Source organism: Ferrimonas futtsuensis DSM 18154, assembly GCF_000422645.1.
Classification (GTDB): domain Bacteria; phylum Pseudomonadota; class Gammaproteobacteria; order Enterobacterales; family Shewanellaceae; genus Ferrimonas; species Ferrimonas futtsuensis.
Genome location: NZ_AUGL01000007.1, coordinates 1 through 230686 on the forward strand (window position 1 = coordinate 1; position 230686 = coordinate 230686).

210 protein-coding genes, 1 tRNA gene, 1 other RNA gene, 2 pseudogenes, 1 riboswitch and 1 other annotated feature (1 of these 216 cut by a window edge) are annotated in these 230686 nt (G+C 58.2%); of the genes and pseudogenes, 90 read left to right on the top strand and 124 right to left on the bottom strand.

Annotation, left to right across the window (positions count from 1 at the left end):
- Positions 1 to 2210, bottom strand: a 2210-nt coding sequence (locus tag G505_RS20620) for a retention module-containing protein (protein WP_157509057.1), incomplete at its 3' end; no start/stop codon positions are given.
- An 887-nt stretch (positions 2211 to 3097) separates the two neighbouring features.
- Between G505_RS20620 and G505_RS20625 the strand changes: the two genes are divergently transcribed.
- A complete protein-coding gene (locus G505_RS20625) occupies positions 3098 to 5188 on the top strand; it encodes an alkyl/aryl-sulfatase (protein WP_051215907.1) in 2091 nt (696 codons plus the stop codon).
- Between the two features lie 57 nt (positions 5189 to 5245).
- Here G505_RS20625 and nlpI read toward each other — a convergent pair whose 3' ends face one another.
- The 14 genes from nlpI to rlmE all read right to left on the bottom strand — a co-directional run bounded on the left by nlpI (position 5246) and on the right by rlmE (position 20631).
- A complete protein-coding gene (gene nlpI / locus G505_RS0105075) occupies positions 5246 to 6154 on the bottom strand; it encodes a lipoprotein NlpI (RefSeq protein ID WP_245568333.1) in 909 nt (302 codons plus the stop codon).
- 225 nt (positions 6155 to 6379) lie between these two features.
- Positions 6380 to 8479 (bottom strand): polyribonucleotide nucleotidyltransferase, encoded by a 2100-nt coding sequence (gene pnp, locus G505_RS0105080; protein ID WP_028108591.1) that lies wholly within the window; start codon positions 8477 to 8479, stop codon positions 6380 to 6382.
- Positions 8480 to 8937: 458 nt separating this feature from the next.
- On the bottom strand, positions 8938 to 9207 hold the full coding sequence (gene rpsO / locus G505_RS0105085; RefSeq protein ID WP_028108592.1) for a 30S ribosomal protein S15: 270 nt from the start codon (positions 9205 to 9207) through the stop codon (positions 8938 to 8940).
- 88 nt (positions 9208 to 9295) lie between these two features.
- A complete protein-coding gene (gene truB, locus G505_RS0105090) occupies positions 9296 to 10240 on the bottom strand; it encodes a tRNA pseudouridine(55) synthase TruB (RefSeq protein WP_028108593.1) in 945 nt (314 codons plus the stop codon).
- Complete coding sequence (gene rbfA, locus G505_RS0105095; protein ID WP_028108594.1) at positions 10240 to 10650, bottom strand: 30S ribosome-binding factor RbfA; 411 nt, start codon at positions 10648 to 10650, stop codon at positions 10240 to 10242. Before rbfA ends, truB begins: the two co-directional genes overlap by 1 nt.
- 44 nt (positions 10651 to 10694) lie before the next feature.
- Positions 10695 to 13337 (bottom strand): translation initiation factor IF-2, encoded by a 2643-nt coding sequence (gene infB, locus G505_RS0105100; protein WP_028108595.1) that lies wholly within the window; start codon positions 13335 to 13337, stop codon positions 10695 to 10697.
- Between the two features lie 26 nt (positions 13338 to 13363).
- Positions 13364 to 14866: a transcription termination factor NusA gene (gene nusA, locus G505_RS0105105; RefSeq protein WP_028108596.1), complete on the bottom strand. Its 1503-nt coding sequence runs from the start codon at positions 14864 to 14866 to the stop codon at positions 13364 to 13366.
- Between the two features lie 28 nt (positions 14867 to 14894).
- Positions 14895 to 15350: a ribosome maturation factor RimP gene (gene rimP, locus G505_RS0105110; protein ID WP_028108597.1), complete on the bottom strand. Its 456-nt coding sequence runs from the start codon at positions 15348 to 15350 to the stop codon at positions 14895 to 14897.
- Positions 15351 to 15823: 473 nt separating this feature from the next.
- A tRNA-Leu gene (locus G505_RS0105115) sits at positions 15824 to 15909 on the bottom strand.
- An 8-nt stretch (positions 15910 to 15917) separates the two neighbouring features.
- Entirely contained in the window at positions 15918 to 16220 is a 303-nt protein-coding gene (gene secG, locus G505_RS0105120) for a preprotein translocase subunit SecG (protein ID WP_035385106.1), read from the bottom strand.
- A gap of 5 nt (positions 16221 to 16225) precedes the next feature.
- Entirely contained in the window at positions 16226 to 17008 is a 783-nt protein-coding gene (tpiA, locus tag G505_RS0105125; protein WP_028108599.1) for a triose-phosphate isomerase, read from the bottom strand.
- A gap of 111 nt (positions 17009 to 17119) precedes the next feature.
- Complete coding sequence (folP, locus tag G505_RS0105130; RefSeq protein ID WP_028108600.1) at positions 17120 to 17947, bottom strand: dihydropteroate synthase; 828 nt, start codon at positions 17945 to 17947, stop codon at positions 17120 to 17122.
- Positions 17948 to 18009: 62 nt separating this feature from the next.
- A complete protein-coding gene (gene ftsH / locus G505_RS0105135) occupies positions 18010 to 19950 on the bottom strand; it encodes an ATP-dependent zinc metalloprotease FtsH (protein ID WP_028108601.1) in 1941 nt (646 codons plus the stop codon).
- A 42-nt stretch (positions 19951 to 19992) separates the two neighbouring features.
- On the bottom strand, positions 19993 to 20631 hold the full coding sequence (rlmE, locus tag G505_RS0105140; protein ID WP_028108602.1) for a 23S rRNA (uridine(2552)-2'-O)-methyltransferase RlmE: 639 nt from the start codon (positions 20629 to 20631) through the stop codon (positions 19993 to 19995).
- 128 nt (positions 20632 to 20759) lie between these two features.
- On the opposite strand from rlmE, the gene yhbY reads away from it, so the two are divergent.
- A complete protein-coding gene (yhbY, locus tag G505_RS0105145; protein WP_051215908.1) occupies positions 20760 to 21062 on the top strand; it encodes a ribosome assembly RNA-binding protein YhbY in 303 nt (100 codons plus the stop codon).
- A 57-nt stretch (positions 21063 to 21119) separates the two neighbouring features.
- On the opposite strand, the gene greA is transcribed toward yhbY, so the two are convergent.
- From greA to dnaK, 9 genes are all read right to left on the bottom strand, one after another.
- Entirely contained in the window at positions 21120 to 21596 is a 477-nt protein-coding gene (gene greA / locus G505_RS0105150) for a transcription elongation factor GreA (protein WP_028108604.1), read from the bottom strand.
- Between the two features lie 166 nt (positions 21597 to 21762).
- Positions 21763 to 24984: a carbamoyl-phosphate synthase large subunit gene (gene carB / locus G505_RS0105155; RefSeq protein WP_028108605.1), complete on the bottom strand. Its 3222-nt coding sequence runs from the start codon at positions 24982 to 24984 to the stop codon at positions 21763 to 21765.
- 22 nt (positions 24985 to 25006) lie between these two features.
- On the bottom strand, positions 25007 to 26146 hold the full coding sequence (gene carA, locus G505_RS0105160; RefSeq protein ID WP_028108606.1) for a glutamine-hydrolyzing carbamoyl-phosphate synthase small subunit: 1140 nt from the start codon (positions 26144 to 26146) through the stop codon (positions 25007 to 25009).
- Between the two features lie 173 nt (positions 26147 to 26319).
- Entirely contained in the window at positions 26320 to 27129 is an 810-nt protein-coding gene (gene dapB, locus G505_RS0105165) for a 4-hydroxy-tetrahydrodipicolinate reductase (protein WP_028108607.1), read from the bottom strand.
- A 145-nt stretch (positions 27130 to 27274) separates the two neighbouring features.
- Positions 27275 to 27886, bottom strand: a complete 612-nt coding sequence (bamJ, locus tag G505_RS0105170) for a BamJ family beta-barrel-assembly machinery protein (protein WP_028108608.1) — start codon at positions 27884 to 27886, stop codon at positions 27275 to 27277.
- Between the two features lie 130 nt (positions 27887 to 28016).
- The gene (locus G505_RS0105175; protein WP_028108609.1) at positions 28017 to 28808 is read right to left on the bottom strand and encodes a M48 family metallopeptidase; all 792 of its coding nucleotides are present in this window, start codon (positions 28806 to 28808) and stop codon (positions 28017 to 28019) included.
- Positions 28809 to 28876: 68 nt separating this feature from the next.
- Positions 28877 to 30823 carry an alpha/beta hydrolase family protein gene (locus G505_RS0105180; RefSeq protein ID WP_028108610.1) on the bottom strand — a complete coding sequence of 649 codons (1947 nt, stop codon included), beginning with the start codon at positions 30821 to 30823 and terminating at the stop codon, positions 28877 to 28879.
- Between the two features lie 102 nt (positions 30824 to 30925).
- Positions 30926 to 32059 (bottom strand): molecular chaperone DnaJ, encoded by a 1134-nt coding sequence (gene dnaJ, locus G505_RS0105185; protein ID WP_028108611.1) that lies wholly within the window; start codon positions 32057 to 32059, stop codon positions 30926 to 30928.
- An 86-nt stretch (positions 32060 to 32145) separates the two neighbouring features.
- Positions 32146 to 34062, bottom strand: coding sequence for a molecular chaperone DnaK (gene dnaK / locus G505_RS0105190; RefSeq protein WP_028108612.1), 1917 nt, complete (start codon positions 34060 to 34062; stop codon positions 32146 to 32148).
- Between the two features lie 255 nt (positions 34063 to 34317).
- Between dnaK and G505_RS0105195 the strand changes: the two genes are divergently transcribed.
- Complete coding sequence (locus G505_RS0105195) at positions 34318 to 35244, top strand: DMT family transporter (RefSeq protein ID WP_028108613.1); 927 nt, start codon at positions 34318 to 34320, stop codon at positions 35242 to 35244.
- Here the strand turns inward: G505_RS0105195 and G505_RS20630 are convergent.
- Entirely contained in the window at positions 35236 to 36078 is an 843-nt protein-coding gene (locus tag G505_RS20630; RefSeq protein WP_035385108.1) for a LysR family transcriptional regulator, read from the bottom strand. The genes G505_RS0105195 and G505_RS20630 overlap by 9 nt on opposite strands.
- A gap of 115 nt (positions 36079 to 36193) precedes the next feature.
- On the opposite strand from G505_RS20630, the gene G505_RS0105205 reads away from it, so the two are divergent.
- Together G505_RS0105205 and G505_RS20635 are read left to right on the top strand one after the other, a co-directional pair.
- Positions 36194 to 36916 (top strand): SDR family oxidoreductase, encoded by a 723-nt coding sequence (locus G505_RS0105205; protein WP_028108614.1) that lies wholly within the window; start codon positions 36194 to 36196, stop codon positions 36914 to 36916.
- 227 nt (positions 36917 to 37143) lie between these two features.
- Positions 37144 to 37779 (top strand): L,D-transpeptidase family protein, encoded by a 636-nt coding sequence (locus G505_RS20635; protein ID WP_245568334.1) that lies wholly within the window; start codon positions 37144 to 37146, stop codon positions 37777 to 37779.
- On the opposite strand, the gene grpE is transcribed toward G505_RS20635, so the two are convergent.
- The gene (gene grpE / locus G505_RS0105215) at positions 37769 to 38359 is read right to left on the bottom strand and encodes a nucleotide exchange factor GrpE (RefSeq protein ID WP_028108615.1); all 591 of its coding nucleotides are present in this window, start codon (positions 38357 to 38359) and stop codon (positions 37769 to 37771) included. The two genes, G505_RS20635 and grpE, sit on opposite strands and share 11 nt — an antisense overlap.
- A 120-nt stretch (positions 38360 to 38479) precedes the next feature.
- On the opposite strand from grpE, the gene nadK reads away from it, so the two are divergent.
- Positions 38480 to 39364 (top strand): NAD(+) kinase, encoded by an 885-nt coding sequence (gene nadK / locus G505_RS0105220; protein WP_051215910.1) that lies wholly within the window; start codon positions 38480 to 38482, stop codon positions 39362 to 39364.
- Between the two features lie 61 nt (positions 39365 to 39425).
- Here nadK and G505_RS0105225 read toward each other — a convergent pair whose 3' ends face one another.
- Positions 39426 to 40118, bottom strand: a complete 693-nt coding sequence (locus G505_RS0105225; RefSeq protein ID WP_035385109.1) for an SDR family oxidoreductase — start codon at positions 40116 to 40118, stop codon at positions 39426 to 39428.
- 144 nt (positions 40119 to 40262) lie between these two features.
- On the opposite strand from G505_RS0105225, the gene recN reads away from it, so the two are divergent.
- The 3 genes and pseudogenes from recN to G505_RS20640 form a co-directional block, all read left to right on the top strand.
- The gene (gene recN, locus G505_RS0105230) at positions 40263 to 41927 is read left to right on the top strand and encodes a DNA repair protein RecN (RefSeq protein WP_028108618.1); all 1665 of its coding nucleotides are present in this window, start codon (positions 40263 to 40265) and stop codon (positions 41925 to 41927) included.
- 303 nt (positions 41928 to 42230) lie between these two features.
- Positions 42231 to 43382, top strand: coding sequence for an L-threonine dehydrogenase (gene yiaY / locus G505_RS0105235; protein WP_028108619.1), 1152 nt, complete (start codon positions 42231 to 42233; stop codon positions 43380 to 43382).
- 180 nt (positions 43383 to 43562) lie between these two features.
- Positions 43563 to 43925: pseudogene (locus G505_RS20640) on the top strand (outer membrane protein assembly factor BamE); the annotation flags it as partial.
- A gap of 229 nt (positions 43926 to 44154) precedes the next feature.
- On the opposite strand, the gene G505_RS0105245 reads toward G505_RS20640, so the two are convergent.
- A complete protein-coding gene (locus G505_RS0105245) occupies positions 44155 to 44451 on the bottom strand; it encodes an RnfH family protein (RefSeq protein WP_028108620.1) in 297 nt (98 codons plus the stop codon).
- The gene (locus tag G505_RS0105250; RefSeq protein WP_028108621.1) at positions 44444 to 44878 is read right to left on the bottom strand and encodes a type II toxin-antitoxin system RatA family toxin; all 435 of its coding nucleotides are present in this window, start codon (positions 44876 to 44878) and stop codon (positions 44444 to 44446) included. Before G505_RS0105250 ends, G505_RS0105245 begins: the two co-directional genes overlap by 8 nt.
- A 94-nt stretch (positions 44879 to 44972) precedes the next feature.
- Between G505_RS0105250 and smpB the strand changes: the two genes are divergently transcribed.
- Both smpB and ssrA read left to right on the top strand, forming a co-directional pair.
- Positions 44973 to 45461: an SsrA-binding protein SmpB gene (gene smpB / locus G505_RS0105255; RefSeq protein ID WP_028108622.1), complete on the top strand. Its 489-nt coding sequence runs from the start codon at positions 44973 to 44975 to the stop codon at positions 45459 to 45461.
- A 66-nt stretch (positions 45462 to 45527) separates the two neighbouring features.
- Positions 45528 to 45890: a transfer-messenger RNA gene (ssrA, locus tag G505_RS22680) on the top strand.
- A gap of 53 nt (positions 45891 to 45943) precedes the next feature.
- On the opposite strand, the gene G505_RS20645 is transcribed toward ssrA, so the two are convergent.
- The gene (locus tag G505_RS20645) at positions 45944 to 48673 is read right to left on the bottom strand and encodes a cation-translocating P-type ATPase (protein ID WP_084643854.1); all 2730 of its coding nucleotides are present in this window, start codon (positions 48671 to 48673) and stop codon (positions 45944 to 45946) included.
- Between the two features lie 536 nt (positions 48674 to 49209).
- Between G505_RS20645 and G505_RS0105265 the strand changes: the two genes are divergently transcribed.
- The 12 genes from G505_RS0105265 to G505_RS20650 all read left to right on the top strand — a co-directional run bounded on the left by G505_RS0105265 (position 49210) and on the right by G505_RS20650 (position 64724).
- A complete protein-coding gene (locus G505_RS0105265) occupies positions 49210 to 52110 on the top strand; it encodes a TonB-dependent receptor domain-containing protein (protein ID WP_028108623.1) in 2901 nt (966 codons plus the stop codon).
- A 397-nt stretch (positions 52111 to 52507) separates the two neighbouring features.
- On the top strand, positions 52508 to 53863 hold the full coding sequence (locus G505_RS0105270) for a Na(+)-translocating NADH-quinone reductase subunit A (RefSeq protein ID WP_028108624.1): 1356 nt from the start codon (positions 52508 to 52510) through the stop codon (positions 53861 to 53863).
- Positions 53863 to 55062, top strand: coding sequence for an NADH:ubiquinone reductase (Na(+)-transporting) subunit B (locus G505_RS0105275; protein ID WP_028108625.1), 1200 nt, complete (start codon positions 53863 to 53865; stop codon positions 55060 to 55062). Before G505_RS0105270 ends, G505_RS0105275 begins: the two co-directional genes overlap by 1 nt.
- The gene (locus G505_RS0105280; RefSeq protein ID WP_028108626.1) at positions 55052 to 55816 is read left to right on the top strand and encodes a Na(+)-translocating NADH-quinone reductase subunit C; all 765 of its coding nucleotides are present in this window, start codon (positions 55052 to 55054) and stop codon (positions 55814 to 55816) included. The genes G505_RS0105275 and G505_RS0105280 overlap by 11 nt, the downstream gene beginning before the upstream one ends.
- 1 nt (position 55817) lies before the next feature.
- Positions 55818 to 56441, top strand: coding sequence for an NADH:ubiquinone reductase (Na(+)-transporting) subunit D (locus G505_RS0105285; RefSeq protein WP_028108627.1), 624 nt, complete (start codon positions 55818 to 55820; stop codon positions 56439 to 56441).
- 9 nt (positions 56442 to 56450) lie between these two features.
- Complete coding sequence (gene nqrE, locus G505_RS0105290; RefSeq protein WP_028108628.1) at positions 56451 to 57059, top strand: NADH:ubiquinone reductase (Na(+)-transporting) subunit E; 609 nt, start codon at positions 56451 to 56453, stop codon at positions 57057 to 57059.
- A gap of 32 nt (positions 57060 to 57091) precedes the next feature.
- Positions 57092 to 58312, top strand: a complete 1221-nt coding sequence (nqrF, locus tag G505_RS0105295) for an NADH:ubiquinone reductase (Na(+)-transporting) subunit F (RefSeq protein ID WP_028108629.1) — start codon at positions 57092 to 57094, stop codon at positions 58310 to 58312.
- 42 nt (positions 58313 to 58354) lie between these two features.
- Positions 58355 to 58585, top strand: a complete 231-nt coding sequence (gene nqrM / locus G505_RS0105300; protein ID WP_028108630.1) for a (Na+)-NQR maturation NqrM — start codon at positions 58355 to 58357, stop codon at positions 58583 to 58585.
- A 132-nt stretch (positions 58586 to 58717) separates the two neighbouring features.
- Positions 58718 to 59074, top strand: coding sequence for a hypothetical protein (locus G505_RS0105305; protein WP_028108631.1), 357 nt, complete (start codon positions 58718 to 58720; stop codon positions 59072 to 59074).
- 347 nt (positions 59075 to 59421) lie between these two features.
- Positions 59422 to 60261, top strand: a complete 840-nt coding sequence (locus G505_RS0105310) for a hypothetical protein (RefSeq protein WP_157509059.1) — start codon at positions 59422 to 59424, stop codon at positions 60259 to 60261.
- A 20-nt stretch (positions 60262 to 60281) separates the two neighbouring features.
- The gene (locus G505_RS0105315) at positions 60282 to 64232 is read left to right on the top strand and encodes a zinc-dependent metalloprotease (protein WP_028108633.1); all 3951 of its coding nucleotides are present in this window, start codon (positions 60282 to 60284) and stop codon (positions 64230 to 64232) included.
- Positions 64233 to 64370: 138 nt separating this feature from the next.
- Positions 64371 to 64724: a hypothetical protein gene (locus tag G505_RS20650; protein WP_157509061.1), complete on the top strand. Its 354-nt coding sequence runs from the start codon at positions 64371 to 64373 to the stop codon at positions 64722 to 64724.
- Positions 64725 to 64783: 59 nt separating this feature from the next.
- Here G505_RS20650 and G505_RS0105330 read toward each other — a convergent pair whose 3' ends face one another.
- Complete coding sequence (locus G505_RS0105330; protein WP_028108634.1) at positions 64784 to 65143, bottom strand: HMA2 domain-containing protein; 360 nt, start codon at positions 65141 to 65143, stop codon at positions 64784 to 64786.
- 237 nt (positions 65144 to 65380) lie between these two features.
- On the opposite strand from G505_RS0105330, the gene G505_RS0105335 reads away from it, so the two are divergent.
- The 5 genes from G505_RS0105335 to G505_RS0105355 are packed head-to-tail and all read left to right on the top strand — an operon-like array spanning position 65381 to position 69018.
- Entirely contained in the window at positions 65381 to 65707 is a 327-nt protein-coding gene (locus G505_RS0105335; protein WP_028108635.1) for an HMA2 domain-containing protein, read from the top strand.
- Positions 65708 to 65720: 13 nt separating this feature from the next.
- Positions 65721 to 66398: a hypothetical protein gene (locus tag G505_RS20655; protein WP_051215912.1), complete on the top strand. Its 678-nt coding sequence runs from the start codon at positions 65721 to 65723 to the stop codon at positions 66396 to 66398.
- Complete coding sequence (locus G505_RS0105345) at positions 66391 to 66702, top strand: magnetosome protein MamC family protein (protein WP_028108636.1); 312 nt, start codon at positions 66391 to 66393, stop codon at positions 66700 to 66702. The genes G505_RS20655 and G505_RS0105345 overlap by 8 nt, the downstream gene beginning before the upstream one ends.
- Positions 66686 to 66958 carry a YtxH domain-containing protein gene (locus G505_RS0105350; RefSeq protein ID WP_028108637.1) on the top strand — a complete coding sequence of 91 codons (273 nt, stop codon included), beginning with the start codon at positions 66686 to 66688 and terminating at the stop codon, positions 66956 to 66958. The genes G505_RS0105345 and G505_RS0105350 overlap by 17 nt, the downstream gene beginning before the upstream one ends.
- Entirely contained in the window at positions 66958 to 69018 is a 2061-nt protein-coding gene (locus G505_RS0105355; RefSeq protein WP_028108638.1) for a heavy metal translocating P-type ATPase, read from the top strand. Before G505_RS0105350 ends, G505_RS0105355 begins: the two co-directional genes overlap by 1 nt.
- 46 nt (positions 69019 to 69064) lie before the next feature.
- Here G505_RS0105355 and G505_RS0105360 read toward each other — a convergent pair whose 3' ends face one another.
- Positions 69065 to 70735, bottom strand: a complete 1671-nt coding sequence (locus G505_RS0105360) for a methyl-accepting chemotaxis protein (protein WP_035385111.1) — start codon at positions 70733 to 70735, stop codon at positions 69065 to 69067.
- Between the two features lie 299 nt (positions 70736 to 71034).
- On the opposite strand from G505_RS0105360, the gene G505_RS0105370 reads away from it, so the two are divergent.
- Entirely contained in the window at positions 71035 to 71286 is a 252-nt protein-coding gene (locus G505_RS0105370; protein WP_028108640.1) for a hypothetical protein, read from the top strand.
- On the opposite strand, the gene G505_RS0105375 is transcribed toward G505_RS0105370, so the two are convergent.
- The 7 genes from G505_RS0105375 to G505_RS0105405 form a co-directional block, all read right to left on the bottom strand.
- Complete coding sequence (locus G505_RS0105375) at positions 71279 to 72469, bottom strand: methyltransferase (RefSeq protein ID WP_028108641.1); 1191 nt, start codon at positions 72467 to 72469, stop codon at positions 71279 to 71281. The two genes, G505_RS0105370 and G505_RS0105375, sit on opposite strands and share 8 nt — an antisense overlap.
- A gap of 60 nt (positions 72470 to 72529) precedes the next feature.
- On the bottom strand, positions 72530 to 72904 hold the full coding sequence (locus G505_RS0105380) for a glutaredoxin family protein (RefSeq protein ID WP_028108642.1): 375 nt from the start codon (positions 72902 to 72904) through the stop codon (positions 72530 to 72532).
- A gap of 148 nt (positions 72905 to 73052) precedes the next feature.
- A complete protein-coding gene (locus G505_RS0105385) occupies positions 73053 to 73886 on the bottom strand; it encodes a mechanosensitive ion channel family protein (RefSeq protein WP_028108643.1) in 834 nt (277 codons plus the stop codon).
- Positions 73887 to 73891: 5 nt separating this feature from the next.
- Positions 73892 to 74404, bottom strand: coding sequence for an OmpA family protein (locus G505_RS0105390; protein ID WP_028108644.1), 513 nt, complete (start codon positions 74402 to 74404; stop codon positions 73892 to 73894).
- 53 nt (positions 74405 to 74457) lie between these two features.
- Positions 74458 to 75048, bottom strand: coding sequence for an SOS response-associated peptidase (locus tag G505_RS20660; RefSeq protein ID WP_157509065.1), 591 nt, complete (start codon positions 75046 to 75048; stop codon positions 74458 to 74460).
- A gap of 2 nt (positions 75049 to 75050) precedes the next feature.
- Positions 75051 to 75656: a DUF924 family protein gene (locus G505_RS0105400; protein WP_028108645.1), complete on the bottom strand. Its 606-nt coding sequence runs from the start codon at positions 75654 to 75656 to the stop codon at positions 75051 to 75053.
- An 82-nt stretch (positions 75657 to 75738) separates the two neighbouring features.
- Positions 75739 to 76308 carry a DUF4136 domain-containing protein gene (locus G505_RS0105405; protein ID WP_051215914.1) on the bottom strand — a complete coding sequence of 190 codons (570 nt, stop codon included), beginning with the start codon at positions 76306 to 76308 and terminating at the stop codon, positions 75739 to 75741.
- Positions 76309 to 76523: 215 nt separating this feature from the next.
- Between G505_RS0105405 and G505_RS0105410 the strand changes: the two genes are divergently transcribed.
- Positions 76524 to 77063 (top strand): BPSL1445 family SYLF domain-containing lipoprotein, encoded by a 540-nt coding sequence (locus tag G505_RS0105410; protein WP_028108647.1) that lies wholly within the window; start codon positions 76524 to 76526, stop codon positions 77061 to 77063.
- 11 nt (positions 77064 to 77074) lie between these two features.
- Here the strand turns inward: G505_RS0105410 and G505_RS0105415 are convergent, their stop codons facing one another.
- Positions 77075 to 77836 carry a sporulation protein gene (locus tag G505_RS0105415; protein WP_028108648.1) on the bottom strand — a complete coding sequence of 254 codons (762 nt, stop codon included), beginning with the start codon at positions 77834 to 77836 and terminating at the stop codon, positions 77075 to 77077.
- A 71-nt stretch (positions 77837 to 77907) separates the two neighbouring features.
- Between G505_RS0105415 and yciH the strand changes: the two genes are divergently transcribed.
- The 3 genes from yciH to ruvX are packed head-to-tail and all read left to right on the top strand — an operon-like array spanning position 77908 to position 79227.
- Positions 77908 to 78237, top strand: coding sequence for a stress response translation initiation inhibitor YciH (gene yciH / locus G505_RS0105420; protein ID WP_028108649.1), 330 nt, complete (start codon positions 77908 to 77910; stop codon positions 78235 to 78237).
- Between the two features lie 10 nt (positions 78238 to 78247).
- Entirely contained in the window at positions 78248 to 78811 is a 564-nt protein-coding gene (locus G505_RS0105425) for a YqgE/AlgH family protein (RefSeq protein WP_028108650.1), read from the top strand.
- Positions 78808 to 79227 carry a Holliday junction resolvase RuvX gene (gene ruvX / locus G505_RS0105430; RefSeq protein ID WP_028108651.1) on the top strand — a complete coding sequence of 140 codons (420 nt, stop codon included), beginning with the start codon at positions 78808 to 78810 and terminating at the stop codon, positions 79225 to 79227. Before G505_RS0105425 ends, ruvX begins: the two co-directional genes overlap by 4 nt.
- Before the next feature lie 62 nt (positions 79228 to 79289).
- Here the strand turns inward: ruvX and thrC are convergent, their stop codons facing one another.
- The 4 genes from thrC to G505_RS0105450 all read right to left on the bottom strand — a co-directional run bounded on the left by thrC (position 79290) and on the right by G505_RS0105450 (position 84877).
- Complete coding sequence (gene thrC, locus G505_RS0105435) at positions 79290 to 80561, bottom strand: threonine synthase (protein ID WP_028108652.1); 1272 nt, start codon at positions 80559 to 80561, stop codon at positions 79290 to 79292.
- A 5-nt stretch (positions 80562 to 80566) separates the two neighbouring features.
- On the bottom strand, positions 80567 to 81502 hold the full coding sequence (gene thrB, locus G505_RS0105440; protein WP_028108653.1) for a homoserine kinase: 936 nt from the start codon (positions 81500 to 81502) through the stop codon (positions 80567 to 80569).
- Position 81503: 1 nt separating this feature from the next.
- Positions 81504 to 83954: a bifunctional aspartate kinase/homoserine dehydrogenase I gene (gene thrA, locus G505_RS0105445; RefSeq protein ID WP_028108654.1), complete on the bottom strand. Its 2451-nt coding sequence runs from the start codon at positions 83952 to 83954 to the stop codon at positions 81504 to 81506.
- Between the two features lie 242 nt (positions 83955 to 84196).
- Positions 84197 to 84877: a tRNA/rRNA methyltransferase gene (locus tag G505_RS0105450; RefSeq protein WP_028108655.1), complete on the bottom strand. Its 681-nt coding sequence runs from the start codon at positions 84875 to 84877 to the stop codon at positions 84197 to 84199.
- 142 nt (positions 84878 to 85019) lie between these two features.
- Here G505_RS0105450 and aceK point away from each other — a divergent pair, with 142 nt between their 5' ends.
- Together aceK and slyD are read left to right on the top strand one after the other, a co-directional pair.
- The gene (gene aceK / locus G505_RS0105455) at positions 85020 to 86717 is read left to right on the top strand and encodes a bifunctional isocitrate dehydrogenase kinase/phosphatase (protein WP_028108656.1); all 1698 of its coding nucleotides are present in this window, start codon (positions 85020 to 85022) and stop codon (positions 86715 to 86717) included.
- A gap of 99 nt (positions 86718 to 86816) precedes the next feature.
- Positions 86817 to 87392: a peptidylprolyl isomerase gene (gene slyD, locus G505_RS0105460; protein WP_028108657.1), complete on the top strand. Its 576-nt coding sequence runs from the start codon at positions 86817 to 86819 to the stop codon at positions 87390 to 87392.
- Positions 87393 to 87478: 86 nt separating this feature from the next.
- Here the strand turns inward: slyD and G505_RS0105465 are convergent, their stop codons facing one another.
- The gene (locus tag G505_RS0105465; RefSeq protein WP_028108658.1) at positions 87479 to 88333 is read right to left on the bottom strand and encodes a universal stress protein; all 855 of its coding nucleotides are present in this window, start codon (positions 88331 to 88333) and stop codon (positions 87479 to 87481) included.
- A 109-nt stretch (positions 88334 to 88442) separates the two neighbouring features.
- Here G505_RS0105465 and G505_RS20665 point away from each other — a divergent pair, with 109 nt between their 5' ends.
- Positions 88443 to 89666 (top strand): cation:proton antiporter, encoded by a 1224-nt coding sequence (locus G505_RS20665; protein WP_051215915.1) that lies wholly within the window; start codon positions 88443 to 88445, stop codon positions 89664 to 89666.
- Between the two features lie 9 nt (positions 89667 to 89675).
- Here G505_RS20665 and G505_RS20670 read toward each other — a convergent pair whose 3' ends face one another.
- From G505_RS20670 to trpR, 3 genes are all read right to left on the bottom strand, one after another.
- Positions 89676 to 89912 carry a hypothetical protein gene (locus G505_RS20670; protein WP_084643862.1) on the bottom strand — a complete coding sequence of 79 codons (237 nt, stop codon included), beginning with the start codon at positions 89910 to 89912 and terminating at the stop codon, positions 89676 to 89678.
- 140 nt (positions 89913 to 90052) lie between these two features.
- Complete coding sequence (locus G505_RS0105480; protein WP_028108659.1) at positions 90053 to 91309, bottom strand: amino acid permease; 1257 nt, start codon at positions 91307 to 91309, stop codon at positions 90053 to 90055.
- A 21-nt stretch (positions 91310 to 91330) separates the two neighbouring features.
- Positions 91331 to 91618, bottom strand: coding sequence for a trp operon repressor (gene trpR / locus G505_RS0105485; protein WP_028108660.1), 288 nt, complete (start codon positions 91616 to 91618; stop codon positions 91331 to 91333).
- A gap of 180 nt (positions 91619 to 91798) precedes the next feature.
- On the opposite strand from trpR, the gene G505_RS0105490 reads away from it, so the two are divergent.
- Positions 91799 to 92254: a c-type cytochrome gene (locus tag G505_RS0105490; protein WP_028108661.1), complete on the top strand. Its 456-nt coding sequence runs from the start codon at positions 91799 to 91801 to the stop codon at positions 92252 to 92254.
- A 55-nt stretch (positions 92255 to 92309) separates the two neighbouring features.
- Here G505_RS0105490 and G505_RS0105495 read toward each other — a convergent pair whose 3' ends face one another.
- Positions 92310 to 92954 (bottom strand): cytochrome b/b6 domain-containing protein, encoded by a 645-nt coding sequence (locus G505_RS0105495; RefSeq protein ID WP_051215917.1) that lies wholly within the window; start codon positions 92952 to 92954, stop codon positions 92310 to 92312.
- Positions 92955 to 93228: 274 nt separating this feature from the next.
- Here G505_RS0105495 and hpf point away from each other — a divergent pair, with 274 nt between their 5' ends.
- Both hpf and G505_RS20675 read left to right on the top strand, forming a co-directional pair.
- The gene (gene hpf, locus G505_RS0105500) at positions 93229 to 93567 is read left to right on the top strand and encodes a ribosome hibernation-promoting factor, HPF/YfiA family (RefSeq protein ID WP_028108663.1); all 339 of its coding nucleotides are present in this window, start codon (positions 93229 to 93231) and stop codon (positions 93565 to 93567) included.
- Positions 93568 to 93667: 100 nt separating this feature from the next.
- Positions 93668 to 93790 (top strand) — a sequence feature (Phe leader region).
- 39 nt (positions 93791 to 93829) lie between these two features.
- A pseudogene (locus G505_RS20675) lies at positions 93830 to 94972 on the top strand (chorismate mutase); the annotation flags it as partial.
- A gap of 114 nt (positions 94973 to 95086) precedes the next feature.
- Here the strand turns inward: G505_RS20675 and tyrA are convergent.
- From tyrA to ffh, 7 genes are all read right to left on the bottom strand, one after another.
- A complete protein-coding gene (tyrA, locus tag G505_RS0105510; protein WP_028108664.1) occupies positions 95087 to 96226 on the bottom strand; it encodes a bifunctional chorismate mutase/prephenate dehydrogenase in 1140 nt (379 codons plus the stop codon).
- Positions 96226 to 97302: a 3-deoxy-7-phosphoheptulonate synthase gene (locus G505_RS0105515; RefSeq protein ID WP_028108665.1), complete on the bottom strand. Its 1077-nt coding sequence runs from the start codon at positions 97300 to 97302 to the stop codon at positions 96226 to 96228. The genes tyrA and G505_RS0105515 overlap by 1 nt, the downstream gene beginning before the upstream one ends.
- Positions 97303 to 97510: 208 nt before the next feature.
- The gene (rplS, locus tag G505_RS22685) at positions 97511 to 97858 is read right to left on the bottom strand and encodes a 50S ribosomal protein L19 (RefSeq protein ID WP_084643864.1); all 348 of its coding nucleotides are present in this window, start codon (positions 97856 to 97858) and stop codon (positions 97511 to 97513) included.
- Between the two features lie 32 nt (positions 97859 to 97890).
- On the bottom strand, positions 97891 to 98640 hold the full coding sequence (trmD, locus tag G505_RS0105525) for a tRNA (guanosine(37)-N1)-methyltransferase TrmD (RefSeq protein WP_028108667.1): 750 nt from the start codon (positions 98638 to 98640) through the stop codon (positions 97891 to 97893).
- 17 nt (positions 98641 to 98657) lie between these two features.
- Positions 98658 to 99188: a ribosome maturation factor RimM gene (gene rimM, locus G505_RS0105530; RefSeq protein WP_169628189.1), complete on the bottom strand. Its 531-nt coding sequence runs from the start codon at positions 99186 to 99188 to the stop codon at positions 98658 to 98660.
- A gap of 22 nt (positions 99189 to 99210) precedes the next feature.
- Positions 99211 to 99462 carry a 30S ribosomal protein S16 gene (gene rpsP, locus G505_RS0105535; protein WP_028108669.1) on the bottom strand — a complete coding sequence of 84 codons (252 nt, stop codon included), beginning with the start codon at positions 99460 to 99462 and terminating at the stop codon, positions 99211 to 99213.
- 164 nt (positions 99463 to 99626) lie between these two features.
- Positions 99627 to 100997, bottom strand: coding sequence for a signal recognition particle protein (gene ffh, locus G505_RS0105540; RefSeq protein ID WP_028108670.1), 1371 nt, complete (start codon positions 100995 to 100997; stop codon positions 99627 to 99629).
- A gap of 239 nt (positions 100998 to 101236) precedes the next feature.
- Here ffh and G505_RS0105545 point away from each other — a divergent pair, with 239 nt between their 5' ends.
- The 3 genes from G505_RS0105545 (at position 101237) to G505_RS0105555 (ending at position 103803) form a co-directional block, all read left to right on the top strand.
- Positions 101237 to 102022, top strand: a complete 786-nt coding sequence (locus tag G505_RS0105545; RefSeq protein WP_028108671.1) for a cytochrome C assembly family protein — start codon at positions 101237 to 101239, stop codon at positions 102020 to 102022.
- A 78-nt stretch (positions 102023 to 102100) separates the two neighbouring features.
- Entirely contained in the window at positions 102101 to 103366 is a 1266-nt protein-coding gene (locus tag G505_RS0105550; RefSeq protein WP_028108672.1) for an HlyC/CorC family transporter, read from the top strand.
- 80 nt (positions 103367 to 103446) lie between these two features.
- Positions 103447 to 103803 (top strand): hypothetical protein, encoded by a 357-nt coding sequence (locus tag G505_RS0105555; RefSeq protein WP_028108673.1) that lies wholly within the window; start codon positions 103447 to 103449, stop codon positions 103801 to 103803.
- 68 nt (positions 103804 to 103871) lie between these two features.
- Here the strand turns inward: G505_RS0105555 and acpS are convergent, their stop codons facing one another.
- The 11 genes from acpS to rpoE all read right to left on the bottom strand — a co-directional run bounded on the left by acpS (position 103872) and on the right by rpoE (position 112710).
- Positions 103872 to 104249 carry a holo-ACP synthase gene (gene acpS / locus G505_RS0105560; protein WP_028108674.1) on the bottom strand — a complete coding sequence of 126 codons (378 nt, stop codon included), beginning with the start codon at positions 104247 to 104249 and terminating at the stop codon, positions 103872 to 103874.
- Positions 104249 to 104983, bottom strand: coding sequence for a pyridoxine 5'-phosphate synthase (gene pdxJ, locus G505_RS0105565; RefSeq protein ID WP_028108675.1), 735 nt, complete (start codon positions 104981 to 104983; stop codon positions 104249 to 104251). Before pdxJ ends, acpS begins: the two co-directional genes overlap by 1 nt.
- A gap of 2 nt (positions 104984 to 104985) precedes the next feature.
- A complete protein-coding gene (gene recO, locus G505_RS0105570) occupies positions 104986 to 105699 on the bottom strand; it encodes a DNA repair protein RecO (RefSeq protein ID WP_051215918.1) in 714 nt (237 codons plus the stop codon).
- Positions 105686 to 106591: a GTPase Era gene (gene era, locus G505_RS0105575; RefSeq protein ID WP_084643866.1), complete on the bottom strand. Its 906-nt coding sequence runs from the start codon at positions 106589 to 106591 to the stop codon at positions 105686 to 105688. Before era ends, recO begins: the two co-directional genes overlap by 14 nt.
- Entirely contained in the window at positions 106588 to 107259 is a 672-nt protein-coding gene (gene rnc / locus G505_RS0105580) for a ribonuclease III (RefSeq protein WP_028108678.1), read from the bottom strand. Before rnc ends, era begins: the two co-directional genes overlap by 4 nt.
- A 9-nt stretch (positions 107260 to 107268) precedes the next feature.
- Positions 107269 to 108189, bottom strand: coding sequence for a signal peptidase I (gene lepB, locus G505_RS0105585; protein WP_028108679.1), 921 nt, complete (start codon positions 108187 to 108189; stop codon positions 107269 to 107271).
- Between the two features lie 6 nt (positions 108190 to 108195).
- Complete coding sequence (lepA, locus tag G505_RS0105590; RefSeq protein ID WP_028108680.1) at positions 108196 to 109986, bottom strand: translation elongation factor 4; 1791 nt, start codon at positions 109984 to 109986, stop codon at positions 108196 to 108198.
- A gap of 145 nt (positions 109987 to 110131) precedes the next feature.
- On the bottom strand, positions 110132 to 110566 hold the full coding sequence (locus G505_RS20680; protein WP_035385113.1) for a SoxR reducing system RseC family protein: 435 nt from the start codon (positions 110564 to 110566) through the stop codon (positions 110132 to 110134).
- A complete protein-coding gene (locus G505_RS0105600) occupies positions 110563 to 111510 on the bottom strand; it encodes a MucB/RseB C-terminal domain-containing protein (protein ID WP_245568336.1) in 948 nt (315 codons plus the stop codon). The genes G505_RS20680 and G505_RS0105600 overlap by 4 nt, the downstream gene beginning before the upstream one ends.
- A gap of 9 nt (positions 111511 to 111519) precedes the next feature.
- Positions 111520 to 112113: a sigma-E factor negative regulatory protein gene (locus G505_RS0105605; RefSeq protein ID WP_028108682.1), complete on the bottom strand. Its 594-nt coding sequence runs from the start codon at positions 112111 to 112113 to the stop codon at positions 111520 to 111522.
- An 18-nt stretch (positions 112114 to 112131) separates the two neighbouring features.
- Positions 112132 to 112710: an RNA polymerase sigma factor RpoE gene (gene rpoE, locus G505_RS0105610; RefSeq protein ID WP_028108683.1), complete on the bottom strand. Its 579-nt coding sequence runs from the start codon at positions 112708 to 112710 to the stop codon at positions 112132 to 112134.
- Between the two features lie 198 nt (positions 112711 to 112908).
- Here rpoE and nadB point away from each other — a divergent pair, with 198 nt between their 5' ends.
- Complete coding sequence (gene nadB, locus G505_RS0105615) at positions 112909 to 114534, top strand: L-aspartate oxidase (RefSeq protein ID WP_028108684.1); 1626 nt, start codon at positions 112909 to 112911, stop codon at positions 114532 to 114534.
- Here the strand turns inward: nadB and G505_RS0105620 are convergent.
- The 8 genes from G505_RS0105620 to rppH form a co-directional block, all read right to left on the bottom strand.
- Positions 114503 to 114916, bottom strand: coding sequence for a hypothetical protein (locus tag G505_RS0105620; protein ID WP_035385114.1), 414 nt, complete (start codon positions 114914 to 114916; stop codon positions 114503 to 114505). The two genes, nadB and G505_RS0105620, sit on opposite strands and share 32 nt — an antisense overlap.
- Positions 114917 to 114974: 58 nt before the next feature.
- Positions 114975 to 115238 carry an FAD assembly factor SdhE gene (locus G505_RS0105625; RefSeq protein ID WP_035385115.1) on the bottom strand — a complete coding sequence of 88 codons (264 nt, stop codon included), beginning with the start codon at positions 115236 to 115238 and terminating at the stop codon, positions 114975 to 114977.
- 2 nt (positions 115239 to 115240) lie between these two features.
- Positions 115241 to 116443: a Bcr/CflA family multidrug efflux MFS transporter gene (locus G505_RS0105630; RefSeq protein ID WP_028108687.1), complete on the bottom strand. Its 1203-nt coding sequence runs from the start codon at positions 116441 to 116443 to the stop codon at positions 115241 to 115243.
- A 43-nt stretch (positions 116444 to 116486) separates the two neighbouring features.
- Positions 116487 to 117398 carry a transcriptional activator NhaR gene (nhaR, locus tag G505_RS0105635; RefSeq protein WP_028108688.1) on the bottom strand — a complete coding sequence of 304 codons (912 nt, stop codon included), beginning with the start codon at positions 117396 to 117398 and terminating at the stop codon, positions 116487 to 116489.
- Between the two features lie 367 nt (positions 117399 to 117765).
- Positions 117766 to 118617 (bottom strand): thymidylate synthase, encoded by an 852-nt coding sequence (locus G505_RS0105640; protein WP_028108689.1) that lies wholly within the window; start codon positions 118615 to 118617, stop codon positions 117766 to 117768.
- 53 nt (positions 118618 to 118670) lie between these two features.
- Entirely contained in the window at positions 118671 to 119450 is a 780-nt protein-coding gene (gene lgt / locus G505_RS0105645; protein WP_028108690.1) for a prolipoprotein diacylglyceryl transferase, read from the bottom strand.
- A gap of 129 nt (positions 119451 to 119579) precedes the next feature.
- Positions 119580 to 121811, bottom strand: coding sequence for a phosphoenolpyruvate--protein phosphotransferase (gene ptsP / locus G505_RS0105650; RefSeq protein WP_028108691.1), 2232 nt, complete (start codon positions 121809 to 121811; stop codon positions 119580 to 119582).
- On the bottom strand, positions 121808 to 122356 hold the full coding sequence (rppH, locus tag G505_RS0105655) for an RNA pyrophosphohydrolase (RefSeq protein ID WP_028108692.1): 549 nt from the start codon (positions 122354 to 122356) through the stop codon (positions 121808 to 121810). Before rppH ends, ptsP begins: the two co-directional genes overlap by 4 nt.
- A 695-nt stretch (positions 122357 to 123051) precedes the next feature.
- Here rppH and mutH point away from each other — a divergent pair.
- The gene (mutH, locus tag G505_RS0105660) at positions 123052 to 123732 is read left to right on the top strand and encodes a DNA mismatch repair endonuclease MutH (RefSeq protein WP_028108693.1); all 681 of its coding nucleotides are present in this window, start codon (positions 123052 to 123054) and stop codon (positions 123730 to 123732) included.
- 196 nt (positions 123733 to 123928) lie between these two features.
- Positions 123929 to 124972 (top strand): adenylate/guanylate cyclase domain-containing protein, encoded by a 1044-nt coding sequence (locus G505_RS20685; RefSeq protein ID WP_211219938.1) that lies wholly within the window; start codon positions 123929 to 123931, stop codon positions 124970 to 124972.
- On the opposite strand, the gene G505_RS0105670 is transcribed toward G505_RS20685, so the two are convergent.
- Positions 124920 to 125825 (bottom strand): hydrogen peroxide-inducible genes activator, encoded by a 906-nt coding sequence (locus G505_RS0105670; RefSeq protein ID WP_028108694.1) that lies wholly within the window; start codon positions 125823 to 125825, stop codon positions 124920 to 124922. The two genes, G505_RS20685 and G505_RS0105670, sit on opposite strands and share 53 nt — an antisense overlap.
- 176 nt (positions 125826 to 126001) lie before the next feature.
- Between G505_RS0105670 and G505_RS0105675 the strand changes: the two genes are divergently transcribed.
- Positions 126002 to 126607 carry a peroxiredoxin C gene (locus G505_RS0105675; protein WP_028108695.1) on the top strand — a complete coding sequence of 202 codons (606 nt, stop codon included), beginning with the start codon at positions 126002 to 126004 and terminating at the stop codon, positions 126605 to 126607.
- A gap of 79 nt (positions 126608 to 126686) precedes the next feature.
- Here G505_RS0105675 and yfbR read toward each other — a convergent pair whose 3' ends face one another.
- Complete coding sequence (gene yfbR, locus G505_RS0105680; RefSeq protein ID WP_028108696.1) at positions 126687 to 127307, bottom strand: 5'-deoxynucleotidase; 621 nt, start codon at positions 127305 to 127307, stop codon at positions 126687 to 126689.
- Between the two features lie 172 nt (positions 127308 to 127479).
- Between yfbR and G505_RS0105685 the strand changes: the two genes are divergently transcribed.
- Entirely contained in the window at positions 127480 to 129120 is a 1641-nt protein-coding gene (locus G505_RS0105685) for a sensor domain-containing diguanylate cyclase (protein WP_028108697.1), read from the top strand.
- Here G505_RS0105685 and G505_RS0105690 read toward each other — a convergent pair.
- A complete protein-coding gene (locus G505_RS0105690; RefSeq protein ID WP_028108698.1) occupies positions 129117 to 130481 on the bottom strand; it encodes a sensor histidine kinase in 1365 nt (454 codons plus the stop codon). The genes G505_RS0105685 and G505_RS0105690 overlap by 4 nt on opposite strands.
- Before the next feature lie 424 nt (positions 130482 to 130905).
- Between G505_RS0105690 and G505_RS0105695 the strand changes: the two genes are divergently transcribed.
- From G505_RS0105695 to G505_RS0105715, 5 genes are all read left to right on the top strand, one after another.
- Positions 130906 to 131430: an RNA polymerase sigma factor gene (locus G505_RS0105695; RefSeq protein ID WP_051215921.1), complete on the top strand. Its 525-nt coding sequence runs from the start codon at positions 130906 to 130908 to the stop codon at positions 131428 to 131430.
- A complete protein-coding gene (locus tag G505_RS0105700; protein ID WP_028108700.1) occupies positions 131427 to 131930 on the top strand; it encodes a hypothetical protein in 504 nt (167 codons plus the stop codon). Before G505_RS0105695 ends, G505_RS0105700 begins: the two co-directional genes overlap by 4 nt.
- A 59-nt stretch (positions 131931 to 131989) precedes the next feature.
- Entirely contained in the window at positions 131990 to 132946 is a 957-nt protein-coding gene (locus G505_RS0105705; RefSeq protein ID WP_028108701.1) for a DUF4097 family beta strand repeat-containing protein, read from the top strand.
- 35 nt (positions 132947 to 132981) lie between these two features.
- On the top strand, positions 132982 to 134127 hold the full coding sequence (queG, locus tag G505_RS0105710; protein ID WP_051215922.1) for a tRNA epoxyqueuosine(34) reductase QueG: 1146 nt from the start codon (positions 132982 to 132984) through the stop codon (positions 134125 to 134127).
- A gap of 65 nt (positions 134128 to 134192) precedes the next feature.
- Positions 134193 to 134798, top strand: a complete 606-nt coding sequence (locus tag G505_RS0105715) for a phospholipid scramblase-related protein (protein WP_028108703.1) — start codon at positions 134193 to 134195, stop codon at positions 134796 to 134798.
- A gap of 12 nt (positions 134799 to 134810) precedes the next feature.
- On the opposite strand, the gene G505_RS0105720 is transcribed toward G505_RS0105715, so the two are convergent.
- Complete coding sequence (locus tag G505_RS0105720) at positions 134811 to 135284, bottom strand: LabA-like NYN domain-containing protein (RefSeq protein ID WP_028108704.1); 474 nt, start codon at positions 135282 to 135284, stop codon at positions 134811 to 134813.
- Between the two features lie 324 nt (positions 135285 to 135608).
- On the opposite strand from G505_RS0105720, the gene G505_RS0105725 reads away from it, so the two are divergent.
- On the top strand, positions 135609 to 136223 hold the full coding sequence (locus G505_RS0105725; RefSeq protein ID WP_028108705.1) for a YceH family protein: 615 nt from the start codon (positions 135609 to 135611) through the stop codon (positions 136221 to 136223).
- A gap of 16 nt (positions 136224 to 136239) precedes the next feature.
- Here the strand turns inward: G505_RS0105725 and G505_RS0105730 are convergent, their stop codons facing one another.
- The 3 genes from G505_RS0105730 to G505_RS0105740 form a co-directional block, all read right to left on the bottom strand.
- On the bottom strand, positions 136240 to 137571 hold the full coding sequence (locus G505_RS0105730) for an MATE family efflux transporter (RefSeq protein WP_028108706.1): 1332 nt from the start codon (positions 137569 to 137571) through the stop codon (positions 136240 to 136242).
- A 26-nt stretch (positions 137572 to 137597) separates the two neighbouring features.
- The gene (cobO, locus tag G505_RS0105735) at positions 137598 to 138194 is read right to left on the bottom strand and encodes a cob(I)yrinic acid a,c-diamide adenosyltransferase (RefSeq protein ID WP_028108707.1); all 597 of its coding nucleotides are present in this window, start codon (positions 138192 to 138194) and stop codon (positions 137598 to 137600) included.
- A gap of 86 nt (positions 138195 to 138280) precedes the next feature.
- Positions 138281 to 138586 carry an ArsR/SmtB family transcription factor gene (locus G505_RS0105740; protein WP_028108708.1) on the bottom strand — a complete coding sequence of 102 codons (306 nt, stop codon included), beginning with the start codon at positions 138584 to 138586 and terminating at the stop codon, positions 138281 to 138283.
- Positions 138587 to 138805: 219 nt separating this feature from the next.
- Between G505_RS0105740 and metH the strand changes: the two genes are divergently transcribed.
- Positions 138806 to 142471: a methionine synthase gene (metH, locus tag G505_RS0105745; RefSeq protein ID WP_245568337.1), complete on the top strand. Its 3666-nt coding sequence runs from the start codon at positions 138806 to 138808 to the stop codon at positions 142469 to 142471.
- A gap of 43 nt (positions 142472 to 142514) precedes the next feature.
- Here the strand turns inward: metH and G505_RS0105750 are convergent, their stop codons facing one another.
- On the bottom strand, positions 142515 to 143075 hold the full coding sequence (locus G505_RS0105750; RefSeq protein ID WP_028108710.1) for a TetR/AcrR family transcriptional regulator: 561 nt from the start codon (positions 143073 to 143075) through the stop codon (positions 142515 to 142517).
- 104 nt (positions 143076 to 143179) lie between these two features.
- On the opposite strand from G505_RS0105750, the gene G505_RS0105755 reads away from it, so the two are divergent.
- Positions 143180 to 143707, top strand: a complete 528-nt coding sequence (locus G505_RS0105755) for a dihydrofolate reductase family protein (protein WP_028108711.1) — start codon at positions 143180 to 143182, stop codon at positions 143705 to 143707.
- A 4-nt stretch (positions 143708 to 143711) separates the two neighbouring features.
- Here the strand turns inward: G505_RS0105755 and G505_RS0105760 are convergent, their stop codons facing one another.
- Positions 143712 to 144089 (bottom strand): hypothetical protein, encoded by a 378-nt coding sequence (locus tag G505_RS0105760; protein ID WP_028108712.1) that lies wholly within the window; start codon positions 144087 to 144089, stop codon positions 143712 to 143714.
- 141 nt (positions 144090 to 144230) lie between these two features.
- Here G505_RS0105760 and G505_RS0105765 point away from each other — a divergent pair, with 141 nt between their 5' ends.
- Complete coding sequence (locus tag G505_RS0105765) at positions 144231 to 144866, top strand: DUF3157 family protein (protein WP_028108713.1); 636 nt, start codon at positions 144231 to 144233, stop codon at positions 144864 to 144866.
- A 50-nt stretch (positions 144867 to 144916) separates the two neighbouring features.
- On the opposite strand, the gene G505_RS0105770 is transcribed toward G505_RS0105765, so the two are convergent.
- Both G505_RS0105770 and G505_RS0105775 read right to left on the bottom strand, forming a co-directional pair.
- Positions 144917 to 145468 carry a Tll0287-like domain-containing protein gene (locus G505_RS0105770; protein ID WP_028108714.1) on the bottom strand — a complete coding sequence of 184 codons (552 nt, stop codon included), beginning with the start codon at positions 145466 to 145468 and terminating at the stop codon, positions 144917 to 144919.
- Between the two features lie 56 nt (positions 145469 to 145524).
- Positions 145525 to 146442 carry a DUF417 family protein gene (locus G505_RS0105775; protein ID WP_051215923.1) on the bottom strand — a complete coding sequence of 306 codons (918 nt, stop codon included), beginning with the start codon at positions 146440 to 146442 and terminating at the stop codon, positions 145525 to 145527.
- Positions 146443 to 146799: 357 nt separating this feature from the next.
- Here G505_RS0105775 and G505_RS0105780 point away from each other — a divergent pair, with 357 nt between their 5' ends.
- From G505_RS0105780 to G505_RS0105790, 3 genes are all read left to right on the top strand, one after another.
- Complete coding sequence (locus G505_RS0105780) at positions 146800 to 148053, top strand: dicarboxylate/amino acid:cation symporter (RefSeq protein ID WP_028108716.1); 1254 nt, start codon at positions 146800 to 146802, stop codon at positions 148051 to 148053.
- Between the two features lie 95 nt (positions 148054 to 148148).
- Complete coding sequence (locus G505_RS0105785; RefSeq protein ID WP_028108717.1) at positions 148149 to 148595, top strand: acyl-CoA thioesterase; 447 nt, start codon at positions 148149 to 148151, stop codon at positions 148593 to 148595.
- Positions 148596 to 148839: 244 nt separating this feature from the next.
- Positions 148840 to 149643 (top strand): lipid-binding SYLF domain-containing protein, encoded by an 804-nt coding sequence (locus G505_RS0105790; RefSeq protein WP_028108718.1) that lies wholly within the window; start codon positions 148840 to 148842, stop codon positions 149641 to 149643.
- 54 nt (positions 149644 to 149697) lie between these two features.
- Here G505_RS0105790 and G505_RS0105795 read toward each other — a convergent pair whose 3' ends face one another.
- The 4 genes from G505_RS0105795 to G505_RS0105810 form a co-directional block, all read right to left on the bottom strand.
- Entirely contained in the window at positions 149698 to 150468 is a 771-nt protein-coding gene (locus G505_RS0105795) for a RelA/SpoT domain-containing protein (RefSeq protein WP_028108719.1), read from the bottom strand.
- Between the two features lie 208 nt (positions 150469 to 150676).
- Positions 150677 to 151351 carry a ChrR family anti-sigma-E factor gene (locus tag G505_RS0105800; protein ID WP_028108720.1) on the bottom strand — a complete coding sequence of 225 codons (675 nt, stop codon included), beginning with the start codon at positions 151349 to 151351 and terminating at the stop codon, positions 150677 to 150679.
- Positions 151344 to 151937, bottom strand: a complete 594-nt coding sequence (locus G505_RS20690) for a sigma-70 family RNA polymerase sigma factor (protein WP_051215924.1) — start codon at positions 151935 to 151937, stop codon at positions 151344 to 151346. The genes G505_RS0105800 and G505_RS20690 overlap by 8 nt, the downstream gene beginning before the upstream one ends.
- A gap of 131 nt (positions 151938 to 152068) precedes the next feature.
- Entirely contained in the window at positions 152069 to 152638 is a 570-nt protein-coding gene (locus tag G505_RS0105810; RefSeq protein ID WP_028108721.1) for an LON peptidase substrate-binding domain-containing protein, read from the bottom strand.
- A 115-nt stretch (positions 152639 to 152753) separates the two neighbouring features.
- Between G505_RS0105810 and G505_RS22335 the strand changes: the two genes are divergently transcribed.
- The 7 genes from G505_RS22335 to G505_RS0105845 all read left to right on the top strand — a co-directional run bounded on the left by G505_RS22335 (position 152754) and on the right by G505_RS0105845 (position 159238).
- Positions 152754 to 153284, top strand: a complete 531-nt coding sequence (locus tag G505_RS22335; protein ID WP_051215926.1) for a DUF2878 family protein — start codon at positions 152754 to 152756, stop codon at positions 153282 to 153284.
- Positions 153281 to 153763: a chalcone isomerase family protein gene (locus G505_RS20700; protein WP_051215927.1), complete on the top strand. Its 483-nt coding sequence runs from the start codon at positions 153281 to 153283 to the stop codon at positions 153761 to 153763. The genes G505_RS22335 and G505_RS20700 overlap by 4 nt, the downstream gene beginning before the upstream one ends.
- Before the next feature lies 1 nt (position 153764).
- Positions 153765 to 154280, top strand: coding sequence for a DUF3833 domain-containing protein (locus G505_RS0105825; RefSeq protein WP_028108722.1), 516 nt, complete (start codon positions 153765 to 153767; stop codon positions 154278 to 154280).
- Between the two features lie 79 nt (positions 154281 to 154359).
- On the top strand, positions 154360 to 155811 hold the full coding sequence (locus tag G505_RS0105830; RefSeq protein ID WP_028108723.1) for a DUF4397 domain-containing protein: 1452 nt from the start codon (positions 154360 to 154362) through the stop codon (positions 155809 to 155811).
- Positions 155812 to 155918: 107 nt separating this feature from the next.
- The gene (locus G505_RS0105835; protein WP_028108724.1) at positions 155919 to 157514 is read left to right on the top strand and encodes a M28 family metallopeptidase; all 1596 of its coding nucleotides are present in this window, start codon (positions 155919 to 155921) and stop codon (positions 157512 to 157514) included.
- Between the two features lie 15 nt (positions 157515 to 157529).
- Positions 157530 to 158336: an ABC transporter permease gene (locus G505_RS0105840; RefSeq protein ID WP_035385116.1), complete on the top strand. Its 807-nt coding sequence runs from the start codon at positions 157530 to 157532 to the stop codon at positions 158334 to 158336.
- Positions 158333 to 159238, top strand: coding sequence for an ABC transporter ATP-binding protein (locus G505_RS0105845; protein ID WP_028108726.1), 906 nt, complete (start codon positions 158333 to 158335; stop codon positions 159236 to 159238). The genes G505_RS0105840 and G505_RS0105845 overlap by 4 nt, the downstream gene beginning before the upstream one ends.
- Positions 159239 to 159308: 70 nt before the next feature.
- Here the strand turns inward: G505_RS0105845 and G505_RS0105850 are convergent, their stop codons facing one another.
- The 4 genes from G505_RS0105850 to G505_RS0105865 all read right to left on the bottom strand — a co-directional run bounded on the left by G505_RS0105850 (position 159309) and on the right by G505_RS0105865 (position 162955).
- Positions 159309 to 160004: a PepSY-associated TM helix domain-containing protein gene (locus G505_RS0105850; RefSeq protein WP_028108727.1), complete on the bottom strand. Its 696-nt coding sequence runs from the start codon at positions 160002 to 160004 to the stop codon at positions 159309 to 159311.
- Positions 160001 to 160528, bottom strand: a complete 528-nt coding sequence (locus tag G505_RS0105855) for an FMN-binding protein (RefSeq protein WP_028108728.1) — start codon at positions 160526 to 160528, stop codon at positions 160001 to 160003. Before G505_RS0105855 ends, G505_RS0105850 begins: the two co-directional genes overlap by 4 nt.
- Position 160529: 1 nt before the next feature.
- Positions 160530 to 161732: a porin gene (locus G505_RS0105860; RefSeq protein ID WP_028108729.1), complete on the bottom strand. Its 1203-nt coding sequence runs from the start codon at positions 161730 to 161732 to the stop codon at positions 160530 to 160532.
- Positions 161733 to 162166: 434 nt separating this feature from the next.
- Entirely contained in the window at positions 162167 to 162955 is a 789-nt protein-coding gene (locus tag G505_RS0105865) for a ParA family protein (RefSeq protein WP_028108730.1), read from the bottom strand.
- Between the two features lie 176 nt (positions 162956 to 163131).
- Here G505_RS0105865 and G505_RS0105870 point away from each other — a divergent pair, with 176 nt between their 5' ends.
- Positions 163132 to 163584, top strand: a complete 453-nt coding sequence (locus G505_RS0105870) for a hypothetical protein (RefSeq protein ID WP_028108731.1) — start codon at positions 163132 to 163134, stop codon at positions 163582 to 163584.
- Between the two features lie 43 nt (positions 163585 to 163627).
- Here the strand turns inward: G505_RS0105870 and G505_RS0105875 are convergent, their stop codons facing one another.
- Positions 163628 to 164425: an SDR family NAD(P)-dependent oxidoreductase gene (locus tag G505_RS0105875; protein WP_028108732.1), complete on the bottom strand. Its 798-nt coding sequence runs from the start codon at positions 164423 to 164425 to the stop codon at positions 163628 to 163630.
- A 97-nt stretch (positions 164426 to 164522) separates the two neighbouring features.
- Between G505_RS0105875 and G505_RS0105880 the strand changes: the two genes are divergently transcribed.
- Entirely contained in the window at positions 164523 to 165287 is a 765-nt protein-coding gene (locus tag G505_RS0105880; RefSeq protein ID WP_028108733.1) for a class I SAM-dependent methyltransferase, read from the top strand.
- Positions 165288 to 165330: 43 nt separating this feature from the next.
- Here G505_RS0105880 and G505_RS20705 read toward each other — a convergent pair whose 3' ends face one another.
- Positions 165331 to 165864, bottom strand: a complete 534-nt coding sequence (locus G505_RS20705; RefSeq protein ID WP_051215928.1) for a thioredoxin family protein — start codon at positions 165862 to 165864, stop codon at positions 165331 to 165333.
- Positions 165865 to 166086: 222 nt separating this feature from the next.
- Here G505_RS20705 and G505_RS0105890 point away from each other — a divergent pair, with 222 nt between their 5' ends.
- The 3 genes from G505_RS0105890 (at position 166087) to G505_RS0105900 (ending at position 167487) form a co-directional block, all read left to right on the top strand.
- Positions 166087 to 166503: a hypothetical protein gene (locus tag G505_RS0105890; RefSeq protein ID WP_028108734.1), complete on the top strand. Its 417-nt coding sequence runs from the start codon at positions 166087 to 166089 to the stop codon at positions 166501 to 166503.
- 84 nt (positions 166504 to 166587) lie between these two features.
- On the top strand, positions 166588 to 167118 hold the full coding sequence (locus tag G505_RS0105895; protein ID WP_028108735.1) for a methyltransferase domain-containing protein: 531 nt from the start codon (positions 166588 to 166590) through the stop codon (positions 167116 to 167118).
- A 75-nt stretch (positions 167119 to 167193) separates the two neighbouring features.
- The gene (locus G505_RS0105900; RefSeq protein ID WP_028108736.1) at positions 167194 to 167487 is read left to right on the top strand and encodes a hypothetical protein; all 294 of its coding nucleotides are present in this window, start codon (positions 167194 to 167196) and stop codon (positions 167485 to 167487) included.
- A gap of 4 nt (positions 167488 to 167491) precedes the next feature.
- On the opposite strand, the gene G505_RS20710 is transcribed toward G505_RS0105900, so the two are convergent.
- The 8 genes from G505_RS20710 to queA form a co-directional block, all read right to left on the bottom strand.
- Entirely contained in the window at positions 167492 to 168385 is an 894-nt protein-coding gene (locus tag G505_RS20710) for a precorrin-2 dehydrogenase/sirohydrochlorin ferrochelatase family protein (RefSeq protein WP_051215930.1), read from the bottom strand.
- The gene (locus tag G505_RS0105910; RefSeq protein WP_028108737.1) at positions 168385 to 168753 is read right to left on the bottom strand and encodes a rhodanese-like domain-containing protein; all 369 of its coding nucleotides are present in this window, start codon (positions 168751 to 168753) and stop codon (positions 168385 to 168387) included. The genes G505_RS20710 and G505_RS0105910 overlap by 1 nt, the downstream gene beginning before the upstream one ends.
- A 9-nt stretch (positions 168754 to 168762) precedes the next feature.
- Positions 168763 to 169071 (bottom strand): putative signal transducing protein, encoded by a 309-nt coding sequence (locus G505_RS0105915; RefSeq protein ID WP_028108738.1) that lies wholly within the window; start codon positions 169069 to 169071, stop codon positions 168763 to 168765.
- Between the two features lie 197 nt (positions 169072 to 169268).
- Entirely contained in the window at positions 169269 to 170213 is a 945-nt protein-coding gene (gene secF / locus G505_RS0105920) for a protein translocase subunit SecF (protein WP_028108739.1), read from the bottom strand.
- 9 nt (positions 170214 to 170222) lie between these two features.
- Positions 170223 to 172064, bottom strand: coding sequence for a protein translocase subunit SecD (gene secD, locus G505_RS0105925; RefSeq protein WP_028108740.1), 1842 nt, complete (start codon positions 172062 to 172064; stop codon positions 170223 to 170225).
- A 21-nt stretch (positions 172065 to 172085) separates the two neighbouring features.
- Positions 172086 to 172415 (bottom strand): preprotein translocase subunit YajC, encoded by a 330-nt coding sequence (yajC, locus tag G505_RS0105930; protein WP_028108741.1) that lies wholly within the window; start codon positions 172413 to 172415, stop codon positions 172086 to 172088.
- Positions 172416 to 172442: 27 nt separating this feature from the next.
- Positions 172443 to 173567: a tRNA guanosine(34) transglycosylase Tgt gene (tgt, locus tag G505_RS0105935; RefSeq protein ID WP_028108742.1), complete on the bottom strand. Its 1125-nt coding sequence runs from the start codon at positions 173565 to 173567 to the stop codon at positions 172443 to 172445.
- A gap of 204 nt (positions 173568 to 173771) precedes the next feature.
- Positions 173772 to 174836, bottom strand: a complete 1065-nt coding sequence (gene queA, locus G505_RS0105940) for a tRNA preQ1(34) S-adenosylmethionine ribosyltransferase-isomerase QueA (protein WP_028108743.1) — start codon at positions 174834 to 174836, stop codon at positions 173772 to 173774.
- A 423-nt stretch (positions 174837 to 175259) separates the two neighbouring features.
- On the opposite strand from queA, the gene G505_RS20715 reads away from it, so the two are divergent.
- The 4 genes from G505_RS20715 to G505_RS20720 are packed head-to-tail and all read left to right on the top strand — an operon-like array spanning position 175260 to position 180714.
- On the top strand, positions 175260 to 176360 hold the full coding sequence (locus tag G505_RS20715; RefSeq protein WP_169628190.1) for a site-specific integrase: 1101 nt from the start codon (positions 175260 to 175262) through the stop codon (positions 176358 to 176360).
- Complete coding sequence (locus G505_RS0105950; protein ID WP_028108744.1) at positions 176335 to 177993, top strand: hypothetical protein; 1659 nt, start codon at positions 176335 to 176337, stop codon at positions 177991 to 177993. The genes G505_RS20715 and G505_RS0105950 overlap by 26 nt, the downstream gene beginning before the upstream one ends.
- The gene (locus tag G505_RS22995; RefSeq protein WP_157509067.1) at positions 177986 to 180322 is read left to right on the top strand and encodes a hypothetical protein; all 2337 of its coding nucleotides are present in this window, start codon (positions 177986 to 177988) and stop codon (positions 180320 to 180322) included. Before G505_RS0105950 ends, G505_RS22995 begins: the two co-directional genes overlap by 8 nt.
- Positions 180323 to 180324: 2 nt before the next feature.
- Positions 180325 to 180714 carry a hypothetical protein gene (locus G505_RS20720; RefSeq protein ID WP_035385117.1) on the top strand — a complete coding sequence of 130 codons (390 nt, stop codon included), beginning with the start codon at positions 180325 to 180327 and terminating at the stop codon, positions 180712 to 180714.
- 154 nt (positions 180715 to 180868) lie between these two features.
- Here G505_RS20720 and G505_RS0105970 read toward each other — a convergent pair whose 3' ends face one another.
- Positions 180869 to 181177, bottom strand: a complete 309-nt coding sequence (locus tag G505_RS0105970) for a helix-turn-helix domain-containing protein (protein ID WP_028108745.1) — start codon at positions 181175 to 181177, stop codon at positions 180869 to 180871.
- A gap of 161 nt (positions 181178 to 181338) precedes the next feature.
- Here G505_RS0105970 and G505_RS22340 point away from each other — a divergent pair, with 161 nt between their 5' ends.
- Together G505_RS22340 and G505_RS0105980 are read left to right on the top strand one after the other, a co-directional pair.
- Entirely contained in the window at positions 181339 to 181866 is a 528-nt protein-coding gene (locus G505_RS22340; protein ID WP_157509068.1) for a hypothetical protein, read from the top strand.
- Between the two features lie 3 nt (positions 181867 to 181869).
- Positions 181870 to 183243 (top strand): DEAD/DEAH box helicase, encoded by a 1374-nt coding sequence (locus G505_RS0105980; protein ID WP_028108747.1) that lies wholly within the window; start codon positions 181870 to 181872, stop codon positions 183241 to 183243.
- A 157-nt stretch (positions 183244 to 183400) separates the two neighbouring features.
- On the opposite strand, the gene G505_RS0105985 is transcribed toward G505_RS0105980, so the two are convergent.
- The 3 genes from G505_RS0105985 to G505_RS0105995 form a co-directional block, all read right to left on the bottom strand.
- Positions 183401 to 184417, bottom strand: coding sequence for a GTP pyrophosphokinase (locus G505_RS0105985; RefSeq protein WP_028108748.1), 1017 nt, complete (start codon positions 184415 to 184417; stop codon positions 183401 to 183403).
- A gap of 1 nt (position 184418) precedes the next feature.
- Positions 184419 to 185486, bottom strand: coding sequence for a nucleoid-associated protein (locus tag G505_RS0105990; protein WP_028108749.1), 1068 nt, complete (start codon positions 185484 to 185486; stop codon positions 184419 to 184421).
- A 390-nt stretch (positions 185487 to 185876) separates the two neighbouring features.
- Entirely contained in the window at positions 185877 to 186431 is a 555-nt protein-coding gene (locus G505_RS0105995) for a recombinase family protein (protein WP_028108750.1), read from the bottom strand.
- Between the two features lie 865 nt (positions 186432 to 187296).
- Here G505_RS0105995 and G505_RS0106000 point away from each other — a divergent pair.
- The 4 genes from G505_RS0106000 to G505_RS0106020 all read left to right on the top strand — a co-directional run bounded on the left by G505_RS0106000 (position 187297) and on the right by G505_RS0106020 (position 195084).
- The gene (locus tag G505_RS0106000) at positions 187297 to 192177 is read left to right on the top strand and encodes an RHS repeat domain-containing protein (RefSeq protein WP_157509069.1); all 4881 of its coding nucleotides are present in this window, start codon (positions 187297 to 187299) and stop codon (positions 192175 to 192177) included.
- A gap of 41 nt (positions 192178 to 192218) precedes the next feature.
- Complete coding sequence (locus tag G505_RS22345; protein ID WP_051215932.1) at positions 192219 to 193115, top strand: RHS repeat-associated core domain-containing protein; 897 nt, start codon at positions 192219 to 192221, stop codon at positions 193113 to 193115.
- A 970-nt stretch (positions 193116 to 194085) separates the two neighbouring features.
- On the top strand, positions 194086 to 194442 hold the full coding sequence (locus tag G505_RS0106015) for a hypothetical protein (protein ID WP_028108752.1): 357 nt from the start codon (positions 194086 to 194088) through the stop codon (positions 194440 to 194442).
- 39 nt (positions 194443 to 194481) lie between these two features.
- Positions 194482 to 195084: an acyl carrier protein phosphodiesterase gene (locus tag G505_RS0106020; RefSeq protein WP_028108753.1), complete on the top strand. Its 603-nt coding sequence runs from the start codon at positions 194482 to 194484 to the stop codon at positions 195082 to 195084.
- Here the strand turns inward: G505_RS0106020 and G505_RS0106025 are convergent.
- On the bottom strand, positions 195081 to 195509 hold the full coding sequence (locus G505_RS0106025) for an Lrp/AsnC family transcriptional regulator (protein WP_245568339.1): 429 nt from the start codon (positions 195507 to 195509) through the stop codon (positions 195081 to 195083). The genes G505_RS0106020 and G505_RS0106025 overlap by 4 nt on opposite strands.
- A gap of 131 nt (positions 195510 to 195640) precedes the next feature.
- On the opposite strand from G505_RS0106025, the gene yjeH reads away from it, so the two are divergent.
- On the top strand, positions 195641 to 196870 hold the full coding sequence (gene yjeH, locus G505_RS0106030; protein WP_028108755.1) for an L-methionine/branched-chain amino acid transporter: 1230 nt from the start codon (positions 195641 to 195643) through the stop codon (positions 196868 to 196870).
- Positions 196871 to 196920: 50 nt separating this feature from the next.
- On the opposite strand, the gene G505_RS0106035 is transcribed toward yjeH, so the two are convergent.
- Positions 196921 to 198135, bottom strand: coding sequence for a 4Fe-4S binding protein (locus G505_RS0106035; RefSeq protein WP_028108756.1), 1215 nt, complete (start codon positions 198133 to 198135; stop codon positions 196921 to 196923).
- Positions 198136 to 198306: 171 nt separating this feature from the next.
- Here G505_RS0106035 and G505_RS22350 point away from each other — a divergent pair, with 171 nt between their 5' ends.
- On the top strand, positions 198307 to 198900 hold the full coding sequence (locus G505_RS22350; RefSeq protein ID WP_028108757.1) for a TetR/AcrR family transcriptional regulator: 594 nt from the start codon (positions 198307 to 198309) through the stop codon (positions 198898 to 198900).
- A 226-nt stretch (positions 198901 to 199126) separates the two neighbouring features.
- On the opposite strand, the gene G505_RS0106050 is transcribed toward G505_RS22350, so the two are convergent.
- From G505_RS0106050 to G505_RS0106070, 5 genes are all read right to left on the bottom strand, one after another.
- The gene (locus G505_RS0106050; protein ID WP_028108758.1) at positions 199127 to 200725 is read right to left on the bottom strand and encodes an isocitrate lyase; all 1599 of its coding nucleotides are present in this window, start codon (positions 200723 to 200725) and stop codon (positions 199127 to 199129) included.
- Between the two features lie 27 nt (positions 200726 to 200752).
- A complete protein-coding gene (aceB, locus tag G505_RS0106055; protein ID WP_028108759.1) occupies positions 200753 to 202375 on the bottom strand; it encodes a malate synthase A in 1623 nt (540 codons plus the stop codon).
- A gap of 708 nt (positions 202376 to 203083) precedes the next feature.
- Complete coding sequence (locus tag G505_RS0106060) at positions 203084 to 206197, bottom strand: efflux RND transporter permease subunit (protein WP_028108760.1); 3114 nt, start codon at positions 206195 to 206197, stop codon at positions 203084 to 203086.
- An 8-nt stretch (positions 206198 to 206205) separates the two neighbouring features.
- Positions 206206 to 207336 (bottom strand): efflux RND transporter periplasmic adaptor subunit, encoded by a 1131-nt coding sequence (locus tag G505_RS0106065; protein WP_028108761.1) that lies wholly within the window; start codon positions 207334 to 207336, stop codon positions 206206 to 206208.
- A 104-nt stretch (positions 207337 to 207440) separates the two neighbouring features.
- Positions 207441 to 208421: a calcium/sodium antiporter gene (locus G505_RS0106070; protein ID WP_028108762.1), complete on the bottom strand. Its 981-nt coding sequence runs from the start codon at positions 208419 to 208421 to the stop codon at positions 207441 to 207443.
- Positions 208422 to 208427: 6 nt separating this feature from the next.
- Positions 208428 to 208595: riboswitch (yybP-ykoY riboswitch) on the bottom strand.
- Positions 208596 to 208714: 119 nt separating this feature from the next.
- Between G505_RS0106070 and G505_RS20740 the strand changes: the two genes are divergently transcribed.
- On the top strand, positions 208715 to 210400 hold the full coding sequence (locus G505_RS20740; RefSeq protein ID WP_051215933.1) for a bifunctional metallophosphatase/5'-nucleotidase: 1686 nt from the start codon (positions 208715 to 208717) through the stop codon (positions 210398 to 210400).
- On the opposite strand, the gene G505_RS0106080 is transcribed toward G505_RS20740, so the two are convergent.
- The 4 genes from G505_RS0106080 to G505_RS0106095 all read right to left on the bottom strand — a co-directional run bounded on the left by G505_RS0106080 (position 210397) and on the right by G505_RS0106095 (position 215637).
- On the bottom strand, positions 210397 to 212304 hold the full coding sequence (locus tag G505_RS0106080; RefSeq protein WP_028108763.1) for a methyl-accepting chemotaxis protein: 1908 nt from the start codon (positions 212302 to 212304) through the stop codon (positions 210397 to 210399). The two genes, G505_RS20740 and G505_RS0106080, sit on opposite strands and share 4 nt — an antisense overlap.
- A 96-nt stretch (positions 212305 to 212400) precedes the next feature.
- Positions 212401 to 213087 (bottom strand): TorF family putative porin, encoded by a 687-nt coding sequence (locus tag G505_RS0106085; protein ID WP_028108764.1) that lies wholly within the window; start codon positions 213085 to 213087, stop codon positions 212401 to 212403.
- 37 nt (positions 213088 to 213124) lie between these two features.
- Complete coding sequence (gene aguA / locus G505_RS0106090) at positions 213125 to 214216, bottom strand: agmatine deiminase (RefSeq protein WP_028108765.1); 1092 nt, start codon at positions 214214 to 214216, stop codon at positions 213125 to 213127.
- Between the two features lie 20 nt (positions 214217 to 214236).
- The gene (locus G505_RS0106095) at positions 214237 to 215637 is read right to left on the bottom strand and encodes an amino acid permease (protein WP_028108766.1); all 1401 of its coding nucleotides are present in this window, start codon (positions 215635 to 215637) and stop codon (positions 214237 to 214239) included.
- A gap of 320 nt (positions 215638 to 215957) precedes the next feature.
- Here G505_RS0106095 and arcC point away from each other — a divergent pair, with 320 nt between their 5' ends.
- From arcC to G505_RS0106115, 4 genes are all read left to right on the top strand, one after another.
- Positions 215958 to 216878 (top strand): carbamate kinase, encoded by a 921-nt coding sequence (gene arcC, locus G505_RS0106100; RefSeq protein ID WP_028108767.1) that lies wholly within the window; start codon positions 215958 to 215960, stop codon positions 216876 to 216878.
- 72 nt (positions 216879 to 216950) lie between these two features.
- On the top strand, positions 216951 to 217580 hold the full coding sequence (locus tag G505_RS0106105; protein WP_028108768.1) for a TetR family transcriptional regulator: 630 nt from the start codon (positions 216951 to 216953) through the stop codon (positions 217578 to 217580).
- Positions 217581 to 217696: 116 nt separating this feature from the next.
- The gene (gene ptcA, locus G505_RS0106110) at positions 217697 to 218743 is read left to right on the top strand and encodes a putrescine carbamoyltransferase (RefSeq protein WP_028108769.1); all 1047 of its coding nucleotides are present in this window, start codon (positions 217697 to 217699) and stop codon (positions 218741 to 218743) included.
- 460 nt (positions 218744 to 219203) lie between these two features.
- Positions 219204 to 220619 carry an APC family permease gene (locus G505_RS0106115; protein ID WP_035385118.1) on the top strand — a complete coding sequence of 472 codons (1416 nt, stop codon included), beginning with the start codon at positions 219204 to 219206 and terminating at the stop codon, positions 220617 to 220619.
- Between the two features lie 223 nt (positions 220620 to 220842).
- Here the strand turns inward: G505_RS0106115 and G505_RS0106120 are convergent, their stop codons facing one another.
- The 5 genes from G505_RS0106120 to G505_RS0106140 form a co-directional block, all read right to left on the bottom strand.
- Positions 220843 to 222108, bottom strand: coding sequence for a RidA family protein (locus G505_RS0106120; protein ID WP_028108771.1), 1266 nt, complete (start codon positions 222106 to 222108; stop codon positions 220843 to 220845).
- Between the two features lie 646 nt (positions 222109 to 222754).
- A complete protein-coding gene (gene phoU, locus G505_RS0106125; protein ID WP_028108772.1) occupies positions 222755 to 223462 on the bottom strand; it encodes a phosphate signaling complex protein PhoU in 708 nt (235 codons plus the stop codon).
- A gap of 12 nt (positions 223463 to 223474) precedes the next feature.
- The gene (gene pstB / locus G505_RS0106130; protein WP_028108773.1) at positions 223475 to 224293 is read right to left on the bottom strand and encodes a phosphate ABC transporter ATP-binding protein PstB; all 819 of its coding nucleotides are present in this window, start codon (positions 224291 to 224293) and stop codon (positions 223475 to 223477) included.
- A 15-nt stretch (positions 224294 to 224308) separates the two neighbouring features.
- Positions 224309 to 225958, bottom strand: a complete 1650-nt coding sequence (gene pstA, locus G505_RS0106135; protein WP_028108774.1) for a phosphate ABC transporter permease PstA — start codon at positions 225956 to 225958, stop codon at positions 224309 to 224311.
- A 17-nt stretch (positions 225959 to 225975) separates the two neighbouring features.
- The gene (locus G505_RS0106140) at positions 225976 to 228204 is read right to left on the bottom strand and encodes an ABC transporter permease subunit (RefSeq protein WP_028108775.1); all 2229 of its coding nucleotides are present in this window, start codon (positions 228202 to 228204) and stop codon (positions 225976 to 225978) included.
- 113 nt (positions 228205 to 228317) lie between these two features.
- On the opposite strand from G505_RS0106140, the gene G505_RS0106145 reads away from it, so the two are divergent.
- Positions 228318 to 228824 carry a glycine cleavage system transcriptional repressor gene (locus G505_RS0106145; protein ID WP_028108776.1) on the top strand — a complete coding sequence of 169 codons (507 nt, stop codon included), beginning with the start codon at positions 228318 to 228320 and terminating at the stop codon, positions 228822 to 228824.
- 82 nt (positions 228825 to 228906) lie between these two features.
- A protein-coding gene (gene ppk1 / locus G505_RS0106150; protein WP_028108777.1) for a polyphosphate kinase 1 crosses the window boundary here: on the top strand, positions 228907 to 230686 show its 5' portion. It continues 305 nt past the right edge of the window; 1780 of the gene's 2085 nt are visible here — the first part of the coding sequence; the start codon lies at positions 228907 to 228909; its stop codon lies beyond the right edge, outside the window.

Here is a 230686-nt window from a genome sequence, read left to right on the forward strand (position 1 = left end):
GTCACCTCGATGGTGCGGATCACCGGATCGCTGTCGGCATCCAGCGCCTGCACGTCGGGGTGGGCGTTGTTGAGCTCATAGCTCCAGTTGCCCTGGGCGTCGATGCTGAAGGTCCCCCAGTCACCGTCGGCCACGTCGCTCTGCACCTGGAACACCGCTTCACCGGCGTCCGGGTCCACCACGTCCAGCTTGCCGCCCGTGGTCAGGGTGGCGTCTTCCTGCACCGCACCGGCGTCGTCGCCATCGGCGTGCGGAGTCACCTGGGCGGCGTCGGCTGCAGCCACAACCTCAAGAGTTACAGTTTGAGTAAGCACTTCACCCGTAATGGAGTCAGTCACCGTGTAGGTGAAGCTGTCCTGGCCGTTGTAGTTGGCATTCGGGGTGTAGGTGTAGGTGCCGTCGGCGTTCATCACCACGGTGCCGTTGGCCGCATCAGCCTTCAGGGCGAAGGCCAGCTCGCCACCACTGGTGGTGCTGTCGTTGGTGGCCACAGTGCCGGACACGGCGTTGTCCTCGGTGGTGCTGTTGCTGTCGTCGCCGGCAGTCAGGTCGTCCACCGCGCCCACGGTGATGGTCACCGTCTGGGTGCTGCTCTCGCCACTGGCGGCGTCGGTCACCGTGTAGGTGAAGCTGTCGCTGCCGTGGTAGTTGGCGTTCGGGGTGTAGGTGTATGTGCCGTCGGCCGCCATGGTGACGGTGCCGTTGCCAGGGTTACCCGCAATCGCGAAGGTCAGCTCGCCACCACTGGTGGTGCTGTCGTTGCCGGCGACGCTGCCTGATACAGATGTGTCTTCCTGGGTGGTGTTGCTGTCATCGCCAGCGCTCAGATCATTCACCGCACCCACATCAATAATGACTGTCGCCGTATCGAAGCCGCCATTACCATCGCTGATGGTGTACTCGAAGCTAGCTTGACCGTTGAAATTAGCCTCAGGCGTAAAGGTGACCGTGCCATCGGCGTTCAGGACCACTGTGCCGTTAACGGCATTAGACACCCCGGAGATAACCAGGCTGTCGCCCTCCAGATCCGTATCGTTAGGGTCAACAAGATCGGTCAGCCCCAGAGTGACCGCGGTATCCTCTTGAGTGGAGGTGCTATCGTCGGCAGCCACGGGTGCATCGTTTACCGGAGCAACGTCAACATACACGGTGGCGGTATCCGTGCCACCATTGCCATCGCTGATGGTGTAGTCGAAGCTTGCCTGACCATTGAAGTTAGCATCAGGGGTAAAGGTGATGGTGCCATCGGCATTCAGAGTCACCGTGCCATTGGTCGCGTTGGCCACACCGGTGATCACCAGGCTGTCGCCATCCAGGTCAGTGTCATTGGGGTTAACAATGTCGGACACCCCAAAGGTCAACGGGGTATCTTCTACTGCCCTGAGGGTGTCATCCCCGGCAACAGGGGCATCATTGACCGGAGTAACAGTAACGCCGATCGATGTCGTTGTGGTGTTACCCACAGCATCAACCACATCGTAAACCAGCTCAAACTCACCGTTGGTGTTATCGGCAGGAACGAAGGTCCAGGTTCCATCACCATTATCAATCAGGGTTCCGGCAGAGGGATCGGCAAGACGCAGAGAGCTTACTGACAGCTCATCACCCTCGGGGTCGGTGATATGGCTGAGCAGTTGCTCGCTGGTGATCTGAATGCTGGTATCTTCAGGGGTGATCAGAGTAGCAGCAGAAGCACTGTGAACGACCGGGGCTTCGTTGGTCGTAATGTCTTCGGGCGCATCCGGGGCTACAAGTTGTTCGACTGGAGTCTCAGTGTCAAAACCGCTGACCGCTATCACCTCCTCTGCCTGTCGGCTAACGGAAGCGACCTGCGAGGAACCTGAGCTTTGGGGGGCAGCATCCGGAGTGCCTCCTGCAGCGGCCGCTTCAAACGCCTGGGTAGGATCGACCCCAGCCAAGATGCTTTCCTGCAAAGCAGCAATTTCATCTTCAACAGAATTCGCAGGCTCGAGGCTCTGCTCCCTAACCTCAGTGAACTGAGCCTGCAGCGCCAGGAAAGAGAATTCGCCTGATTCAACAAAGAGGGGAAACTTATCGGGGTCCTGAAGGATCACTTCCTGGCCATCCGGCACCAGGAGGGTGTCCGTTTCATGAAGAAGGTCTCCGGCTTTCGCTTCCCGGCGAGTGCCATCTTCAGACAAGATCCAGGCGCCCTGAACGGATGCCGCGATAACTAAGCTAATAGCCATACTGTTCCCCGATGATTCCTTGCTATGTATAATTTCCTACACTGGCCCCGCGTACCCCAACAGCCAAATGTCTACAAAAGCCAATTTCGATAGAGCAAATATCTGCTTCCAAACCCCTATCCGGGTTTTATCTCTTAATTTCTGTAGAGGCAGACGGCTCTCCAAAGCCAAAAAATGACCGCACGGTGGCAGTCATTAACCCTAAGTGTCCATTTCATTCCGAAACCAAAAGCATTCGAACGTGAATCTTGTTGAGGTGCGAATGTAGGTAGCACAAGATTAACAATCTGGGGTGTCAAAAACAAGACGGCGTCAACTTTCTGACCATGGTTCAGCGTCTTCCAAACTCGTTTTCTGTCAGTTGCTGGCCTGACCTGAGCAAGGAAGCGACACTCACTACTAAAGCCGGAATATTGGGAATAAAACCAACGACACAGCCTGTCAGGCAGTCGAATCAACCAAAAGTGTCCAACAGCTTATGGGGAAATTATGTTCAGCCAGCAACAGCGAGTGTTGAGAGGTGGCTCTGATTCACCAATCAGCCACACATCAAAACCACAGCCTAGCCTCCCGGTTAAGAAAACCGATATGGCTATTTCACTCAGAATACAAATCTACCAATATAGGAATATTTATCGTTAAAAAAAGAGACGCCATGAATAATTAACCGGCCTTCCTTAATTCGTGAAGATGCATATCCCACTCAACATTAGAGCATAAACTCCACGCCATGACTGCAGTCATCCCCTTGAACGCAGAACCGTTCGCCACCCACACCACTGACACAGTCTAACCGACATTTTATTCACGGTTTCCATACTCCTTTCTTGCAGATAGCCAGTGCTGAACTAGCTTTCTTGTAGACCCGCACTCAAGGAGGAGTCCAGATGGCTTCGAAAGCGCTTACTCTCTTTACTTCATTGCTTATGACTTCAATGGCCGCCCTGGCCTCTGGAGGGGGCGCCGTGTTGTCCGACCCCGGAGCCGCAGAAGGCAAGCACTTCCATCCAAAGGGCAAACAGCCCTCCAGTTACACCCTCGACTTGCGTGAGGAACAACTGAAGGCCCTCCCCTTCAAGGATGAGCGTGACTTCGACGAAGCCAAGCGCGGCTTTATCGCAGCCCCTGACTATCAGCAGATCATGGCTGAAGCGGGCCACGTGGCCTGGGATATGGGCAGCTACCAGTGGCTGCTGGAGGACAAGGAGTTCGACAGCATCCACCCTTCACTGCAGCGCCAGGCAATACTGAATATGGCTTATGGGCTGTTCGAGGTCCTTCCCGGAAAAATCTATCAGGTGCGGGGCTTCGACCTGGCTAACATTACCTTCATCAAAGGCGAGACGGGCTGGATCATCTTTGATCCACTGACAGCCAAAGAGACCGCCGCCGCCGCCCTGAAGTTCGTGAATGAACAACTCGGTGAGCGTCCGGTAAAGGCGGTGATCTTTTCCCACTCCCACGCAGATCACTTCGGCGGCGTTCGTGGCGTGGTGGATGAGAAGGATGTGCGCAGTGGCAAAATCAAGCTAATCGCGCCGGTCGGCTTCATGGAAAATGCCGTGTCCGAAAACGTATACGCAGGCAATGCCATGAATCGCAGGCTGTTTTTCCAATATGGCGTGCTGCTTCCCCGCAGCCCCTTTGGCCATGTGGACCAGTCCATTGGCAAGAATACCGCTGCGGGCAATCTGGGACTGATTGCGCCCAACACCATCATTGCCAAGGATTTCGAAACCCTGACGGTCGACGGCATCACCATGGAATTTCAGAACACCCCGGGGACCGAGGCACCTGCGGAGATGAACACCTACTTCCCAGACCTTAAGGCCTTCTGGGCGGCAGAAAACATCACCGGCACGGTACACAACATCTATACCCTCCGTGGCGCGTTAGTACGAGATGCCCTGGAGTGGTCAAAGCAGATCAACATCGCCCTCTACCGGTATGGAATGCAGGCGGATGTGATGTTTGCGTCTCACAGCTGGCCTCGCTGGGGCAATGAACGAATCCAGGAGGTGATGCGGGCACAACGGGACATCTACGCCAACCTCAATAATGAGGTGCTGCACCTGGCCAACTCCGGCGTCACCATCAATGAAGTCCACAACGAATACCGCCCCCCGAAAAGCTTGCGAGACCAGTGGGCGGCCCACAGCTATCACGGCTCCGAAGCCCACAACAGTCGTGCCGTGCTCAACCGCTATCTGGGCTACTGGGATGGAAACCCGGCCACCCTGATCCCCCTCTCTCCCAAGGAGTCCGCGCCACTCTATGTGGAGATGATGGGTGGCGCCGACGACATCATCGCCAAGGGCCAGACCCTGTTCGACAAAGGCCAATACAAGCTGGCACAGGAGATCCTGAATAAGCTGGTCTACGCCCAGCCAGACAATCAGCAGGCCAAAGACCTGCTTGCCGATGTCTTCGAGCAGATCGGTTACCAGCAGGAGAGTCCCAGCGTTCGAAACAGCTTTCTGGCAGCGGCCTACGAACTGCGCTCCGGCATTCCAGAGGGCAACTCACCCAAAACGGGAGGGGCAGACACCATCAAGGCGATGGCCACCGAACTGTGGCTGGACTTTCTTGGCATCCGCCTGGACAGCGCCAAGGCCGGAGAACAGGAGTTTGTCATCAATCTGATATTGCCTGACATCAAGGAGGAGTTTGTGGTGGAGCTGAGTAACGCCACCTTGACCAACATCAAGGGAGTTCAGGCCACCAAGCCGGACTTGACCCTGACCATCAACCGCAGCGACCTGGAACCGGTCATGATGGGTGCCGTGTCCTTCGACGACCAGGTAACCGCAGGCAAAGTAAAGCATCAGGGCAACCTGGACCACTTCCGCAGCCTGCAATCGATGCTGGTGAACTTCAATCCGGCCTTCGAGCTGATGCCTGGCACGGCCAGAACCTCGGTGGAGGCCGGCAAGGTGACCCTGGCGCAGCCCCCTTCGGGCAACAGCAGCGGCATGTAGCACAGCAACAAAAAGGGGTCCATCTGGACCCCTGGTTCTTTTGGTTTCGCAACCAACTTAATTGGTCTGTTCCGCCTGCTCAGCCTCTTCCATCAATTGCTCGGCAATCTGACGCATCTCCATGATGGAGTACCGGTGCTCGACGAACTCATAGACGTTGGTGGCCAAGGACAGCTTAAACAGGTTCAGGGCCCGTCTTGGCTGGCCATCCATCCTGGCCTGCTTCCCCATGTAGAAGTAGGCCTCACACAGGCGTTCTGCCAGCTGCTTCTGATGGCTCAAATCCTGTCTGGCGGCAGCCAGAAGCTGGCCTTCATCCAGTTCACCCAGGTAATAGGCAACCAGGGCAGCGCCCCAGCCATCCTGAATGCCCTGACTGCGTGCCTTGAGGCCAATGAGTGCCTGCTCAGGGCTGTCCTGTCGTTCAGCCAGATAGAGCCAGAGTGCGCGGTAGGCATCACCGGTGTCGCGGTTGTAGAACTCCTCCAGATCAGACACCGCCAGATGCGGACGGCTGCCGTAGTAGAGGGCAATCCCCCGGTTCAGGAAGGCGAAGTCGTACTCGGGATCCAGCTCCAGCACCGCATCAAAGGCTTCATAGGCCTGATCGAACTCCATCGCCTGGGTCAGGTAGATCCCCATGAAATTGTACGCATCGGGCAGATCCGGGCGCAGCTTCAGGGCGCGGGAGAAATCAATTCTGGCCAGGGTGCGCAAACCGACACTGTCGTACAGTACACCTCGGTCATAGAGGAAGCGAGCGCGCTGTTCCTCGGTCAGCTCGGCGGTCACCAGCACTTCGCTGATCTTGGCCAGGGCGAGCTCCAGGTTGGCATCTGGCTGCAATGGCGTCACCAGCATCATCTGACCGCCACCCTGCTCCTTGGGTGCCTCTGGGGTTGCGGCGCAACCAGTCAAGCCGAGGCAGAGGACCGCCAGGGCCAGCCAGTATTGTCTTACTCTCATAGATACCATCCTTTTGCCACCGCCGGAACGGCGGCGTGCCATGTATGCTCCCATTGTAGAGGGGCACCTTGGCAAACGCATTAACTATTTGTACAACGTGAAAAAGCTAAAGGGTTAGAGAGGCTAATATCCCTGGGGTTCCCCAGGCAGTCTCAGGAAGTTCAAGACACAAGAAAAAGAAAAGGGAGCCCTTGGGCTCCCTTTCGCTATGGGTGAAAACCGGACTTATTCGCCCTTGGCTTCACCTGCGATGGCGTCTTTGATGGAAAGACGGATGCGGCCCTGACGGTCCACTTCCACAACTTTCACCTTCACTTCCTGACCGATGGACAGGTGATCAGCCACATTGTTTACACGCTCGGCGGTGATCTGAGAGATGTGAACCAGACCATCTTTACCAGGCAGGATATTCACGAAGGCACCGAAGTCTACGATGCGAACAACCTTGCCGTCGTAGATGCGACCCTCTTCCACATCGGCGGTGATCGCTTCGATGCGACGAACCGCTTCGGCAGAAGCCGCACCATCGCTGGAGGCGATCTTCACAGTACCATCGTCTTCGATCTCGATGGTGGTGCCGGTCTCTTCGGTCAGAGCACGGATGTTCACGCCACCTTTACCGATCACGTCACGGATCTTGTCAGGATGGATCTTGATGGTGGTGATGCGAGGCGCGTGCTCAGACAGCTCTTCACGAGCGGAAGGCAGGCTCTCATCCATCACGTTCAGGATGTGAATGCGGGCCTCATAGGCCTGCTTCAGGGCAACCTGCATGATCTCCTGGGTAATACCGGCGATCTTGATGTCCATCTGCAGCGCGGTAATGCCATCACGGCTACCGGCAACCTTGAAGTCCATGTCACCCAGGTGGTCTTCGTCACCCAGGATGTCAGACAGAACCACGTAGTTGTCACCCTCTTTCACCAGACCCATGGCGATACCGGCTACGGAAGCCTTAATTGGCACACCGGCATCCATCAGGGCCAGAGAGGTACCACATACGGACGCCATGGAGGAGGAACCGTTGGACTCGGTAATCTCACTCACCACGCGGATGGAGTATGGGAACTCTTCGGCGGAAGGCATCACCGCCATTACACCACGCTTGGCCAGCTTACCGTGGCCGATTTCGCGGCGCTTGGGAGAACCGATCATGCCGGTCTCACCCACACAGTAGGGAGGGAAGTTGTAGTGCAGCATGAAGCGATCGGTGCGAACGCCGGTCAGCTCATCGATCATCTGAGCGTCGCGCTCGGTACCCAGGGTGGCGGCAACCAGGGCCTGAGTCTCACCACGGGTGAACAGGGCAGAACCGTGAGTACGCGGCAGCACACCAGGGGCCACGGACAGGGCACGGATCATCTTGGTGTTACGACCATCGATACGAGGCTCACCGGCCAGAACGCGACCACGAACCACGGTCTTTTCCAGGCTACCCAGAACGTCGGAGATCTCCTGACCATCCAGCTCTTCGTCTTCGGCCAGCAGCGCTTCTTTGGTTTTGGCCTTAACGGCGTCAACGGCGTCCTTACGCTCCATCTTGTCGGTGATGCGGTAGGCATCGCCCATGTCGGCTTCGGCCAGCTCGGCCACCTTGGCGATCAGGGCTTCGTTCTTCTCAGGGGCAGTCCAGTCCCAGGTAGGCTTGCCAGCTTCGGCCGTCAGCTCGTTGATGGCAGCAATCACTTTCTGCTGCTCCTGGTGACCGAATACCACGGCACCCAGCATCACGGACTCAGACAGCATGGCCGCTTCGGACTCTACCATCAGCACGGCATCGGCAGTACCGGCAACCACCAGGTCCAGATCGCTCTCTTCCAGCTCGGTGATGGAAGGGTTCAGCAGGTAATCGCCATCCTTGTAGCCCACGCGAGCACAGCCGATGGGGCCGGCGAAGGGGATACCGGACAGGGCCAGCGCAGCGGAGGCGCCGATCATGGCAACCACGTCAGGCTGGATCTCAGGATCGACAGACACTACGGTGGCAACAACCTGAACCTCGTTCTTGAACCCTTTGGGGAACAGAGGACGGATGGGACGGTCGATAAGGCGAGCAGTCAGAGTCTCACCTTCGGAAGGACGGCCTTCACGCTTGAAGAAACCACCTGGAATCTTGCCCGCTGCGTAAGTTTTCTCCTGGTAGTTCACCGTCAGAGGGAAGAAATCGCGACCGGGATCGGCCTGCTTTTTACCAACGACGGTAACCAGCACGGTGGTATCACCCATGCTTGCCAGTACGGCGGCGTCAGCCTGACGAGCGATGACACCGGTCTCCAGAGTGACCGTGTGACGGCCATACTCAAAACTCTTAATGACGGGATTCACGTTATGTGTTCCTTAGCAGTATTTTTAACCTTAAATTTCGCGGATTAGTATACTGCAATGCTGGGGGAATGACAGGCGTCAAGGGGGAAAAGGTGGAAAAATCGCTCACCTATACCAATTGCACTAAATATCTGGCCATTCAGCTGAAATTTAACGGGCTTTAGGCAAGACAGGCAAACGAAGCTCTAGTGGCTCTAAAGTAAGATTGCGTAACACAGCATGAAGCCCGCTAAAATCAGCCCGGAGGGAACGCCTCACTGCCACTGACTCGTTGTTGTACCCACTTGAAAGAGGCCCACTATTCCTTCGCGGTTACGCCTAGATTCAGTGGCAGTGAGACGCTCTGAATTGAGCAAATATTTGGTGCACTTGGTATTAAATACAGGAACTTAACGGACTGGCAACCAAATACAAAAAAGGGGACCCCAAAGGGTCCCCTCTCTTTCGGAATGCATCTATTAGCGACGCAGGCCCAGCTTGGCGATCAGCTCAGCGTAGGAGGTGTGGTTCTTACGCTTCAGGTAGTCCAGCAGCTTACGACGCTGGGAAACCATGCGCAGCAGACCACGACGGCTGTGGTGATCGTGGATGTGCTTCTTGAAGTGACCTTGCAGATGGTTGATCTGATGGGTCAACAGAGCTACCTGAACCTCAGGAGAACCGGAATCGTTCTCGCCGCGGCCAAACTCAGCCAGAATCTTTGCTTTCGCTTCAGTGCTTAGTGACATAATAATCTCCGAATTTACAAATAGGCTGGGCCGATCACTAATTCAGCTCCAGCAGGACGGGGTATTCTAGCGGCTGTGTCCTCTGGACTCAACCCTGGCTGACGTTAATCAGCCTCTTTGGCGCCACCAGGCCGTCTGCATCGATTTCACCGACACCGACAAACACCCGCTGGCTGCCCACGGTCAGGCGAACCGCACCCTCTTTGGGCGCCTTGGGAACCTGAACAGGCTGGCCCTGCATGATGTAGCTGGCCACCACCTCGTTCATGTTCACCTCAGGCAGAGTCATCACCGCAGTGTCCATCGGCAGCAGCAGGGGATCCAGCAGCTCCTTAGGCTTACGGCCCTGGTCCAGTGCCTGTTGCAGCAGGTTTTCCAGCTGTTCCAGGTTGACCATACGCTCATAGGGGTAACCGGCCACCTGGGTACGGCGCAGCACGGTAACGTGCGCCCCGCAGCCCAGTAGCTCACCCATGTCGTCGACTATGGTGCGGATGTAAGTGCCCTTGGATACGTGCAGCTCCATCTCCACCTCGTCACCTTCGAAACGGATCAGCTCCGCCTCGTAGACATTGATGGGGCGGGCCTCACGAGGCACCTCGATGCCCTGGCGGGCATACTTGTACAGTGGCTCACCCTGGTATTTCAGGGCGGAGTACATGCTGGGGATCTGCATCGACTCACCACGGAAGTGATCGATAGCCTTGTTGATCTCCCCGAGGCTGATGTTTACCGGGCGCTCCTCAACCACTTCACCATCGGCGTCCGAGGTGGTGGTGCGAACCCCCAGCTTGGCCACAACACGGTAGCGCTTGTCGGCCTCCAGCAGGTACTGGGAAAACTTGGTGGCTTCACCAAAGCACAGAGGCAGCATCCCGGTCGCCAGGGGGTCCAGGGCACCGGTGTGCCCCGCCTTGGCGGCGTTGTAGATGCGCTTTACCCTCTGCAGGGCATCGTTGGAGGTGATGCCCGCCGGCTTGTCCAGCAGGACAATGCCGTCAACCAATCGGCCGCGAAAACGACGTCTGGCCATTACTTCTGATCCTCATCTGACTCTTGAGTGCCGTGCTTTTCGGCCTTAGCCTCATCCTCGGCAACCGCCTTGTTCACCACATTGGTCATGCGGATCCCCTCCACCAACGACTTGTCGTAGGTGAAGCGCAGTTCGGGAATGGCGCGCATATTGCGCAGGCTGGAGGCCAGCAGTGAGCGGATGTAGGGCGCCAGCTCAAGCAGCGCATCCATCTGGCTCTTAACCTGCTCTGGTTCATTGTCCAGGAAGGTCACAAACACCTTGGCATAATTGAGATCCCGGGACACCTCAACGTCGTTGATGGTGGTCATCCCCAAGCGGGGATCCCGGATCTCGCGCATCAGAATCATCGCCAGCTCACGCTGGATCTGCTCATTGACGCGCCGGGTTCGACTGAATTCTCTCGCCATAACACCTAAATCCGGGGAGGGTTTCCCCTCCCCTACTCAATTGCTTACAGGGTACGTTTCACTTCGACGGTTTCGAAGACTTCGATCTGGTCGCCGACTCTCACGTCATTGTAGTTCTTCACGCCGATACCACACTCCATGCCGTTACGCACTTCGGCAACGTCGTCCTTGAAGCGACGCAGGGACTCCAGCTCGCCTTCATAGATAACCACGTTTTCGCGCAGTACACGGATGGGGGCGGAGCGCTTAACGATGCCCTCGGTAACCATACAGCCGGCAACCGCACCAATCTTGGGCGACTTGAACACGTCACGCACTTCGGCCAGACCGATGATCTGTTGCTTGAACTCAGGGGCCAGCATACCGCTCATGGCCGCCTTCACCTCGTCGATGAGGTCGTAGATCACGCTGTAGTAGCGCAGATCCAGGTTCTCGTTCTCCACGGTACGACGGGCAACGGCATCGGCACGGACGTTGAAGCCCACCATGATGGCATTGGACGCCGCCGCCAGAGAAGCGTCGGTCTCGGTGATACCACCCACGCCACGACCGATGATGTTTACCTTCACCTCGTCGGTGGACAGCTTCATCAGCGAGTCGGCAATGGCTTCCAGGGAGCCCTGTACGTCGGCTTTCAGTACCACGTTCAGTTCGGACACATCGCCTTCCTGCATGTTGGCGAACATGTTCTCCAGTTTCGCCTTCTGCTGACGGGCCAGCTTCACCTCGCGGAACTTACCCTGACGGTGCAGGGCCACTTCACGGGCTTTCTTCTCGTCACGAACGACGGTGGCTTCATCACCGGCAGCAGGTACCCCGGACAGACCCAGGATCTCTACAGGGATGGAAGGACCGGCAGACTTGATCTCTTTTCCGTTCTCATCGCGCATGGCACGAACACGGCCATACTCCAGACCACAGAGAACGATGTCACCCTGGTTCAGAGTACCTTCCTGTACCAGAACGGACGCGATAGGACCACGGCCTTTATCCAGACGGGACTCAATCACCACGCCACGGGCCATGCCCTCTTCACGAGCGGACAACTCCAGTACTTCGGACTGCAGCAGGATGCCTTCCAGCAGTTCGTCGATACCCATACCAGACTTGGCGGATACGTGAACAAACATGTGCTCACCACCCCAGTCCTCAGGGATCACTTCGTGCTGAGACAGTTCGTTCTTAACACGATCCGGATCGGCGGACTCTTTATCCATCTTGTTCACGGCAATCACCAGCGGCACACCGGCCGCCTTGGAGTGCTGAATCGCTTCGATGGTCTGAGGCATCACGCCGTCATCGGCGGCCACCACCAGAACTACCAGGTCGGTAGCCTGAGCACCACGGGCACGCATAGAGGTAAAGGCTGCGTGGCCAGGGGTATCCAGGAAGGTGATCATGCCGTTGCCGGTTTCTACGTGGTAGGCACCGATGTGCTGGGTAATACCACCGGCCTCACCATCGGCCACCTTGGCACGACGGATGTAGTCCAGCAGAGAGGTCTTACCGTGGTCAACGTGACCCATGATGGTCACAACAGGCGCACGTGGCACAGACTCGGCACCGGTGTCGCGATCGGACAGTACGGAATCTTCCAGCTCGTTCTCGTTGCGAAGGATTACCTTGTGGCCCATCTCTTCACACACCAGTACGGCAGTTTCCTGATCGATCACCTGGTTGATGGTCGCCATGGCGCCCATCTTCATCATCACCTTGATCACTTCGGTGGCTTTCACGGCCATCTTGTTGGCCAGTTCACCGACAGTGATGGTTTCACCCACTTCAACGTCGCGGGTCACCTTCTCAACAGGCTTCTGGAAGCCGTGCTGATTGGCGGCAGGCTTGCCACGGCCACGGCCGCGACCACGCTGAGGGCCGCGAGCGGCACGATCTTCACCGGGCTTCTTCTTCTTGCGACGACGGCCACGCTCAGCCTGGGCGTCGGAAGCGTCTTCGGCATCGCGGGCAGCAGTAGAGGTAGTGACGTGGTAATCCGCTTGCTCGCGGGCCTTACGCTCCTTCTCTTCCGCTTCCCAGCGCTTGGCGTTCTCTTCTGCCAGGCGCTTGGCCTCTTCGGCCTTGGCTTTGGCTTCCTCTTCCGCCTTACGGGCGGCTTCGGCTTCCTGGGCTGCCTTCAGTTTCTCCGCTTCCTGACGGGCGGTATCATCTTGGGCCTTATCTTTCGCCATCAACTTCTCTTGCTCCTCGCGCTTGGCTTTCTCTGCTGCCTGTCGCTTGACCTTATCCTCGGCGTCACGTTTGGCTTTCTCTTGTGCTTCGCGCTTGGCTATCTCTTCGGCTTCACGTTTGGCCCGTTCCTCCGCCTCTCGGCGCGCCGCTTCTTCTGCGGCCTTGCGGGCTTCCTCTTCCTGACGTTGCTGCTCTTCAATTGCGCTGCGCTTCACATAGGTGCGCTTCTTGCGCACCTCAACCTGTACGTCCTTTGATTTGCCTCCGCCTGCGTTCACGCTCAGGGTAGAGCGCTTCTTGCGTTGCAGAGTCATGCGGGTGGGCTCCGTGCCGCCCCCGTGCTGGCCGGACAGGTGGTTCAGCAGGGTCTCTTTCTCCTGCTGAGTAACGCTGTCGCTAGCACCTTTGGTGATGCCGGCTTCGGCAAACTGGGCAACCAAACGATCAACCGGCTTACCTACTTCTTTGGCGAGTTGTTCTACTGTCAAATCTGCCATATTTTTTGAATCCTCCGTTGATCGACTCAGGCCTCGTCACTGAACCAGCAAATGTTGCGGGCGGCCATAATCAGTTCGCCGGCCTTTTCTTCGGTCAGCTCTTCAATTTCACTCAGGTCATCGATACCTTGCTCAGCCAGGTCCTCCAGGGTGATCACACCCTTGGAAGCCAGAACGAAGGCCAGGTGACGATCCAAGCCCTCCAGACCCAGCAGGTCTTCAGCAGGCTCGGCACCATCCAGGGCTTCTTCACTGGCCAGGGCCTTGGTGGTCAAGGCGGCTTTGGCGCGCTCACGCAGCTCCTCAACCATCTCCTCCTCCAGGCCTTCGATCTCCAGCAGTTCCTGAATTGGCACGTAGGCGATCTCTTCCAGGCTGGTGAAGCCCTCATCAACCAGTACTTCGGCGAACTCGTCGTCGATGTCCAGGCCGTCTACAAACAGGGTAATCAGACGATCAGACTCTTCCTGATGCTTGGTGGCCATATCGTCTGTGGTCATCACGTTCAGCTCCCACTCGGTCAGCTGAGACGCAAGGCGCACGTTCTGGCCGTTACGGCCAATGGCCTGGGCCAGGCTGTCAGGCTCTACGGCCACGTCCATGGAGTGAGCGTCTTCATCCACGACGATGGAGCCCACATCCGCAGGGGCCATCGCCTTAATGACGTATTGAGCCACGTTGTCGTCCCACAGGACGATGTCGATACGCTCACCACCCAGCTCACCGGATACCGCCTGAACACGGGCGCCGCGCATGCCTACACAGGCACCTACGGGGTCGATACGCTTATCGTTGCTCTTCACGGCAATCTTGGCACGGGAGCCTGGATCACGGGCGGCGCCCATGATCTCAATCATCTCTTCGCCGATCTCCGGCACCTCGATGCGGAACAGTTCGATCAGCATCTCGGGCTTGGTACGGCTCAGGAACAGCTGGGCACCGCGGGATTCAGGGCGCACAGAGAACAGCAGAGCACGAACACGGTCGCCGGGGCGGAAGTTTTCGCGGGGCAGCATCTCTTCGCGATACAGGATCGCATCGGCGTTGTTGCCCAGGTCGAGGATGACGGAGTCACGGTTGACCTTCTTCACCACACCGGTCACCAGCTGTCCCTCTTTATCGCGGAACTGCTCGATGATCAGGCCGCGCTCAGCTTCACGTACTTTCTGTACAATCACCTGCTTGGCGGTCTGGGTGGTGATGCGGTCAAACTTCACAGACTCGATCTGCTCTTCCACATAGTCACCGGCTTCGATGCTGTCATCTTCGTACATGGCACGGGCCGCGGACAGAGAGATCTCCTTGGTAGGCTCCTCCATCTCGGCGTCGTCTTCCACTACCTGCCAACGGCGGAAGGTATCGAACTCACCGGTTTTCTGATCGATCTCGACGCGAACCTCGATCTCAATCTCATATTTCTTCTTGGTGGCAGTCGCCAGGGCCGTTTCCAGGGCCTCGAAAATCTTTTCACGCGGCAGTGCTTTTTCGTTAGATACCGCTTCGGCGACTAATAAAATCTCTTTGCTCATGGGTCAGCCTCGTTTCACCCTGAAACTCTCAGAATTTAGCTACCAGGTGGGCTTGCCGCACGTTAGCTAAAGCCACTTCCTGATCCTTACCTTGCACTGACAGGGTGATCATCTCGCCTTCAACAGCTTTGATCTCGCCCTTCAGCTTGCGTTTACCCTCCATCGGCATGTTGAGCAGGAGATTCACCTCCTCACCGATGAAGCGTTGATAATGGGCCGGCGTGAACAGAGGACGTTCAATGCCAGGAGAAGAAACCTCCAGGTTGTACTCGGTGCTGATGGGATCTTCCACATCCAGCACTGCGCCCACCTGGCGGCTCACCTCGGCACAGTCATCCACTGTGATGCCGTTTTCGTGATCGATAAACACCCTAAGCGTGGAGTGCGAACCGGCACGAACATACTGAATTCCAACCAGCTCGTAGCCCAGGGCCACTACCGGTTCTTGCAACATATCGGTTAAGCGTTGCTCTAACGTAGCCATTGCGCCTCCCCCTACAAACGAAAAAAGGGCCTAAAGCCCTGTTATCAAAGTGACAATTACGATAAACACAATCAGATGGCCTGTTACTACAGCCCCATGTGATTGCGCTATCGTTACCACCACTGTGGTTCAGATAACAAAAAGCCCCGAGCAAAACGGGGCTTAAAGTGCGCTGGACCCTGTTTAGGATGACTGGGGTCATCGAACCATTCCAGGGGAACAGCTCACCGCCTCCGTCGCGGCCTTCTCGGTAGTTCAACATCACCTTACGGTGATTACGGAGATCTGCGGCCTGCCCTCAGCATGGACCTCAACCGCGAGATAACCCTCAACAGTTTAGTCCATCACCGCCCTTCGGGAGGGGGGGGGCAAACCAGCGGCCTAGATTATACTGATGCAGCCTTGACCACGCAAGGGAATCACCAAGCCACAAAAAATAAAAAAGGCCGATTATTCAATCGACCTTTTCGGTATGGTGCCGAGAGCGGGACTTGAACCCGCACGTCCATAGGACACTACCCCCTCAAGATAGCGTGTCTACCAATTCCACCACCTCGGCGTATTCTGTTACTGCGGCAGGTTGTCCTGTACCGGCTGCTCCACTTCGATGGTTTCGAAGTCGCTGGTCACCTTGCCCTTATGAGAGGACATGTTACCCAGAACCAGGCTCAGCACAAAGAACAGTACAGCGCAGATTGACGTGGCTCGGGTCAGGAAATTGCCTGAACCGGTGGACCCGAACAGGGTACCACTTGCACCGGCGCCGAAGGAGGCACCCATGTCTGCACCTTTACCTTGCTGAATCAGCACCAGGCCGATAATGGCCGCGGCGACCAGCAGGTAAGCTACCATCAAAACCGTAAAAAGCATATCGCTTATTCCGCGTTCATTGCGATGCTGCACACTGCCAGAAACTCACTGGCATTGAGGCTTACACCGCCAATTAATCCACCGTCCACATCGGGCTGAGAGAAAAGATCCGCTGCATTGCTGGGCTTGACGCTGCCACCGTACAGGATTCGAATCTTCTCGCCGATAAAGGGCGAAACGTCAGACAGTCTCTGTCTGATAAAAGCATGCACCTCTTGGGCCTGCTCTGGGGTGGCGCTCTTGCCAGTACCTACTGCCCAGAGGGGCTCGTAAGCAATAATGGCATTATCGAAGGCCAAGGTCCCGACTTTTTCAATTACCGCATCCAGTTCACCGGAGATAACTTCAAAGGTTCGGCTCGCTTCGCGGGCCGCCAGGGACTCCCCGACACACAGAATGGGGGTCAATCCCATCTTCTGCGCTGTGGCGAATTTATCTGCCACGATGTCACTGGTCTCGCCGTACATACGACGACGCTCGGAGTGACCAATGATTACGTATTTACATCCGAACTCACGCAACATGGAGGCGGAAACCTCACCTGTGTATGCGCCATATTCGTGGTGGCTGACGTTCTGCGCTCCGAGGCGAACCAGTCGGCCGTCCAGACTCTGCTTGCTCTCATCCAGCAAGCGGCTGGCACTCTCCAGGAATACAGTCGGCGGACAAATCAGCACTTCGGCAGAATCATCCTTAAGCTTGGCAAACTTCTTGACCAGCTCATCAGCTAACTGACGGGAGCCGTTCATCTTCCAGTTGCCGGCGACCATAGGGCGTCTTAGTGCCATACTTCTCTCCTGTGAAAGCGGGCGAGATAATAACGAACCCCTTTTTAAGTTACAAGTCCTCACCCGTTAAAAACCGTCTTAAGCGGCTTAACTGCTTCTATTTTATCCGTCTTACCACTTCTGTGTCTCTGCCAGTACCTTAAGAACGTCGACCGTCTCACGCACATCGTGCACACGCAGCACCGATGCGCCTCCCTGGGCACAGAGCAGGGCTCCGGCCAGGCTGGCCGCAAGACGCTGATCAACTTGGCGTTCCAGCAACTCGCCAAACATGCTCTTTCGACTCAGGCCAGTCAGTAGTGGCAGGCCCATGGAGAGGAACTCGCCCAGCCTGGCCAGCAGCTGGTAGTTGTGATCCAGGGTCTTGCCAAAACCAAACCCCGGGTCCAGCAGCAATCGCTCCCTGGGGATCCCCGCCCCGACACAGGCCTCGATACGAGCCTCGAAAAAGCCGCGAATGTCAGTCATCAGCTCGTCATAGGCCGGGGCCTGCTGCATGGTCCTGGGCTGCCCCTGCATGTGCATCAGGCACACCGGCACCTGCAGATCCGCCGCCGCCGCCAGGGCACCCGGCTCCTGAAGGGCTCGAACATCGTTGATCAATCCGGCGCCGGAAGCCACCGCCTCACGCATCACCTGGGCCTTGCTGGTGTCCACGGAGATCACCACGTCCAGTTCGGAACTGATCGCCTCCACCACGGGCACTACCCGGTTGAGCTCCTCTGCCAGCGCCACATCCGGCGCCCCGGGACGGGTGGACTCTCCCCCCACATCCAGGACCGTTGCGCCATCGTTGACCATCTGTCTAGCCTGCTCCAGGGCCGTGTCCAGACGGTTGAAACGGCCGCCGTCGGAGAAGGAGTCCGGCGTCACATTGATGATCCCCATCACCTGGGGCCGGGTCAGGTCCAGCACTCGGCCGGCGCAATCGAGTCTCATCGCTTCCTCTCTCCATAAAAAAGTCCCGCCGATGGCGGGACTTAGTAGTGTATCAGATTCTGTTACTTGGCGGGGGCGCCGGCACCGTCAATGTCGGTGTCCTTGCTCTCTGGTGCCTTAGGCTCAGACTCCACCTTGCTGCCACCAGACGGCTTGTCATCGGAGTCCCCACTGGTCCAGTCCGCGGGCTCTCGCACATCGCGGCGTGCCATCAAGTCATCGATCTGCTTGGCATCAATGGTCTCGTACTTCATCAGCGCATCGGTCATGGCATGGAGAATGTCCATGTTGTCTTCCAGGTGGCTGCGAGCACGCTGATAGTTCCGCTCGATGATGTCCTTGATCTCTTCGTCGATCATCTTGGCGGTGTCGTCGGACATGTGGCTGGCCTTGGCCATGGAACGACCCAGGAATACCTCACCATCCTCCTCCGCATAGTTCATCGGCCCCATACGAGAGGAGAGACCCCACTGGGTCACCATCTTGCGGGCGATCTCGGTGGCCCGCTCGATGTCATTACTGGCTCCGGTAGTCACCTTGTCGGCGCCATAGATGATCTCTTCGGCAATACGGCCGCCATAGAGACTGGAGATCATCGACTCCAGGTGCTGCTTGGAATGGCTCCAGCGATCCTGCTCAGGCAGGTACATGGTGACACCCAGGGCACGACCACGAGGAATAATGGAGACCTTATAGACCGGATCGTGCTCAGGCACCATACGGCCGACAATGGCGTGACCCGCCTCGTGGTAGGCGGTCATCTTCTTCTCTTCCTCGGTCATCACCATGGAGCGACGTTCCGCACCCATCATGATCTTGTCCTTGGCTTTCTCAAACTCCTCCATGGAGACCAGGCGACGGTTACCACGGGCAGCAAACAGGGCCGCCTCGTTCACCAGGTTGGCCAGGTCGGCACCGGAGAAACCAGGGGTACCACGGGCAATGAGATCCGCTTTGACGTCTTCAGCCAGGGGCACCTTGCGCATGTGCACCTTGAGGATCTGTTCACGACCACGCACATCGGGCAGACCCACGGTCACCTGGCGGTCGAAACGGCCTGGACGCAGCAGTGCCGGGTCCAGTACGTCGGGACGGTTGGTGGCGGCGATGACGATAATGCCTTCGTTACCCTCGAAACCATCCATCTCAACCAGCATCTGGTTCAGGGTCTGCTCACGCTCGTCGTGACCACCACCCAGACCGGCACCACGCTGACGGCCCACGGCATCGATCTCATCGATAAAGATGATGCAGGGCGCAGACTTCTTGGCCTGGTCGAACATGTCGCGAACCCGGGAGGCGCCGACACCCACGAACATCTCAACGAAGTCGGAGCCGGAGATGGTGAAAAACGGCACCTTGGCTTCACCGGCAATGGCCTTGGCCAGCAGGGTCTTACCGGTACCCGGAGGACCCACCATCAGCACACCGGTGGGAATTTTACCACCCAGTTTCTGGAACTTGGTCGGGTCACGCAGGTAATCCACCAGCTCCGCGACCTCCTCCTTGGCCTCATCACAACCTGCAACGTCGGCGAAGGTGGTCTTGATCTGGTCTTCGCCCATCAGGCGCGCCTTGCTCTTGCCGAAGGACATGGCACCTTTGCCGCCGCCCCCCTGCATCTGACGCATAAAGAAGATCCACACGCCCACCAGCAGCAGCATGGGGAACCAGGAGATAAAGATCTGAGCCAATACGCTGGGCTGTTCAGGCGGCAGACGGCTGATGTCGACCTTGTTGTTGATCAGGTCATCGATCAGCTTGTCGTCAAACGCCGGCATGTAGGTAATGAACTGGTCGCCATTGCGGGTTTTGCCCGTAATGGTGACGCCATCCTCCTGGAACTCCACCGCAGGCACCTGGCCGTTGCTGTAGGCTTCAACGAAGGCGGTATAGCTGATGGCATTGCCGGTGCTGCTGGCAGGGTTGTATCCCTTAAACACAGACATCAGCACGACAGCGATAACCAGCCATAAAATCAGATTTTTCGCCATGTCACTCAAGGTAGAGAACCTCGCAAATTCCTTTGTTTATTCTTAGCAAGCTTACAACTTGTAGCCGCTTGCCACAATGTAGACCTCTCGGGACCGAGCACGGGAGGAATCCGGTTTACGAATTTTTACAACTTTGAAGGCCTTACGTATGTCAGCCAGGTATTGATCAAAACCTTCCCCCTGGAACACCTTCACGATGAAGCTGCCGTTGGGGGCCAGCACCTGATAACACATGTCCAAAGCCAGCTCCACCAGGTACATGGCGGAGGGTTGGTCCACCGAGGTGTTACCTGAAAAGTTGGGGGCCATGTCCGACAGCACCACGTCCACCTTATCGTCGCCCACCTTTTTCAGCAGGGCACCCAGTACCGCTTCCTCACGAAAATCCCCCTGAAGGAAATCGACGCCGGCGATTGGGTCCATCGATAAAATGTCGCAGGCGATCACCTGGCCCTCCAGGCCAATCTCCTGTACCGCGTACTGGGACCAGCCTCCGGGGGCCGCCCCCAGATCCACCACGGTCATCCCGGGCCTGAGCAGCTTGTCCTTGCCCTGGATCTCCTCCAGCTTAAAGACCGCCCGCGAACGCAACCCCTTCTTCTGGGCCTCCTTCACGAAGCGATCATCGAAATGTTCTTTCATCCAGCGCGTAGAACTGGCGCTGCGTTTCTTTTTCGGATTACCGGCCATAACTCTCCAGACCGTCAATGTGCCAATGATCTTACCGAGAGTGGAACACTACGGTAAGAATTAGTATTACGCTATAGATGGCGTTAGAATACGCGCTTTTCAAGTCCCCAAACGAAATGAGTGGCCTAATGAGTCAATTAACAACCAAGCAGAAGCAGTACCTCAAGGGTCTGGCCCACAGCCTGAAGCCCGTGGTTCTGCTCGGTGGCAACGGCCTGACCGAAGGGGTCATGGCTGAAATCGAGCTGTCCCTGGCTCACCATGAGCTGATCAAGGTGAAGGTTGCCAGCGAAGACCGCGAGAACAAGCGTGCCATCATCGATGCCATCGTCCGTGAATCCGGCGCCGCCGAGGTGCAGGTTATCGGCCACATCCTGGTGCTGTATCGTCCTTCTGAGAAACAGAAGATCGAACTGCCCAGAGCCCGATAACAAAAAAGCCGCACACGATGCGGCTTTTTTGTGCGCGAGGCGCCTGGAGACAAGGTATTACTTGTACTCCACCTCGATAATTTCGTACTCCACCTCGCCGCCGGGGGCTTTCACCACCACCACGTCATCCAGCTCCTTGCCAACCAGGGAACGGGCAATGGGGGAGTTCACGGAGATCATCCGCTGCTTCAGGTCTGCTTCGTCGTCACCCACGATGCGGTAGGTCACCTCTTCATCGGTTTCCACATTGAGAATGGTTACCGTGGCACCAAAGATCACCCGTCCATTGTTGGGGATCTTGGTGACATCGATGACCTGAGCCGTAGACAGCTTACTTTCGATGTCACGGACGCGGGCTTCACACAGCCCCTGCTCTTCACGGGCGGCGTGATACTCGGCGTTCTCTTTCAGATCACCCAGCTCACGGGCCTCGGCGATGGCCTGGGAGATCGCGGGGCGCTTGGTATGTTTCAGATGCTCCAGCTCTTCACGCAGCTGCTGAGCACCTACAACGGTCATAGGAACCTGGGTCATAATCTGCTTCCAATTCAGTTCGGACAAAAGCTCTCCCGGCCAGGACAGATCCTGACCCCATAGGGGTGATTCCGGGGAGTTTATTCTTACTAGGTGGACCGATTGTAATAAGAAAACGCCGGCGGGTCACCCCTGCCGGCGTCTCAGTTAGGCTAAAAAACCCAGCTTACTTCAAACTGCGCAGATGCAGCTCCTGCACAGAGCTGACCTTGCCACGGTCATCGGCCGCGTGAGCCAGACAGGTGGCGAAAGCCGCGTTCATGGTGGTGGTGTAGTTCACCTTGTGCTGCAGGGCGCCGCGACGCAGATGCTTTGAGTCCTCAATCGCCTGACGACCCTCGGTGGTGTTGACGATGTAGGTGTACTCGTCGTTCTTGATGCGATCCAGGATATGGGGACGCCCCTCATGGATCTTGTTCACCAGACGGGGGTTGATGCCCGCTTCGCCCAGGGCCACGGCGGTACCGTGGGTGGCATCCAGCTGATAGCCCAGCTCGATAAGCTGGCTGGCCAGATCCGCCACCCGGGCCTTGTCACCCTGACGAACGGAGAGCAGAGCCCGGCCGGACTTGGGTACATCCTTGATGGCACCCAGCTGCGCCTTGGCATAGGCCTCGGCGAAGGTGTCACCCACGCCCATCACCTCACCGGTGGAACGCATCTCCGGACCCAGCAGGGGATCCACGCCAGGGAACTTGTTAAACGGCAGCACCACCTCCTTGACGGAGTAGTAGGGCGGAATCACCTCCTGGGTGAACTCCTGCGCCTTGAGACTGGTGCCGGCCATCACCCGGGCGGCGATCTTGGCCAGGGGCACACCGGTGGCCTTGGACACGAACGGTACGGTGCGGGCGGCACGCGGGTTCACCTCGATGAGGTAAATGGCGTCATCCTTCACCGCAAACTGCACATTCATCAGGCCCACAACGCCCAGCTCCAGCGCCAGCTTGCGCACCTGATCCCGCATCCTGTCCTGGATATCCTGGCTCAGAGTATAGGGAGGCAGAGAGCAACCTGAGTCACCGGAGTGAACCCCCGCCTGCTCGATGTGCTCCATGATGCCGCCGATGACCACGTCCTCTCCGTCGCATACGGCGTCCACATCCACCTCGGTGGCATCATCCAGGAAGCGGTCCAGCAAGACCGGAGATTCATTAGAGACACTGACCGCCTCGTTGAAGTAGCGGCGCAAATCCTGCTCGTCGTAGACGATCTCCATGGCGCGGCCACCCAGTACATAGGAGGGGCGTACCACCAGGGGGTAACCGATGCGTTCGGCATCCAGTACCGCCTGCTCCATGGTGGTCACCGTGCTGTTCTCCGGCTGCTTCAGCCCGAGGCGCTCGACCGCCTGCTGGAAACGCTCACGGTCCTCAGCACGGTCGATGGCGTCCGGGCTGGTACCGATGATGGGCACACCGGCCGCTTCCAGGGCGCGAGCCAGTTTCAGCGGAGTCTGGCCGCCGTACTGAACGATGACCCCCTTGGGCTGCTCAACCCGGGCAATCTCCAGCACATCCTCCAGGGTCACCGGCTCGAAGTAGAGGCGGTCGGAGGTGTCGTAGTCGGTGGAGACGGTTTCCGGGTTGCAGTTGACCATGATGGTCTCATAGCCATCTTCACGCATCGCCAGGGCGGCGTGCACACAGCAATAATCAAACTCGATGCCCTGGCCAATACGGTTGGGGCCGCCGCCGATCACCATGATCTTGTCTTTGTCCGAGGGCTGAGCCTCACACTCCTCCTCGTAGGTGGAGTACATGTAGGCGGTGTTGGTGGCAAACTCGGCGGCACAGGTGTCCACCCGCTTGTACACCGGCAGCACCTGCTGACGTTGACGCAGCTTGCGGATCTCGGACTCGGAGTGCGCCAACAGCTGACCCAGGCGGGCATCGGAGAACCCCTTGCGCTTGAGTTTGCGCATGAAGTCAGCATCCAGGCCGGCAAAGCCGCGCTCCTTCACCTGCTCCTCGAGGTTCACCAGCTCCTCCAGCTGCACCAGGAACCAACGGTCGATGTGGGTCAACTTATGAATCGCTTCCATGGACAAACCGGCACGGAAGGCGTCGCCCACGTACCAGATGCGCTCACAACCCGGCTCCTGCAGCTCGTAGCGGATCTTCGACAGAGAGGCGTTCTCCTCAAGGTCGACCACAGAATCCAGACCGTTCATGCCGGTCTCCAGACCGCGCAAGGCCTTCTGCAGGGACTCCTGGAAGGTGCGGCCGATGGCCATCACCTCACCCACAGACTTCATCTGGGTGGTCAGGCGGTCGTTGGCGCCGGAAAACTTCTCGAAGTTAAAGCGCGGCACCTTGGTAACCACGTAGTCGATGGAGGGCTCAAAGGAAGCCGGCGTGGCACCACCGGTGATGTCGTTCTGCAGCTCATCCAGGGTGTAACCCACCGCCAGCTTGGCCGCCACCTTGGCGATGGGGAAGCCGGTGGCCTTGGAGGCCAGGGCCGAGGAGCGGGACACCCGAGGGTTCATCTCGATGATCACCAGACGCCCATCTTTGGGGTTTACCGCCCACTGTACGTTGGAACCGCCAGTCTCAACGCCGATCTCCCGCAGCACGTTCATGGAGGCGGTACGCATCAGCTGGTATTCCTTGTCGGTCAGCGTCTGGGCTGGCGCGACAGTGATGGAGTCTCCGGTGTGAACCCCCATGGGGTCGAAGTTTTCGATGGAGCAAACGATGATGCAGTTATCGGCGCGGTCGCGCACCACCTCCATCTCGTACTCCTTCCAACCGATGAGGCTCTCATCGATCAGCAGTTCGTTGGTGGGGGAGAGATCCAGGCCGTTGGTACAGATGGTCTCGAACTCCTCCCGGTTGTAGGCGATACCGCCACCGGAGCCGCCCATGGTAAAGGAGGGGCGGATGATGCAGGGGAAGCCCACCTGGTCCAGCACCGCATAGGCCTCATCCATGGTGTGAGCGATGCCGGAACGCGGGGTCTCCAAGCCGATGGATTTCATCGCCTTGTCGAAACGGGCCCGGTCTTCCGCCTTGTCGATGGCGTCGGCGGTGGCGCCGATCATCTGGACACCGAACTCCTCCAGTACCCCGTGCTTCTCCAGCTCAAGGGCGCAGTTCAGCGCGGTCTGGCCACCCATGGTAGGCAGCACCGCGCAGGGGCGTTCTTTCTCGATGATCTTACGCACCACCTCCCAGTGAATGGGCTCGATGTAGGTGGCGTCGGCCATCTCGGGGTCGGTCATGATGGTGGCCGGGTTGGAGTTCACCAGGATCACCCGGTACCCCTCTTCCCTCAGCGCCTTACAGGCCTGGGCGCCGGAGTAGTCGAACTCACAGGCCTGGCCAATCACAATGGGGCCAGCGCCCAGAATCAGAATGCTTTGAATGTCGGTACGTTTTGGCATTGTTCTATCTCTTCACTCCGGACTACTGGGCGGCTCTGGCTTGCATCAGTTCGATAAAGTGATCGAACAGCGGGGCGGCATCGTGAGGCCCGGGGCTCGCTTCAGGGTGACCCTGGAAGGAGAAGGCGGGCTTGTCGGTGCGGTGAATCCCCTGCAGGGTGCCATCGAACAGGCTCTTATGGGTGGCCTTGAGGTTGGCGGGCAGGCTGGCCTCGTCCACGGCAAACCCATGGTTTTGAGCGGTGATCATCACCTGGCCACCTTCCAAATCCTTCACCGGGTGGTTGCCACCGTGGTGACCGAATTTCATCTTCACCGTGTTGGCGCCAGAAGCCAGGGCCAACAGCTGATGGCCCAGGCAGATGCCAAACACTGGAATCTCGGTCTCCAGGATGTGGCGAATCGCCTCGATGGCGTAGTCGCAGGGCTCTGGGTCCCCTGGGCCATTGGAGAGGAAGATGCCGTCCGGGTTCATCGCCAGTACGTCGGCGGCCGGTGTCTGGGCAGGCACCACAGTCACGTCACAGCCTCGGTCCACCAGCATCCGCAGGATGTTCTGCTTCACGCCATAGTCATAGGCCACCACGTTGAATTTGAGCTCTTCGGAAGGGGTGTCGCTGGGCAGGCCACCCATCAGCTTCCAGCTGCCTTTACGCCAGCTGTAAGACTCGCTGACGGTCACCTCCTTGGCCAGGTCCATCCCCTTGAGGCCGGGGAAGGCCTGAGCCAGCTCCTGGGCCTTGGCGACCTCTGCCTCACCGGTGATGATGCAGCCGGCCTGAGCGCCCTTCTCCCGCAGCACCCGGGTCAGCTTGCGGGTATCGATATCGGCGATGCCGACAACGTTATGCTGCTTGAGGTAATCGGAAAGGGTCTGCTCGTTTCTGAAGTTGGAAGCCAGGGCTGGCAGGTCACGGATGATGAGGGCGGTAGCGTGGATGGCTGAGGATTCGACGTCTTCGGAATTGGTTCCGGTGTTACCGATGTGAGGGTAGGTAAGAGTAACAATTTGACGTGAATAGGAAGGATCGGTCAGGATTTCTTGATAACCAGTCATAGAAGTGTTAAAAACGACTTCTCCGACAGCATTTCCATCGGCACCTATAGAAGTACCATGGAAAACAGTGCCGTCCTGGAGCACTAATAGGGCAGTTTTGTTCAACTTGACCTCCCACCAGATTATTTATAAGTTATTGTTTTTACGTTGGTACAGAACGTAAATCTTCAACTCGCCAAGGGCAAAAACTAGATTTTTGGCAAATTCCGGCAATTATACTGACCAAGGTCTCATTTGTACATAGGCAAGTAGAAAAAAAGGGCTAAAAAGCCCCTTTTTTATTTGAAACCCAACACTTGCTGCATGTCATACAGCCCGTTTTCCCTCGATGACAACCAGAGCGCGGCCCGCATGGCCCCGTTGGCAAAGGTCATCCGACTGGACGCCTTGTGGGTGATCTCCAGTCGCTCACCAATGTCGGCAAACAGGGCGGTGTGCTCACCGACGATGTCCCCGGCACGGATGGTGGAGAAGGCGATGGTCTGACGATCCCGCTCTTCGGTAATCCCCTCCCGACCATAGATGGCACACTCTTCCAAATCCCGTCCCAGGGCGTCGGCAATCACCTCCCCCATACGCAGGGCGGTACCGGAAGGGGCGTCCTTCTTATACCTGTGGTGACCCTCGATGATCTCGATGTCGGTGTAGTCGCCCATCACCTTGGCTGCAGTCTCCAGCAGCTTAAACAGCAGGTTCACCCCCACCGCCATGTTGGGGGCCAGCACGATCGGCAGGTCCTGGGCCAATTCGGCGATGCGCTCCTTCTGGTGGCTGTTGAACCCTGTGGTGCCAATGGCCAGGGGCTTGCCATGCTGGGCACACCAGGCGGCCAGCTCCACGGTGGACTCGGGATTGGTGAAGTCGATCAGCACATCGAAGTCGTCACTCACCAGATCCGGTTTATCCACCAGGGTAACGCCGACGGAGCCGTGGCCAACCAAATCGCCGGCATCCACGCCCATCAGGGTGGACCCGGCACGCTCAATGGCCGCCCCCAAGCGAATCTGAGGATGAGCCAGCGCGGCTTCAATCAGTGTGCGGCCCATTCGGCCGCTGGCACCCACTATGGCAACCCGGACTTTATCCATGGTTTACAGCTCCCTACTCTCTTCAACTATCCGATCCATCATAGGCCTAATGGCGGGGGACTTAAAGGGGATCCCACTTTCCCATAACCGGCACCACGAGAGTCCATAAAAAAAGGGGGAAGCCTTGGCTTCCCCCTTATGTCCCTTACTTAATCTCCAGCAGCTCCACTTCGAAGACCAGAGCGGAGAAGGGAGGGATGGCACCACCGGCACCGCGCTCGCCGTAGGCCAGCTGGTGAGGGATGTACAGCTTCCACTTGGCGCCCTTGCTCATCATCTGCAGGGCTTCGGTCCAGCCGGCGATAACGCCGCTCACAGGGAACTCTACGGGCTCGCCGCGCTCTACGGAGCTGTCGAACACGTTGCCGTCAGTAAAGGTACCGTGGTAGTGGCAGGCAACGGTGCTGTTCAGGCCAGGCTTGTCGCCCTCACCTTCACTGATGATCTCGTACTGCAGGCCGGACTCAGTGGTGATCACGCCATCACGCTTGGCATTCTCCACCAGGAAGGCTTCGCCTTCAGAAGCGGCTTCCTTAGCCTTGGCTTCACGGGCTTCCGCCAGACGCTGAGAGATCACAGCAAAAGCCTGCTGCAGCTCAGCCATCTCTACCAGGCTGTCTTTGCCTTCGAAAGCATCGGCCAGGCCCTGCTGAACGGCGGAGATCTCTACGCCTTCAAAGCTGTTGGCAGCCAGTTGCTCACCCAGCTGACGGCCTACGCCGTAGCTGGCCTTCTGTTCTACTGATTCGAACTTCATGGTATTGGTTCCGGTCGGGAAAAACTGTTGCGGAGTGTATCACCTTGGGAAAGGCGTGAACACAGGTGGGGGGAGGAAAAGAGCCCGATTCAAACTGGCGGGCTCGTTTCGTTCAACCCGTGAAGGTTAGTCAGCGCTTACACCGCGGTGTAACCCCCTGCCCCTGGGCCTGCAGAAACAGAGGCTGAACCTGGGGCTGCAGCGACTTCAGGTCGCCAATTCGGGTGCTGTGAGAGGGGTGGGTGGAGAGCAGCTCCGGTGGTGCGCTGCCACCGGCGGCCTCGGCCATATTATGCCAAAGATCCACCGCCTGCTCCGGATCGAATCCGGCCCGGGCCATCAGCTCTGCGCCCATCACATCCGCCTCACTCTCCTGGGTACGGCCATAGGGAAGGGTGATCCCCACCTGAACCCCGAGACCCAGACCCGCCATGTAGACATCTTTGTTGGCATTGCCACTGAGGAAGATGTCGGCGATCTGCAGGCCGGCATTGCTAAGCTGAGAGCGGGACACCCGCTCATTGCTGTGCCTGGCCAATACGTGAGCCACCTCATGACCCATCACCGCCGCCAGCTGATCCTGATTCTTGACCACCTCCAGCAAGCCGGTGTAGACACCGATGTGCTTGCCGGGCAGCGCGAAGGCGTTCACCTGCTCCGAGTCGAACACCACCACCTCCCAGGCCCCGGGGTCATCACCCAGTGCGGTGATGATGCCGTCGGCGACACACTGAACGTAGGCGTTGGTACCCTTGTCGGTGGAGAGGGTCTCCTTCTCCTTTATCTGGGCAAAGGACTGGTCCCCCATCTGCGCCATCTCCTGAGGAGAAAACAGCAGCATCTGATCCCGGCCGGTGGGCGACTGGTGAGTCGCACAGGAGGTCAGCAGGCCCAGGAGTGAGAGGGTGGCAATCAATCGCATATGTGTCTCCATAAAAAACTAAGGGGCGCTCACGCGCCCCTTTAGATTAACCGAAATCGGCGGTGAAACTACAGCTTCAGATTGTCGTCCAGGAAACTGAGGATCTCACCATACACTTCGATTCGGGTCTTCTCATCGAACACGCCGTGCCCCTCTTTATCCAACTCCACCCACTTATAAGAGAGCTTATGCTCATCCAGGGCCTTGCGCAGCGCCTCGGCATGCTCGATTGGCACCCGCTCATCCTCGCCGCCATGGATAATCAGCAGCGGGATCTTCAGCTTGTCCACATTGTGCACCGGGGAGAAGGCTTTCATATTGCTGTCATCCTCACCCACCACATCCTTCAGATAGCGAACACCGGATTTACGGGTTGGGATGTCCCCCACCTCATACATCAGCTCCAGATCATACACCCCGGCAAAACCGATGGCGCACTGGAACAGATCCGGTGCCAAAATGGGGGCCTGCAGGGCTGAGTAGCCGCCGAAGGAACCGCCGTAGATGCAGATGTTGTCCTTGTCCACCTTGCCCTGTTCAATCATGTATCTGGTGGCATCGATGATGTCGTACTGAATCTTGCTGCCCCAGTTGCGGTAACCGGCCTCCTCGTAGTTGCGGCCATATCCGCCGGAACCGCGGAAGTTCACCTGCAGTACCGCCATACCCCGGCTGGCCAGCATCTGAGTTTCACCATTGTACTCCCAATAGTCTCTGGGACCGTGGGGGCCGCCATGAGGGTTGACCACCAGTGGCAGGTTCTTGGCCTCCTTGCCCGCAGGAACAGTCAGGTAACCATGGATGGTCATGCCATCGCGGGCCTTGAAGCTGAAAGGCTCTACCGTGGCGGCTGTCTTGGGATCGACCCAACCGCGCTTGGCCAGCAGGGGGCGGACGTTGTTCTTTTTGCGATCGTACAGATAGTAGGTGCCGGGGTTAGTGTCGCTGTAAGCGAGAACGACGGCCAGGTTACCATCCAGAGTCTGACTGGTGATGGCCACCTGGTGACCGGGGAAAGCCTGCAACAGCCCCTTCAGGGTCTGGGCATCGCGGCTCTTACTATCGACAAACACATAACTGGGATAACCGGGCTCCACCTCCAGGGCATAGAGGTTTCTGCCGTCGGCGGAGAACTTCGGAGACTGAGGGTTGACCACATCATCGCGGTAAATAATTTTACTCTTTCCGGTCTTCAGGTTGACCTTCTTCAGAGCCTGCAGGGTATGGTCGTTGTCATCCAGCACATAGACCTCGTCCTTGGAGGCAAAGGAGATGGGATAGATCTCACCCTCGTTGCTCTTCTCGTCGTAGAACAGGGTCCAGTCGTCGCCCTGACCTTCCCGGTAAAACATCTTATAGAAGCCGTCATTGTTGGTTCCGGCAACAAAGCGCACTTCACCGTCGTGATCGGTCAGGAAACCAGAGTAGGCCACCGGCGCATACGCCACCTTCTTACGCTTACCATTGTGGATGTTCACCTTAAAGACGGTGGCGTTGCGATCCCCCTTGGAGCTCATCGGAGTGGACTTGATCAGCACATAGTCCTCATCCTCGGGCAGGGGGTCGATCATACTCCCCCAGGCCTGGATAGGATCCGAGCCCTTGCCCAGGCGGGTGCCGGTGCTGGACTTCCCTGAGTTGTAGCCAAACAGATAGAGGGGTTGCTTGCCGTTGAAGTCCACGGCCATCAACTCACCATAGTCCTGAGGCTGAGCGACCCACCCCTTCAGGTACTCCTTGGTGGTCACCAGGCGATCGTTACTGGCCCAGTAGTAGGCGCCGACCTGGCCATTGCCCTTGTAGCGGATGCCGTGGCGCAGCTTCAGGGTGTCGGTGTCCAAAATCGCCACAACCTGCTTACCATCAGACTTGGTCAGCATCGCCAGATGATCCCCCTTGGGGGAGATTTTAACGGAGTAGGCCTGACTGGCTTTGGCAAAGTGCTCCACCGGCGGCTCGGCCGCCCAGGCGGGCAACGCCAACAGGATTGCCAGCATGGAAATAAGTCGGGTCACGGAAACGCTCCTTGTTGCATGGGTGAGTCTTATAAGTTTCCGCATGTTAAATAAAAAGAGCCGCTGTTAAAAGCGGCTCTTTTATAAATGGGATTCAGTCGGTTAACTGGTCAGGTCATCGAAAAACTTCTTCACACCATCGAAGAAACCTTCCGCCTTGGGGCTGTGCTTCTTGGAGGAGCCGGACAGGGTCTGCTCCAACTCACGCAACAGCTCCTTCTGACGCTCGGTCAGATTCACCGGGGTTTCGATGATCACCTTGCAGATAAGATCCCCCACCGCATGACTGCGTACGGACTTCACACCCTTGCCTCGCAGACGGAACATGCGACCTGTCTGGGTCTCTGCCGCCACCTTGAGGCTGACACGACCATCCAGGGTCGGCACTTCGATGTCACCACCGACGGCAGCGGTGGCGAAGCTGATGGGCACTTCGCAGTAGAGGTTGTTGCCATCACGCTCGAAGATGGGGTGGTCCTTGACGTGCACCTGTACATACAGGTCACCTGCCGGGGCGCCCACTTCACCCGCTTCCCCTTCACCGGAGAGGCGAATGCGGTCGCCGGTGTCCACGCCAGCAGGAATCTTCACAGACAGGGTCTTGGTCTTCTCGACACGGCCCTGGCCGTGACACTTGCCACAGGGGTCTTTAATTACCTTGCCCTTACCGCGACAGGTAGGACAGGTCTGGTTTACCGCAAAGAAGCCCTGGCGCATCTGTACCTGGCCCTGGCCATGACAGGTGCCACAGGTCTGGGCACTGGAGCCAGACTTGGCACCGCTGCCATGACAGCTGTCACAGGTGGCAAGAACGGGAATGCGGATCTCCTTGGTGATCCCCTTAACCGCTTCCTCCAGGGTCAGCTCCATGTTATAGCGCAGGTCGTTGCCACGGGCAGGACCGGCACGGCCACCACGGCGGCCGCCACCAAAGATATCGCCAAACACGTCACCGAAGATGTCACCGAAATCGCCACCGGCGCCCCCACCGAAGCCACCGCCACGGTTGGGATCCACACCGGCATGGCCGAACTGATCATAGGCGGCCCGCTTTTCGGAATCGGTGAGGATCTCGTAGGCTTCCTTCACCTCCTTAAAGCTCTCCTCCGCCTTGGCATCCCCCGGGTTGCGGTCCGGGTGGAACTTCATCGCCAGGCGTTTGTAGGCCTTTTTAATATCTCGCTCGCTGGCATCTCTGGCCACCCCGAGCACTTCGTAGAAATCGCGTTTGGACATATCTCTAGCCGTCAGTAGTCTCGCAAAAACGGGCGGTCGGTGGTACCGAACGCCCGTTGTATTGTCAGGTCAAAGGACGTTAAGAATTACTTCTTGTCGTCTTTCACTTCTTCGAACTCGGCGTCTACCACGTCGTCCTGAGGCTGCTCCGCCTGTTGGGCGCCTTCGGCACCACCTTGGGCTGCCTGAGCCTTGGCCTGAGCAATCTCCATCAGCTTCTGAGAAGCCTGGATCAGCTCCTGAGTCTTGGCTTCAATGGCTTCCTTATCGGAACCCTTAGTCGCCTCTTCAACCTCTTTGATGGCCGCTTCAATCTTCTCTTTCTCGTCCGCTGGCAGCTCTTCGCCGGCTTCCTCGATCTGCTTACGGGTGGCGTGAGCCAGACCATCAGCCTGGTTACGGGCCTGTACCAGCTCTTCGAACTTCTTGTCCTCTTCAGCGTGGGCTTCGGCTTCGTTCACCATCTTGTTGATCTCGTCCTCAGACAGGCCGGAAGAGGCCTGAATGGTGATCTTCTGCTCTTTGCCGGTGCCCTTGTCCTTGGCGGACACGTGCAGGATACCGTCGGCATCGATGTCAAAAGTCACTTCAATCTGAGGCAGACCACGAGGAGCCGCCTGGATGCCTTCCAGGTTAAAGTTACCCAGAGACTTATTGGCACCGGCTTGCTTACGCTCACCCTGCAGCACGTGAATGGTTACCGCAGACTGATTGTCCTCGGCGGTGGAGAACACCTGAGACTTCTTGGTGGGGATGGTGGTGTTCTTCTCAATCAGAGAGGTCATCACGCCACCCATGGTCTCAATACCCAGAGACAGAGGCGATACGTCCAGCAGCAGAACGTCTTTCACGTCACCGGCCAGTACACCACCCTGAACCGCGGCACCCATGGCCACAGCTTCATCAGGGTTCACGTCCTTACGGGGCTCTTTACCGAAGAAGTCGGCTACCGCAGCCTGTACCTTAGGCATACGAGTCTGACCACCAACCAGAATCACGTCCTGAACGTCGGAAACAGACAGGTCGGCGTCGCGCAGGGCCACTTTCAGAGGCTCCAGAGAGCGGGTGATCAGGTCTTCAACCAGGGCTTCCAGCTTGGCACGGGTCACCTTGATGTTCATGTGCTTAGGACCGGTCGCATCCGCAGTAACGTAAGGCAGATTCACCTCGGTCTGCTGAGCAGAAGACAGCTCGATCTTGGCTTTCTCAGCGGCTTCCTTCAGACGCTGCATCGCCAGGGGATCGTTCTTCAGATCGATGCCCTGCTCTTTCTTGAACTCTTCTACCAGGTAGTTGATCAGACGGTTATCGAAGTCCTCACCACCCAGGTGGGTGTCACCATTGGTGGCCAGTACTTCGAAGGTCTTCTCACCTTCAACGTCGTCGATCTCGATGATGGAGATATCGAAGGTACCACCACCCAGATCGTATACGGCGATGATGTTGTCACCGGTCTTCTTGTCCAGGCCATAGGCCAGGGCAGCCGCGGTAGGCTCGTTGATGATGCGCTTCACATCCAGGCCGGCGATGCGGCCGGCGTCCTTGGTGGCTTGACGCTGGGAGTCGTTGAAGTAGGCAGGAACGGTGATCACCGCTTCAGTCACCTCTTCACCCAGGTAATCTTCCGCAGTCTTCTTCATCTTCTTCAGAACTTCTGCAGACACCTGAGGCGCAGCCATCTTCTTACCCTGGGCCTCAACCCAGGCGTCACCGTTGTCAGCCTCAACAATCTTGAAAGGCATGATGTCGATGTCACGCTGTACCACTTCATCTTTGAAGCGACGACCGATCAGACGCTTGATGGCGAACAGAGTGTTGTGAGGGTTGGTAACCGCCTGACGCTTGGCAGGCTGACCGACGAGAATCTCGTCACCGGTGTAGGCGATGATAGAAGGAGTAGTACGATCCCCTTCCGCGTTTTCAATAACCTTAGGCTTGTCGCCATCCAGGATAGCCAGACAGCTGTTGGTGGTACCCAGGTCGATGCCGATGATCTTGCCCATCGAAAGCCTCCAAAAAATACGTTTATATCTAAAGCTAACTAAGCTAATTCTTTCGTTAACCCCTATCTGGGGTTAGCGCCCTGCCCTTTCAAGGGGGCAATCAAAAATTTTTCCCTGTGGATGGCAGGGATATGGGGCCTGTGGAGAAAAAACCAAGGGGGCAATACAAAAAATTTGATCAAAATCCGTGCTCAGGCAGGATTGTATACAATATAATACCCATGCCTGATGTTTGGTCCCTGTGAAGTTTTTCCAATGGTTAAGAATCAACGCCGTGCCCTGATGTACGGCGGCGGGGCGGTGCTGGCCTGGTCCACCGTCGCCTCCGCCTTTAAGCTCTCCCTGCAGCACCTGTCTCCCAGCCAGTTGCTGCTCTATGCCGCCCTGGTGTCAACCCTGGCATTGGCTGCGATAGTGCTGGCGCAGGGAAAGGGGGCGCTGGTCCGCCGACAGTTTCGAACCAGCCCGATGCGCTACCTGCAGAGCGGGTTGTTGAACCCTTTCCTCTATTACCTGGTGCTTTTCGGCTGCTATGACCTGCTGCCCGCCCAGCAGGCCCAACCGCTGACCTACACCTGGGCGATTCTGTTCAGCCTGCTGTCCGTTCCCCTTCTTGGTCAAAAGCTGAAGGCCTGGGATCTGGTGGCAGCGATGATCGCCTATGGTGGCGTGGTGGTGATCGCCACCGGCGGTCAACTGTTGGATTTCGAAATGGAGTCCCCGCTGGGCTATGGGCTGGGGCTGCTGTGCACCCTGCTGTGGTCTCTCTACTGGATAGTGAACGCCCGGGACAAGGGCGACCCAGTGGTCAGCCTGCTGCTGAGTTTCCTGATTGGTCTGCCGTTTATCTTCGCCGCCAGCTGGTACAGAGACGGACTGTCCCTGCCCAGCCTGGAGGGGCTGGCAGGCGCCGCCTACGTGGGACTGTTCGAGATGGGCTTTACCTTCGTGCTCTGGCTGAAGGCTCTGAAGAGCGCAGAGCGTACCGCCCCCATCACCAATATGGTGTTCCTGGCCCCCTTCCTGTCGCTGTTCTTTATCTCCACCCTGGTGGGGGAGACCATCGCCCCCGCCACCTTCACCGGCCTGGCGCTGATCGTTCTGGCCCTGGTGAGCCAGCAGTTGGGCCCCAGGCTTAAGCCAATACGACGCTCCAAGGTGGCAGGCTCTGGCTCACTGTGATCGCCAGGCTTCGGCGGCGCCCAGCAGCGCCGTCTGAGCCGGCTTGCCACTGTCACTGGCGTGCAGAGTCAAGCCGATACGACGAAACATCCTTGGCGCATCCAGCGCTACCTGTACCAGGTCATCCGCCGTCTCCAGCACCCCCCAGGGCAGAAACGAGATCCCCACCCCGGCACTCACCAGGTGCCTCACCTGGGTCTTGTGCTGAGCCTTGGCCACCAGGTTGACCGCAAACCCTTCACTGGCCAGCAGACTCAGGGTCTGTTGGTGGGCCTCGCAGGCCACACACTCGATGAAGTTGAAATCATTGAGATCGGCAATGGACACCCTCTCCCTTTCTGCCAGCGGGTGCGCCTTGGGGACACAGAGTACATAGTCCTCCTCCCACAAGGGCAGAAACAACTCGTCCTCGCGCTTAAACACATCCAGGGTCATCCTGGCCTGAGCCCGCTCATCCTCATGATCCAGCAGCTCCAGGCTGAGTTGCGGCGCCAGTTCGATGCAATGCCCTAGGAAGCGGGCGTAGTGGCTGGGGCTGATGTCGTGAAAGTTGGCCAATGACAGCGGCAACCGTGCGCTAGCATCGTCAAACAACCGGCTCATTTTCTCCATCTGACCCAGCGCCTGCAATGCCAGGGGGTAGAGTTGATGGGCCTCATCGGTGAGATCGACACCGCGCTTGTGGCGACGGAACAGGGTGACCCCCAGCTCAGACTCCAACTGCTTGATCGCCGCCGACAGGGAGGGCTGAGAGACAAACACCCGCTGGGCGGCGGCGGTGATGGCCCGCTCCTCGAACACCGCCACGAAACAGCGCAGCAACCTTACATCCATAGGAAACACCTATCTCTAACAGAGAAAATTAATATTTTAAGGCTATGAAGCCTAGCACTATAGTGTGCGCCATCGCCAGGGCGCCGCCCTGCATCAACCCTTTGGAGAGACAGTTATGACCAAACCCCTGGTAATCATCACCGGCGCCAGCTCAGGCATCGGCGAAGCCACCGCACGCACCCTGTCCGCCGCTGGCCACCCACTGCTGTTGCTGGCCCGCCGCCTGGAGAAACTGGAGTCCCTGAACCTGCCCAACACCCTGTGCCGCAAGGTGGACGTCACCGACATCGACAGCTTCGCGACTGCCATTGAGGAGGCCGAAGCCCAATTTGGCCCCTCTGATTGCCTGATCAACAACGCCGGTGTGATGCTCCTCGGCGATGCCCATAGCCAGGCCCCCGCCGAGTGGCAGAAGATGCTGGATGTCAACGTGATGGGACTGTTGAACGGCATCCATCTGGTGCTGGGCAAGATGCGCCAGCGCAAATGCGGCACCATCATCAACATCAGCTCCGTCGCTGGCCGCAAGACCTTCCCCAACCACGTAGCCTACTGCGGCACCAAGTTCGCCGTTCACGGCCTGTCGGAAACCCTGCGTGAAGAGGTGTGCGGCGACGATGTCCGGGTGATCACCATCGCCCCCGGTGCCGTGGAGACCGAACTGCTCAGCCACACCACCAGCGACACCATCAAAGCCGGTTATGGTGAGTGGAAAGAGAGCATGGGCGGTGTCCTGGCGGCCCAGGATGTCGCCAACGCCATCGACTACGCCTACCGCCAGCCGCAAAACGTTCATATTCGGGAGATTGTTCTGACCACCACCCGTCAGCCTGCCTAACCTCTCTCCGGCGAGGCTTGTCCCCAAGGATCTTCGGGAGGCAGGCCTCTGTCATTCTCAGCACCCATCCAGATCACGAACGCCACTCACCCCCTTGTGAACCTGGCACGCAAAAATGCTATGCTCCCCGGCAACCAGACTGCGTTCGGAGAGAGATAATGGCAGCCAGATGGGCACTTTTAGCAACAGTTATCACAGCTTTATGCCTGTCACCGGTATCCTTTTCAATGGCGCAGGGGAAAGCCGCCAAACGATTGGAAAGCGCCCTGGCGAGAATGCCCGGAGGCACTATGCCGGTGCAACTGACCCTGGTGGCCATCAAGTCGGACTACCGAATGGAGGTGTGGGGTGCCGATGTCCTGGGGAACTGGTACACCCTGCGCACCTATCCCATTATGGGGTTCAGTGGCGGTCCCGGGCCCAAACTGATGGAGGGCGACCTGCAGGTACCTGAAGGGGTCTACCGTCCCGTGGCCCTGAACCCCAACAGCAAGTACCACCTCTCCGTCAAGCTCAACTACCCCAATGGCCTGGATAAGCACTACGCCAGGGAGGAGGGACGTGCCCGTCCCGGTGGAGACATCTTTATCCATGGTGACAAAGCGTCCAGCGGATGCCTGGCCATGGGCAATACCGCCATCGAGGAGATCTATCATCTGGTGGAGCAGGTCGGCCTTGGCGACACCCAGATAGTGATCACCCCAGTGGATCCCCGCATCACCAGACTGCGCCCCTGGCCCTCCAGCCCGGTGTGGACTGAGCACAAATACCGCCGCATTCGGGATACGCTGGCCAGCCTGGGGCACAAAAAAAGCAGCCCGGAGGCTGCTTCTGCATCTGTCTTTACCCCAATCAGGCGGTAGTGTCCACTGAGGGTTGATCACTGCCCTTGGAGATCATCACCATGGCCGGGCGCAGCAGACGGCCATTGAGCTCATAACCCTTCTGCATTACTGCCATTACGGTGTTGGCAGGAAACTCTTCGCTGGGCTGCATCGCCATTGCCTGGTGCTGGTCCGGATTAAAGGGCTGACCGATAGGATCGATCTCTTTAATGCCAAACTTGTCGATACCGGCCAGGAAGCTCTTGTGGGTCAGTTCCACACCCTCAAGCAGAGGCTTCACGGCTTCGTTGTCGGCATCCCCGGTGGCCAGGGCACGTTCCAGGTTATCAACAACAGGCAGCAGTTCACCGGCGAATTTCTCCAGGGCAAACTTACGGGCCTTCTCCACATCCTGAGCGCTGCGGCGACGGACATTCTCCATCTCGGCGTGGGCACGGACAACGCTGTCCTTCTGCTCCTCCACCTTTGCCTGGGCGGCTAACAGGGCATTTTCCAGCTCCTCTATGCGGGCGGCTTGTGGATCCTGCTCGGCATCAACCTGCTGTTGCTCCATCTCAACCTCTTCTGGCTGCTCCACTTTTTGCTGCTCGTCGCTCATTTCAACTCCGGCTAAAATACTTTATTCCCAAAGGCTCTGAGCCTATTATGGGGACTGATTTACGGACTTCAAGGGCCACAGAGCCACAAGATTCCCGTCCGCCCTACAGATGAGCAGAAGATGCAGACACACTTCAAATCCATTGGCCTTATCGGCAAGCCTCGTCACGAAGGCGCAAATCAGACCCTGGCGCAGCTATTCTATTGGCTGGATAAGCAAGGATATGAAGTACTTATCGAATCCAACATCGCCCGCGAGCTCGGCTGCACCAAGGCGGAAGCGGTGGAGATCAACGAGATTGGTGAGCGCTGCGACCTGGCCATCGTAGTGGGCGGTGACGGAAATATGCTGGGCGCGGCCCGGGTGCTGTCCCGCTACGATATCGCCGTGCTGGGGGTGAACCGGGGGAATCTGGGTTTTCTGACCGATGTGGATCCGGACCAGTTCAAGCCCACGCTGACCAAGGTGCTGGCCGGCGAGTTTGACACCGAAAAACGATTCCTGCTTCGCACCGAAGTGCACCGCCACGGAGAGCAGAAGGCCCACAACGTGGCAGTCAACGAAGCCGTTCTGCACGCCGGTAAAGTGGCTCACATGATCGATTTCGAGGTCTATATCGACGGCCACTTTATGTACAGCCAACGGGCCGATGGGATGATTGTCGCCACCCCGACAGGATCGACGGCCTACTCGTTGAGCGCGGGCGGCGCCATCCTCACCCCCAAACTCAATGCCAACATCCTGGTGCCCATGTTTCCTCACACCCTGTCGTGCCGCCCCATCGTGGTCAACGGAGACAGTGAGATTACCCTGAAAGCCTCCTGCAACAGCCCGTCGTCTGAGCTGGCCATCAGTTGTGACAGCCAGGTAACTCTGCCCTGCCAGCCAGGAGACGAGATCCGCATTCGCAAGGCGGATGCCTGCCTGAGACTGATCCACCCCAAGGGCTATAACTACTTCGAAGTCCTTCGCAGCAAGCTGGACTGGGGCAACAAGCTGTTCTAGCCTGGCCTGTGGGTATTTCCCGTCAGTGGTGAGAATTCGGCCCTAGGGCAATCGGCGCCGTCTACCAGGGGATAGACTTGCCGTCTCGCAAGAAAGCGCCATTGGGGCCCTGGGGATCCAGGGTCGCTGCCCAGGTAATCCAGTTGGCCGACTCGGCCGGATCCCGGCTGGCCTGGGGCCCGCCCATGTCGGTTCTGGCCCAGCCAGGACAAACCGAATTGACTTTTATCCCCTCATCGGACACCTCAGAGGCCACCACCCGGGTCAGCGCATTGAGCGCCGCCTTGGACACCCGATAGGCCACCTGCAACTCTCCCATCTCGGCCAGGGAGCCATATCCGGAGGAAACGTTGACGATTCGGCCATAGCCCCGGGGACGCATCAGGGGCAGAATCATCTTGCACATCAGCATGGCACCGGTGACATTGGTGGTCAGGGTCTGCTGCCACTGCTCCAGGGTGATGTCAGACAGGGACTGGCTCTGATCAATGAAAATTCCGGCGTTGTTGACCAGCACCTCAACCCCACCGAACAGCTGACCTAGCCAGGCGCCCAAGGCATGAATCTGCTCGGCATCACACACATCCAGCATAAAGGGACTGGCCTCTCCCCCTCTTTCGCGGATGGATTCCGCCACCTGAGTAGCGGCTTCATGGCTGCGGGCACAAGTCACCACATGGTACCCCCTCTCCGCCAACTGATGAGCCACGTGCCACCCCAGTCCCCTGTTACTGCCGGTCACCACTGCGATCATGCTGACGCCTCCAAAAACCGTCCTCAATGAAACATAGAAGGCGGTCACCCGCTGTACAACTTTTTGTCTCTGTTGCTTTACTGAGCAAAAAAAACCTCTATACTGTCTTTCCATACAGTATGTCTATTCATACAGGAAACTGAGATGCTGAGCCAACTGACGGTCTCCAATTTCGCCATTGTTAAGTTCCTCGAACTGGAGTTTCGCTCCGGCATGACCACCATCACCGGCGAGACCGGTGCCGGCAAGTCCATCGCCATCGATGCCCTGGGGCTGTGCGTCGGTGGCCGGGGGGAAGCCGCCATGGTGCGCCCGGGCGCGACCCGCGCCGAGCTGTCTGCCTGCTTTGACATCCGCGCCATTCCCGACGCCGTCCACTGGTTGAAGGAGAATGAACTGGACGACGAGGACCAGTGCATCCTCAGGCGCAGCATCAGCAGCGAAGGCCGCTCCAAAGCCTGGATCAATGGTCAGCCGGTTCCTCTGGCTCAACTCAAGGCTCTGGGTCAGATGCTGCTGACCATCCACGGCCAGCATGCCCATCAGGGGTTGCTGCAAAGCCAGACTCAGCAAAACCTGCTGGACAACTACGCCGCCCATCATGGTCTGCTTGAGGCCTGTGCCAACAACTACCGACGCTGGAAACACCTGGATAATGAACTGGTACGTCTGCGCGACGAGCAGGAACAGCGCCAGGCCCGACAGCAATTGTTGGAGTATCAGGTTCAGGAGCTGGACGAGTTTGGCCTGGAACCAGGAGAGTTTCAGAATATTGAGGCCGAACATAAGCGGTTGGCCAACTGCACCACCCTGATGGAGCAGAGCCAGCGGGCATGCTACCTGCTCAGCGAAGGTGAAGAGGTCAGCGCCCTTTCCCTGCTGCAGCAAGCCATTGGCGAGGTGGAAACGCTGGCCGGTGAGGATGCCACCCTGTCTCCGACCATGGAACTTCTGCACGAAGGGTTGATTCAGCTGCAAGAGGGAGCCGCCGAGCTGGATCGCTATCATCAAAGCCTGGAGATGGATCCAGAACGTTTCCATGAGTTGGAAGAGCGGCTTTCCAAGGCCATGACTCTGGCGCGCAAGCATCAGGTGAAGGCCGTCGACCTGGCCGAATTCCACACTCATCTGGCCGAAGAACTCTCCGCCATAGGCGCAGGTGAGGAGCGCCTCGAACAGCTTGAGCAGGAGCGCGACCAGGCAAGAGAAGCCTGTGGTCAGTCCGCCCAGCGACTCAGCAAGAGCCGCCAGCGTTATGCCAAGGAGCTGAATAAACAGATCACGGCCAACCTCAGGGAACTGGCCCTGCCTCACGCCAAATTCCATATTGAGGTGAACTTCGAGTCACAATCGCTCTCCCCCAGCGGCAGCGACCGGTTGCAGTTCATGGTTTCAACCAACCCAGGCCAGCCGCTGCAACCTTTAGGCAAAGTGGCCTCAGGGGGGGAACTGTCGCGGATCAGCCTGGCAGTCCAGGTGATCACGGCGCGCAAGGTGGCCACCCCAACTCTGATCTTCGATGAAGTGGATGTGGGGATCTCCGGCCCGACCGCCGCCGTGGTGGGACGGATGCTCCGCACCCTGGGTGAATCCACCCAGGTCTTCTGTGTGACCCACCTGCCTCAGGTGGCGGGCAATGGACATAACCACATGTTCGTCAGCAAATCCACCAAAGGGAAGGCCACCGAGACCCTGATGATCCCCCTGGCCCAGAACCAGCGCCTGGATGAACTGGCCAGATTGCTGGGCGGCGACAGCATCACGGACGCCACCCTGGCCAATGCCAGAGAACTCCTGGTCAAAGAGTAGTCTTCCTCCGAAAACAGCAGGTGCCGGCCCGTCCGGCACCTCGATCCCACTTTTCCCCCTTCATGTGACCCTCAGCAAACGCGCTTGTGAGTTTTTTAATCAGGTTCGCAAGATCTTCATCTAATAATCTGAGTTTTGCGGATCCAGCCGACGAATATCCGGCTTTTTTAACTTAGGTAATATTTCCATCATATCTTGCAAACTTTCATAGAAAAGTCTGCGAAATGTCACAAAAACGGGGGAGCCGACGGGTTATTTTGGCCCCAGATAGAATTTTAATTTCAAACTTAAAGGAGACAGCCCATGTCCGTAGCGAAGTTTTTTATTCCTTCCGTGAACACTCTGGGCACCGGCGCCGTGGATGCAGCCGCAGACGATATTCTCCAGTTGGGCTTCAAGCGCGCCCTGATCGTCACCGATAAGGTGTTGGTTGAGGTAGGCCTGGTTGCTCAAGTGGTAGACAAGCTGGCCACTCGTGGCCTGGAGACCGTTGTATTCGATGGTACCCAGCCCAACCCAACCGTGGGTAACGTAAACGATGGTCTGGCTCTGCTGAAAGAGAACGACTGTGACTTCGTTATCTCCCTGGGCGGTGGTTCACCACACGACTGTGCCAAGGGTATCGCTCTGGTAGCCGCCAACGGTGGCGACATCCGAGACTACGAAGGTGTCGACAAGTCCGCCAAACCTCAGTTGCCTCTGGTGGCCATCAACACCACTGCAGGCACCGCGTCCGAGATGACTCGCTTCTGCATCATCACCGACGAAGATCGTCACATCAAGATGGCCATTGTGGACAAGAACACCACTCCCATCCTGTCCGTTAACGATCCGCAGCTGATGGTTGGCAAGCCCAAGTCTCTGACTGCCGCTACCGGTATGGACGCACTGACCCACGCCGTAGAAGCCTATGTGTCTATCGCTGCCAACCCCATCACCGACGCCTGTGCAGAGAAAGCGATCACCCTGATTGCCGACAACCTGCGCAACGCGGTTGCCGATGGCACTGACATCGAAGCCCGTGACCAGATGGCCTACGCTCAGTTCCTGGCAGGCATGGCCTTCAACAATGCCAGCCTGGGTTACGTACACGCCATGGCTCACCAGCTGGGCGGTTTCTACGACCTGCCACACGGCGTATGCAACGCCATCCTGCTGCCTCACGTACAGGCTTACAACGCCCAGGTTGTTCCAGAGCGTCTGGCCGATGTGGCTCGTTGCATGGGCATCGACACCACCGGCATGACCGCCGCTGACGGTGCCGAAGCGGCCCTGAACGCCATCCGCGAACTGTCCAAGGACATTGGCATTCCCGCCAACCTGACCGAACTGGGTGTGAAAGAGGAAGATATCCCAACTCTGGCCACCAACGCATTGAACGATGCCTGTGGCCTGACTAACCCCAAGCAGGCGACTCACGAGGAGATCAGCGCCATCTTCCGTGGTGCCCTGTAACAAGGTTATCCGCTTAGTGTGCAATCCAAGGCCGGCTTAGCCGGCCTTTTTTTGTCTTAGTCTCGCCCGAGTACGGGGAACCTCCTACGAGTCGGACAGTCCTAGTGGTATTGAATTTCCCTTTCTCCCCCGGGCTGGGGTATTATCGCGTTTCACTTACAGGGGATAACGATTAACAGCATGAAGCAGTGTAAGATTTGGTTGGCCGCGGCCCTGACCGCAGCAACCCTCAGCGGGTGTTCGGTGTTTGACAGCCTGGTGTACAAGATCGACATTCCTCAAGGCAACTTCATCGAGCAGTCTCAGGTAGAGAAGCTGAGAGTTGCCATGACTCGAGAGCAGGTGGAGTTCATTCTGGGCCGTCCTGTATTGCGTGACTCCTTTGCCGATAACACCTGGTACTACGTCTACCAGTTCAAGAGTGGTCGCACCAATGAGATCACTCGCAAAGAACTCGTCATCAAGTTTGAACAGGACAAGGTCGCCTCGGTGAGCGGTGATTACACTCTGTCGGAGCTGTTCGATACGCCGCTGAGCGTGTCAGGTCCTAAGTAAGAAAAAAGCCGGCACCGCCGGCTTTTTTGATCCTTCCCCTGGCGCCTGCCCCCAAAGACATCGAGCAAGACCCGCCATCATTAACACGCACTAGCCTGCTCGGATGCGGTTACCGGATCTCATTGGACAAATGCTATCTATTCCGGCCCTTTTCTAGCACCGTAAACAGAATAGAAAACGGGCTCCAATAGGAGCCCGTTTCACTTTGCAAGACGACTCATTCGGCCTTGGCTTTGGCCTGTTCGGCCCGGCGCTTACGCACCTCTTTGGGGTCTGCAATCAGGGGGCGGTAGATCTCGATTCGCTCACCGGGCTTCACCTCATAGTCCAGCTTCACCTGACGGCTGAATACCCCGACCTTGTTCTTGGCAAGATCGATGTCAGGATGCCTCGACAGTATGCCACTGGCCTGGATCAGTGCCTCGGCACTGTTGCCCGGTTCGGCGGCGACCTTGACCACAGTCGCTCCTTGCGGCAAGGCGTACACCACCTCAACCTGAAAACTCTTAGCCACGGTAGACCTCCTTGGCACGCTCGGAGAACGCCATCACCATATTTTGGGCCAGATCATTGAACACTTTACCGAAGGCCTTTTGAGTTACCGGGTTATTGAACTCAAAATCCAAACAGAGCTCCACCTTACAGGCCGCTTCGGTGAGCGCCTTAAAACTCCAGGTCCCTTTCAGGGCCTGAAAAGGCCCCTCTTTCAGGCTCATGGTGATCACCTGTGGTGCCTGTAGGCTGTTTACCGTGGTAAAACTCTGAGCAATCCCGGCCTTTTTGACTGAGACAGTGGCCACCATCTCCTCTTCGGTATGGCTATGGACCTCTCCGCCTACGCAACCAGGCAGAAACTGCGGATATGACGCCACGTCATTGACCAGGTCATACATCTGCTGCGCACTGAAGCGGACCAGGGCGCTGCGGTTTATCTGCGGCATCGACTCACTCTCCCAACTACAATTCCCGGGCATTGTAACAATCCCTTGCCCAAGGTCATACCAAATCTACGGCAGACAGGTATAATACGCCGCTATGGCTAAGAAAAGTTCTAAAAAATCCAAGCCCACCTCCTCGACCATCGCCCTGAACAAGAAGGCGCGCCACGAGTACCACATCGAGGAGAAGATTGAGGCGGGTCTGTCCCTGATGGGATGGGAAGTGAAATCCCTTCGCGAAGGCAAAGTAAACCTCACCGAAGGCTTTATTCAGATTAAAGATGGCGAAGCCTACCTTCACGGCGTCACCATTACTCCCCTGAACACCGCCTCCACCCACGTGGTGGCCGATCCCCTGCGCCTGCGTAAGCTGTTGCTTAAGCGCCGGGAGTTGGATCGCCTGATTGGCTTGGTGGAGCGCCAGGGCTACAGCATGATCCCCACCGCCCTCTATTGGAAGAAGGCCTGGGTGAAGCTGGAGTTCGGGCTGGGTAAGGGTAAGAAACAGCATGACAAGCGTGATGATGCCAAACAGCGTGACTGGGACCGCGAAAAAGCCCGGGTCATGAAGGGATCCAAGCGCTGATCGCCTAATGCTTATCCACACTGGTCTTGGCGTCCTTTGTGGATAAATGGTATAGTAGTCCTACCTGGGGTCGATTTTGGATTCGACGGGATTCTCGAAACCCAAGGTGCATGCCGAGGTGCGGTTGGCCTCGTAAAAAAGCCGCATTTTAATAGTCGCAAACGACGAAACTTACGCAATCGCCGCCTAATAAGCGGTAAGATCGCCTACCTCCAATCCCCCGCCTATTGGGAAAGGATCAAGGTAGTCAAGCCATATAGGATCGCGCGGCGTCTTCTCCAGTAGACAAAGCGTTAAACTCAATCTGGATCGCCCAGGTGAAGCCTGCCGCTCGGCGCCACTATGGGTTAACTAAAAGAGCCGGCTAAGCATGTAGGACCGAGGATGTAGGTTTTTCGGACGGGGGTTCAACTCCCCCCGACTCCACCAAACATCATTAAAAGCCCACCGCAAGGTGGGCTTTTTTGTACCTGAACGATGCGCTATCGCTGACGCCAGAGCAACCACCCCTTGTGCAGTTCCATCACCACTAACAGAAGCAACGCCGCCAGCAGCAGTGATGTCCATTGATCCAGGGTGACCGGCGCCGTCTGCAGAATCCCGGCAAGCCAGGGAGCATGCATGGCCCACAGATGCACCAGTTGGGCTGCCAGGGTACCAAACACCAACAGCGGGTTACCCAGGAGGGGGTGACGGAACAGAGATAAGGTCTCAGAACGGCTGTTGAACACCTGTACATTCTCGAACAAGACCATCATCAGCAAAGTCAGGTTGCGCGCCTCATCCAGACTGGCCCCCAAGGCCAGCTGCCACTGGAACAGCAGGAAGGCCATGGGCCCTATGGTGAGCGCCGACAGAATAACCCGCTCCAGCATCAGCCGGTTAAAGATGGTTTCCTGCGGCTCCCTCGGTGGGCGTTTCAACTCGTTGCCCTCCGCCGGCTCAAACGCCAGGGCGACGTCCTGAATGCCGTTGGTGACCAGATTCAGCCACAGCAGTTGCACCGCAGTCAGGGGCAAAGGCAACCCGGTAAGCAGAGCCAGGGTAAAGAGTACCAGCTCGGCAGCAGCGGTGGAGATCAGCAGGAATACCACTTTACGCACATTGGCGTAAGCCACCCGTCCCTCCTCGACGCCCGCCAGTATGGAGCTGAAGTTGTCGTCGGTGACGATAAGATCGCTGGTCTCCTTGGCCACCTCGGTGCCACTTTTGCCCATGGCCACACCCACCTGGGCCGCCTTAAGAGCAGGAGAGTCGTTTGCCCCATCGCCACTGACGGCCACAAAGTGGCCCAACCGCTGCAGCGAGTGGACGATGTCCAGCTTCTGTACCGGCTCCACCCGGGCAAACACCCGTCCCCGGTCGACGATGGCGTCCACGGCCTGCGCCCCGCCTGCTTGCCTCAGTGATTCACCGGTCACAATTTCATCGGCCCGTTCGGCCAACTCCAGGTTTCTCGCCACTGCCAGGGCGGTAATGGGGTGATCCCCGGTGACCATCACCACTCGGATCCCCGCCCTCTTGCAGTCAGCCACCGCCTGGGCAGACTCAGGCCTGAGAGGATCCACCATCCCCACCAGTCCCAGCAGGGTCAGCTGTTTCAAGCCGGCATGCTCCAGCTCACCATCGCTGTGCAGCTGCGACGGCGCTGTTCCCTCCGCCACCGCCAACATGCGAAAACTCTCCGAGGCCAATGATTCCGCCACCCTGCGCAGCTCCTCTTCTTCCAGAGGCACCTCCCCTTCCGAAGTCGCCATGGTGGCGCACATAGGCAATATCCGCTCCGGCGCCCCCTTTACCGACACCTGAACCCGGTCACCGCAGCGGTTAGCGCTGGCACAGAACATCCTCTCAGACTCAAACGGCAGACTGGCCAACTCCGGGCATTGCCCAAGCAGGGCTTCCTTCACCAACCCCAGCTTCTTGCCCATCACCAACAGAGCCACATCCACGGCATCCCCCTGCCCCTGCCAACTGCCATTGTGATGGAGAAGATGCGCTGGGTTGCACAGCAGCGCCGCCCTCGCCAGACGCTGCAACCTCTGCTGTTGGTTTTCGGTCAATGATTCTTCACCTTCAACCCTCCCCGTCGGTTCCAGCCCCTCACCGCTGACCGTCAGGATCTTATCTCCGGGCAGCACCACCCTTTTGACCGTCAGACGATTGACCGTCAAAGTACCGGTTTTATCGGAGGCGATGCAGGTGCAGGAGCCCAGTGCCTCAACGGAGATCAGGCGGCGAACGATCACCTGGCGCTTTGCCATCCTCCCCTGACCTATGGCCAGTGCCACCGTCAGCGCCACAGGCAAACCTTCAGGAATCACCGACACAGCCAGAGCCACAGCCAAGAGGATAATCTCCATAAGACCGGCGCCTTGATAGAGCGCCACCAGGGCCATCAGGCTCACCGCTCCGCCCACCATTAAGGCCACCCGGCGAACGAAGGTATCCATCCGCACCAGCAGAGGCACCTTGGCCTCGGGATCCCTCATCACCTGAGCGGCAATGCCGCCCAGTTGGGTCGCCATTCCGGTTGCCACCACCACACCTGTCGCCCGGCCTCTCCCCATCAGGGTACCGGCAAACGCCATATTGCTGCGGTCACCCAGGGCGGTATCGATAGGAAGAGTGTTGTCGTGGCGCTTGGTCACCGGCAAGGACTCACCGGTCAACAGGGATTCATCGATGGCGGCATCATGGCAACTGACAAACCTCAAGTCTGCAGGAATCTTGTCTCCAGACTCCAACAGCACCATATCCCCCGGCACCAATTCATCCGCATCCAAGTCATAGGGTTCACCACTTCTGAGCACTCTGGCCCGAGTGCCCACGACCCGCTGCAGGGCTTCTGTCGCCCGCTGGGCAGAATACTCCTGAACGGTGCCGATGACGGCGTTGATCAGCAGGATGGCTCCGATGAACAGGGCATCGGTAACCTCATGGGTCACCAATGACAACACGGCCGCCAGCATCAGGATATAGATAAGTGGACTCTTGAATTGCCTGAGAAATATCTCTAGCACCCCAAGGGCTGGGGGTTTGGGCAGGCGATTCGGTCCAAAGAGGCTCCGCCTTCGTGTAACTTCATCGGCATTCAGCCCGGAAGGGGAGCTACCGAGCCGGGTAAGCAGCACCTGACTCTCCTCTGCCCAAGGTCTCCCCTGTTCAAAGCCTGCAGGACACTCACTTGTTCTGGCTCGGTTAACATTCATCGCTGCAGACCCTCCTATCCCTTAAGGTATAGGTCAATGACGTATTGAGCAGCCAGCTAAGTTAGTGATTCAGCGCAAATGATTCGTCAATTTTTCCAATTGTTCTCTCCTTTGCCCTGGACAACACACTGTCAAGGGCGCTAATGAGCGCTTACTCATCAGCCCGAGTCATACCAACCCTAGGTCAAAAGCCGTCAAATCGGCATTTCTTACGGGTATCTCCCACAAATACCACGTGATCTTGCCCACATTTTCACCACTTGATACCGGGTCACTTTTTAATCACGAAATATCTTCATTGTTAACATAACCCCAGCTTACAACGCTTGCAGCATGGGGGGTTTAACGTATTGAAAGAGTAAACTCCTTCAATTAACGTCAATTTTCCATCACAACTCTAGATATGAAATCAACAACGAGTTAACATCCGGAGTGTCAGGAGCAACACACATTAACAGCCCCTAAACAAGGTTCAATTGCTCTTATCTCTGCCTGGGGCTGCAATCCAATAATAAATCGACTTTAGGGAGAACAGCATGTTCGTGAAGTCTAGCTTGGCCAAGTCCGTTAGGTTGGCTGTAGTATTTGGCGCAGCCGCATCTTTGGCTCAGCCTGCTGTAGCCGCCGAGGAAGGCAACGACGAGGGAAGCGAAATTGAGAAGATTACCGTTACCGGTTCTCGTATCGCCCGTCCTGAATTTACCCAACCCGCCCCAATCGTAAGCATCGGTTCCGACGAGATTGCCAAGTTCGGTAACGTCGACCTGGGTTCTATCCTGGCCGAACTGCCTGCAGTGGGCGCAACCGACACCATCATTGGTAACAACAACAGTAACGCCCTGGCCGGTATCAGCTCCGCTGACCTGCGTCGTCTGGGTGCCAACCGTACCCTGGTGCTGGTAAACGGCAAGCGTCACGTAGCCGGTGCCCCTGGCTCCGCTCAGGTCGACTTGACCACCATCCCCGCCTCCCTGATTGAGCGCGTGGAAGTGGTAACCGGTGGTGCGTCTGCGATCTACGGTTCCGATGCGGTATCCGGTGTTGTAAACATCATCCTGAAAGACAACTTCGAAGGTTTCGAGCTGGATGTGGGTTACGGTAACTCCATGGAAGGCGTGGACACCGAAGGTCACGTGATCAGCCTGCTGGGTGGTGCTGACCTGTCTGACGGCCGTGGTAACGTGACTTTCTTTGCCAACTACGACCGCACCAAAGAGGTGATGTCTACTCAGCTGCGTCAGCTGGATGGCTGGGGCACTGTGGCCAACCCTGACAACACCGGCGAAGAAGACGGCATCCCAGATCGTCTGCGTGTACCCCGCGTGTACTCCGAGATGATCAACGACACCGGTGTGCTTAACCCCTTCGGTGGCGGTGCTGGTCGCTGGACCTTCGATCAGAACGGCAACCCCATGCTGCAGACCGAGCGCGACCTGGACAACAGCTTCGCATTCGGTAACTTCCCCAACGGTTGTGACACCTGTTTCAACCCCGAAGAGTACGAAAACTACATCCCAGGCGTTGAGCGTATCACCGTCGGCTCGACCTTTAACTACGATCTGACCGACAACGTCCAGTTCTTCTCTGACTTCAAATACGTAAGCTCCGAGATCAAGCAGCAGTTCCAGCCCTCCTTCCGCTTCGGTAACATCACCATTGATGTAGAGGACAACCCATTCCTGGATGAAGGCCTGCGTACTACCCTGCTGGATGCCGGCCAGACCAGCGTCAGCATGGCTAAGTTCTTCGACGAGTTGGGCAACCGCTCTGCCGACAACCAGCGTGACCTGTTCCGCTTCGTTGGCGGCTTCAAGGGTGACTTTACCCTGAGCCAGACCGACTTTAACTGGGAAGTGTTCTACGTTTGGGGCGAAACCCGCAACGAGCGTAAGACTCTGAACGACCTGATCCCCGACAACCTGGTTGCAGCCATTGATACGGTGATTGATCCTGAGACTGGCGAAGCCGCCTGTCGCAGTCAGGTACCTAGTGCTCAGGGTGACGACTACCAGGATCCAGCCTCTGTTAACGGCGATCAGTGTGTGGCCTACAACCCCTTCGGCTTCGGCCAGGCTTCTGATGCGGCACGTGACTTCGTCTCTGCCGACGTAACCCGTAACGACAAGATCACTCAGCAGGTGATGGGCGCCACCCTGGCGACCGACTCTTCCGAGCTGTTCGAACTGCCTGGCGGCCCGGTAGATGTGGTTGTGGGTTGGGAATATCGTGAAGAGACCTCCGAAACCACCACTGACGAGTTCACCAAGGCTGGCTTCCTGACCAATGCGGCGACTCCGGACTCCTACGGTGAGTACGACGTTACCGAATACTTCATTGAGGTTAACCTGCCCATCATCCAGGGCATGACCGGTATCGAAGAGCTGACTCTGGACGCTGCCTTCCGTGGTGCGGACTACTCCCACGCCGGTAACGCCGATGCGTGGAAAGTGGGTGCCTTCTACTCTCCATTCGACGGCCTGAGCTTCCGCGGTACCATTGGCGAGGCGGTACGTGCGCCTAACGTTGGCGAAGCGTTCGATCCTCTGTCTCCCGGTTTTGCCCGTGTATCCGATCCATGTGACGCGGACAACATCAGTGACGATCCGGATCGCGCCGCCAACTGTGCTGCCCTGGGCATGCCTCCTGGCTTCCAAGCCAACGACAACGTGAGTGTGGACCTGCTCTCCGGTGGTAACCCCAACCTGGAGTCCGAGACCTCCAAGTCTAAGACTGCTGGTATCGTGTGGAGCCCCACCTTCATCGAGAACCTGTCCATCACCGTTGACTACTACGACATTGAGATCGAAGACGCGATCATCTTCGTAGCAGCTCAAGACGTTGCCGACAACTGTGTTGACGCCACCGGTGGCCCAGACGCCAACTTCTGTTCTCAGGTTGACCGTGACCCCAACACCTTCGACATCACCCTGGTGCGTTCCGGTTACCTGAACGCCGCTGCCTACAACACCCGTGGTATCGAGCTGCAGGCCAGCTACTCCATGGACCTGGGCCCAGGTGAACTGGACCTGAACCTGGTTGGTAACCAGCTTCTGGAACTGGAACAGTTTGAGTTCCAGGATCGTCCAGACGAGGTGAACGACGAGAAGGGTGAGGTTGGTGATCCAGAGCTGCAGTTCCGACTGAGCGCCAACTACCGCTGGGATGACATGACCGTAAACTGGGTGACTCGCTTCATCGACAACTCCGTTACCTATGATGTGTCCCCCAACGGCGGATCTCCAGAGGACGTAAGCCCTCACTACGTACCAACCATCATTACTCATGACCTGGGTGGTACCTACAACTTTAACGACACCGTACAGCTGCGTGCCGGTATCCGTAACCTGTTTGACAAACTGCCTCCAGGTTACACCGTTAACCCGATCTACGATCTGGTTGGCCGTCGCTACTACGTAGGCGTTAACGTTAGGCTGTAATCTCTGCCTAAACTTGAAAGGCGCAGCTCAAGCTGCGCCTTTTTTTATCTTCTGGCGATCCAGCTCCCACTGGGCACCCCCTCCCTGTGACACCACATCACGCATCACACGACGAAAGCGACGGATTTCCATACAGAAAAAGTCATTTGTTGATCAAGCAACAATGAGCCCAATTCATAATCGGCATTCATCACTTCTCAGAAATGACAGATAAGTACTTTAAATACAATACCATGCCATATATAGCTCACTATCCAACCAGGGCAGTGATGTAACTTTATTCCGTTTTATTATTAGAATTCGCTTCACCTTTTACTACAAAGTGTGACCTCCCTAAAGGAAGTTGAAGCGATGAAGTTTTATCCTTGTCACAATTTTTTTGTAATCGAAGACTGCAATGGCGACGACAACTAAGGTAACGACCGTAAAACGGGGGCTGGACGTGCCCCTGGCCGGTGAACCCCGGCAAGAGATCGACGGCCGCCTGTGTCCCTCCCATGTAGCCCTGCTCGGCGAAGAGTACGCCGGCCTCAAGCCCACCATGCTGGTGGAGCCCGGGGACAGGGTGAAGAAGGGCCAGCCGCTGTTTGAGGATAAGAAGCAGAAGGGTGTGCTGTACACGGCCCCCGCCTCCGGGGTGGTCAGTGCCATCCACCGGGGCGAACGCCGTGTGCTGCAGTCCGTGGTGATCGACATCGAAGGGGACGAACAGATGCTGTTCGACTGCTTCGAGGATCTCGACGGCCTGACCCGGGACCAGGTGCAGACCAACCTGCTGGCCAGTGGCCTGTGGACCGCCCTGCGCACCCGTCCCTTCTCCCGAGCTCCTAAGCCCGGCAGCACTCCGGCGGGCCTGTTTATCACCGCTATGGACACCAATCCGGTGGCGGCAGACCCCAGGGTGGTGATCGCCGAGGAGGCCCAGTCCTTCGCCGATGGCCTCAAGGTGCTTAGCACCCTGACCGACGGCAAGCTGTACCTGTGTCACGACGCCGGTGATGATCTGCCCGGAGCCAACCTACCCCAGGTAGAGACACACCGATTTGCCGGCGTACACCCTGCTGGCCTGGTGGGCACCCATATCCACCACATCCTGCCGGTCAGCCTGGAACGTCAGGTATGGCACATCGGCTATCAGGATGTGATTGCGGTCGGCAAGCTGTTCACCACCGGCGAGCTGTACACCGACCGGGTGATTGCCCTGTCCGGCCCGGACATCCTTGATCCCCGCCTGGTGCGCATCCCGTTGGGAGCTGAGCTTACCCGCCTGATGAGAGGCGAGCTCAAGCCCAGCCACTCTCGAGTGGTCTCCGGCTCCGTACTCTCAGGTCATACCGCCGACGGTCCCCACGACTTCCTGGGACGCTTCCACAACCAGGTCACCGTCCTCACCGAAGACAGTGAGCACGAGCTGCTGCCTTGGGAGCGCCCTTCACGGAAAGTGTTCTCCATCGCTCGCAACCTGGTCTCCCTGTTTGCCGGCAAGCAGAAGTTCGACCTGACCACCCAGACCGGGGGCTCCAAGCGCGCCATCGTGGCCTTTGGCCAGTTTGAGAAGGTGATGCCGCTGGATATCCTCCCGACCCTGCTGCTGAGAGATCTCATCTGCCAGGATACCGATGAAGCCCAGGCTTTGGGTGCATTGGAGCTGGATGAAGAGGACTTGGCACTGTGCACCTTTGTCTGCCCGAGTAAGTACGACTTCGGCAAGGAGCTGCGCACCTGTCTGGACATTATTGAGAAGGAAGGCTGATGAGCGGTTCCAATCCCAAAAAACGCCAGGAGGCGTATTACGCCCACGGCAACTCCATGAAAGCCTTCATGCGATCGCTGTTTGTCGCCCATGCCCGTCCGACTTCGGGTAAGGTGCACATCCGCGACGGCATCGATGTAAAACGCACCATGTGGGTGGTGATGTGGTGTCTGGTGCCGGCCATGCTGTTTGGCCTCTACAACCAGGGCCTGCAGGCCCAGATCGCCATCGCCGGCGGCGCCGAAGCGGCCAATGGGCTGTTCACTGCCCTGTTTGGCGAGCTGAACGCCGACAGTGGTGTCCTGGCCATGTTGACCTACGGCGCCTGCCTGTTCCTGCCCATCTACGTTACCGCTCTGGCGGTCAACCTGTTCTGGGAGATTGTGTTTGCCCGTGCCCGTGGTCAGGAGCTGCATGAAGGCTTCCTGGTTACCTCGATGCTGTTTGCGCTGATCCTACCCATCTCCACTCCCCTGTGGATGGTGGCCCTGGGCGTCACCTTCGGCGTGGTAATGGCCAAAGAGGTGTTCGGTGGTCTGGGCTGTAACTTCCTCAACCCGGCTCTGGCGGGTCTGGCGTTCCTCTACTTTGCCTACCCCACAGTATTTGCTGCCCCGGAGCAGCTGGTGGCCGTAGACGGCTACACCGGTGCCACTGACCTGGCCCTGGCCGCCAAGGGCAAACTGGCCTTTGCCGACTATGCCTGGTACCAGGCGTTCACCGACTCGGCCTGGTGGGATGCTTTCCTGGGACTGACCCCAGGTGCCATTGGCGAAACCAGCACCCTGGCCCTGCTGATTGGTGGCGGCCTGCTGATGCTCTCCAGCCTCTCCTCCTGGCGAATCGTCGCAGGCGTGTTCGTCGGCATGGTGGCCACCGCCACCCTGTTCAATGTGATCGGCTCCGACTCCAACCCCATGTTTGCCATGCCCTGGACCTGGCACCTGGTCACCGGCGGCTTCGCCATCGGTATGCTGTTTATGGCTACGGATCCGGTGACCAGTACCTACACCCGTAAGGGGCGCTGGGCCTACGGCATCCTCATCGGTTTCATGGTGGTACTGGTTCGTGTGGTCAACCCCAAGATGGCCGAAGGGATGATGCTGGCGATTCTGTTCAGCAACCTGTGGGCACCGATTTTCGATTACCTGGTGGCACGCGCCAACATCAAGCGGAGGCTGTCACGCAATGGCATTTAACAAAGATTCCGTGCTGGGAACCATGGCCTTCAGCGTGGTTCTCTGCCTGCTCTGCTCCTTTATGATCACCGGCACCGCCGAGGTCCTGAAAGAGCGCAAGCTGGCGAAGAAACGCAGCGAACTGAAGCGCTACGTGCTGGTTGCCGCCAATATTCAGGGCGACGACATCGAGGAGCTGTTCGACAGCCGGGTCACGCCGATGCTGGTCAACTTGGACAGCGGCACCACTGAAGATCTCAGCGCCAACGAGATTCTGGATTTCGACGACCGCATGGCGGCCATTAATCCGGACACCTCCATCAAGCCCAAGAAGGACACCGCCCGCATCAAGCGCCGTGCCAATCAGGCCCGGGTGTTCAAAGTCACCGACGAAAACGGCCAGCTGGCCAGTGTGGTGTTCCCCATCCATGGTAAGGGCCTGTGGTCCGTGGTCTACGGTTATGTGGCCATACAGCCAGACCTGAACACCATCGAAGGGCTGGTGATCTCCGAGCACGGGGAAACTCCCGGCCTGACCGACTTCCTGAAGGACGCCAAGTGGCTCTCGGGTTGGCACAACAAGCAGATTTTCGACGACAGCGGCAAGCCTGTATTGGCGGTGGTCAAAGGCGGCGCCAAGAAAGGCGACGTTCACGGTGTCGATGGCGTCAGTGGCGCCACCAAGACCGCCCGGGGTCTGCAGAAAGCGGTGACATTCTGGTTCGGTCCAGAGGGCTACCAGAACTTCCTGAACACCATTAAGAAGGAGGCCTGAGATGAGCAGTCGCAGTAATGCAGCCAAGCAGGTGCTGACCTCTCCCATCTTTGCCAACAACCCGGTCGCCATGCAGGTTCTGGGTGTCTGTTCCGCCCTGGCGGTGAGTAACTCCATGGAGACCGCGGTGGTGATGACCCTGGCGGTGACCTTCGTTCTGGTGTTCTCCAACCTGTTTATCTCGCTGATCCGCAACTTCATCCCCAACAGCGTGCGCATCATCGCCCAGATGACGGTGATCGCCTCTCTGGTGATTGTGGTGGACATGGTGCTGCAGGACGTGGCCTATGAGCTGTCCCAGAAGCTGTCGGTGTTTGTGGGACTGATCATCACCAACTGCATCGTGATGGGACGGGCGGAAGCCTACGCCATGAAGAGTGGACCGCTGATGTCGGTGATCGACGCCCTGGGCAACTCCCTGGGCTATGGCGTCATCCTGGTTGGGGTGGGCTTCGTTCGCGAACTGTTGGGCGCAGGCACCCTGTTCGGTCATGAGGTGATCACCACCACAGAGAACGGCGGCTTCTACCTGGCCAACGAGATGTTCAAGATGGCCCCCAGCGCCTTCTTCCTTATCGGCCTGATGATCTGGGGCCTTCACGTGATTCAGAAGCGCAAAGGCTAAGGAGCGAATATGGAACACTATATCAACCTGTTCGTTCAGGCCGCCTTTATCGACAACATGGCCCTCTCCTTCTTCATGGGGATGTGCACCTTCCTGGCGGTATCGAAGAAGGTCTCCACCTCCTTCGGTCTGGGGGTTGCGGTGGTGGTGGTGATGGCCCTGGCCGTTCCAGTTAACCAACTGATCTACGTTAACTTCCTTAAACCTGGCGCCCTGGCCTGGGCGGGGATGCCGAACCTGGATCTCAGCTACCTGAAGCTGATCACCTTCATCGGTGTGATCGCCGCCCTGGTACAGATCCTGGAGATGGTGCTGGACAAGTACGCCCCGGCGCTCTACCAGACCCTGGGGATCTTCCTGCCGCTGCTGACGGTAAACTGCGCCATCTTCGCCGGGGTGATCTTCATGGCCAACCGCGACTACAACATGACCGAGTCCGTGGTGTTTGCACTGGGCTCCAGCTCCGGTTGGGCCATGGCCATCGTACTGCTGGCCGGCCTGAGAGAGCGGATGAAGTTCTCTGCCATCCCCGAGGGGCTGCAGGGTATCGGCATCACCTTTATCTCCACCGGACTGATGGCACTGGGCTTTATGGCCTTCGTGGGCATCGCCCTGTAACCCAATTTGTGACGATTTAAGAAGGTAACGCGATGGAAATGGCAATCGGCATCAGCATGTTCACCATAGTGGTGTGTCTGCTGGTCGCGGTGATCCTTATCGCCAAAAGCAAACTGGTCGCCTCAGGCGACGTCACCATCGGCATCAATGGCGACCCGGATAAAACGGTCAACACGCCTGCCGGTGGCAAACTCCTGGGCGCCCTGGCGGGCCAGGATATCTTTATCCCTTCCGCGTGCGGCGGCGGCGGCACCTGCGGCCAATGCCGGGTGCATGTGAAGTCCGGCGGTGGCGAGATCCTGCCCACCGAACGGGACCACATCACCAAGAAAGAGGCCAAAGACGGCTGTCGTCTCGCCTGCCAGGTGGCAGTGAAAGACGACATGGAGCTGGAGATCGAAGAGGAGATCTTCGGGGTGAAGAAGTGGGAATGCGAGGTCATCTCCAACGACAACACCGCCACCTTCATCAAGGAGCTGCGCCTCAAGGTGCCGGAAGGCGAAGAGGTGCCCTTCAAGGCCGGTGGCTACATCCAGATTGAAGCCCCGGCCCACAAGGTGAACTACGCCGACTTCGACATCCCGGAAGAGTACCGTGACGACTGGGAGAAGTATGAGCTGTTCCAGCTGGAATCCGTGGTCGAGGAGGACGTGCTGCGCGCCTACTCCATGGCCAACTACCCGGATGAGAAGGGCCTGATCATGCTCAACGTGCGTATCGCCACGCCGCCGAGTAACGACCTGCCTCCGGGCAAAATGTCCTCCTACATCTTCAACCTCAAGGCCGGTGACAAGGTGGTGATCTCCGGCCCCTTCGGCGAGTTCTTCGTCAAGGAGGAGAGCGAGGCGGAGATGATCTTCATCGGTGGTGGTGCCGGCATGGCCCCCATGCGCTCCCACATCTTCGACCAGCTGAAGGCGAAACAGACCAAGCGTAAGATGAGCTTCTGGTACGGTGCCCGCTCGGTGCGGGAGATCTTCTACCAGGAGGACTTCGACGGTCTGGCGGCGGAGAACGACAACTTCCACTGGAACGTGGCCCTGTCCGATCCCCTGCCCGAAGACAACTGGGACGGCTACACCGGCTTCATCCACAATGTGCTCTACGAGAACTACCTGAAGGACCATAAGGCCCCTGAGGATTGTGAGTTCTACATGTGTGGACCACCGGTAATGAACGCCGCGGTAATCAAGATGCTCAAAGACCTGGGTGTCGAAGACGAGAACATCCTGCTGGATGACTTCGGTGACTGAATAAGGGGCGCCCTGTTGGGTGCCCGGATTTGGAGACAAGCTATGACCGCCTTTGCCACCACCTTTGCCATCATGCTGCTGGTGATCCTGATGATGTCCGTCGGCTACCTGTTCAGGCGCAAGACCATCGCCGGTTCCTGCGGTGGCCTGGGGGGCGTCGGCATCGACAAGGTGTGCGACTGCCCGGAGCCCTGCGACAAGCGCAAAGCGAAGATGGCCAGGGAAGCGGAACTGGCACGCCGGGAGCGCTTCCTCAAGGAGCGCATTCTCTAAAATTGTCCCAAATGAGATAAGGCACCTTGCGGTGCCTTTTTTATTACCCAATCAATAGACTCCATTTCTGACGCCCACAAATTTCTGATACTCTGGCCTCTGTTTTTCGCTTCCTGTTGCTCTGGAGACCCAATGAAATTCGCTCTGCCCCTGCTGTTGTCGCTGACCGCCCTAAACGCTGCGGCCCAGGAGCTGGATCTCTCCATCGAAGTGGTGCTGCCCGGCGCCCAACCCATGCAACTGGACGCTCGAGTGCCCGCCAACCAGTGGAGCGACCACCAGTTGGGTGACTACCGCCTCTCGCTGCAACCCAGCACCCAGAACGAGCAGATCACCGTAGACGCGGTGCTGACCAGCGGCGAAGGGGAGCGCCTGAACCAGCTGCTGATGCCGGCAGTGGTGATTAAGGTAGGCGAACAGGGCCGGATGGAGCTGGGTGAACCGCCCAGGATGCTGAGCTTCAGTGTCGGCGCCGAACTGGCGGAATAACTCCTCCCAACACCTATCTCTAGCGGCAGAGCCTCAACCAGTGCAGTCGCTAGAGTGTCAAGCCAGTTCGTCTTTTCAAACTGTTACGTCACTGCAACACACACTTTTTCCTTACAAAGTGTAATCAACCTGACGATTTAGCACGTCAGAATTTGAGATGCAGATCCCACTCTGTGAACTCCTCTTTACATTTCTTTAGGTTTGTCTGTTTTTTGTGCTTTTTCGTTTTGCATGCCACATGCACTAATGATAGCGTCTCGTGTCCGAAACGAAATTCCAGGGGAATACTTAGTAAACTCTAATTTAATTCAAGGTTAAAAACCAAAGCCTAAATTAGGACAACGATAATGAAAATATGCTCATATTTAGTCGCATCCATTCTTTGGATAGCGCCTTTTTTAGCGAGTGCAGAAAATATTCAGGACAGATGGAGTGATCCTGAAGAGAGCCGCTGGTCAGGCTTTCTTGGTGTCGACTACACTCAAAACAAATACAGTGCTGGTGCATATTTAGCGGAGCGAAACTATTCGGCCACTGCAATTATCCGCTATTCGCTGAATAAAAATTCACGGCTACAAGCCGTCATCTCCGGCTACCACGCAAGTGACGGTGATGAGTATGGAAGTCAAGGAGACTTCTGGAATGACACCTCCCTGTCCTGGTCGAGAAACAACCTCTGGAAGCCAAGTAAATCAAGTACCTTAAGTAGCGAGATACGCCTGATCCTGCCCACATCCAAGTTCTCACGAAGACAGGGTCTGGAAGTTGGTGTCCGCGGCAGCCTGCGCGTCAGCTTCAATCTGAGTGACTATGTAGAAGGCCTATTCATAGGCGACAGCATACGTTTTAGAAAGAATTTTCATGAATACAAGACTGCTGGTGATCAAAAGCTGTCCGAATACCAGGCAAGCAATCTCTTTACCATCGACTATTTTTTTGCCGACAGGTTTAACTTCAGCACCTACTTAGTCTCCAGATATGGCTGGGATTACGACGGCGACAATATCCACCCAGATCTTATTCATGGTGAAGAGCTTGGTTACCAGCTCACTGACGATATCGATATCGCCATAGGTATGACCAACGGCATCACCTACTACAACCAGGAACGTGGCACAGACCCAATTCATGACTTAGTCGATCTCGACAAGATGAATTACTACTTCGTTGCCAACTATCAGTTTTAATCTTTTAAAAAGGTATCCCAATGTTTAAACGGATTGCCATTGCCGCTGCTGTGGCCGCTGCTTTGACCGGTTGCGGCGCAGAAGACAGGCCTTACGACAAATTTGAGAGACCCGCCGAAGAGATCACTACCGCCTCTTTGGACACCGAGTCCCTCTGGCTGTATATGCCCTCCACTGGCGCCGCTCCCCGCTACGCCATGACTCAGCGCGGCTTCTTCCAGGGCGATCCCAAGCTGGTTACTCTGCGCTTTGACGAGTTCAACGGCATCTATGCCGAAGAGGTAGACCGCGACAAGCTGTCCATGGATGGTAACAGCCGCTGGGACTCAGACATCAACAAAGCCCCTGTGTTGAAGATTCCCGGTGAATTCCGTGAATACCGCTGTGCCCTCAATGCCTATGATGAGTGCACCAACAAGGAAGAGATCAACGAAGACCAAGACCGCAAGTGGACCGACGCCACTCACTTCGTGCCGGACTACGAAAAGGTTGCCACCCTGGCTCATGACAGCATGACCTGGTTCACCGCCAGCAACGTGGAAGAGACCGCCGAGCCTCGGGTTGTCTCCTACGAATACAACGCTGAAGAGGGCGTAATCAACGTCGAACTGGAGCGCACCTTCACCGCTGACCCTGAAGATCAGTACCAGTTCGGCAACGACCCAAAAAACCTCTCTTTCAAGACTCGCTTCTTCTACTCCCTGGTGAAACTGGACAAGCTGATTACTCCTGATTACCAGCCCATCTACTATCAGGGTCGTGACCGCGCCTTCTACGGCTTCTTCGAAGACACCAAGGAGCAGCGTACCGCCACAGGTGAAACCAATGTTCAAGGCAGCGTATTCAGCCTGCTGAACCGCTTCGCCCCCAACCAGGACAGCATCGATTACTACCTGAGCGACAGCTACCACGATAAAGGCAACGAGCTGTACAAGCGCGTCACCATGGAAAGCATCGCCGACATCAACAAGTCGCTGGAAGGCACCGGGGTACCGCCAATCCGCATCGTCAACCCGGACAGCAAAGCTGGCGTTCACACCGGAGACCTGCGCTACAACGTGCTAAACCTGATCACCGACCCTGTGGACAATGGTCTGCTGGGTTACGGCCCCTCAGCCACCAACCCACTGACCGGTGAAATTGTTCACGCCCACGTGAATCAGTACGCCGGCGTCATCCGTGGCGCCACCCGTGCCACGTGGACCCAGTTGGTGATGCGCTACAACCGACAGGAGATTGCCCGTCCTGACGAATACAAGCCTGAAACTCAGGATCCCGCCGACACTGATGCCGAAGAGAACCTTGAAGTCAAAGCGTTCCACGACATGCTGGCTGCGGACATGGGCGCTCCCATTGGTGTTCCAGAGCTGGCCGACAGCGAGATTGCCCAGGTTGCCGGCAGCACCATGGACACCCAGATGGCTGGCCACAACCACGCCACAGAGAAAGCCTGGAACACTCAGCACCCGGATCTGGCCGTTCGTTCCTTCCACAAGCATCAGAAACACCTGGATATGCTCGCCGAGCAGAACGCCTACGCCGTCGAGTTCATGTGGCTGAGCACTCAGTCCAAAGGACTGGTTGAGGGCATCGATTATCTGGAAGGTGGCTACTTTGCCAACGACGAGAACACCGAGCTGAAAACCTGGGACGATCTGACTGCCGCCCAACAATCAGAGGTCAGCGACGCCATCGCCGCCCACATGTTCCGCTCCACCCTGATCCACGAACTGGGCCACAACCTGGGCCTGCGCCACAACTTTATGGGTTCAGTGGACAAAGCCAATTTCTACTCTGAAGCCGAAGCCAAGGCCAAGGGTATGGAGAAGGTGCCTGCCTACAGCTCCATCATGGACTACGCGGCCTCCATCTTCGATGAGCTGCCGACCTATGGTAAGTACGACATCGCCGCCCTGCGCTTCGGCTATGGCCGCCAGGTCGAAGCAGACCTGAGCACCACAGCCATCGATGAGGAGACCAACCAGCCCAAGACCACCACAGAGAAAAAATACCTATCTCTGACCAAGCTGGACAGCGAACTGGCTGAGGACTTCAACGCCTACCCTCGCGGCATCATCCAGCAGGTACGAGACAACTATCTGGAGAGCGACGAGCTTAAGGATATCAATCTCGGTGACAACCAGACTCTGGGCCTGACTCTGTACAACTTCTGTACCGACGAGCACACCACCACTTCGGTGCTGTGTAACCGCTTTGATGAAGGCACCAACATCAAAGAGTTGACCGATTTCCGCATTCAGCGCTACTACGACAGCTACGACACCATGAACCGTCGTAACGGCCGTCAGAGCTTCTACCAGTTCCATCAGTACAACTACTTCCTGAGCCGCTGGGATCAGTTCCTGAATATTCGCGACGTAATTGAAAACGTCGAGGAGATTGACTACCTATTTGCCCGCTACCTAGGGGTCAGCAACACCAACGGTCGTGTCTTCAGTGAAATCTACGCCAACAGCTGCCGCGGTGTTCCTTATGACACCATGACCAGCAACCTGCGTAACCTGTGTGATACCTACGACGCAGCAGTCACCGCTGCCGATTTCTTCATCGATGTGATGACTCAGCCTGACAAGGTGTGTGAGCTGGAGGAGATCGCCCCAGGGGTGCCTAACCGTTACCGCTTCGCCACCCTGTCCGACCTGTGGCGCACCTACGGCCCTGGCATGTCCGACAACCGCGACATCCCCACCAGTTGCTACGACGACGAGCTGGTAGAGGTTCTGGCCAATCAGCAGAATAAGATTGTGGTCCGCTCCGAAACCCGCGATGGCCGTATCCAGGCTAGCCTTCAGGCCAACAACCCGCATCAGAGCTCAGTTGCTTCTGTCGACCTGCTGGGCGCCTGGCCTGACAAGCTGCTGGCTGCCCAGATGCTGGTACGCCGCGACAGCCCCTTCGTAGACACCGAGAACTCCAGCCTGGCGCTGATCGACATCGAAGGTAAGGTAGAAGATATCTACAGCCACCTCTCCTACCTTGCCGGCAACCCCACTGCCCGCCAGCCGGTGTTTGTGGACAAGGATGGCGAGTATGTGGAGACCGTTGATCGTTACGTGCCCAGCCTGGGCAAGATGATTGACCAGTCGCCCTCTTACCTGTGGCCGATGAAGCACTTCTTCGGTTTCACTGACCAGGACTACTATGACCTTTGGTACGACCCGGCCACTCCCGATACGCCGACCCCTGAATTCCGTGCGCTATTGAATAACCTGCACAGATACGCCTGGGCCAAAGAGTATGGTCTGAGCGACAGTGCCCTGGGCCTGATCGATGCCATCGGCCTGCGCAGGGCCGGTCCTTACGTGGACACCGAAGGCGCCATCACCTTCTCCTGGAAGGCAGACAACTTTGTGGCCACCCGCCGCAACCTGCTGGCCCAGGCCATGGCAACTCGCGCCCTCTACGGTGAAGAGCAAAAGCCCCAGGTTGAACGCCTTGGTGGTGTTGGCTACCGGGTACGCAACGCCCTGAATGTGTTCCGAGCCGCCCGAGACCACCACGAAGCGCGCCTGATCGCCATCGCCGATGCGGATGCTCTGAAGCTGATGCAGGAAACCACCGGCTTTGCCCGCTTCTTCCTGCTCCGTAACAACTTCAAGGAGTATGAGATCGTTCGCAACCAGGGTCAGGACAACGAAACCACCTTTAAGTGCCGTCGCCTGGAACTGGACAGCGAAACCGAAGCCCAGCGCCTGAACCGCAAGTGTAACTCCCAGGAGTCTCTGGAGAACGCCCTGCAGTCCATCGACCGCATCGATGACACCCGTCTGTCGGAGATCTACAACCTGGCCACCACCTTCGGCGACGCCATCGAATCCAACAACCAGTACTCCACCTACCGTAAGGATGCCGAGGTCTACGACTACGATCCTCAGTTGCTGCGTCTTTGGAGCACCAACGAGTACGTGGACTATCGTCGTGCCTTCGAGCAGTTCCCTCTGTTCAACTAAGGCAACTTAGATTGATAAGCAAGCCGGCCCCTCTGGGCCGGCTTTTTCATTGAGCCAACACCGGCTTCGCGGCCTCTAGCATTTGTACGCCCAACCCCTTAAAATAAATGAGAATCAATTTCAGTTGAGTTGTGTGCCGTGTCATCATTGAAGAAACTCAAGAAGCTGGCCAGGGCGGGTAAATTTCAGAAACGCCTCGCCAGGGCCGAACAGCCTCTACGAAGCATTAACCCTGAACTCAGGGCGGTCACCCTGCAAGCAGGGCAAAGCGCAGTGCGGGAACTGATGGCACCACTCAACCCACTGCTGAGCTGGTTTAACGAGGGAGGCATCGACTTTTCCGCTGCAGACTCCAGCTCCCGTCAGATTCAGTCGATACGACAACCGGCCCGTCCCCTGTCCATGCTGCCGCTGAAATCGCCCCCCTGTAAGCGCTGTCCGGCGCTGATGGGGGGACAGTGTAAATGTGCTGTCAAGAAGTTTGCCAGTTGACCGAATCTCAGGCACAAAAAAAGCGCTCATCGGAGCGCGTTTTTTTCGTTGTTCTTGAATCAGGCGAAGGCCAAAGCCTTGATCACCGATGGCCCCATCAGGCGTTTCAGTACCAGAACCGCTACCCCTTTGACGAGGGAACGTGACCCACTGCGCACTGCGTTTTCCACGAAGGCATTGCGACTTGCTGAGCGCAGCCAGCCGTGACTCTCCACCGTCTCCAGCAGATCCTCTGCGGTCAGCTCATTGTGATCGAACATCAGGGTCACCGAACCGGCGTAGCGGCGATGGCGAACCTCCAGCACTGCATCTATCTGCCGCAGTTGCTCCAACAGCGCCTGCACTTCCTCAGGGTTGTTCAGAATAAAGTCTGAGCGAATCCGCAGGCGACGATCAGTTTTGTGGATATAGGTCGACATCACAACACCATGAATGAGACTGATTTGCATTTAATGTATCTCATCATTCCCTGAAACTCAAAGAAAAATCGACTGCCTTGGGGCAATATCACAAAGCCAGTGATGAGATTGATTTTTATTTGCCTTTCGGCTGTGTTTGCAGCAAAACAAGAGGGTCTTTTTGACCTCGCGCAATTTTCTCTGGATATCCACATGCCAGAATCGAGCCCTTGCCACTAGCGAAAGTGATTGAACATCATGCCTAACACGGCCAAAGAAATAGTAAAGCTCAGGCAGTGGGTCCACGTCGCCCACCACATTCCTGGCCGAATCCGACTCAAGTTCAACTCGGCTCTGGTCACCCAGATGGCCAGATTCAAAACCGAGCAGATTCTGGAGCAGGCAGATCGCCTGCCGCCACTCAAACGGTTCCAGCTCAATACCGGCTCCAACAGCCTGATCCTGGAGTATGACCACGGAACCATTCATCCCGGTTTACTGGACAGACTGTTCGGCGAATGCCAGATGGGCGCCGAGCAGGCGTGCCAGGAACTGATCGACCTTTTAGCGCCACACTACCAATAAGGATGGTTGCATCATGAATAACAAAGACGAGCAAAACATGGCTTACCCCCCATACGGTTATCCTCCTGTGTGGCCGCCTCACCCCATGCATGGCTACCCTCCTCACCCCATGCACGGCTATCATCCCCACGCCATGCCACCACAAGGCTATGGTGTGCCACCTCAGGGGCAGCCGCAGATGCCCCATGGCTATCCTCCGCACCACCACAGTATGCCTCCGCACGGCGGCCACCATGATCACCACCACAGCGATCCGCTGATGGCTCAGTCCCAGCAGATGCTGGAGGGGCTGATGGGTGACCAGGCGGGTATCTTCAAGGATCTGCTGCACAAGCTGGGTGTGGACGACAAGGAGTTCTGGAAAGGGGCGATGATTGGCGCCGCTGCCGCCCTGATCCTCAGCAATGAGAATGTGCGCGGTAACCTGATGAGCATGCTGGGCAACGCCGGTGACCTGCTGAAAACCGGTACCGACAAGGTGAAGCAGACTGCCACCCAGACCGCCTCGAACGTCGGCAGCAACGTCTCCATGGGCACCGATGTGTTTAAGGACACCCTGGCCGCAGGCAAGGCCGGCTTCAAAGAATCCGTAGAGCGCCACCGCTCGCCAGAGCCTCAGGCAGCCCCTCAGCAGGAAACCACCCCAGAGGCACCCACAGAGCCTCACATCAAGGCCCAAGCCAATGAGTAACGGCTCCAGAGAGCTGAGCCCCGCCAGCCGGGCGATGATCGCCAGTGCCTTGCTGGGCGGCACCGCCTCCGCGGCAGGACAGTGGAGTGCTTATCAGCGCGGTGAGCTGCAGGTCAATGAACTTGCCGCCAAAACGCTGAAAGACGCCGCCAAAGCGGGCATAGCCGGAGGCATGGCCACCGCCGTTGCCGGTCGCATGGCCGGCCGTCCGCTGTTGTCACTGGCCACGGTGTTGTGCGCCGGCGCCGCCAGCCTCTACCTCATCGATGAATTAACGGACAACTCCAATGAAAAAAGTGCCTAATCCATACTATCCCTACGGCTACCAGCCACAGCAGCCTTACCAGCAGCAGAATACCCGCACCCACTTCGTCTCGGGCCTGCTGGCCGGTGCCGCCGTGGCCTATCTGCTGTCCAATAAGAAGGTGCAGCAGGGCGTGGCCTCCGCCGGCAACCGCGCCTGGTCCACAGTGCGTGGCGAAGTGGAGGAGCTCAAGGAGCGCCTGGAGGACACTCAGGCTGAACTGGAATACTACCGCAACCTGCACAAGGAGCAGTGATGACTCAGTTTGTGGTCAAACACCACATACCTGGACGCATCCGCCTCAAGATTGAGCTGCTGGCTTCCCTGAAGGGCTGCGGCGACTGGCTGAAAACCGGTCTGCTCTCCCTGCAGGGGGTACACTCTGTCCGCCTGAATGAATACGCCCGTTCCCTGGTGATTGAATATGATCACCAGCTGCTGGAGCCGGCGGACATTCAGGGCAGGCTGGAGTCATTGGACTGGCAGGCGGTAGAACATGCCGACGGCGAGCACCAATACACCCGCGGCGATATTGCCCTGAACCTGATGGGTTTTCTGGCCGCCGGACTGCTGCCCAAACGCTACGCCTCCCTGAGTACCGCGGCGCTGATCACCCCGACCCTGGAGGCCGGGGTGGAGCAGCTTAGGGATCGCACCCTGGGCGTCGAGGTATTGGATGCATTCGCCATCGGCCTCTCCGCCTGGCGTGGGGACCATAAGACCGCCATGCTCACCCAGACCCTGCTCTCCACCGGCGAGTATATGGAGCAGCTCACCAGTCGCAACAGCGACAAGCTGCTGGCCGAACTGATGCAGCCCAAGCACACCCAGGTGTGGGTCATCCGTGACGGCCAGGAGATACAGGTCAGCTCCGAAACTCTGGCCGAGGGCGAGCTGGTGCGCCTGGGCCCAGGCGACATGGTGCCCGCGGACGGCGTGATCACCCAGGGTGAATGTCTGGTCAACCAGGCCTCGCTCACCGGCGAATCGGTACCGGTGCGCCGGGAGGACAGCGCCTACCTCTACTCAGGCACTGCGATTCACGAGGGCAATGTCACCCTCAAGGTGGAGAAGGTCGGCTGTGATACCACCACAGCACGCATCGCCGCCATCATCGCCCAGTCTCTGGGCGAGAAGAGTCAGACTCAGCTGGCGACCCAGGAGATGGCGGAGCGCCGGGTGAAGATCACCCTGGCCATCGGCAGTGCCGTGTTCGCCATGACCGGCGATCTGGAGCGGCTGGCTTCGGTGTTCCTGGTGGATTACTCCTGTGCCCTGAAACTGTCCACTCCGGTGGCCTTCAAGTCGATGATGTACCGCGCCGCCAAGCAGGGCCTGCTGCTCAAGGGTGGCCGGGCCATGGAGAACCTGGCTGAGGTGGATACCGTGGTGTTCGATAAGACCGGTACCCTGACCTATGGGGATCTGGAGGTCACCGATGTTATCTGTCTGCGCGAGCAGAAGAACGCCCGGGAACTGCTGGCCATCGCCGCCTCGGTGGAGGAGCACTGCAACCATCCGCTGGCTCAGGCGGTGGTCAATGCCGCCAAGCATCATGCCCTGCCTCACATCGAGCATGGAGAAGTGGAGTATGTCATTGCCCATGGCCTGAAGAGCTCCATCGACGGTCATCCGCTGGTTATCGGCAGTCGCCACTACCTGGAGGCCCACGAGCAGGTGGACTTCGGCTCTTTGGAACAGACCATTACCCAGCTTGAGGCCGAGGGCAAACACCTGCTGTTCCTGGCCAGTGGCAACCAGCCCATGGGGGTCATCGGCCTGAGGGACACCCTGAGGGAAGAGGTACACGACGCCCTCAAGCAGCTGAGAGACAGCGGCATTCGCAACCTGGTGCTGCTCACCGGCGATACGGCGGCAAAAGCACGCCAGGTCACCGAAGATCTGGGTTTCGATCTCTTCTTCGCCGAAGCCACCCCAGACTCCAAAGCCGATGTGGTCACCAAGCTGCAGCAGCAGGGCCACAAGGTGCTGTTCGTCGGAGACGGTGTCAACGATGCCCCTGCCCTGTCGGCAGCCGATGTGGGCCTGGCGATGGCCACGGGCACCGACCTGGCTCACCTGGCCGCAGACGTGGTGTTGATGCAGGACAGCTTGCTGGGCATTGCCCAGGCCAGGGAACTCTCTCAGGAAGCGATGGCGCTGATCGACAGCAATATCCGCCTGGCGGAGGTGGTCAACAGCGGCATCATGCTGGCCGCAGCCATGGGCTGGCTGCGTCCCGCCACCAGTGCCCTGCTGCACAACGGCACCACCCTGGCCGTCATCAGCCGGGCCATTGCCGCCCGCCAGGGATAGGCTTAGGACAACGCCAAAAGGCCGGAGCCGTGACTCCGGCCTTTTTCTATCCCGCTTCCGGCAACCTGAAATGATCGATGGCGTTTCTCAGTTGACTGGCGGTGGCAGTCAGTTGCTCACTCGCAGCAGCAACCTGCTGAATCTGTTGGGCATTCCCCTCCGAGGCATCACTGACCCGAACCACGTTAACGTTGATCTCCTCCACCACCCCACTCTGCTGCTCGGCGGCGCTGGCGATCTGGGTGTTCATCTCGTTCACCTGTTGAATGGCGTCATTCATCTGCGACATCAGCTCGCTGAAGCGACCGGACAACTCCATGGTGCGCCCGCCGAGATCGCAGCTGCGTTGAATGGTTTGGACCGCCTCATGGGTTCCCGAACGAAATTGTTCAATCATTGACTCAATCTCTGTGGTGGACTCATGGGTGCGCTGAGCCAGATGACGCACTTCATCGGCCACTACCGCAAACCCCCTGCCCTGTTCACCGGCCCGCGCCGCCTCGATGGCCGCATTGAGTGCCAGCAGATTGGTCTGCTCGGCGATCCCCTTGATCACCTCCAACACAGTGCCAATGTTGTGGCTGTTCTCCTCCAGGGCTCCCATCACCGCACCGCTCTGATTCAGGCTCTCCACTAACTGTTCCGTATGCCCCATCGCCTCCAGGTTGGCCTGCTGGCTCTCCTGAGATCTCTGAGTCGCCTCCCCGGTGGCCGCCTGAGTGGCCGACGCACTGCGTGCCACCTCCTGAGCGCTTGAGGCCATCTCATTCACGGCGGTGGCCACCTGGGTCACCTCATCGGTCTGACGACTGACGTTACTTTGTACCTCGCTGCTGGACACAGATAGAGAACCTGCGGCTTGTGCCACTTCCCGGGTGGAGTGCCTGACACCGATTAACAGTTGGGCCACGGTGTGGCGGGTCCTCTCCATGGCACAGAGCAGCTCGCCAAGCTCTCCGGGCTCATCTTTGGCTACGGGACGACTGAAGTCGCCACCGGCGAGATCTCTTAAAGCTGAAAGCCCCTTATCCAAGCCTCGCATTATCGTCCTGGAGAACCACAGCACCATGGCACAGGCGATCAGCAGAGAGACCAGTGACGCGGATACCGAGATGTACTCCAGGCTGGTGGCCTCCCCCTCAATGCCTGCCAATGCCGACTCGGTCAGTCCGGCCAGTTGATGCAGCAACTCCTCCACTTCGTTGGTCAAGGCCTGGGCCTCCTGCTCTATCGACACGGAGAGCAGGTCGGCCTGACTCAGAGCCCCCTGATCCAGGTGGCCAAACACCTCCTGCACATGCTCCACCCAGCTGCGGTGGTGTGCGCGAAGCTTAACCAGCGAGGCGCCCAGGGCCGCCATCTCGCCAGAACTGCCCTCGAAGAACCGATGCGCACGGCTGAACTCCCGTTCAATTTCCTCATTCATGACCCAGAAGGCCGCAAGAGAGGATTGGTAGCCCGATACTGCCCCCTCTTCCGAGGAGAGCGCCAGGGCATAGCGGAACCCCCGCTCAAACATCACCTCCTGCTCCAGCTGCAGCTCGGTGATTCGTGTGGTCGACGCCACCACAGGCATGTTCCTGTGGGCCACCTCGGCCAGGTGCCCCTCCAGGTTGGTCAGCTTGATGAAGACCGTTGAGGTGGTGAGAAGCTGAATGCCGCAGATCACCACCACCAGCAGCACAAGACGTTGACGAATATTCAGGGAATTAACCATGGGCGCCCTCCTGCTCGGGGCGGCCCGTCTTGCTTTCTGCGTGACCGAAAGATAGGAAAACAGCAGCGGGCATCGCCGCCCGCCCTGTGGGGGTGTCTCTGTGCAACATACGCCACATCCTTGTGATTCTCTGCGCCGATAACCTGGCACTCCCGCCAAGTCAAAAAAAGCCGGAGCGTCAGCCCGGTCCATCAACAAGATTAGCAGAGCTATCAGAAATGCAAGGCGATTTCACAGTTCGCACCGTTCCCGTCTCTGGGATACACTGGGCATCCCGATTCGCCAGAAAGCCGGACGCCATGGCCAGACCCAACAGCAAATTGCCGGATCGTTCGGTTCAGATAAGCTGCAGCCGCTGCCGCACCCAACTGCTGCGCTATCGAAAAGGGGGCAATGGTGCGCTGGTGAAGTGTTTTATTGAGCGAATCACCGAGGATAATACCCAGGAGCCGGGGATCTGTCCCGGCTGTGGCAGTCAATTTGGCCGTCAGACCCTGATTCGGGGGGTGCCCGCCTTGAAGATGGTCGGGGGGAAAGTGAGGGTCAAATAGCCCCAGCCAGAGTCGCCTGAATCAGCAGATTTCGCGGGGTGGCCCTGCGCTCGCAGAACTCGGTCAGTGACACCTGATACCCCTGTTCCTCGAGAAACAGCACCCTGTCCAGAGCCAGCCAGATCTCCAGCGGACGACGAAACAGCTGACGCACCGTCTCCATCTGCTCCACCAGGCTGACCCTGGCTTCCCCTTTCTCGAGAAAATCACCGGCCTGTGTCAGGTCCAGCCCCAATCCCTTGCGCTCACAAGCCCAGTGACAGAAAGCCTCAAACCCCAGGTCCAGCACCGCCTTGGGCACGGTCGGGACCGGCAGGTACCCCCCGCCTCCCTGACTTCGTTGAAGGGAATCAAATCCAAGCCGGTAGCTCAGTTCCAGGCGGCGCCGGCGACGCACCTGGGGCGGGGCGGTGACCGTCTCCTGCAGAGGCAGCTTCAAGTCCATCTTGCTCAGGCTCAGACCGCTTGCCTGAGCCGCTTGGGACTGAGGCTGGTAACTCGCTTCGGGGATCAGGTGGTAACAGCAGGGTGACAGGGAAAGGGATCGGGTGCGACGTTCTGCCCCATGGCGCATCAGGGCCAGGTGAAGCTCACCACAGGCGTGCAGCGCCACCGCATGTTGTTCGCCAGCAAGCAGGGAAGCCGCATCGGCTGTCAGGGCATCCCCCTGAACAAAGCGCTGGGGTTGACCGCTTTTCGACGCCAGCACCTTCCCCTCATCGCATAACCTCTGCTGCCACTCCAGGCTGACCACCTCACGGCCGCTGGCCGCCGCCAGCACCCGTCCCAGATGGCCTTTACCGGCGCACCACTCCAGCCACGGCAGGTCGTGTGCCTGCAGTGCCGAGGCAAAGGCGGTGATCTGCTGCCACTTTCGCCCGGGTACCCCTGTATCCAGACGGGAGGGACAGCGGATCTCACGCCCTTCGCTGATCTCAAGGGACGCCAGCGAGCTGAGCTCAGACACCATAGTCAGATGGGGGGCGAGAAGAGCAAGCAGTGCCGGCGCGTCCTGGCGCAGCGACGTCAGGGTCTCATCAGACTGCTCACCCAGCCAGGAGCACAGAGCGGGAGCCGACGCCAACCAGGGCAGACTCAGCTGTTCGAAAGGCACAAACTGCCACCACTGGCGAGCGGCCAGCAGCAGTTCAGTGAGTCGAAGAAACCTTTGATGATGATCCATGGAAACCCAGGGGCGCAAAAAAACGGCCATTGTAGCCAAAGCCCCCAGGTCAGGAAAGGCCTATCCGGTGGTGCCGTATCGCTCATCCAGATAGGCGATGATGTCACCGGACTCCAGCATCCACTGGCTGCCATCGTCACCGTCAATGCGCAGGCAGGGCACCATCACTTTGCCGGCGTTCTGCTCCAGTTCGGCCCGGTATACCGGATGACGGTTCACATCCCGGGTCTCTATGGGCAGGTTCAGGCGATGCATGGCACGACGAACTTTGATGCAGAAGGGGCAGGCATAGAACTGATAGAGGGCAAGACTCTGTACCTCTTTGGCTACCCTGGCCTGCTCCTCAGGGGAGCGTTTCATCGCCCTGGGGCGGGTCAGAGCATCGCCCAGGGCTATGGTGCGGCCCAGGCCTTCTCGTACAATTTTCAACAGCATTTGCGGATCCTGTAATGGTTACATGGCGCCATTGTACCTAAGGCTCGGCCAAATGGGCAGGGGTCGCATTTTTGCCAGCAAACGTGAAGCGGGTCGCTGTCGCGACCCGCTTTAGTAGGGTTCTCCCAAAACCTGTCAGGGCGGAGGATCACTGATGATCGGCAGGCGACCTCGCAGGCAACTGCTGAACATGCAGGTCCATCTGGGGATAGGGGATACCAACACCGGCTTCATCCAGGGCAACCTTGATGTTGGCCATCAACTGGAAATAGGCGTTCCAGTAATCTGCGCCCTTCACCCAGGGGCGGACCACAAAGTTGACACTGGAATCCGCCAGTTCAGACACTTCAATGGTAGGTGCAGGATCATCAAGCACATACTGGCAGGCCTTGACGGTCTTCGTCAGCACTTCGCGGGTCTGGCGCAGATCCGCGTCATAAGAAACCCCGATCACCAGGTCCACGCGCCGGGTATCCTTGGCACTGTAGTTGACGATGACGCTGCTCATTACCGCCGCGTTGGGGGCGATGATCTTCTTGTTATCCGGTGTTATCAGGGTGGTGGAGAAGATGGAGATCTCTTCAACCACACCGGCCACACCGGCGGCTTCCACGTAGTCTCCGGCCTTGCAGGGGCGGAACACCACCAGCAGCACGCCAGCGGCAAAGTTGGAGAGAGAGCCCTGCAGCGCCAGGCCGACGGCCAGGCCAGCGGCACCCAACACGGCAATCAATGAGGCGGTCTGCACCCCCAACTGAGCCAGAACGGCCACCAGGGTCACCGCCATGATCATCACCGAAATAAGGGCTCCGATAAAGCTGACTGCGGTCTTCTCCACATTCCGCCGGGTCATTACCGCTTCCGCCAGCTTACGCACCAACTTGCTGATCCAGCGACCCACAATGAAGATCACCAGGGCGAACACGATATTCATCCCGTAGGCCATTGCCAGCCCAGGCAACTGCTCCATCCATGCTTCCATATTCCCTACTCTCCCTTAATCAGTTTTAGGGTTATTGGCTGAGCCACCACCTCAACGCGGCGGTTGGCGGCCAGTCCTCGGTCATTTTCCTTCAATGGCTCACTCTCCCCCAGTGCATGGAGGGAAAGTGATCGGCGATCTACGCCATAATTCAGCTCCAGGACTTCGGCTACCGCTTCTGCCCGGGCTCTGGACAGTGTCTGGTTGGTGCCGGCGCCTCCACGCTCATCGGCGTGCCCCTTTACCACCAACTGATGACCCTGCCATTGGCTCATCCAGGGCTGAAGTTTCCTGAGCTGGTCCTGACGCACCACGGACGAACCGCTGTCAAACAGCAGCACCACGGTGCGTGCCTCCTGAGCCGCCTGTGCCGGGCACCCATTGCCGCTGGCTACGGTGGCCGATGTCCTTGGGCAGGCGTCCTTGCTGTCAGGCACACCATCCCCATCTCTGTCCCCGGCAAGGGCCGGGGCAGCTAACACCAAGGTACAGCACAAACATCTGATAAAGAAAGTCATATCTCGCTCCTGGCTTCATCTCAAAGATAGACCAAGCGGAAGCAAAAGGCAGGTTAAAACAGCTGTCCCTGGGTGGGACCGCCACCAGGGTGAGCCAACACATGGAAGGATAGGAGACCACTGCCGAGCTCGGCACTCTGTAACCAGGCTCTGGCCGGCGCCCCGATCAGCGCCACAGGCATCCTGTGGTGATAGTCGGTAAGGGCGGGCGTGGCGGCCTGAGTCACCAGCACCACGGCGCCGTTGGGCAGGGACTCTGCCGGCGGCCACCAGAGCCCGGCAAAACTGAACAGGGAGCGTGAGGCGGAAAAACGGTATGCCTGTTTGCCACTGCCCTCTTTGCGCCACTCAAACCAGCCGGATGCGGGGACCAGGCAGCGCCTGTGAGCCAGAGCCTGACGAAACATCGGCTTTTCCGCCAGAGTCTCGCTGCGGGCATTGATGACGGGCCTGGGCAACCCGGGGTGAGGCAAGCCCCACTGAAACCGTCTCAGGCTGAGTTGGCCGTCCAGTTCCAACAGCGCCGACACCAGTTGGCTGGGACGGATCTCCTCCTGAGGGACCAGTTCAAAGGTGCCCCCATCCATCCCCAATTGCTCCCGGGTGTCATAACCGTCACTCAACTGAAAGAAACGGCCGCACACGGTTACTGACCAAACCTGGGGGCGCCGTCGGCAAGGTAGAGGGCCTCTGCGGCACTGTTTTGCCGCCCTAACACCTGATTCCGGTGGGGAAAACGGCCAAAACGTTCGATGATCTCCAAGTGCAGCTGCTGAAATTTCAGGGTGCCTTCGGCTTCGGTCAGCGCCCTGCCGGTCAGCCCCTGGGTCAGGTCGGTCAACACCTCGACGCCGAGACGCTGGTCCTCCAAAGATTCTGAGTGCTGCAGCGGCATGTAGAAGAACTGCTTCTCCGACAGACTGAGTTCACCGTCCATGCCGGTGGCGATCCCCTCTTTACAGAGCGTCACCGCTTTGGCATCCCCGGCAAAGGCTTCAGCCCGGCCCCGGTACAGGTTTCGGCTGAACTGGTCCAGTACGATGATCAGCGCCAGGCGCCCTCTGGGCTGTTCAGCCCACAGCTCCAGCTCCCCGGTCAGGGCCCGCTGATGAAGCTCACCGAAGTGAACCCGGATCTCCTCGTCGATCACCTCTCCGGCGCCAAACCACAGCTTGCCTTTCGGCTCTTTAGGCAAGCCCTGTTCCAGCTCTCCGAACCAGAAAAACAGCACCTGTTCGACTTCTGGATTCATCCCATCTCCTTGTTCAGTGGCCAAAGTTTGGTTCTGTATTCAGAGCAAAAAACAGGCCGACTTTCAAGTCGGCCTGGGTGAATCACTTCTCTTTGCCGGGTGGATAACCCTCGAAAATGGCGGAAACCACCTTCTGAACCTGCTCAGTCCGCTTCTCCGGCGTCAGGTTCTTCTTCAGGGTGTCGGTGCCGCTGCCACGCCACAGCAACTGCTTGGTCTTGGCATCGATAATGTCAACGACCAGGGTGCCCTCCTTGTACTCGCGAACCCGGGTGTCCGCCTGGACCCCAGTGCCCCAATAGCCGTGACGGCTGTGGTAATAGGGGTAGTAACCAAAACTGGTGTAGAAGGTATCGACGTCGATCTTCTTCTCAACCTGAGTCAGGTAGTTCACCAGCACCTGGGCATCACTGGCGGGCACCTGGGACAAGCCGGCGTTGCTCAGCTGGGCGGTAAGGGCATCCCGGATGCGCCGGTCGTTGAGGCCGTCCATCTGGTACTTGGCCGAACCACTGTCCGGAGTGGCTTCCACCCAGGCCCACTTGGTGAAGCCATCGAACGCCACCTTCTCGTCGTAGTCGTACTCGGTGCTGACCGAGCTGCAGCCCGCCAGCGCCAAAATGCCAATCCAAAGAAACGCGCGCTTCAACATAGTGGGATCCCTATCCGTTAATACACTGTTTATGACCTTAACACAGGGATTCAGGTTCCCTAAAGCCTATCTACCCTCTCAGCCAGCCGCAGTTCAGCAAGGGGCTGTCACTCTAGACTCCTTGCCCGAGCTTCCCCAACCACCCAATTGGTTGTCTATACTTTTTAACAACTTATTAGGATCCCCCGGATCCTTGTTCTTAGGAGTGACAGAGAATGAGAGCGCTGAAGATATGGGTATTCGCACTGATTACCATGACGGTTGGATTCGGTGCCCAGGCCGCCTCAAAAACCGAGATCGACGCCAAGGTCAAAGGGGCGCTGCAGCAACTCTACAAAGAGACGCCGGCGGCGAAAGAGCTGGTGGCCAAGGCTCGAGGGGTACTGGTTCTGCCGGAAGTGTACAAGGCGGGCTTTGGCATCGGCGGCGAATATGGCGAAGGCGCGCTGCTGATCAATGGGACCCCCGCAGATTACTACGCGACCGCGGCGGCCTCTTTCGGCCTGCAGGTAGGCGCCCAGGTTAAGAGTCAGGTGGTGCTGTTTATGACCTCTGAAGCCCTGGACAACTTCCGCAACAGCCAGGGGTGGAAAGCCGGCGTGGATGGCTCCGTGGCCCTGGCCACCCTGGGAGCGGGCGGCACTTTCGACAGCAATACCCTGAGGCAGCCCATCATCGGGTTCATCTTCTCGAATAAGGGGCTGATGTATAACCTCACCTTCGAGGGTTCCAAGTTCACCAAGATCGACCGCTGAGGTCGCTCGATTCAGTCGACCAACAGCTGTTCGATATGCTGCTGCAGGTTCTCCACCAGCTCAGGGGTGAGCCTGCGGCGCTGCCTGTCTCCACTCTCCTCCAATATGCGACTCACCGCCGCCGCCATGCCCCGGCCGGTGCGAGTGACCTCGGCATGCAGGTAAAGCCCCCCTTCTGCGGGCACCACCGCCAGTTCCATCTCTTCGATGCGTCCCTTGAACGGCCCCTCAACCACGCTGTAGTGGAACATCTGCAAATAGGGCGCCGTCACCCTGGCCATGGAGGAGACCGCTTCGGTGTGCACCAAATCCTGGGTAAAACCCAGCCTGGTGATCGCCACCAGCAGGTCCGCGACCAGGGGCTGGGGCACCACCTGAAACAGGTCCTTATCGCTGGGATCCCGGGCCTGACGGATATCCAGGCCGGTAGACAGCCACACTTCGGTGTTCCCCAGGGTCAGGGGAGTGAACTCCGGCAATTGAAACTCGATGGGGATCTCCAGCTCCTCACGGGCACCGACTGTCATCGCCACAGGCAGCTGAAAATGCGCCAACTCCACCTCCTGGGTCTGCACATGGCCATCCTCTCTCTGCTGATAGCGACAGTGGAGAGAGAAGTAGACCCCATGGATGTGCTGACCTATGGAGCCTCCCTTGGCCAGCACCCGGGCGGTCACCCTCTGACCGGGCGAGTAACTGTCGGAGCTCAACAGGGTATCCACCTCGCAGGAGCCCATGCCCATGGAGGAAAGCAGTCGGTTGAAGAGGGACATCGGCGCAGATTTTCCTTTTTCTTCTGTGATTTTGGTAAACTGACAGGCCCATACCTGATAAGCCGCAAGATATGATCTCTAATCAAGACTCGCAACTGGTATATAGCACCGACCAGGGGCGCATTACCCAGGAAGAGACAAAAACCCAACCGCCACAAGGCGATGGTTGGGTTCGCATCCACCTGGACAGAAAGGGCCGAAAAGGCAAAGGAATGATGGTGGTGAAGGGGCTAGGCTTAGAGGACAAGAAGCTCAAGAAGCTGGCCGCCACCCTGAAAAAGAAGATGGGTGTCGGCGGTGCCGTCAAGGAGTTCGACATCGAGATCCAGGGCGACAAACGGGATCAGCTGAAGCAGCTACTGGAACAACAGGGCTTCAAGGTCAAACTGGCTGGAGGTTAAGGAGTTACCCATGCAAAGCCTGAAAGATCACCTGTTGATCGCCATGCCCTCACTGCAGGACAAGGTGTTCAAGCGCTCGGTTACCTACCTCTGTGAACACGACGAAGAGGGGGCCATGGGGCTGATCATCAACCATCCCATAGGACTGGCGCTGGACGAGTTGTTGAAAAAGATGGAGCTGCAGGAGGAGGGGTTTGTCCTGCCCAGTAGTCTGGCCAACCAGGTGCTGCTCGGCGGGCCGGTGACGCCGGATCGCGGCTTCGTCCTCCACAGCAGCGAACGCAACTTCGCCAACAGCCGTCGCATCAACAATGAGCTTACCGTCACCTGCTCCAAGGATGTCCTCGACTGCCTGGGACAGGGAGAGGCGCCGGACCACTATCTGGTGGCCCTGGGGTACGCCGGATGGGAAGCGGGCCAGCTGGAGCAGGAGATCCTGGAAGGGTCCTGGCTGACCATTCCCGCCACCCCGGAACTGCTGTTTACAGTGCCCCATAAGGATCGCTGGGCCGCCGCGACTCGAGCTCTGGGCATCGACGCCTGGCAACTCTCCGGGGAGATTGGCCACGCATGAGTGACACCATTCTCGGATTCGACTTCGGCACCAAGGCGATCGGCGTCGCCATCGGCCAGAGCATCACCGGCACCGCCCAGCCCCTGTGCGGCCTCAAGGCCAATGACGGCATCCCCAACTGGGATGAGGTCGCCAAGCTGTTTGCCGAGTGGCAACCCAGCCTGGTGGTTGTGGGCCTGCCCCTGAACATGGACGGCACCGAACAGGAGCTGACCCTGAGGGCGCGCAAGTTTGCCAACCGTCTCCACGGACGCTTCGGGGTCAAGGTAGTGACCCAGGATGAACGCCTGACCACCACAGACGCCAAAGCGCACCTGTTTGAGCGTCGCGGATTTCGTGGCCTGAAAAAGTCCGCCATCGACGCCACCTCGGCCGCCCTGATTCTCGAAGGCTATTTCGAGTCCCTCTACGGCTGATAGCTCATTGGCTCAAAAAAAAAAGAGGACGCCACGGCGTCCTCTTTTCATATCTGGGTGACTCAGAGCAGCTTGGCTCTCAGACTCTCGAAGGAGTTGGCCAGAGACTCGCTGAGCAGGGGCTTGACCGCCGCCCGGGCCAGTGCCTCAGGCAGGGGCAGATCCAGGCCCAGCAACTCGTCCACCGACTCCTTGAATTTGGCCGGGTGGGCGGTCCCCAGGAAGATGCCGCACTCCTCCGGATTCAGGGAGAGCGAAAGCGCCCTGCTGGCCACCGCCGCATGGGGCTCAGACAGGTAGCCCCCCTTATGCAGGGCGGTCAGCTGGGTCTCACACTCGGCCTCGGACACGGCCACCCCCTCCAGCTGAGCCAGAGACCAGCCCTTGGCCTGGCACAGGGCCTCGACTCGGGGCCAGTTATTGGGCGCCGACACATCCATGGCGTTGGAGCGGGTGGCCACAGTAGGGCGCACCTCCCACTGGCCGTTGGACAGGTAACGGGGAACGGTGTCGTTGCTGTTGGTGGCGGCAATGAAACGCTTCACCGGCAACCCCATCGCCTTGGCCAGCAAGCCGGCGGTCAGGTTACCGAAGTTGCCACTGGGCACGGAGATCACCGCCTGATGACGGCGCTCCTGGGGCAGCTGCGCCACCGCCTCGAAGTAGTAGCAGATCTGCGCCAGCAGCCGGGCGATGTTGATGGAGTTGGCGGAGTTCAGCCCAATCGCCTTCTTGAGGGGTTCATCCTCAAACGCCGCCTTCACCAGGGACTGACAGTCATCGAAACTGCCGGCCACCGACAGGGTCTGAATGTTGCTTCCCAGGGTGCAGAACATCTTCTCCTGCAGGGGACTGATGCGTCCCTCGGGGTAGAGAATCACCACCTTGATGTTGTCCAGGCCGTAGAAGGCATCGGCCACGGCGGCACCGGTGTCCCCCGAGGTGGCGGTCAGGATGGTCAGAGACTCCTCCCCCGCCAGGTGGGACAGCACCCGCGCCAGGAAGCGGGCACCAAAGTCCTTGAAGGCCAGGGTGGGGCCGTGGAACAGCTCCAGGCAGTATTGGCGATCACACACCTGGGCCAGGGGCGCCTCGAAAGTGAAGGCATCCCGCACCAGGGAGGCGACGGTCTCCTCACCCAACTCCTCGCCCAGCCAGGCGTTGAGAATGGCCACAGAGCGATCCACAAAGGGCATCGCCAGCAGCTCATCCACGTTGTCCAGCTTGGGCAGGCTTGAAGGGAAAAACAGCCCGCGGTCCCTGCCCAGTCCCTGGCGCACGGCCTGGGAGAAGCTGACGGTCTGATCGGGATGTTTCAGGTTATAGAGTTCCATGATGGTTACTTCTCGCTCTGGTAGATAACCCCATCCTCCGCCAGCCGGCAGATATGGGCGAAGCCCCTGGCATTGGCCAGGTAACAGGTGTCCAGGTAGTGCTTGGCCCGCTGGGCGCTCTCTTTATCGCGGCAGACGGCAAACAGGGTTGGGCCGGATCCGGAGATGCCTACGGCGTCGGCCCCCAATTCAGCCAGGGCGGACTTGGCCGCCACAAACCCGGGGATGTGGGCCGCCCGATGGGGCTCCGCCAGCTCATCTTTAAGCATGGCCAAGGCTTGCGCCTGGTCCTGGCGATAGCAGGCATCCACAAAAGCCGCCAGATTCTGGCCAAAGGCGATGGTGGTGCCCTTGTCGTACTGCTCTGGCAGCAGCGCCCGCATCTTGGCGGTGGACAGGCTGATCCCCGAATAGGCCACCACCCAGTACCAGTCATCGAAGGCGGGGAGCTTGCGGGCAAAATCCGCCACCATCAATTGCAGGCCGCCAAGGTAGCTGGGCGCCACGTTGTCGTAGTGGATGGAGCCGGAGATCTGTCCCTCCAGCTCCCCCATCAGCTTGAGCAGCTCAACCTCACTCAGGGGATCATCGAAAAAACGATTGAGTGCGGCACAGGCGGCCACCACAGAGCTGGCACTGGATCCCAGGCCGCTGCCCACCGGCAGGTTCTTCTCCAGGGTCAGCGCCAAGGGCTGGGGCGCCAGGCCGCTGGCATCGAAGAACGCCTCCACCGCCTTGAGCACGATATTCTGAGACGGATCTCTGGGCAGCACATCCTCATAGGGGCCACAGCAGGCAAACGCCGGCGTCTCTGCGTCCTCCACGCTGACGCGATCGCCAAGACGACTGCCATCCACAGGTTGCAGGGCGGCGCCGAGCAGATCGAAGCCCACACTGACGTTGCCCATGGACGCGGGGGCGTACGCGGTCACTTTAGCCATCTCAGCCCTCCTTCTGCCAAGCTTGGGTACGCAGGATATCGGCAAAGACACCAGCCGCGGTCACCGCAGTTCCGGCACCGTATCCGCGCAGCACAAAGGGCAGAGGCTGATAGTAGCGACTGTAGAAGGCCAGAGCGTTCTCGCCCCCCTTGATGGCGTACAGCGGATGCTGGGGTCCCACGGCCTGAACCGCCACCTTACAGCTGCCGTCCGCTTCGATGGCGCCTACATAGCGCAGCACCTTATTCTCGGCTTGGGCGGCAGCCACCATCTGAGCCACCTCGGCGTCCGCCTGGGGCAGATTGGCCATGAAGGTGTCGGTGTCCCCACTGGCGTCGAAGGAGGCGGGGAGCACACTCTCCACCTGGATATCGTCCATCTCCAACTCCAGGCCGGCCTCCCGAGCCAGGATCAGTACCTTGCGCGCCACGTCCATGCCCGCCAGATCCTCTCTGGGATCCGGCTCGGTGAAGCCCTTCTCCCGCGCTCGGGTGGTGGCGTCGGAGAGGGACACCCCCTCCTCCAGCAGACCAAAGATGTAGGACAGGGAGCCGGATAGGATGCCGCCGAAGCTGTGCAGCTCATCACCGGCACGCAGCAGCCCCTGCAGGTTGTCGATGACCGGCAGTCCGGCCCCCACATTGGTTTCATAGAGGAACTGGCGACGCTGGCGGCGTGCGACCTGGCGCAGTTCACGGTAGTAGGCCATATCGGCGGTGTTGGCCTTCTTGTTGGGGGTCACCACGTGCAGGCCGGCGTTCATGGCATCCAGATAACGGGCCCCCAGGGCGTCGCTGGCACTGCAATCCACCAGCACCGGGTTGGTCAGCTTGGCGTCGTGGGCAAAGGCAAACAGCGCCTCCAGGCACATGGGCTGTCCCTTGACCTCGAGTTGTTCCCGCCAGTTGTCCAGGTCAAGGCCATGGGGGGCCAGCAGCATCTGCCGGGAGTTGGCCACCCCACAGACCCGCAGCGCCACATGATGGTCATTCAGCGCCTGCTGCTGCTGATTGATCTGACTGAGCAGTTCGGCGCCCACCTGACCACAGCCCACCAGCAGCACATCCACATAGAGGCGGCTGTCGAAGAAGTTCTGGTGGCAGATGCGCAGGGCGGCGGCGGCGTCATCGTTGCGGATGACCGCCGAGATCGCCCGCTCCGAGCTGCCCTGGGCAATGGCGGCGATGTTGATGGAGGCCTGGGCCAAGGAGCGGAAGAAGCGGGCCGCCACCCCCTTGCGTGTCTTCATGCCATCGCCCACCAGGGTGACGATGGCCATGCCGGGCATCAGTTCCAGGGGATCGAGCATCTCACTCTTCAGTTCCAGGGCAAAGGTCTCCTCCAGGGCCTGTACCGCCAGCTCCTGATCCTGCTCCTCCACACAGAAGGAGATGGAGTACTCAGAGGAGCTCTGGGTGATCAGACTGACCGACACACCGGCCAGGCTCATGGCATCAAATACCCTGGCGGCCATGCCAACCATCCCCTTCATTCCGGGGCCGGACACACTGATCATGGTCTGTTCCGCCAGGTGGCTGACCGCCTTCACCGCATCGCTGCCCGCCCCCTCCTGATGAATCAGGGTACCCAGGGCCTGGGGGTTCAAGGTATTACGGATACGGCAGGGGATCTGGTGCTGGGCGATGGGTGCGATGGTTCTGGGGTGCAGCACCTTGGCACCGAAGTAGGAGAGCTCCATCGCCTCCTTGTAGCTCATCTCCTCCAGCAGGCGGGCATCGGGCACCAGGCGGGGATCCACACTGTACACCCCGTCCACGTCGGTCCAGATTTCGCAGCTGTCGGCGTGAAGGCAGGCGGCCAGGGCGGCGGCGGAGTAATCTGAACCATTGCGGCCCAGGGTCACGGTCTGCCCTTCCTGGTTGCAGGCGGTAAAGCCGGGCATCACCCAGAAGCGGTACTCACCCACGGGCAGGGAAGCCAGACGCTGACGGGAGGCTTCGATGTCCACCTGGGCATCCAGGGCTTCCCCCTTGGCCATCAGGTATCGTCTTGGCTCCAGGAAGGCGCAACGCTCACCCCGAGCAGAGAGCAGGGCCATCATCATGTGCACCGACAGGCGCTCCCCGACCACCATCACTTCCGCCACCACCTCATCGGGACAGCGCCCCAACAGCGCCACACCCTGAAGCTTTTGAGCCACCTGATCCAGCTCCTGCTGCCACAGGACCATCAGGGCTTCGCGCGCTTCCAGATCCAGTTCGGCGCCGCCACTGAGCTCATCCAGGGTCTGACGGACCGGATTCAGCAACTCATCACTGTAGCCGGCCACCGCTCGATAGACCGCCGACTCCAGGGCATTGGTGACCCCTTTGGGAGCCGACAACACCAACGCCAGAGAGAACCCCTCGACGCTCTCCTGTGCCAGAGTCGCCACCTGGGCGAACCGCTCCGCACTGGCCAGGGAAGAGCCCCCGAACTTCATCACCTTCATCTCGTCTCTCCTGTTGTGCCCTGCCCAAAACGAAGAAAGCCCGCTTTGGGAGCGGGCTTTCTGGTAACTGATTCTGTGGTTTCTTCAGATACTAGCAGCCCGCCCCGCGACCGGTGGTACCGGTGCCGGTAATCACGATAATGGTGGTGATTACAGCCTGCATATTTAGCATTGTTTTCTGAATAAACCTTTAAATTTGTCGTACCTGTTACTTGAACTGAATGGCGCAGAAGAGTCAAGGACTATTTTTTCAGTGCCTTTTCGATGTCCCCCACCAGGGTGTGAGCCATTGACACATCCCTTTGATTAAAAAGGGCCAATCGATCTTTCAGCCAGAGGCGGAGGGGATCATTCTCTGCAACGTTTAAATCATTCATCAAGGTTATGGAGCGCTGTTTCAGCGCCGACAGCGGCCCTTCGCCGGCGGTATCGGGCAGGGGAGCCTGGGGAACCCGAGAGAACTCATAGGCGTAAAGCATGGCCGCCTGGGCCAGATTCAGGGAGGGATAGGGATTCGCCAGGGGGATGGTGGTCAGCAGATCCGCCAGGGCCAGATCCGCATTGGACAGGCCCGACTCCTCGCAGCCGAACACCAGGGCAACCCTTGGGGCGGCCTCACCCAGGGCCCGCACCTTCTCCACCGCCTGGGCAGGGGAGTGCAGCACCCGTTTGTCGCCCCGGCGACGAGCGGTACTGGCGATCACCAGATCCTGGTCGGCCACAGCTTCCGCCAGCGTCGCGAACCCCTCAGCCTGGCTCAGCAGCTCCTGACTGCCATGGGCCACCCAGCCCGCTTCCTGACTCAGGTGGGCCTGGGAAGCCACAACCCTCAGCCGTTCAAACCCCATGGTCTTCATGGCACGGGCTACCGCTCCCACATTTTCCCCCCGAGCGGGGGCCACCAGAATAAAGGTCAGTTCCACAATCTCTCCTCGTGCTAGGACCGCGATTGCGCCAAGGGTAATGAAATCCCATTGAGAAGCAAGGTTGGTGACGGTAGGTTAGAGGGTGCAGGGGCGAAGATCGCACGCCCCAGGTCCCGCAGTCAGGTAAGGAGTACCACAGATGGACAAGGGCACCCCAAAACGGCTCGCCTACCGTATTCTCACCGGGTTTGATCAACACTACCGGCTCTTTTCCCGGGTCAATGCCGGCGCGCCGGAGCGATTTCTCAGTGCGGACTGGGCCGGAGTTCAGCGCGCCCAGAAGCAACGAATCCGCTTCTACAGCCAGCGGGTATCGGAGACCGTGGCCGCCCTGATGGCCAGGCTGGACAGCCCCACCATCTCCACTGAACTGTGGCGCGCCGCCAAGAGCGAATACAGCGACCTGCTGCAGGGCCACCCCCAGGCAGAGCTGGCAGAGACCTTCTTCAACTCGGTATTCGCCCGGCTGTTTCGCCACCGGGGCCTGGACAATCAGCACCTGTATATCCACACCGCCAGTGCCCGCCGCGCCCCCTTTGCCCCCCACAAACTCTGCTGGCGCTTCAGCCTGGGGGAGCGTCCTAAGGAAGCGTTTCGCCGTGCCCTGGGCTACGCCAGGCTGCTGAACGCCTTCGAAAATATTGACCAGGATCTGGCCAGGCTGCATCAACGGTTGGAACCCGTCATGGCCCGGCTGAAAGCCCATGATGTGGAATTTCTCAAACCGGTGTTCTATCGCAACAAAGGCGCCTATCTGGTGGGACGGCTTATCGGTCACCGGGGAGAATCCCCGCTGATCCTGCCCATCCGCCATGGAGAAGCGGGGCTGGCCCTGGATGCGGTGATCACCCGCCAGGATGACTGCTCGGTGATATTCAGTTTTACCCGGGCCTACTTTATGGTGGAAACCGACCGCCCTGCCCTGTTGCTGCGCTACCTGCGTCACCTGATGCCCAACAAATCCTGGGCGGAACTCTACACCGCCATCGGCCTGCAGAAACACGGCAAGACCGAGTTTTACCGCTCCTTCCTCAGCCACCTCAATACCAGCAGCGACCAGTTTGTCATCGCACCGGGGATCAAGGGAATGGTCATGAGCGTGTTCACCCTGCCCTCTTACGATGTCGTATTCAAACTGATCAAGGACAGCTTCGCCCCGCCAAAGGAGAGCAGCAAGGCGGAGGTGATGGAGAAGTACAACCTGGTGAAGGAGCACGACAGGGTGGGCCGGATGGCCGACACCCAGGAGTTTCGCAACTTCGCCTTTCCCCGACACAGGTTCAGCCCGGCCCTGCTGGACGAGCTGCTGACCTGTGCCCCCTCTGAGGTGGAGCTGGATGGCGACCGAATCATCATCCGTCACCTCTATATCGAGCGGCGGATGACGCCGTTGAACATCTACCTCGATGGTGCCGACGACCTCCACCTGCACCGGGCCATCGGCGAGTATGGCAACGCCATAAAACAACTGGCCGCCGCCAACATCTTCCCCGGGGACATGCTGTTTAAGAACTTCGGGGTCACCCGCCATGGTCGGGTGGTGTTTTACGACTACGACGAAATCGACTATATGACCGACTGCAATTTCCGGGTGATTCCGCCCCCACGCTATCCGGAAGATGAGATGGCGGCCGAACCCTGGTACTCGGTGGGCCCCAAGGACATCTTCCCGGAGGAGTTTGGCCGCTTCCTGCTGGGGCGTGCGGAGATCCGCAAGAGCTTTATGGCCCAGCACAGGGATCTGCTCCAGGCCAGCTACTGGCAGGGGTTGCAAAGCCAGATCCGCGACGGGATCTACCCGGATATCCGCCCCTACCGCCAGGAGTGTCGCCTCTGATCCCCCTTTGGAGGTAAAAATGTTGCCTCAGTCATGGTGCAGCAAGGGTGAAAGCCGTATGATTTGGCCTTTTACACTCATCTGTTTTTGGAGTTCCGGATGAAAATTGCTGCCAATACCGTCGTTACCATGCACTACCGTCTGCGTGACGGCGAAGGCGAACTGATCGAAGACTCCTTCGGCGGTCAGCCTATGCAGTACCTGCATGGGGCCAACAACCTGATCCCAGGCCTGGAAGCACAACTGGCTGACAAGGCTGCCGGCGACAAACTGGACGCCTCTGTGGCCCCTGAAGAAGCCTATGGTCCATACCAGGAGGGGCTGAAACAGGAGGTGCCTCTGGCTGCCTTCGGTGACATCGAAGACATCACCCCCGGCATGCGCTTTATGGCGGAAACCGATCAGGGTCCGGCTCCTGTGGTTGTCGCTGAAGTGCGTGACGACACCGTAGTGGTCGACGGCAACCACCCTCTGGCTGGCGTAACCCTGCAGTTCGAAGTGGAAGTGGTTGAAGTACGTACCGCGACCGAAGAGGAGATCGCTCACGGTCACATCCACGCCGCCGGCGGCTGCGGCGGTGGTTGCAGCGACAAGGGTGATGACCATGAATGCTGTGGCGGCACCGGCGAGTGCGGTGACCACGGCGAAGGCAAGGGCGGCTGCGGCTGCCACTAAGGCTTAGCCTCTCGATAAAACGGCAGCTCAGGCTGCCGTTTTTTATTGCCTGAAGAGCGTCGTTGAGAGTTCCCCCCAGCGCCAGACTATTGATCGAACTGGGGCACCACCAGCAGGTGGCTGTGCATCTTACTGAGGATCTCCTCAGCGGTATTGCCCATCACATAGCCCAGGATCCCCTTGCGCTGACGGGCGCCGATGACGAAATACCCCACCTGCAGCTTATTGGCCAGCTGAGGCAGGCACTGGGTCTCATCCCCAACCATCACATGCACCTGATCCTTGGGCAGCCCTAAAGACTCAAGCAGCAGCGCATTGTTTCGATAGACATCCTTCACCAGTTGCCTGGTATCGACCACCTCCAGGTCCCGAATCACCCGGGACAGATGCACCACGTAGGCCAGGTGCAGCTCACCGCCGGTGGCCTTCACCAGCTGCTTGGCATGATGGAGCAGCTGCTGATTCAACATCTGCTTGGCGTCACTCTTGCTACCGAGATCCAGAGCCACCAGCACATCCTGGGCCCTGGCCCTGTGGTTGTCGGTGAACAGCATCAGCGGCACCCGGGTCTGGCGGATCAGGTGCCAGTCTGTGGGCAGCAGATGGTCACTCTTACGGTAGGACTTGACGATCATCGAGGCCCCCTGGTCGGCCAGGTCCGCCACGTCCTCGGCCAGGTATTTTGCCCAGCGAACCGTTACAGGCACTCCTCCTCCCAGCTGAGACAGCCGGGTGTGCAGCTTATCGTCCAGATCGCTCATCAAGCGATTCTTAATGGACTCCACCAGCTCCTGGGTCATCCCATCGGTGGTGGGCATCGATTCGTGGCAGTACCCCACCACCTCCGCGTCCATCTGCAGTGTTTGTGCTAATTCCACTCCCTTGGCCAAGGCGTCAAATTGGTCGTCGTCCCTGGGAGCCACGATCAAGATCTTGCTCATAGTCCCTCCCCTGTCGCAATCAAGCACCAGAGTTCCGAAGAAATTCTATGATTTAAACATAGCCTAACCTGGGCGTGCTCACCGAGCTTTGACTCTAAAAGGAGCCCACATGCACCTGGACACCTTCCTGCTCAGCCTGCTGTTGATGTTGTTGCTGGCCAAGATCTTGGCCCAGTTGTGCTGGCGTCTCGGGCTGCCCGCGGTGGTCGGGGAGTTGAGTTCGGGTCTGATCCTCGGTCCCTCTCTGCTGGGTTGGGTCACCCCTCATCCCCAGTTGCACAACCTGGCCGAGCTGGGGGTGGTCACCCTGATGTTTGTCATTGGCTGCGAAACCTCCATCAAGCGTCTGCTGTACAGTGGCCACCGGGTGATCACCGTCGCCCTGAGCGGGGTGCTGGTGCCCGCCCTGCTGATTCCCCCTTTTGTCCATTGGCTGCTGCCAGCCCCTCCGCTCGAAGCCCTGTTCTTTGGCGTGGCATTGACGGCCACCAGCATCGGCATCGCCATGCGGGTGCTCAGACTCAATCAGCAGGACAAGGGGATAATGGGGCACACCATCTTAGGGGCAGCCATCATCGATGACGTCTTGGGGGTGTTGTTGCTGGGGCTGATGTTCAGTCTGTCCAATGGCGACATGGAGCCCATAGGGCTGGCGCTGCAGCTGGTCACCATAGTGCTGTTTCTGATGCTGGCGCCGGTCGCCACCCGAGTGCTGGTCTATCTGATCAAGCCTCTGACCAAGCAGGATATGTTGCCGGGTTTCCACGCCAGCACCGTACTGCTGCTGATCTGCCTGTTTGGCTGGCTGGCCTACCTGTGCGGCACGCCGCCCCTGCTGGGAGGCTTTGCGGCGGGCCTGGGGATCTCCCGTCACTTTACTTCGCCCTGGTCCAAATGGCTGGTGAACCCCTTCCCCTTTACCCGGAAACTGGAACAGGCCTCAGGACCGCTCAATGACGTTCTGGCACCGCTGTTCTTCAGCTATGTGGGGCTGAGCATAAACCTGAACCAGCAGGCTCTGACACCCACCACCCTGATCATTGCGCTGGTGCTGACCACGCTGGCGGTACTGACCAAGTTGCAGTGTGGATTGTGGCTTTCCGGAAGCTGGCGGCAGAAACTGATGGTGGGCAGCGCCATGGTACCCAGGGGCGAGGTGGGACTGGTGTTCGCCGAGATGGGCCGGCGGGTAAATCTGCTTGGGGATGAGAGCTTTGCCCTGCTGGTTCTGGTGATCACCCTGACCACCATAGTAGGACCTGTGGTGCTCAAATGGGCCTGTACCCACCCGGGGCCAGGCGACCAGGCCAGGGGGCAGGCGCCCCCTGGCTAGGATCAGGGATTACGCCTCCCCTTTGCGAGCCTTCACCGCCTTCTCCACGGCCTTCAGGGCGTGAGCTTCAGTGGGCACCTCTCCAGAGGAGAGATCCAGCGGTATCCTCTTGTGCAGTCCGGTGATGTCCTCCGCCAGGTGGAGCCAGTCCGGATGCCAGTACAGAGTCACTTCAGAATCCACCTGCCAGCGGTGAACGCCGCTGTCCTGTCCCTGATAATTGATGTTGCCAGGTTCCCAATCCATCGCAATCTCCTCACTTGTCACTCTATCTCATTATCACTGTACGCTCAGCTCGGATTAACAAACCTGAGATAGCTCAAAAAGCAGAAGGTAACAAGGTTCGGCACCACAGGGTGGTGCCGACGGCTGGGAGAAGGGCAGGATCAGGGGTAGCTTGGCAGCATACCCAGCAGGGCCAGGCTTTCACACAGAATCACCAACAGGCCGAAGCCGAGCACCAGGAACAGACGCAGGTTGCCACCGGACACCCTGAACCCTTCGCTGGCACCGCGACGACGCAATACCAGGGCGATGGAACAGGGAAGCACCAGGACGAAGATGCTCGCCAGCAGAGAGGCATAACCTATGGCCACGATGAAGCCATCTGGAATGGCCACCGCCAGGGTTAATGTCGGCAGGAAGGTCACCGCACCGGCCAGGGCGGTGTCGCGCGGGCTGTCCCCCAGCCCCAGTTGGTCCTTCATGAAGTCCAGCAGTCCCAGGGCAACCCCCAGGAAGGAGCTGGCCAGGGCAAACTTGGCGAAGAAGCTAAGCAGGGTGTCGATAAACTGACCGTCCACCGCATCGCCGACCGCACCGATGAGGGCACTGACGTTGCCGCCTGACGCCACCACCTGAGCGAAATCGGTACGGGAGACCGTCCCCAGGATGGCAAACTGCCACAGGGCGTAGATGGCCAGGGCCAGCAGGCTGCCGCCGAGTATCGCCTGACGTGACTTGCGGATATCCATGTCATAGTGCTTGACGATACTGGGCACGGTGCTGTGGTAGCCGAAGCTCAGTGCCAGAACCGGAATCCCCAACCAGATGTAGGGCAGTGTCTCGCCCATCCCCACCTCGGGGAACAGGTTGGTGGAGGTGACCTCGGCGGACAGCATGCCGATGGAGGTGATGAAGGTGATCACCATGGCACCGATCATGATGGTGCTCACCCGGTCCACAGCCCGGCTTCCCAGCAGCACTATGCCACCGAGCACAATGCCAAACACCAGTCCCGCCTGCCAGTTGGCCAGGCTCAGACCAAAGCCCGCCTCCAGACTGGACGCCAGCACCGAGGATCCCCCGGAGATGTAGGCGTAACAGAGAATGTAACTGACGAATCCCACGGTACACAGAGAAGCGATGACCCCAGGCAGCCCCAGGGTATCCTTAGCCATGGTGGCGTAGCTGGCACCGGCATGATAATTGAGGTTGGCCTCGGCCAGATACATGGCGGAGCTGTAACAGCAGTAGCAGCAGAGGGCAAGGATGATCACCGACCACCCAAACCACATGCCGGCACTCATCACCGGCAGGGACAGCATACCGGCCCCTATGGCGGTGCCGGCAATGATCATCGCCCCACCCAGAATACCGGGTGAAGCCTGTTTTGCTGATGTCTCTAATACTACTTCTGACATCGATGTCTCCGTTGTAACTCGTTAACTGGGCCCCAGCAACAACTCCTGCATCAGGACACGCTGGGGTTCGGGCAGATGTTTTAATGTGTTTGAACAACGAGTGATGGTGGCAATGCTGACATTCAGCGTTGAGGCGATCTGTCTCTGGGTCATCTCCCCCTGCAACAGGGCACGAAACACCGCCAAACGGGCGCCTATGGCTTCCCGCTCATCCGGGGTCAGCAGAAGAGAAAACAGAGGATCCAGTGACTCCTTACCACTCAGTCCGGCGATGAGATCGAGCGCCCCATCCCAATACTCAGATTCCATATCGTTTTTTGTCTCCACATGTAATGCCGTAGCATTACACCGCTACAGCAGGACAAAGGCGAGCGCTTTTTTCCCCCGTGAGACCCTGAGCCACTTTCAGATACATTTGTGAGCTTGGTCACGGGCACATTTGCGCGTTACTATTCACATGAGCAAAACAACAACAGGGAAAATGCAACAATGACAAGAAGTTCAATGCTGTTGGCCGCACTGCTGGCCATGAGCGGCTCAGTCGCAGCCGAGGGTGCCTTCAATACCGCGGAGGATGCCATCAAGTACAGGCAACATGCCTTCCAGCTGATCAAGGAAAATTTCGGCGACATGCACGCCATGATTAAGGGCAAGAAGGCGATGGATGACGCCGCGTTCCAGCGTCGGGCAGAGCATCTGGCGATGCTGGCCAACATTCCCTTCGATGCGTTCAAGGTCGCCGGCTCCAACAAGGGCGATACCGAAGCTCTGGCGTCGGTCTGGAGCGACAACGCCAAGTTCAACGACATCGCCAAGGAGTTTCAGCTGGCCTCCTCAACACTGGCGACGGCCTCCGCCAGTGGCGACGCCGGTGCCATCAAGAAGGCCTTTGGCGCCACGGGCAAGACCTGCAAAGGCTGCCACGATCAGTTCAAACAGGACTGATTCCCGGACACAGAAAAGGGCTGCAGATGCAGCCCTTTTTCATCACGGGCCCGGACTACCACAGGGGAAGAATCAGGCCAAGCAGCACCCCGCACGAGGTCAGGGTCAGTGGCAACAGCCAGCGTATGGGCGAACTGGCACTGCTGCGTCGTCCTTCGGCGGTGAACCCGTAGCCGGTAAGCATCGCTTCCACCAGGTTCACCCCATTGAGCCGATAGAACAGGATGGCCGCCAGATGCAACGCCACACTGGCCAGTATCAGGTCAAAAAAAAGGTGGTGCAGACTGGTCAGGGTGGACGCCAGCGCGCTGCTGACATAGGGGGAGAGAGGCCCCTCGGAGAGGATATCGTCGGTGGCAAACAGGCCGGTGATCACCTGTCCCATCAACAACATCAGCATCACCAGCACCATGTAGCCGCCGGCGGGATTGTGGCCAAAGTAGGGACGCTTGTGATGACGCCAATGGGCCAGATAGTGAATAACGGCGCCGGGATGACGCAGGAAGTGATCGAATCGCGCGGTGGTGGTGCCGACAAAGCCCCAGAGCACTCTCATCAGCAGCAGGGTCATCAGCAGATAGGCACAGGTCATGTGCCACTCCATCATTCCCTGATCTGCGGTATACCAACACAGAGGCAGCAACAAGGCCGTCCCCCAGTGAAACAGGCGGACCATGCCGTCCCAGATCTTCACCTTCACCTTAAACTCCTTGGAATCCGGTCTGGGCCAGGCGTTTTTAAGGCGGTTATTTCCTAGACGAACCGCAGCACTCCCTTGCCCTAAATCCCACCCATAATGCGCCGCTTTTGATTATCCCACAAGCGAAAATCTGTGTTTTTTTAACCTAAGTTGAACCGATTGCGTATCTTTCCGACATTCGACAAAAAGGTGATCGAGATCACTTTACCCACACACAAAAGTGGAGTTAGTCTGAAGTTGAACCTGATTTTGGGTCATACAGAAGGGGAACTCTATGAGAATTGAAATCACCAGCAAACACCTCGCCGTAACCGACCCCATCCGTGAACGCATCGAAAGCCGTTTTGAGAAACTGAATCGACACGACGTCGACCTCATCAGCCCCCATGTGATCATCACCCAGGAGGGCAACGACTTTCAGATAGAAGCGTCCATGGGCGTCCCCAGCGGCAAACTGTTTGCTAAAGCTTCTCATGAGAACCTGTACAACGCCATCAACCAGATGGGACAGAAACTGGAGCGTCAGCTGAACCGCCACGCTCACAAAGATCAGGCCAAGCGTCATGTCAAACCCGCCGCCGTCGAGGTGGAAGAGGAGGAGAACGCGGCCTAAGACTCCCGAGAACTGTCTGATGAGGAGTGCGCCGGCAAACGCCGGCGCTTTGCGTTGTTGACAAAAGCATCGGCGAGCCGCTAGTGTAGCCCAATGATAAAAATTCAGATTCACAGGTTTTTTATTTTCTTTTTTGCACCACCCAGATAGGGAGGCGAGATGCGGGTGCCAAAACGAAAATAGATGACCCAGCAAGCCTCCCACACCGGGAGGCTTTTTTGTATTCGGCGGGCCAGGCCCTCAGAGCAGCAACGAGGATAAGATGGACTTAAACAAGATAAGAACCGACATCAATCAGGTCGACAGCGATCTGCTGGCCTTGCTGGCGAGGCGTCGTCAGCTGACCCTGAATGTGGCCAGAAGCAAGGAGATCGACCTTAAGCCGGTTCGGGATCAGGAGCGGGAACATCAGCTGCTGGAGAAACTGGTGGCCCTGGGCAAGGATCAGGGGTTGGACGCCCAGTACGTGGTCCGCCTGTTCCAGACCATCATTGAGGATTCGGTGCTGCGTCAGCAGGCCTGGCTCCAGGGCCGGCAGAACACCAGCCAGGATCTGGTCACCGTGGCCTACCTGGGAGCACGGGGCTCCTACAGTCACATCGCCGCCCAGGGCTACTTCACCCGCCGGGAGATGTCGATGGTGGAGATGGGCTGTCCGGACTTCCATGAGGTGATTCAGGCGGTGGAGCAGGGCAACGCCGATTACGGCATATTGCCGATTCAGAACACCTCCTCCGGCTTCATCAACGAGGTCTACGACCTGCTGCAGCAGACCCACCTGCAGATCGTCGGAGAGACCACCGAGACCATAGGCCACTGCCTACTCACTCTGCCCGGTGCCGAGCTGGATGCCATCGACACCATCTATGCCCACCCCCAGGTGCTGTCCCAGTGCAGCAATCACCTGCGCGGCTACCCCGGGGTGAAACTGGAGTACTGTGCCAGCTCCGCCCACGCCATGGCCCTGGTGGCCGACGGCCAGGATCCCACCAAGGCCGCCATCGCCAGCCAGGCCGGCGGCGCACTCTATGGCCTGGAGGTTCGCCGGGAAAAACTGGCCAACCAGGCAGACAACGAGAGCCGCTTCATTCTGGTGGCACGAAAGGCCAAGGAGGTGCCGGTACAGGTGCCCGCCAAGACCACATTGATCATGGCCACCGGCCAGAAGGCCGGTGCCCTGGTCGACGCCCTGCTGGTGCTGAAAAACAACGGCCTCATCATGAGCAAGCTCACCAGCCGCCCCATTCCGGGCAACCCCTGGGAGGAGATGTTCTATCTGGATGTGGAAGCCAACCTGAGCAGCAATGCCATGCAGAACGCCCTGTCGGAGCTGGTGCCCATCACCCGTTTCGTCAAGGTGCTGGGCTGCTACCAGAGCGAGCGCATTCTGCCCACCGAATTGGCGTAGCCGACACTCGGCGCGGGCGGCGTTCTTCCCCTTTGCCGGTGCGCCACTGTGGCCCGCGTCCCCATAAAAAAGAGGTGCCAGATGGCACCTCTTTTTCCTAACGGCTCATCCTCAGCTTTCGCTGCGATTGTCGTTGGCGCTGAGCAACATATTGCCGCTTTCGCTCTGGAACTGCTGGGCGAAGTCCCCAAACCACTGGGCGATGTCGTCGAACTGCGCCTCAAACGCCTCCTTGTCCCCCTGCTCGAGGAAGGTCAGCGCCTCCTGGTAACGCTCCAGATAATGGCGCGCCCTGGCCAGGGTGTCGGGCTGGGAGAAGATGATGTCGCCATAGAGCTTGGCATCCTGGGCAAACAGACGACCCACCATCGCCAGCTCCAGCCGGTAGATGGGGGAGCTGAACTGCAACAGCTGGTCCAGGTCCGCCCGCTCCCGGCGCAGATGAGCGCCGTAGACAAAGGCGGTGAAGTGGCGCATCGCCTGCACCAGTTGCATCGCCTGGTCGTGCTCGGCGGCGGACGCCTCATGCAGACGGGCCCCCCAGATGCGGATCTGCTCCAGCAGCCAGGCGTACTTGGCCTCTTCGCGACCGTGACACACCACCACCACCTGCTTGGCCAGACTGGCGAGATCCGGACCAAACATCGGGTGCAGCCCCACGACCGGTCCCTTGTGGCTGGCCAGCATCGCCGCCAGCGGCGCCTGCTTGATACTGGTCAGATCCAGCAGTACACACTCCTTAGGCAGGCTGGGCAGTTGCTCAATCACCTGGGTGGTGTTGTGGATGGGCACCGAGACCACCACCACACCGGCGCCCTCGAGGATGGCATCGGCGTTGGGCCAGTCCTCCTTGTCGAGGATGCGCACCTCGTAGCCGGAGAGACGGAACAGCTGGCTGAACAGGGTGCCCAGTTTGCCGGCCCCACCGACGATCACCACAGGCCCCACGTCCGGATTGATGCACTTGAAGCCGACGTCGTTCTCGCTGGCGTAGGACTCACGCATGATGCGGCGCAGCAGATCCTCAATCAATTGGGGGGGCACCCCCATCAAAGCGGCCTCATCACGGCGCTTCATCAGCATCGCCGCCTCCCGCTTCGGGGCGTAGATGGGTACCCCCTGCTCATGCTTGATCACCCCCACCTCGGACACCAGATCCAGGCGGCGGCGCAGCAGGGTCAGCAGATCCTTGTCCACCTCATCGATGCGATCACGCAAACGCTCCAGTTCGATACTGCTTCGTTCAGCCATCAGGCACCTCCGAATCGGATTGGCAGCACAGGGGCCAGGTCCTCTGCGCCCTTGCGCAGCAGGTCGGCCGTGGTCTCCCAGTCGATGCAGGCATCGGTGATGGAGACCCCATAGGTCATCTCCTCCCGGGCCAGATCCGAGGACTGGTTGCCCTCATTGAGGTGGCTCTCCAGCATGATGCCGATGATGGAGGTGTTGCCCTCGATGATCTGATTGAACACGTTCTGGGCCACCAGGGGCTGACGACGGTGGTCTTTGGAGGAGTTGCCGTGGCTGCAGTCGACGATCAGCCGGGAGTTCAGGCCCGCATCATGCAATTGACGGGTGCACATCTCCACGTTCACCGAATCGTAGTTGGGCTGCTTACCGCCACGGAGGATCACATGGCCGTCCGGATTGCCCTGGGTCTGCAGCAGGGCCACCTGCCCCGCCTGGTTGATCCCCATGAAGCGGTGACCGCTGGCGGCGGACTTGAGGGCGTTCATCGCCACATCCAGCTTGCCGTCGGTGCCGTTTTTAAAGCCCACCGGCATGGACAGGCCGGAGGCCATCTCCCTGTGGGTCTGGGATTCTGTGGTGCGGGCGCCGATGGCGGACCAGGAGAACAGCTCTGCCAGGTATTGGGGGCTGATGGGGTCCAGGGCCTCGGTGGCCACCGGCAATCCCAGCTCTGCCAGCCAGATAAGCAACTCGCGGGCGGCGCGCAGCCCCTTGGCCACATCGAAGGAGTTGTCCATGTCCGGATCGTTGATCAGTCCCTTCCAGCCCACGGTGGTGCGGGGTTTTTCGAAGTAGACCCGCATCAGGATAAACATTTGATCGCCCAACTCTTCCTGCAGCTTTTTCAGCTTCAGGGCGTACTCTTTGGCCGCGTCCACATCGTGGATGGAACAGGGGCCGGTCACCACCAGCAGTCGGTTATCACGTTTGTGGACGATGTCGGCGACCTGGGCACGGGCGCCGTTAATATATCGATAGGCATGCTCGGAGAGGGGCAGCTCATTTTTCAGCTGCTCCGGGGTAATCAGGACCTGTTCAGATTGAATGTGGATGTTGTTAATACTGTCCTTTTGCATTTCTGCATCTCCAAGTATGACCCATCGGTAAAGCGATTCGATGGGTAAGTTAACCCAACCGGTGCTTCCGGCCTGAGTTCACCATGCCTTTTATGGATAGGAGATGCAAGTAAATGCTGAACTGGATGAGAATTCGCAGGCAAAGCCTTATAAAACGATAAAAGCCCGCCGAAAGGGCGGGCTTTTACCAGTTTCAACTAAGAAATTCTTAGTTGAGGCGCTCGCGGATACGGGCAGCCTTACCAGTACGACTACGCAGGTAGTACAGTTTGGCACGACGAACGCGACCACGACGCTCTACTTTGATGCTTTCTACCAGCGGAGAGTGAGTCTGGAACGCACGCTCTACGCCTTCACCATTAGAGATTTTACGTACAGTGAACGCAGAGTGCAGGCCACGGTTACGCTTAGCGATAACCACACCTTGGAACGCCTGAAGACGGGTCTTGTTACCTTCGGTTACACGAACCTGTACAGTAACGGTATCACCAGGGCCGAACGCGGGTACGTCCTGCTTCATTTGCTCTTGTTCAAGCTGCTTAATGATGTTGCTCATAATGTCTCTCTTCCTAGATTAAACTGAAAACTCTAACGTTCATCCTGACCCTGATGGGCGACGAACTCGGCAAGCAACTTGGCTTGCTCGTCAGTCAGAGCTAGGTTGTCAAGTAACTCGGGCCGTCGTTGCCATGTGCGTCCAAGGGACTGCTGCAACCGCCAGCGCCGAATCGATTCATGATTGCCGCTTAACAGGACTTGTGGAACCTGTTGACCATCCAGAACCTCCGGACGGGTGTAGTGAGGACAATCCAGCAGGCCATCCGAGAAGGAGTCCTGCTCTGCCGAGGCCTGCTTTCCCAACACCCCAGGCACCAGCCTGGATACGGCGTCGATCAAGTTCATGGCCGGCAGCTCACCACCACTGAGGACATAGTCACCAACGGACCACTCCTCATCAACTTCCGACTGGATGATGCGCTCGTCGATACCTTCGTAACGACCACACACCAGCACCATGCGCTTGTTCTGAGCCAGCTCCTCCACACCCTGCTGGGTCAGTGGACGGCCCTGAGGCGACAGGTAGATCACCTTAGCCTCGTCACCCGCTTCGGCCTTGGCCGCACGGATGGCATCGCGCAAGGGCTGCACCATCATCAACATTCCCGGACCACCACCATAAGGACGGTCATCCACGGTGCGATGTCGATCATGAGTGAAATCTCGGGGATTCCACGTCTGCAATCCAATCAAGCCGTTTTTCACGGCGCGACCGGTTACCCCAAACTCAGTCACAGCACGAAACATCTCGGGAAACAGGGTTACAACCCCCAACCACATTGCGTTCGCTTGTGTCATTAAAAACTTGGGTCCCAGTCAACGGTAATTAGTTTATCGGATTTGCTCACCTCAAGGATGAACTGCTCCGGGACAAAAGGAACCATACGTTCTCTTTTGCCAAAGGCGTCTTTCGGGTTCGCCTTGATCTCCAGTACGTCATTGGCGCCGGTTTCCAGAACTCCGGAAACAGTACCCATGTCGTACCCCTGGGTGTTGACCACCTTACAGCCGATGAGATCACGCCAGTAGAACTCGTCTTCCGGCAACTCAGCCAGCTGGTCAGCGGTGATAGAGATGTCGCAGTTGGTGTAGGCAGCGGCCGCATCACGGTCCTCAACCCCTTCCAGGCGCACAATCAGGCCGTTGTTTTGACGACGCCAATCCAGCACCTTCATCTCCTGCTGCACCCCACCCCGGGTGACTAACCAAGGACGGTACTCGAAGATACCCTCTCGATCGTCGGTAAAGGGGTTGACCTTCATCCAGCCCCGAATCCCATGTGGCGCACCTAGGCGGCCCACCATCATCAGTTCCTGCTGTTTCATCAACTTACCCCTAACCTAACACCCATTAAGCCGCAGCTTTACGGGCGTCCTTCACCAGAGTGGCTACGCGATCGGACAGGGAAGCGCCCTGGGATACCCAGTGATCGATACGATCCAGGTCCAGGCGTACACGCTCTTCCTTACCGGCAGCGATAGGGTTGAAGAAGCCGATCTTCTCGATGAAGCGGCCATCGCGCTTGGAGCGAGAGTCCGCTACAACCACTTGATAAAAGGGACGCTTTTTAGCGCCACCACGGGCTAAACGAATGGTTACCATAAGGTAATTCCTCTAATGGTTTTACAGCAATAGAATTGGGGCCCGTAGGGGCCCCAAGGTAGAAAGCCCGCCGATTTTACCTGAATGCAAGCGCATTGCAACCATTTCGGCGGTTCTGTGGCCACCACAACCGAGTGTAGCAGCCGGGAGTTTGGACGCTGGGATCAGCGGCGGGGCATCTTCATGCCCGGGGGCAGCATGCCGCCCATACCGCGCATCATCTTCTTCATGCCTCCCCCCTTCATCTTCTTCATCATCTTCTGCATCTGGGTGAACTGCTTGAGAAGACGGTTCACATCCTGCAGCTGGGTTCCGGAACCGGCGGCGATGCGACGCTTGCGGGAGCCCTTGATGATGTCGGGACGGGCACGTTCACCCGGGGTCATGGAGTTGATGATCGCCTCCATCTGGCGGGTCATCTTGTCATCCTGCACCTGGGCCAGGGCCTCAGCAGGCAGCTGTCCGACGCCGGGCAGTTTCTCCAGCATGCCCATCATGCCACCCATATTGTGCATCTGGCGCAGCTGGTCACGGAAGTCCAGCAGGTCGAAACCTTCACCTTTCTTCAGTTTCTTAGCCAGCTTCTCAGCCTGACCACGGTCGACCTTACGCTCCACCTCCTCAATGAGGGAGAGCACGTCGCCCATGCCCAGGATGCGGGAAGCCACCCGGTCCGGGTGGAAAGGCTCCAGCGCATCGGTCTTCTCGCCCACACCCAGGAACTTGATCGGCTTACCGGTAATGTGGCGGATGGAGAGGGCGGCACCACCGCGGGCGTCACCGTCCACCTTGGTGAGGATCACACCGGTCAGCGGCAGGGCTTCGTTAAACGCCTTGGCCGTGTTGGCGGCATCCTGACCGGTCATGGCGTCCACGGTGAACAGGGTTTCCACCGGATCGATGGCAGCGTGCAGCGCCTTGATCTCGTCCATCATGTCAGAATCGACGTGAAGACGACCGGCGGTATCGACGATCACCACATCGATGAACTTCTTGCGTGCATGGTCCACCGCCGCATTGGCGATGTCCACCGGCTTCTGGCTGACGTCGGAGGGGAAGAACTCCACGCCGATGTCATCGGCCAGGGTTTCCAGCTGCTTAATGGCCGCAGGACGGTAGACGTCGGCACTGACCACCAGGACAGATTTCTTCTGACGCTCCTTGAGCTGTTTGGCCAGCTTACCCACACTGGTGGTCTTACCGGCACCCTGCAGACCCGCCATCATCACGACGGCCGGCGGCTGACTGGCCAGATTCAGGGCTTCGTTGGACTGGCCCATGGCCGCCTCAAGCTCGCTCTGAACGATCTTGATGAAAGCCTGGCCCGGGGTCAGGCTCTTGGAAACTTCGGTGCCGACGGCACGTTCACGCACCTTGGACACGAAGTCACGGACCACCGGCAGAGCCACGTCGGCTTCCAGCAGCGCCATGCGCACTTCGCGCAGGGTCTCTTTAATATTGTCTTCAGTAAGACGGCCACGGCCGCTGATGTTCTTCAGCGTCTGGCCCAAGCGTTCGGATAAATTCTGGAACATCGCCTGCAGCATCGGTTAATGATCAATCGCTCGGCATTATAACGGTGCGTCAGAGACAAACACAAACCGCCGCGGCCCCCGTGGGGAACCAACCCAGGGGATCACCTGTCACAAACAGACAAAATTCACCAATCAAATTGGGAATCTAGCCGCTGCCCAAAGCCCGGAGTGCATGATAAGCTTGGGAAATTGGGAGCGTTCCCCGATCGATATCTATTTTTGTGAGGTAAAGAGGCACTATGGAGTTTTTTGCCATCAGCGCAATCATTGGCTACGGCCTGGCCTTCTACCTGGTCGCCAGCAAATTGCTGCACCCTCAGGGGCCCAACCGCAAACTGGCCGCCATGGTCGGTGCCGTGGGGGTACTCAGCCATGGGGCTGCCCTGGTTCCGCAGATTCTGGAGAATGGTGCCCAGCACTACAGTCTGGTGAACACCGCCTCCATGGTGATGCTGATGATCACCACCGCCATCACCCTGATGCTCACCCGCATCAAGGTGATCGTCGTGGTGCCCGCGGTCTACATCTGCGGCATCTTCGGCGCCGCTGGCATGGTGCTGCTGCCCCAGAACGAGGGCTACCTGTTTAACGACCCCGCCCTGTTTACCCATGTGGGCACCTCGCTGTTGGCCTACTCGGTGTTCCTGATTGCGGCCCTGTACGCCATCCAACTGGCCAGCATCAACCGCCGTCTCAAGGATCGCAAACTGATGCTGGAATCGCCGCTGCCGCCGCTGATGACCGTAGAGAAGCAGCTGTACCACTTCGTGATGATCGGCTTTGTGCTGCTGAGCCTGTCACTGCTTACCGGCTTTGTGTTCCTGGAAGGCTTCTTCGGCAGTGGTCAGGCCCATAAGGCGATCTTCGCCATTGCCGCCTGGCTGGTGTACGGCACCATGCTGTTGCGCCACCGTACTCAGGGGATTCGCATCCGCAGCGCCATCATCTACTCCATGTCCGGCGTCACCCTGCTGACCCTGGCCTACTTCGGCAACCGGCTGGTGCGAGAGCTGTTCATCGGCTGAGACACGAGGCTGCCTCTTGACAGGAGGCAGCCATTTCCCGACTCTACAATTTCAGCCGCCTAATAGGATTGCCCTGACTTGGACGAGATATCCACCGACAGCCTGCTCATCGCCCTGGCTGTCCTAATCTGCCTCTCCGCTTTCTTCTCCGGTACGGAAACCGCGATGATGTCGCTCAACCGCTACCGTCTTAGACACCTCAGTCAACAGGGTCATAAGGGCGCCAGCCGGGCCGAGCGTCTGCTGGAGCGTCCCGACCGGCTCATTGGCCTTATCCTCATCGGCAACAACATCGTCAACCTGGCAGCAGCCTCACTGGCCACCATCGTCTGCCAGCGCTGGTTTGGTGCCTGGGGGCCGGCGGTGGCCACGGGCGCCCTCACCTTTATTGTGCTGATCTTTGCCGAGGTCACCCCCAAGACCCTGGCCGCCCTCTATCCGGAGAAACTGGCTTACCCCAACAGTGTGGTGCTGCGGCCACTGATGACCCTGTTCTATCCACTGGTGTGGCTGGTCAACAGCATCAGCAATGCCCTGCTCTCCATCGTCGGGGTGCGTCCCCTCCACGGGGATGGGGATGATCTCTCCGCCGATGAGCTTCGCTCTGTGCTCAACGAGGCCAGCGCCATGATCCCGAGGCGACACCGGGAGATGCTGGTCTCCATCCTGGACCTGGAAAAGGTAACGGTGGAGGATGTGATGGTGCCCAGAAACGAGCTCTACGCCATCGACATCAACGACGACTTCAAGAACATGATGAAGCAGTTGACCCACAGCCCCCACTCCAAGGTGCTGCTCTATCGGGGCAACATCGACGATGTGGTGGGTTTCCTGCACCTGTCGGATCTGCTCAGGCTGATGACCCGGGACCAGGAGGTCAGCGACAAGGCCACCCTGCTGCGCGAAGTGCGGGAGATCTACTATGTGCCCGAGGGCACGCCACTGAACGTGCAGCTGCTGAAGTTTCAGCGTGCCAAGGAGCGCCTTGGGCTGGTGGTCGATGAATACGGTGACATACAGGGGCTGGTCTCCCTGGAGGACATCCTGGAGGAGATTGTCGGCGACTTCACCACAGGCTTGCAGCCGGCGGTCAGCGACGAGATCAACCGTAACGAGGATGGCAGCTATGAGGTGGACGCCAGCATCAACATCCGCGACATGAACCGTGAGATGAACTGGAAGTTCCCCACCGACGGACCCAAGACCCTGAACGGCCTGGTGCTGGAGACCCTGGAGGAGATCCCCAAGGTGCATACCCGGCTGACCATAGGCGACTACCAGATTGAGGTGCTGGACGCCAATGAGAGCATGGTCACTACGGTACGGGTCGAACAGGCAAAATAGCAAAGGCAAGAATCTCTTCTATACTGAAAGACCGGATCGGCCCGCCGAGCCGGTCTTTCATTTTTCAGGGAGGAGAGGTGATGCACAGATTCTTGGCCGCAGCGACCCTGCTGCTGACCATGTGGACAGATGTCGCCAGTGCCGAGGTGCATTGGGTTAAGGCCCCGACTCTGGTTACCCAGGATCCCAGCTTCAGTCAGATCCCCCTCACCCTGCAGACTCAGTGGGGAAACAGCCACTGGTACACCCAGACCTCTCTCAGCCTCACCCGCCAGCAGTCCCCCTGGCTGACCCGGGAGATCGACCAGGGCCTGGGGGCCCGGGTCGGCACCGGCGTCCAGATGGGTCGCTTCACCCTCTCCGTCGACCTGCAGTTTCAACAGCAACAGCAGCAGAACCTGACGGTGCTGGGGTTTAATACCGAAGTGAAGTTCTGACCCTGGTTCCAACATCAAAAAGGCCACCCTGGGGTGGCCTTTTGCGATTGCAGCAGCTCAAGCTGGCTCTAGCTAAGGATTACCGTGGCCACCGCATAGCGGCGTTCATCCGCCAGGCTGATGTGGGCCTGCTCGGCGCCCAGGGCCTGCATCCTGGCCAGGGCCCCCTGTGTCAGGATCAGCTGCGGCGCCCCCTCGGCGTTGTGGCCCAGCTCGATGTGCTGGAAGGAGACCCCGCGGCCGATGCCGGTTCCCAGGGCCTTGCCCGCCGCCTCCTTAACCGCAAAGCGCTTGGCCAACAACCTGGCCGGCGCCTTGGAGCCGGCCAGCTCCTCCAGCTCACCGGGGGTGAGGATGCGGCGGGCAAACTTCTCACCCAGCCGCTGATACTGCGCCTCTACCCGCTCAATCTCGACGATGTCTGTGCCCAGCCCCTTGATGCTCATCAGATCCCCTGACGCCCTTCCAGCATCAGCCGCTTCATGTCCCGAACCGCCAGGTCCAGGCCGTCGATGGCGGCGCGGGCGATGATGGCGTGACCGATATTGAGCTCGTAAAACTCCGGGATGGCGGCAATGGGCTTGACGTTATGGTAGTTGAGACCATGGCCGGCGTTGACCACCAGCCCCTGGGACGCGGCGTAGGCAGCGCCATCACGGATGCGGGCCAGTTCGGCGTCTGCTTCCGCTTCGGTCTCGGCATCGGCGTAGGCGCCGGTGTGAATCTCGATGTAGGGCGCCCCCACCTTCACCGCCGCGTCGATCTGGGCCCGGTCCGCATCGATAAACAGGGACACCTTGATGCCCGCCTCGTTGAGGCGCGACACCGCATCCAGCATCTTGTCCAACTGACCGGCCACATCCAGGCCGCCCTCGGTGGTGAGCTCTTCACGCTTTTCCGGCACCAGGCACACATAGGTGGGGTTCACCTCAAGGGCAATGGCCAGCATCTCCTCGGTCACCGCCATCTCCAGGTTCATCCGCGTCTTCAGGGTCTGAGCCAGCAGATAGACATCCCGGTCGATGATGTGGCGTCGGTCTTCACGAAGGTGGATGGTGATGCCATCGGCACCGGCGTGCTCCGCCACCGCCGCCGCATGAACCGGATCCGGGTAGCTGGTGCCCCTGGCCTGACGCAGGGTGGCGATATGGTCGATGTTGACCCCAAGAAGAATACTCATGCCTAGTCCTTGTTGTTGATTCGTTTCATAAACAGCTCCCTGCTTCGCAGAGGCTTGTTGCCCAGGTGCGGCCTGAGCAGGGTCCGGGCCAGATGCTTGGCCTGGACCAGATGTTCCGGTGCCAGCCGCTGCTGTGCCAGGGCCAGCAGCATCGCCCCCTGATAGCCCCGGTCATGGCCCACCGGCACAAACCCCTGCTCCGCCACCAGGGCGTAACAGCAGCTCGCCTCCAGCGGCTCGCCGGTGGCATCCCGGCTCAGGGCCGGCGCTTCACCCAGGTGGGTCAGCAGTGCCCACTCGAAGTAGCGCAGCACCGACTCGTGCTGCTCCTCGGCGGCCAGGGTCAGCAAACACTGATGGTAGGCCTGGAACAGTTCGGTGCACTGGGCCAGCTCAGACAGCAATCGTACCGCCAATTCATTGAAGTACAAACCACAGTAGAGCTTATCACCGGAGAGGGGAACCGGAAGAGAGAGGGTTTCGGCCCCCTTGAGGGTCTTGAGAGAGCCCTGGCCGGTCAGGGAGACCTTCAGGGGCTGGAAGGGCTGCAGGGCGGCCTTCATCAGGCCCCCCTGCTTACCGGAGGTTCGTGCCACCGCCGCCACCCTGCCCTCCTGCTCGGTGAGCAGGGTGATCAGCTGGCTGCGCTCGCGATAGGGTCGGGCGTGCAGCAGATAGGCAGACTGCCAACCCGGCTCCACCTTAGTCGTCTCCATACCCCAGGCTGCGCAGCGCACGTTCATCGTCTGCCCAGCCGGATTTCACCTTCACCCAGGTCTCCAGGTAGACCTTGGTGTCGAACATCTTCTCCATCTCGATGCGGGCTTCGCGGCCGATGGTGCGAATCTTTTCGCCCTTGTTGCCGATCACCATCCGCTTCTGACCAGTGCGCTCCACCAGGATCAGGGCGTTGATGTGGTAGGTGCCCTTCTCGTCCACCTTGAACTGCTCGATCTCCACGGTGGCGGCATAGGGGAGTTCATCGCCCATGAAACGCATCAGTTTCTCGCGCAGGATCTCCGACGCCATGAAGCGCTGACTGCGGTCGGTGACGTAGTCTTCCGGGAAGTAGTGGATCGACTCGGACACGCTGGCCAGGGAGAGCTCCATGATCGGCGTGATGTCGCCCCCCTTGCCGGCGGCAACCGGGAACACCGCGTCAAATTCGAAGCGTTGCTGCAGCTGCTGAAGGTGGGGAAGAAGCTCCTCCTTATCCTTCACCTGATCGATCTTATTGACCACCAGGGCGGTCTTGCGATGCTCACCGCCGCGACCCAGCTTCTTCAGGACCATCTCGTCATCGGCGGTCCACTTGGTGCCCTCCACCACGAACAGCACCAGTTCCACGTCCGCCAGGGAGCTGGCGGCGGCACGGTTCATCAGGCGGTTGATCGCCCGCTTCTCCTCCACATGCAGCCCAGGGGTATCGACGAAGATCACCTGGCGCTCGCCTTCGGTGTGGATCCCCATGATGCGGTGACGGGTGGTCTGGGGCTTGCGCGAGGTGATGCTCACCTTCTGTCCCAGCAAACGGTTCAGCAGGGTGGACTTGCCCACATTGGGGCGGCCGACGATGGCGACGAAGCCGCAATAGGTGGTGTCTGTCATGATTCCAGTGCCTCCAGGACCCGGGCGGCGGCATCCTGCTCCGCCTTACGGCGGGAGCTGCCTGTGCCCACCACGGGCTCGTCCAGCTCACACACGGAGCAGTGGACAGTAAACTGTTGATTATGGGCGTCACCGGCCACGGTGATCACCTCGTAGGCCGGCAGGGGCTTGCGACGGGACTGAAGCAGCTCCTGCAGACGGGTCTTGGGATCCTTCTGGCCTGCCCCAGGCTGGATGGCGTCCAGCCTGGGCTTCCACAGGGCCAGCAGCACCGGCTTGCAGGCCTCGATGCCACCGTCGAGGAAGATGGCACCCAGCACCGCTTCCACCGCATCCGCCAGAATCGACTCGCGGCGATGGCCACCGGATTTCATTTCTCCCGGCCCCAGCTTGATGTATTCGCCCAGATTCAGCTCCAGGGCGATCTCCGCCAGGGTGGCCCCCTTGACCAGGGTCGCCCGCATCCGGGTCATCTCGCCCTCGGGGGCCTTGGGAAACCTGTGGTACAGGTCTTCGGCCACCACCATGGAGAGCACCGCATCTCCGAGATACTCGAGACGCTCATTATGGCGACTGCCCGCACTTCTGTGGGTCAGGGCCTGCTGTAATAATTGAGGCTGCTGAAACTCATAGCCCAGCAGCCTCACCAATCGTTGTAAATCAGCCACTGCTAACCTTTAATCAATTCCGCCAATACGGCTGAAGCGAACGCCAGTGGGTACCCAGGAGGGCAGCACGCTGTCGCGCTCGCGGTCAAACTCGAAGGAGATCCAGATGCCGGTCGCCTTGCCCACCAGGTTCTCCTCGGGGACAAAGCCCCAGAAACGGCCGTCGGTGCTGTTGTCACGGTTGTCCCCCATGACAAAGTAGCTGCCCTCGGGCACCACCCAGTCGCCGGTCTGACGGCCCTGCTGCTTATAGTAGTAGCGCAGGGGTTCAGGGCGACGCGGGTTAATCAGGATGTCGTGCTCCACCCCGGCCAGATCTTCATCCAGGCGCATCAGCGGCGTGCCGTTCTGGAAGAACTCATCCCGGTTCACCTCAACCGACTGCACCGGCTCCAGCCCCGGGCATGTGGCCACACCGGCCTCACACTTGGGCTGCAGGTAGAGGGTCTTGTTGCGGTACACCACGCGGTCACCGGGCAGGCCGATCACCCGCTTGATGTAGTCCACCCGGATATCCTTGGGGTATTTGAAGACGATGACGTCACCACGCTGGGGATCGTTGTTGTCCCAGAACTTGGCGCGGAACACAGGATCCCGCAGGCCATACTCATGTTTGTTCACCAGGATGAAATCGCCCACCAGCAGGGTGGGCATCATGGAGCCTGACGGGATCTGGAAGGGTTCCCACAGGAAGGAGCGCAGCACCAGCACAAAGGCGATCACCGGGAAGATGGACTTGGAGGTTTCCACCAGCCAGGGTTCCTGAACCAGTTTGTCTCTGGCCTCCTCCGGCAATTCGGCGGTGGTCTGCTCGCTGGCAAACGCCAGCTTCTGCTGTCGCCGCGGCGCCAGGTAAAACTTATCCAGTAGCCAGATCAGGCCGGTCCCCAGGGTGACCAGAACCAGGATCAGGGAAAACAGTGCCGCCATGCGCGATTAATCTCCTACCTTGAGTACCGCCAGGAAGGCCTCCTGAGGCACCTCAACATTACCCAGCTGCTTCATCCGCTTCTTACCCTCTTTCTGCTTCTGCAACAGCTTCTTCTTACGGCTGACGTCACCGCCATAACACTTGGCGGTCACGTCCTTACGCAGGGCCTTGACGGTGCTGCGCGCCACGATCTGGTTGCCGATGGCCGCTTGGATGGCAATATCAAACATCTGGCGGGGAATCAGTTCACGCATCTTCTCCACCAGCTGGCGGCCCCGGAACTGAGCATTCTCCTTGTGAGTGATCATCGCCAGGGCATCCACCCGGTCGCCGTTGATCATCACGTCCAGACGCACCATCTCCTCCTGTTGGAACCGGACAAAGTTGTAGTCCAGGGAGGCAAAGCCACGGCTGGTGGACTTCAGTCGGTCGAAGAAGTCCAGCACCACTTCCGCCATGGGCAGTTCATAGGTCACCGCCACCTGGTTTCCGTGGTAGGCCATCTTAGTCTGAACACCCCGCTTCTCGATACACAGGGTGATCACATTCCCCAGATACTCCTGAGGGACCAGGATGTTGGCCTCAACAATCGGCTCCGCAATGGTTTCGATGTTGTTCAGGGGAGGAAGTTCCGACGGGTTGTCCACCATCAGGGTCTCGCCCTTGGTGGTCTCAACCTCATACACCACGGTCGGCGCTGTGGTGATCAGGTCCAGGTTGTACTCACGCTCCAGGCGCTCCTGGATGATCTCCATGTGCAGCATCCCCAGGAAGCCGCAACGGAAGCCGAAGCCCAGGGCCGCGGAGGTCTCAGGCTCGAAGAACAGGGAAGCGTCGTTCAGGGAGAGCTTGTTCAGGGCATCCCGGAAGGACTCATAGTCTTCACTGGAGATGGGGAACATGCCGGCGTACACCTGGGGCTTCACCTTCAGGAAGCCGGGCAGAGCCTGGTCGGAGCCGTGCTTGGCGTGGGTCAGGGTATCGCCCACGGGGGCACCGTGGATCTCCTTGATGCCACACACCACCCAACCCACCTCGCCGGTGAGCAGCTCTGTGGTGTCCTTCTGCTTGGGGGTAAAGATCCCCAGACGGTCCACACCCCACACCTGACCGGTGCTCATCACCTTGATCTTGTCGTTCTTCTTCAGCTTGCCGTTCTTGATGCGCACCAAAGAAACCACGCCCAGGTAGTTGTCGAACCAGGAGTCGATGATCAGCGCCTGCAGCGGCGCCTCGGGATCCCCCTCGGGGGCAGGAATGGTCTTAACGATGCACTCCAGCACATCCTCAATACCGACGCCGGTCTTGGCGGAGCAGCGCACTGCCTCCATGGCGTCGATGCCGACAATGTCTTCAATCTCTTCCGCCACCCGCTCAGGGTCTGCCTGGGGCAGGTCGATCTTGTTGAGGATCGGCTGCACTTCCAGGTCCATCTCGATGGCGGTGTAGCAGTTGGCCAGGGTCTGGGCTTCCACCCCCTGACCGGCGTCCACCACCAGCAGGGCGCCTTCACAGGCCGCCAGGGAACGGGACACCTCGTAGCTGAAATCCACGTGTCCTGGGGTATCGATGAAGTTCAGTTGGTAGGTTTCGCCATCTTGGGCGGTGTAGTCCAGCGTCACACTCTGCGCTTTAATGGTGATGCCGCGCTCACGCTCCAGATCCATGGAGTCGAGGACCTGCTCCGCCATTTCACGATCGCTCAAACCGCCGCACACCTGGATCAGGCGATCGGACAGGGTCGACTTACCGTGGTCGATATGGGCAATGATACTGAAATTACGAATATGCTTCATCTAGGCCGCTTCTTGCAAAAACAACAGGAACAAAACTATCAGGGATAGATACAGGGGGGGGATTTTAACGGATTTTATCCCCGGCGGCTATGGAATAGGTAACCGCCGGGAATTGGTGCCCTCTTCAGCAACAAAGAAGAGCCACCTACTCCTTGGCAGGCGCACCCAACACCTTGATGATTCTCGGTGTGGGTGTCAGTGAATCTGCCAGACGCCGGGCTGTCATAAAGCCTGCCCCACCCAGGGCCAAACCCAGACCCAGGGCCAACAGTTCGGCGCCGCCCATCAGGGCAGTGCCGCCTACCCCCACCAGTAAGCCTAGCAGGGGCAGCAGATAAACCAGGGCGGCGGCACTGAGCAGTTGCTGCTCGGGGATCCCCAGGGTCACCTGGGTGCCCGGGCTAAGCCGCTGCTTCCAGGGCAGGGTCAGGCGCTGAGATCTGGGATTCAGCCCCTTGGCCACCACGCCGGTGCCGCAGTTGTCGGACTCATGACAGTGGCCGCAGGCGCTCTGCACCTGCCAGCTCAGGGTGACCTGGCCTTTGTCCCAGGACTCCACCCGGGCCAGGGCCTCCATCATTGGCCGGACTCCGCCGGATAGATGGAGTTGGCCACATTGGTCAGGCTCTCCAGGGGCAAGCGTCCCACCACAACCACTTCCACGTCGCCGTGGCGTGCAGACGCCAGGGAGAGGCCGCTGCCGGTGGAGAGGCTCTCGGGCATCACCACCTGGCCGGCCAGGCCGATGTAGACCGACATCTCGGTCAGGCCGTCGCTCAGGGCCAGGTACTGAACCGGGTCATTGACACCGAACAGGCGGTGCTGGTCCACATGGGTCAGTTTGAAGCCCTGAGGCAACCAGCCGAAACGCCAGGGAGACTGCTGATCGCTGTTGGCCCTGACCATCACCGGCGGCCAGTTCTCTTCGGTCAGTTTGCCCAACACCGGCGGCGGCACCTCGAAGGCGGCCATCTCAATCACCAGATACTGCTCCAGCAGCTGACCATCGGCGTTGAGGGTATCGATACGCAGGGGCAGCGCCGTTTCCATATCCAGCCACAGGCTGTAGCTGTAGCGGAACTTGTCAGTGGAGACGATGCGCACCACCTGAGAGGTACGACCCGCCACCCGATCCCGGCCCCCCACGGCCAGCTGGTAGTAGGGGGTGAAGGCTTCCACGCCGGTGCCGAACGCCGGCGGAATAAAGCCGCTGATGCGAGCGCTGCGAACCGAGTAGGGTTTGACGTCGTGCTCCAGGTAGGTGACCTGGTCGCCGATTCTGACCACATTCTTCTGTGGGCCGTTCAGGTGCTCCAGGTAGGCCACCTCCTTGCCATCCACGGTGCCGTGGAGATAGCGAAGGGGACGGATGTGATCCGACTGCAGGTGTATCAGGGAGTAGCGGAACTGGGTATTGGAGAGGGCGTGCTGCATCTTCTGCAGCCAGTCGATGGCGGGGTCGTCGCCAGCGGCATGGGCCGGCAATGCCAGCAACCATGCCACTACAAACAAGAATTTACGCAAGCGTGCCTCTTAGTTTTGCTCTTGATCGTCGTTGGACACATTATGCCCCTTCAGACGCTGCTGCAACAGGTGGTCACGCAGATAGGCGTTCACCCGGCGGCGCTGTTCCATCGCCTGGGCCTCGGCACTCTGAGCCTGGGCCTGACGGGCGGCAGGAGTGTTGGCCTGATAGCTGGCTGGGGTGGGAGCGCCCACAACCGGCAGGGTATTGAGTACAGGCACAGGGCTGTTCTGCTGCTCGGCACCATACTGCTGCACACCCACCACGGCGATGGCGGCAACGGTGGCGGCGATGGCGTACTGACCGAAGCGGCGAGAAAACTCCACCACCTTGCCAGAGACCATGGAGCGTCGGCTTGGCTCAGAGGACTTAGGTTCCTCTTTGGGCGCCAGCACTGTGGGCTCCAGCTCCAGGGCGGCAGCCACGCTGGAGGCGATGTCCAGATTCAGCTCCTTGGGCAACTCGTTGCGCATCGCATCACCAATCAGGTGGTAGCGACCCCAGGAGGACTGCATCTCTTCATCCTTAAGCCACTGCTTGAGGTCCAGATCGGTTCCTTCTCCGTCAACCCAAGCCGATACTGCTTCTTTACGTTCTGTCATGGTTCACCCTGATTGATACTACCGCTCTAACAGCGGTTGAATCCTCTTGTCGATCGCTTCCCGCGCCCTGAAGATACGGCTACGTACCGTGCCTACCGGACACTCCATTACAGTCGCGATCTCCTCGTAGCTCATCCCCTCCAACTCCCGGAGTGTGATGGCTACCCTCAGCTCTTCCGGCAATGTTTCGATGGTGCTGAACACTGCCCTCTTAATCTCGTCTGACAGCAGCTGGCGCTCCGGAGAGCCATGCTCTCTCAGTGCATCGGCACCGTCATAAAACTCAGCTTCTTCCGCGTCCACGTCCGTTGCAGGTGGCCGCCGTCCCTGTGACACCAGATAGTTTTTGGCGGTATTGACCGCAATCCGGTATAGCCAGGTGTAAAACGCGCTCTCCCCACGAAAGTTAGGCAGAGCCCGGTAGGCCTTGATAAACGCTTCCTGTGCCACATCAGCGACATCGCCCTGATTCTTCACATAGCGGCTTATCAGATTGGCTACCTTGTGCTGGTACTTCATCACCAGCAAATTAAAAGCTTGTTTATCACCTTGTTGAACGCGTTCGACCAGCTGCTGATCGCTGTTTGGCTCACTCACTTGAGAGCACTCTCCCATAAACTAAACTGCTGATTTTGCTTTTACTCGTCTCCGCGCACTTAGGTAGACTGCGCCTACTGGTAAAAGTTCGTAAAAAATTGTGATCCGATCGAAAAATCTGCACTGTCCGCGAAATTTTGGTGCTGGAACGGGAAGCGGGTAACATAGGGTCACATTTCCAAAACCCCATGATACCTAATGAAAGCCGGGATTGAACACAGTACTGATGTCTTAGTCATCGGTAGCGGTGCCGCAGGCCTGACTCTGGCCCTGAAATTGGCCAATCGCTGCCAGGTCACCGTCGTTGCCAAAGGCCCCCTGACCGAGGGCTCCACCTATTATGCTCAGGGCGGCATCGCCGCGGTATTCGACGAAGAGGATACCGTGGAGTCCCACGTGGAGGATACCCTGATTGCCGGGGCCGGACTGTGTGACCGACAGGCGGTGGAGTTCACCGCCCGGGAAGCCCGGGCCGCACTGGAGTGGTTGATCCGTAAAGGGGTGGACTTCGATGAGGAGGAGCCTCAGGGCGCCCCCTCCGGTACCGAACCCCGCTATCACCTGACTCGCGAAGGCGGGCACAGTCACCGTCGCATCCTCCACGCCGCCGACGCCACAGGCAAGGAGGTGCAGCTCACCCTGGAGGAGCAGGCTCGCCGCCACCCCAACATCACCCTGCTGGAGCGCTACAACGCGGTGGACCTGATCACCAGTGCTAAGCTGGGGCTGTCCGGCGATGCCAGGGTGGTAGGAGCCTACGTGTGGAACCGCACCGCTGAGCATGTGGAAACCGTCAGTGCCCCCTTCGTGGTTCTGGCCACAGGTGGTGCCTCCAAGGTATACCAGTACACCTCCAACCCGGATGTCTCCTCGGGAGACGGCATCGCCATGGCCTGGCGAGCCGGTTGCCGGGTCGCCAACATGGAATTCAACCAGTTCCACCCCACCTGCCTCTATCACACCGAAGCACGAAACTTCCTGCTGACCGAGGCACTGCGGGGCGAAGGCGCGCTGCTCAAGCGCCCCGATGGCAGCCGCTTTATGCCGGACTTTGACCCCCGCGAAGAGCTGGCGCCCCGAGATGTAGTAGCCCGGGCCATCGACTTCGAAATGAAGCGCCTGGGTGCCGATTGCATGTATCTGGACATCAGCCATAAGGACCCGGAGTTCGTCACCCGCCACTTCCCCACCATCCATAAGCGCTGCCTGGATCTGGGGATCGACATCACCAAGCAGCCGATCCCCGTGGTGCCGGCGGCACACTACACCTGTGGCGGCGTGACGACCGACCTGGATGGCAAAACCGACATCGCCGGCCTCTATGCCGTGGGCGAAGTGGCTTACACTGGCCTGCACGGTGCCAACCGCATGGCCAGCAACTCGCTGCTGGAGTGCCTGGTGTTTGCCCGGGCTGCCGCCCGGGACATCTTCCAGAGACTGGACCAGGTAGAGAACACCACCGGACTGCCACAGTGGGATGAAAGCCAGGTCACCGATTCCGACGAAAACGTGGTGATCTCCCACAACTGGCATGAACTCAGGTTGTTTATGTGGGACTACGTGGGAATTGTACGCACCGACAAGCGTTTGCAACGGGCCCTGCGACGGGTGGAGATGCTCAAGGGCGAGATCCACGATTACTACTCGGACTTCAAGATCAGCAATGACCTGCTGGAGCTGAGGAACCTGGTGCAGATCGCAGAGCTGATCATTCGCAGCGCCATGGCCCGCAAAGAGAGCCGCGGACTGCACTACACCCTGGATTACCCCCAGCAGCAGGACAACCCCACCCCTACGGTTCTGACTCCGTCGACCCGAGCCTGACCAGGATACGACAGAGCCGGTGCCAGCCGGCTCTGTCCATCTGACCACGGCTGAGCCACCAGCGTCGCCCTCCCGGTTGCACCCACAACAGCGCCACTGAGCCCAGTACCCAACTGCGCCGATCCAGCCGGAACGGCTCACCACTGCCCAGTTCCACCCCCTCGCCATTGTCTGCCAGCAGGAAGGGAAGTGTCTCCGGTGCCCTGACCAGCCAGGGCAACAGTGCCAGGGGAGCCAGCATCAGTTGCCAGAGCGCCTGCAGGGGCAACCTGCCTTCCGGCCACAGCCACAGGCTGAACAGCAGCACAAGACTCAGCGCCAGCCTGAGCCAGTTGGGGTAGGAGTTGGGGGCCGGGAAGGAGTAACGAACGGGGTCAGCCATCTGCACAGTGTAGTTGACCCCGGGGACGGTGACGCAGCGACGGTCTGAAAACGGCGGGTTAGCGCAGCTGCTCCCGGTTGCGCTCCAGAATCAGGGCGACCATGGCGGCCAGCTGGGGATCCGGGCAAGCCTCATGGCCCATAAACCAGGCAAACATATCCGGGTCATCGCAGGTCAGCAGCCGCTCGAACTGCACTTTCTGCTGCTGATCCAGGGAGAGGTAGTGCTTTTCCACAAAGGGTTCCAGCAACACATCCAGTTCCAACATGCCACGACGGCACGCCCACTTCAGCCGGGCCAGGTTTTCCCTCTCTTGGTTCATAGTTATTCCTTAACGCTCAGGTGTTTCTCGTGCCAGAGATAATACCCCAATGACGCCAGCGAGCATACCGCCATCCCCACCAGCATGGGTGCAGGGGATTCGGGGTGCACCAGTGACAGCAGGGCGCCGGCCAGGGCGCCCGCCAGGAAGCGCATGGCCCCCCCCAGGGCGGATACCGATCCTGCCGCCCCCTCGAACGCATCCAGGGCCAGGGTGGTGGCATTGGCACTGACCATGCCCAATGGCCCCATCATCAGCATGATGGGCACCACCACCGCCCACAGAGGCGGCTCATTCAGCAATGAAGTGGCCAGGGCCAGGGCTGCCCCCAGGGCGGTGATCAACAGACCCCGGACCATCATCCTGGCGGTACCGACCCTGGCGACATAACGGGCATTCACCGTGGTCAGGGTCATCATGGTGACAATATTCAGGCCAAACAGGTAGCCGAAGTGCTCCGCGGCCACCCCAAAATAGCGGATATAGACGTAGGAGGAGCCGGTGACAAAGAGGAACAGAGACGCAGAAAACAGGGTTCCCACCATCAGGTACACCCGCACCCTATCATGCACAACGATGGCCCGATACAGGGAAAGCGCCGCACGGAATCCGGCAGGCTGACGCCCCTCTGCTGGCAGGGTCTCCCCCACCCGCCATCGCATCAACACCACCAGCGCCAGGGCAAAGCCTCCCAGCAGATAGAAGATCGCCCGCCAGCCGCCATGAAGCAGCAGATAACCACCCAGGATCGGGGCCGCCAGGGGGGCCAGGTTCATCACCAGCATCACAAAGGACATGGCCCGGGCAAACTTCTCCCGCTGAAACAGATCCCGCAATACTGCCATCACCACCACGGAGGCCCCCGCCCCGCCCAGGGCCTGGAGGGAGCGGGCGGCGATCAGCATCTCCACCGAACTGCTCCAGGTCGCCACCAGGCTGGCCACCACAAACACCCCCAGGCTTCCCCCCAGCACCGGCATCCGACCATAGGCATCGGTGAGCGGTCCATACAGCAGCTGGCCCACGGCAAAACCCACCAGGAAGAAGCTCACCGTCAGCTGAGTCAGAGCCACGGTGGTGTTCATCTCATCGGCGATGGTTGGAATGGCGGGCAGATACATGTCGATGGCCAGAGGGGTCAGCCCCGCCAGGGCCCCCAACAGCACAATAAGCCCCAGACCTGAAGCTTTGGTTTGGTCGGTCATACCGCTCCTGATAAAAGGGGCGCCCTGAGCGCCCCGATGTTGACTACTTGAACCGTTTGAAGGCCGGTTCCTTGCCACTGAAGAGGTCGGTGAAGTCGGTCTCTAGGATCCGTTTCACCGCCGGGTGCTGAATCATTCGCTCGGCGAACATCACATGATACTGCTCGGTTATGTCGACGGTTTCTCCCACCAACTGAACCCCCTGAGACAACAGCTCCTCCCGGTACAGGGTCGGCGCGATGAAGATCCCCTGGCGATAGAGGCCGAAGGCTTTCATCATCGCGGCATCGTCAAACTCGCCGACGATAACCGGCGACACCCCCACCTCGTCGAACCAGCGCAGCAGCTGCTGACCCAGGGCGGTCTTACGGTGAGGCATCAGGATGCGCGCCCCATCCAGGTTGGCGGGAAAGCGCCCCTCCACCTTCTCCTGGGAGAAGAAGCTGATACCGGTCTCCCCCAACTTCTTGCTGAGGATCTCGGGGTACTTCAAGGACTCGGCATCACTGCCGGAGAGCACCATATCCAGCTTGTGCTGGGACAGACGCTCCATCAGGTTCTCTTCGCCGGACTCATAGCAGCACAGGTGGATCGAGCCATCATCGGGCATCACCGACAACAGCAGCCGGCTGGCCAGGCTCTTGGACAGGGCATCGGAGGAACCCACCTCAAACAGGATCGACTTGTCCTGGGTGTAGTTCAGCAGATCCAGCATCTCGTAGCTCAGGCTGAACATCTTGTCGGCGTAGCGAAACACCAATTCCCCCAGGTCGGAAGCCACCAGCTGACGCCCCTGACGACGAAACAGCTTGCCTCCCAGGCGGTGCTCCAGATGACGAATCTGGCCGGTGACCGTCTGAGGCGTCAGGAACAGAGCTTCCGCTGCCTTGGTGACCGAACCCTTCTTGCGAACCATCCAGAAATAGTAGAGGTGATTGTAATTTAGATGCGCCATAACCTGGACCTCCCTTGGGGGAGGGCTTCTCCTTAAATCGACGAGCCAGCCGATGTCTCGGCCGGAAACCGGAAACCGTGCCGCAGAGGTGCGGCGTGGGGACTGCAGGGTGCAATCCGCTCCATTATAGTTCGGGAAAGCTGAACAAAAGCCCAACCATAAGCAAATGAGACTACCACAAAGCAGGCCGTCAACCACCACTTAAAATTGCGATTGAGTCGATGGATGAACCGAACAGGAGCAAGGGCCTCAGATGCGCCCGGGAAGGGAGAGAGACTCATCACCCGCCCGGCCACAGGCCGGGTATGGCCCGGGCAGGACTCGATATGGCCGAAACGGCGCCGCCCCAGGCCGGGGCAGCCAACGGTCAGACAGAAAAGGGGTAGGCGATGGGATCGTGGTGCTGATAGCCCTCCACCTGAAAATCCTCCAGGGTCACCCAGGTTTCCAGATCCTCAAGGCTGTTGATCTTGGGGTTGATCAGCAGGCGCGGCGACTCGAAGGGTTCCCGTTTGAGCTGCACATCCCGCATCGGCTCCAGCTGATCTTCATAGATGTGGGCATTGACTATTTTGTGGTAGGCCTTGCCCGGCTTGTGACCGGTGATCTGCGCCATCAGCGCCAGCAGGGTAAACACCTGAACCTGATTGAAGTTCAGCCCCAGAGGCACGTCGCAGGAGCGCTGATAGGAGGTCAGATGCAGGGTATCCCCCAACAGGGAGAAGGTGTGGGTGTGCATACAGGGACGCAGGCACCCCAGCTCAAACTCTCCGGGATTGTAGAAGGTGAGGATCTCACCACGGTCATCCACGCCACGACTCAGGTCATCGACAATCTTGGCCAGCTGATCCAGCGGGGTACCGTCATGCTTGCGCCAGGCGCGTCCCTGGACCCCATAGACCCGGCCCATGTCATCCTCACCCTTGCGATGGGGGTTGGCCAGCCAGGCAGGGTTGTCATTGGCATTGGCATTCCAGGTGTTGCAGCCGATGGCACGGAACTGCTCGGCACTGTCATAGCCTCTCAGGTAACCCAACAGCTCGGCGATGGCCGCCTTCCAGTAGCTCTTGCGAGTGGTGATCAGCGGAAAGCGGTTTCCGCCGACATCATACTCCAGATCGGCGTTGATCACCGTCAGGCAGCGCTTGCCTGTGCGGGAATTCTCTACCCAGTCGCCCTCGTCGACGATGCGTTGGCATAGGTCCAGATACTGTTTCATGGGTCTACAAACCTTCAGATATTGTTATATTTCCGCCCCTTTGAAGGACAGTGTCATTTGGTCGGCCGCATCATCAGATAGCCGCCATAGGCCAGCATGGGGAGGGTCAGCAACTGCCCCATGGAGAAGCCCATATACAGGCTCATGTGGGCGTCAGGCTGACGGACGAACTCGATGAGGAAGCGGGCACAGCCATACCCCACCAGGAACAGACCGGCCACCGCCCCGGGCTTGTCGGTGCGATTCTTGTACCAGTGGAGAATCAGGAACAGCACCAGCCCCTCGAGCACCGCCTCATACAGCTGAGAGGGATGACGGGGAAGAGGCCCGGCACCGGGGAAGATTATCGCCCAGGGCACATCGGTCACCCTGCCCCACAGCTCACCGTTGATGAAGTTGCCGATGCGACCAAAACCCAGCCCGATGGGTATGGTCGGAGCCACCAGATCCGCCACCTGCCAGAAGGTGCGCTGCTGCCGGCGGGCGATCCACAGCATCGCCACGATCACCCCAATCAGGCCGCCGTGGAACGACATCCCTCCGTTGGTGATCTTAAACAGGTAGAGGGGATCCTCCAGCAGCCACTGCCAGCCATAGAAGAACACGTACCCCAGACGCCCGCCGAGCACCACTCCCAGAAAGGCATAAAACAGCAGGTCGGAGACCTGATCACGGCTCCAGGTGGAGCCCGGCTTGTCTGCATGGCGGTTGAGCATCCACATGGCGCCCAAAAAACCCACCAGGTACATCAGGCCATACCAACGCAGGGCCAGGGGACCGATCTCGACAATCACAGGATCGATCTGGGGAAACACAAAGTAGCTTTCGGTCATCTTGGAATCTTCTGTATAGTCCACCACCTTGAGGTGGCGGGGCCGTCAACGACGGCGGGGGCACTTGGCCCCCGTCCCTTAAAAGTGGCTCTAGGATACTGAGTCAGCGTCCCAATTGCCATGATCGCCCTAGGCGTCCTGGTAGAGCTCCGACAGATCGTGCTCATCCAGCCAGCTGCGGGCCAGATCCCGCACCTGCTGATCGTCGCAGGCCTGCAGCAGGGCACCGCGCAGCGGCTCCAGCCGGGCCGAGCTCAGGTGACGCACCAGGTGATGGATACGGCCCAGGCTGCGGCGGTTCATGCTCAGCTGACGCAGTCCCAGGGCCATCAGGATCAACGCCCCCTCGGGTTCACCGGCCATCTCACCACAGACACTCAGCTCACTGTCTCCCGCCAGAGAGACGGTCTGGGCCAGGGCCTGAATCACCGCAGGGTGATAGTGACTGAACCTGTCCGCCACCTGGGCATTGGTCCTGTCCACCGCCAGCAGATACTGGGTCAGGTCATTGCTGCCCACCGAAAAGAAGTCCACCTTCTGTCTCAGTTGCGGCAGCAGGTAGATGGCGGCAGGGACCTCGATCATCACCCCCACCTGGACTCTGGGCAGGGTGCACTCCAGCTCCTCCTCCAGCTCCCGACGGGCCTGTTCAATCAGCTTGCTGGCCTGCTCCACCTCATCCAGGTTGGAGACCATGGGCAGCAGGATGCGCAGATTGCCGGTTTCCACCGACGCTCGCTGCATCGCCTTCACCTGAACCAGGAACAGCTCCGGATGGTCCAGAGTAAGGCGGATGCCACGCCAGCCCAGGAAGGGGTTGTCTTCCCGAATGGGAAAGTAGGGCAAAGGCTTGTCGCCACCGATGTCCAGGGTGCGTATGGTCACCGGCTTGCTGCCCAGGGCACGCAGCACCCGACCGTAGGCCCGCTCCTGAGTCTGCTCAGTGGGGAAGTGGTTCTGCAGCATGTAGAGAGTTTCTGAGCGATAGAGGCCGATGCCCCCCACATAGGCGGGGTCCAGCTGCTCCCCTTCCGCCACCAGCCCGGCATTGACCTGCAGGCACACAGGCTCACCATCGAGGGTTTTGCAGGGCTCGGTCAGGCCGCGCTCATAACGGGCGTCCTTCTTGGCCAGGGAGGACTGGAAGCGGTGAAACTCGCGTACCACGGTCTCTGCCGGTTCCACCAGCAGTTGGCCGCGCACCGCATCCAGGATGGCGCGCTTGCCCGCCAGGGCCTGGATGGGCAAGCCATCAATGCCAAACAGCGCCGGAATCGACATCGCCCTGGCCAGAATCGCCGCGTGGGAGCTGGCGCCCCCCTCGACACTGACGATGCCCGCCAGCTTGCTGCGGGGCACCTCTGCCAGCATGGTGGCGGTGATCTCGCTGGCCACCAGGATCACCGGCTTTGTGGGCGGCTTGCCCCCCTGCCCGGGCCGGGCCAACTGGCCCAGGATTCGTTGACCGAGATCCTTAAGGTCGCTGGCGCGCTCCTTAAGATAGTGATCGGTCATCGCTTCAAAACGGGCCACATACTGGGTAAAGACCCTGGACACCACGGTCTCCGCAGACCAGCCCTCGTCACAGCCCGCCATCAGATCCTGCTGCAGCACCGGATCGGCAATCAGATACTGGTAGATGTCGAAGATGGCGCTGATCTGGGATTCGATCTCGCCGCTGAGACGCCCGCTGAGGGCCGTCATCTCATCCTGAGTCGCCAGCAGTGCCCGCTCCAGCCTGTCCCACTCACGATCACTGCCCTGGCCCTTGCTCGCCTCCATGGAGAGGGAGATGCGTGGACGCGCCAGCAGGATCTGGGCATCGGCGATGCCCGGGCTGGCCACGGTGGCGCTCCAGCGACGGGGCCCGGTGTCGGTCAATTCGGGCGCATCGCTGCTGGGGCGCAACTCGGGCACCAATTGCGAGGCCAGAGTCACCAGGAAGGCTTCCTCATCCTCGTTGAACTGACGGGCCAACTTCTGCTGCACCACCAACACCCCGAGGACCTTACTCCTGTGGGTAATGGGGGTAGCCAGAAAAGCACGGAACTCATCTTCATCGACTTCGGGAAGCAGTTTAAAGGCGGGGTGTGAGGGCGCATCGGCCAGGTTGATGGGCTCTTCCCGGCGCATCACCATTCCGACGATGCCCTCACCGGCATTGAGACGGGCCCGGCCCACGGCTGAGGGAGCCAGGCCGTCGCTGGCCTTGAGGACTAGCCCCTCACCATCGGTAAGATAGAGTGAGCAGCAATCGGTGTTCATGGCGGCGCGGGTCTGTTGCACCAACTCGATCATCGACTGCTCCGCAGTCTGAGCTTCAGCGACCCGCTGCACTATGGTGCGCAGTGTGGTAATCATCGGCCTCTTCTTCGTCGTCTGGCTTTGTTGTTTCCATCCCGGGTGCGTTTAGTATGGTCCTTGCGCGGCTGAAATGGCATAGCCACCGGCGCAAACTCCTTCATCACCTTACGATAGACATCCCGTTTAAAGGAGACCACCTGGCGAACTGGGTACCAGTAGCTGACCCAGCGCCAGTCATCGAATTCAGGGTGGCCACTGCGCTTGAGATCGATCTGATCTTCGCCGGACACCAACTCCAGCAGAAACCATTTCTGTTTCTGACCAATACATACCGGCTTGGAATCTTGCCGGACCAGCCTCTTGGGCAGACGATATCTGAGCCAGGAGCGACTGCTGGCGAGGATTTTGACATCCTTTTTCTGCAGTCCTACCTCTTCATACAGCTCGCGATACATCGCCTGTTCGGCGGATTCTCCCTGATCCAGCCCCCCTTGGGGGAACTGCCAGGAGTGTTGGCCATACCGCCTTGCCCAGAGCACCTGGCCTTGGCGGTTACAGATAATGATCCCCACATTGGCTCTATAGCCTTCGTTGTCGATCACTATGTCATCCGATTGATTTTTATCTTGCTCTGATTGTTCCACAGAATGACGCTCGGGGGCAATCCCGGGCTAGAGAGCGGCCACAGTGGGTAACTTTGAGAATTTTCAACACTTATATACAGAAATTTTATCCCCCGGTCGATTCACCCTAAAGTTATCAACCGCAACTGTGGATAAGCCTGTTTGTAAATTTGTATGTGGTGGAGATATCCGCAAAGGATGAACATAATCCATCCTTGAACGGAGTGAAGCCGCAAAAATAAAACCATTTTAAACAATAAGTTAACCAGAAAAACCGTTCAGATCCCTTCGGAGGATCTCGGATCGTTCAAAATCTCACCGCCCCCTGTGTCCTGGTACAGACTTTGACTCAACTGCTCAGAAAACCCCTGGCAACCCGGTTAGGGATCCACCACCCTCCGCCCCCTGTGGATCAATTCCCGGCAGTTATCCAGTCAAACTGTGCATAACTCTGTTAAGAAAAAACGGGTAAGGGCGGGATAACCTGAATAACAGTGACAATTACTGCATTTTGATTATGACTTAATTATTTTAATTTCATGAAGTTAGCCTCATTCGCAGGACGTTTTGCAGGGCTTGCCACGCTGTGGGCAACAAGCCAGTACAAAAATCGCTCACAAAAGTTATCCCCATCGAGGTGTCACAGTTTGGGAGCTTCGGGTTAGAATGGCGGGATGATCGAACTCGACTTCACGCCAAACTCCGAATCACAGCTGCTCGACCGCGCCGAGGCGGTGGCCGGCTGGACCCTGGGAGAGCTGGCCGACGCGCTGGGCATAGCGGTGCCCGACAACCTGCTGCGCCATAAAGGCTGGAGCGGTCAACTGCTGGAGCGCTACCTCGGGGCCAGTGCCGGCTCCAAACCCCACCCTGACTTCGAACAGCTGGGCATCGAACTGAAGACCATCCCGGTCGACCTGCAGGGCAAGCCCCTGGAAACCACCTTTGTCAGCGTCTGCCCCCTGACCAATCTGGGTGGTCTGCGTTGGGAGGAGAGCCCCGTCTGCCATAAGCTGACGGCGATCCTGTGGATCCCCATTCTGGGAGAAAGGCAGATTCCAGTGGCCGAGCGCACCCTGGGGATGCCCCTGTTGTGGCGCCCTTCCCCTGAGGAGTGGCACGTACTGCAACAGGATTGGGAAGAGATCATGGAGCGGGTCACCCTGGGTGAGGTGGAGTCGATCACCGCCCGACACGGTGAGGTGCTGCAGCTTCGTCCCAAGGCCGCCAACAGCCGGGTGCTGACCGACGGCATTGGCCCGGACGGCACCCTGATTCAAACCCTGCCCAGAGGCTTCTATCTGAAGATCCCCTTCACCCACGCCCTACTACAGAGGCACTTCCTTAACAACTGAAATAATGCCTATCCAAAAAGTGATATGCGTTTGGGTTGAGGTCACAAAACTTGTATAATGTCTCGTTATTACAAATAAAAGAAGCTAGGCGGGAACTTTCCCACCGGCCCCATAATCACAGAGTCCCTTTACCAGAGTGCAGTCGCGGCAACAATTTCTAAAACTGGTCTTCGCCATTATCGCCTGGTCTCTAGCGATGATGGCCTATGTTACCTTCCGTTATGCTCAGGGGGACGATCGTCCGTACTGGGCGATCACGGCTGCCGATCTCACCACCCTCTCCATCTATATGGGCCTGATATTCGGCTGTCTGCACTGGCTGTCGAACCTGATTACCGACGTCAGCGGCATCCGGCGAATGCCCTACGCCTTTATCGTGGCATTCAAGGGACTGTTTCTGCTGCTGGGGGCCCTCACCCTGGCCTACATCACCAATTGGCTCAACTCCTGGGACAATGCTGAGCAGTTTGCCGCCACCAGCCAGATCCTTACCGCCCATGTGCTCAATGCCCCCTCCGCCCAGACCCTGATCGCCTATCTGGTGCTGGTGCGTACCGGGCTGGCCTTCATCGAGCAGATGGGGTTGCTGGTGGGTCCACGGGTGCTGCTCAACATCGGCATGGGCAAGTACCACAAACCCAGGTATGAGGAGCGTATCTTCCTGTTTCTGGACATGGTCAGCTCCACCGCCCACGCCGAGGCCCTGGGAGATTATCGTTTCAGCCGCCTCATCCAGGACTGTTTCGACCTGCTCTCCGATGTGGTCACCCAGAACCAGGGGGAGATCTATCGCTACGTCGGAGATGCGGTGCTGATCAGCTGGCCACAGAGGCACAGATCAAGGGCGCGGCTCTGTCTCAACGTCTACTTCGACTTCGTTCAGACCCTCTACTGGAACCGTCACTATTTCCAGAAAGAGTATGGTTTCGTGCCCAAATTCAAGGCGGCCGCCCATGGCGGTCAAGTGGTGGCAGCGCTGGTGGGAGTGTATAAGCAGGAGATCAGCTTCTTCTCCGATGTACTCAACACCCTTGCCCGCCTTCAGGACCAGTGTGGTCCCCTGGGATGTCAGATGTTGGTGTCCGATCAGGTGAAAGAGGCGCTGGATGATGACCACAGCTATGATCTGCTCTCCCTTGGGCCCATTCGACTCAAGGGAAAGCAGCAGGAGATCGAAGTGTTCTCCGTCAGTCGGACTTACTCGGCAGCAGGTCCCCAATCATCTCCCCAAGAGTTCTGAAGGTGCGCAGACGGCTGGTCGTCTGACGCCACACCAGACCAATCTCCCGGTACGCCTTCTGCCCCTCGGGCACATAGGTCAGCAGATCCGTTCCCTTGAGAATGCCGGCATCGATGGCCATCTGTGGCAGGAAGGTACTGCCCAGACCTGAGTCCACCATCTGCACCAGAGTATGCAGGCTGGTAGCGGCAAAGGGGTTGATCTTCTCCCGGTTCTCCAGATTACAGGCACTGATGGCATGGCCGGTGATGCAGTGCTCTCTCTGCAGCAGGAAGATGCTCTCGTCCGGCCAATCCTCGTAGTTGAGCTTGGACTGCGCCGCAGAGTCCTGATGAATCACCACCTGGAAGGGATCGATGCCGACCCCCATGGTGTGGAAACCCGAGGTGTCCACCGGAAGTGCCAGCAGCAGCAGATCCAATTCGCCGTTACCGAGCATGGAGAGCAGATTTTCCGTGGTATCTTCTCGAAGTAAAAGAGTAAGATCGGGGAATCGTTGCTGAGATTCCTTCACCACCCTGTTCAACAGGAAGGGGGCGATGGTGGGAATGCAGCCCAGTCGCAGAGTGCCACTCATGGCATCCCCGGCACTCTGAGCCAGATCGGTCAGCTCCTGCACCTGAGCCAACAACTCGCGGGCACGGCAGACCACCTCTTCGCCGGTGGCGGTAAACAGGAAGGATTTGTGGTCGCGCTCGATCAGCTGACAGCCCATCTGCTCTTCCAGGTTCTGAATGCCGCTGGACAGGGTGGACTGGCTGACGTGACACGCCTTGGCGGCACGGTTGAAGTTCTGCGCCTTGTGCAGATGCACCAGATAATATAGGTTTTTGAGACTAGGGAGTCTGCGCATCGTCTGCTCCGGAACAATCGATTGGTTTAATCTATTTTATTCGATTCTTCAAAGGAACACACCCCCCTATACTGTGCTCAGTTTCACATGACTAACGTATTGGGAATTTGTCGGCAGTCTAGTAAGTTAGATTAAGATTGCCGTTGAAATTAACCTTTAAAAAGGAAGAGAACACCATGTCTGTATTAGTAGGCCGTCCTGCCCCTGATTTTACCGCCGCTGCCGTACTGGGTAATGGCGAGATCGTTGAGAACTTCAACCTGAAGACTGAAATCGAAGGCTCCAAGGCGGTGATCTTCTTCTACCCTCTGGACTTCACCTTCGTGTGCCCCTCCGAGCTGATCGCTTTCGATAAGCGTTTCGAGGAGTTCCAGAAGCGCGGTGTTAAGGTTATCGGTGTCTCCATCGACTCCCAGTTCAGCCACAACGCCTGGCGTAACACCGCCGTTGAAGATGGCGGCATCGGCCCAGTTAAATACCCACTGGTTGCCGACGTGAAGCACGAGATCTGCAAAGCCTACGACGTTGAGCACCCAGAAGCCGGTGTGGCTTTCCGTGGCTCTTTCCTGATCGACTCCGAAGGCAACGTCCGCCACCAGGTAGTCAACGACCTGCCTCTGGGCCGTAACATCGACGAGATGCTGCGCATGGTTGACGCCCTGAACTTCCACGAAGAGCACGGTGAAGTGTGCCCGGCTCAGTGGGAAGAGGGCAAGAAAGGTATGGACGCCTCACCTGCCGGCGTAGCCGCCTACCTGTCTGAGAACACCGACGACCTGTAATACGGGTTGTCGCGGGCCATGGAATGGCCCACCCTATTAAAGAAACGAGGCGCAGTGCGCCCCGTTTCTTTTGTGCAGTCTAGCCCTGTTGCTCTCCCACCAGAGCCGCATCCACCAGATCATCGATGGTCATCTGGAATGCCGGCACACAGTGTTCCATAAACCAGGCCACCTCCGGCATGGTATCGACAAAGGGGGTCAGGGCAGCCAACACCTTTCGTTCGGTTCCCTCAAACTCCATATTTCCTGCCCGCAGTTCCGACAACGCCTTGGTGTAGGCGGAAAGCAGATCCGCCGCCTTAACGAAACGCGCGGTCTCCACATCGCCCTCGTGTTCGATCAGCCCCTTATAGGTGGCCTGCAGAGGGGCTGGCAGCGTGGTCACCAGCATATGGGCAGCGATCGCCTCCATCTCCCGGCACAGGGCCAGCATCCGCTTGTCGCTGTATTTGATGCCGCTGTTCACATCCTCGGTCAGCACTTCTGCAGAGTCATGGAACATGGCCACCACGGCCAGGTGGTTGGCGTCCACACCCGGCTGGTCGGTGAACACCTTATTGCGAATCTCCCCCAGGGCATGGGCAAACATCGCCACCTGGAAACTGTGCTCGGCGACATTTTCGGCGCGGGTTGGGTTGGACTTGCCCCAGCGATGCACATTCTGCATCCGGGACATCAGGGCAAAAAAGACCGGTTGCATGGTGTCTCTCCTATTACCAGCCACTACTGCCCTTATGCTAGAGGTCGGCGGCTGGCGTCGCAAGGCATTCTGCAGCGGGGAAAAGTCGCCATTGAATAAATTTTCTGCAACGACTTGGCTTTTCTGCTAAAACTAGTCTGAGTTTTGCAAGGAAGTTAAGATTATCAATGGATTGAAACTTATTGCGCTGGTTTTCGGCGCACTCTGTCTCGGCTGGTATTGGAGTGCAATCGGCGGGACACAACCGCTGGCCTACGCCAATCTGGGGCAGAGCGCCTCCCTGACTCAGCTTAGCGACGAGCACCACTGGCAGCCCGCCTCCCTGATGGCCGTGCGGGGCCCCATGGTGTGGAAGCGCCTTACCTTGCCATCCACCGGGGACACTCTGCGACTGCAGATCAGCCAGGGCTGGACGGGAGACAGCCACCTGATGGTCACCCAGGGCGAGCAGCTATTGACTGACCTGATTCTTCAGTCGGACGGCCCCAGTTACCGCCCCATGAATTTTACTCTGCCCCTGGTGAACGCCCGACAGGTGACCCTGTATTTGTATGCCCCCCTGGCGGTGGAGATCAGTGCCGAATCCCAGCGCCGCCCCCGCCTGCCAGACCTGTTCCTTGGGTTGCTTCTGGGGCTGATGCTGGCGATGTGGCTTACCCAACAGGTCACCAGCACCATACTGGCGGACAAACTGCCCCTGACCCACAGCCTGACGCAACTGCCTCTGTTTGCTGTGGCCCTGATGGAGCTCACCGGCCATGTCCCCATTAAGCCATTGTGGTTCGCCCTGTTTCTCGCCCTGCTGAGTCAGCAGGCCAGTCAGGCCATCATTCGTCGTCATACCTGGACTCAAGCCGGGCTGGTGCTGTTGTTGACTGGACTGCTGCTGACACCAAACTGGATCCTGGATCTGGCCCTGCCACCGCTGATGATGCTGTTGGTGGCCTGGCAGGCCAGCTGGATTCTCAATGGCAACCACAGGCTGCCACGCAGCTTCGCCTCCACCGAGCTGGTCAAACTGCTGCTGCTGCTGCCACTGCTGTTTACCCTGGTACTGGATACCCAGGTGCCCCCCCTGGTCACCCTCAGCTGCGCCCTGCTCTGGTCGGTGTGCCATGGACTGTTGCTGCTGACACTGCTGGTCTCCCAGAGGCGGCAGCTGAGGAACCTGCTCAAGCTGAACCATCGCCAGCACGCTTTCTTGCGGGAACAGAGTAACAGCAGCCTCTCCCAGCAGATCCGCTCCCTGGTCAGGGTTCACCGTCACCTGGAGGAGAAATCCAGCACCGACCCCCTCACCGGACTGAAAAATCGGGGCTACTTCGATGAGCATTACCGCACCGAGCTGTTGCGCAGCCGACGGGAGCAGCAACCCTTCAGCCTGCTGCTGGTGGACCTGGATCATTTCAAAAGGGTCAATGACAGATATGGCCATCCCTGTGGCGACAAGGTGTTGATGGAATTGGCCCAGGTGTGCGAACGCGCTCTGCAGCGGCCCGGCGATGTCCTGTGTCGTTATGGCGGAGAGGAGTTTGCGGTGCTGCTGCCAAACACCCCTGCCGTGGGCGCCCTGCACGTGGCCAACACCCTTCAGGGTGCCATAGCCGACCACAGGGTTGACTGGTCTGGCAGCAAGCTGACCATCACCGCCAGCATTGGCCTGGCCACGGTGACCGGCCTGTTGCAGCAGCTGCCGGATCTGCTGCAACAGGCGGACTCCGCCCTTTACCGGGCCAAGCACCTGGGTCGCAACAGACTGGAGGTGTACCAGGGTGAACGGCCGTCCCAGCACACCGCCCTGGAAACGGGTTAATCTGAGTCTAATGGAGGGAAACTGCAACGCAGCAGCGTTCCCCCCAGCAACCTGCTGCTGCCCAAGGTCAGATCCAGATTGAAGGTGGCCGCCACCTCGCGCACCAGCACCAGGCCCAGCCCATGCTCATACCTGGCCGCCTCGCCCAGCCCTTCCAGATTCAGGGTCTGTTCATCCAGTCCCGGGCCCGCATCGGCCACGGTCAGCAGCAAGGGCCCTCCCTCGGATCGACGCACGGTAACGATCACCTCGGCCCCTTTGGGGCTGGCGTTGATGGCATTGTCTATCAGGTTATCCAGCATCCCCTGAAGCATCACTGAAGGCACCGCCACGTCGCCCTGACGCTGCAGACCACGCAGGGTCAGCCGGACGCCCAGCGCCATGGCATCGCCATAATGACGGGCGCAGCTCAGGGCCGTTTCCCGGTAGAGATCACAACGCCTCTCATCCTGGCGCCAGCTTCTCTCCAGCTCACTGAGAAGGTGGCCATTGCGCACCAACCTCTCACAGCGGTTCAGCGATCTCACCGCCCCCACCAGATCATCCGGGTGCCGCTTCAACCGCTCGCCCAGGCCATGAAGGTGGCCGGTGACCCGCCTGGAGAGTGCTGCCACCATGGTTCGCCGCTTAGACTCGGCGTCGGCCTGGGCACCCTGACTGCGCCCCAGCGCCGATACGAAAGCCCTGAGCTCTTTGGGCAGGGCCTCGCCTTCAGGGAGGGGGGTTGCCGGCCATTGGCTGACCTGCTTACTGAGGCGCCGCAATGGCGCAATGGAGAGGCTGATTACCAGGGAGCAGAGCAGGATACTCAGTGGGGTCAGCAGCACCATCTGGGTGCCCCAACTGGCCCACATGGCACGCTGCAGCAGATCCCGTCCCAGGGCATCGGGGTAGCCGACGGTGAGATAGAGTTCGTGCCGCAAGCTGTAGACGGTGTAGGTGTGCCAGGTGTCGCCCCTGTGCTCCTGCTGGGCAAATCCCGCATTGAGATCGGAAAAGATGCCACCATCCACACAGGGGTGGCCATTGGCACTGACGCAGTGGCCCCGGCTCCAGATTTGGTAATGCACCAGATCCGAACCGCTCAGTTTGGCATCATCCCCAAGAATCCACCCCTGCCGATAGGTCAGATCCAGCTGCTCAAACCGTTTGACCGCCTGACGCACCACCTCATCCACACGCTCGGCCCGGGTCTCGTTGAGCAACTGCAGCATCACCCTGGCCCGCTGGGCCAGGTTGGCATCGTGGACATCCTGGTAATACCCCTTGGCGGTCCACAGGGCATTGATAAACCCAAGGCAGTTGGTCACCAGAAGCAACAGGGCCAACCATAAGATCAATTTGCTGCGTATGGAGTTCATCCGTGCCAGAGCTTACTTCCGGGGAGCTGAGAGAATCGCGGCAATCCGCGGGTTGTGTCGCGCATTTTGACAGCAACCCGGCCCGAATTCATGGAAATTGATCACAAAACCCCATCTTGTGTGAACTGACTTCACTCGAATTCTTCGTCCTGTTGCGCAACTTTTTGTTGTTGCCATTCCAACCTTTTGCCACCTTGGGTCTGTCTTAGGAAGTATCAGAGATGGTCGGCGCCGTCGGTCTATACCAATTTCAGTCAGTCAAGGTTCTATCTAGTGCGCCGAAGACATGGTTCCAATCAACACGTGAGACGTCGCCGCAGGCGATTCCAACAGTCGGTCTCACAACGCGGAGTGGAACCATCTAGGCCAGCGGTAATGATCAAATATTCAGTGACATTGGGATTAACCCTTCAAGGAGAGTGCATTGACGCAGAACCTGCCCCCCTTCCCGGCAGAGCAGGAACAGGAGATCCGCCTGGCTCAGAAGGGCGATCGTGACGCCTTTGCCCGGATCTACCGCCGCCACAGCCCCAGGGTGTATGCCCTGTGTCTGAGACTCAGCGGACGGATCGCCTGTGCCGAAGAGGCCACCCAGGAGGTGTTTATCCGCCTGTGGCAGAAGCTGCCTCAATTTCGTTTCGAGGCACAGTTCACCACCTGGTTGCACCGCCTGACCCTCAACCACGCCCTCAACTACCTCAAGGGGCAACCTCAGCTGATGCCCTTGAACGAAGAGGAGGCACAGCGTCAGGGGGAGGCGATGGAGGAGTTGCAACTGGTGGACCGCCTGCTGCCCAGGTTACCCGAACGGGCACGTCAGGTGTTCGTGCTCCACGCCATTGAAGGCTACCACCACCACGAAGTGGCCCAACTGCTGGAGATTCAACCGGGCACCAGCAAGGCCCAGTACCACAGGGCACGCCAACTGCTACAGGAGATGCTGATATGAGTCGCCAATTGGATTCACTGCTGCAGGAACTGGACACAGAGGTGGCCCCCAGTCGCGATCTGTGGCCTGCCATCGAAAAAGGACTGGACCGCTCTCCCCTGCCAGCGCCGTCGCGGCCCTCCTGGCTCCCCTGGGCCCTGGCCGCCAGCCTGCTGATCACCACCCTGGGCGGGTTCTTTGGCGGACGCCTGAGCAGCCCGGATCCCCAGGCCCCCTTGCTGGACGTCCTGACCCAGATCCAGCAGCAACACGATGCGCGTCGCCAACGCCTGGTGACCCGCCTGACCCCGGCGATGGTACAGACCGGCACCACACCGGGAGAACTGGCCTCCACCGAGGCCCTGGCCAGCATCCGCAGCGCCGAACGGGAGCTGTTCGATGCCCTGAAACAGCAGCCGGACAGCTCTGAGCTGTTGCAGCTGTGGCTCTGGGTTCAGCAGCGTGAGCTGGACCTGATACAGAAACAGCAACTGCGTCACCAGCGCCTGCAGAGCCTGTAGAGCCTGTCCGGCAAGGCAACCTATTCAACGACGAATACGATCATCCTAAGGAGAACCCTATGAACAACCTGATACTGACCGCTGGCCTGCTGAGCCTCAGCCTGCCCCTGTGGGCCGGTGAAGCGATCGACAGCCGCATGGATGCCCAAGGCATCAGCAAACTGACCCTGGTGGTGCCTCGCGGTGAGGTCACCGTCAGCGGGGGCAGCCACAGCGAGATCCGGGTTCAGGGTGAGCTGGATGACCAGGCCAAGGAGTGGGTATTTGAACGGGAGGGCAACACCCTGGTGGCCGAGGTCAAGATACCCAGTCAATGGCAGGGGGACAACGACGGCAGCAAACTGACCATCACCCTGCCCGGCTCCATCGAGGTGGAAGCCACAGGCGTCAGCACCGACTTCAGCGTCAGTGACCTCAGCCGGGGGCTGGAGCTGGAAAGCGTCAGCGGCAACCTGGAGATCGCCCGGGTCTCAGGAGAGGTGGAAGTGGACAGCGTCAGCGGCAACATCACCGCCACAGCCCTGGAGGGAGAGATTGAGCTGGAAACCGTCAGCGGTGACGTCAAGGCGGAGCAGCTTCAGGGCGACACCAGTGTGGAGTCGGTCAGTGGCGAAGTGCAGCTGAGCCGCGCCGGCGACAGGCTTGAAGTGGAGAACGTCTCCGGTGACATTCAGCTTCAACTGAGTCATGTGGGCGCCCTGGAGGTCACCAGCGTCAGCGGCGACATCCAGGTGGAGGTGGACAGCCTCACCGGCAACGCCAGGCTGAGTTTCGATACCGTCAACGGCGACACCAAGCTGAGTCTGCCCCAGGATGCCTCAGCCCGCTTCAAGCTGGACACCGGTCCAGGGGGTGACATCAGCAACCGCCTCAGCGATCACCAGCCGAAGCGAGGTGAGTATGTCCCCACAGAGAGCCTGAGTTTCAGCCAGGGCAAGGGGGACGCCAGAGTGGAGATGAAAACCGTCAATGGCAGCCTGATTCTGGCGCCCATGACCTCCGGACACCTGAAGTAGGACCGATGGGGGCAAGATCTGATACCCTAGCCCCCATGAACGACCAAAGCACAACACAGGGCGCGCCAGACTGGGGCGCCCTGTCCATTGAGATCAAGGCCTGGGCCAGTGAGCTGGGGTTTGCCGCCTGTGGCATTACCCGTCTGGATCTGACCAACGAGCAGGGCGCACTCAAGCAGTGGCTGGCCAACCACTACCACGGTGACATGGCCTACATGACCCGCAACCAGGAGATGCGCACCCAGCCCGCCCTGCTGCACCCGGGCAGTGTCACCGCCATCGTGGTGCGCATGGACTACCTGCCCCCACAAGCGGGGTTTGCCGCCACCCTCAGCCAAGCCGATCTCGGTTACATCAGCCGTTATGCCGGAGGGCGGGACTACCACAAGCTGATGCGCAACCGCCTCAAGCAACTGGGCAACCGACTGCGAGAGCGGGTCGCCCACTTCGACGGTCGTCCCTTCGTGGACTCCGCCCCCATCCTGGAGCGCCCCCTGGCCAAGGAGGCCGGGCTCGGCTGGGTGGGCAAGCACTCACTCCTTATCGATCGGGAAGCGGGCAGTTGGTTCTTTATCGGAGAACTGCTCACCAACCTGCCTCTGCCTGAAGATGCCCCCTACCAGGGTGACTGCGGCAGCTGCACCGCCTGCCTCACCCTCTGCCCCACCAAGGCGATCGTCGCTCCCTATGTGGTCGACGCCCGCCGCTGCATCTCCTACCTGACCATCGAATCCGACCAAGGGATCCCGGAGGCACTGCGTCCGTTGATGGGCAACCGCATCTATGGCTGTGACGATTGTCAGTTGGCCTGCCCTCACAACAGAGACGCCCCCCTCACCGCAGAGGGGGACTTTCATACCCGTCCCCAACTGCACCAGGTGCCGCTGCTGACCCTGTGGCAATGGGACGAGGCGCAGTTTCTCAGTGCCACCGAAGGCTCCCCCATCCGCCGCATCGGCTTCAGACGCTGGCAGCGCAATCTGGCGGTGGCCCTGGGGAACGCTCCCGCCAACGGCGCCATCATTGATGCTCTGGAACAGGGGCTGGGCAGGGTGGACGAGATGGTGGATGAACATATTCAGTGGGCCTTGGCACAGCAGCGCAATGAACTGGCCCAGACCACCAAACAGCAACAGCGACTGATTCGGGTGGTGCAGAAAGGGCTGCCCAGAGACGCCTGATTCCGAAATAGATCAATAGATTTCAACAGATTCGCTATAGTAGAGGCGTCAGCAAGGAGCCCGCTATGCTTGAAAACCACTCCAGAATCCGCATTCAGCAACTGTTTGAGATGGCCGAACTGTTTGGCTTCGAGAGCCGCAACCGCTACCAGGTGCTGGATGCCCAGGAACGCCCGCTGGGCTATGCCGCCGAACAGAGTTCCGGCATGCTCGGCACCCTGTCCCGGCAACTGTTTGGCCACTGGCGCCGTTTCGACATTCACCTGTTTTCTCCCCAAAGAGTGCCGCTGCTGGTCGCCCACCACCCTTTCCGCTGGTGGTTTCAGCGCCTGGAGGTCAGCGATGCCAGCGGCGTCAAACTGGGGGCGGTGCAGCAGCGCTTTGCCCTGTGGCATAAGAAGTTCGACATCGAAGATGAACGCGGCCGGGTAATGATGACGGTCGCCTCGCCGCTGTGGCGCATCTGGACCTTCCCGGTGGAGCGGCTGGGGCGGGAGGTGGCCTGCATCAGTAAACGCTGGTCCGGGGGGCTGACCGAGCTGTTTACCGACAAGGATAACTTCGTGGTGGAGTACAGCGACCCCTCACTGGACAACCGCAGCCGTCAACTGTTGCTGATGGCCACCCTGTTTATCGACCTGCAGTACTTTGAGAAGAAGGCGAACAATTAACTGCAGCGGCAGTCACAGCAGCATCGCCGGACCTATGGGGCAGAATTCAGAGGCGGCTTCCATCAGGGAGTGGGCGGTCAGGGTGGGCACCCCATAGACCCGGGCATCCACCCCGTAATCCTGGCTGACCTTGTGCAGCAGCAGATCGAAATCACCGTCGCCGGAGAGCAGCACCACGGTGTCCACCTGGGGGGCCTGCTCCATCACATCGATGGTGATCCCCACATCCCAGTCCCCCTTGGCTGAGCCATCGGCCCGCTGAATGAAGGGCTTGAGCTTCACATCGAAGCCGATGTGCTTGAGGGCATCCTGAAACTTACGCTGGCCATCGTCGCCCTTGTGGGTGGCGTAGGCGGTGGCAAACACAATCTCTCCCTGATTGCACAGATGCTGCCACAGAGCCCGGTAGTTAAACTGGCTACCGAAGGCCTGACGACAGGTGTAGTAGATGTTCTGCACATCCACGAAGACAGCGATGCGGTTCAAGAGAGATTCCACGGCAACTTAGAGATAAGTCACCAGAATACAGAAACTCACAACCCCGATTCAATTTCATTGGCCAGAATTCAGACGCCAACCGGCAGTTTTGACAATTGGATTGAATGTTTTCTAAACAATTCTCAGATCCTGCCGATAGATCCGGTTGGCTCTCCAATGCTTATCTGGTGTTTATTACCGAAGATCAAACCTCTGGGTATTTTTCCCGGCCACTGCTCAAAGGCTGGTCATTCACGTGCGTCGGGGCTTGCCGTTTTATCCGCCAGGAGAAATACTGAGGCGGTCTAACTGCTAAGGAGGCCCGCCGTGGAGATGAACCTGACCCTTAATGAAACCCGAGTCATCGGCTGCCTCTTGGAGAAAGAGAGCACCACCCCAGATCTCTATCCACTGACCCTGAACTCCCTGAAGAGTGCCTGCAACCAGAAGAGCAACCGGGACCCGGTGCTCTCCCTCAGCGACAACGAAATCCGCCAAACCCTCAACGCCCTGATGGACCGCCGCCTGGTCAGTGAAGAGGGCGGCGCCCGAGCCAGCAAATACAAGCACAGGTTTTGCAACACCGCCTTCGGCGGCCTCAAGCTGAGCGAGCAGGAGCGGGCCCTGGTGTGCGTTCTGCTGCTGCGCGGTCCCCAAACCCCGGGTGAACTTCGCAGTCGCACCGGTCGTCTGGCCCAGTTTGCCGATGTGAATGCGGTAGACTCGGTGCTGCTGCGGCTGGCTGAGCGCGAAATGGTGGTTCAGTTGCCCCGGGAGGCGGGCAAACGCGAGGCCCGTTACGCCCACCTGTTCTCCGGAGAGGTGTCCATGCCCACCACCGCCGATGTGGTGGCGGACGATAAGGCCCGCATCCAGGAGCTGGAGCATGAGGTGATGATCCTCAAGGCGGAAATTGAGCGCCTGAAGGGGGAGCTGGCCAGCCGCTAAAGCCTGAGGAACAAGCCTAATTGCTTAAGCGCAGCGGCAATCCCCGCCGCTGCCAATCCTGCCACAACAGCCACAGCACCCAGATCACCAGCAGGGTGTTGGACAGCGGCACCGAGATCCACACCCCCTGCACCCCCAGCCAGATAGGCAACAGCAACAGAAACGGCAGCTGCAGCGCCAGATTGGCCAGGGTAATGAGCCCGGCGCGGCGACCGTCACCCACCGACTGGAAATAGGCGGCAATCACGAAGATGATGCCGTCAAAATAGAGGGCCCAGGTGTGCCAGGCCAGCCCCTGACGGGTGGCGTCGAACAGGGCGGTATCCTCACTGTTAAAGGCGTGGATCAGCGGCGTGGGCACCCAGTAGAACAGCAGGACGGTCAACAGGCCGGAGATCAGCACCAGCCCCAGGGCCCAGCCCATCACCTTCTGCAAACTGGGGTACTCCCTGGCACCGAACAGGTAGCTGAGCAGCGGCTGGGCACCGCCGGCGACCCCCTCGGCAAACAGGTAGTAGACCACACACAGGTAGCCAACGATGGAGAAGGCCCCCACCTGAATGGCATCCCCATACTCCAGCAACATGGCGTTGTGCACCGCGGTGATGAAGCTGTAGTAGAGGTACATCAGCCAGCTGGCCATCCCCAGGGACAGTATGGCTTTGGCATCCGCGAGGCTCAATCCGGCGTCCGCCAGGGAGAGCCGGGTGCGGCAGAGGGAGGAGCGAAAATAGGCCAGCCCCAGCAACAGCACCAGCGCCTGAGACAGGACGGTGGCCAGGGCGGCCCCTTGCAGCTGCCAATCCAGTTGTACGATAAACAGGTAATCCAGGGCGATGTTGGCCAGGGCCCCCCCGCCGATGAGCAGGGTGGACAGATTGGGGGCGTCGTCGTTGCGCACCAGGAAGGGGATGGCGATCCCGCCAAGGGCCAGAGGACAGCCCCAGGCCAGCACCTGCAGATAGTCCCTGGCCATGGCCAATACCTCGCCAGAGGCTTGCTGCAGGGTCAGCAAGCTCTCCCCGACGGTCAAGAGCAAAGCGCCACACCCCATGGCCATCAGCAGCAACAGGGAGAGGCCACTGCCCAGCCAGCGCGCCGCCCGAACACCGTCCCCCTCTCCCCGGGCCATGGAGGAGAGGGCGCCGGCGCCTATGCCCACCATCAGCGCCGCCCCATACACCAGGCCGATCACCGGCCAGGCGATGTTGATGGCCGCCAGCCCCACCGCACCAATTTGCCGACCGACAAACAGGCCATCCACAAACTGGTAGAGGCCGCTCACCATCATGGCGGCCACCGTAGGCACTAAAAAGCGCCAGAACTGGCGCTTAAGGGAATCTTGCATGGGGGACTCGTAAGGCGCTGTCAGGCTTACCAGTCTACCCCTTTACGTGCCTTGATGCCCGCCTCGAAGGCGTGCTTCAGAGGCCGCACTTCCGAGACGGTGTCCGCCAGCTCCTCCAGGCGACGGTGGGCGGCGCGGCCGGTGATCACCACGCTCTGCTCCCGCGGTCTGTCGGCGATGGCCTGCACCACCTCATCCAGGTCCAGATAGCCGTAATTGGTCATATAGGTGATCTCATCCAGCAGCACCAGGTCCACCGTGGGATCCGCCAACTCCTGCTTCACCTGCTGCCACACCGCCTGAGCCGCGGCAGTGTCCGCCGCCTTGTCCTGGGTCTCCCAGGTAAAGCCGGTGGCCATCACATGGAAGCGCACGCCGTGTCCGGCCAGCAGATCCCGCTCACCGCAGGCCCAGTTGCCCTTGATGAACTGAGCCACGGCGCAGCGCTGGCCATGGCCGACGGCACGGGCCACGGTACCAAAGCCTGCCGTGGATTTGCCCTTGCCATTTCCGGTAAGGATCAGCACCACACCACGCTCCTCCTGGGCCTGGGCGACCTTGGCGTCCACCTTCTCTTTCACCTTCTGCTGCCGCTCCTTGTGGCGCTGGTTGGTATCGGTCATGGATTCATCCTGTATCTGCAAGGAAAAGGGTTCATTTTAGAGGGTTCTTCGGGCCCATGGCATGGGAAAACCCACAGTGATTCGGGTCAGTCTGTGTCCGAGGACTCGAGAGAGCAGCACTCGGCACTGAGGAAACCCATCAGTTCATCGGTAGCTTCCAGGTTGGCGCGACAGATCAGCTCGCGGCCACGTCGCTCCTGGGTCACCAGGTTGGCATTCATCAAACGGCTGATGTGATGGCTCAGGGTAGACCCAGGAATCGACAGGTGCTGCTGAATCTCGCCCACATTCAGCCCCTGCAGGCCCCCTTTGACCAGCAGGCGGAAGATACTCAGCCTGGTGTCATGGCCCAGTTCGGCGAAACGGCGCACCGCCTCGGCGTGGTCGATCATCCTCTCTCCTCGGGTAAATAGTTATATCAGGGAAATCATGACCCAAAGCGCAGGGAAATCCAAGTGGCTGATCCAAAGCCGGCGGCATCCCGCCCATAATCGACCACTATGGCGCCATTGCGCTTTTTTTACCCTGGGGGACTATCAACAGGCCATCACCTTGGCTAAGATAGACGTCTAAACGTATAAATGTCTATTTGGGAAATTAGGGACGGCGCCATGGCTACCACACTGCAGCAACTCCTCGCACAGCGGATACTGATTCTGGACGGCGCCATGGGCACCATGATCCAGGGCCACCGCCTGGAGGAGGAGGATTACCGTGGCGAGCGCTTTGCCGACTGGCCCTGTCAGCTCAAGGGCAACAACGATCTGCTCTCCCTGACCCAGCCGGAGATCATCGCCGGCATCCACCGCGCCTACCTGGAAGCCGGTGCCGACATCATCGAGACCAACACCTTCAACTCCACCACCATCGCCATGGCGGACTACCAGATGGAGTCGCTCTCCCGGGAGATCAACCTCGAGTCTGCCCGGCTGGCCCGCCAGGTGGCGGACGACGTCGCCCGGGAGACCGGCGCCCCCCGGTTTGTGGCCGGGGTGCTCGGCCCCACCAACCGCACCTGCTCCATCAGCCCGGATGTGAACGACCCCGGCTATCGCAACGTCAGTTTCGATCAGCTGGTGGCCGCCTTCCATGAGTCGGCGCAGGCCCTGGTGGAGGGGGGGGCCGACATCCTGTTGGTGGAAACGGTGTTCGATACCCTCAACGCCAAGGCGGCCCTGTTTGCCATCGACACCCTGTTCGAGGAGCTGGGTCGCAAATTGCCGGTGATGATCTCCGGCACCATCACCGACGCCTCGGGGCGCACCCTCACCGGCCAGACTACGGAAGCTTTCTACAACTCCCTGACCCACATCCAGCCTGTGGCCATCGGCCTCAACTGCGCCCTGGGCCCCAAAGAGCTCTCCCCCTATGTGGAGGAGCTGGCACGGATCAGCGAGTTTCCGGTGTCGGCTCACCCCAATGCCGGCCTGCCTAACGAATTCGGCGAGTACGACGAGACTCCGGCGCAGATGGCCGAGATCATCGGCCAGTGGGCCGCCGAGGGCTGGCTGAATATCGTCGGTGGCTGTTGCGGCACCACTCCGGAACACATTCGCGCCATCAAGGCGGCGGTGGACCGACACGCCCCCAGGCGTGCCCCGCAGATCCCGGTGGCCTGTCGCCTGGCCGGCCTGGAGCCCTGCACCATCGACGCCGACGCCCTGTTCGTCAACGTCGGCGAGCGCACCAATGTCACCGGCTCCGCCCGTTTCCTGCGGCTGATCAAGGAGGGCGACTATGAGACCGCCCTCTCGGTGGCCCGTCAGCAGGTGGAGAACGGTGCCCAGATCATCGACATCAACATGGATGAGGGGATGCTCGACGGCGTCGCCGCCATGGAGCGCTTCCTCAAGCTGATCGCCTCCGAACCGGAGATCGCCCGGGTTCCCATTATGATCGACTCCTCCAAATGGGAGGTGATCGAAGCGGGGCTCAAATGCATCCAGGGCAAGGGGGTGGTGAACTCCATCTCCCTCAAGGAGGGGGAGCAGGCCTTTATCCATCAGGCAAAACTGATCCGCCGCTACGGCGCCGCCGCCATCGTCATGGCCTTCGACGAGCAGGGCCAGGCGGACACCTATGAGCGTAAGGTGGCGATCTGCACCCGCGCCTACCGGGTGCTGACCGAGCAGGTGGGTTTCCCGCCCCAGGACATCATCTTCGATCCCAATATCTTCGCCATCGCCACCGGCATCGAGGATCACGACAACTACGCCGTGGACTTCATCGAGGCCACCCGCACCATCAGGCAGACCCTGCCCCACGCGATGATCTCCGGCGGCGTCTCCAACGTCTCCTTCTCCTTTAGGGGCAACAACCCGGTACGGGAAGCGATCCATGCGGTGTTCCTCTACCACGCCATCCGCGCCGGCCTCACCATGGGCATTGTCAACGCCGGCCAGCTGGCGATCTACGACGACATCCCCGATGAGCTGCGGCAACGGGTGGAGGATGTGGTGCTCAACCGCCGGCCTGACGGCACCGAGCGACTGCTGGCCGTCGCCGAGGAGTACCGGGGCGACGGCGCCGCCGAAGCGGATCCCAGAGAAGCGGAGTGGCGCAGCTGGCCGGTGACCAAGCGGCTGGAGCACGCCCTGGTCAAGGGGATCACCGACTTTATCGAAGAGGACACCGAACAGGCCCGCCTGGAGGCGGACGCCCCCCTTCAGGTGATCGAGGGTCCGCTGATGGATGGGATGAACGTGGTGGGGGATCTGTTCGGCGACGGCAAGATGTTCCTGCCCCAGGTGGTGAAATCCGCCCGGGTGATGAAGCAGGCGGTGGCCTATCTGACCCCCTACATCGAAGAGAGCAAGCAGGAGGTCAGCAGCGCCGGCAAGATCGTCATGGCCACGGTGAAAGGGGATGTGCACGACATCGGCAAGAACATCGTCGCCGTGGTGCTGCAGTGCAACGGCTACGAGGTGATCGACCTGGGAGTCATGGTGCCGGTGGAGAGGATCATCGAGACCGCCATTGCCGAAAACGCCGACGCCATCGGCATGTCCGGGCTGATCACCCCCTCTCTGGATGAGATGATCCACAACGTCAAGGCGTTCCAGAAGGCGGGACTGACGATCCCCTGCTTTATCGGCGGTGCCACCACCTCGAAGATCCACACCGCGGTGAAGATTCATCAGCACTACCCCCACGGCGCCATCTATGTGCCGGACGCCTCCCGTACCGTGCCGGTGGTGGCCAAGCTGATCGATAAGAAACAGCGCCAGGGATTCGTGGAACAGGTGTACAACGAATATGGCGAGCTCAAGGCGCGCCGGGAGGCCCAGGGCCGGCGCAAAACCCTGGTCTCTCTGGAACAGGCCAGGGCCAACCGCAACGCCATCGACTGGGACAATTACCGGCCCTGCAAGCCCAGGCAGACCGGGGTGCGGGTGTTCAAGGAGTACCCGCTGACCGACCTGCTGGGGCGCATCGACTGGACCCCCTTCTTCCGCAGCTGGGGCCTGCACGGGCGATTCCCGGACATTCTGGACGATCCCAAGGTGGGTGACGAAGCCAGTGAACTCTATGCCAACGGCCAGAAGATGCTGGAGACCCTCATCGACCAGCAGTGGCTTAAGGCCGCTGCCGTCATAGGCCTGTTCCCGGCCAACACGGTCGACTGTGATGACATCGAACTCTACGCCGATGACGGTCGCGACACCTCCGTCGCCACGCTGCATATGCTGCGCCAACAGATAGAGCGCGCCGGCAACCACAACTTTGCCCTGTCCGACTTTGTGGCGCCCAAGGAGAGCGGTAAGCGCGACTATATGGGGGCCTTCGCGGTCACCGCCGGCATCGGCATCGAGCCCCATGTGGCGCGCTTCGAAGCCGCCGGCGACGACTACAACGCCATCATGTTAAAGGCCCTGGCGGATCGCCTGGCGGAGGCCCTGGCGGAGCGGATGCATGAGCGGGTGCGCAAGGAGTTCTGGGGCTATGATGCCGGGGAGCAGCTGGACAACGAGTCGCTGATCCGCGAGCGTTACAAGGGCATTCGTCCTGCCCCGGGCTACGCCGCCTGCCCGGATCACACCGAAAAGGGCACCCTGTGGCAACTGCTGCGACCGGATCACCACATCGACCTCAACATCACCGAGAGCTTCGCCATGTACCCCACGGCGGCGGTCTCCGGCTGGTACTTCGCCCACCCCGAATCCCGCTACTTCGGCGTCACCGACATCGGTGAGGATCAGTTGCAGGATTACGCCCGGCGCAAGGGCTGGAGCCTGGAGCAGGCCCGCAAATGGCTGGCGCCGCTGCTTCACGGCTAAGCAGACAACATCCATCAGGGCGCCTATGGCGCCCTTAGCTTTTTCAGGCCCTGGCCTCCAGGGCATCCAGATAGAAGTTCAGCGGCCCCTGCAGGTGGGTGTCATCCTCCAGACCACCGCAACTGGTGCAGTGAATCGCCAGGGCGAAGCCATGGAGGTAATCCACCAGCAGGGCCATGGCATGGCCGCGTTGCGCCTCCCCCAGCCCCAGGGGGGTCACCGCCTGGTCAAACCGTGTCATAAACACCTGGGCCGGACCAAGGGAGGACATCCCCAGCAGGGTCTCCAGCAGGCCACCATGGCGTCGCAGCAGGGCAAGGTAGCTCTGACTCAGCCTGGTCAGCTCCTGTCGCCAGGGCTGGCCCTCCACCGGGGTGTAGATCCCCGCCACCAGCTGGCAGCACAGGGCTTCCAGCAAGGCGCCCTTATTGGGAAAGTAGTGATACAGCGCCATCACATCCACGCCCAGTGACGTCGCCAGCTTCCTCAGGCTGGGCACCTTGCCCTCCAGCCCCAGCAGTTCGGTGGCCGCCTCCAAAATACGCTCTTGGGACAGGGCCGCTCCCCCCAATGGTCGGCCGCGACGTTTCCCCTTGACAGTCAAAACTCACTCCCGCTAGTCTGAAAATACAATTTCTACAGTGTAGAATAAACATCAATCAAAGCCAAGCAGAACCTGAGTGGCCACCTGCAATGAACGGAGAGAACATGAGCAACATCGTCTTTATCGGAACCAGCCTGGACAACTACATCGCCGACAAACAGGGTGGGCTGGAATGGTTAACCACCCTGCCCAACCCAGAGCAGGACGACTGCGGGTTTGCGGCCTTCATGGACTCGGTGGATGCCCTGGTGATGGGGCGCAACACCTTTGAAACCCTATGTGGCTTTGGCGGAGAGTGGCCCTACAGCAAACCGGTGTTTGTCCTAAGCCGCTCCCTGCACGCCATTCCCGAGCCCCTGCAGGACAAAGCACAGCTGATTCAAGGCTCACCCGAGGAGGTGACCCGCCAGCTCAACGACAAGGGGTTCCGACGACTCTACATCGATGGGGGACAGACCATTCAGAGCTTCCTCGAAGCCGGTCTCATCGATGAGATGATCATCAGCCGATTACCTGTGTTACTCGGCGGCGGTACGCCGTTGTTTGGTGAGCTTGCCAGTCCCTTGTGGTTTCAGCTGGTTGAAACCAAACTGCTGCTCGGCTCCATCGTGATGAGCCACTACCGGCGATGACCCGCTAGCCCGGAAAGCACATTAGCCACAGGGGCGGCAGCAGCAGGGTTTCCAGCAACACCAGCCACATCAGGTCCGGTCCCCCAGGGGCAAGCTGGCGCCTCAGCGCCCCCCAGTTGCCCCTGTTCATGGCCAGTTCAAACATCAGGGTCATCATCAGCCAGCAGGCACCCACCAACAGGGCCTGCCCCACTGAGGCCAGCGCCAGCCAGGGCAGTGACCCGCCGATCACCAGAGCAATCCAGGCGATCAGCACGGCACCGCTCAAGCGCTTGGCCCACGCCTCACCGAGTCCGCGGCTGAGCCACCGCTGGCGAATCCCGCCATTGACCACCGCCCCCAGAGCCATCAGTAACCACAGGCTTATCAGCTTGAAAACCAAAGCACTTCCTCCTGTCATACGCCACCGCTGCAGACAGCTTATCAGCTGGCTGAGTCCCCGGCCTTGATGTGCTCCCCCACTGTGCAGCTTCAAAACCTTTCTGATACCCTGAGACCAGATTCACTTCAAGGACACAACAACATGTCAGTCAAACCCTTTGCCGCCTTGCTGGCACTGATGATGGGCTTCTCCGTCCAGGCCGCCGACCAGGTGGTCACCCTGGAGGATGGCCGCAAGGTGATACTCCATGACGATTTCACCTGGCAGTATCTGGCGCCCGAAGCCCCCAAGGTCGAGGACACCGGGGTCCTGCAGGCCCCCGTCGAGCCGCAAGCCCCCGTGGCCGCAACCGCCATACCCGCCCTGCCCAAGGCGGCTGCCCAGCCCAAGGCGAAGGTGATGCCGAAAAAACCGATGTCCAGTGGCGTCATCGTCCGCCCAGGCGAGGCCAAGGATGTGATGCAGCTGTCAGACTATGGTCTGGATGCCCTGCTGGGCCGAGCCCGTTACCAAGGAGGCGAGCTGATCATCCCCACCTCGGTCACCAACCAAGGGCGAGAGGCGATCATCGAGGTGGATGTGCGCATCATCGTCATGGATGAGTTTGGTCAGGTACTGGGTCAGGACACCCTGCCGATGTGGCGTTCCATCAAGCGGATGGCCGACACCTACCTGCGCCCCGGCGCCAGCAAGGAGGGCCTGGACCTGCGCATCGAGGTGGAGCAACGAGAGGTCTATCAGTTGAAGGTCGAGTTTGACGAAATCGAAACCCGCTGATCCCAACGAAAGGCACACCGGGGCCATCCTCTGGACCCCGGTGGACTGAATTAAAGGCTGCGACGAACGCTGAAGGCCCCCCGCAGTTGCCCAAGCTCATAGCCGGTGGCCTGATCCGAAGGGTAGTGTTCCACAATGGCCTGGCGCACCTCAGGCGCCAGCTGCTGACCGTGACACTGCAGGCAAACCTTATCGACCACGATGCCCTTCATCAGCCGGTACTCCTCCCGCCGAGGCTGCTCCGCCACCAGGCTCTGGGGCGCGGCGCCCGCCAGCAACCGCTGCTCAAACTCCGTCAGGACCTGGATTTCCCACTCATCCGCCTGGGCCATTTTGGTGTTTCTTGGCTTGAGGCTGACCCGTCTCAGTTGCCAGCCGCTCTGCTCCGACAACTGAGCGGCGATCCTCGGTGCCTGATTGGCACACACCGCCACCGCCGCCACCGGTCCGCCGGCCTGCATGGCCGCCTTGAGGCTTGGCTTCAGGGTACTGCCAAACTGCTTGATGACCGATAAACCCTCTTGCCTCATCTCTTCGGTTTGGGTTGCCCAGGCCCCCATGCTCATTAGCGACATCAGGCCGATGGCCACTGCGTTTTTCATCCCTACTCTCCTGTGGGTTCTCTCCATGAGTGAACCCACAGTATATTAGTGATTGCTTATTTAGCAACTTCGCAATTTGAATGCCTGTGCCAGAGAATGGCGGCAGCAGCCAGAAGCAATTGATCCTTAATAATAAATACACCACTGCTGTTCAGCAGAGGAAAATGGGCATCCGCACTCCACCCGGGAAGTGAGAAGAGAAAGCTCAGGGTGCCAAAGGCGGTCAGGGCCACTCCCAGGGCTCCGAGGCGCCCAAGGGTGACACTGACGGGAAAAGCCAGAATCCCGGCGGTAAACACCAGCTCCACCACACCGATAAAGTTGGAGGCTCCCTGCACATCCCAGACTAGGTAGGTCCAGCTGAACAGCCAGTTGGACTGCATAAGATCCACGATTCCCTGCGCTTCATAGGGCTGGAACTTTAGGAAACCTATCCACCCCATCACCAGCACTATGCCCGCCAGGGCCAGCCGGGTCGCCCAGCCCTTGAGTAGCTCCCCCGCCTCAAGCACGCCAGCCAACTGAGCCAGGTGGGCAAACAGAAAAAGGGCCACGGCAAACATCGCCAGGTACTTGATCAGCCCCTGGCCGGCGCCCAACCAGGGAAAGCCCCCCAGATCCGCTACGAAGACAGGGTTGGTGAACAGCAGTCCAAAGTTGAGGGCAAAGATTGCCATGCCCCCCAGGGCCCCTATCCAGGCAAAACGCCCTCCCCACAATGCGGAAAGCAGCAGTCCCCCGAATAGGGTCTCAGTCACCAGCATAACGGTGGCGAGGGTCTCGACTGGCAACAGTTGAAGAACCGGTGCCCACAGGCTGCTTCCTCCCAGCCAGTACTGGATCATCTTCAGCTCCGAGTCACTGAGCTTCAGCAGCCCCAACCAGATGAGGTAGCAGGAGGTCACCACGACCAGATAACGAATCAGGGTGGTCTCGCTCAGGTTGGCTCGGCCAAGGTAGCGTATCAGTTCCATGCTGGGTCTCTTGTGTTGTTGTCATCAGCCCTACCAGACCGCCCCAGAACGGCTCTCATTTCACCCCTTCCAGAAAGACCCCAATTTCCACAACAGAAGCCCCCCCGCCGGACACATCACTCCCCCCCTTTTATTAACACCAAGACAAACGAGAGATTGGCCCCCAAAAATAAACAACCGTCAGGTTTTCATCGTGTTAGTCATAACCAAGTCGCAATTAGCCGTTTCCGGGTTTGAAATGAGGATTTAAAGGGAGTAAAAACATGCGGCATATTCGAAAAAGTGACCGGACAAGAGTCATAGCTCATTGAATTAATTAACATTTAGATCAACAACCTCTTAACAAAGGCGTTACCTGTGCAAAAGAAAACGAGTCTGCTGAGCAACATAGGTGTTCAGGTGATCATTGCCATGATCGTCGGCACCCTGGTCGGTATTCTTCTGGGGGAGGATGCCGCGGCATTCGCTCCCTTGGGCAGCATCTTCATCCACCTGATCAAGATGCTGGTGATTCCTCTGGTGGCCGTGGCCATCATCAGTGGCGCCGCAGGCCTGGGCAACAGCCATGCTGCCGGCCGTGTCGGCCTGACCACTCTGGGCTTCTTCGGACTGACCTCCGCCGTTGCCGTCGCTCTGGCCCTGGCCATGGGCGAAATCTTCCAACCCGGCATCGGCATCGATTTCTCCTCGGTAGACGCCCTGTACGATGGTGACCTGGCGGACAAGGGTCAACTGCCCACCTTCTGGGCCACCATCACCGGGATGATTCCCACCAATGTGTTCACCTCGCTGCATGACGGCAATATCCTGCAGATTCTGGTGTTCTGCCTCTTCTTCGGCATCGCGCTTTCCAAGGTGGAAGCCAGCCGCTCCAAGCCCCTGATCGACGGCATCAACACCGTAGTGGACGCCTTTGTCTGGATGATCAATGTGGTGATGAAGGTCGCCCCCATCGGCGTATTCGGCCTTATGGCCGAGGCCGTGGGCACCTTTGGTTTTGCCGCCCTGAGCACCGTAATGAACCTGTTCCTGGTCTACGTGGCCACCATCCTCATCTACGGCTTCCTGTTCTACCCGGCGATGATCAAGACACTGACCCGCATTCCGGTCGGTAAGTTTGTCTCCTCCATGAAGAAACCTCAGGCCGTGGCCCTCTCCACCGCTTCCTCCATGGCCACCCTGCCGGTGACCATGGACGTGTGTGAGAAAGAGCTGGGCATCCGCAACTCCACCGCCAGCTTCGTGCTGCCCCTGGGCGCCACCATCAACATGAGTGGCAACGCCATCTACTATGGCCTGGTGGCGGTCTTCTTCGCCCAGGCGTTTCAGGTAGATTTGGGACTGGGCGCCTACGTCGCCATCATCCTGACCGCCACCCTGGGTGCCGTCGGCCAGGCTGGCGTCCCCGGCCCCTCCTTCCTGGTGGTGGCGGTGTTGCTGGCCGCCGGCATCCCCATCGAGGGCCTGCCACTGCTGTTTGCCCTGGACCGTATCTTCGACATGATCCGTACCGCACTGAACATCACCGGCGACGCAGTTTGTGCCGCCATCGTGGATGAGCTGGCCGGGGACGAACCCATTGAAGAGGAGCAGCCGGCGGAAGCCGCCTGATTCCGCGACGGGCCACCTCAGGGTGGCCCGTTTGTTTTTCCCCCTGCCCCCTGTTAAGTTAAAACACCCAATCTAAACGGATGTTTGAATTTATCATGGAGAGTTTCACCCAAGCCTTCCCCATCCATACCCCCATTCAGGTTGCCTGGGGCGAGATGGATGCTCTGCAGCACGTCAACAATGCCGTCTACTTTCGCTACTTCGAAACCGCCCGAATCGACTTCTTCAATCAGATCGGCCTGATGGAGGAGCTCAAGCGCAGCGGCATCGGTCCCATACTGGCGGAAACCCGTTGCCGTTTTAAGCGCCCCCTGTTGTTCCCCGATTCTGTGCTGGTAGGCACCCGCATCACCGAGCTGAGTGATGACCGATTCACCATGGAATACCAGGTGTTCAGCCAGAGCCAACAAACGGTCACTTCGGTGGGCAGCGCCGACGTGGTGGTGTACGACTTTCACCACAAGCGAAAAGCCAATATGCCGGTTCACATCCGCCGGGAACTTGAACAGTATCTGGTCTCCGATGCCGAACTGCTGAGCTGATCCAAAGCCAGTTGTGGCTCCTTTACACAGAACAGCCGCCTCAGCTTTGGCTGACTGTCAGGCCTAAGCCCAACTCCCTGGCCTTAAAACCATAGGGGGTTTGTTAAGCCCGAGCAGAACCCTTATGACCATTGAGACTGCGACTGAGGGGCGATCGCAAATCTATCGGTAGTGACCTCATCCACCTCCTCTTCACCCGACGATGATACACTGACGCCGAAGATGATTACCGGAGTAGAGCACCATGAAGAAACAGGCACTCTTGCTGGCCCTGGCCGCCACCCTGAGCCTTCCGATCCAGGCCGGCTGGGATGAGCTGAAAGCCAAGGCCAGGGAGCTGGGGGACAAGGCCTCGGAAGTGGGCCAGGAGGCCTGGGAAAGCACCGCCGAGGTGAGTCAGAACGCCTGGAGCGCTACCCGAGAGTGGAGCCAGGAGACCTGGGAGGCCTCCTCCGCCTGGGCAGAGGGCGCCCTGGACAGCGCCGGCCAGTGGAGCGACGATGCCCTGGAGAAGGGCAAGACCTGGTACCACCAGGGCGAGACCAAACTGGAGGAGATGGTGGAGCCAGACAGCCCTCAGGAGGCCAGAGACGCCCTGAATACCCTGTCCGAGGTCACCCTGGTCAAGCTGCTGACCGAGCACCCACAAGTCAAACCCCTGTACGATGACGCCTATGGCTATGCGGTGTTTGATTCCAGACAGTTTTCCCTGCTGCTGCACACCAATGGCGGCTCCGGAGTGGCGGTCAACCGCCACAGCGGCAAACGCACCTATATGAACATGCTGGGGGGGGGCCTGGCCCTGGGCTTTGGCGCCAAGTTCTACCAGCAGGTGATGCTGTTCGAGGATGAGGCCAGCTTCGACAAGTTCGTCAACGATGGCTGGAGTGGCGGCGCCGAGGCAGGCATCCTCGCCTGGAACGAATCCGCCAAGTTTGGTCAGTCGTTCCACAACGGCGTTGCCCTCTACGTGCTCAATGAGAAGGGGCTGCTGCTGGATGCCAACATCAACGGCAGCCGCTACTGGCAGGATGGTGACCTCAACTGACCCTGGCGCCCCAGCAAGCATAAAAAAGGGCGGAGAAGACTCCGCCCTTGGTGGTTAACCGTACCTGACCCTGCCGGGGGTTGAGATTGCCTCCCAGGCCTGCTGATAGAGCAGCGTCGATTGCTGACGCAGTCGCTCTACCCGGGCGTGTTCAAACTCACTCAATGGGCGCTGCTGCACCAGTGCCTGGCGCTCCAGCTCCTGGATCTGCTGATACAGATCGTGTTCCGGGCCGCTTTTAATCTCGGCGAAAGGACGCAGGTGGATCTGCACCTCTGCCACCATCAGGCTCTCCGGTAACCGAACCAGCAGGTTCAGATCCCGGTAGCCATTGGCTTTGGGGGTGAGAAACCGGTTTTTCACTCTGACCACCTCTCCATGGCGATCCAGCTCATGGTAGGCCCGGAGCAGACCCTCCACGTCATCCGCCACCAGGGTGGTGCGGGCCAGATCCGTCAGCAGTGTTACATCGCCATCCAGTTTGCCCTCCAGCTTTGCCAACGCGCGCTCACGACCTTTGACGGCGGGGACATCGGCTTGGGTGGAGGATAGATAGGCCACGCGGTGGGTCAGCATCGCCAGTTCATTCTGAGCATGCTGCGCGCGAAGATAAAGGTTTTCGAAGTCTGAGGTCGGCTGAACCGCCGATGCTGTATCCTGGCTTTCGATGGCCATCAGACCCGGCAGGCCCTTTTCTGCCTTGTTGGAACGCTCCAGTCCGGGGAGCTTGTCTAGAGATGTATCAAGGGATAGCTGAGTGGCTGCCTGGACCGGGGCCTGCCCCACCATGAACAACATCAGCGCCGTTTTTAAAAACTTGCCCATTCAGTCTCCTTTTCCAGAAACCGGACCGCTCTGATGAGCGGCCCTGTCCCTACTCTCTGGGTGATGAAGGGGGTTTTCAAGATCGACCGGATCACAAAAACCGCTCCTTCTCCTGATTCTTCAGAGTTATCAGGGGTCAGAGCGGTTCCACCAGTGTGCTGAAATCGTTCGATTATTCAGACTGTATTCAGTTTTGTTTGGCTTGGGTTCAGCCCCCTGTCTTAAAAAACAGCTGACTGAAGGGGTTCAACGCCCGCGCCAGGCCAGAGGTAAAGTGCAGTGGGGCATCGATCACCGCCAGGCACAAACACCCCTTGTCGGACCTGGGGCTGTGCTCATTGGACTCGGTGCAGTGCACCAGATCCCCGGGGCCGTAATCCCCGGAGTCGTCACTGAAGGTGCCATCGAGAACCAGGGTCCACTCTTTGCCCTTGTGGGTGTGAGCGGCGATGCTGCCACCGGGTTCCATGTAGATGAAATTCAACTGGTAGGCGCGTTGATGGTCCTGGATCGGTGCGCTCCAGAGCCGGTTTACCACCCGACTCCAGGGGCCTGCTCTGTCCACCAGACCGGCCAGGGCGGGAGGAAGAGCAATGCGTCGCCCCTGAAACTCCATCTCCGTTGACTCAGGTGGCTGAGGCACCACCGACGGGGCGTCCTCCAGCCTGTTCAGCATCCTGGCCAACTCATCGTCACCGAACTCTGACGGCAGGCTCAGCGCAGACAGCTGCTCTGCCTGCTGTTGTTGCAGCAGTTCAACCCGATCCCGACAGCGGCGACACCGGCCAAGGTGCACAGACACCATGATGGCAAGTACATCGTCCAGTTCACCCGAGGCAAACTGTTCGAGCTCCTTAGCGATTGGATGATGACGGTCACTCATAGCCCAGTGCCCCCTTGGTTAAACGCATCGAAAGTTTCTCCATGGCCAGTCTCAGCCGGCTTTTCACTGTCCCGACGGGGAGATTCAGATGTTCTGCCACCGCCTGATGACTCATCTCCTTGAGGTAGACCAGAGACACCACCTGACGCTGATTCTCCGGAAGTCGGGCGATCAACTCGTTAAGTCGCCGCTTCTCCGCCTCACCCTGTATCTGCAGGTCACACTCGTCCTCGACGGGAGTCGGCTCCAGATACAGCTCGTCGGCGCTGACCAGAGTCGGACGAGACAGCTTCTGGCGCCCCAGGTCAAAACAACGGTTGCGGGCAATGGTGTAGATCCAGGTGGAGACGTTCCCCTTGTCCAGGTCGAAGCTGGCGGCCTTTTGCCACACCGCCAGCAGTGTATCCTGGGTCACCTCGCGGGCGGTCTGATCGTCACCCAGCCGGGTAAAACAGAAGGCGTGCACGCGACCGGCGAAGTGCCGGAACAGCTCCGCATAGGCTTGCTTGTCTCGGTGATTGGCCACACGTGTCATGGCCTGAGCCAAGCGTCGGTTCAGGTCGTCCTGAGAGGCGGACACAGTCATGGATGTCTCGGAATCCCTGTTACTCGATGGCGTCGATACAACTCTCATACGTGATCCCCGTAGCGGCTCGGCGAAGGGCGCATCGTGCGTCCCCAATCGGCTTCAGGTTCATTGCTACGGTGACTCAACTACTATGGATCACTTTTATCAAGAATAGAATGAATTAGGTTGACCGCCATTGCGGAGGAGGGCTGAGTCAGCAGGGTCGCCTTGGCGGAGGCCTCGATGGGCAGCAGCTCCAGCCAGCGTTGCAGGCTCCACCTGAGAGAGTCGAGCCCGGGCTCGGGGTAGAGATCGCCAATGTCCGGGTATTCACTGAAGAGTCGCCCAAGGGCCCGCTGAATCCGCACATCCTCGCTTGGGCTCTCCTCGGGCCAGAGTTCAAAGGGGTCACAGTCCGCCCAACGCAAGCCGTCTTCGTCACTCTCCGCCTCCTCAACCCGTGCCAGGGACACCCCTTCTACGGTGATGCCCAGCAGTCCATTGTCCAGCTGGTCAAAATCCACCATCTTCACCAGGGTGACCACGCCGAGCACCCGGCTGCTGCCGTCAGGCGTTTTCTCGAGCATACCCATGGCGAAGCTGGGTTCATGACCCGCTCGCTCACGCACCATCCGCAGGTACCTGGCCTCGAATATCCTCAGGGCCAGACGCCCCTCCGGAAATACGTGGGCATTCAATGGGAAAAGGGGGAGTCGCATCGGCATACCACTTGAGTCGGTTCAATACCCTTTTCTACGCAGTGGGCCGCCCAACAGTTCACCCGGTGATCTCAACACCCGTTCGGTACGTAACAAGGAGACACTGGAGGAGCTGATGATGAATGGTACCCCTTTCGCCCGGCCCAAACTTTCACCGCAAACCAGGCAACTGCTTCTGGACAGTGCGGTGTTTCAACTGTTCTGGATTGGCTCAGTCGCCACGCCCCACATCGTGATGCAGCTTGTCGCCCTGGGGTTGTGGGCTCTGGCCTCTCCCTGGCCGTGGCGCCTGTGGTTGTTGTCCCTGATGACCGCACTGCTGGGATCCGCCGTCGACGCATTGTGGATACAGGCGGGCCTGTTCACTCCCCATGACCCCTTGCCCGGACTGTTCATCGTGCCCCTGTGGCTGATGTTACTGTGGCTGGCTTGCGCCCGTTATCTGCTGATGTTGGTCAACTGTCTGGCGCTGCCCGCATACGGCCTGTTCCTTCTGGGTGCCACGACCGGCCCCCTGAGCTATGTGGCCGCCGCCGCCCTTGGCGCCGCCACCCTTGCCCCTCCCTCCATCTCCCTTTGGACGATGTTTGCCCTGTGGTGGGGACTGTTGATGCTGATGATAAAATTTATTGGGAGCAAATCATGAAAGGATTCCTCCTGCTCAGCCTGATGCTGGCCTGCCCGTCAGCCCTCTCCCTTCCTCTGGTGGGTGAGAGCAAACTCCGCGTGCTGTTCTGGGACATCTACACCGCTCGACTCTATGCCCCCAATGGACAGTTTACCGAGATCCGGGCACCGCTGACCCTCAGCCTCACCTACCACCGCGACATAGACGCATCGCAACTGCTGGAGGCCACCAGGGATCAATGGCGGCGACTGAACTTCCAGGACCCTGACAGTCTGGCCTGGCTTGATAGGGTGGCCGCCTGTTTTCCCGACGTCTCAGACGGGGACAAGCTGAGCTTCAAGCTGACCCCGAGCAACCAGGCAGAGATCGAGTTCAACGGCGACCTTCGTTGCTCGTTGCCCCCGTCCAAAGGCAACCGACAGTTTCTGGCCATCTGGCTGTCGGAGCAGAGCGCCTACCCCAGGTTGACTCAACGGCTGATAGCCAAAGGAGAGTGAGATGCGAACCCTGTTTGCCCTGCTGCTGACCCTGCTGGTCGGATGCAGCGCCGATTACAGCGCCATCAAGGCGCAGCAACCCACCCTGGAGCTGGAAAGGTTCTTCGACGGCAAGGTCAAGGCTCAGGGGATGGTGACCAGCTTCACTGGTGAAGTGGTACGCCGGTTTACCGTGGTTCTGGAGGGCCGCTGGCAAGAGGGAGAGGGGGTGCTGGATGAGTACTTCCTCTACGAGGATGGCGAGACTCAGTTCCGGCAGTGGCGCATCCGCCGCACCGGCCCCGACAGTTACTCCGGAGAAGCGGACGACATCATAGGCACCGCCTCCGGTGAACGCCATGGCCCCCTGCTCAGGTGGCAATATCAGATGGTGCTGGTCACCGACGATGACGAATGGCAGGTTAGCTTCGACGACCTGATGGTGTTGGTGGATGACCGGCACCTGCTCAATCGCGCCAAGATCAACAAGTTCGGCATCACCGTGGCAGAAGTGTTCATCTCCTTTCAAAAAGAGTGATCAAAAATCAATCAATTCTGTGATCGCCTCTCCAATGTGCTCCGTAATTTCCCAGGCTTATTCCTGATGGAGCACCACAATGAGACTGTTTCCCCTATCCGCCATTCTGGCCGCCTCGGCCCTGATCCTGACCGGTTGTGATGACGATGATGATGATCCCGTTGTTGTCCCGCCCCCGGAACTGACCATGAGTTACGTACGCGTCATCCACGCCTCGCCGGATGCGCCCAAGGTCAATGTTCTGGTGGACGAAGCCACTGTGCTGTCCGAAGTGGATTACCAACACGCCTCATCGCTGCTGGCCCTCCCCTCCGGCAGCCATCGCATCCGGGTCGAAGGCATTTTGGCAGACGGCACCACCGCCACCGTCTTCGACGCGACCCTGACCCTGGATCCGGACATCGAATACAACATCACCGCCACCGGACTGGTGGCCAGCCTGCTGGCAGGCAGCGGTCCCACCCCATTTTCCCCTGTGGTTGTTCCTCGGAACCTGCTCACCGACGATCCCACCATGCTCAGATTGCAGGTGGCCCATGCTGCCCCGGCGGTCGGCAATGTGGGCGTGCACGTCACCGGTCCTGACGATGAGCTCAGCGCCGCCACCGAGCTCACCGAGCTCAACTTCGGCGAGTTCACCGAGACCCCGGTAATGGTGGACACCGGCACCTACCGCATCCGACTGACCGATCCCGACGACGCGTCGGTTGTCGCCTACGACAGCGGTGCCCTGCCCCTGACCGATGCGGCGGACCTGTTCATCGCCGCCGTGGCCAACACCCAGAGTGGTGCGGCCCCGGTCAACCTGCTGGTGGCCGACAATGCCGTGGATGAAAACGGCAACGATGCGGCGATCATCCAGGACGTCAATCTGGGCAGCGGCCTGCGTGCCACTCATGGCATCAGCGCCGTTGGCGGGGTGGACATCTGGGTGAACGGCTCGGCGCCGGCCATGGACTCCCCGTTGTACAACCTCACCTTCGCCAACACCACTCCGGCCCGGGGCTACCTGGACCTGGCTTCAGGCGATTACCAGATTCAGGTGGCCCTCAATGCCACCACCGACGTGGTGATCGACATCCCCGCCCTGACGCTGATGCCCGGACGTGCCTACAGTGCCACCGCCGTCTTCGACGCCATGGGCGCCCCTACCCTGTGGGCGCTGGAGGAGGATCTGCGTAGCATCGCCACCGAGTCCAGGCTGCGTGTCCAGCACGGCAGTCAGTCCGCCGGCAACGTGGATATCTATCTGAGTACCGACACCACCCCGGATGATGACGACATCAAGCTGTCTGACGTCCCCTACCTGGCGGAATCCGGCATCCTCGGCATCCCTCCGGGAACCTACAACCTGATGATCACCCCGGCGGGAGATGCGGCCACCATCGCGGTCGGTCCGGCGGAGCTGACCTTCGAGGCGGGCATGCGTTACACCGCCATCGCCGTAGATGATCCGGCCAACGTCACCGGCCTCGCCACTCCCGGCATCGGCATTGGCGTCATCGGCCTGGACGGCCTGGCGCCTGAGTAACCCCTGGGGGAGGGCGTCCGCCCTCCCCACTGTGCCTTCTCCCCACCCTGTGGTAGTGTTGACCGATTAAAACAAATATAGAAATCAACAAAGAAGAAGGACACAGGATGTTTGCGTTCCCCACCAAGTCCTGGGCGGCCCTGGCGCTGACCCTGGGCATCAGCTCCGCCGCCATGGCTGCGGACCCGGAGTTTGATAAACAGCAACTGCGCAGTCACATCAAAACCCTCGCCTCAGACCAATATGGCGGACGCGGCCCCCTGACCCAGGGAGAAACCCTGAGCATCGACTACATCGCCAAGGAGTTTGCCAAACTGGGGCTCAAGCCCGGCAATGGTGACCGCTACCTGCAACCTGTGCCTCTGGCCAAGGTCACCGCCGATCAGGCGATGACCCTGACCCTGGGCGACCTCACCCTGACCAATGGCAGTGAGTTCACCGCCCGCACCCAGCAGATCACTCCACGCATCGAGTTGAAAGACTCCCCCATGGTGTTCGTCGGCTATGGCATCAACGCTCCGGAATACCACTGGAACGACTACGCCGGCCTGGACGTCAAGGGCAAAACCGTGGTGATGCTGGTGAACGATCCCGGCTTTGCCACCCAGGATCCCGCCCACTTCAAGGGCAACGCCATGACCTACTACGGGCGCTGGACCTACAAATATGAGGAAGCGGCCCGCCAGGGCGCCGCCGCCGCCCTGATCATCCACCAGACCGACGCCGCTGGTTACGCCTGGGGCGTGGTGGAGAACTCCAACACCGGCAGCAAGTACACCCTGGTGGACGCCAACAACAACGCCGACGAACTGCCGGTGATGGGCTGGCTGCACCAGAGCGCCGCCCAGAAGCTGTTCAAACAGGCCAAACTGGATATGGACGCCCTCGCCGATGCCGCCGCCCAACCCGGATTCAAGGCGGTGCCCCTGCCCGGCAAGGCCAACCTCAGATTCGACAACAGCACCCGCATGGCCGAGTCTCACAACGTGCTGGGGCTGCTTCCCGGCGGCGAGACCCCGGAAGAGGTGGTGATGATCCACGCCCACTGGGATCACCTCGGCACCAATGAGAGTGACGGCCACATCTACAACGGCGCCATCGACAACGCCACCGGCGTGGCTGGCGTCATCGAGCTGGCCCGGGTGCTGAGTGAACAGAGCCGCAAGCACCCCTTCAAGCGCAGCATCCTGTTCAGCAGCTTTACCGCCGAGGAGACCGGGCTGATTGGCGCCAGCCACTTCGCCGCCCACCCCACGGTGCCCAACAGTCAGATTGTTGCCTTCCTCAACATCGACGGTATGAACGTGGATAACGCCCTGGACTACATCCTGCGTTACGGCGACGGGGTGTCGGAGCTGGAGGGTTACCTGCAGGATGCCGCCGCCAGCCAGGGGCGCAAGGTCAAACCGGATCCCCGTCCCCAGGCGGGACTGCTGTATCGCAGCGACCACTTCGCCATGGCCAAGGTGGGTGTACCCGGCCTGCTGTTTATGAGCCTGGGCGACAATGACCCCGACTACATTCCCCACAGGTACCACAAGCCGGCAGACGACTATAACCCGGACTGGAGCCTGGAGGGGATGCAGCAGGATCTCTCCCTGATGGCGATCATCGCCGCCCGTCTGGCCAACAATGGTGACTGGCCCAAGTGGCTGGAAGAATCTGAATTCAAGAAGCGCCGTGCTCAAGACGGCCGACAGTAACTACGGAGGAACCCTGTGTCCCTGACCCATTTGCGGCTCACCGCCGTCTTCGAGCTGAGGCGGCTGTTTGCCACCCGCCGCGGCGCCCTGTGGCTGCTGGCCTTTGCCCTGGTGTGGGGCCTGCTGCTGCGCTACCCCATCTTGAGTGCGGCCGATCTGATGCGCAGGGACGACCTGAGGGAGTTTTTTCTCTCCCTCTCCCCCGATGGCCTGAGCACCCTCTATCTCTGGTCCAGCCCCGAGCTGGCGGTGTTCTGGGTGGCGGCCCTGGTGCTCTACCCCATGGCCACCATAGGCCTGGCGGCAGACCAGATGGCCTCGGATCTTCAGCGTGGCACCCTGAGGTTTCTGACCCTGAGGGTCAGCCGTGACAGCCTGCTGCTGGGCCGTTTCCTGGGCATGCTGGCGATTCAGCTGATGATGATTCTCGCCTCCCTGGCGGGAACTCTGGGGCTGGCCCTGTATAAGGGCGCCCCCTTGATGCCGGTGCTGGGACAGAGTGCCCTGGTCACCCTCAACCTGCTGCTGGTGGTGCTGCCCTTTACCGCCACCATGGCCCTGCTCTCCCTGCTGGCCAAATCCGGCCGTCAGGCGGTGGTACTGGCCACCCTGTTCTGGCTGATGACGCCGCTGGCCACCGGCCTGCTCTCCATGGCCTGGCAACCCTTTGAACAGCTGCTGCTGCTGATCCCCGGTGGCCAGATCAAGGACCTGATGGTGATGACCCCGGCCGACGCCCTCACCACCAGCTGGCTGCCTCTTGCCCAGACCCTGGTGATGCTCGCCCTGGCCCGAATCACTCTGGTAAGGAGCGCCCTATGAGCCTGATGATTGAAGCCAGCGGACTGACCAAGAGCTATGGCAGCAAGAACGCCCTGGACGGAGTCGATCTGAATCTGGCCGCCAACGGCAGCATTGCGCTAGTGGGCCCCAACGGCGCCGGCAAGACCACCCTGATGTCTATTATCTGTGGCTACCTGAGGCCAAGTCAGGGCGCGATCAAAGTACTGGGAGAGGATCCCGGCAGCGACGCCCTGCTGGGACGCATCGGGGCCCTGCCCCAGGATGCCCAGTTGGACCCGGGTTTCAGTGTAGGCATCCAGTTGTCCCATTACGCCGCCCTGCAGGGAATTCCCAAACCCAAAGAGGAAGCGCGTCGGGTGCTGGAACTGGTGCAGCTGTCGGAGACCTTCAACAGCCTGCCTCAGTCCCTGAGCCACGGCATGCGCAAGCGGGTCACCATCGCCCAGGCGCTCATTGGCCAGCCGGAACTGGTGCTGCTGGATGAGCCCACCGCCGGCCTGGATCCCGCCAATGCCAGGGCCGTGCGCGAGTTGGTTAACCGCCTGCGCAGCCAGTGCCGCTTTATCATCAGCTCCCACAACCTGGAGGAGCTGCAGAAGATGTGCGACACCGTGCTGCACATCGATCACGGCAGACTCAGCAACCAGGTGGCGGTGGACGATGCCGGCCAGGAGGGGGCTCTCACCCTGACCCTGGCCCCCGGCACCGAGGACCAGCAGTCCGTGCTCAACCAGATTGCCGGAGTTCGCCAGATCACCAAGCGGGACAGGGATGAGTACCTGGTGCGCTACGACCTGACCGCCCACCCGGATTTCGATCTGGAACTGCTCACCGCTCTCAAGGCCGCCCGCATCCCCTACCGGCGCCTGGCTCTGGGCCTGAGCCTGGAGGAGCGGCTGTTTACCCCGGAACAGCCCTAGAGTCTGATGCCCTAAGCCCCAAAAAAAGAGGACGCCAAGGCGTCCTCTTTCTATTCGACTCGTCTGGAGATCAGCGTCGCCGTCCCCAGATGACAAACCCGGTGCAGGCGATGCCGATGGCCATCAGGGCCACGGCGCTCATCAGCCACTCGCCCAGGGCACCGAAGATGCGGCCGCTGTGCAGAGCCAGAACCAGCCTCTCGACACTGACGCCGCTGTGACTGTCCTCGATCTCCCCCGGCAAGCTGGTTTCAATGAACTGCAAGGGTTCCTGCGCCAACCTGACCTCGGTGGGTTGAGGTTGAGCCTCCAGCCACCAGTCCAGTTGCCAGAGGTGGCCTTCACGCCCCTTCAGCAGCGGCAAGCCCGCAGCCGAGGTGCCCGCCAGGACAAACCCCTCGAGGGGAGTGCTGTCCACCAGCTCCCCCTCTAAGGTCAGCAGCCACAACTGCCCCAGATCACTGACCAGCATCGACTCCTCACCCACCACCAGCCCCTGAACCCCACCATCGAGCATCGCCAGATGGCCATGGCGGGAGAGCAGGCGATTGTCCACCTGATACAGCCCCTGAGCCTCGGCGCCAGAAACACTGGGCTGAGGCAGATCCGCCAGGGAGTACCAGAAGGCACCGGTAAGCAGAGGCTTATCCAGCCCCAGCCGGTGGCCGTGCTGCAGTACCAGACCGGTGCAGGCCAGAAGCAGGATCCAGGCACACACCAGGATGCCTATTCTGCTGTGCCAGCGGGTGAGAGTTCGGGTTTTCATCGCTTCACATGATCAGCCAGGAAAAGAGCCATTTTAGCGGTTCGGTTCATGGCGTGCACCGACAGTGTCGCTCCACTGATGCCATCGATGATCTCTGACAGGGCATCGCCCTTCAGAGATACCCCCTGATATTGGCGGGTAAAGGCATCCCGATGGATCTCCCAGCCCCGGTGTTCGCGGAACACCAGCACCCTGGCCTGAACGATGGCACCATTCTCCACCACGTAGCCAAAGGTGATGGGCTGATCCTTACCCACGGACTCCAGCACCCAGGCGGTCCGCCCCTGGTCCTGCCAGTAGCGTACCCGGAGCTTGGGATAAGCTTCACCCATCAGGGCCTTGAGCTGACTCTTGAGTTCACCCTTGAGCCACACCGTCCCCTGCTGGGGCTGGCCGCCACCAAACGCCTGAGACAGGAACGCTTCCTGAGTCAGGTATTCGGAAGCCCCTTTGGCACTGAAGGTCAGCACCAGGGCCAGGATAGCAAACAGGGGGCCTAGACCCCCTTTTAACTGTTTCAGCATCTTAGAAAGAGTAACCTACGCCCAGGTTAAAGCCTTTCTGGTCTTTGCCGTTGTCGTTGTCCTGCATCTGGTAGTCAGCCTTGAACACAACGCGAGGGTGCAGCCAGTAGTTGATACCGAAGTCAGTCTGGGCCTTGGCGCTGTCGGCGCTGTCACCGGCCTGGTTGTCCCAGGTGCTGTAGCGGGCGAACACACCCAGCTTCTCGGTCACCTTGTAGCTGGGCTCCAGGTACCAGCCGTTTTGCTCGTCGGCACCCAGGGACTCAGGGCCGTTGCCATCCAGAGTCCACATGGCGTACAGGCCACGCAGGGTGAAGGCGTCGTACTGCCAGTCGAAGTGACCTTCAACCATGTAGGCGCTGCCAGCATCGGCGTCGGCGGACTGGGTGATGTCACCCTGGTACTGGACGCTGCCGCCGATGGTCAGACCGGGAACACCGGCGTAGGACACGGCGATGGTGGCTGCCAGGTCTTCGGCGTTGGCCTTGGCCACTTTCTGACGACCGGAACGGATGGAGTACTTGGAATCCACGCTGGTCTCCAGACCGCTGTGAACGAAGCCCTGAACGGTCACACCGTTATCCAGACGACCAATCACACCGGTACCGGCTTCCCACCAGGTGGTAGGCAGGATGTACTTCTCTACGTTGTTACGCTCAACGCCGTAGAAGGTATCAGGTTCGTGGGTCTCGTTCAGCAGGCCAACAGGCAGCAGGAACAGACCGGAACGGGAGGTCCAGTTGTCGGAGAAGTCCCAATCGATGTAGGCCTGCTCCAGCTCAACTTCGCCAGGCTTGCCATCACCGGACAGGGAGTGCTCCAGCTCGACTTCAGAGAAGAAGCGGATGTTGTCGGCAAACTCATAACCGAACATCAGTACGAAACGGTGGAAGTCGATGGCCTTCTTGTCGCTGGCACCGCCCTCACCGGTCAGGTTGTTGTAGTGCAGTTCGCCGTAGCCGCCGATGGAGACCTTATCCATGGCGCTGCTGCCGGAGTCGGTTTCTACCGCTTCAACGGCCGCTTCTACCGCTTCCTGGTTCTCTTTTACCTGACGGCTCAGTTGCTCGATGGCAGCCTGCTGCTGCTTGATCAGGTCCTGCTGAGCTTTCAGCTGCTCCTGCACGGAGTCAGCGGCGAAGGAGGAGGTGGCGGTCAGGGCCAGAGCCACGCCGGCTACAATGGGTTTCAACTTAAAGGTCATCATCGCTCCAGAAATTTTTTGTTGTGATTCAAGCCCTCATGGACTTGGCTCTGGCGCAAATGATAGCTATTTTCATTTTCATTGCTAGTTATTTTTGCATTTTTTAAGTCACTTTTGTTGCAGGAAAGACCAGAAAAGCCCGAGGCAGCACAATATTCTGCGAGACGGGGATCACACTTCGGTCCTCAACCTAAAAAAACACAGAATATCAGTGAATTCTAAAGAGTCATTTCAACTGCAATAACGCGGATCACGGGGGTGATCCGGATCCCGTTTATTAACAATGCCGCAAAAGGGTAAAGGGGAGCATTTGCTCTATAAGCAGATGATTATTAAGGCACATAGTCGGATGCGCATGCATCACTATGTTAAGAGGACAGAGGTGGTCACGGAAGCCGGTTGCCGCCCCGGACAGGGGGCGGCCTGATCAGGATTTAAGCCCGGGCAAAGTCAGGCTCAAGCTCACGGAACAGCTCAACAAACTGGCCGGTCAACTTGTGCCCCGGCGCCAGGTGGATCAAAGGGATCTGCTCCTGGTGAGACTCCTTCATCTTTACCGAAGAGGAGAGCCGGGTACCGAACAGGGGCACCACATCCTGCTCCTCCAGTTCCGCCACCAGTTGCTGGGGCAACCGCGCCTGGGCGTTAAACTGGTTGACCACCACCCCTTCCGCCATCAACTTGCCGTTGTGGTCGCTTTTCAGCTCAAGCAGGTTATCCATCAATCGGTGAATGGCCTGGGCGGAAAAGCCGTCACAATCAAAGGGAATGACCACTCGATCGGCGGCGATAAGTGCCGATTTCGAGTAGAAGTTGAAGTTGGGGGGAGTATCGATATAGATGCGGTCAAACTGCTTCTCCAGGGCCTTGAGGGCATCCCTGAGCTTGTAGATCTTGTAGCGCATCTCCAGCTCCCGCTCCAAACTGGCGAGGGCCGGGCTGGCGGGCAGCAGGCTGAGGTTATCAAACTCGGTTCTGTGCACATACTGGTCCGGGTCCGGCAGGGAACCAAACCAGCCCACGGTCTGTTTGAGCAGATCGGCCACCGTCTTGCCTGCCGGCAGGCTGGCCTCATCCACCCCCAGGTAGTGGCTGGCATTGCCCTGAACATCCAGATCCACCAGCAGAGTCTTGTACCCCATGGCGGCACTGACCGCAGCCAGGTTGACACTGATGCTGGATTTGCCGACACCACCCTTCTGGTTAAACACCACTCGTTTCATAGCCTTATCCCTAAGCGCTCACTTTTCACCCAATACTACGGCAGTGAACCCTCCTTGTCAGCCGTTATTGAGTCATTGCTCCACCCCAGGCTCACCCAGGAGTAACAGGTGAGACAATCCCGGTCGGCAAAGGTACACTTAGGCGCAACAGAGATGCTGACAAAGGTTTAGAGATCATGTCCGACATTCGCAGTTTCAGCCGTCGCCGCTGGGAAGTGGCCGACCTGGCTCAGGATCTGCAATCCCATATCGCGTCCGACCCCCTGGTACACAACCTGTTTCACGGAGCCACCTCCCTGGATCAGGTGGTCAATCTGCTCACCAACCTGGTGCTGGCCGAGGACCCAGCCCTGCTGAGAGAGCAGGAGCTGAATGAGGGGTCGCTGCTGCAGATGTTGAGCATCGGCTTCAGGCTGATGGTGATTAAGAGCCTGGATCAGGGGCCCCTGACCCAAACCGAGCACCTGGTGTGCCTGCTGGCTCGCCACTACGCGTCCAAAGGGTATGAGCCGCCTCTACAACCGGGGTTTCAGACCATCGCCAGTCAGATCCTCGGCCTCTATGAGCAGTGGGATGCCCAGATGCGTCAGCAGCGCAGTGGCCAGCGCAACATGATGCGCAACAGCTAAAAAAGGCGGCCATTGGCCGCCTTTTCTGTCGTTTCAGAAACCATTACAGGGCACGGATAATGCCGCCCTCAACCCGCAATGCCTGGCCATTCATCGCCCTGTTGCTGGAGAGGAAGACGGTCGCCTTGGCCACCTCCTCCACCTGAACAAAGCGCTGCAGCAAACTGGTGGGCTCATGCTCGCTGAAATAGTTGTCGGCCAGCTCCTGAACCGGCTTCGCTTCCGACTCCGACAGGGTGGCAAAGTAGTTTTCCACCCCTTCGGTCCAGGTGGGACCGGGCAGCACCGAGTTCACCGTCACATCCTGGCCCTTAGTCAATTCGGCCAGGGCCCGGGAGAGGGCGATCAAGGCAGTCTTGGTCACCGAGTAGTGCACCATCTGCCCCAGGGGTTTGATGCCACACTCGGAAGAGATGTTGATGATGCGGCCATAGCCACGCGCCTGCATGGCGGGCATCAGGGCACGGGAGAGGCGTACGGCGCTCATCACGTTCACATTGAAGTAGTGCAGCCACTCCTCGTCACTGATCGCTTCGAACGCCTTCACCTCGAAGATGCCAGTATTGTTCACCAGGATGTCGACACCACCCAACTGCTCGCACTGAGTCAGCAGCGCCTGGGTCTGGACGGCATCGGACAGATCGCCGGCCACGGCAAACAGGCGTCCTGCGGCAGACATCTTGTCGGCAATCTCCAGCGCCAGCTGATCGCATTTGCGCTGATCCCGGCCATGGATGATCACCTCCGCGCCTTCGGCCAGATAGGCTTCGGCTATGGCGCGGCCAATGCCCGCGGTTGAACCTGTCACCAAAACCCGCTTATTCTGAAGCTGTAGCTGCATCTCTGGACTCCACCCTTATTCATTAGAAACTAGGAGTTTAGTCGTCAGGCTAAGATGTAAAAATTATCTTTGGTAATACTTTTAATTACGAAACTTTATGAAGAATCCAACCGCACCTAAGGACCTCTTCTCCGGACACAGCAGGGAGTACGCCAGCTATCGTCCTCACTACCCCGACGCCCTGTTCAATCAGCTGGCCGCACAGGCTCCCTGCCGCACCCTGGCCCTGGATCTGGCCACAGGATCGGGTCAGTCCGCCCGCGCGCTGGCGCACCACTTCCAGCGAGTCCTGGGGGTGGACCTCAGCCGCCATCAACTCAGTCACTGCAGCCAGGCCCCCAACCTGAACTATCTGATGGCCCTGGGAGAGTCGCTGCCACTGCGGGACGGCTGTGTGGATCTGGTGACCATCGCCCAGGCACTGCACTGGCTGGCCCTGGAGCCCATGGGACTGGAGGTAGCCCGGGTACTCAAGCCCGGCGGATTACTGGCCATCTGGAGTTACGGCAACTGCAGTGTCGGCAACGACGTGGACAGGGTGGTGCACCATCTTTATGAGGAGATCCTCGGCCCATTCTGGACCGAGGAGAGACGTTGGGTGGAACAGGGCTACGCCGGCCTGAGCCTGCCCCTGGAGGAAGAAACCCCGAGGCTGATGACCCTGAGGCACAGCTGGACCCTGCCGCAGTTTATCGGCTACCTGCAAACCTGGTCGGCGCTGCAGCGGTATCTGGGTCACCATGAGGAGGCGACCCTGGAGCCGACCTGGGAGGATCTGGCCGGCGCCTGGGGGGCACCCGAGCAGCATCGTGAGGTGCACTGGCCGTTGACCCTGAGGTTATTTCATAAGCCAGGAGTGTGAGGCTCAGCCAGGAAAAAGCCGCCTGGCGGCGGCTTCGAAAAGATCACTTGAGGATATCGACCAGGGCCTGTTCCAGCCCAGTGTCCGGCGCCCCTTCGATGCGCCCTATCTCCTTACCCTCTTTGCGGACGATGAAGGTGGGGAAAGCCAGTACCTGAACCCCTTCCAGCAGCTCGGGATCACCGGCGCTGCCCTTCTTGTCGACACCAATATAGCGGGCACTGATGTTGCTGTTCTCCGCCAGTTTGAGGATCTTCATCATCCGCGGCACCTGCTGTTGACTGGTGCTGTCCCAGGTCCCCAGCACCGCCAGGATCTCAACCGGCTCGTTGACCGCCTTGATGGGCGCCATCGCCTGTTGATTCACCTGATAGGCCAGGTACTCCCGGCCCATGGGGATCATTTCGAAGATCAGTTGCTGGCTGGTCAAAACCCCCGTCAGCTCGGCGGTCTCCAGTGGCATGGCACCATGGGGGTTGGCACCCGGGGTGTTCTGGGGCATACCGTTGCCCATACCGGGCATGGCGGACACGCCGCTGCTCATCACCAGTGCCCCCAGAATCAGTCGCTTCATCATGTTCCACTCCTCTTCATTGCCATACTGCCGGATTCCCTACCCGGATTCATTTCAACTGTAAACCATAGGACAAAATAAAATCTCGTTCAGTTTCCGGCTGTTTCGGGAATTTATCATCGACGTGCGGGGGATCACGGCATCAGGGGGTGTTTGAGATAAGGCTGTCCACTCTTTCCGGGGCACTGTGATACCCTTGGGCAAATTTTTCCAGTGGATCCCCCCATGGCCAAGAAACACGCCCACATCCCCGAGAAACAGTTCTGGATTCAGCGACTGGGTAAATCCAGCCTGCGCGCCCTGCACGTGCTGGGGATCATCGGTGCCAGCGGCGGGTTCTTCTATGAGGTGGAGAAGGCGCTGTGGCTGCCCTGGTGGATCCTGGCCATGAGCACCGGCCTTATCCTGATGGCCTGGGAGATCATCCGCTCCCCCCTGTGGCTGATTCAGATGAAAGGGGTGCTGACCCTGGTCAAGGTAGTGCTGGTGGCCCTGTGTTATCCCTTTCCCCAATTCAAGGTACCGCTGTTCTGTCTGGTGGCCCTGATCTCCGTGGTCACCTCCCACGGTCCCGCCGGCCTGCGTCACTACTCCGTGGTGCACCGCAAGCGCATCGACGGCCCCAAGGAGATTAAGGGCTAGTACATTGAGCTGATTGCTTTTTTATCAGCTGCTGTCCGTCATTTCGTTATACTGGGGCTCATGCACCTTCTCAAGGAGAGCCCCATGCCCTGCCCCCAGACCCCGGCATCCCTGATCACCGACAACCTGCCGCTGTTCGACGCCCTTCCCCAGGGGCCCATACTGGACCTGGCCTGTGGCCGCGGCCGCAACGCCCTCTACCTGGCCCGTCGAGATCTGCCGCTGTGGTGCTGTGACCGCAATGGCGACGCCCTGACCCAGCTGCAACACACTGCGGCCGAGGAGCGTTTGAACCTGGTCACCTGGCAGCAGGATCTGGAACAACCCGGTCCCTCCCCCCTGGGAAAGCGGCAATTTGCCGCCATCCTAGTGTTCAACTATCTGCACCGCCCGCTGATGAGCGCCATAGAGCAGGCGTTGATGCCGGGAGGCCTGCTGGTGTACGAGACCTTTCTTGAGCAGCAGGCCAGCATCGGCAAACCCAGCAACCCGGATTTCCTGTTAAAGCCCGGCGAACTGCAACAACACTTTGCATCTCTGCAGACTCTGCATTACGTTGAAAAGGAGCACAGCAATCCGCACCGCTTCACGGCGCAGCTGATTGCCAGGAAGTAATACCCCGAGCCTGAAACACTTGGCCATGAGGCCGAAATAGGGTTTTCCCTGGGTATCAAGAGATAAGGAGATGACGTGCTGCAGTGGTATCCGGACAGTTACCGAATCGGCCTGGCGCCGGTATTAACCCTGATGATGGTGGTGTTTGCCATTCTGGTGAGACTGATGATTCCCGAGGGCAACCACGCCTTCCAGTGGCCACTGAACATCGCCATGGGGTTGATCGCCCTGCTCCACCTCTACCTGTTAGTGGATGACCGGGTGATGAAGCGTTCCGATGCCCTGATCTATGGGATGGTGCACCTGTGCATGGCCTTCACCGTGTGGATCTTCGCCCTGATGGTGGTCACCGGAAACGACCTGTTCTGACCGACTACCCCGAAACCCTTCCCGGCTCGATGCGAATAAGACGCTGCCCCTTAAGCTGAGCAATCAGCCGCTGCTGAGCCTCGGTGTCCGCCACCAGCATCACCTTTCCCCGGATCTCAGGCAGGGCTGAGTCGCTCACCTCCAGTCTGCTGGCATCCCGGCGACACAGCTCATTCAGGGCCGGAGCCAGGGCACCCTGATGCCACAAGGCATCGCACTCCTGCATCAGCCGAACCGCCTTGAGCGGAAGCAGCTCTGCATCCTGGTCAGCAGGGACCAGCAGCACCCAGCCTGGCAGCCCCTCTCCCTCAAGGGCCGACTGGAACCGGCCTTCGCTGCGCTGTTCATCCCACTCCAATCCGTTGCTGCCCAAAAATCGTTCCCAGACGGAGCGGCGTTCCTTCAAAGGGATGCGGTAACGGGCCTGCCCCATAAAGCGTGCCAGAGCCCCCAGGGTCTGCGGCAGCAGAGACTCGATACGCCGACGAAGCTCCTTGACCAACACCGGCGCCGCCCCTTCACTGCCGATGGCCACCACCATGGGACTGCGGTCCACAATGGCCGGAGTGATCACCGTACAGGCCTCGGGGTCGTCCACCACATTGACCCAGGCCCCGGCCTGGCGAGCCAGCATGGCCACCCGGCGGTTCAGGGCCTGATCATCGGTGGCGGCGATCACCCCATGCTGCCCCCTCACCAGGTCATCACTGAACCCCTGGGCCAGCCAGGTAAACTCCCCCTGGCGGGCACTCAGTTCATCGTTGAGGACCGGGGAGACCAGGGTAATGGCCATCTCACTGCGACGCCACAGTGACAGCTTGCGAGCCGCCACTTCGCCACCCCCGACGATCAGCAGGTGCCGTTGCCGGGTATCGAAGAAGAGGGGAAAATAACGCATCAGGCTTCCATGGGCAGGCTGCGGGCCATCCATTCACGGCGGCCGCCGATGAGAGAGTGCACCCGGGTGTACCCCATCTGCAGCAAGTTGTGTGCCGCCAGTACCGAGCGATAACCGCCGCCACAGTAGATCACCAGCACACTGTCTTTGTTGGGGTAGAGGGTTTCCACATCCCGCTCCATCACTCCACGCCCCAGATAGGCGGCGCCGGGAAGACGGTCCTTTCGCCACTCATCCTGCTCACGGCAGTCCACCAAATGGTGCGGAGTACTGGCGTCCTGCCAGTTCAGGAGGGTATCGATGGAGATTTCACTGACTTTGAGGCGGAGGGAATCCACCAGCTGTTCAAATCCGGGATTGTGCTTCATATCTAAGACCTATTTTTGGGGGACGCCCCCGCAACGCCAACAGGTCTCGAAATGGCCATCGTTCTGCTCCCCGCAGCTGGGACACTGCCAGGGGGCCTGACTTTGATGATACTGCTCCAAGACGGCGTTGGCTTTTTCCAAATGACGACGTTGCACCAACAAGCCGACCTCCTGACTGTCGACGGGAAGCTCACCGGTCCCGCCTGCCAGAGCTTCCCCCAGCAGTCGTACCATCACCCCCTGTTGCTCCAGCGCTCCCTTAAGGGCGTGGGCTTCCAGGGCGTTGCTGGCCCGGTATAACTCAACAAAGCTGTCCATAACCACACTCTAATCCTCGTGTCACTCCGTTCAGTGTCGACCCGCAGCAGGGCTCCTGTCAAAGTCCCGTTCGCCGCATTCCTGGCCAAGCACCTCACTGATCCTTTTTGAGTTGTGCCCGGACATCATCTACAAATTGCCATAAAAAAGCCACCCCGCAGGGTGGCTTAGAGTTGAACAATGCGACTGGCACTGAATCAGGGCAGCAAGCTTTCCTGATCTGCTCCCTCTTTATCAACCACCACGGGCATCATGTGCTCGCGGGTCAGGCCCAGCTTGATGGAGGCGTAGCTGGCCACATAGATGGAGGAGAAGGTACCGAAACCGATGCCCAGCAGCAGCGCGGTGGCGAAGCCGTGGATCATGGAGCCACCCTGAACGAACAGGGCGATCACCACAAACAGGGTGGTGCCAGTGGTGATGATGGTCCGGCTCATGGTCTGGGTCACCGAGGTGTTGACCACGTGTTCAGGGGTCCCCTTACGCATCTTGCGGAAGTTCTCCCGAACCCGGTCGAACACCACGATGGTGTCGTTGAGCGAGTAACCCACCACCGCCAGTACCGCCGCCAGCACCGTCAGGTCGAACTCCAGGAAAAAGAAGGAGAACACACCCAGGGTAACGGTCACGTCGTGCACCAGGGCCGCGACCGCGCCCAGGGCCAGACGCCACTCGAAGCGGAACGCCACATAGGCCAGGATACAGATGATGGCGGTCAGTACGGCCAGGCCGCCCTGCTCTGCCAGCTCCTTACCCACCTGAGGGCCGACGAATTCAACGCGCTTGATTACCGCGTCGGATTCCAGGCTGCGGGCCGCATTCTCGATGCGGGACACCATCTCGTTGCCCTTACCCGCCTTGGGCGGAACACGGACAATCAGGTCGGTGGCCGCACCGAAGTGCTGGACGATCACCCCTTCCACGCCCTGGGCTTCCACGGCCTTGCGCAGTTCGGAGGTACCCTTGGCTTCGGAGTAGACAATCTCTACGACGGTACCGCCGGTGAAATCCAGACCCCAGTTGATGCCTCGGGTGGCCAGAGAGGCCACAGACGCCGCCATCAGCAGCAGGGAGATCAGGCTGATCACCCGTGCGTGCTTCAGGAAATCAACGGTCTTGTTCAGTTTTAACAGTTCAAACATGACAGCCCCTTAAATCGACAGCTTCTTGAGACGCTTGCCGCCCCAGAGACCGTTAACAACGGCACGGGTGCCGACGATGGCGGTAAACATGGAAGTGGCGATACCGATCATCAGGGTCACTGCGAAACCTTTCACCGGTCCCGTACCCACGGCGAACAGAATCAGCGCGGTCAGCAGGGTGGTGATGTTGGCATCGGCAATGGTGGAGAAGGCGTTGGCATAGCCTTCATGGATCGCCTGCTGAACGCTGCGACCCGCCTTGAGCTCCTCACGGATACGCTCGAAGATCAGTACGTTGCCATCCACCGCCATACCCACCGTCAGTACGATACCGGCGATACCGGGCATGGTCAGAGTGGCACCGGGGATCATCGACATGATGCCCACCATCAGCACGATGTTGGCCACCAGGGCGCCCACGGCGATGAAACCAAACTTACGGTAGTAGACCGCCATAAACAGGATGGTGGCCACCAGGCCGGAGAGCATCGCGGCCATACCGTTGTCGATGTTTTCCTGACCCATGGAGGGACCGATGGTGCTCTCCTGAACGATGGTGATCGGCGCAATCAGGGCACCGGCACGCAACAGCAGGGCCAGCTTCTGAGCCTCCTGAGGGGTATCCAGGCCGGTGATGCGGAAGCTGCGACCCAGGCGAGCCTGGATGGTGGCGGTGTTGATCACCTCTTCATGCTTATCGAACTTGGGAGAACCGTCGGGGTTACGCTCGCCGGTGGACTTGTACTCGATGAAGACGGTGGCCATCGCCTTGCCGATCTTGTCCCGGGTCCAGTCCGCCATCTTGTTGCCACCGGTGGCATCCAGGTTGATGCTCACCTGAGGCTGGCTGGTCTCGCTGAAGCCGGACTGGGCGCCGGTGATGTGATCACCGGTGAGGATCACCCGCTTGTCCAGCAGCACAGGGCGGCCGTCGGAATCTTCAAACAGCTGAGAGCCCGGGGGCACGCGGCCACGAACCGCGGCACCCAGATCGGCTCCCTCGGTCACCATGCGGAACTCCAGGGTCGCCGTCGCACCCAGGATCTCCTTGGCACGGGCGGTGTCCTGAACACCAGGCAGTTCGACCACGATGCGGTTGGATCCCTGCTGCTGAACCACAGGTTCGGCCACACCCAGTTCGTTCACCCGGTTACGCAAAATGGTGATGTTCTGCTGCAGGGCATACTTCTGAACTTCGGCCAGGTACGCCTCGCCCATGGTGACGTTCAGGGTCAGATCGTTGTCTTCGAACAGCAGGTTGGGGTTACGCAGCTTGAGGAAGTCCTCGGCCTTGACCAGGGTCTCCTCGTCGCGGAAGCGGATCTCAATGCCCTTGGCGCCGGCGCGAATGCCGGCATAACGCAGCTTTTCACCACGCAGATCGGCACGAAAATCGGTGACCAGCTGGGTCTCCTGCTTGCGCACCGCTTCGCTCATGTCCACCTCCATCAGGAAGTGGACACCACCACGAAGATCCAGACCCAGCTTCATCGGGCTGCCACCGATGGCGGCCAGCCAGTCGGGAGTGGCCGGGGCCAGGTTCAGGGCCACGAAGTAATCGTCCCCCAGCTCCTTGGACACCAGGTCCTTGGCCTTCAGCTGATCGTCACCGTTGTTGAATCGGATCAGGATCTGGCCATTTTCCAGCTCAGCCCGCTTGATGGTCAAACCCTGGGACTCCACCGCAGATTGCAGTCGGGTCAGGGTAGACGGCGTCACCTCGGCGTTACGGCCAGCGGAGATCTGCAGGGCAGGATCTTCACCAAACACGTTCGGCAAGGCGTAAAGAGCACCAATGGCGATGATGAACACCACCATCAGGCTCTTCCATAATGGATATTTATTCAGCACCGCTGTGCCCTCTCAACCAACTTACAGAGACTGCAGGGAACCCTTAGGCAGAACAGCAGTGATAAAGCTCTTCTGGATGGTGACGTTGGTCTGATCGTTCAGGGACAGAACCACGAAATCATCGTCCTCTTTGATCTTGGCAATCTTGCCAACCAGACCACCGTTGGTCAGGACCTCGTCACCCTTGCTCAGGGAGGACATCAGATTCTTGTGATCCTTGGTGCGCTTGGCCTGGGGACGGTAGATCATGAAGTAGAAGATCAGACCGAATACCACCAGCATGATCAGGGTTTGCAGACCGCCACCCTGGGGGGCGGCACCAGCTTCAGCGTATGCCATTGGAATTAACATAGTGGTTCTCTTTTAGTTCTCTGTTAGTCAATCGTTTAAAGGCGGCACAGGGCGGCCCAGCTTGGAATAGAACGCTTCGACAAAGTGCTCTAATTTACCCTGCTCAATGGCCCCCCGCAAACCTTCCATCACCTTTTGATAGTAACGAAGGTTGTGGATGGTGTTCAGCCGGGCGCCCAGAATCTCATTACAGCGATCCAGATGGTGCAGGTAGGAGCGGCTGTAGTTCTTGCAGGTGTAACAGTCACACTCGGCGTCCAGGGGGCGGGTGTCGTCCCTGTGCTTGGCGTTACGGATCTTGATCACCCCTTCCGAGGTGAACAGGTGACCGTTACGGGCATTACGGGTGGGCATCACGCAATCGAACATGTCGATACCGCGGCGCACGCCCTCCACCAGATCCTCAGGCTTGCCCACCCCCATCAGGTAGCGGGGCTTGTCTTCGGGGATCTTGGGGCAGATGTGTTCAAGGATGCGGTGCATGTCCTCTTTGGGTTCGCCAACCGCCAGACCACCGACGGCGTAACCATCGAAGCCGATGTTCATCAGCCCCTCGAGGGACTCATCACGCAGGTGCTCATAGACACCGCCCTGGATGATGCCGAACAGGTTGTTGGGGTTCTCCAGCTTGTCGAAGGCGTCACGGGAGCGCTGAGCCCAACGCAAAGACATGCGCATCGACTTGCCCGCTTCCTCTTCGGTGGCCGGATAGGGGGTGCACTCATCGAAGATCATCACGATGTCGGAGCCCAGGTGATACTGAATCTCCATGGACTTCTCAGGATCCAGGAAGATCTTATCGCCGTTGATGGGGTGGCGGAAATGCACCCCCGCTTCGGTGATCTTACGGATGTCCCCCAGGGAGAACACCTGGAAACCGCCGGAATCGGTCAGGATCGGCTTCTGCCAGTTCATGAAATCGTGCAGGTCCCCATGCTTCTGCATGATCTCGGTGCCGGGACGCAGCCACAGGTGGAAGGTGTTGCCCAGGCAGATCTCTGCGCCTGTGGCCTCCACCTCTTCCGGAGTCATCCCCTTGACGGTGCCATAGGTACCCACGGGCATAAAGGCCGGGGTTTCTACTGTGCCCCGCTCAAAGGTGAGGCGACCACGGCGTGCGCGGCCATCGGTGGTGATCAGATCGAACTTCATTTCATCCTCTTAGTGCCAGATAAACAGTCTGACGAAATACACATGCTCTTGGCATGAAATACAAAATGTGGATTCAGGTAGCGGATTTCAAGGGAGCCAGTGAGATGGGGATCAAAAAACCCCGAAAACCTGCGCCCCTGGGGCTCCAAACGCCGAAAAACAGAGCGCCGCCCAGGGGCGGCGCATCAAATCGGGATCCGGAATCTACTCCACCTCGCCGTGGAGCTTCTCATCCCGGTTGATGAACATGGCATCACCATAACTGAAGAACCTGTACCGGTTCTCAACGGCGTGCCGATAGGCGTTCATCACATTGTCCTGACCGGCAAAGGCACTGACCAGCATGATCAGGGTGGACTCGGGCAGGTGGAAATTGGTGACCATGGCATCCACCAGCTGGAAACGGTAACCGGGGTAGATGAAGATGCTGGTGTCGGCAGCGAACGCCTCCAGCATCCCGGTCTTGGCCAGGGTCGCCTGAGCGGCAGACTCCAGAGAGCGTACCGAGGTGGTTCCCACGGCCACCACCCGGCCACCATTGGCCTTAGTGCGGATTACCGCGTCCGCCACCTCCTGAGGCACTTCCGCCCACTCGGAGTGCATATGGTGATCTTCGACCTTGTCGACCCGCACCGGCTGGAAGGTGCCCGCCCCCACATGCAGGGTGACATAGGCAAACTCCACCCCTTTGGCTTTCAGTCTGGCCATCATGGTCTCATCGAAGTGCAGGCCGGCGGTGGGCGCCGCCACCGCGCCGGGGCGCTGGTTGTAGACGGTCTGATAGCGCTCCTTATCGGTCTCCTCATCGGGACGGTCGATATAGGGGGGCAGGGGCATGTGGCCGATGGCGTCGAGAATCGAGAGGACCGGGGTATCGCCGTGAAACTCGATCTCAAACAGGGCATCGTGACGGGCCACCATGGTGGCGCTGATCCCCTGGTCGAACACCAGCTCGGTGCCGGGCTTGGGCGACTTGGAGGAGCGCACATGGGCCAGCACCCGGCGGGTATCCATGACCCGTTCCACCAGTACCTCAATCTTGCCACCTGAGGCCTTCTTGCCGTAGACACGAGCCGGAATCACCCGGGTGTTGTTGAACACCAGCAGGTCTCCGTCATGGAGCAGGTCAAGCAGATCCGGAAACTGACTGTCCACCAGATGGCCACTGTTGCCATCCAGGTGCAGCAAGCGTGATGCGCTGCGCTCCTCGGTGGGATAGCGGGCAATCAGTTCATCGGGAAGGTCAAATTGGAAGTCGGCAACCTGCATACTCATCTACTCTGTGGGCATCACCCCTTAGGGCGGGGGCGCTAGTCTAAGAAGTGAGCGGGCCATAATCAAGTTTTCCTATCTATCGCTCGCTTACAGGCTGTGTAACGGTCTTCATAGCTAGTGTAGCTATCAAGATCAGTAAGTTAAATCACCACCACCTTTACAAAGCTCACAAACCGAGCAACACTGTACAACTATTAACCAGCCAAATAAGTTGCAAAGGTTATGAGGGTCTATGTTTACAAGGATTTAGTAGGCTTAGCCAGAGTTGAGATCGTGAACACCGATTGCGTCCCAGTAAGCTTTTGCCTCTCCCATTTCATGCTAAGTAGCTTCGCAGCACGCCCATTCAATACGAGATATACGTACGCCAAGGTAATGCTCTTTATCTTTCGATACTTCAAGCTCAATGGAATCTCATTGACTAAACGCGCTCAGGAAGGTCAGTTTTTGACCACGGAAGAATACAAGGCCTTCAAGCGACACGCAGGCTATAGGGTATCCGAAGACAAAGGAACACTGAAAGGGAGCGTTGCACAACTGCGGTGCGTGCAAAGGCAGGTTTCCGAAAAAAAACTGGATGACATGATTCATGCCACCCACACATCCAGTGCTCAAGTGGCCGCCAACACTCGAAAATTGCGGTTACGTTTACTTCACGACTACCTCAATTATCTATTTACAACGTTTCACGCAACTGCCGCTCCTACCGCACAAGTAAGCATTACATTAGGTCAGCTCTGCAAAGCAATTCGACTCGACATCAAGAGTATTAGGAAAGATAACTGCGATGTCCGGGATCCTTATGCTCAGGCAATTCCTGATTCTACTTTTTTTAAGCTGTTGGATATCACCCGTGTGCACTCTGCTCAAAACCCTTGGAAAGGAGCGAGGTTGCGAAACCAACTCATTGTTGCCCTACTCAGCGAAACAGGTGTCAGGCGCGGTGCCTTGGCCAAGATAAAGATCAGCAATTTCAAAAGGAGAGGTGATCAGCACTACCTTTTAGTAACCCGAACTCCAGGCGACCCTACCGACTCGCGCAAACTACCTGCATCCCAAAAGACCAGAGCACATACAGCCCCCATTAGTAACTCTCTAATGAAGCTTATACGCCACTATATAAATACCGAACGGTCACAATCACAGGCCTCCTTGCAGCACGACTTTCTCTTAGTGTCGCAAAAAGGAAAAACTGCAGGAATGCCTATCGCCCTTTCTACAATAAACGGATTGTTCAATACTCTGTCTCAAAGGTTGGAGTTAAGAATCCATCCCCATCTGCTACGTCACAAGTGGAATGAAATTTTTAGCATGAAGGCCAAAGCTCAAGGGTACTCCATGGAACAGATTGAAGACCTAAGAAAATACGCCATGGGATGGTCGATTAACAGCTCAATGGGCTCTTTATACAACGAGTTTCATAATGCCATATCAGTCCTGCAAATTGCCCAAGCGCGCCAGAAGGCATTTTTGACAGACGGAGAGTGTGAGAATGTCAATAAAGCCCATTCAAAGTGACTCCACCTCTACAACTAAGCGACAGCTACTCCTTGCTAGGAACGACGCTTATGCATTTGATCCTCAGAGCAACGAATGGCTACTCGATCTTAATGATCATATCCATCTTCACTGGATTGCAGAGCGACAGTGGAGTTACGAAGGAGAGCAAACCGCTCGCAAGCTTTTGGCCTACATAGCCCAGCACTTTGCTCCATCCACAGTCAATAACTACAGTTACGCACTTAAATTTCTCACAAGCCCACTAGATTTGACTGCTCTGAAAATACAGTGGCCGAATCTACGTGACTCGCGGAAAATCTTGTTGACAAGTCTTTTGAGCCACTGGCAAGACGCCGAACTTCCTGAGCTTGCAGCATTAGCCAAGTTTGCCAAAAACCACTGCCCTCCAGTTCCACCCAAAAAGGTGTTAGACCCGGAGAAAGGCACCTACAGTGAGTATGAATACGCCTCGATCCGAAAAGAGCTGTACGCTGCGACACAAAAACAGCTTCGAAGGATTCAGGACCCTGAAATCAACCTGCTTTCACCAGAGGCATTAAGTGACTTTGGCACCCTTGTGGCACTGCAACTAATGATTGGCATCACCAGACGCCCGTGCCAATTAGTGCAAGTAAAGTGGTCAGACATTTTACCGATTGGAGCCAGCTTCTCTGATCACCGCTTTGATGCTCCCACCCCAGAGCAAGAACCTCAGTTTAGTGATGTAGATGGACTCCATGTGCGCACTTTCAGAGGAAAAGATGGTCAATTTCGTGCTGACCTGGAAAGACGTTCGCACCCTCTTTCTCCAGAGTTGTCCACACTCATCAGAATTTACCGTCAAGCCTATTTATGCACTCTATTAAGCTGCTTGAAAAAACAGCGGATAACCCTGCCTGAAACAGAACAGCAAACACTCTTCCAAAGATGCCCAGTGTTCGCAGCACCCAGCTTGTTCAAAACCGAGTTTGGCTCCAAAGCCATCCTATTCCAAGCATTGGGATCAAACTCCGAAGCATATCATTGCACCTACTCTAAATTGAATAATGCCATGAGGGTTTACCAAAAACGTCTCAACCTTACCAGTGATCGCATTGCCGATGACAAGCTACTCCTAGGCAACAATCGTCTTCGCCACCATGTACTCACCGAGGGGGCTCGCCAAGGTTTACCTTTGGCCTATTTAGCAGCCATTACCGGAGTAACGATTCACACGGTTCGAGCATATGTCGACTTATCGTTTGAAGCCCGGCTCGACATCGACGGCCGGATGGCCCTGTCTCAGGTTCTACGCAAATTTGGCAAGCAGTCTCTCGCAGAAGTTCAGCAAGAAAACTATTTCATGGTGAAGGATGAGTTTGACCAAGAACTGGGGTGGCAGCACAGTCAAATCGACTGCGCGCTGTGCCCGCACAAGCAAAATAATTGTGCTCGGCTGGCTTGCTATCCTTGTAGCAACTTTCGCCCTCACCCGAAAGGGGATCACCATCGTTCACTTGTTCTGGCTAAGCGAAAGATGGAACTCAATCAAAGGAATGGAGCTTCTAAAAGCACCCTAAAACACCTACGCCTCATAGTGCTGTACATCGAAGCCACCATCTGTGTATGCCATCAATACAACTTGGCAGAGAAAGGGGTGGGAAATGACTGAGCTAAACCAATTTATCCGGGAGCAATCAGCATTCATACATAAGTTGCAAGAGGCCAGTCTGACGGGCTGGCTTACACCGCTAGGAAAGCCAGCCAGTTGGAACGACATCGGATGGGAGTATCACTATCCTAATGGAACAAAACTAACCTGTTATTTCTGCGATCATACCGTTTTGGTGCCCAGGCGGACTTTATGTCATCAGCCGGATAAACTTCTTCCTGAAGCTGAGCGTCACCTTTTGATGGCCTATGCCATTGAGCTAAGTGCCACATGCGTAAGCCACTCGAATAAGCAAAGAAAGCACACTGCAGCAAGGCATTGGCTGGGAATCCTAGGTGACAATCCGGCCCGGGTAGGTCATGGACAACTGCTCCAAGCCTATGACCTTGTGCTTAAGAGCTGTAAACCCAAAACCCGACCTCTCAAGTTCTTTATCCAGTGGCTGAAGGATAATGGTTTGGTCCCGCATACAATACCAATGCCTCCTCAAGACTACGGAGAGGACAACCTATTAGGCGACGAAGCCATAGATCGGCTCAAGCGACAGCGTCCTAGAGATCAAAGCTTGCTAGCGCTTGGCGCTATCACTCACCACACGATTCCACCAGATCGTGATCGCTGGGCATTGCACCCACTCTCCCTACAACGAGACGCCCTTACTTGCGCCATCGCCACTCTGGCAATGAGCTCTCCCAATCGTGTAGCAGCAGAGCAAACTGTACTAGCTAAGCAATCTTTGAGATGTGAAACCCGAAGAAACAAATCAAATAAGCTACAGAAGGTCTATTCGTTGGTTTGGAGTGGTTCAAAAGGTATCGGAGATTTTCAGAATCACATACTGGCAGAGATGGCAGAGGGCGTAGCCCGCTGCCTTAATTACTTTGCTAAAGCCTGTGAGCCCGGTCGAATACTAGCTCGCTTTTACTCCTCACCTTCACGGCCCCTACGCACACTCTTAGGAAGCTATACGCCTTCAGGTGATTTGCTCAGCAAACTGAACTTAAATCCAGAACAGCCCATCAACATGTTTCACTTAGGGTATCTACTTGGCTTTTATAGTGAATCTGAGGAAGTAATCACAATCAATAAAAGTGCTCAAAACCCTAGCCCAGCTCCGCACGAGTTCTCGAACAAAGTCCAGCATGAGAACAAGCCCGTCTGGCAACTATCCACAAGAGACCTCATCATCAATGATAGCCACAATATATCGACTCTACTGGGGGTAAAATTAAGTCCGAAAACACTATCATCCCTGCTGGGTATTCACTCAAACAGTATCACAGTTACCGAGCTTCAATCTCATTGGATTGAGCATATCTATCATCATCTTCTTCCAGGTTTCCCTATAGGCCGCAACCGCTCAAAACACAATAGGATTCGTTATGACCAAGCCCTTTTTTGCCTACTCGGAACTCAGTTTTATCTGAACGGAAAAACAGCTGGAAACTACCCTACCTGCAGAAGTCCATACAGTTTAGTTCCGATTTCAGCAATCGGTAACCATGTCTCCTCATCGTTGAGCTCAATGCAACGAGGAAAAAACATCTTCGAACGTCATGGCTTTGATCGAAGCTTTGGACTCACTCCGCACCAATTTCGCCATTGGTTGACTGATGAAGCAGACCGACGCGGTGTAGTCCAAACCATAAACAACCTGTGGGGTGGGCGCAAAAATCCAGATCAGTTGCTGCATTATGTGCACACGACTCATGGTGAGCACGTTGATAAGATAAGTGAAATTTTACTAGTCGATGAAACTGTTCCTGAAAAAGACCACATCAATATCAGGCTCGCAACCATCGACAAGTATAAAACTGCCACCATGACTCAAGCGAGTATTACGTCCACGGGAATCTGCACTCAAGATCTTGTTACTTCCCCTTGTGACTATCTCAATGATTTCGAGACTCAATGCACCCTTTGCTCCAAGTGTGGCACCATCAAAGGTGATAAGTTGGCGACAGACTTATTAAGGAAAGATGAAGAAGTGCAAAAACGCAGACTAAAAGAAGTAAGTTGCCACCCTAATTTTCCGGCTAGTAACAGTATGCAGGAATGGTATCGCCGGCACTTCGTGAATACTTCTATCCTCGCCGAATTAAACAGCACGATTGCCGACCCTTTGATCACTTCAGGCTCACTGATCCGTATTTTGCCAAACAAGAAAGAGATCCGTATCTCAGACTTGGTAAAACGTACGATTGAACGTCGAACACTGTCACTACCATGTTCTAAAGAAGCACTTGCGGCAGCATTAGATTTACACCGACTTTCGCCATCTGAAGATAATCCGATGGCTGGCATTCAAGCTTTACTTAATAAGGAGTGATCGTGGTCGCACCCGCATTGAATACCAAGCAAGTTCGGGAAGTGGAAAGAATACTCATCAGTTGGAGTACTAAACTAACCTGGCAGCTATTAGTTGAACGCATCGAAATCGAGCTTGAGATTGCAGTAACGCGGCAAACGCTCAGTAAGTACAGAGCCATTCAGTCGGCCTATAAGCTCAAGAAGCAGGCTCTAAGAGGCCAGCCCAATCATGATTTTATCGAGTTTACTCAGAAGAATGTGGACACATACCAATCCCTCAGAGCAGCAGAAGCGAAAGTAGCCGTATTGCAAAGACAGATCGACGCGCAGCTGGTATTCATCCAGAAAATCTTTGAGGAAGCAGACAGCTACCCGCAGCTCAGAGCTCTTCTCATTAAACTAGCCGACTAAGCCTTCTAAAAATGTGTAGAACAGAAAGATAGGAAGCACGCCACCATTTCTAATGATCACTGTCACCTCTCCATCAACTGACACTGGATAGTCCAATCACTTAGTGATTGCACCCCTTCGAGTTCCAGCTATTCATGCCAAATACAGATATCTTCTAATCTTTGCCTTTGATCTTTTCTAGAAGCGAACGTCTCTCTTGCTCAGTCATTCCCTCTATCAGTCGTATTAGCTCCGCAGAAGACTCTGCTTGACAGAAGAAGTACGCAACCGGCACACCCAACTCCTTGGCTATTCGTTCCAACGCCTCGAAATCTGGAGTATGACGCCCCTTTTCATAATGATTCATGCGGCTGCTTGCAGAGCTTGGCTCCAGACCAATTCTGAGGCCCAGTTCCCTTTGGCTGATGCCAATCTTCTGTCGTGCCTGCTTAAGACGGATAGGCAGGGGGTTACGGTTTTGCACTGACGGTTCATCTGATTTGGCCTTTGGAGCTTAGATTGTCTAAGTTTTACATTATTCGGTATACTTAGTAATCCTAAGCATGGATGATGCAGGTGTCTACTGTGCGACACCGCGAATGGAGTAAAACTGATAGGCGATAATTATTTGATAGGTAGAATGTTTTGGCTAAACGTCAATCAATGAGACTTGATCCTGGCTTGGTTACACTGCTTCTAGAGCAACAATCCGAAGCCTTCACGATGCAATCCCTAGTGAATCTTTATGCCGAAAAATTCGGCCTAGGTGATAACGCCTCGATATCCGAATTGCGAAAGTGGCTCTATCGCCGCGTCGTGTACTTAGTCAAACGAGAGTTCTTGGTCAAACTCGCTCAAGATGGTGAAGCAGCTGAGTATCAAGTAACCTCTTTATTTAAAAAGGCATTTCCCCAGGACCAATTGGGTTACGTTGCACACGATCTAGCCAGTTCTGCTCAATTGGATGAATTAAAGCACCGCTTAAGCCAATACCATGTTGATATGTTGGCTTGCGCTGGCGAATGCAAGGAGTACCAACGTTTAGTTACTGAGTTCCCACAACTGCGCCCAGAAATCGAACAGTTACACCAGACCGCCAAAGACCGAAGCTCAGAGTTATTGGGGCAGATTCGAGCCATCAACAATCTCCTCCAACAGCCCTCACCAAACTAACATATGAAACTCAGATCATGGCAGAGTGAGTGCGTAGAACTTGCTCTTACACGCTTTCGTGTGCATCCCCACTTTATGTGTCTTGCTACTCCTGGTGCAGGAAAAAGTGTGATGTCAGCAGAATTAGCTGCAAACCTCTACAGAGCAGGAATGATCGATTTCATTCTTTGTTTTGCTCCCTCAAGAGAGGTCTCAGACGGGCTCGCCCGGACATTCGAGCATCGCCTTGGAAGGCGATTTGACGGGCACATAGGTGCAATCGGCGGAGCCTACACATACCAATCAATGGCTTACCTAGGATCGAAGTTCTGGGAGATGCTTGATCGATACCGAGTATTTGTCGTCTTCGATGAAATCCATCACTGTGCAGGAGCCAACCGCAGTAATACAAACACTTGGGGCAAAGAGATACTCGAACACATTCAAGATCGAGCAGCTTACACTTTGGCACTAACCGGTACGCCATGGCGCTCAGATAAACGGCCTATCGTGCTTTCTCGCTACGGTTCGGACGGCATAAAGTGTGATTATACATACGGCTTGCGAGATGCTGTTTTCGACAATGTCTGTCGTAAACCAAACATAGTACTTATCGACAACGACAGGCTGGCTATTGAAGAGCAAGGAGAGCGCCAAGAGTTTGCAGGTATCTCCGCTTTTTTAACTGACTCGAAAAAGGCTTACAGATCAATATTGAACAACGATGCAGCACTACACCACTGCTTAGAGCTAGGTGTTAAGAAGCTAAATCACCTCAGGAAAAGCACTCCTTCTGCTGCAGGTCTAGTCGTGGCTTCCTCCGTTTCACACGCTAGAAAGATTGAACAGATCCTGAGAGGACAACTCTCACAATCCGTGAATCTTGTAACCTACAGGGAAGAGAACCCACAGCGAATCATCAATCGATTCAGACTAGGTGATCAGCCTTGGATAGTGAGTGTGGGCATGATCAGCGAAGGCACAGACATACCCCGCATCCAAGTATGTTGTCATTTGAGCTCCGTCACCACGGAACTGTACTTTCGCCAAGTACTTGGGAGGGGCATTCGAAAAACACAAGAATGCGACGGAGAGACTTGGCTGTACACATTCGCAGAACCAAAAATCGTTGAATATGCCAATCGCATTGCCGAAGATCTTCCCGAGTATGAGGTTCTCTTTCAAGGTGCCGAGGCTAATTCGACCAAAGACGCCCCTAGACAACTGTGTACTTTAATGCCAGTGACCAGAAACACTTCAAGCACTGAGGAGGCTAACCCTCTTGCAAGTGGAGAGTGGATAAGCGAAATGTTGTTGCCTAATGCTGTCGAAAAGCCACACTCGATGGAATTTCTTGGTACCTTCACTCAAAAGCTCTGTGGGCTCATCCTTCCTTGAACCTAAAAAAGCATGAGCACACCCACACTTTAACGAAGATGCATACCCATACCCCTGACCGACAAGCCGGGTTCTGTCGTGAACAATCATTCCTCTAGGCCCAGGCTCTAGCGCCTAATGCTTCGCAGTGTACCCAAGCGTGTACCAACCAACATATTTAAGTTTCAGCCCAGTTTGGAGCAAGACCCAAGTCATTGAAAACACGCTGCAACAGAACAAAATCAAATGGCCAGTGATTCTTAATTGCAATCGTGAAACGATAGGACAAAAAATAGACAAGCAAGATGAAGGGCGATTTGAATTCAATCCCTGCTTCAGCCCCAATGTGACCCTTAATTCTTTCAGCAATGAACAGATTCTCAGGCTCATCGAGAAACGTCTGAAATGCCTCGACAGATGTTCTTGCTAGCAGTTCTCTAAGTGCATCAATAAACAGTTCGCTGTTTTTGTTTTCGTACAGCATTTCACAGTCAGACAGCCTTACTTCAGATTCTTCGTTAACTGCTTCGAGCCAACGCTTTACGTCTATCGACGCCTCTTCCAAGGCCCTTTTAGCGTTGCAAAGTAAGTCATCCGTTGTTTCCATCAAAGCCATGCTTTTTGCAAAGCAACGATGAACTTCTGGAGATGCCTTTATGTTGCCTTTGTAGATAGTGTCATGAGCGAGCTCTGCATAAGCATGCTGAAGCAAAGTCCTTAGTTGAACTTCGCAAGGCGTTCCCGCCTTAACATCAACCCCTTGATACTGAAAGTCATTTGCCGCCTTCACTATGTAATGAACGGATTGATAATCAAACATCCTAGGGTCATCATCTTTCCACTCATCAAACTCTTTATCTTTCGAGTAAGACCAAGCATCACTGGATTCAACGATGTTAGACAGCAGGTCAAGCTGCTCAGTAAGCAGAACAACAAACCTGATACCAGCCTTGTCCGTAATCTCCCTATATGGGTCCCTATACCTTCCCCGCTTCCGTATAAAGGCTTTGGCTACTAGCGAGTCTACTGTCTTTACTCGTCCCGTTGGAGGTATCTTGACGCACTCATAGTATGCGGCTTGAGTTTTAAGCCGCCCCTTGATTGACCCGTTGATTGTTTCCTTTACAAAGTCAGCCCACGCTTGGTACATGGGCCTTTCTGACTCATAAAGTGCAATAAAATCAGCTTGATTCATCTTACTGTTGCTCGGTGAGCTGTCCCTGAATCCGAACCGTAGTATGCTCCGCAGTTGACTCTAAGATGGTAATCATCTCTTCAAAAGATTCTGCTGGAGCAGTCAATTTAACACTAGTTGAAAAATTCATCTTCCGCGTTGCTAATCTGCGTTTGATAAGCTGAGTATCTTTCTGAATGGCATTCTGAGGGAAGTTCTTGTTTCTCATGAAGAAGCTGTAATCATCCCTTAACTCCTCATTCATAAACTGCTCTGCAAAGCCTGCCACATGAATCGTGGTCCCTTGGTCTGTTTTGAGATAAGTATTCAACGCCTGCTGCAGGTCTACTTTCATCTCATTTGAAATGTCAACGTCACCGATAAACTCTTTGGTATACTCAAAAAAGTCTCTAGTACGCTGCTCTGCGTTCTCAGGGATTCTTAAGCCCAGAAAGCTAGAATAGAAGTAACGGGCAGCCTTCCTGTCATCCTTGGCCTTGATGTTGCTATCAAACACATACGCCTCAAAGTCACCAGTATTGCGGGGGGACTCGCCTATGCTGTCTTGAGCCAATTCAACGAAGACACCCACTTTGTACAGCTTCGCTTGAGGTGTAAGGATAAGGCTTTCGATATACTCAATCAGAACCCTGTCATCTACTTCCTTTTCTATGAATCCTGCTTGCTGCTCCGCTTTGACAATGAACAAACATCGTTTATTTGAAGCTCCCGCAGTACCTTCAATAATAACCAAGGTACCTCCAGGCCAACTGCGATTAGTGTGCGCAGCGGTATGCAGCCTTGCGATTTCTGCGGAGTTGCTGATGAATTCTTCGGCACTTACACCAAGCAATCGCGTAGCCTGATGGAAACAGCCCACCTCACCAGTTTGAGCAACATCCATCTGTAAACTGTGAGAGTTTGAACCCAGAACCTTAGTGATGCGCTCTTCTAATTTCTGACGCCCATTGACAGCCAGCTCTGTGAGTGAAGTACTCAGAAAGGGTTCAACAGCTCCTTCTTCATCAGGCTGATAAACGTTATGAAGGATGACTCTAGAAAAGCTTAAGTTCTTGAATTCGAATGACATAAATGCATCTCCGTTGCTCTTTCTTGGGGCAGCGAGTCTTCCTGACAGGCTTGAGGCGTTCTCTTGCGCTGCTCTGGCAGTACATCTCAATATGCCGATGGCAGCCGCCACAAAGAGCTGAATTAACTTGAAGTTTAAAACGGGACTAGACTATTCCTGACTCAGCATAGCCACAATAGCCTAGGTCAAACTTTTTGAATAAAAACCATACTTTTACAAACTGATAAAGACCACCAGATGGAGCCCCATATCTGCCTCTCTCCTTCCTTTTCCGGCGTACAACAGCTGAGAGTCGAACAACAACAAAGCCCAAGCAAAAGTCAATTAAAATCAACAGCTTACTCACCGACCGGAGCAAAAGAATACTCTAGATTTACTGTTGAAAAGTGGCTAAGTATTACCTTTTTCAATGTTCCCTATCGTCGCGCGACTAACCCCATACTCTTTACTCAAATCCATCTTGGAAACGCCCTGAGAGAGCTTCTGACGCACTTCCTCCCTTTGTGATGGGGTTAGCTTGGGTTTGCGCCCTCCATAGTTCCCTGAGGCTACCTTGCCCTCCTGCGTGCGGGATACAATGAAGTTTCTCTCCATCTCAGCAAACATCCCTAGAAGTTGAATCATCGCAGTATTCATAGGTTCACTGTTGGCTGTATCAATGTTCTGGTCGATAGCTACCAGATTCACTCCTTTATCTCTCAGTGATTCAATGGTCACGAGTACCTGCGAGAGGGAACGCCCAAACCTATCCAGCTTGGTAACAACCACTGTGTCACCCTCTCTTGCGTATGCCATCAGTTCATCTAAGGCTGCCTTGTTAGTATCAGCCTTACCTGAGCGCTTTCCCTGAAACACCCTCTCACATCCATATTCACTCAACCGCTCAACCTGAATGGTTAAGTCCTGCTGAACAGAGCTGACTCTCGCGAATCCCAACAAAGCCATATTGACACCCCTCCAACTGTCAAAATCTTTTGAGATTTTAACATCTGTCGCCAGGGTGCCAGAAACTCATATCCGAGTGGTTGTGACAGTGTCAACTTGACTGGGAAGAGTTTTTGACACACCTGATGCACATCAACATTCTTGAATCTGAAGAACCCTCAGGTCTTGTCGCCTCCAACTAGTTCTATAGCAAGCATCAATTTCAGACCAAGACCACGTTAATCATCTCACATAATGTCAGCGATTCTTGCCACCACAATCCAGTCGTTGATGATAGTTACCTTCCTACAACCTGAGGCTAACCACATAGTCCCTCCAGACTTTACGGCATCTCTACAACTCCCCCATAGTCTTGGGAGTGCTGATACAAGAGCAAATCCCGAACGTCAACGGTTCATTTGAATCTGTGGGGGTATCCAGCAAAACCACAACAACAACCGGTTGATCTTTCAGCAACAACCGTGCAACCATAAGCAACTCTGATGGCTGGGTTGTGAATTGCTATTTGATCACTCCAAGCACTGAAATCTTCGCTGATGAAAAAGCATTGTGAGAACCTGCCGTTTCACAATCGGCGGAGCTTGGCCAAAATTGCAGCTTATGATTTTGCGACAATTTATAAATCATACAGTTAAATGTTAGTGATTACTAACACAGCGCCAGTAAATTTGATTCAAATCAAAATCGTAAGCGCTTAATTTAGGATTGCCTAATCTTTAGCGGTCCTTCATCAAAAATATAAATCTCAACTCAATAACCAGATGGTTCCAATTCAAATCTTTTGAAATGAGAAACCACAATAAGTCAATCATCTTCACTCACGACACAAAATCTAATGATCGATAAACACAACAAGGAGTAGTTTGTGACAACTAATAAGAAGAGAGCAGTTCATGTATTGCTCATGGCAGCTTTTGCCTGCAGTGCAACTGCAATGGATAGTATAGAGCCAGGTGATTCAAGTTACCCGCAGCTAGAAGTAAGGGACTATGGGTATAACTTCCTAGAGAAGAATGACATAAAAGCCGACATCCCCACACTGACTACGAGCCTACTTGGGGATAAGATTGATTATTTTTCAGGGAGCATATCGTTTGAACAGGTTGACGTGTCTATTCCTGGTAACTTTGACATTCCAGTAAATATAACGCGAACACTGGGTGATCCAGACGGATGGCACCGTGGAACCCGAGAGTTTGGTAACTGGAGCCTATCCATCCCACATATAAGCTCAACCTACATTACAGATAAAAGCGGCAATTACAAAACCGCATATTGGCCTAACGGAAAAGCTTGTCGCAGTCAGCTAAACTCTAATCCTAAATTTAGTGCACAAAGCGGTAGCTTTGGCACGATTTTATGGTCCTACTCTGCAGATGGTGACAACTACTGGAGTGGCGATTCCCTCTCAATCCCAGGTCATGGCTCGGTAAAGTTCACCGAAAAAGTAGGAGATAGCACCCATAAACGTTACAACAAAAATAATTGGCCAGTATCCTGTTATGACACGCCTGCAGGCCATGAGGGATTTATTGTCACTACCGACAACGGCAACACCTATACTTTTAGCCAAAGAAAGGATGTAGAAAGCATCAAGCCGTTTAATCTTGTGCCGGCATCCAGTACTGTACCCTGTGAAGATGGAAGCTCTTTAAATCCGTGCTCCCCAGAAACATTATCCATTCCTGGTGATGCTCCTGAAAGCGCTCAGCACAAAATGTTTCGCACCTTTATGCTAATTAGCAAGGTTGAGGACATTCATGGGAATTGGGTAAAGTACGAGTACCACACCAACGGAAACTTGAAAAGAATCCACTCAAGCGATAACCGAGAAATCACTCTTACTTACAACCCAGAAGGTTATGTCGAACAAATCACTGCCAATGATAAGGTCTGGAATTACAATTACGACTTTTATAGCTTACCAACCCTAGAAAGGGTAACGCTACCAGACAATACCCATTGGGATTTTGAGTACGACAAACATTCCTCGGGTGGTAATGGCATGTGGCATCGCACTTACCACTTGCTGAGTGCTCAGGCTCCAGTTGGGGGGATTGGCTGCATTGAAACAGGTGCCCAAGAGTACATATCCATTAAGCACCCTCAAGGTGCAAAAGGAACCTTTACCCTGCAGCGAATATGTCATGGCACTTCCAACGTGCCTAAGATCCACAAATTCAACTCGCAACTGCGCACCTACGAGACTTATTGGATCGAGCCTGAAAAACAGCTTCATTCTATTGTGACTAAGTCCCTAGATCTAAATGGCGATGAGCCGTATGTCTGGAATTACCAGTATAGCCGCAAGAAAGGCGTTTTTCGGGGAGACACTCCGGGGAGCGACTCCAAGTTCACTTCGGACATATCTGGACTCAACACTGCTGACTACAACCGCACTACTGTCATCTACCCAGATAACAGCACGAAGATGATGTACTTCGATCGGCGCCACGGTTATAGCTATGGCAATATGACCCATGAGGTCAGCTATTCACCAACTGGCACCAAGATGCAGTTGGTAACCCACAGCTACGAGGATGGTAACGATTATGGCTCTACTTTAGAGTACTTGGAGGTAGACTACACTGAAGATAATTTTGCCGGAATCGACCTTTATGAAGGCTGGAGTGCCACCAAACAACAGCGCAAGACCTCTGTGGTTACTCAACTCTATGATGGCGGAAGCTCGACCGACTATGCTAGCTACTTCTCTGACTTTAACCAGTATGACCGCCACCGGATAACTAAGCAGCAAGGTCCGTCAGGCACTCGCTATTTCAAGGTTGACTTCCTCCACGATACAGCTAAGGGACTACTCAACCTTCCAATCAAACACTACGTATCAAGTTCCCAAAGCTTCGGTTCTCCCTTTAAGGAAACTGTGTACAAGAGTGGCACCAATCTGCCCTATCTGGAGAAGGTATTTGGCCAGACCCTGAGAACCAATGAATACAACACTGATGGAACTCTAAAGAAAATTAGCTATGACGGCTCAAATCGTTACGAGTCTTTCAGTAACTATTATCGTGGCAAACCCACAACTGTAACCCTCCCCTGTGCTGCTACGAATGGCTGTGGCACAGCCAATGGCAGCAACGCCAATACCATAATCGCCAAGCTGGAGGTGAATCCTGATGGTACGACCAAAAGCGTAACCGACTTCAAAGGCAATAAAACCTCCTACACATACAACACCGTCGGTTGGTTAACGGGAGTGAACTTTGCCGACAGCAGTTGGGCAGATAAGTCCATTGACTATCATGTGGTTACTGCAGCTAACGACGGTCTACTCGGCAGTAGCATTCCCATCGGAAGCTTGCGCCAAACCATCTCTCAAGGCAACTTGCGCAGTATCTCCTACTACGACTTACTGCTGAGGAAGATATTCACTGTCGAAAAGGATGTGACCATTTCTGGTACCACCCGTTACCAGCATTTTGAGTACGACCATGATAATCGGCAGACTCTGGCATCCATGCCAAGCACCGCAGTACTCGACAGGACAGACATAAAGAGTGAGTACGATGCCCTAGGCCGATTGGCCAAGCAGATCAGAACCGATAACAACAGCGTCAGCAGCATCACTCAAAAAGTCTATCTATCGGAAAACCGTATCCAGGAAATCGATGCGCTTGGTAATGTAATCACCACCAAATTTCGGGCATTTTCCTCTCCAGGATACGATATGGCCATTCACATCGATGCGCCAGACAGTGATGCCATCTCCATTGGCTATAACCTCTACAATCAGATTACCAACATTGAGCAAGGAGGCATTACCGAGTCACGCTACTACGATACCCTGCAGCGGTTGTGTAAATCCTATCGCCCTGAGTTGGGTGCCTCGGTATTTGGTTATAACACACAACGCCAACTTGCCTGGCGAGCCGAGGGGGCATCTGTATCCAGCAGCGGCTGCAGCACCAGTGGCTTAAGCTCTAGCCAGCAAGTGCATTATGGTTATAACAACCTCGGCACTCTCTCACTGGAAAACTTCCCTGACAGCACGGGTGATAAAACCTACGGTTATGACGAAAATGGCAACCTGACTTCTCTGGGTAACGGTTTTAGCAATTGGAGTTACGGCTACAACAGTCTGAACCTATTGCGCACTGAAACTCTGTCTGTAGATGGTAAGAGCTATGGTGTAGTGTGGGATTACGACGCCTTAGGACAACAGTCTTCTGTTACTTACCCCTCAGGCCGCATTGTAGATCTACAACCCAACGCCTTAGGTCAGCCAACCCGTGCAGGCAATTACGCCACGAATGCCAAATACCATCCAAGTGGAGCTCTGACCAGCTTCACCTATGGTAATGGAGTTAACTACAGCCAAAGCTACGACTCTTTCGGACGGCCAGAACTGTTGGAACATAGTGGTAGCCAGGATGTAGTCTCTCTGACATACGACTATGACAATGCAGACAATCTGATTGGACTTACTGATGGAATCGAATCGTCCAACAGTCTCTACAGTTTTGACTATGATGGTTCTCACCGCCTGACTCAAGTTCGAGGCTCTTGGGGCCTAGCTAACTTTAGTTACGATGGTCAGGGCAATTTGCTGACCAAGGCATTAGGTAATCAGTCTCTCACGTTGACTTACGATACGGACAAGAATCGTCTTGCCTCTATAAGTGGCAGCAAGGCACAGAGCTTCAGTTACGACAATCGCGGAAATACTACCAATAACGGTCGTTTTTCCCTTACCTACAACCTGGGTAATATGGTCACCAGCGCCAATGGCAACCAGTATACCTACGATGGCCAGGGCAAACGGATAAAGACTGTCTCCGCTGCTGGGAAAACCACCTACTCACTCTACTCCCAAGGAGGGAAATTACTTCATAAAGCCGATCCTGCATCGGCAACTAAGAAGAGTACCGATTACGTTTATCTGGGCAACAAACTAATTGCCAAGGTCGACAACGCACCGGATATCCCAGCTACTCCGTCTTCTATAATTACCCCCAGCACAGACACCAATGGTTCGTTTTTAGTGAGTTGGTCTTCGGTCACCGGTGCATCCAAGTACACCCTGTCTGAGCAAGTTAATAGTGGAACCTGGAAACAAATCGACGGAAACCTGACATCAACATCTAAAACTATCTCAGGCAAAAACACTGCCACCTACAGATACCGAGTCAATGCGTGCAATGTTTCGGGTTGCGGAAGTTATAAGTACAGTAGCAATACTACGGTCGTACGCACTCCAGGTTCTATTAGCTACCCCAGCAGCACCGCCAATGGCAGTGCCACCATCTCTTGGAGCTATGTCTCCGGAGCGACAAGTTACCAGCTGCAAAGACTCTCCAGCAGCAAATGGAGCACCGTATACAGCGGTTCCTCCACCTCAAAAGCACTGTCAGGAATGTCTGCCGGAAGTTATCGATTCCGTGTACGTGCTTGCAAAGACAGTATTTGCGGCAACTACAAAGAGAGCTACTCAGTACTCAAAGTTATTTCGCCAAACGTTAACCTGCGCTGGCTTCAGAGCTCAGTGCCAACCGTTGCCAGCGATGCTCAAGTTTCTTGGACTGCAGACGGGGCGGACTACTGTACTAGTAATGACTTCGAAAGAGGCAAAACGTTAGCGGCTTCAGGAACTGCCTGGGCCACTGCCTTCAGCTACCCCACTTCTACAGTCAGCATCACCTGTTATTGGGGAAGCATTTCAAAAACAGATTCTGCGTCTATTCAGGTGGATAGCAACAGCATTGGTGGAGGAGGGTTTGGATTCTAACCCTCACTTACCCACCCTGGTTTTGATATAAAGGAACATATATGAACTTTTTACGAACAACTTTAATACTGCTGCTGTCAATGATGACGACACTGCAGTTGGCAGTGGCAGAAACCGTCACCTATGTTCACACCGACGCACTTGGCTCACCTGTGGCTGAAACCGACTTCAGTGGCAAGATCCTTTGGCAAGAGCACTACTCGCCCTATGGAGAGCGAGTCAACAACTCATCCTCAACAAACGATATCGGTTTTACCGGCCATGAATTCGACCTTGATACCGGTCTGACCTATATGCAGGCTCGATACTATGATCCAGTCATAGGTCGGTTCTACTCCAATGATCCTTTAGGATTCAGAGATGTACATAGCTTTAATCGCTATGCATATGCGAATAACAATCCATATAAGTACGTTGATCCTGATGGTAGGTACGTGAGAGTTGCGCATGTTTCTCCAGGTTTTGGGTTAGGCGCTGCCGGACACACATTCCTGGGTAACGGTGACAAAGCGTATTCAACAGCTATAAACGTATCTGGATTAGCTGTTGGTAATTTTGACAGTGTTGTACAAGGGTATTTAAAGTCGGGACGAAACGTGACAGTATATACATTGGAGCGTCAAAGCTCATCGGTTATGGAGGGCAAGATTAACGACATATTAAAAGATTATGACCCGGGAGTATATTTCCCGTTGGGAAATAATTGCTCCGATGCAGTTGTTGATATTCTTAACAAAGCAGGAGCAATGGAAGGCAATACTTCCCAGTTAGGAGCGCTCACACCCGATGGTACTGCTAACTCCCCTACATCAGTTAACGGATACCTTAACCAGGAGTTTCAAGCAAATCAAGGTCACGGAGTGGTGAAGGGTTTGCAAGTTCACAGGGTCTCTGGCCGAATCGAGTCTAAGAAATTGGAGAAAGAGTTAGATGATTAAAAGGCAGATTATTAGAATTATTCTAATTCTATTGTTCTTCGTTATATTTCTTTATATTTTGTCGATGCCTCTTGATATGAGCCTGTTTCAAGAGATTAATTAAGGATAAGACAGAAAGAGCCCCGCTCGCGGGGCTTTTTTCTGTCTGCTTGTGGCCAATTCTGAGCGGAACGCTGGCCAACCTGGGACGAACGGGTGGCCAGTTTTGGCCGGAACAGTGGTCGAGTTGGGGTGGAATATACAATTGCCTCCGCTTACATCTAGGCCCTTCGACAGCTTGAGCTCTGCGAAGCAGATATAGCGAGCCGTATCATGCAAACCCTGAGTGTTCGTCTTTGAGCTCAAGTTCGCCGGAGAGCCAAAACAGAAGCGGGGATCATCTCAGTGATGTGGCGCCATATTCGTACCCTCCGACGCATTCTGATTGATCATGACATAAGGTCATTCAATCAGGAGCAACGACTATAACTGGCGCCGCTGCGGTCATTGGTCGACAAGCTACGGTATGACTCCTTATTACTCAGAATCGGGACTCGGTGAAAGAAGAGCCGCTGGTGACTATGAACTTTATTTCGGGTGAGCCCTGACCTGAGACGCAAATCGGACTCTGCATGGCTGCCCAGCATCAGGCTTTATTACTTTCCTACAAATAGTCAAATCGAATAGCAGTGATGGACGACTGTACAAGTCGTAAGCCTGCCAGAATGAAAGGGCGATTTTGTAAAGGTCAATGTTGAAATTAGCTTCCTAAGGTCTTGCTTTAAGCACACCTTTACATTCTTTTATTATTTTGTACATATCGAAAACTTTAAAGTGGGCAGTTATGGCTTGGCTTGGCTGACCTAGATTTCTTTCATACTTACCTAAGCTTGGGTTTTTATAGAGATATCTATCTTTACCCACCCAGAACCGCGGTTGACACTCTCCTCCATAGAATAGGAGCTCCTGATTCAAAACGGAGAGACCCACCATGCGCAACCTGATCCTTTCCCTGCTGCTGGCGCTGCCGCTGACCCTGCAGGCCGGTGAAGCCAACGAACTGGCCCAGGAGATGACCGACCGCCTCACCCAGGCCCTGTCGTTGACCGAGTCACAACAAGCCGAGGTCCTGGCGCAGCAGACCCGCTTCAGTGACACCCTGCTCTCCCTGAAACAGAGCGGCGGCAGCCGCCGTGACAAGGGACGGCAGATGCGCGATGCCGCCGCAGCCAGGGATGACGCGCTCAAGTCGGTTCTCACCGAGGCACAGTGGCAGGAGTATGAGGTGATTCGCGATGAGCAGAAACAGCAGATGCGCGAGCAGATGAAACAGCGGCGCAGCAACTGAGGCCTTGCCGCTGCCGCGCCCGGGGGCTAAGGTGGGTCCATGAACTTCCTGGCCCACCTGCATCTGGCCCACATTACCGACACCAGCCTGGCCGGCGCCCTGGCCGGGGATCTGGTCAAGGGCCCCATCGACCACCTGCCCCAGCCTCTGCAGCAGGGGATCTGGCTGCACCGTCAGTTGGACAGCCACATCGATGCCCAACCGCAGATGCAGGCCCTCAGGGCGCTGTTCCCCCACCCCTACCGTCGCACCGCCGGCATCCTGCTGGACATGGCGTTCGACCACCAGTTGGCCAGTCACTGGGCCGGTTACCATGGGGACTCATTAGATCATTTTTGCCGGCAGAGTTACCACACCCTGCTGACCGACCCTCAGCTTCCCCAGGTTGGCCACCGGCTGGTCAGCAACATGGCCAGGGGCGACTGGCTGGGCAGTTACCGCTACCGCGAGGGGATCACCCTGGCAGTTAAGGGGATCAGTCGCCGCCTGAGCCGGCCGCAGCTGCTGGAAGGAGGCGACAGCGTGCTGTGGCAACACCAGGACGTTATCTTCGACACCTTCGAGGAGCTCTACCCCCAGATGATGGACTATGCCCGCCAGAGGGCGCTGGAGTGGCCGGGAATCCAGGATTCGGTGGGCTAGAGCCACTCATTCATCACCACGTGGGTGGTGATCTTCACCACCGAGGGCAGATCGTTGATCTCGGCGCGAATCTCGTGGAGGCGCTGCATCGAGTCCATCTTGACGAACACCAGCAGATCGATGTGGCCGCTGATGCCGTGGCAACTCATCACCTCGGGGATCTGGCGAATCACATCGATGATGTCCAGGCAGCTCTTATCCTCATGGATGATCTCGAAGTAGGCACTGATCCCCGACAGCATGGATTGCTGGATCTGGGCCCGGTAGCCCCGAATCACCCCGCGCTGCTCCAGCTTCTTGATCCGTTCTGACACCGAGGAGCGCGCCAGATTGACCTTGTCGGCGATGGCGGCCACCGGCTGACGCGCATCCAGGCGCAGCTCCGCCAGGATCGCCTGATCGAATGAGTCCAGAGTTTGGGGCATCGGTTTTCTCCTGTCGGTGACAGCCGACGATCCGTCGGCAAACTCCGATAGTTTGCGTGCCATTTCCGACGCCGACAAGAGAAAATTCGGCGTACACTTGCCTCTATTATCCCTTAACACCAGAACCAGTCATGACCGAATTGAAAGGCACCATAGGGCGCTGGCAGGGGGTGGGACTGATCACCACCTCCCTGCTGGGCACCAGCGTATTCATCCTGCCGGAGCTCACCGTCAAAATGGCGGGAGAGGGCGCCATGTGGGCCTGGATGCTGCTGGTGGGCGCCATCCTGCCCCTGGCGCTGATCTTCGCCGAACTGGGCAAACGCTTCCCCAACGCCGGCGGCCCCTCCCACTTCGTCCAGCTGGCGTTCGGTCGCCGCCTGGGCACCAGTGTGGGTATGCTGTTCCTGATGGCCGCCCCCATCGGCACCCCGGCGGCGATCATGATGACCTTCGAGTTTATCCGCCCGCTGGTGCACCTGGAAGGCAGTGCCCTGCTGCTGGCCCAGTTGGGGATGCTGGCCGGGCTGTGGCTGATCAATGTGCGCGGCATGCAGCTCTCCAGCTCCCTGCAACTGGGGCTGACCCTGGCGATCCTGGCGGTGGTACTGGGGGTCAGTGGCGGCCTGTCCCTGCCCAGCGGGGAGCTGCCCCAATTTACCCCGGGCGTCTGGGGCGCCTTTGCCCTGGCGCTGTGGGCCTACCTGGGCGTGGAGGTGGTCAGCCATCTGTCCGCCGAATTTAAGCGCCCAGAGCGGGACTTTGTGCCGGCCATGGTGATCGCCACCCTGCTGGTGGCCGCCATCTACCTGCTCTGCACCGCCCTGATTCAATCGCTCCCCGCCGGGGAAGGCCTGGCCATGGTGCGCCTGTTCAACCATGTGCTGGGCGGCGGCGGTGAGCTGGTGGTCGGAGTGCTGGGCACCGCCGCCGGCATCGCCACGGTCAATACCTATCTGGCAGGCATGTCCCGCCTGGGCTGGAGCCTGGCCCAGGAGAAGCAGCTGCCGCCGCTGTTCGCCAGACTCAATCGCCATCGGGTGCCCGCCCTGGGGCTTGGGGTGCTGCTGTCGGTAGTGGCCGGTTCTCTGGTATTGGCCCACGGTTTTGGCTGGGGCTTTGAAACCCTGCTGGAAGCGGTCAATGGGGTATTCGTGGTGATCTACCTGCTCTCCATGCTGGCCGCCTGGCGTCTGTTGCCCGGCCGCTTCCGTCTCAAGGCCGCCAGCGGCAGCATCGCCTGCCTGCTGTTCGCCTGGTCTCTGGGCGGGGCCATGGTCTACGGCGCCCTGATCTTCCTCGGCGTCTGGTGGTGGCAGGGGCTGCGCGCCAAATGGCTGAAGCCTTGCCTGGAGCGCTGACGCGCCAGGCTCAAATAGAAAAAGGTGCCCCGAGGGCACCTTTTTTCTTGTTAATGCCCCAGGAAACCCAGGTTGTTCAACAACACACTACGAAACTCGGGGTCGGTGCTGCTCTGCCACAGGTCCGCCCCATGGAGCAGGAAGGGCAACACCAGCATCACCAGCATCAGCCACAGCACCAGGGCCAGGGGCGACAAAGGTAACCTATGACCGGGCAGGCTAACGGTCACCGCCCCCTTCACCGGACAGGCGCTGACACAGCGCTGACAACTGTTGCACTCATCGCTGTGAACCGTGCCCCGTCTGTCCACCGGAATTCCCGCCGGACAGGCTCGGGTGCACTTGTCGCAGGCCATCCCCTTGGCCTCCTTGAGGCAACGCTGTGGGTTACGACGCACCTTGAAGGGACTCAGCAGGCCACCGATGGCCAGCCAGGCACCGTAGGGGCAGAGGTAACGGCACAGGGCACCCCGGCGCAGGGCCATCACCGCCACCACCAGCACCACACACAGGGCGGTCACCAGGGTCGGGCTGGCAAACAGGTACCACATCTTCAGATCCGCCGCCTGATGATACCGGCCATTGAGGAAGCCGACGGATCCCTGGCCCCCCAGACTGAGGACGATGGCAATGATGCCACCGAGCAAGATGTATTTCAGCGAGCGCAGCGGCCAATCCAGCCAGGCGGGCGGCGTCAGCTTGGCGGGCCAGAATTTCAGACGGAACTGGTAGAGTCGCTCCCCTACCCACCCCAGAGGACAGATCCAGCCACAGAAGGCACGCTTGACCCCAAGGCTCACCAGCAGGGTCAGCAGCAGCAGGATCACCCCGGCGGGGTGATGGCCGTCCCAGTAGCCTTCGACCAGCCAGGCCTGCAGCTGGATTCCGGCGGCGATGGGCAAAAAGCCATCCACCAGATCCGGCCGGGCGATCCAGGGGATGCCGTCCCACAGCTGCATCACATGCAGGGCGTACTGGACGGCGATGGCGCCAAAGGAGAGGGCACAAGCCGCCTGGGCGTAACCGCGCCACTGATCCACCCTTTTCAGGGCCGGAGGCGGCAGGGTCACCAGGGCCGAAGTCAGCACCATCAGTGCCGCCAGCAACAAAAAAGCCCCCCACACCAGGGGTGCCAGGGAGAGAACCCAGGCGGTCAACGCCAGGGCGGCGGCGGGAAACCAGCCCATCTTGGGCCAACGGCTCAGCAGCAGCCAGGCGCCCAGGGCGGCAAACAGAGCCAAGGAGAGGAGTTCGGTAATGGTCACAATGTTCTATCCAATTGTCCTGTGGTCACTTTTTTTGCCTCTTTCCTGAGAAAATGACCGCGATCCCAACCCGGACAGTCTAATTTGCTCCCTGCCCCTCACCTAAGGACAATGGGGGCCCCTCAGTCCCAACTGAGACAGAGGGACCCATCTGTCCCACCGGAGTACGCCATGCAAGCAGGCCAGCGCCAGAAAAACCGCACCGTGACCCGGCTGATCAACGCCTTCACCGGACTGATTGGCCAGCGACACTATCATGAACTGGGGGTGGCGGAGATCGCCGAGGCGGCGGATGTGGGGCGCAGCACCTTCTATCGCCACTTCAAGAGCAAGGCGGATCTGCTGGTGGGGCTGCATCGCAGCATCTTCCAGGATCTGTTCGCCGATCTGCAGAGCAGCGAACAGTGGCTGGCTGAGACCCCGCCCCCGTCACTGGAGCGCTTCCTGGCACAGTACCAGAGTCGTCATTGCCTGCGCCGGGCGGTGGCCTACCGGCTGGGGACGGACACCGGCTATGTCTCCCGTCACACCCGCGAGCTGCTCACCACCCTGGTGGAAGAGAACCTCGGCCACTGCTTCGCCGACCAGCAGCTGACCCTGCCCCTGCCGCTGCTGGCCCACTCCATCGCCGGCTCCTACGCCTGGATGCTGACCCAGTGGCTCTCGGGAAAGCAGAATTACAGCAACGATGAGATGGCCCTGCACATCCATCAGCTCAGCCGCTCCGCCATAGTGGCGGCGCTAAAGAGTGACAACCGAGGCTAAAAGCGGGACGAAAAAGGGGGAGTGGCCGCAAGATCCACTCCCCTAAGCACAAGCAACGTAGCTAAATTGGAAGGATTGGGGTACTCGGGGTACCCCATGGCTGACGGCTGGGAGTCACTCCACTCCGTCAACCCACCGCCCTACTGCATGGCGGTGGATGGAGCACCGGCCTCCAACTGCTCGAAGCCGGTCACGGCGATGGCCGAGGGAGGCCAGCGCCACACCACTAACCGAACTGGTTCATGGTGTTGTCTTTGCCGGCGGCTTTCAGGGCCGCGTCACCGGAGAAGTACTCCTTGTGATCGTCACCCATGTCGGAGCCGGCCATGTTCTGGTGCCTCACACAGGCGATGCCCTGGCGAATTTCCTGACGCTGGACGTTCTTCACGTAGCCCAGCATCCCTTGCTCACCGAAGTACTCCTTGGCCAGGTTGTCGGTGGACAGGGCCGCGGTGTGGTAGGTGGGCAGGGTGATCAGATGGTGGAAGATCCCCGCTTCACGGGCGGCGTCCGCCTGGAAGGTGCGAATCTTGGCATCCGCTTCCTGGGCCAGTTCGGTGTCGTCGTACTCTTCGCTCATCAGGTTGGCACGGTCGAAAGCAGACACATCCTTACCCGCTTCGCTCCAGGCATCAAACACCTGCTGGCGGAAGTTCAGGGTCCAGTTAAAGGAGGGGCTGTTGTTGTAGACCAGCTTGGCGTTGGGCACCACTTCGCGGATGCGGTTTACCATAGCGGCAATCTGGCCAACGTGAGGCTTCTCGGTCTCGATCCACAGCAGGTCGGCACCGTTCTGCAGTGAGGTGATGCAGTCCAGAACCACCCGGTCCTCACCTGTGCCCTTACGGAACTGGAACAGGTTGGAGCGCAGGCGCTTGGGCTTGAGCAGCTTGCCATTGGCCTTGATCACCAGGTCACCGTTGGCGATGTCATCGGCGCTGTCGATGTACTCTCCGTCCAGGAAGCTGTTGTACTGATCACCCAGGTCACCGGGTTCTTCGGTGATGGCGATCTGCTTGGTCAGGCCGGCACCCAGAGAGTCGGTACGGGCAACGATAACCCCGTCATCCACCCCCAGCTCCAGGAAGGCGTAACGGACGGCGCGGATCTTGGCCAGGAAGTCCTCATGGGGCACGGTCACCTTGCCATCCTGGTGGCCACACTGCTTCTCGTCGGACACCTGGTTCTCAATCTGGATGCAGCAGGCACCGGCTTCAATCATCTTCTTGGCCAGCAGATAGGTGGCCTCCTCGTTACCGAAACCGGCATCGATGTCCGCCACGATGGGCACGATGTGGGTCTGATGGTTGTCGATCTGGCTCTGGATCTCCGCTTCCTTGGCGCTGTCACCGGCCTCTCGGGCCGCGTCCAGGGCACGGAACAGGCCACCCAGCTCACGGGCATCGGCCTGGCGCAGGAAGGTGTACAGCTCCTCAATCAGACCGGCCACCGAGGTCTTCTCATGCATGGACTGATCCGGCAGAGGGCCGAAGTCGGAACGCAGGGCCGCCACCATCCAGCCGGACAGGTACAGGTAGCGACGGTCGGTGCTGTTGAAGTGCTTCTTAATGGAGATCATCTTCTGCTGACCGATGAAACCATGCCAGCACCCCAGAGACTGAGTGTACTGGGAGGGATCGTTATCGTAGCGCTCCATGTCGGCACGCATGATCTTGGCGGTGTAGCGAGCGATATCCAGGCCGGTCTTAAACTTGTTCTGTGCCTTCATCCGGGCGGCGAACTCCGGATTGATGGCGTTCCAGGCACTGCCCTGAGACCCAATCAAAGTGGCTGCGTTGTCGATGTCTGACTTGTAGGTGGACATAGTGTTACTCCTTGAAATTGCAAATCCTTAAGAAACCGTTTCTTGGGTCAAAATCTGGTAGCCGGACAGGGTCAGGAACTCTGCCAGCTCATCGGCTGTGGTCAACTGCTCGAACAGTTCGGCAGCCCGGTCGAAGGCGCCGCCGTTAAAGCGCTCATCCCCCAGTTCGTCCCGTACCACCTTGAGCTCCTGTTTCAGCATGGAGCGGAACAGATCGGCGGTTACCAGCTGGCCATTGCTCAGGTGCTTGCCATGCTTGATCCACTGCCAGATGGAGGAGCGGGAGATCTCGGCGGTGGCGGCGTCTTCCATCAATCCATAGATGGGCACACAACCGTTGCCGGTGATCCAGGCCTCGATGTACTGCACCGCGATGCGGATGTTGGCACGCATGCCCGCCTCGGTGGCCTCACCCTCGCAGGGCATCAGCAGTTCACGGGCGGTGATCGGGGCATCCACATCCCGGGTGATGTGCAGCTGGTTGTCCATGTCCGGACCGATGTGATCGTTGAACACCGCCATGGCGGTGTCCGCCAGCCCAGGGTGCGCCACCCAGGTGCCATCGTGACCGTTGCGGGCTTCCAGCTCCTTGTCCTGGTTCACCTTGGCCAGCACCTGCTCCTGTTTGGCGGGGTCCTTGGCGGGAATGAAGGCCGCCATGCCACCCATGGCCAGGGCGCCGCGCTTGTGGCAGGTCTTGATCAGCAGTCGTGAATAGGCGGACAGGAAGGGCTTGTCCATGGTCACCTGCTGGCGATCTGGCAGCACCCGGTCGGGATAGCTGCGCAGCGTCTTGATGTAACTGAAGATGTAATCCCAGCGACCGCAATTCAGTCCGACAATGTTGTTGCGCAGCTCGTAGAGGATCTCATCCATCTCGAACACCGCAGGCAGAGTCTCAATCAGGCAGGTCACCTTGATGGTGCCGGGCTGCAGACAGAACTTCTCTTCGGTGTAGGCAAACACCTGGGCCCACCAGCGTGCTTCCAGGTGGCTCTGCAACTTGGGGATGTAGAAGTAGGGGCCGGAGCCCTTCTTCAGCAGGGTGCGGTAGTTGTGGTAGAAGTAGAGCGCAAAGTCCATCAGGGCACCGGGAATGGTCTCCCCGTTGAACAGCACGTGGTTGTCCTTCAGGTGCAGGCCACGAACCCGGGCAATCAGTACCGCCGGATCCTCATCCAGCTGGTAGTGTTTGCCGTTGGCGGGATTGGTGTACTCGATGGTGCCTTCCACCGCGTCTTTCAGATTCTGCTGACCTTCGATCACCTTATCCCAGGCCGGTGCCAGGGAGTCCTCGAAGTCGGCCATGAACACCTTAACCCGGGCATTCAGGGCGTTGATCACCATCTTACGCTCTACCGGGCCGGTGATCTCGACGCGGCGATCCCGCAGATCCTCAGGGATCCCCAGGATCTTCCAGTCACCGTCACGAATGTCCTTGGTCTCAGGCAGGAAGTCGGGCAATTGACCCGCATCCACCATCGCCTGGCGCGCCTCTCGTCCCGCCAGCAGCTGCTTTACAGCCGGCGCAAAGCGCCCGGCCAGATCCGCCAGAAACGCCAGTGCATCCTCACTTAGGATCGTGTCGTATTCCGGCTTGTGAGGACCGATAATCTTTAACCCCTGAGCTAACTCCGTAACCTGGCTCATATGGCGCACCTCCAGTGCAACTTTCATTTGTAACTAGAAAACCACTTTGCTTTGAAGCAAGCTTAGACCACTTTCGGTCAAGATATGCCCTAAAGGCTGTCTAATTAACCTGCTACAGAGGGATTTCAAGATCAACAGCCAAAAAGTAATTATTTTGCAGAAATATATTAACCTGTTGATTATATAGACAATTTAATTAGAACAAATGCTTTAAACGGCAGTTTTAATCATTCGACTGAAATTTGCCGATCGAATTCTACGCCTTTAGTCTAATATTGTGGTTATTTTCCTACATTTGTTTTTTCGGCAGGGTATTTATTCGCCTTTATTCACTTATTATCACAAGTAAGGCGATAGCCAGATATTGATTCCCCACAGCTTGGTAATGGCGAATATTTCGGTATAAAGCTGTTTTACCTAGTTTTTGATCTGTCCCCACCGGGAATCACCAACACAGGCGCTGGAAAGAGGCAAGGGGCCAGACGCCGGCTTTTCTCATCTTTTCTGAAGGGGGATGATGGAAGATAACGTGCGTTGGATCACGGGTTTGACGACAACAGGATGATTTGCTGCGCAATCCAGCCTGCTTCACCGGCTTCAGCCTTCCACACCAATTTGCGCTCCGATGAGGGGCAATATTGGGATTTGGCCGCCGTCTGCGCATAAAAAAAGGGGGCCGAAGCCCCCAGCTTTAAGCAGCAACGATGGTTAATCTGGCTGCCCTTTTACTTTTTCGCGCATGCTCTGCAGCAGGTAATAGAACACCGGCACCAGCAGGGTGCCCACCACTCCGGCCATCACCATGCCACCAAACACCGCATAACCCAAGCTGTTGCGACTCTCTGCCCCCGCGCCCGTGGCCACCACCAGGGGTAGCACGCCGAGGATAAAGGAGAACGCGGTCATCAGCACCGCCCTGAAGCGCAACTTGGCCGCGATGACCGCCGAGTCCACGACGCCCACACCGCTCTCCCGCTGCTGTTTGGCGAACTCCACAATGAGGATGGCGTTCTTCGATGCCAGGCCAATCAGCAGTACCAGGCCGATCTGGGTGTAGAGATTCACCTCAGAGCCCGCCAGCCACACATGGAGGAAGGCCCCCAGCACGGCCACTGGCACCGCCAGCATCACCGCCAGGGGGATGGTCCAGCTTTCATACTGGGCCACCAGGAACAGATAGGTGAACACCAGGGCCAGGCTGAAGATCAGCGGCGCCAGGTTGCCCGCCTTGATCTCCTGGTAGGTCTGACCGGTCCAGCTGAAGCTGTAGCCCGCCGGCAAGTTGCCTGCCGCCACCTGCTCCATGGCCGCCACCGCTTGCCCGGAACTGTAACCCGGGGCAGGAATGCCGTTGATCACCGCCGAACCATAGAGGTTGTAGTTGTTGACCACTTCGGGCCCCAGGATTGGCTCCACCCGGGTCAGGGTCGACAGCGGCACCATCTCTCCCTGGGCGGTACGCACATAGAAGCGGGAAATATCCCGGTCGGAGTTGCGGTACTCCTCCTCCGCCTGCAGCATCACCCGGAACACCTTGCCAAAGCGGTTGAAGTCGTTGACGTAGTTGCCACCCAACTGGGTCTGCAAAGTGGAGAACACCTCGGTCAGGGGGATCCCCAGGGCCTTGGCCTGGTTGCGGTCCACGTCCACAAACAGCTGCGGGGTATCGGCGCGGAAGTTACTGAATGCCATGGCAATCTCAGGACGACCATTGGCTTCGATGATCAGGCCGCGCATCACCTGAGCCAGTTCGGCGGCGCTGCGCCCCATGTTGTCCTGCAACACAAACTCGAAGCCGCCGACGGCCCCCACCCCGGGCAGGGGCGGCAGGGCAAACACCATCGCCTGCAGCAGCGGGTTTTGGGCGTAGATCCCCTGCAATTGGCGCATGATCGCCTTGTCGGTCAGCTCCGGCGCCTGGCGCTCATCCCAGTCATCCAGCACCACCACCAGCAGGCCGCCGTTGGAGGAGACCGAACCGGAAAGCACCGAGAACCCCGATGCATGAATGACGCTGTTGACCCCGGGCACCGCCAGAGTCTGGTCGACCATCTGGGCCATCGCCGCCTCGGTGCGGTTGAGGGAGGCGCCGTTGGGCAACTGAACGTCCACCAAGAAGGATTTCTTATCCTCGGCGGGCACAAAGCCGGTGGGCAGGGAGCTCCCCAGCCAGGCGGTGGCACCGATGGCGGCCACAAAGGCCAGCATCGCCAGACCACTGCGCCGGATCAGCACGCCCACCCAGCCACCATACCCCAGAGTCAGCTTATCGAAGTTGCGGTTGAAGGCCCCGAAGGGGCCGGTGGTCTTGGGCCGTGGCGCCTTAAGTACCGAGGCACAAATGGCCGGAGACAGGGTCAGGGCGTTGACCGAAGAGATCAACACCGCCACACAGATGGTCACCGAGAACTGGGCATACATCTGACCGGTGATCCCCGGCATCACCGCCGTCGGCGCAAACACCGCCAGCAGTACCAGGGTGGTGGCCACCACCGGACCGGTCACCTCCTCCATCGCCTTGATGGTGGCGGCCTTGGCGTCCAGCCCCTCCTCCGCCATGATGCGACTGACGTTCTCCACCACCACGATGGCGTCATCCACCACGATGCCGATGGCCAGGATCAGGGCAAACAGGGAGATGGTGTTGATGGTCATCCCCCCCACCAGCAGGAACACAAATGTGCCCACCAGTGAGACCGGAATGGCGATCCCCGGCACCAGGGTGGCGCGGAAATCCTGCAGGAACAGGTACACCACGGCGATCACCAGGGCCACGGAGACAAACAGGGTGGTCACCACCTCCTTGATGGAGACGGTCACAAACTCCGTGGTGTCGTAGAGGATGGTGTATTCCATGTCCTGGGGGAAGTTCTGGCGGAGCAGCGCCATCTGCTCACGCACCGACTTGGCCACCTCCAGGGCATTGGCATCCGGGCTCTGGTAGACGGCGATGATGGCACTGGGGGCGTTGTTGAGCTGGCCCTGGGCGTCATAGGTCTGAGAGCCCAGTTCCACCCGGGCGATGTCGCCAATCACCACCTTGGAGCCGTCGGGGTTGGAGCGCAGCACCACCTGCTCAAACTCCTCCACCTCGACCAGCCGGCCCCGGGTCTGCAGGCTCAGCTGAAACTGCTGATCCGGGGAGATGGGCGCGGAGCCGATGCGCCCCGCCGGCACCTGGATATTCTGCTCCTGCAGCGCCGCCTGCACATCACTGGCGGTGATCGCCAGGGCGGCCATCCGGTCCGGATCCAGCCAGATGCGCATGGCGTAATCCAGGCCACCGATGATCTGTACTTCGGACACCCCGCCCTGTCGGGCCAGCACATCCTTGACGTTCAGGGTGGCGTAGTTGGTGAGGAACAGCGAGTCCAGGCTGCCCTCAGGCGCCACCAGGTTCACCAGCATCAGGAAGTTGGGGCTCTGTTTCTTCACCCGAACTCCCTGCTTGGTCACCGTCTCCGGCAGCCTGGGCAAGGCCTGCTGCACCCGGTTCTGCACGTTCACCTGAGCGGCGTCCGCGTCAGTGCCCACCTCGAAGGTGACCGTCAGCGAGTAGCTGCCGTCGTTGGCGGATTTGGAGGACATGTAGATCATGTCCTCCACCCCGTTGACCTCGGCTTCGATCACCTGGGCCACGGTGTCCTTGACCACCTCGGCGCTGGCGCCGGAGAAACTGGTGGTGACGTTGATCTGCGGCGGTGACACATCGGGAAACTCCGCCACCGGCAGCAGGGGAATGGAGAGCAGTCCCGACAACGTCAGGACAATGGAGATAACGAAGGCAAACTTGGGCCTGAAGACAAAAAAGCGACTGATCATGCTGCCCCCTAACCCTGGTTAAAGGGGGTGGCACTGCGCTCGGTGGCTTTCACTTCCACCCCGGGGCGGATCTTTTGCAAACCTTCCACCACCACTTGTTCGCCATCCTTGAGGCCGTCGCGGACCTCCCAGTCCACACCAAACTGCTGACCCAGGGTCACCAGCCGCTTCTCTACCTTGTTCTCGGCACCGATCACGAACACATAACGCCCCTGCTGATCCTGTTGCACCGAGGCCTGGGGCACCAGCAGTGCCATCTCGGTTTCCGGCGCCTTCACCACCACGGTGACATAGGTGCCGGGAAGGACAAACTCGTCGGGGTTGGGAAAGGTGGCTCGCAGCTCCACCGTACTGGTGGCGGCGTCCACCCGGTTGGAGACGTAATCCACCTTACCCTGATGGGCATATTCATCCCCATTGGGCAGCCTCAGATTAAGAATGAGATCTTCCAGCCTGGGCAGGGCACTGGGGTTCTCCTGGATCACCCGGTAGGCATTGGACATCTCCCGGGCAGACACCTGGAAGGTCACCTGGATGGGGTCGACCTGGACCAGGGTCGCCAGATCCTGCTGCAGGTTGATGAGATCCCCCTGAGAGATCAATGCGGTGGAGATCTTGCCCGCAATGGGGGCGGTCACCTTGGTGTAGGATAGCTTGAGCTCAGCCGCCTCCAGGGCGGACTGAGCCTGGACCATCTGGGCTTCGGTCTGCAGCTTGTTGGCGGTGAGAGAATCCATGTCGGTGGCGGAGATCATCCCGTCGGGAAACAACTTCTTGCCCCGGCGCCAGTTGAGGATCGCCACATCCCGGGCGGCGACGGCCCGCTCCAGCTCGGCGGCCACCTGGGCGCGCTCCGCCTGGTAGGGGGCCGGGTCGATCTCAAACAGCAGCGCTCCCTGCTCCACATGCTCACCCTCAATAAAGTGGCGTTTGAGCATGGGTCCGGAGACCTGGGCCTGGATGCTCACATCCTCGCTGGCCTGGGTCCGGCCGACATACTCCATGCTGTAGGTCACCGGCTTAAGCGCCACGGTCGTCGTGGTGACGCTGGGCGGCGGCGGCGGGGGCGCCGTGGTGGCCTGATTACAGCCTCCTAACAGGGCCAACGACACGAAACCTAACCAGGCGATCCCTCTCATAGAGCTGCTCCTTACCCTTGGAATTCTGCATACTTGCACCTTCCCTGAGCATATCACAGCTTATCTATTGACCAAGTTTCAACTTACTGAATTGATCGATTTTTTTACGCTTGTGACAGCACTTCCAGAGTCAACAGCCCCATGTAGCCCGCGAACCCCAGAAGCAGCAGTGCCCCCGCCAGACGGTTCATGGGAACAAAGGGCGCCCGGCCGTGACGATAACGGGCCAACAGGAAGAACAGACCTGGGATCAGGGTCAGGGCAAACATCGCCGGGACATCTCTGGCCAGCACCTGCTCAGGCAGGGTCATGCCGTCGCCTATCAGGCCGGGGAACGCCAGCACCCCAAGCAGGTTGAAGATGTTGGAACCCACCACGGTGGCCAGGGTCATGTCATACAGGCCCCGGCGCACGCCGGCCACCGCCGCCGCCAGCTCCGGCAGACTGGTGCCGAAGGCGATCACCGTCAGGCCGATCACCAGTTCACTGACCCCGAAGGCCCGGGCCAGCTCGACACTGCCCCACACCATCACCTGGGAGCTGGAGAGCAGCAGCAACAGCATCAGCACGGTCTCTGCCATGGCGCGACCCCGGCCAATCTGCAGAAACTCCACCTCCAGCTCCTCATCACTGTTGTGACTGCGCCCGAGGTAGACGCCATACGCGATCATCGCCCCCAGCAACGCCAGCCCCTGGGGCCAACCCAACTCTCCCCCCATCAGCACCAGGGCGGCATAGGTCATCACCAGCAGCAGAATGGGAAACTCCCGCTTGAGAAAGCGTCGGCTGATCATCAGTGGTGTCACCAGGGCACAGATCCCCAACACCAGGCCGGTATTGATGATGTTGGACCCGATGGCATTGCCCACAGAGAGGCCGTCGGCGCCGTTGGCCGCCGCCACCGCACTCACCAGCAGCTCAGGTGCCGAGGTACCGAACGCCACTATGGTCATGCCGATAAATACAATGGAGAGACCAAAGTGGCGCGCCAGGGTTGCGGCAGACGCAATCAACCTGTCGGCACTGACACTCAGCACCAGAAAGCCGCCAAGCACGGCAACAATGGGAAGCAGTAATGAAGACATAGATACAACTCAGAGGGCAGATAACACGAACGCTCCCTCCCCTGCCCTCTGCGGAGATGGCGCGTTCGAGTCTCACCAAGCTGAGGCTTACAGCCCCGCCGGCAACACCACAGCCGAATGGCCGAGGATGTTGATGTTGCCCCCTGCTTTTGCAGGGCGGTTACTCCCCCGAAGTCGACGGCCATTATAAAGGTACTCTGGGCAGCAACACCAGCATGAATTGGCTTCTGTCATCATGGCCACGGTGGAAAGTGCTACACTGGTCGGCCTCACTACCCGCACCACAGAGTAAGATGACCGAACACCGCCCCCTGAACCTGACCCTGGCCCACCTGAATGACACCCACTCGCACTTCGATGCCAGCCGGCTCAAGCTGACGCTGCCGGGACTGGGGGAGCTGTTTGCCGAGTGTGGCGGCTATGCCCGCCTGTGCAGCGCCGTGGACCGGGCCAAATCAGACGCCCGTGATGAACGGCGCCACCTCCTGCTGGTGCACGCCGGTGACTGCTTTCAGGGGTCGCTCTACTTTTCCCACTTCAAGGGGCGGATGAATGCGGTGCTCAACAACCAGCTGGACCTGGATGCCATGGCCCTGGGAAACCATGAGTTTGATCTGGGCAACCCGCCCCTGGCCACCTTCCTCGATCGCATCCAGTTTCCCATGCTCAGTGCCAATATGGACCTGAGCCAGGAAGACCAATCCAAAGACAACCCGATGCGGGGCAAGCCGGGCCTGTACCACTTCGATAATGAATCGGGCTATGGCCGCTACCTGGTGCGCCACTTCGATGGTGAGCCAGTCGCTCTGTTTGGCTTATCCCCAGACAACATGTCGGAACTGGCCTGCGCCGATCCGGACACCCTGTTTCTCGACTGCCTGACCACAGCCAGGGCCACGGTCAACGCCATCCGCAGGGAGGGGATCAACAAGATCATTCTGCTCAGCCACCTGGGGTACGACAGAGACCTGATGATGGCGGAACAGCTGGATCATGTGGCGGCGATCATCGGCGGCCATACCCACACCCTGCAGGGGCATTTCGACAACCTGGGGCTGGGAGGCCGGGACCACTACGGCGTGGTCATCGAGGGGACAGCCGTAGTCCAGGCCGGCTGCAACGCCCTGTTTCTGGGACAGCTGAAGCTGGATCTCAATGCCGATGGCAGCCTCAATCGGGTGGATGGGGGTAACCTGCTGCTGTTGGGACACACACTCAGCCGGGACTCTGGCGGGCTAACGCCCCTGTCACCGCCGGAGGAGGAGCAGGCCTGGACTTACCTGGAGACCCAGGACAACCTGTGGCAGGTCACCCCGGATCCCAAGGTTCACCGACTCATCGAGGAGCACTACCGTCCTGAGATCCTGAAGTTTGAACAGCAGAAGATCGCCGAGACCCGGCGAGATCTGCGCCATATCCGCATCCCCGACGACCGGGGGGGCAGCGAAGTCGCGCCCCTGCTGGCAGAAGCGATGCGCTGGCAAGCCAGGCAGCTGGGGCTGGAGACCGACTTCGGCCTGCACAATGCCGGCGGCACCCGCGCCTCCATCCCCCAGGGAGAGGTGAGCGCCGGCTGGATCGCCGGAACCCTGGCCCCCTTCGCCATCGGCGTCGAACGTTATCGCCTCTCCGGCCAGGAGCTGGCGGACACCCTGGAATCGGCCATCAATAACGCCACCAACAACGGCGTGGTAGGCACCGGCACCGGCAGCTACCCCTATGCCGCCGGCCTTCGCTACCATTACCAGGCCGACGCCCCCATGGGAGAGCGGATCCGCGAGCTGCAGATAGACAGAGAAGGCCGATGGCAACCGGTCCAGCCCGAGGCCCTCTACTACGGGGTCTCCACCGGCTACACCGCCGCCGGCAAAGAGGGTTACTACCCTCTGGCAAGGCTGGCCCACCCCCCCCAGGAGCTGGGCCTGACCATCGCCGAGGCGGTGATTGCCCATTGGCGAGAGCTTGGGCAGTTGGGCTAGAGGGTGAACCTGGCCACCATGGTGGTCAGCCTTTGGCTCGCCTGGTCAACCTCTTGGGAGCGCTGCACCACCTCATCACCACTGTGACCCAGTTCGGTGACCATCTCCCTGATGGCGGTCATGTTGCGACTGATCTCCCGGGTGACACTGCTCTGCTCCTCCGCCGCCGTGGCGATGCGAGCACTGAGCCCGGTCACCTGGGACAGATGGTGGGACAGGCTGTCTATGCCCTCGCCCACGGAGCCGGCGTTGTCGGCCACCGCGGTTACCGAGGCTTTGGTGGCACAAATGGCCTGCACCACCCGGCTATTATTGCCCCTTAGCCTCTCCAGAGCCTGGGCGATCTCGCAGGTGCTGCTCTGGGTGCGGCTGGCCAGGGCCCGGACCTCGTCGGCCACCACGGCAAAGCCCCGCCCCTGCTCTCCGGCCCGGGCAGCCTCGATGGCCGCATTCAGTGCCAGCAGGTTGGTCTGCTCGGCAATCTCTCCGATGACGGTCAACACCTGGGTAATGCTGCGGGTTTCATCGGTCATACTCTGCACCGAGGCGGCACTTTGCTCTACCTCAGCCACCAGGCCCCTGAGCGAGCTGGACGCTTCGGTGGTCATCCCGGAGCATCTCTGTCCCTGATCATCCGCCTCCCTGGTGTAGCCAGCGGTCTCTCCCGCATCCTGGGCCACATTATCGGCAGTCACACTCATCTGCTCTACCGCCGCCAGCACCTGATCGGTTTCCGCCGCGTGGCGGGCCAGGATCCCGGCGCTGTGGTGACTGTGACCACTCAGCTGGGCGGACTGTGCCTTCAGCCGGTGAGCAACCGCAGCCACATCAGCCATCATCTGTTGCAGTTGACCGATAAACTCATTGATCCCCTGTCCCATCTGCGCCAGGTCATCATTACCCTTCACCTCCAGGCGCCGGGTCAAATCCCCCTCCCCCTGCGCCAGGCTGAGGATCATCTCCTTAAGCCCAATCACCGGGCGATACGTCAGTTGCAACAACAGAAAATAGAAGCCCATCGCCGCCAGGGTGACTGCCAGAGTGGTCAGGATGGCATTGCGCTCCGAGGCCTGAAGGTGGTGAAACATCCGTTGCGGATCCACGGCCAAAACCAGGGTATAACTCTGATTGGCCAATTGCAGCCGACGCCCCGCGAGCAAACGTTCAGCTCCGTCAAAGGAGAGCCGGTGCATCGGCTCTCCCTCAGCCAGATCAGACAACCACCGCCTCAATGCCGGCGCGGCTTCCGACAGCGGCCGGTCCGCCGGCAGCCCCTGCAATGAAGACGCCAAGACGTAGCCGGAGTCGGTCACTATGGCGGCCATCATCCCGGGACGGTCCTCTGTCACCCGAGCCACCATGGCCTGCATAAAGTGGGTGTCGAAATCCAGGGTTATGACCCCATTGCTGATGGCCTGGACCACGCTGATGTAGGTCACGCCCTCGTCCTGAAAAGGATCACTCAGGCTGGGTACCCTGGCCTGTCGCGCGAACTGATACCACGCCAACTGGCGCACATCGCCGTCATACTGATGCCCGGGCCACTCTGCAGACTCCTGATTCCAATACGCCTCGCCAGTGTCCAGTGCGATGACGGCACTGTCGAGGTCGGTAAGATTTGCCAGCATCTGGGCCAAGCCTATCAGGTGATCGCGGCCACCCGGCAGCGGCTCGGCCCTGTAAGCCTGAGTGAATCGCTCCAATCCTGCCATTCTCTGAGCAAAAGTGGACTGAACCAGGGTGGCATCCTTCGCCAGTCCGGTCGCTATCCAGTCTCCCACCAGACTGTCGGTCACCGCCGCCTGTTGTCGGTAAGCCATGTAGCCGCTCAACACAACGGTCATCACCACCAGCAACCAGGTGGCACACAAGAGCTTCTGCTTAAAGCCAAGTCGAAGTTTCACCGAACTCTCCTTCTCGTGTTTCGGGAACCGCCGGCGGCCCCAAAAAAAAAGCAGCTGCATAGGACAGCTGCTTGCTTTGTGGTTCTGTGCCGCAGCCTAGAGGCTGAAACCGTACACCCAGCTGACGCTGACCATCGGGTCGTCATCGTCCAGATCGGTGTCGCTGACCATGAAGCTGACGTCACCGAGATCGGTACTCTTAGTCAGGCTGACGCTGTAGTTGAGGTAATCCTCGGCCCCGTCCATGTCGAAGCTCTGCTGACCCACCGCCAACTGAAGCCCCAGGGACTCCGACAGCTCGAAACTGGCGGTGGCTTCCAGGTAGAGCGCCTTGTCGTAGAGCTCAGCCTCGTCACCGGTGTTCAGACCATAAGCGGCGGAGATCCCTAACCAGTTCCAGTAGAGCGCCAGATTGATCTCGCCGAAGTCCGCGTCATAGTCCTCCCCCTCGAAGGCGGCATTGGGGTAGAAGTAGTGGATGTAACCCAGCTCATACCCCAGGTCACCCACCTCGCCGGCGTAACCGCCGTAGAGATCCACCTCGTAGCTGGTGTCATCACCAAAATCCACGTTGGAGGTCCAGGTGCCCGCATAGAAGCCGGAGTCATGGGCATAATCCAGGCCGCCGGAGATCGCCGGAGCGTCATCGCTCTGGGACACACCGCGCCACAGGTAGTTGCTGGTGACTCCCAGGTTGCCGCTCAAGTCGGCCTGAGCCGCAGGTGCCAACATCAGGCCGCTGCCCAACAGCGCCATCATCAGGGTATTCAGTGAAGTTTTCATAACCGTTTCCTTGTATTGTCTGCCGTGATGGTCCCGGTTACACCCGGGGAACCTGCTGGGTAATGCAGTGGATGTTGCCGCCGCCGAGGAGGATCTCCCTGGCGTCTACTCCGGACACGTCATAGCCGGGGTAGAGGCGCTTCATGATCTCTGCCACTTCCGCATCGAAACGCTCATCCAGCAGGGGCAGCACAATCTGGCCATTGGTGATCAGATAGTTGGCATAAGACGCCGCCAGCCGCTCACCCGCCTCCCGCTCCATCCCCTCAGAGCAGTCGATGGAGAGCGCCTCCTCCTCGTTGATGAACAGCGGACCTGGCATCGGGATCTTGTGTACCTTGATGGCCCGGCCCCGGGCATCGGTGACGGAGCTCAGGGCATCGAAGGCCTCACGGGAGATCTCATACTGGGGATCGGCCGGATCGTCACACCAGGTCAGCACCACCTCACCGGGTTTGACCACGTGCATGATGTTGTCCACGTGACCGTTGGTCTCGTCGTTGTAGAGACCCCGAGGCAGCCACACCACCTTCTCCACCGACAAGTGGTCACACAGCTGCCGTTCAATCTCCTCCTTGGAGAGGTCCGGGTTGCGGCTGGGGTGCAGCAGACACTCCTCGGTGGTGTACAGGGTGCCATCCCCATCCACATGGATGGAGCCCCCCTCCAGCACCAGAGGTGCCCTATAGGTCTCGTCTCCGGTGATCTCGCACATCTTGCGCGCCACCTGATCGTCCTTGTCCCAGGGGAAATAGAGGCCGTCCATCAGGCCGCCCCAGGCGTTGAAGTGCCAGTCCACACCGTGGCGATGACCGGCATCGTCGACCACATAAGAGGGGCCGATGTCCCTCATCCAGCTGTCATTGGTGGACATCTCCACCACCTGGATCTCCTCCGGAAGACGGCTGCGGGCGTTGTCATACTGCTCGGCATTCACCGCCATGGTCACCGGCGTGGTTTTGGCGATCGCCCTGGCCACCTCGACGAAGGTCTTTTGAGCCGGCTTGGCGCCATTGCGCCAGTTGTCGCAGCGCTCGGGCCAGGCCATCCACACCGCCGCGTGAGGTTCATGCTCGGCGGGCATGCGGTATCCATCTTGTTTTGGGGTGCTATTCAGTCTTTGAGTCATTGTGGGTCTCTCCCTGAAACTTATTGAGCCTGGGCGGCAGTATTCTGATTTGAGGCAATGGCGCGACTGGCCAGGACCTCACCGATGGCGATGGTGACGATCACCCCAGCCAGCACCGGACCTGTGTAGCTCCAGTCCACGGCCAGATCCGCCAGTTCAGGGAAGATGAACAGCACCACGGCCTGCAGGATCACCAGGAAGCAGACGATGGTGTAGAACCACTGCATCTTCAGGCCACCGCCCACCTTGAAGGGGCGCTCCTGATCGGGATCGATCAGCCGCAGCTTGACGTGTGCAGGGAACATCATCAGGTAGGGCAGCAGGAAGATGCAGGAGGAGAAAGCAAATACCGACCAGAACAGATCGTCGGCATTGCCGGCAAACAGGGCATAGATGACAATAACGATGGTGGAAACGATGCCGGTAACGGTGTTGGCGCCGACCGGAGTGTGATAACGCTCGGAAATCTTGCCCAGGGACCGGGGCAGTTCGCCTTCGTTGGCCGCTTCGGCGGCGGCACGGGAGCTGCCCATGGTCCAGGTGACCATGTTACCCACGAAGGTCAACAGCGCCAGGGCGCCCACCAGTTTCACCATGAACTGGCCCATGGCTGAGTCGCCGAACAGGGTCTTGAGGGTGTCGGTGATGCCGGCAACCAGGCCCACCTGCTCAACGGGCAGGGCCATCAGGATCCCCAGGGTGCCGAAGATATAGAGGGCGGCGGTCAGGCCAGCGGCCAGGAAGACCGCCTTGGGCATATCCCGCACATCCTTCATTTCACGATACATGGTGGCCACCAGTTCGAAGCCCATCAGGTTGAACACCAGGGCGGGCAGGAAGGCCAGCCCAGTGTCCAGGGAGGGCATCATGGCGGACAGGGTGAACTCGTTGGCCATGCCATTGTTCATGGCATACCAGAAGCCGCCCACGCCGAGGACACAGATCACCAGGATCTTCAGGGCGGCGCCGATGTTGGTGACCCAGACCCCTACGTCGGCACTGAGATTACAGATCCACACCGTCAACCAGGTGAGGACGATGCAGATGACGATCTGCCACATCAGCGACAGGTCCGGGGCAAACAGTTCGGCAAACATGCCGGCGAACATGATGTACACCGCCGGCATCCACAAGCCGACGTTGATCCAGTAGTACCAGGTGGTCCTGGCGGCCCAGCGACTGCCGAACGCCTTCAGCACCCAGTCGTAGATCCCCCCCTCACCGGGATAGGTGGTGCTTAACTCCGAAGTGATTAATCCGTAGGGAATTACGAAAACCACAAAGGTTAATAACCACCAGCCAATGGAACTAACGCCAATGGAAGCCGAGGCGGTTAGCGTATCCACAACAATAACGGCGCACAGCGAAAATAGCGCTATGCTGCCGACGCCCATTTTTCCTGCTTTCTGCAAATTATCCATAAATATACCTTTTTTAGGCTAAGAATGACCTTTTATAGGTTGGAAAAATATTGTATGCGCGGCGATTGCCGTGGATAGAAACCGTTATTTCTCGACCGGCAAAACCCGCATGTATTTGAGTCTATTCAGCCCAGGATTGGATTATCTGGTGAGAATCAATTATCGGGAAAAACCGGTTCAGCCACCATACAACCGTGAGGCAGATCACACACGGGCATGGATCACACTACTCAAAATCGATAATTGATTCTGATCTGAATTTCGCCTGTTCGCCCGGTGTTAGCCTGAAATCGTCAACAACCAACAGAGTGGATTTCGAAATGACAGAGCCCAAACCAATACTGGTGGTCGCCGTCGGTGGCAATGCCCTGTTGCAACGGGGCCAGGCGATGACCTGCGACAACCAACGTCTAAATATCGCCCAGTCCACGGCGGCGCTGGCCAGACTCAGTGAGTCTTACCGACTGGTGATTGTTCATGGCAATGGCCCCCAGGTTGGGCTGCTAGCCTTACAGAACCTGGCCTACTCAGAGGTCCCCAGCTACCCCCTGGATGTACTGGGTGCCGAGTCTCAGGGGATGATCGGCTATATGCTGGCACAGGGACTCAAGCGAGAGGCGCCCGAGGCACGGATCACCACTCTGCTGACCCAGATCGAGGTCAGCGAGCAGGACCCCGCCTTCAGCAGCCCGGACAAATTCATCGGCCCCATCTACACCCGGGAGGAGGCCGACAGAATGGCGTCCGCCTACGGCTGGACGGTCAAGGCGGACGGCCCCCACTGGCGCCGGGTGGTGCCCTCACCCAGGCCGATGAAGATCGTAGAGATCGATGCAATACGAAACCTGCTGGACGCGGGAGAAACCGTCATCTGCTGTGGTGGCGGCGGCGCCCCGGTGGTTCGTGGCGAACAGGGCATCAGTGGCGTTGAAGCGGTGATTGACAAGGATCTGGCCGCCGCCCTGCTGGCCCGGGAACTCAACGCAGAACACCTGATCATCCTTACCGACGCAGAGAATGTGGTGCTGGACTGGGGTACGCCCATGGCCCGCCCCCTAACCGACATCAGCGTCGAAGAGATTCGCCAGTATGAGTTTGCCAAGGGCTCCATGGCCCCTAAAGTGGACGCCGCCTGCAACTTCGCACTCCAAACCGGTGGCATAGGTCACATCGGGGCCCTTTCCAAGGTGGAGGCGATTATGCAACATAGGTCGGGCACTCATATCGCGGCCATAGGCTGACGACGGCGCCCCCAGGCAATGACGCCCAGGCAATGACGCCCAGGCAGGGCAAGGGAACACAGGAGTAGTACCATGACACGCGAATGCGCAAAAGAGAAACTGGCCCGGATCCACAAGGCCACCAAATCTCTGGCGGCCCAGGGAGACATCAAGGACTTGTCGATCTACGCCATCGCCCGGGAAGCCGCCATGGCGGCCAGCAGCGTCTATCATCACTACCCCAATGTGGAGGATCTGGTGTGCCGCATGACCCAGGAGGAGCTCGAGGGCTTCAAACAGGTTTTGCTGGATGCCATTGAACCGGACAAGATCCGCAGCTGGAAAGACATCAACTACCAGATAGAGATCGGCTTCGCCAATCACTACAACTCAAACTGTTTCATCAGGAAGGTGATTCTGGGACACCATGCTTTCCACTCGGTCTATAACCTGGATGAATCCAATGATCTCCTGCTCGGAGACGTGGCCGAATCCGTTTACCGCCGGTTCTTCGACCTGCCACCCCTGCCCCAGGATGTGAATATATTCAGCATTGCCATGCAAGCCGCCGATCGCGTTTATGGATTACGGCTTAATACAGAAGAGGCCATTCCTGAACATATGATTCGGGAAGCCGTTCGATTAACTGAGCGATATCTTGGAGGTTATCTACCTGAATATTTACCCCCTGCCTCTAAGGATTTATCCAATAAGGCAATTTAAGTAAACCAAGCATTTAGCTTCTTAGTTTTTTAATTTAGCCAAAGCAAAATCTTTTCCGGTAAAAACATCCGGAGGGGTTTTTGCACGCCGAAAACCAAGATATGAGGAATACGGCCATGAAACTTCCATCTTCCAGCGCCACCAACCTGAACAAACCCAACCTGCGTCACTTCCTGAAAACCCAGGATTACACCAAGCAGGAACTGACCGACATCCTTGCCCTGATGGGGATGCTCAAGGACGCCCGTCGGGACAACGCCCTGCCCCAACTTTTCGCCGGTAAGACCCTGGCGATGATCTTCGAGCAGCCCAGCACCCGCACCCGGGTCTCCTTCGAAGCCGCCGCCACCCTGCTCGGCGGTCACGCCCAGTTCCTCAGCCCCAAGGACATTCATCTTGGCGCAAAGGAGTCTCTGGAGGACACCGGCCGGGTGCTGTCCCGCATGGCCGACATCATCATGGCCCGGGTGGACCACCACGACACCGTTGCTGGCCTGGCGGAGCACGCCACCGTGCCGGTGATCAACGGCCTGTGCGACTGGCTGCACCCCACCCAGATCATGGCCGATCTGTTCACCATGCTGGAGCACCTGCCCTCCAACAAACAGCTCAGCGACCTCACCGTCACCTTCGTCGGCGATGCCACCAACGTCTGCAGCTCACTGATGTTTGCCTGCACCAAGTTCGGCATGACCTATAAGCACATCTGCCCAGAGCGCTTCAAAGCCCCCGCCAAGTGGGTGGACATCGCCGAAACCAACTGCGCCGTCTCCGGGGGCAAGCTGGTGCTCACCGACGACATCAACCAGGTGGCCGGTTCCGACATCGTGGTGGCAGACAGCTTCTACTGGTTCGGCCAGGAGGAGGAGAAGGAGATCCGCCTGAGCACCTTCATTCCCGAGTATGTGGTCACCCAGGAGCTGATGGAGAAAGCCGGCCCCGAGTCGATCTTCATGCACTGCCTGCCCGCCAACGACCAGCGCGAGTGTACCCGTGAGGTGATGGAGTCCGACCGCTCAGTGATCTTCGACGAGGCGGAGAACCGTCTGACCGCGCAGATGGCGCTGCTGGTCTACCTGACTCACAAGAACTTCTCCCAGCCAGACGAAGCCACCCGTGCCCGCCATCAGGAGAAGATTGGCGATTTCCTGGCAACCCTGTAGCCCTCATCCTGCCAGACTTGTCCCGGCCCATTGGCCGGGACCTTTTGCCAACCTGCCTCGCTGGCATTGTCCATACCCCATCAGCAATCCGACTCGGTCTCAAACAGATGGCCCTGATGCAGCTGCAACTTCATTAAGCTCTAACGTCACAGTAAGCAATCACCCAAGCGCCCCGGATCACCATCCTCAACACCGGCCCAGGAGTATCCCTCCCTACGCCCTTTCAACTCAGAAACGATCCCTTACCCCGTCTTCCAGTCAAAAACTTAGCCCTTTGATGGCTGGCCGCCCCATTAAGGAGAATGAGACATCACCCACAATCCACCACATTGCCCCAAGACCACAGGGCACATTCCAATACACTGGTTGACGCAATGCCTGGCTAGGGAAAGGCCCCGAAGAGTTCAAGGGGCACTCCTGCCCGCAAAGGAATCGGAATCAAGCAGAGGAGAGTGCTTCAGTGACCAAGGGAAAGCTGGGAAGCGGCGGCGTAGCGCTGTTTACCCTTTGTGCCGTGATTGGACTGGATACCCTGACTGCGGTGGCCTCCATCGGAGTGTGTGCCGTCGGATGGCTGCTTTTGACTCTGGTCCTGTTCGTCATTCCCTATGGCAAGATTACCTCGGAGCTGAGCACCACCTACCCCGGTCAGGGGGGGATCTACGAATGGGTCCATCGTGCCTTTGGTCCCCGCTGGGCGGCCCGAACCTCCTGGCTCTACTGGATTAACGTCGGCCTGTGGATGCCTGCGGTGTACATTCTGTTTGCAGGCATACTCACAGAGTTGTTTGCCCCAGAGCTGTCCCTTCACTGGCAGGTGGCCATCTGCATCGTACTGACCTGGCTGACGGTGTGGATCTGCAACCTGAGCGTGAATATTGGCCTCTGGGTAACCAAGGTCTGTGCGTCCCTGAAGATGATGGTGATCTTTACCCTGGGGATTGGCGGATTCTGCTATGCCTATCATAACGGCATGGCCAACGAGCTGTCCCTGAACACCATCCTTCCATCTGCAAGCAACGTCTCCGCCTTCTTGCCAACCCTGGTGTTCAATGTGCTGGGATTCGAGTTAGTGGCCACTTTATCCAATGAGATGAAAGATGTCCGTGAGCTGCCCAGGGCGGTGTTCCTTGCCATTGGCATTACGGTCGCGCTCTATCTGTTCAGTACCCTGGGCATCCTGATGGCATTACCTGAGGGGGATGTGGGCCTGCTCTCCGGGGTCATAGATACCTTGAGAGTGCTGTTTGGTGACCTGCCCTCGGGCACGGTGATCGTCAAGATTGTTGGGGGCCTGACTCTGTTGACCCTGGTGGGCAACATGGTTGCCTGGACCATGGGCAGTTCGCGAGCCGCCGCCGAAGCCTCCTCCGAAGGAGAGCTGCCGAAACTGTTAGGGCGGATGTCCAAGCGTTACAACACGCCAATCGGGGCCAACACCCTGACAGGGATGGTCTCCACTGTGGTGATCATCACTTATGCGGTGTTTGCCGACAGCGCGGACGACCTGTTCTGGTCAGTGTTTGCCTTCTCCTCATGCATCGCACTGTTGCCCTATCTGATGATGCTTCCTGCACACGTCAGATTGAGGCAGGACGATCCCGACAGAGAACGGCCATACCGGGTAGCCGGCGGCCTCTGGGTACAAAAAGCCATGGTCGCGCAATGCCTGCTGGTCATTCTGCTGGCCATCGTCCTGTTTATCTTTCCTGAACTGAGCCAATTCAGCGTCGACTGGCGCTACAGTGCACCTGTCATGGTCGGGGTCATCGCCACCCTGGTCATAGGTGAAATGCTGGTCAAGCGCCCCCTGAGCCAGGCAACCGGGTATACCGAGGCTCAATCCCCCCTGGGACAAGGTGGTAACGCCATCTAGGCAGAACTTCCCCGCTCTGCGGTCCGGGCTCCGGCAGACAGAAAAGAGCGTTGTTTGACAAGGCCGAGCCTTAAACCGACAGCCATTGCTGCAGGCATCAGGGCTGGTCGTATGGAGAGAGGCAAAACAGGAAGGTGGCGGAGCTTTGCCGCACCTTCCTCGATGGATTGTCCTATGCGCCCGGGTCAGCCGGGTCTGGCGGACAGGCACTCACACCGGAGCCTTAACGCTTTGGAGGCGTGCCTTCTGCATTGGAGACCACGGCATCGATCTGCACCAACGCCCCCATTGAAATCTCGCGGACGCCAATGACGGTTCTTGACGGCAGGTCCTCCTTGAAATACTTGGTGTATACGCCATTAACAACATCAATATCGGCGATATTTTTCAGTTGGATGTTGATCTTCACCACATCGTCCATAACGTGGTCGACACTCTCCACAATGGTTTTGATGTTCTCAAGACACTGTGTTGCCTGAGCCGCGACATCTCCGGCAACCAACTTCCCGCTTTGAGGGACCACGGGCAGTTGCGCCGAGATATGGTTGTAGTGGGAAAATGCCACAGTTTGGGTCGAATAATCAGACAGGGGCGCTTCCACACTGTTGTTCGCCCGAATGACGATGCCATGACGATCTTCGACGGCTTGAGGCGGTGTCCCATCTCCATGGGAAACCACCGCGTCGATCTGGACCAGGGCGCCCATCGGCAGGGCGGACGCCGCCACCACCGTCCTCGCTGGCACATAGGCTGCCGCCCTGGCAATGGCGGAATCAGGGAAAAACGCCGTATAGGCTTCGTTGACTGCATCGATGTCGGACAGGTTCTTCAGGAAAATATTCACTTTGACAATGTCATCAAATGGCACATCAATACTCTCCAGAATGGTTTTAATGTTCTTTAAGCACTGCTCGGTCTGTTGCCGAATACCGCCGGAGACAAGCTGCCCGCTCTTAGGATCTATGGGCAACTGAGCCGAAATGTTGTTGTAGTGAGAGAAGGCCACACTTTGAGTGGACACCGAACAAAGTGGCGCATTGGCGGTTCCCCTGGCCAGTTTTATCAGGTTACAAGGTTCCTGGCCCGGGGTGCCTTCGCCATTGGAAATGAGTGCGTCCATCTGGACCAGGGCATCACTCATGGGCAGATCATTGACGGCAGCCGTGGTGCGAACCGGAAGATAGCTGCCAAAGAAATCACTGTAAGCTTCGTTGACCAGGTCAAGAGAGCCGATGTCTTTTAGGAAGACATTAATCTTCACGACATCTTCCATAACATGACCAATACTCTCGACGATAGCCTTAATATTTTTCAGGCACTGCTTGGCTTGAGCCTCCACACCACCGATAACAATTTCACCCGTCTTTGGATCAACCGGAAGCTGAGCCGAAAGATTATTGTAGTGAGAAAAAGCAACAGTTTGAGTAGATGAAAAATACTTAGGAGCAGCCTTTGTATTTCTGGAAACCTTTATTATTCCTTCACTCATATTCTCATTCCTCCGATTAGACATGATTCCTATATGCCATTGATTTTTGGTCACTTATGGCGAGGGTGCAGCAACGCTGCCCCAGCCTTAACACATAGAGTTCCCAAGCACCCAAAGATAAACCCAAGGCATTGATAGATATAATTATTTAACTATTTTGTTGAGTCATTCCCCGGCGGGAAAACATGATTTAATCAGTAAGAGAAAAGCGGTACTTTGAGCTGCGTCATTTATCGATTTCTTCAAAGGCTCCACCAACCTCTGCGTGTCCCAGTTCACAAACTTTGATTATTCGACTGCTTTTTTTCGATAATTGATTTAAGTCATTGATTATGATCTCCAGCTGTATACGGCACAGACAGCTGTTCCGGCATGGAACGAAGCGACGTTTAACGCCTGGTATCTTGATTTCTCAGTTAAAGGGCTGGTGCTCAGGCGAGGGAGTGACTTCAAATCCCAAGGCTCAGGATGCAGTCAGTAATACCGTCGACTGTCCACAAGTCACTTGTCCCTGATAAGCGTTCGTTTACAAAGAAAACGGCTCTGAATCGCCCGGAGCTTCATTCCCAACCCAGAGTCGTTTCCCTCAAAGACGACAAAACCGGGCACTAGGCCCGGCTTTGTCGTAGAGGAGGGTACTGCCGAATTAGCCCAGCAGGTCTTCCATATCCTCGGTGTCCATGTGGCGCACGTCCTTACCCTTGACGAAGTAGATGACGTACTCACAGATGTTCTGACAGCGGTCACCGATCCGCTCCAGGGCTCGGGCCGCCCACATGACATCCAGAATGCCGGGAATAGAGCGGGGATCCTCCATCATGAAGGTCATCAGCTGACGAAACACCGCCTCAAACTCCTTGTCCAGCTTACGATCCTCCTTGTGCAGGCGGAACGCGGCATCGATGTCCATGCGGGCGAAGGCATCCAGGGTATCGTGCAGCATGCGGGCGGAGTGACGGCCCATGGCTTCCATGGAGACCAGCATCCCCTTGCGGTTGCCTTCGTTGTTCTCGATCACCGCCTTGGCCACCCGAACACAGGCATCACCGATGCGCTCCAGATCGGCGGTGGTCTTGGAGATGGCCAGGATCAGGCGCAGGTCAGAGGCGGCGGGCTGACGTTTGGCGATGATGCGGGCACACTCTTCGTCGATGGTCACCTCCATGGAGTTGATCTTGCGATCGGCACTCACCACCCTGCGAGCCAGTTCGCCGTCACCGCTTTGCAGAGCCTCCAGGGCATCGTTCAGTTGCTGCTCCAGCAAACCGCCCATGGCCATCACTTGGCTGCGAACATCCTCCAGTTCCACGTTGAACTGGCCGGAGATGTGTCTTCCCAGGTTGTTATTGTCCATCGGCTCTGATCCTTATCCGTAACGACCGGTAATGTAGTCTTCGGTCTTTTTCTTCGCTGGTGTGGTAAACAGGGTGTTGGTGTCACTGTACTCGATCAACTCCCCCATATACATGAAGGCGGTCTGATCGGACACTCGGGCGGCCTGCTGCATGTTGTGGGTCACGATCACCACGGTGAACTGGTCCTTGAGGGTATGAATCAGCTCCTCAATGGTCAGGGTGGAGATGGGATCCAGGGCCGAGGTGGGCTCATCCAGCAACAGGACTTCGGGCTGGATAGCGATGGCTCGGGCGATCACCAGACGCTGCTGCTGGCCACCGGAGAGGCCAAAGGCGTTGTCGTGCAGACGATCCTTCACCTCATCCCACAGGGCTGCGCCCTTGAGGGCGCGCTCTACCGCATCATCCAGTTCCCGTCGATTGTTGACTCCCTGCAGGCGTAGGCCGTACACCACATTTTCATAGATGGACTTGGGGAAGGGGTTGGGGCGCTGGAATACCATGCCCACGTTGCGGCGCAGAGACGCCACATCCACGTGCTTGCCGTAGATGTCGTCGTCATTGAGCAGAATCGTCCCCTCGACCCGACAGCTGTCCACCAGATCGTTCATCCGGTTCAGGCAGCGCAGCAGGGTGGACTTGCCGCACCCTGAGGGACCGATGAAGGCGGTCACCTGATTACGGGGAATCTTCATGGTAATGCCGGACAACGCCTGCTTGTCACCGTAGAAGAGATTCAGGTTGTTGATGTCAAACGCGGTCATCTCAGGCGACAGCTGTTTCAGATCCAGCGGCGCCGAGGATTTGTTCAGGGTTTCAATAGCAATCATCTTGGTCATCTCGGCTTAGTGTTCCAAGGAACGGAATTTTTCACGAAGGTGGTTACGTACGCCAATGGCGGTCAGGTTCAGGGCAACGATCACGCTGACCAGCAGGAACGAGGTGGCGTACACCAGCGGTCGCGCCGCTTCCACGTTGGGACTCTGGAAACCGACATCATAGATGTGGAAGCCCAGATGCATAAATTTACGATCCAGATGGACATAAGGCCAGTTGCCATCCACCGGCAGGGTGGAAGCCAGCTTCACCACCCCCACCAGCATCAGCGGGGCGACCTCCCCTGCGGCGCGGGCCACCGCCAGAATCAGGCCGGTCATGATCGCCGGACTGGCCATGGGGAGCACGATGCGCCACAGGGTTTCCGCCTTGGTGGCCCCCAGGGCCAGGGAGCCATGGCGTACCGCCGACGGGATTCGGGACAGGCCCTCCTCGGTGGACACGATCACCACCGGCAGGGTCAAAATCGCCAGGGTCAGCGCCGACCAGATCACCCCAGGGGTCCCGAAGGTGGGGTTCGGCAGCGCCTCGGGGTAGAACAGCTCATCCAGGGAGCCGCCCACCATGTAAACGAAGAAGCCCAGGCCGAATACGCCGTAGACGATGGAGGGCACGCCCGCCAGGTTGATCACCGCAATGCGAATCAGCTTGGTCAGGGCGTTCTTGGCGGCGTATTCATGCAGATACACCGCGGCAATCACCCCAAACGGGGTCACAATCACCGCCATCAGCAGCACCATGAACACGGTACCGAAGATGGCCGGAAACACCCCGCCCTCGGTGTTGGCTTCACGGGGGTCATCGCTGACGAACTTGGCCACGGCGTGCACCCAGTGCGCCACCTTGCCAGCGAAACCCAGCTCGTTGGGGAAGGCCACATCCAGCACACTGTCCATGGGCAGGGTGACCCGCTCACCACGCATGTCACGCACCACCACATAGTCTTCGGCGGCCTTGTCGCGCAGGGCGAACAACGCCTCCTCCAGAACCTGGTACTCATCGTCCAGCTGCTGACGACGCTGGGTCAGGCCCGCCAAAGCCGCTTCGCTCAGGCCGTTGTTCAGCTCCAGCTTGCGCTGGTCCAGGCGCAGACGCTCCATCTCATAATTGATCCGGCCGATGTCCACCTTCTGCAGCTCTTCCGCTTCATCATTGATCTCGGCGGCCTTGCCGATGGCCAGCAGCAACTGATCGTGAATGTCGGCACCGGTGTAGATCTGGCCGTTAAAGCTCAGCTCCACCGGGAAACCATAGAAGTTGCCATTCTTGTTGCGCTCGAATACCGCCACATCCACAGGCTGGGTGTCGGACCGAATCAAAGGCTCCAGTACCCAGCGAAAATCCAGAGGCACATACTCGCGGTTCCCTGTCTTGATCAGATAGCGGGTGACGTTTTCCTGGTCGCTCTTCAGCTCGATGCCGGATTGCAGCACGCGCTCCAGCGGCACCTGCTCCCGGTCGTAGATCTCACCAATGACGGTTTCAACCTGGCCGTTGGCCACTTCCAGCTCGAGCTGATGAACCGGGGATGGCCAGAAGTAGACCAGGCCACGCCAGGCGATCATCAGCAACAGGCCCAGCACCGCAATCAAGCTGAGGCTGACCGAACCTGCGGTCATCCAGATCCAGGGAGAGCCCGATTTAATCCACTTACCCATTGATTTGTTACCTTCCATTACAGGGAGCTGTACTTGTCGCGCAGACGCTGACGGATGAACTCAGCCAGAGTGTTAAAGATAAAGGTGAAGATAAAGAGCACGAAGGCGGTCAGGAACAGCACCCGGTAGTGGGAGCTGCCAATGGCCGATTCCGGCATCTCAACGGCGATGTTGGCGGAGAGGGTGCGCATCCCCTCGAAGATGTTCCACTCCATCAACGGGGTGTTGCCGGTGGCCATCAGCACGATCATGGTTTCACCGACGGCCCGGCCTACCCCCATCATCACCGCGGAGAAGATGCCGGGGCTGGCGGTGAGCATCACCACCCGTACCAGGGTTTGCCACTGAGTGGCTCCCAGGGCCAGAGAGCCATTGATCAGGTGACGAGGCACAGAGAACACCGCGTCCTCGGCGATGGAGAAGATGGTGGGGATCACCGCGAAACCCATGGCGATGCCCACAACCAGGGCATTACGCTGGTCGAAGGTGATGCCCAGTTCGTTGGTGACAAAGCGGCGGGCGTCGCCACCCATAAAGGCGTTTTCCACCACAGGACTGAGCTCGATGGCGCCCCAGCCCACAAACAGCAGCAGGGGAATCAGCATCAACTCGCGCATCTCTCCCAAACGGGAGCTCTGAACGTTTCTGGGCAACATGTTCCAGGCAAAGGCCGCCAGCAGGATGGAGACCGGCAGGGAGAACAGCAGCATGAAGATGCCCGGCAGGTTGTCCTCCACCAGTGGCGCCAGCCACAGCCCCGCCAGGAAGCCCAGAATCACCGTCGGCAGCGCTTCCATGATCTCCACCGTCGGCTTGACGACATTGCGCACCCGGCCAGACATGAAATAGGCGGTGTAGATGGCACCGGCCAGGGCCAGTGGCGTGGCAAACAGCATGGCGTACAGGGCCGCCTTCAGGGTACCGAAGGCCAGCGGCATCAGGCTGAGCTTGGCTTCAAAGTCATCGGACCCTGAAGTGGACTGCCAGACAAACTGAGGCTCGGGGTAGCCTTCGTACCAGACCTTGGTCCACAGGGCGCTCCAGGACACCTCCGGGTGAGCATTCTCCAGTTCGGCAAAGGTCAGGGTATCACCGGCCTGAATCGCCAGGCCGTTGCCCCGGGGGGAGAACGCCATGGCATCAATGGGGATACTGCCCAAAGACTCGTTCAGCAGCTTGTTCTCACTGGTGGTGTAGAACAGTTGCACGTCACCATCCTCGGTGCCGGCCACAAAGCTCTTACGGAAGAACTCGGTCGCCAGTGAGACGGTGGCAGAGCCTGTGTCGAAGTCGCGGATGCGCTGAAAGCGGCGACCGTCTTGCCCGGGAACCTGGAACCATTGGGAGATGACGCCATTGTCGTTGGCCACCATCAGCGAGCTGGCCCCGGCCAACAGTTCGATGTCGGCGATATGGGCGCCACTCTCGGCGGGCTCCAGTACCTGCTCAATGAAGATGTCATCGCCATACTCGACGTTCAGCACGGTGATGCGGTCGCCCGCCAGCAGCATCAGGTTGCGCTGATCCGGGGTGAGAAGCATCTTGCTGACCGGCTCTGCCGGACGCGGCAGCGGGTGATCTTCACGGGTCCACACCACCTCATCGGTGAGGAAATCCACCTCGGCACTGAGGCGGGTCAGATGCAGGGCATCGGACCCGGTATCGCTCCAGATAAAGGTGCTGGCCTCTTCGCCTGAAGCGAACACCAGCTGGTCAATGGCCAGGCCATCACTCAGCTGAATCGCTTCCTGACCCAGGGGATAACGAAGTTGAGGCGTAATGGTACGCACATCGTTGGGGTAACTGATGGCAAAGTCCGGCTGAACCACCCACACTGAACCATTATCAAAGGCCAGAGCCGAGCTGCGCTGAGCCGGATTACTGCGAGCAGAGCCGGTACCGGTGAGGCCAGGCGCGACGGGCACTTGAAGGTCAGTAGTTAGGTCTTTGGAACCCAAAGAAAAAAACTGTACCTTGCCCGAGGACATGATACGGTAAAGATACTCCTTCTGCTCATCGGTTCCCAACTGAACCGTCGCTGCCCCGTCGCTTACACTGGTGGTGTAAACCGGGGTGAAACTGGCCCCCTTGAACACCGGCGCCACAACGTAGAGCAGGTAAAAGAAGATCAGCAGCAGGGCGATCAATACCATAACGCCGCCGGCGCTAACGCCGAACTTTGCCAGCCTGTCCTTGAGAAGGCGCCTGTTGCTGGCACGATATCGGTCAACAATCGTCTGTTCCATCAATAGCCTCGAACAAATGGGAGCAGTCGTTTCTTAAATTGTTGGGGAGTATATGTCGGTTGTATGACACTAGTGTTACACCCCCAGTCACAAAGAGCGCAAAAGGAGCCCCTATGGATAAATGGATCGCCAGTGTAATCGGTGAGGATTACCCTGGAATTACCGAGACACTCGCCCAGATTCTCAAGGACAACGAAGCCAATTGGCTGGATGCCAGTTTGCGGCGGGTGGGTGACCGCTACGCCGGCATCATAGAGATGGAGCTCCCCAAGGAGAACTCCGAGGCGCTGAAACGGCGGTTGGCGGATGTGCCTAAACTCAGCATCGAACTGCAAAGGGTCTCGCCCAAGCCTCAGCCATCCCTGCAGTTCCAGGTGGAGGTGATCGGCAACGATCGTCCCGGCATCGTTGCTGCGGTCACTCAGATCCTCAAAGCCAACCGGGCCAACATCGAACAGCTGGAGAGCGATCTGGATACCGCCAACCATACCGGTGTCCCTCTGTTCCGCCTCAACATCCTTCTGGCCGCCCCGGATGAGGCCAGCCTCGATACAATCGAACAGGAGCTGTTCACCCTGGGTGACGACCTGATGGTGGAGTATGAACGCATAGCCAACTAACTGAAAATTCTCTGCTAAGTTTTATATGGATGACACTTTTCTGACAGAGAGTACGCGCAACTGACTTAACAAGGACCCTAAGATGTCTGCGCAAACCAGTTTTCCCTACATTGAGAAAGAGCTCAGTTGGCTGTCCTTTAACGAGCGGGTATTGCAGGAAGCGGCCGATCCCAAGGTACCGGTGATCGAGCGCGTCCGCTTCCTCGGCATCTACTCCAACAATCAGGATGAGTTCTTCCGGGTTCGGGTGGCGGACGTTCGCCGCCAGATCCTGATCGACGAATCCAAGGGGCGCGGGCAAAGAGCCCGGAATCTGCTGGCAGCAATCAACGATAAGGTACTGGAACTTCAAGCCAAATTTGATGAGATCTACAAGCAGTTGCTGCTGGATCTGGCTCGCCGCAACCTCTTCCTGGTCAACGAAACCCAGCTCTCCCCAGAACAGGGCCGCTGGCTGAAAAAGCACTTCCGCGACAAGATTCGGCGTCACATCGTGCCGCTGATCATCACCGACGACACCAACATCTCCCGTACCCTGAATGACGGCACCACCTATCTGGTCACCGCCATCCGCAAGGGTGAGCAGGTCACCCACAGCCTGATCGAAGTGCCCACCGCCCAGGTGCCCCGCTTCGTTCAACTGCCGACAGAGGGCAGCAAGAAGAAAAAGACACTGATCCTGCTGGACAACATCATCCGTTACTGCCTGGCAGAGGTGTTCACCGGTTTCTTCGAGTTCGACACCGTAGAGTGCTACTCCATTAAACTGACCCGGGACGCCGAGTATGATCTGTCCGATGAAATTGAGATGAGCCTGTTGGAAAAAATGTCTTCCGGACTGAAGCAGAGGCTGACCGCCGAGCCGGTCAGCTTCGTCTATGACAGGGAGATGCCCCAGACCATGCTGGAGATGCTTCAGCAGAAGCTGGGCATCACCGCCGCCAACGCCATGATCCCGGGAGGGCGCTACCACAGCTTTCGCGACTTCATCGCCTTCCCCAACCCGGGACGGGGCTACCTGGAAAACCCCAAGGTTCCGGCCCTGCGCAGCAACCAGTTTACCGCCCACCCCAACACCTTTGCGGCGATTCGTGCCAGGGATATTCTGCTCTACTACCCCTATCATGCCTTCAGTCATGTGACCGAGATGCTGCGCCAGGCGGCCTTTGACCCTGCGGTGCGCTCCATCAGAATCAACATCTATCGGGTGGCCAAAAACTCCCAGATTGTTCACTCCCTCATTGAGGCGGTGAAAAACGGCAAGGATGTGTCCGTGGTGGTGGAACTGCAGGCCAGGTTCGACGAAGAAGCCAACATCGGCTGGGCCAAATTCCTGACCGATCACGGAGTGCGCATCAACTTCGGCATCCCCACCCTGAAGATCCACTCCAAGCTGATCCTCATCAAGCGCATGGAAAACGGTGAGTTGCGCAATTATGCCCACATCGGCACCGGCAACTTCCACGAAAAAACCGCCAAGATCTATACCGATTTTGCCCTGTTCACCTGCCACGAAGAGATCTGCTTTGAGGTGGAAAACGTGTTTGAATTTATCGAGCACAGTTACAAGAAGTTTCGCTTCAACCATCTGATGGTCTCCCCCAACGACGCCCGGCGAAAACTCTACAGCCTGATCGACAGGGAGATTCAAAACAGGCTGGCGGGTAAGAGCGCCGCCATTACGCTGAAACTCAACAACCTGGTGGACAGCGGCCTGATCAAGAGGCTGTACGATGCGTCCCGAAACGGCGTCAGGGTCAGGTTGATCATCCGCGGCATGTGCTCACTGATCCCCGGTGTCGCCGGCACCTCAGACCACATCGAGGCGATCTCCATCGTCGACCGTTTCCTGGAGCACCCCA

Bases quoted from the DNA above. Each gene is read 5' to 3' on its own strand.
- G505_RS0106065 (WP_028108761.1), bottom strand. From the start codon at position 207,336: ATGAGAGGGATCGCCTGGTTAGGTTTCGTGTCGTTGGCCCTGTTAGGA.
- G505_RS0106070 (WP_028108762.1), bottom strand. From the start codon at position 208,421: ATGTCTTCATTACTGCTTCCCATTGTTGCCGTGCTTGGCGGCTTTCTG.
- nusA (WP_028108596.1), bottom strand. From the start codon at position 14,866: ATGAGCAAAGAGATTTTATTAGTCGCCGAAGCGGTATCTAACGAAAAA.
- G505_RS0105875 (WP_028108732.1), bottom strand. From the start codon at position 164,425: ATGCAGCTACAGCTTCAGAATAAGCGGGTTTTGGTGACAGGTTCAACC.
- G505_RS0106060 (WP_028108760.1), bottom strand. From the start codon at position 206,197: ATGATCAGTCGCTTTTTTGTCTTCAGGCCCAAGTTTGCCTTCGTTATC.
- G505_RS20625 (WP_051215907.1), top strand. From the start codon at position 3,098: ATGGCTTCGAAAGCGCTTACTCTCTTTACTTCATTGCTTATGACTTCA.
- G505_RS0105980 (WP_028108747.1), top strand. From the start codon at position 181,870: ATGAAACTCAGATCATGGCAGAGTGAGTGCGTAGAACTTGCTCTTACA.
- rpsP (WP_028108669.1), bottom strand. From the start codon at position 99,462: ATGGTAACCATTCGTTTAGCCCGTGGTGGCGCTAAAAAGCGTCCCTTT.
- G505_RS0106105 (WP_028108768.1), top strand. From the start codon at position 216,951: ATGACACGCGAATGCGCAAAAGAGAAACTGGCCCGGATCCACAAGGCC.
- nqrM (WP_028108630.1), top strand. From the start codon at position 58,355: ATGACCGCCTTTGCCACCACCTTTGCCATCATGCTGCTGGTGATCCTG.
- G505_RS20705 (WP_051215928.1), bottom strand. From the start codon at position 165,864: ATGATGAAGCGACTGATTCTGGGGGCACTGGTGATGAGCAGCGGCGTG.
- G505_RS0105205 (WP_028108614.1), top strand. From the start codon at position 36,194: ATGACCAAACCCCTGGTAATCATCACCGGCGCCAGCTCAGGCATCGGC.
- G505_RS0105755 (WP_028108711.1), top strand. From the start codon at position 143,180: ATGAGCAACATCGTCTTTATCGGAACCAGCCTGGACAACTACATCGCC.
- yhbY (WP_051215908.1), top strand. From the start codon at position 20,760: ATGAGTCAATTAACAACCAAGCAGAAGCAGTACCTCAAGGGTCTGGCC.
- G505_RS20710 (WP_051215930.1), bottom strand. From the start codon at position 168,385: ATGCGTTATTTTCCCCTCTTCTTCGATACCCGGCAACGGCACCTGCTG.
- pdxJ (WP_028108675.1), bottom strand. From the start codon at position 104,983: ATGAGTATTCTTCTTGGGGTCAACATCGACCATATCGCCACCCTGCGT.
- trpR (WP_028108660.1), bottom strand. From the start codon at position 91,618: ATGGAATCTGAGTATTGGGATGGGGCGCTCGATCTCATCGCCGGACTG.
- nhaR (WP_028108688.1), bottom strand. From the start codon at position 117,398: ATGGCGCATCTAAATTACAATCACCTCTACTATTTCTGGATGGTTCGC.
- lepB (WP_028108679.1), bottom strand. From the start codon at position 108,189: ATGGCGGCACTGTTTTCCCTGATCCTGGTTCTGGTCACCCTGGGGACC.
- rbfA (WP_028108594.1), bottom strand. From the start codon at position 10,650: ATGGCGAGAGAATTCAGTCGAACCCGGCGCGTCAATGAGCAGATCCAG.
- secF (WP_028108739.1), bottom strand. From the start codon at position 170,213: ATGTTTGAACTGTTAAAACTGAACAAGACCGTTGATTTCCTGAAGCAC.
- G505_RS0105625 (WP_035385115.1), bottom strand. From the start codon at position 115,238: ATGAACCAAGAGAGGGAAAACCTGGCCCGGCTGAAGTGGGCGTGCCGT.
- smpB (WP_028108622.1), top strand. From the start codon at position 44,973: ATGGCTAAGAAAAGTTCTAAAAAATCCAAGCCCACCTCCTCGACCATC.
- G505_RS0105705 (WP_028108701.1), top strand. From the start codon at position 131,990: ATGAACAACCTGATACTGACCGCTGGCCTGCTGAGCCTCAGCCTGCCC.
- G505_RS0105765 (WP_028108713.1), top strand. From the start codon at position 144,231: ATGTCAGTCAAACCCTTTGCCGCCTTGCTGGCACTGATGATGGGCTTC.
- G505_RS0105330 (WP_028108634.1), bottom strand. From the start codon at position 65,143: ATGTCGACCTATATCCACAAAACTGATCGTCGCCTGCGGATTCGCTCA.
- G505_RS0105725 (WP_028108705.1), top strand. From the start codon at position 135,609: ATGAACCTGACCCTTAATGAAACCCGAGTCATCGGCTGCCTCTTGGAG.
- dnaJ (WP_028108611.1), bottom strand. From the start codon at position 32,059: ATGTCCAAACGCGATTTCTACGAAGTGCTCGGGGTGGCCAGAGATGCC.
- nqrF (WP_028108629.1), top strand. From the start codon at position 57,092: ATGGAAATGGCAATCGGCATCAGCATGTTCACCATAGTGGTGTGTCTG.
- yiaY (WP_028108619.1), top strand. From the start codon at position 42,231: ATGTCCGTAGCGAAGTTTTTTATTCCTTCCGTGAACACTCTGGGCACC.
- G505_RS0105390 (WP_028108644.1), bottom strand. From the start codon at position 74,404: ATGACTTTCTTTATCAGATGTTTGTGCTGTACCTTGGTGTTAGCTGCC.
- G505_RS20700 (WP_051215927.1), top strand. From the start codon at position 153,281: ATGAAAGGATTCCTCCTGCTCAGCCTGATGCTGGCCTGCCCGTCAGCC.
- rimP (WP_028108597.1), bottom strand. From the start codon at position 15,350: ATGGCTACGTTAGAGCAACGCTTAACCGATATGTTGCAAGAACCGGTA.
- G505_RS0105835 (WP_028108724.1), top strand. From the start codon at position 155,919: ATGTTTGCGTTCCCCACCAAGTCCTGGGCGGCCCTGGCGCTGACCCTG.
- G505_RS0105865 (WP_028108730.1), bottom strand. From the start codon at position 162,955: ATGAAACGAGTGGTGTTTAACCAGAAGGGTGGTGTCGGCAAATCCAGC.
- G505_RS0106085 (WP_028108764.1), bottom strand. From the start codon at position 213,087: ATGAAAACTTCACTGAATACCCTGATGATGGCGCTGTTGGGCAGCGGC.
- lepA (WP_028108680.1), bottom strand. From the start codon at position 109,986: ATGAAGCATATTCGTAATTTCAGTATCATTGCCCATATCGACCACGGT.
- aceK (WP_028108656.1), top strand. From the start codon at position 85,020: ATGGACAAGGGCACCCCAAAACGGCTCGCCTACCGTATTCTCACCGGG.
- pstA (WP_028108774.1), bottom strand. From the start codon at position 225,958: ATGGGTAAGTGGATTAAATCGGGCTCTCCCTGGATCTGGATGACCGCA.
- G505_RS0106015 (WP_028108752.1), top strand. From the start codon at position 194,086: ATGCGCAACCTGATCCTTTCCCTGCTGCTGGCGCTGCCGCTGACCCTG.
- G505_RS0105985 (WP_028108748.1), bottom strand. From the start codon at position 184,417: ATGAATCAAGCTGATTTTATTGCACTTTATGAGTCAGAAAGGCCCATG.
- G505_RS20690 (WP_051215924.1), bottom strand. From the start codon at position 151,937: ATGACTGTGTCCGCCTCTCAGGACGACCTGAACCGACGCTTGGCTCAG.
- rpsO (WP_028108592.1), bottom strand. From the start codon at position 9,207: ATGTCACTAAGCACTGAAGCGAAAGCAAAGATTCTGGCTGAGTTTGGC.
- pstB (WP_028108773.1), bottom strand. From the start codon at position 224,293: ATGATTGCTATTGAAACCCTGAACAAATCCTCGGCGCCGCTGGATCTG.
- G505_RS20665 (WP_051215915.1), top strand. From the start codon at position 88,443: ATGCACCTGGACACCTTCCTGCTCAGCCTGCTGTTGATGTTGTTGCTG.
- G505_RS0105860 (WP_028108729.1), bottom strand. From the start codon at position 161,732: ATGACCTTTAAGTTGAAACCCATTGTAGCCGGCGTGGCTCTGGCCCTG.
- G505_RS0105630 (WP_028108687.1), bottom strand. From the start codon at position 116,443: ATGACCGACCAAACCAAAGCTTCAGGTCTGGGGCTTATTGTGCTGTTG.
- G505_RS0105175 (WP_028108609.1), bottom strand. From the start codon at position 28,808: ATGCGATTGATTGCCACCCTCTCACTCCTGGGCCTGCTGACCTCCTGT.
- G505_RS0105350 (WP_028108637.1), top strand. From the start codon at position 66,686: ATGAAAAAAGTGCCTAATCCATACTATCCCTACGGCTACCAGCCACAG.
- mutH (WP_028108693.1), top strand. From the start codon at position 123,052: ATGATCGAACTCGACTTCACGCCAAACTCCGAATCACAGCTGCTCGAC.
- recO (WP_051215918.1), bottom strand. From the start codon at position 105,699: ATGGAGACGACTAAGGTGGAGCCGGGTTGGCAGTCTGCCTATCTGCTG.
- yfbR (WP_028108696.1), bottom strand. From the start codon at position 127,307: ATGCAACCGGTCTTTTTTGCCCTGATGTCCCGGATGCAGAATGTGCAT.
- G505_RS0106120 (WP_028108771.1), bottom strand. From the start codon at position 222,108: ATGAGTGAAGGAATAATAAAGGTTTCCAGAAATACAAAGGCTGCTCCT.
- G505_RS22335 (WP_051215926.1), top strand. From the start codon at position 152,754: ATGATGAATGGTACCCCTTTCGCCCGGCCCAAACTTTCACCGCAAACC.
- folP (WP_028108600.1), bottom strand. From the start codon at position 17,947: ATGAGACTCGATTGCGCCGGCCGAGTGCTGGACCTGACCCGGCCCCAG.
- G505_RS0105675 (WP_028108695.1), top strand. From the start codon at position 126,002: ATGTCTGTATTAGTAGGCCGTCCTGCCCCTGATTTTACCGCCGCTGCC.
- G505_RS0105465 (WP_028108658.1), bottom strand. From the start codon at position 88,333: ATGAGCAAGATCTTGATCGTGGCTCCCAGGGACGACGACCAATTTGAC.
- G505_RS0105355 (WP_028108638.1), top strand. From the start codon at position 66,958: ATGACTCAGTTTGTGGTCAAACACCACATACCTGGACGCATCCGCCTC.
- G505_RS0105380 (WP_028108642.1), bottom strand. From the start codon at position 72,904: ATGCTGTTGAAAATTGTACGAGAAGGCCTGGGCCGCACCATAGCCCTG.
- G505_RS0106145 (WP_028108776.1), top strand. From the start codon at position 228,318: ATGGATAAATGGATCGCCAGTGTAATCGGTGAGGATTACCCTGGAATT.
- G505_RS20740 (WP_051215933.1), top strand. From the start codon at position 208,715: ATGACCGAACACCGCCCCCTGAACCTGACCCTGGCCCACCTGAATGAC.
- cobO (WP_028108707.1), bottom strand. From the start codon at position 138,194: ATGACCGATACCAACCAGCGCCACAAGGAGCGGCAGCAGAAGGTGAAA.
- G505_RS0105845 (WP_028108726.1), top strand. From the start codon at position 158,333: ATGAGCCTGATGATTGAAGCCAGCGGACTGACCAAGAGCTATGGCAGC.
- G505_RS0105265 (WP_028108623.1), top strand. From the start codon at position 49,210: ATGTTCGTGAAGTCTAGCTTGGCCAAGTCCGTTAGGTTGGCTGTAGTA.
- acpS (WP_028108674.1), bottom strand. From the start codon at position 104,249: ATGAGCATCAAGGGGCTGGGCACAGACATCGTCGAGATTGAGCGGGTA.
- yjeH (WP_028108755.1), top strand. From the start codon at position 195,641: ATGACCGAATTGAAAGGCACCATAGGGCGCTGGCAGGGGGTGGGACTG.
- G505_RS20685 (WP_211219938.1), top strand. From the start codon at position 123,929: ATGATGGCCTATGTTACCTTCCGTTATGCTCAGGGGGACGATCGTCCG.
- G505_RS0105880 (WP_028108733.1), top strand. From the start codon at position 164,523: ATGAAGAATCCAACCGCACCTAAGGACCTCTTCTCCGGACACAGCAGG.
- G505_RS20645 (WP_084643854.1), bottom strand. From the start codon at position 48,673: ATGAATGTTAACCGAGCCAGAACAAGTGAGTGTCCTGCAGGCTTTGAA.
- queA (WP_028108743.1), bottom strand. From the start codon at position 174,836: ATGCAGGTTGCCGACTTCCAATTTGACCTTCCCGATGAACTGATTGCC.
- G505_RS0105895 (WP_028108735.1), top strand. From the start codon at position 166,588: ATGCCCTGCCCCCAGACCCCGGCATCCCTGATCACCGACAACCTGCCG.
- G505_RS0105605 (WP_028108682.1), bottom strand. From the start codon at position 112,113: ATGACAGAACGTAAAGAAGCAGTATCGGCTTGGGTTGACGGAGAAGGA.
- G505_RS22995 (WP_157509067.1), top strand. From the start codon at position 177,986: ATGACTGAGCTAAACCAATTTATCCGGGAGCAATCAGCATTCATACAT.
- G505_RS0105990 (WP_028108749.1), bottom strand. From the start codon at position 185,486: ATGTCATTCGAATTCAAGAACTTAAGCTTTTCTAGAGTCATCCTTCAT.
- G505_RS0106020 (WP_028108753.1), top strand. From the start codon at position 194,482: ATGAACTTCCTGGCCCACCTGCATCTGGCCCACATTACCGACACCAGC.
- yajC (WP_028108741.1), bottom strand. From the start codon at position 172,415: ATGTTAATTCCAATGGCATACGCTGAAGCTGGTGCCGCCCCCCAGGGT.
- G505_RS0105375 (WP_028108641.1), bottom strand. From the start codon at position 72,469: ATGGATCATCATCAAAGGTTTCTTCGACTCACTGAACTGCTGCTGGCC.
- G505_RS0105285 (WP_028108627.1), top strand. From the start codon at position 55,818: ATGAGCAGTCGCAGTAATGCAGCCAAGCAGGTGCTGACCTCTCCCATC.
- era (WP_084643866.1), bottom strand. From the start codon at position 106,591: ATGACAGACACCACCTATTGCGGCTTCGTCGCCATCGTCGGCCGCCCC.
- G505_RS0105410 (WP_028108647.1), top strand. From the start codon at position 76,524: ATGAGAGCGCTGAAGATATGGGTATTCGCACTGATTACCATGACGGTT.
- rplS (WP_084643864.1), bottom strand. From the start codon at position 97,858: ATGAGCAACATCATTAAGCAGCTTGAACAAGAGCAAATGAAGCAGGAC.
- G505_RS0105280 (WP_028108626.1), top strand. From the start codon at position 55,052: ATGGCATTTAACAAAGATTCCGTGCTGGGAACCATGGCCTTCAGCGTG.
- nqrE (WP_028108628.1), top strand. From the start codon at position 56,451: ATGGAACACTATATCAACCTGTTCGTTCAGGCCGCCTTTATCGACAAC.
- aguA (WP_028108765.1), bottom strand. From the start codon at position 214,216: ATGACTCAAAGACTGAATAGCACCCCAAAACAAGATGGATACCGCATG.
- ptsP (WP_028108691.1), bottom strand. From the start codon at position 121,811: ATGATTACCACACTGCGCACCATAGTGCAGCGGGTCGCTGAAGCTCAG.
- G505_RS0105405 (WP_051215914.1), bottom strand. From the start codon at position 76,308: ATGTTGAAGCGCGCGTTTCTTTGGATTGGCATTTTGGCGCTGGCGGGC.
- G505_RS0105700 (WP_028108700.1), top strand. From the start codon at position 131,427: ATGAGTCGCCAATTGGATTCACTGCTGCAGGAACTGGACACAGAGGTG.
- G505_RS0105800 (WP_028108720.1), bottom strand. From the start codon at position 151,351: ATGAGTGACCGTCATCATCCAATCGCTAAGGAGCTCGAACAGTTTGCC.
- G505_RS0105790 (WP_028108718.1), top strand. From the start codon at position 148,840: ATGAAGAAACAGGCACTCTTGCTGGCCCTGGCCGCCACCCTGAGCCTT.
- slyD (WP_028108657.1), top strand. From the start codon at position 86,817: ATGAAAATTGCTGCCAATACCGTCGTTACCATGCACTACCGTCTGCGT.
- tpiA (WP_028108599.1), bottom strand. From the start codon at position 17,008: ATGGCACTAAGACGCCCTATGGTCGCCGGCAACTGGAAGATGAACGGC.
- G505_RS0105740 (WP_028108708.1), bottom strand. From the start codon at position 138,586: ATGATCGACCACGCCGAGGCGGTGCGCCGTTTCGCCGAACTGGGCCAT.
- G505_RS20630 (WP_035385108.1), bottom strand. From the start codon at position 36,078: ATGGATGTAAGGTTGCTGCGCTGTTTCGTGGCGGTGTTCGAGGAGCGG.
- G505_RS0105830 (WP_028108723.1), top strand. From the start codon at position 154,360: ATGAGACTGTTTCCCCTATCCGCCATTCTGGCCGCCTCGGCCCTGATC.
- greA (WP_028108604.1), bottom strand. From the start codon at position 21,596: ATGACCCAGGTTCCTATGACCGTTGTAGGTGCTCAGCAGCTGCGTGAA.
- thrC (WP_028108652.1), bottom strand. From the start codon at position 80,561: ATGGAACTCTATAACCTGAAACATCCCGATCAGACCGTCAGCTTCTCC.
- G505_RS0105730 (WP_028108706.1), bottom strand. From the start codon at position 137,571: ATGCAAGATTCCCTTAAGCGCCAGTTCTGGCGCTTTTTAGTGCCTACG.
- G505_RS0105480 (WP_028108659.1), bottom strand. From the start codon at position 91,309: ATGTCAGAAGTAGTATTAGAGACATCAGCAAAACAGGCTTCACCCGGT.
- G505_RS0105870 (WP_028108731.1), top strand. From the start codon at position 163,132: ATGTCCGACATTCGCAGTTTCAGCCGTCGCCGCTGGGAAGTGGCCGAC.
- tgt (WP_028108742.1), bottom strand. From the start codon at position 173,567: ATGAAGTTCGATCTGATCACCACCGATGGCCGCGCACGCCGTGGTCGC.
- G505_RS0105910 (WP_028108737.1), bottom strand. From the start codon at position 168,753: ATGAAGCACAATCCCGGATTTGAACAGCTGGTGGATTCCCTCCGCCTC.
- G505_RS0106095 (WP_028108766.1), bottom strand. From the start codon at position 215,637: ATGGATAATTTGCAGAAAGCAGGAAAAATGGGCGTCGGCAGCATAGCG.
- bamJ (WP_028108608.1), bottom strand. From the start codon at position 27,886: ATGAAGTTCGAATCAGTAGAACAGAAGGCCAGCTACGGCGTAGGCCGT.
- G505_RS0106050 (WP_028108758.1), bottom strand. From the start codon at position 200,725: ATGTCCACCTACAAGTCAGACATCGACAACGCAGCCACTTTGATTGGG.
- G505_RS0105270 (WP_028108624.1), top strand. From the start codon at position 52,508: ATGGCGACGACAACTAAGGTAACGACCGTAAAACGGGGGCTGGACGTG.
- nadK (WP_051215910.1), top strand. From the start codon at position 38,480: ATGCAGACACACTTCAAATCCATTGGCCTTATCGGCAAGCCTCGTCAC.
- G505_RS0105690 (WP_028108698.1), bottom strand. From the start codon at position 130,481: ATGAACTCCATACGCAGCAAATTGATCTTATGGTTGGCCCTGTTGCTT.
- thrA (WP_028108654.1), bottom strand. From the start codon at position 83,954: ATGAAGGTGATGAAGTTCGGGGGCTCTTCCCTGGCCAGTGCGGAGCGG.
- G505_RS20635 (WP_245568334.1), top strand. From the start codon at position 37,144: ATGGCGCAGGGGAAAGCCGCCAAACGATTGGAAAGCGCCCTGGCGAGA.
- grpE (WP_028108615.1), bottom strand. From the start codon at position 38,359: ATGAGCGACGAGCAGCAAAAAGTGGAGCAGCCAGAAGAGGTTGAGATG.
- G505_RS0105515 (WP_028108665.1), bottom strand. From the start codon at position 97,302: ATGCAAAAGGACAGTATTAACAACATCCACATTCAATCTGAACAGGTC.
- infB (WP_028108595.1), bottom strand. From the start codon at position 13,337: ATGGCAGATTTGACAGTAGAACAACTCGCCAAAGAAGTAGGTAAGCCG.
- G505_RS0105825 (WP_028108722.1), top strand. From the start codon at position 153,765: ATGCGAACCCTGTTTGCCCTGCTGCTGACCCTGCTGGTCGGATGCAGC.
- G505_RS20680 (WP_035385113.1), bottom strand. From the start codon at position 110,566: ATGATGGAGGCCCTGGCCCGGGTGGAGTCCTGGGACAAAGGCCAGGTC.
- G505_RS20655 (WP_051215912.1), top strand. From the start codon at position 65,721: ATGAATAACAAAGACGAGCAAAACATGGCTTACCCCCCATACGGTTAT.
- nlpI (WP_245568333.1), bottom strand. From the start codon at position 6,154: ATGAGAGTAAGACAATACTGGCTGGCCCTGGCGGTCCTCTGCCTCGGC.
- phoU (WP_028108772.1), bottom strand. From the start codon at position 223,462: ATGGACAATAACAACCTGGGAAGACACATCTCCGGCCAGTTCAACGTG.
- G505_RS0105425 (WP_028108650.1), top strand. From the start codon at position 78,248: ATGCAAAGCCTGAAAGATCACCTGTTGATCGCCATGCCCTCACTGCAG.
- G505_RS0105335 (WP_028108635.1), top strand. From the start codon at position 65,381: ATGCCTAACACGGCCAAAGAAATAGTAAAGCTCAGGCAGTGGGTCCAC.
- yciH (WP_028108649.1), top strand. From the start codon at position 77,908: ATGATCTCTAATCAAGACTCGCAACTGGTATATAGCACCGACCAGGGG.
- G505_RS0105385 (WP_028108643.1), bottom strand. From the start codon at position 73,886: ATGGAAGCATGGATGGAGCAGTTGCCTGGGCTGGCAATGGCCTACGGG.
- G505_RS0105225 (WP_035385109.1), bottom strand. From the start codon at position 40,118: ATGATCGCAGTGGTGACCGGCAGTAACAGGGGACTGGGGTGGCACGTG.
- metH (WP_245568337.1), top strand. From the start codon at position 138,806: ATGGCTACCACACTGCAGCAACTCCTCGCACAGCGGATACTGATTCTG.
- queG (WP_051215922.1), top strand. From the start codon at position 132,982: ATGAACGACCAAAGCACAACACAGGGCGCGCCAGACTGGGGCGCCCTG.
- ruvX (WP_028108651.1), top strand. From the start codon at position 78,808: ATGAGTGACACCATTCTCGGATTCGACTTCGGCACCAAGGCGATCGGC.
- G505_RS0105315 (WP_028108633.1), top strand. From the start codon at position 60,282: ATGTTTAAACGGATTGCCATTGCCGCTGCTGTGGCCGCTGCTTTGACC.
- G505_RS0105360 (WP_035385111.1), bottom strand. From the start codon at position 70,735: ATGGTTAATTCCCTGAATATTCGTCAACGTCTTGTGCTGCTGGTGGTG.
- G505_RS0105545 (WP_028108671.1), top strand. From the start codon at position 101,237: ATGGAGTTTTTTGCCATCAGCGCAATCATTGGCTACGGCCTGGCCTTC.
- G505_RS0106025 (WP_245568339.1), bottom strand. From the start codon at position 195,509: ATGCCCCAAACTCTGGACTCATTCGATCAGGCGATCCTGGCGGAGCTG.
- G505_RS0105275 (WP_028108625.1), top strand. From the start codon at position 53,863: ATGAGCGGTTCCAATCCCAAAAAACGCCAGGAGGCGTATTACGCCCAC.
- G505_RS0105310 (WP_157509059.1), top strand. From the start codon at position 59,422: ATGAAAATATGCTCATATTTAGTCGCATCCATTCTTTGGATAGCGCCT.
- G505_RS0105795 (WP_028108719.1), bottom strand. From the start codon at position 150,468: ATGGGCAAGTTTTTAAAAACGGCGCTGATGTTGTTCATGGTGGGGCAG.
- G505_RS0105890 (WP_028108734.1), top strand. From the start codon at position 166,087: ATGGCCAAGAAACACGCCCACATCCCCGAGAAACAGTTCTGGATTCAG.
- G505_RS0105915 (WP_028108738.1), bottom strand. From the start codon at position 169,071: ATGGACAGCTTTGTTGAGTTATACCGGGCCAGCAACGCCCTGGAAGCC.
- G505_RS0105555 (WP_028108673.1), top strand. From the start codon at position 103,447: ATGCACAGATTCTTGGCCGCAGCGACCCTGCTGCTGACCATGTGGACA.
- arcC (WP_028108767.1), top strand. From the start codon at position 215,958: ATGACAGAGCCCAAACCAATACTGGTGGTCGCCGTCGGTGGCAATGCC.
- G505_RS0105775 (WP_051215923.1), bottom strand. From the start codon at position 146,442: ATGGAACTGATACGCTACCTTGGCCGAGCCAACCTGAGCGAGACCACC.
- G505_RS0105995 (WP_028108750.1), bottom strand. From the start codon at position 186,431: ATGGCTTTGTTGGGATTCGCGAGAGTCAGCTCTGTTCAGCAGGACTTA.
- G505_RS20670 (WP_084643862.1), bottom strand. From the start codon at position 89,912: ATGGATTGGGAACCTGGCAACATCAATTATCAGGGACAGGACAGCGGC.
- G505_RS0105620 (WP_035385114.1), bottom strand. From the start codon at position 114,916: ATGGCTGACCCCGTTCGTTACTCCTTCCCGGCCCCCAACTCCTACCCC.
- G505_RS0105400 (WP_028108645.1), bottom strand. From the start codon at position 75,656: ATGAATCCAGAAGTCGAACAGGTGCTGTTTTTCTGGTTCGGAGAGCTG.
- carB (WP_028108605.1), bottom strand. From the start codon at position 24,984: ATGCCAAAACGTACCGACATTCAAAGCATTCTGATTCTGGGCGCTGGC.
- G505_RS0105305 (WP_028108631.1), top strand. From the start codon at position 58,718: ATGAAATTCGCTCTGCCCCTGCTGTTGTCGCTGACCGCCCTAAACGCT.
- G505_RS0105490 (WP_028108661.1), top strand. From the start codon at position 91,799: ATGACAAGAAGTTCAATGCTGTTGGCCGCACTGCTGGCCATGAGCGGC.
- G505_RS0105640 (WP_028108689.1), bottom strand. From the start codon at position 118,617: ATGAAACAGTATCTGGACCTATGCCAACGCATCGTCGACGAGGGCGAC.
- ffh (WP_028108670.1), bottom strand. From the start codon at position 100,997: ATGTTCCAGAATTTATCCGAACGCTTGGGCCAGACGCTGAAGAACATC.
- G505_RS0105850 (WP_028108727.1), bottom strand. From the start codon at position 160,004: ATGAAAACCCGAACTCTCACCCGCTGGCACAGCAGAATAGGCATCCTG.
- G505_RS0105250 (WP_028108621.1), bottom strand. From the start codon at position 44,878: ATGCCGCAGATAAACCGCAGCGCCCTGGTCCGCTTCAGTGCGCAGCAG.
- G505_RS22345 (WP_051215932.1), top strand. From the start codon at position 192,219: ATGAACTTTTTACGAACAACTTTAATACTGCTGCTGTCAATGATGACG.
- G505_RS0105810 (WP_028108721.1), bottom strand. From the start codon at position 152,638: ATGCGACTCCCCCTTTTCCCATTGAATGCCCACGTATTTCCGGAGGGG.
- G505_RS0105195 (WP_028108613.1), top strand. From the start codon at position 34,318: ATGGTTAAGAATCAACGCCGTGCCCTGATGTACGGCGGCGGGGCGGTG.
- G505_RS0105785 (WP_028108717.1), top strand. From the start codon at position 148,149: ATGGAGAGTTTCACCCAAGCCTTCCCCATCCATACCCCCATTCAGGTT.
- ptcA (WP_028108769.1), top strand. From the start codon at position 217,697: ATGAAACTTCCATCTTCCAGCGCCACCAACCTGAACAAACCCAACCTG.
- truB (WP_028108593.1), bottom strand. From the start codon at position 10,240: ATGGCCAGACGTCGTTTTCGCGGCCGATTGGTTGACGGCATTGTCCTG.
- tyrA (WP_028108664.1), bottom strand. From the start codon at position 96,226: ATGGCTGAACGAAGCAGTATCGAACTGGAGCGTTTGCGTGATCGCATC.
- G505_RS0106140 (WP_028108775.1), bottom strand. From the start codon at position 228,204: ATGGAACAGACGATTGTTGACCGATATCGTGCCAGCAACAGGCGCCTT.
- G505_RS22350 (WP_028108757.1), top strand. From the start codon at position 198,307: ATGCAAGCAGGCCAGCGCCAGAAAAACCGCACCGTGACCCGGCTGATC.
- aceB (WP_028108759.1), bottom strand. From the start codon at position 202,375: ATGAGCCAGGTTACGGAGTTAGCTCAGGGGTTAAAGATTATCGGTCCT.
- G505_RS0105415 (WP_028108648.1), bottom strand. From the start codon at position 77,836: ATGTCCCTCTTCAACCGACTGCTTTCCTCCATGGGCATGGGCTCCTGC.
- dnaK (WP_028108612.1), bottom strand. From the start codon at position 34,062: ATGGGCAAGATCATCGGCATCGACCTGGGTACCACCAACAGCTGTCTG.
- trmD (WP_028108667.1), bottom strand. From the start codon at position 98,640: ATGTGGTTGGGGGTTGTAACCCTGTTTCCCGAGATGTTTCGTGCTGTG.
- G505_RS0105370 (WP_028108640.1), top strand. From the start codon at position 71,035: ATGGCCAGACCCAACAGCAAATTGCCGGATCGTTCGGTTCAGATAAGC.
- G505_RS0105855 (WP_028108728.1), bottom strand. From the start codon at position 160,528: ATGCTGAAACAGTTAAAAGGGGGTCTAGGCCCCCTGTTTGCTATCCTG.
- secG (WP_035385106.1), bottom strand. From the start codon at position 16,220: ATGCTTTTTACGGTTTTGATGGTAGCTTACCTGCTGGTCGCCGCGGCC.
- G505_RS0105345 (WP_028108636.1), top strand. From the start codon at position 66,391: ATGAGTAACGGCTCCAGAGAGCTGAGCCCCGCCAGCCGGGCGATGATC.
- recN (WP_028108618.1), top strand. From the start codon at position 40,263: ATGCTGAGCCAACTGACGGTCTCCAATTTCGCCATTGTTAAGTTCCTC.
- G505_RS0105715 (WP_028108703.1), top strand. From the start codon at position 134,193: ATGCTTGAAAACCACTCCAGAATCCGCATTCAGCAACTGTTTGAGATG.
- G505_RS0105670 (WP_028108694.1), bottom strand. From the start codon at position 125,825: ATGCGCAGACTCCCTAGTCTCAAAAACCTATATTATCTGGTGCATCTG.
- nadB (WP_028108684.1), top strand. From the start codon at position 112,909: ATGAAAGCCGGGATTGAACACAGTACTGATGTCTTAGTCATCGGTAGC.
- rlmE (WP_028108602.1), bottom strand. From the start codon at position 20,631: ATGGCCGGTAATCCGAAAAAGAAACGCAGCGCCAGTTCTACGCGCTGG.
- hpf (WP_028108663.1), top strand. From the start codon at position 93,229: ATGAGAATTGAAATCACCAGCAAACACCTCGCCGTAACCGACCCCATC.
- dapB (WP_028108607.1), bottom strand. From the start codon at position 27,129: ATGGATAAAGTCCGGGTTGCCATAGTGGGTGCCAGCGGCCGAATGGGC.
- G505_RS0105950 (WP_028108744.1), top strand. From the start codon at position 176,335: ATGTCAATAAAGCCCATTCAAAGTGACTCCACCTCTACAACTAAGCGA.
- lgt (WP_028108690.1), bottom strand. From the start codon at position 119,450: ATGACCGAAAGCTACTTTGTGTTTCCCCAGATCGATCCTGTGATTGTC.
- thrB (WP_028108653.1), bottom strand. From the start codon at position 81,502: ATGGCTAAAGTGACCGCGTACGCCCCCGCGTCCATGGGCAACGTCAGT.
- G505_RS0105770 (WP_028108714.1), bottom strand. From the start codon at position 145,468: ATGAAAAACGCAGTGGCCATCGGCCTGATGTCGCTAATGAGCATGGGG.